Origin of the sequence: Serratia symbiotica (Periphyllus acericola), from assembly GCF_964019515.1 — a bacterium.
Classification (GTDB): Bacteria; Pseudomonadota; Gammaproteobacteria; order Enterobacterales; family Enterobacteriaceae; genus Serratia; species Serratia symbiotica_D.
Map to the genome: position 1 here is coordinate 1,384,115 of NZ_OZ026452.1, position 230,686 is coordinate 1,614,800.

The following is a 230,686-nucleotide window of genomic DNA, read 5'->3' on the forward strand; positions in this document are numbered from 1 at the left end:
GCCATGGCTGGCAGCAAGCCTAAACAAGATTTTCCTGAATTGGGCATCGAGCTGAAAACCATTCCGATCGACGCCTCTGGCAAACCGTTAGAAACCACCTTCGTCTGCGTGGCACCACTTACTGGCAATAGCGGTGTCACCTGGGCCAGTAGCCATATTCGCCATAAGCTGGCTAGGATGCTGTGGATACCGGTGGAAGGCGAGCGGCAAATCCCGCTGACACATCGGCGCATCGGCTCGCCGCTGCTGTGGAGTCCAAACGCCGCAGAGGAAGAGATGCTGCGCCGCGATTGGGAAGAACTGATGGATCTGATCGTTCTCGGTCATGTGGAACGCATCACCGCCCGTCACGGCACAGTACTTCAGCTACGCCCCAAGGCGGCCAACAGCAAGGCGTTAACTGAGGCAATAGGTGAACAGGGGCAGCCAATTTTGACGTTGCCACGCGGCTTCTATCTCAAAAAGAATTTCACCGGTGCACTGTTAGCAAGAGATTTCTTAATTTAAATTTTTTTGTTTAGCACGCGTTGAGCAAGCCCTGTCGGTACTAGAATAAACGCGTATAATTACCCTCTTGTATTTATTAAGGTATGTAGGGCGATGTTCGAATGGATTGTAGATCTCAATGCTTGGTTAGCCTTAGGTACGTTGACCATTCTTGAAGTTATATTGGGTATTGATAACATTATTTTCCTTTCCCTGGTGGTGGCCAAACTGCCGAAAACCCAGCAGAACAAAGCACGCCGTCTGGGCCTGGCTGCTGCCATGCTGATGCGTTTGGCGTTGCTTGGCTCCATAACTTGGGTGATCCGCCTGACGCATCCGCTGTTCAGCATCATGGCTCATAGCGTTTCCGCCCGCGATCTGATCTTGCTGTTGGGCGGGCTGTTCCTGATTTGGAAAGCTAGCAAAGAAATCTACGAAACCATCGAGGATCCGCGAGAAGAGCAGCATACTCAGGTGCACAGCTTCTTCGGCGCGATCATGCAAATCATGCTACTGGACATCATTTTTAGTCTGGACTCGGTGATCACCGCAGTAGGGCTATCCGATCACTTGTTTATCATGATGGCAGCGGTGGTGTCCGCCGTTGGCGTGATGATGTATGCCGCCGGGCCAATCGGCGAGTTTGTTAGCCACCATCCATCGGTGAAAGTGTTGGCGCTAGCGTTTTTGATCCTAGTAGGTTTTACCCTAATGCTGGAAAGCTTCCAGGTGCATGTACCAAAAGGTTATATTTACTTCGCCATGTTCTTCTCGATGGCGGTTGAGACACTCAACTTAATGCGCAGTAAAAAGGGAGGCGTTTCTAAATGATATCCCCTTACAGGAGCCACGCCGCACTGGAACCGCTTTTCCCACTATCTCGGCCTTGATTATAGTGGATCTTTCGTCGTCACCTGATACATGGCTCCTGTTTCACCTTACTGAATAAACCATAAACGCTAACAAGAAAAAAAAGACTGTTAATGCAATACGACCGTATTCCCCATAGTTCGTTGGAAGTGAGTGTGTTAGGACTAGTCAACATGACCTTTGGCGAACAAAACACGCAAGCCGATGCCCATGCACAGTTGGACTATGCACTAGCCGCAGGCATCAACCTGATAGATACCGCCGAGATGTATCCGGTGCCACCCAGTCCAGAAACCCAGGGGCTGACTGAGCACTATATTGGCCGTTGGATCAAGGCACGCGGTAACCGTGAGAAAATTGTGCTGGCCAGTAAAGTCTCCGGGCCAGTGCGCGGCAACGACAGCAGCATCCGTCCGCAGCAAGCGCTGGATCACAAAAATATCCGCGCCGCGCTGGACGCCAGCTTGCAGCGGTTGAACACCGATTATCTCGACTTGTACCAGCTTCACTGGCCACAGCACTCTACTAACTGCTTTGGCAAACTCAATTATCAGTACAGCAATAAGAAAGCAGCGGTCACACTGTTGGAAACCTTGGAAGCACTGACTAAGCAGGTACGCGCGGGTAAGTTCGGTACTCTGAGTGGCAAATACCTCAACGGTGCCCAACCAGTTGGTGCGCGCAATACGCTGTTTAGCCGTTTCATCCGCTATTCCGCGTAGCGATTGGCGAGTATGTGACGTTGGCTAAAAAGCACGGGCTAGACCCTTCGCAGATGGCATTAGCATTTGTACGCAAGCAGCCATTCGTCGCCAGCACCCTGGAACAGTTGAAAACCAACATCGACAGTTAAAATGTCGTGTTGGGTAAGGACGTGCTGCAAGCGCTTGAGGAAATTCACACCCGTTTCACTATTCCAGCACCTTAACGATACGGGATGTACTTTATTTCATTACTGTGCATGGCGTTGCGATAGCCCAAGCGCAGTGATAAACCGCGCGTACACCACGCCAAAACCGCTCAAACCCACAAATGGCACGTTCCACTTCACCACCAGCGAGTACAGCTCCAGCCCCAGCAGCATGGCAGCTTTTTTGCCCAAATTCTTTACCGCAATGGCATTACCAGCACCGACCAAACGTTTGCTGCATTCCTGTAACAGCGCGTTAAGTGGCACCACGAAGAAACTGCCCAGCGTGCCAATGATCGTCAGCAGCACATGGGCGTTAAGTACTGAGGTTTGCAGTGTAAAAAATCACCACTTCGTCACCCGCCAACATGCCGTCTGGCATGCAATGCCAGACGGTCTCTAGCGTGACAACCGCACGGCCGCGGCCACAATACCACTGCCACCACGACATTCAGCAACGATGGCGGGCGTTATCGGCGATACCAAATTCCAGGAGGCAAAAAGAACCTACACATCGACGCAGGCTGGTGTAATGAATTTTGGTTCAACATACAAGACATTGAAAATAAACAAAAATAACCTTTGGTATGCACAATTTTATCGCATCACGGTGAGAACCTTCCAGCAGGAAATATCAACGTTAAGCCACACAGTGTAACCAACGGTGTAGCACATTGCCAAGTCTGATCATTCCCTCTATCGTTGCAGCGGTCAGATCTGTTCCAGCGCGATCAATTCTTCGATGGTCTAGCGACGGCGGATCAGGCACGGCACCCCGTTCTCGAACAGCACCTCCGGCAGCAGCAGCCGGCTGTTGTAGTTGGAGGACATCGATGCGCCATATGCCCCGGTTTCATGAAACACCAGATAATCGCCCACTTTGACCGGCGGCAGTGAGCGGGTTTCCACGCCACCCCCTGCCTGCTGGGTAAATACATCGCCGGATTCGCACAGCGGGCCAGCGATCACCGTTTCGCGCAGTGGTTGCTGTGCCAACTCCCGGCCGTCTGCTGGCAGCAGTGACTGCCATACATCGCCAGGCGCATCAAATCGTTAAACCCGGCGTCCACCAGCACAAAGTGTCAGCTACCCATGTCCTTCACCGCGCGCACCTCAGCCACGATCACCCCGGCCTCAGCCAGCAGAAAACGCCCCGGCTCAATTTCCAGATGTACCGGATGGCCAAAATGGGCAGCAATACGCTCGCTGGCGTTGTTACACAAGCCAAAATAGTGTTCAGTATCAATCGCTTCTTTTCCATACTGGTAAGGGATCGACAATCCCCCTCCAGCAGAAATGACACTGATATCCTGACCGAGTGCGATCACTTATTACACCATCGCATCACAGATACGCTCCAGATGCTAATAATCAACGCCTGAACCGATGTGCATATGCACACCTATCAATTTGATGCCATAGTTTTGGATTTTTGCCACCGCTTGCGGCAAATCAGCATACCAGATCCCGTGCTTACTGTTTTCACCGCCGGTATTAGTTTTCTGGCTGTGTCCGTGACCAAAGCCTGGGTTGATACGCAACCACACCGGATGCCCAGCGGAAACCTGACCAAGCTTATCCAGCATATCGCTGGAGCCAGCGTTTACCGGGATGTTCAACTCACTGATACGCGCCAAAGTAGCCTGATCCAGCACATCGGCAGTAAACACCATCTCACACTATGCACCACCTGGTTGAAAACCAGCCGGCAACGCACGTTCAATTTCCCCTAGCAATACTAAGTCAACCTTCACGCCCTATTTACGCATCATGCGCAAAATATGGATGTTCGAACATGGTTTCTGAGCAAAGCGAATCACGTCAAAATGATGCAACTGAGCGATGCGTTAGCGGATGATATCCGCATCATAGGCCCAAAACGGGCAACTAAAACGCGGCGTTCAGGGCTGCACTGTTGTCATTTAACAGGCAAAGCATGGTTGTGTTCCCAAAGCATAGGTGGTGGCTAGGCGGCTATAATGCCGCACTTTTTATCAGCCGGAAAATATCTATTTAGCTGAAGTCTATTCATTTATGATATGGCTTTCTCCATTGCCCAATGGCCCTATGCACGCGATAACCCTACGCCAAATTGAAATTTTCCTATCGGTGATGACCACCGGCAACCTGACCGAGGCAGCAATGCTGCTGCACACCTCGCAGCCTACCGTCAGCCGCGAGCTGGCACACTTTTAAAAGCGGATGCAGCTACAGCTATTAGCTCGGGTCAGCGGTCAATTGTCTCACACAATGAAAGGGCTGCAGCTGTTTGAAGAGGTGCAGCGCTCCTATTACGGTCTCGATCGCATCGTCAATGCCGCCCCGCCAGCATCCGGCAGTTTCAACAAGCACAACTCTCGATAACCTTCCTGCCGGTATTCTGCTAATCGCTGCTGCCAGCCGTGTGCAAACCCTTTGTTGAGCGTTATCCATAAGTCAGCTTCAGCATTATTCCGCAAGAGTCGCCACTGCTGGAAGAGTGGCTGTTGGCTCAGAGTTATGATCTGGGGTTAACGGAAAATAGGCTGAACCCAGCAGGCACCGAGCGGATGACGTTAATGACATTGAACGAGGTGTGCGTACTGCCTGCCGGGCATCCACTGTTAGCCAGAGAAGAGACATGCTGACACCACAGGATTTTGCCGACCAGAACTATATCAGTCTGTCAAGCGCCGACAGTTACCGTCAGTTACTCGATACGTTGTTTAATGAGCAAGGGGTCGATCGCCGCCTGATAATGGAAACCCATAACGCAGCATCGGTCTTCACGATGGTAAAATCTGGGGTTGGGCTATCGATTATCAATCCGTTGACGGCGCTCGACCACGCCAGCAGCGGCGTGCACCTGCGACCATTCAGCATCGATGTACCCTTTACCGTCAGCCTCATCCGTCTACGGCATCGCCCCTCATCAACCCTAGTCACGGCGTTTATTGAACATTTACACCAACAGTCAGAGAGGCTGCCCGCCCGTCTGACGGCATTTATCAGCCGCTGACCGGGCGTTTGGAGCGACTACGATATCTTCCGCCAGTACCAGCATTTGGCGGCAACGTTCCAACATGTGTTCCCCTGCATCTGTGAGCTGAGCTTACGAAGTAGTGCGATGCAATAAACGCGCACCTATTGTTCCATCTATACAAGTTATTGGGTGATCATCGCACGTAACATCTCCAGCGTCTTTGCAACAGCAATTAGGCTGCCCCGACCACGATGGTGATAAAAACCTTAGCGGCGGTAATGCGAACCATGATTCGTTCGATTCATGCAATGAATAATTGCTCATTATCCGGTTTTTTTATCACTATATGCAGTCTAACATTCTAAAATCATTAAGCATTAACTGATATTCATAAGGAACTTTAGATATGTTTAAGAAACTATTACTGACCCTGCTCTTCACCGGATTTACAGCCCTGAACGCTTACGATGTAGAGGCCCATACCCTAAGTATGGAGGTGTTTAACCCTGGCGAAAAAGCATATTCCCAGTTTCTTCCGAAATTATTAGCGGCAAACACGAGGTGGCGTTGATTGACGCCCAGTTCCAGCGCGATGATGCCGAAGAACTGGTGAAAAAGATCAAAGCCACCGGAAAAAAACTGACTGCGGTTTACATCAGCCATTCCGACCCGGATTTCTACTTCGGTTTGGAGGTGATTAAAGCCGCTTTCCCGGACGCGAAAATCATCGCTTCTCCGAGAACCATTAAAGACATCAACGCCACTAAAGACGGCAAACTGGCCTACTGGGGGCCAATCCTTAAAGACAACGCGCCAAAATTACTTGTGATACCAGAAGCGTTGGATGGCGACAGCTTTATCATTGACAGCCAGACAGTGGAAGTGAAAGGTCTGTTTGGCCCAACACCTGATCGCACCTTCGTGTGGGTCCTAGCACTGAAAGCGGTTGTGGGCGGTGTGGCGTCGCGGGTGACAACATTCATCCATGGGTTGCCGATAACCAGACGGTAATTTCCAGCGAGTACTGGCGGCACTAGCTACGGGACATCAAGACATTGAACCCCCATGTCGTTATACCGGGTCACTTCCTGCCTGGTACAGCCCTGACGTTGAAATCGGTTAACTTCACGCAAAAATACCTCACCAGGCTGGAGGCTGAGCTGCCGAGGACGAAGGATGCCGCCGCATTGACCACGGCAATGGAAAAACGCTATCCAAAACTGAAGGATAAACCGAGCCTGGAAATAAGCGCGAAAGTATTGAAATGCGAAATAAAGTGGCCACAATAATGTGGTGACTAAAAAAATTAGACAGCGGAAATTAGGCACTCATGGCCTGAGTGCTGTACTCACTGGGTTCAGACCATTTAACTTCAACTTGATCCAGCCATGGCTGTCAGTGGCCGCGCAGTGGCTCATAGCTGTTGACCACAATCTGGCTGCACGGCATTTAATAGGATGGCGGGGAGCCGCGCGGTAGCAGATAACTCTGCGGATCGAGTGCGGTAGCACGATAGCGGATTTGGAAATGCAAGAACACCGAATGAGTCCCGCTGCTACCCATAGTGCCAATCTTCTGTCCTGCCTTCACATCCTGACCATTGCGTACCATTGTGGTGTCGTTATGGGCATAGGCGGTGATAAAATCCTCGCCGTGCTTAATCATGATCAGGTTGCCATAGCCACGCAGTTGATTACCGACATACACCACCTTACCCTTGGCGGCGGTGTAGATCGGCTGACCACGTACTCCAGCAATATCAATGCCCTTGTTACCGCCATCTGCACTGGAGTAGTTCTGCACCACTTTGCCATTGGTTGGCCAACGCCAGCAACGAAAGGCACCCTTCGGCGGCAATTTAGCCAGCAGCGTACCGGAAGTGCTATTTTTGCGGCGATTTGTTGACGTTTTGCTTGTCACACCGCTGCTCAGGCGCAACTTTTGCCCCACATCAAGATTGTAGGGCGCAGGTATTTTGTTGATTCTGGCCAGATCACTGACTTCGTTGTCAGTGATCCAAGCGATGTAATACAGCGTATCGCCCCGTTTAACGGTATAGGATTTTCCGCTGTAGCTGCCCTTCGGCAATTTGTCGTAATCGCGGCTGAAACGGCTCTTACCGGAACACCCGGTCAACAGTAGGCCCAATGCCAAACACATCACAGCACGGTGCCACCACGCAAGTTTGCTTCCTGTGCTCAAATTCTGTCCTCAGTTATCTCTATTCAGGGGCTTGACCCGCGCCAGTAGGTGGACAATAGTAACATTTGAGCGGAGCCCATCAAAAAACTTCAGAGAGTCTATGCTAACTAAATACCTGCGCCAAATAGTAGATCACTGAAGGAACTCAATCCGGTTTGAGCGATCTGATCAATCGCCAAACATTACAAAACCTCACAACCGGACTGAGTTATGCCGATCATAGCACCCATCCCCTGACATGAACGACGTCAGATGCAAAAAATTATCCAGAAAACACCAGCTAAAAATTATGCCAGAAGCCTTATCGCCATGTTGATGTTACACCGTGGGTACACGCTGACTGACCTAGGTAAAACATTATGTGCCGCCCGTTCCTCTGTCAAACGATGGGTCAATTTGTTCACATTGGGCGGCTATGAAGGATTGGCAAGCCTTTCACCTGGACGCACCTGAAAATGGCCCACGGAGACGATGTTGAAGATGCTTGATTTGCTCGTTCAGAATTCTCCACAGGACTTTGGCTATCTGCGCTCTCGGTGGAATACTGAGATGTTAACGATTGAAATTAATAAATTATTTAACTAGACGTTACATCCTGGCTCACTTCGACGCTGGTTACCGAGAGCCGGTATTGTGTGGCGTAGAGCGGCTGCAACATCCCGTCTTTTACGAAGATGAGGTAGACATCGATATGAACCCTAAAATAGGTGCCGACTGGCAGAAAAAGGGTCAAAAAAAACGCATCGCGATACCGGGACAGAATGAAAAGCATTACCTCGCGGGTGTCCTTCATGTAGGAACCGGCGTTGTTGAATAAATCGAACATTTTGCCGGCACGAGGATCAGATCACTCTCCTTCTGTCAACATAGCGACATTCCGTGGCCCAGCAAAAGTTCAACATCACCAACTGGAAGGCTTACAACAACGCCCTTATCACTCGGGGTTTACTCACTTGCTGGGGGGATGAAACGGTACTTCACGCCTGGTACTGCGAGGCAAAAACTTCTCTGCGTGGTCGCCCACCACATTATTCCGATATGGCAATCACCAGCGTATTGATGCTGAAACGGATTTTCGGCCTGACACTTCGCGCCCTCCAGGGCTTCGTCGATTCCATTATCACACTGATCAAAGTGCCGTTGAACTGCCCGGACGACACCTGCATCAGTAAGCGGGCAAAGTCCGGCCATGTCCCGTTTAAAACCCCAACGCCGGGTGAAATTGCGCACCTCGTTATCGACTCTAGCGGGCTCAACGTGTTGGGTGAAGGCGAGTGGATGGCAAAAAAATACAGTCAGGAAAAACGGTGGATCTGGCGAAAACTGCATTTGGCCGTAGATACAGAAATACATGAGGTCATCTGTGCTGACCTTTCTTTGAGCAATGTCACCGATATGGAAGCCTTCCCAGGTCTCATCCGTCAGAGGTACCGTAAAATCAAAGTCGCCTCGGCGGATCGGGCTTAGGATACGCGAGTGTGTGATGATGAGTTAAGGCGCAAGAGGCTCAGGGCGTTAATACAGCCCAGCAGCGGAGCCCGTTATTGGTCGGCAGACTATGCAGAGCGAAATCAAGCGGTGGCGAACCAGCGCCTTACCGGAGACAACACACGGTGAAAAAGTATCACAGGCTACCACCGACGTTCGATAGCGGCAACAGCGAAGTACAGAGTAAAACAGCTATTTGGTGGTCACCTGTCGCTGCGAGATTATGATGGGCAAGTTGCAGAGGCGCTGGCCATGATCTGTTCACTAAACAAGATGACGCTCGCCGGTATGCCAGAAAGTGCACGCCTTGCCTGAAAGCTGCCCATTCAGGGGACTCTTTATTCCAAATCCGATTTATTCAACAAAGCCCCTGAGCTACGGCGGCTATCAGCGCACTGCTCGGTGCATCGCCGGTCACCTTGGCGTAATGCATGCTCACTTCTGCCTGTTCGACATCGCGGCAGCTTTCCAGGGCGTGCTTCACCCATTGCGTGCAATGCATGCACGACATTCCATGCAACGCTAACAGGGTAGTTTGTGACATGATTCGGCTCCTCGCTCAAGGGCGGTATATAAAGGTTGACTGCTTAACCTGTTTTCACCAAGACTGGAGTTTAAACCTTCCATCAAGGAGAAGGTCAAGGAGTGAAATGAATATTAGCGACGTAACGAAAAAAATGGGCTTAAGCAGCAAGGCGATCCGCTTTTGCGAAGAGAAAGGGCTGATAATCGCAACGATGCTTACCGACAATGGCTACCGCTGTTATTCTGCGCAGCATATCGATGAGCTGACGTTGCTGCGCCAGGCGCGGCAGGTGGGTTTTAATCTGAATGAGTGCCACGAACTGGTAGCACTGTTTAATGATCCGGCTCGCCACAGTGCCGATTTGAAAGTGCGTACCCTACAGAAGGTGGCGGAGATTGGAAGGAATATCGGTGAATTGAACGAAATGTGCCAACGTTTGCTGGCGCTGGTGGAACAATGCCCTGGTGATGATGATGGTGCAGAGTGCCCCATCATCAATAAGTTGGCGGTGTGTTGCTATTTGAGCTAACGGCTAATTGCGCGGATCACCAACGTGACGCCTTCTACTACGATCACCTCCAGGTTAGTGCCTACCGTTAGATCGTCATTGGCCTGGGCGCGCCAACTGCTGTCGCCGATGTTGATACGTCCTATACCGCTGTGCATCGCCTCGGTGAGTGTGGCAGGGGTGCCGATCAACTGGCGGTTCCGCTGGTTAAGCATCTGTGCATCGTTGGATGCCCCCGCTGTACGCTGACGCAGCCAGTACCACCAAAGAGAGGCGACGGCAACAGTCAGCACAGCGAATATCGCCCCCTGCCATTCCCACGGCAACTGCGGCAGCAGCCAAACCAGTACGCCGACGCTCAATGCTGCTACCCCGCTCCACAACAGATAGCCGCTGGCTCCGAGCATTTCCGCAGCCAGCAGTACCCCACCAAGGAAAAGCCAGAAACCCTGTGGGTTTGCTGCAATCAGTGTGACCATGGTTATTTGCCTTTGCTTTCTTTCAAAAGTTCGGCGATACCGCCAATAGAGCCGAGCAGGCTACTGGCGTCCAGCGTCATCATCACTACCTTGCTGTTGTTGGACGAACCGATCTTTTGCAGTGCATCGGTGTATTTCTGCGCCACAAAGTAGTTCACTGCCTGAATATTACCGCTGGCGATGGCATCGGAAACTAACTGGGTGGCGCGTGCTGATGTTGCGTAGTAGCCAGTCCATGCAGCGGCTCGGCAGGATGCGGCGCAGCACGCTTAGCGTGTGTGCTAGCAGGGTTACCGGATAACGCAGTTTGGCTCTGGGGCTTTCCAGCGCGTGATGCAGCTTAGGCAGAATGACCTGTGGGAGACGCCTCAGGCGTTTGACGATGCGGGAGTTGTGCACTGGCTGGTCGCTCTGTGCCTGATTGGTATTCTGGGTAAAATGGGTGGATATCGGCCCTGGCTCAATCAAACTCACCTGAATGCCGCTGCTATTCAATTCTATGCGTAGCGCATTGGACCAGGCTTCCAGCGCAAACTTGCTGGAGGCGTAGCCAGATACCAGCCCCATCACCGAACTGGTCTGGATAATGCGTCATTCGCCGTGTGGCAGCATCGCTGGCAGCAGCAACTGGGTCAACTGGTGGGTACCGAACAGGTTGGTGGCGAACTGCTGCTCCATTTGACGGCGCGAAATGCTGCTCAGTGTGCCATACATCCCGAAACCGCCGTTATTGAACAGGGCGTACAGCTTGCCGCCGGTCAGGGTGATCTACTTGTGCTGCGGCACGTTCGACGCTGGCACTGTCGTCCAGATCCAACTCAATGCCTGCCAACCCAAGCTGGTGCATGTTTTCCACGTCCTGCAGTTTGCGGCAGGCGGCCAACACCCGGTAGCCCCGGTTGTGCAGATCCTGCGCGGCAATCAGTCCAATCCCGCTGGAACAGCCGGTTATTAATACCGCTTTGGACATAAGGTTACCCCCCATTGATGTGGCATATACCTCAAGCCAGTTTTTGCTGTACCCAAGCCAGGCTGCTCTGGTATTCAGTTGGCAATAGCGATGCCAGCTTCTGCAACGCTTGCCGTAGCGCTAATGCGTCTGGATCATTTAGATTCAGATGGCCGACCTTGCGGCCAGCACTCACTTCTTTCTTGTACCAGTGCAGATGCACCAGCGGCAGTGCCAGCCACTGATGATTTACTGCGGTGCCGATCAGGTTGACCATCACCGCCGGGGTATTCACCACCGGCTTTGGCAGTGGCAGGCTAAGAATGGCGCGCAGATGCAACTCAAACTGGCTGATGGAAGCCCCGTTTTGCGTCCAGTGGCCGCTGTTGTGCACACGGGGTGCTAACTCGTTAATCAGCAACTGCTTGCCGACGATAAAGCACTCCATCGCCATCACACCAACATAGTTTAGCGCGTTCATGATTGCCACCAGCATTTGCTCGGCTTGTTGCTGCTGCGCCGGGTTGGGCTGCGGCAGCGCTACGCTTGTGCGCAGAATGCCGTCTTCATGCAAATTGTGGGTGAGTGGGTAGAACACCGACTGGCCATCGTGGCCACGCGCGCCGACCAGCGATACTTCACCGCAGAAGTTGATACCCTGTTCAACGATACATTCGCCATAGACATCAGTTGGCAAAGCATGCTGTTGGCCTGGGCGCAGATGCCACTGACTACGGCCATCGTAACCGCCGACGCGGCTCTTGACGATCGCCAGTTCACCCAGGGTTGAAAACACCTGTGGCCACTCGGCGGCGTTTGCCAGCAACTGCCAAGGTACGGTGGGTAAGCCAAGTTGGTCAATTAGCTGTTTTTGCGCCAGACGATCGGCCAGGCGTGGGAAGATGTCGCGGTTAACGAAACTGTTGTGGATCGCCAACTCGCGTGTGAGTGCGGTTTCCGACCAGCGCTCGATTTCGGCGGTGATAACGCTGTTCTGATAGGGTACGGCTTCTGGTGTGGCATCGATGCCGATGGGATAAACGCTAATGCCCAGTGGTTCTCCGGCCTGGCGCAGCATGCGCCCCAGTTGGCCGTTGCCCAGTACGCAAACCGGCTTCATGCTTCCTCCCGGGGGTCTGGGTTGTTTAGCACGTCTTCGGTCTGCGCGCGACGCCAGTCTGCCAAACGCTGTGCCAACGGCGCATCGTGCAGGGACAGGATCTGCGCTGCCAGCAATCCAGCATTGGCGGCACCGGCTTTGCCGATCGCCAGAGTACCGACTGGAATACCGCGCGGCATTTGCACGATAGAATACAGGCTGTCAATGCCGCTTAACGCGGCGCTTTGCACTGGAACACCCAGAACTGGAACCAGGGTTTTCGCCGCCAACATGCCCGGCAAGTGCGCAGCACCCCCTGCGCCAGCGATAATCACCTCAAACCCTTTGGCGCAGGCTTGTTCGGCGAAGCTGAACAATTTGTCTGGTGTGCGATGAGCGGAAACGACTTCAGTGTGGAACCGGACATCAAGCATGGTCAGCACTTCGGCTGAAAATTGCATGGTGGCCCAGTCACTTTTCGATCCCATTACAATTGCAATTTTCACTCCAGCGTGACTAGCTGAAGCAGCGTTGGCTCCCATGGGAAGGCTCCTGTGATGGTACAAGCGCGGCCGCAGGGGCAGAATAATGAGGAAATAGAGCATACCATGGGTGCACAGTAAGGAGAACGGTTGCGTCACTGGTTTTCGCCGACAACAGCGCGGAGTTTTACTTGCGCGGTTACTATGGAATTTAGAATGGGAATGGGATCAGTTCGACGGCGTCGGCGCTGACTTTGATCATTGAGCCTTCGACGTGCCAGGCACCCAGCACCACACGGTGGGCCTGGCTATTGTTCAGATCCAGCCGATGCATTGCCGGGCGATGGGTGTGGCCGTGGATCATCCAGTGTACGCCGTGATGCAGCATCGCCTGTTTAACCGCTTGTGGGTTGACGTCCATGATAGCTTCCGGCTTACATTGGTTGGCCTGTTGGCTACGAGCGCGCATTTTAGTGGCGATTTTCAGCCGCCAACGCAATGGCAGGGCCAGGAACAGTTTTTGGATCAGCGGATTGCGCACCTTGTGGCGGAATTGTTGGTAGGTTTGATCATCGGTACATAGTGTATCGCCGTGCAGGATCAGAATGTGGCGACCATACAGTTCCAGCACTGTCTCTTCCGGCAGTAGCTGCATGCCGCTGGCGCAGGCGAAATGCTCGCCCAGCAGAAAATCGCGGTTACCATGGATGAAATAACAGGGTACGCCAGCTTGTTGCAGCGCCTTTAGCGCTGCGGCGATCTCATTGTGCAATGGTTCGAGATCATCATAACCGGTCCAGGCTTCAAACAGATCGCCGAGGATATACAGTGCATTGGCGTGGATTGCATCGCGCTGTAAAAAACCCAGAAAACCGGCAGTAATTTCTGGTTCTTGTGGACACAAGTGCAGATCTGCGATGAACAGCGTACTCATACAGTAGCCGTTATTCGTTGACGGTAACGCTTTTGATCACCACATCTTCTAACGGTACGTCCTGGTGCATGCCACTATTGCCGGTTTTCACGCCTTTGATCTTGTCAAGCACATCCATACCTGCAACCACTTCACCGAATACGCAGTAACCCCAATCCTGGGTGTTTTCACCATGAAAGTTCAGGAAGTCGTTGTCTGCCACGTTGATAAAGAACTGCGCGGTAGCGGAGTGTGGATAGTTGGTGCGTGCCATAGCCAAGGTGCCGATGGTGTTTTTCAGCGCGTTGTTGGCTTCGTTCTTGATGGCTGCTTGGGTGGATTTCTGGTTCATGCCAGGCTCAAACCCGCCACCCTGAATCATGAAACCATTGATAACACGATGGAAGATAGTATTGTCGTAAAAACCTGCGAGGCAGTAGTTCAAGAAATTTTCAACGGTAACCGGCGCTTTGTCAGCAAAAGTTTTGATAAAAATGTCGCCGTAATTAGTGTGGAAAGTAACCATAGATGTAGTCCTAAAAAAATGAAGTGAGACGTCACAGAGCGAGTGAACATTCAGACTGACCTTATAACATATCTCCCAGATTGAGTCAGCAGCCGCTAAATGGCGTCCTGCCCGTGGAAAAATAAATTTGTTATAACATCGCTGTCTATGGCTTATTTTTATCGTTTTCTGTGGAGTAGGTAGGGACAACATGCATGATCTTGCATTAGAGCAGGCTTCAGGTTTCAATATGCTACTGGGTTAGCCTCCTGACCCTGGTTACCCTTTTTTGTTATCAAGCACATCACGGAATGTCCCGATGCTAAAGATTTTTAATACCCTGAGTCGTCAAAAAGAAGAATTCAAACCCATTGATGCTGGAAAAGTTGGCATGTACGTGTGCGGGGTAACCCTCTATGACCTGTGTCATATCGGCCATGGCCGTACCTTTGTTGCTTTTGATGTGGTGGCGCGTTACCTGCGTTATCTCGGCTATTCGCTTAACTATGTGCGCAATGTTACCGATATCGACGATAAAATTATCCGCCGCTCGGCGGAAAACGCTGAAACCTGCGATCAACTGACCGAGCGCATGCTGGCGGAGATGCATGCCGACTTCGATTCATTGTTGATTGAGCGCCCGGATCAAGAACCACGCGCCACCCAGCATATCGCTGAAATCATCGCGATCACCCAGCGTCTGATCGATCGTAATCACGCCTATGTGGCCAGCAATGGCGATGTGATGTTCTCCATAGACAGCGATCCACAATACGGTTTGCTGTCGCACCAGGCTTTGGAACAATTGCAAGCGGGAGCGCGCGTTGAGATTGACGATGTGAAGCGCAATCCGATGGACTTTGTGCTGTGGAAGATGTCCAAACCGGGTGGGCCTAGCTGGCAATCACCATGGGGGGCAGGCCGCCCTGGTTGGCACATTGAATGCTCCGCCATGAACTGCAAGCAGCTCGGCCCCCACTTTGATATCCACGGCGGCGGTTCGGATCTGATGTTTCCGCACCACGAGAATGAGATCGCCCAGTCAAGTTGCTCACACGATGGCCGCTACGTCAACTACTGGATGCACTCCGGCATGGTGATGATTGATAAAGAGAAGATGTCCAAATCACTGGATAACTTTTTCACCATCCGCGATGTGCTAGGCCACTACGATGCTGAGACGGTACGTTACTTCCTGATGTCTGGCCACTATCGCAGCCAACTGAACTATAGCGAAGAGAACATGAAGCAGGCGTGCACTGCGCTGGAGAGGTTATATACCTCGCTGCGTGGTGCCGATGCTGATGCTCAGCCAACGGGGGGAGACGCGTTCGAAGCTCGCTTTCGCCAGGCGATGGACGACGACTTCAACACCCCGGAAGCCTACTCAGTGCTGTTTGAGCTGGCGCGTGAAGTCAACCGCCTGAAGAACGAGGACAGTGTGGCGGCTAACAGCATGGCGGCGACGCTACGCAAGCTGGCGAAGGTGCTCGGGCTGTTGCAGCAACAGCCCGAACAGTTCCTGCAAAACGGTGCGCAGGTTAACGGCGGTGAAGAAGCGGAAATCGAAGCGCTGATTAAACAGCGTAATGAGGCGCGCGAAACCAAAAGCTGGGCGCTGGCGGATGCCGCTCGTGATCGACTAAACGAGATGAACATCGTGCTGGAGGACGGCCCACAAGGGACCACCTGGCGTCGCAAGTAATGCGGCTTGACACGAAAAAGCGCTGATATTAGCGCCTTTTTCTCTGGGCAGAGATTAGGGTTTGACCACAACTCTACCGCCATTAAATTCCACCACTTGGTCGGCGACGATTTTGCAGCGCTTGCGGGTCTCGACCTGACCACCCACTTTCACCCGCCCTACGGCAATAACTGCTTTGTCTGCACTACCGCTTTCGCACAATCCCTAAAACTAAAGAGTCCCCTGAATTGGCATATTTCGGCATACCGGCGAGCGTCATCTTGTTTAATGCACAGATCATGGCCAGCGCCTCTGCAACTTGCCCATCATAATCTCGCAGCGACAGGTGACCACCAAATAGCTATTTTACTCTGTACCTCGCTGTTGCCGCTATCGAACGTCGGTGGTAGCTTGTGATACTTTTCCACCGTGTGTTGTCTCCGGTAAGGCGCTGGTTCGCCACCGCTTGATTTCGCTCTGCATAGTCTGCCGACCAATAACGGGCTCCGCTGCTGGGCGGTATTAACGCCTTGAGCTTCTTGCCCCTTAATTCATCATCACACACTCGCGTATCCTAAGCCCGATCCGCCGAGGCGACTTTGATTTTACGGTACCTCTGACGGATGAGACCTGGGAAGGCTTCGGTATCGGTGACATTGCTCAAGGAAAGGTCAGCACAGATGACCTCATGTGTTTCTGTATCTACGGCCAAATGCAGTTTTCGCCAGATCCGCCGTTTTTCCTGACCGTGTTTTTTTACCTTCCACTCCCCTTCACCCAACACGTTGAGCCCGCTAGAATCGATAACGAGGTGCGCAATTTCACCCAGCGTTGGGGTTTTAAACGGGACATTGACGGACTTCGCCCGCTTACTTTTGAGATCTCGGCTTGATTATTTATCAGACGGTATTCTTCCGGTATCAGAATGTTCAGCGAGAGTGGCGAGCCGCTCATAATGGCTCCATACACCCAGCACAGGCTTAAGATCTTTATATAACCATAATAGATACGGAATAATCCTCTCCTCATCAGCCGATAAAATTTCACTGTAGAGAAAAGAAAAGACTAAATAGGGGGCGGAGAGAAACGCCGTACAAATGGGGGATTGCGGAGGAAAAAATCAGGGCGCGATTCTCGCGCCCTGAGCATAGCTAATTCAGCGATTAAGCGTCTTTAGAGCCACGGCTGGCACGCTTTCGATCGTTTTCCGTCAGATGACGCTTACGGATACGGATCGAGGTTGGCGTCACTTCTACCAGTTCATCATCATCGATAAACTCCAGAGCTTGCTCCAGGGTCATTTTGATGGCCGGAACTAAAGTTGTCGCTTCGTCAGTGCCGGAAGCACGCATGTTGGTCAGCTTCTTACCCGTCAGGCAGTTGACGGTCAAGTCGTTGGAGCGTGAGTGAATACCGATGATCTGGCCTTCATACACTTCAGCACCGTGGCCCAGGAATAGTTTACCGCGATCTTGCAGACTATACAGCGCGAACGCTACCGCTTTACCTTGACCATTAGAGATCAGTACGCCGTTCTGGCGCTGCCCTACATCACCTGGACGCACATCGTCGTAGTGGCTAAATGTGGAGTACAGCAAACCGGTACCGGATGTCATGGTCATGAATTCGTTACGGAAACCAATCAAACCACGGCTTGGGATCACGTAGTCGAGACGCACACGGCCTTTGCCGTCTAGGTCCATGTTTTTCAAGTCCGCTTTACGCTCACCCATCGCCTGCATTACAGAACCCTGCTGCTGCTCTTCGATATCCAGCGTGACGTTTTCGAAAGGCTCTTGCTTGCGACCATCGATTTCACGGAAGATGACTTTCGGACGGGAAACCGCCAGTTCGAAACCTTCACGACGCATGTTTTCAATCAGAATAGACAGGTGCAGCTCACCACGGCCGGATACGCGGAACGCATCAGCGTCTTCAGTTTCTTCAACGCGTAGTGCCACATTGTGCACCAATTCCTGGTTCAAACGCTCAAGGATTTTGCGTGATGTCACGAACTTGCCTTCTTTGCCGCAGAACGGCGAAGTATTGACGTTGAAGAACATGCTTACGGTCGGTTCATCCACAGACAATGCTGGCAGTGCTTCCACTGCGGCAATATCACAGATGGTGTCGGAGATGTTCAGCTCGCTCAGACCGGTGATGGCAATGATGTCGCCCGCGTCAGCTAAAGTAGACTCAATACGCTCTAGACCCATGTGACCTAGCACTTTGCCCACTTTACCGTTGCGAGTTTTGCCTTCACTATCAATGATAGTGACCTGCTGGTTTGGCTTCACTTTACCGCGCTTGATGCGGCCAATGCCGATCACGCCTAGGTAGTTGTTATAGTCCAGTTGAGAGATTTGCATCTGGAATGGTGCTTCCAGCTCAATCTGCGGTGCCGATACATGATCAACAATAGCCTGATATAGCGGGGTCATGTCTTCCGCCATGTCGTTATGATCAGTACCAGCGATACCCATCAGAGCGGATGCATAGATGATTGGGAAATCGAGCTGCTCGTCGGTCGCATCAAGGTTAACAAACAAGTCGAACACCTGATCAACAACCCAGTCAGGACGCGCGCCAGTACGGTCAACCTTGTTGATGACCACGATCGGTTTCAGGCCGTTGGCAAAGGCCTTTTTCGTCACAAAGCGGGTTTGTGGCATAGGGCCATCCATTGCATCCACAACCAGTAGTACCGAGTCAACCATTGACATCACTCGCTCTACCTCACCGCCGAAGTCGGCGTGTCCTGGGGTATCCACGATGTTGATGCGGTAGTCCTTCCAATTAATGGCGGTGTTTTTTGCGAGGATGGTAATCCCACGCTCTTTCTCCAAATCGTTGGAGTCCATTACGCGTTCGGTGGCTTCTACACGCTCTCCGAAAGTACCAGATTGTTGTAGCAGCTTATCAACCAAGGTGGTTTTACCATGGTCAACGTGGGCAATAATGGCAATATTACGCAAATTTTCGATCACAGCTTTGCCTCTGGCATTAGAAATAGCGCGCTATTGTACACGTCTTAAGCGAGGGACTGAACAAGATCACTCCCTTCTTATAAACAATGGCGTAGCGGTCAGTTTGCAAGCCCTTTCGCGGGGCAAAAGCACCATCGACGCACACCCGCACCATAATGGTGCTATATTTGACTCAAATTGCACCATGGCAGTGCTTTGCAGGGTGATCGTCCAGGATGGGAGGGTGCAAAACCTGCACAGCAAATCGGAAAAGCATTGATGAAAAGTTGGCACAGTTTTCGCTTTACCCTTTTCAATAAGGAATAAAGCCAGTTCCATAGATTCGTCACGACGACGACAATGATAAATCCGGGAGAAAAAGTATGTCCGCTGAACACGTTTTGACGATACTACATGAGCATGAAGTGAAATTCGTAGATTTGCGTTTCACCGACACCAAGGGTAAGGAACAACATGTCACCATCCCGGCTCATGAGGTGAATGCCAACTTTTTCGAAGAAGGTAAAATGTTTGATGGTTCCTCAATCGGCGGTTGGAAGGGCATCAACGAATCTGACATGGTGCTAATGCCCGATGCCAGCACGGCGGTAATGGATCCATTCTTCGAAGAATCCACCTTGATTGTTCGCTGCGATATTCTCGAACCGGGTACCATGCAAGGCTACGATCGCGATCCGCGCTCCATCTCCAAACGTGCAGAAGACTTCCTGCGTTCTTCCGGTATTGCCGACACCGTGCTGTTCGGCCCAGAGCCAGAGTTCTTCCTATTCGATGACATTCGTTTCGGCAGCAGCCTCCGTGGTTCCCATGTCGCTATCGACGATATCGAAGGCGCATGGAACTCCGGCACCACTTACGATCGCGGCAACAAAGGCCACCGTCCGGCGGTGAAAGGCGGTTATTTCCCGGTTCCTCCGGTCGATTCTTCACAAGACATCCGTTCTACCATATGTCTGACCATGGAAGAAATGGGTCTGGTGGTTGAAGCACACCACCACGAGGTAGCGACCGCAGGTCAGAATGAAGTGGCTACTCGCTTCAACACCATGACCAAGAAAGCCGACGAGATTCAGATCTATAAATACGTGGTACACAACGTGGCACACGCCTTTGGCAAAACTGCAACCTTCATGCCGAAGCCCATATTCGGTGACAACGGTTCCGGCATGCACTGCAACATGTCGTTGTCCATGAATGGCAGCAACCTGTTCGCTGGCGACAAATACGGTGGCCTATCTGAAATAGCCCTGTTCTACATCGGCGGCATCATCAAACACGCTAAAGCGATCAATGCCTTGGCCAACCCGACCACCAACTCTTACAAGCGTCTGGTTCCAGGCTATGAAGCGCCAGTGATGCTGGCTTACTCAGCTCGGAACCGTTCCGCCTCCATCCGTATCCCGGTGGTCGCCAGCCCAAAAGCACGCCGTATCGAAGCTCGTTTCCCAGACCCAGCGGCTAACACATACCTGTGCTTCGCCGCGTTGCTGATGGCTGGCCTGGACGGCATTATCAACAAGATCCACCCTGGCGATGCGATGGATAAAAACCTGTATGACCTACCGCCGGAGGAAGAGGCTGAGATCCCAAAAGTAGCGGGTTCTCTGGATGAAGCCCTAACAGCACTGAACGAAGACCGCGAGTTCCTGACCAGTGGTAGCGTATTCACCAACGATGCGATAGATGCATATATCGAACTACGTAAAGAAGAGATGGATCGCGTTCGCATGACACCACATCCGGTTGAGTTTGAGTTGTACTACAGCGTTTAGGCTATACCGTGCCGTCTGCGGCCGGCAACCACTTTTATGTTGCCGTGGACATTTTTAGCCCACCTTAGGATAGGTCTCTTCTCCACCGTATTTTCTGCAAAACTATTCCGTACAACAACCATCACGGATGGAGTAAAAAAGGCGCACTAAAAAGGTGCAGGAGTCTGCTGTATGGCAACTGGCCAACTGCCCGATGCGGGGCAGATCCTTAATTCTCTCATCAACAGTATCCTGCTGTTGGATAATCAGCTTACGGTTCACTACGCTAACCCAGCGGCACAGCAGCTACTGGCGCAAAGTTTCCGTAAAATTTACGGCAAGCCGCTGCCCGATTTACTCGGCTATTTTTCACTGGATATTGCTCTGATGCGTCAGAGCCTGCATGCTGGCCAGGGCTTCACCGACAACGAAGTAACTCTGGTAGTCGATGGACGCGCGCATATCCTTTCTCTGACTGCCCAAGCATTGCCTGAGGGCCATATCTTGATCGAGATGGCACCGATGGACAATCAGCGCCGCCTAAGCCAGGAACAACTGCAACATGCTCAGCAGATCGCCGCCCGTGATCTAGTGCGTGGTCTAGCTCATGAGATCAAAAATCCGCTCGGTGGCCTGCGCGGTGCAGCCCAGCTATTGGCTAAGGCGCTGCCCGATCCAGCACTGACCGAATACACTAAAGTGATCATTGAACAGGCCGATCGCCTGCGCAACCTGGTTGACCGCCTGCTGGGTCCTCAACGACCGAGCTTGTACATCACCCAAAGCATCCATCAGGTGGTGGAGAGAGTTTTCCAGTTAGTGTCATTGGAAAAGCCGTATAACGTCAAGCTGGTGCGCGATTACGACCCAAGCCTGCCTGACATCACACACGACCGGGAGCAAATCGAACAGGTGCTATTGAACATCACCCGCAATGCGTTGCAGGCGCTGGGTGATGCAGGCGGCATCATCATGCTGCGTACCCGCACCGCGTTCCAGGTATCCCTACATGGCACTCGCCACCGGCTGGCGGCACGCATCGATATTGGAGATAACGGCCCCGGCGTGCCAGCACAGTTGCAGGATACCCTATTCTACCCGATGGTCAGTGGCCGTGAAGGCGGTACCGGTCTGGGATTATCCATCGCCCGTAATCTTATCGATCAACATTGCGGAAAAATTGAATTTAACAGTTGGCCTGGTCATACCGAATTCTCGGTCTACCTGCCTATTCATAAGTCGAGGTAGCTATGCAACGAGGGACAGTCTGGATCATCGATGACGATAGCTCCATCCGCTGGGTGCTTGAGCGCTCGCTCGCTGGTGCAGGTGTGAACTGCACCAGCTTCTGCAACGGCGATGACGTGCTGGAAGATTTGGCAAAACAAACGCCTGACGTGTTGCTGTCCGATATCCGTATGCCGGGGATAGACGGTTTATCGCTGCTCAGGCAGATAAAACAGCGTCACCCGATGCTTCCGGTCATCATAATGACCGCGCATTCAGATCTAGATGCTGCCGTCAGCGCCTATCAGCAAGGTGCTTTCGATTACCTGCCCAAGCCCTTCGATATCGACGAAGCAGTAGCGTTGGTTGAACGTGCTATCAGCCATTATCAGGAACAGCAGCAGCCAACGCGCAACCAATCGACCAACGATCCTGCGGCGGACATCATCGGCGAAGCGCCTGCGATGCAGGACGTATTTCGTATCATCGGTCGCCTTTCGCGCTCGTCGATCAGTGTGCTGATTAACGGCGAATCGGGCACCGGCAAAGAACTGGTCGCTCATGCCCTACATCGCCATAGCCCACGCACCAAATCACCGTTTATTGCCCTGAATATGGCCGCAATTCCCAAAGACTTGATCGAGTCCGAGCTGTTCGGCCACGAGAAAGGGGCCTTCACCGGTGCCAACCAGATCCGACAAGGCCGCTTTGAACAGGCTGATGGCGGTACGCTGTTCCTTGATGAAATCGGTGACATGCCGCTGGATGTACAGACGCGTTTGCTACGTGTACTGGCGGACGGTCAGTTCTACCGGGTCGGCGGCTATGCACCAGTCAAGGTCGATGTGCGAATCATCGCTGCCACCCATCAGAATCTGGAACTGCGGGTGCGGGAAGGCAAATTCCGTGAGGATCTATTCCACCGCCTGAACGTTATCCGCGTACATTTGCCGCCGCTGCGTGAGCGCCGTGAGGATATCCCACAGCTAGCACGCTACTTTCTGCAAATCACAGCGAAAGAACTGGGCGTAGACTCAAAGAATCTGCATCAAGAAACCGAAACCGCCCTAACTCGCCTACACTGGCCTGGCAACGTGCGCCAGTTGGAGAACACCTGCCGCTGGCTGACAGTGATGTCAGCCGGACAGGAGGTGCTGCTCCAGGATCTGCCAGGCGAGTTGTTTGAAACTACCAAGTCGGAAAGTGGTAACCACAACACGCCAGGTAGTTGGGCAATGCTACTAGCTCATTGGGCCGATCACGCGCTGCATTCCGGTCATCAAGACCTGCTGTCGGAAGTGCTGCCAGAATTGGAGCGCACTCTACTCGCTACGGCGCTACGCCACACCCAGGGACATAAGCAGGAAGCCGCACGGCTGCTGGGTTGGGGGAGAAACACCCTTACCCGCAAGCTGAAAGAATTGGGTATGGATTAGCCATGTCGATTATAAAATCTTTCCATAATACGTAAAAAACCAGCATACTCAGGCTTTACAGCGCGTACCAACGCGGTATGATTGAGCCGCACACGTAGATAGGAGGCTAACGATGCAGGGTTCATTCATCAAATTAATTTCCCAAGGCGCGGAGCTTGGCACTGCCGCCTGCCATAATCCGCAAGTGGCGATCACTGCGGTGCAGTGCGCCACGCTAATTAACTTCTTCAGTTAACAAAACAGCCGCTCTACGGCTGTTTTTTCATGCTTTAGATTACGAGAGAAAACTGCTAGTTGCGCGTCTGCTGACGCAGGTATCTATCGGAACACGTGCAGATATTGCGGATCAGCAACCAGCTACGAGGGGTCACACGGATGCCCTGTTGGTCGCGTTCTACCAATCCATCGTGTTCAAACGGCGCAAGCAGTTGCAGATCCTCAGCGAAATAAGCGGAAAAATCGATGTCGTCTTGCCGTTCTATCGGCTGATACTCCAACTGAAAATTGCAGATCAGCATTTTTATCACTTCATGCCGCAAACAATCGTCTTCCGTCATCGCTAGCCCACGCCACAGCGCATTGCCCGGCGCCTCTATACTGCTGTAGTAGCTCTTTAGTGCTTTCTAGTTTTGCGCATAACTGTCACCAAGCATGCTGATGGCGGAAACCCTCAACCCTAGCAGATCGCTGTCACCTTGGGTGGTCTAGCCCTAGAAATTACGATGCAATCTACCTGGCCGTGCGAAGTGATCCATGCCGATAAACTGGTATCCGACCTGGATCAGCGCCTCAATGCTCTGCTGCAAAATATCCAGTTTCTGCAGTGCGCTGGGCAGCAAACAGATTCAGCAAGTGTGCATAGTTGAACACGCTAAGGCGATCCGGGTTCAGCACCACCACTTGCTGTAATTTGAAGGCGAAGCTTTCCGGCGTTTGCTTTGGTAAGCCGTAAATCAGATCGATATTGGTGGAATGAAAACCCAATGCTTTGGCACGGGCGATTAGGGCGAAGATAAATTCTTTATCCTGCTCGCGGTTGATCCGTTGCTGCATCTGTTTGTTGAAATCCTTCACGCCCATGCTCAGGCGGTTAAAGCCTTCGCTGCATAAATGGTCGAGCATGTCCAGCTCAATCTCGCGCGGATCAATCTCAATCGACATTTCTGCATCAGGCAGGAAATCATAGTGCTGACGTAACAGTGCTAACAGCCGACTGATTTTCACCTTGGTCAGGTAAGTCGGCGTACCCCCACCCCAGTGCATCTGTACAACTTGGCGACCTGCAAACAACGGTGCTTGCTGGGCGATTTCATGCACCAACACCTGTAGGTATTCCTCAGCATTGTGCGCCTGGCGCGTCACCAGTTTGTTGCAACCGCAGAAATAGCACAGTTTGTGGCAGAAAGGGATATGTACATACAGCGACAGCGGACGTTTGGGGTAACGTGCAGCGGCACGTTGAAACATCGCGTGGTCATAGCTCTGGTTAAACTCTAGTGCCGTAGGGTATGAGGTATAACGCAGCACTGAGTAATTATATTTCTGGATCAGGGCCAAATCCCAGACGATCGGCTATTCTGACATGCTCGCTCACTCCTTCCGATATTTTTCCTACCGGGCCGGAGAGGGGCAATGGTCTACACTGTCTAGCCACGGAAGCACTACGAAAACGCGCTTTGCGCTAAGACAGCCGCCATAGTGTACTGAATAGCCACAGCAGATAACATAACAAGAGTGTGGCTATGGTCGGGAGCTCGCGTTAAAATATGTCATTGGGGTTACCGCTTTTTAGCAGTTTCAGAATGTCTTCCTGTTTTTCTTCCTTATCATCGTCATCACCCAAGTCGATGCCCAGTTGATCCATCAACACATCGATGCGATCCAGCATCTGGTCAACGTAAGCCTGCTCTTCCGCGTTTAGCGTGTCGCTCCCGTCAAGGCGATCCAGTAATGCATCCAGACGTTCGTCATTTTCCAGCTTCGCCAATTCTTCTTCCGGTGATAGACGTGGTTTGACCTCAGCCTTGGGTTTAGGCTGTAGCTTGGCTTTAGCTTTGGTTTCCACCACCAGCGCCACTGGCACTTTACTGCCGATACGCGGATCTTTGGCTTCTGCCGCCGCTTTGTTTTTCTGGTTGCTGGCTTGAGTGCGGGATCCGGCGGCATGACCACGGTTTTTTTTCAAACATTTGCGCTCACGGGCTTCCTGATCAAGCTCTACACGGCTTTTCTTTTTTGTTTTTGGCTTCGCCGCGCTGTTGCGGGGGATGCGAGGTGTTTTTGATGGCTGATTCATGGCGTATGCTCTTAGGTAGGTAGATTCAGTATAGAATGGCAGCGGAATCTAGCAGAAAGCAGATAAAGAAAAAAGGCAGCAGGTAAAGCTGCCTGACTTTTTCGTACCTTGTTGAGAAGGATATTCATGCTATGCACAACACTGTGACACCCTACTTACCCGTTGCTTAAAAACAAAGAAACGCATCATTTTACCGCTGATATAGTTATAATCGCCAACCTATTAGCCATCCCCACGGAGACGAAAGACTTTGACCAGCAAGAATTACAACTATCATATGACCCATTTCGTGACTAGTGCGCCCGATATTCGCCATCTGCCGGGGAATGAAGGTATTGAAGTCGCGTTTGCTGGCCGCTCCAACGCCGGTAAATCCAGCGCGTTAAATACCCTGACGAACCAGAAAAGCCTGGCACGTACCAGTAAAACGCCGGGGCGCACCCAACTGATCAACCTGTTCGAAGTCGAAGAGGGTCATCGCTTGGTAGACTTACCGGGTTATGGCTATGCTGAATTGCCGGAAGAAATGAAACGCAAATGGCAACGTGCGCTAGGTGAATACCTACAAATGCGCAATTGCCTGAAAGGGCTAGTGGTGCTGATGGATATCCGTCATCCGCTAAAAGATCTTGACCAGCAGATGATCCAATGGGCAGTCGATTTCAGCACGCCGGTATTGGTGCTGCTAACCAAGGCTGATAAGCTGGCCTCTGGCGCACGTAAAGCCCAGCTTAATATAGTGCGAGAGGCCGTGCTACCGTTTATGGGTGACATTCAAGTTGAAGCCTTCTCTGCAACGAAAAAAATCGGCGTTGACAAATTGAGCCAAAAACTGAATATCTGGTTCAATGAGATCCCGCCGGAAGTACTGCCGAAAGAAGAAGACACCAACAATTAATACCTTAAAGGCGGTAACTGAGAGCATCCTGATGGATCTAATCCTAAGTGATTCGGGTGAGCAAAGGGCCTGGTACTGTTTTTACAACAAAAAACGCCCTCCCATTAATGCTGACTGGGGCGGTTGATATTCAGCCAAAACCTGATTGCGTAAAGTAAAAATTTTAAAAAATAGAATATATTACCTCTACACCCTACGGCGGTAATTCCGCATCACTTTTTAGCAGGGAAAATAATTTTTGTCGTTCATTGACACAACCTATTGCTGAAGAACAGCGAAGATTAGTCAGTGAGCCTCATCCCAGTTGGCACCCACGCCCACATACACCTTCAGCGGTACCGCCAGCGCGATGCTGCCTTCCATCAACTCACGGATGCGCTGGCTGGATGCGTCAATCACTGATTCATGCACTTCAAATACTAACTCATCGTGCACCTGCATAATCATACGTACCAGCGGCTGTTCTTGTTCCTGTATCCAGGCATCAACCTCAATCATTGCACGCTTGATAATATCTGCGGCCGTACCCTGCATCGGGGCGTTGATCGCCGCACGCTCGGCCGCTTTGCGGCGCATGCCGTTGCTGGAACGGGCATCCGGCAGATATAGCCGACGGCCATCCAGGGTAGTAACATAGCCCTGTTCAGCGGCCTGCATGCGGGTGCGTTCTATATAGTCCAGTACACCCGGATAATGTTCAAAGTAGCGATCCATATAGCGCTGGGCTTCGCCACGCGGAACCCCCAACTGGCGTGCCAGGCCAAAGGCGCTCATGCCGTAAATCAGCCCAAAGTTAATCGCCTTGGCACTGCGGCGCTGTTCGCTGGATACTTTGTCCAACGGCACGCCAAACACTTCGGCTGCTGTGGCGCGGTGAATATCTTTACTCTCGGCAAAGGCTTTCAGCAATCCTGCATCTTGCGACAAATGAGCCATAATACGCAGTTCGATTTGCGAATAGTCCGCAGCGACGATGCGATAACCCTCAGGGGCTATAAACGCCTGGCGAATACGCCGACCTTCATCGTTGCGCCCCGGAATGTTTTGTAGGTTCGGATCGCTGGAAGATAGACGCCCGGTGGCCGTTACCGCCTGATGGTAAGAGGTATGTACTCTGCCGCTGACCGGGTTTATCATCAGCGGCAACTTGTCGGTATAGGTGTTTTTCAGCTTTGCCAGGCCACGATACTCTAGGATCACCTTCGGCAATGGGTAATCCGGCGCCAACTCGGCCAGAACTCCCTCATTAGTTGATAGCGCACCGCCTGGGGTTTTCTTTAGCACCGGCAACTTTTGCTTTTCGTACAGAATAGCCTGTAGTTGCTTGTGCGATGCTGGATTAAACGGTTCTCCCGCCAATTCGTGCGCCTGAATCTCCAACTCGCCCAGCTGCTTGGTCAGTTCCTGAGAATGAACCGACAAAATAGCCGGATCGATCAGTACCCCAGTGCGTTCGATATGTGACAACACCGGTACCAGTGGCATGTCAATCTCATTGAACACCCTCAGCAATTCGGCACTTTGCTTCAGTTGCGGCCACATCGCCAGATGTAACCGCAGCGTAACGTCGGCATCTTCCGCAGCATAGAGTGCCGCCTGCGCCAAGGCAATGTGGTTGAACGTCAACTGATTTTTACCCTTGCCGACGATCTCTTCAAAGGTGATGGTCTTATGACCCAGGTAACGATCGGCCAAGTTGTCCATATCGTGACGACCGCCAACGCTGTCCAGCACGTAGGATTCCAGCATGGTGTCGTAGGCGATGCCGCGCAGGTTAATACCGTAGCGCGCCAGCACGCCCATGTCGAACTTCAGATTCTGCCCGACTTTCAACACTTTTTCGTCTTCCAATAGCAGCTTAAGCCTTTCCAGCACAGAGGCACGATCCAACTGTGCTGGTGCATACAGATAGTCATGTGCCACCGGCAGGTAGGCGGCTTCACCCGGTGCTATGGCAAACGACAAGCCAATAAGGTTGGCGCTCAGCGTATCCAATCCGTCGGTTTCGGTATCAAAGGCGAACACGTTAGCCTTTTTCAACCGTTGCAGCCAGTCAACGAAAGTGTCTTCGTCCACAATAGCGACGTAGCCATCCTGCGGTAGCATGGCTTCCGCCGCAGCCTTAGGTTTTTCTGCCACTGCACTTGCCGACTTCGCCACACCAGCGGTTTTGACTGCTGACCCTTTTTTGTTTTCTAGCCAGGCACCGGTTTCTACATCCGCAAGCCAACGTTTGAATTTATACCGTTTGAATAGCTGCTGCAACACGTCAATATCCGGCGCAGACATTTTAAGGTCGGAGTAGGAAACCTCCAGTTCAACGTTGGTTTTGATGGTCGCCAGTTTGTAGGAAAGGTAAGCTATCTCTTTGTTCTGCTCCAGTTTGACCGCCATGGTCTTCGCACCACGGAAGCTGAGCGTAGCGATGCTGCCTAAGTTATCATACAGCACATCCAACCCGCCAAGACCCTGTAACAGCGCCTGTGCGGTTTTCTCACCAACCCCTGGCACGCCAGGGATGTTATCTGAAGCATCACCCATCAGCGCCAGGAAGTCGATAATCAACTCAGGTGGAATGCCGTATTTGTAGCACACTTCTTGCGGCCCGAGGACGGTGTTGTTCATGGTGTTGATCAGAGTGACGTTCGGCGTGACCAATTGAGCCATGTCTTTATCCCCAGTACTGATCAGCACTGGATGGCCAGCCATTTCAGCCTCCAGCGCCAACGTGCCGATAACGTCGTCCGCCTCAACACCTGGTGTAACTAATAGCGGCAGCCCCATAGCCTTGACCATTTTATGCAGCGGTTCGATTTGCGTTCGCAGATCGTCCGGCATCGGTGGGCGATGCGATTTGTACTCGGTGAACAGTTCATCGCGAAAGGTTTTTCCTTTAGCATCAAATACCACTGCAACATGGCTGGGCTGGTACTGTAGCAGCAGGCTGCGCAGCATATTCAACACGCCATAAATTGCTCCAGTCGGCTCGCCTGCCGAGTTGGTCAGCGGTGGGAAAGCGTGATAAGCACGGTAAAGGTAGGAGGAACCATCAACCAGGATGAATGGGTTTTCTACTATCTGGGCCATGGTGTTTCTTTATAGTGATCAGACATAGTGATAAGCATGCCATAGCTGGCCACCAGAGACGAACTTTAGTATGCATTACAGATGAAAATGGGCGTTGTTGAATAAATCGAACATTTGGCCGGGACGAGGATCCGATCACTCTCCTTCTGTCAACATAGCGACATTCCGTGGCCCAGCAAAAGTTCAACATCACCAACTGGAAGGCTTACAACAACGCCCTTATCACTCGGGGTTTACTCACTTTCTCGGTGGATGAAACGGCACTTCACGCCTGGTACTGCGAGGCAAAACCTTCTCTGCGTGGTCGCCCACCACATTATTCCGATATGGCAATCACCAGCGTATTGATGCTGAAACGGATTTTCGGCCTGACACTTCGCGCCCTCCAGGGCTTCGTCGACTCCATTGTCACACTGATTAAAGTGCCGTTGAACTGCCCGGACGACACCTGCATCAGTAAGCGGGCGAAGTCCGGCCATGTCCCGTTTAAAACCCCAACGCCGGGTGAAATTGCGCACCTCGTTATCGACTCTAACGGGCTCAACGTGTTGGGTGAAGGCGAGTGGAAGGTAAAAAAACACGGTCAGGAAAAACGGCGTATCTGGCGAAAACTGCATTTTTCTGTAGATACAGAAACACATGAGGTCATCTGTGCTGACCTTTCCTTGAGCAATGTCACCGATACCGAAGCCTTCCTAGGTCTCATCCGTCAGAGGTACCGTAAAATCAAAGTCGCCTCGGCGGATCGGGCTTAGGATACGCGAGTGTGTGATGATAAGTTAAGGGGCAAGAAGCTCAAGGCGTTAATACCGCCCAGCAGCGGAGCCCGTTATTGGTCGGCAGACTATGCAGAGCGAAATCAAGCGGTGGTGAACCAGCGCGTTACCGGAGACAACACACGGTGGAAAAGTATCACAGGCTACCACCGACGTTCGATAGCGGCAACAGCGAGGTACAGAGTAAAACAGCTATTTGTTAGTCACCTGTCGCTGCGAGATTATGATGGGCAAGTTGCAGAGGCGCTGGCCATGATCTGTGCACTAAACAAGATGACGCTCGCCGGTATGCCAGAAAGTGTACGCCTTGCCTGAAAGATGCCCATTCAGGGGACTCTTTATTCCAAATCCGATTTATTCAATAACGCCTTGGTTTTTACCTGATGGATGGCAATCAGCTAGTGCTCGGCCCGTTTCAAGGCAAAATAGCTTGCGGGCGCATAGCGGTTGGCAAAGGTGTGTGCGGTACAGCCGTAGCGGAAAACCGCGTGCAACGGGTCGGTGATGTTCATGCGTTCCCCGGCCTTATCGCCTGCGATGCGGCCAGTAATGCGGAAATCGTGCTGCCGCTGGACGTTAGTGGCCGGGTTATTGGCGTTCTTGATATCGATAGCACAGTTTATCAACGTTTCGATAAAGAGGATGAGCAGGGCCTAAAATCAGTAGTGGCGGGGCTTTGTGCACAGTTGGAACTGTGTGATAGTGCGAAATACATTACTATGGCCGCAAGTTGATCTAAGGTTAGCGTGGCATTTACCGATTGCGTCATTATAATGACGCCTGTTCATGCCTGCACTGGTTGGCAAACCCGTTGTAATCAGGAAGTTTCATGGAAAATCAACCCAAGTTGAACTCTAGTAAAGAAGTCATTGCCTTTCTTGCCGAGCGTTTTCCGCTCTGTTTTAGTGCCGAGGGTGAAGCTCGTCCGCTGAAGATTGGTATTTTTCAGGATTTGGTCGAGCGTGTGAAGGAAGAGAACCTCAGCAAAACGCAACTGCGTGCAGCTTTGCGCATGTATACGTCAAGTTGGCGGTATCTGTATCGTGTCAAGGTTGGCGCGCAACGCATCGATCTGGACGGCAATGCGTGCGGCGAGTTGGAACAGCAGCATGTCGATCATGCTCGTCAACAACTTGAAGAAGCCAAAGAGCGCGTTCGAGCGCAGCGTGCCGAACGAAACGCTAAAAAGCGTGATGCTGCCGGTACCGAGCCACACCCTCCGCGCCCAGCCGGTAAAAAGCCTGTTGCGCGCCGTGAAGGTGTAACGGCAGCAGAGAACCGAAAGCTGTGCCCACAGCAAGACCGTCAATCTCGAGCAGTATCTAAAGAGGAAAGCCAACCACGCTATGCGCCAGTAACGGATATCTCTAAACTGAACATTGGCCAAGAGATCAAAGTAAGGGCAGGTAAGAGCTTTATGGTTGCCACCGTACTTGAAATTGCGAAAGACTGTGTGCGTGTGCAACTCTCTTCCGGTCTGGCGATAATTGTGCGCGCAGAACACTTGCAGTTCTGATACGGAAGCCAACTAGGGCATGAATAAATTTGTCAGATTAACAGTAGTGGTGGGGTTGTTGTGGGCGGGGGGCAGTTATGGAGAGGAAACAGCCAATACTCGTATCACTCAACTGCATCAGGAAGCGCAGCACGCTACGGTTAGTCAGCGTGTTACCTCGCGGTTCATTCGTTCTCATTATCAGCAGTTTACCCTTAATGCAGACTTTTCAGGTAAGATCTTTGATCGCTACCTGAATATGCTGGACTACAGTCATAACGCGTTACAGGCTTGCGATGTGGCACAGTTCGCCAACGGAAAAACCCAGGTGGGTGAAGCGCTGAAAAGCGGTAAGTTGGATATTTTTTATGATCTGTACAATTTGGCATTGAAACGCCGTTTTGAACGTTACACCTATGCGTTGTCGCTGCTGGAAAAGCCAATGAACTTTACCTGCACCGACACTATCGATATTGACCGCAGCAAAGCGCAATGGCCGAAAGACCAGGCTGAGTTAGATCAACTGTGGGATGCGAAAGTCACTTACGACGAGTTAAACCTCAAACTGGCTGGCAAGACCGACAAACAAATCCGCGACACACTGACCAAACGTTATCAGTTTGCCATCAAGCGCCTGACGCAAAGTAACAGTGAAGACGTATTCCAGTTGGCGATGAACGCCTTTGCACGTCAAATCGACCCACACACAAACTATCTGTCCCCACGCAATACCGAACAGTTCAATACCGAGATGAGCCTATCGTTGGAAGGCATTGGCGCAGTGTTGCAGATGGAGGACGATTATACCTTGATTAATTCTATTGTGCCGGGTGGACCGGCAGCGAAGGGCAATGCGATTACCGTGGGTGACCGAATTGTGGGCGTCAGCAAGGAAGCCCAAGGCATGGTGGACGTGATTGGCTGGCGTCTGGACGATGTCGTCTCCCTGATCAAAGGGCCAAAAGGCAGCAAAGTGCGCCTGGAGATCCTTCCTGCCGGCAAAGGGGCCAAAACCCGCATGGTTACTCTGACGCGAGATCGCATCCGTCTGGAAGAACGCGCGGTGAAAATGACTATCAAAACCGTTGGCAAAGAGAAAGTGTGGGTGCTCGACATCCCTGGCTTTTACGTGGGGCTGACCGATGATGTGAAAGTCCAATTGCAGAAGATGGCTAAGCAGAACGTCAAAAGTGTGATTATCGATCTGCGTACCAATGGCGGCGGTGCGTTAACCGAAGCGGTGTCGATGTCCGGCTTACTTATTCCAAGCGGTTCAGTGGTGCAGGTGCGTGACAATAATGGGAAAGTACGTGAGGGCGCTGATACTGACGGCGTCACTTACTATAAAGGCCCACTGGTGGTGTTGGTTGACCGCTTTAGCGCCTCTGCTTCCGAGATCTTTGCGGCAGCGATGCAGGACTATGGCCGTGCGCTGATCGTCGGCGAGCCGACCTTCGGTAAAGGTACGGTGCAGCAGTATCGGTCGCTGAACCGTATTTATGATCAGATGCTGCGACCTGAGTGGCCGGAACTAGGATCGGTGCAGTACACTATTCAGAAGTTCTACCGCATCAACGGCGGCAGCACTCAGCGTAAAGGGGTGATACCAGATATCCTGATGCCGACTGGCGTCGATCAGGCGGAAACTGGTGAAGCGTTCGAAGATAACGCCATTCCGTGGGACAGCATCAAAGCAACCAGCTATATCAAAGCGGGCGATATGACGGTATTCGAACCTAAGCTACTGAAAGATCATCAGCAGCGCATCGCCAAGAACCCTGAGTTTCAATACATTATGCAGGATATTGCACATTACAAGGCGCTGAATGACAAACGCAACATTGTATCACTCAATCTAGCCGTGCGTGAGAAAGAGAACCACGACGACGATGCGGCCCGCCTGCTGCGCTTCAATGATCGTTTGCTGCGTACTGGTAAGAAACCGCTAAAGTCGCTAGATGATCTGCCGAAGGATTATCAGCAACCTGATCCGTATCTGGATGAAACCGTCTATATAGCGCTGGATCTGGCGCATCTTGAAAAAGAACAGGTGACTCAACAGTTGGTTGCTGCCAGGTAAGGCTACTAATGTATCGATAAAAATGCACTTTCAGGTGTAATGCCAGTCAGTAAAGCTACTGACTGGCCCTTTTCGCATTGGCTATTATCTGTGCGGCTTTCTTTCGCCATTCGCCCTATTTGTCGGTAGTTTTATCCCTACCCGTACTTTGCTTACTTTAAGGAGCAGCGCTGCCGATTTCCTATAAAAATGCTACTTAAATGTAACAATTGTTTATATTTTTAAGCTCAGATGACATACCACTTATGTAAATTTTCGTATTTCTAGTGAGCTAATAGTGCGCAATTCTTGAAACTGTGATAAATACCCACACGTTCTAGGGTAGTGTAAGTAGTATCCTGTTAACATTTATGAGGAAATAAATATTTTATGATGCGTATAGCTCTGTTCCTACTCACCAACCTGGCGGTGATGTTGGTTTTTGGGCTGGTGCTCAGCCTGACAGGAATCCAGTCTAGTAGTGTTCATGGCCTGATGATCATGGCCGGTCTATTCGGCATTGGCGGCGCTTTTGTATCGTTGCTTATGTCCAAATGGATGGCGCTGCGCTCCGTTGGTGGGGAAGTTATTGAACAGCCGCGCAACGAAAATGAGAATTGGCTGCTAGATACGGTGCGCCGTCAGTCGCAGCAGGCGGGTATCGCCGTGCCACAGGTTGCTATCTATCACGCGCCTGACATTAACGCCTTCGCCACTGGTGCGCGTCGCGATGGCTCGCTGGTTGCCGTTAGCACTGGCTTGATGCAAAGCATGAGCCGCGACGAAGCGGAAGCAGTGATCGCGCACGAAATCAGCCATATCGCCAATGGCGATATGGTGACCATGACACTGATCCAAGGCATTGTGAACACCTTCGTTATCTTCCTCTCGCGTCTGATCGCGCAGGTGGCGGCTGGCTTCCTGAATCACCGTGATGGCGAAGAGGAAAGTAACGGTAACCCGGTGATCTATTTTGCGTTGTCGATGGTGCTTGAGCTGGTGTTTGGCATTCTGGCTAGCATGATCGCCATGTGGTTCTCACGTCATCGTGAGTTCTATGCTGATGCAGGTTCTGCCAAACTGGTGGGTCGCGAGAAGATGATCGCTGCGTTACAGCGTTTGAAAACCAGCTATGAGCCGCAAGAAACAGGCAGCTTGATGGCATTTTGCATCAACGGTAAATCCAAGTCGTTCAGCGAGCTGCTCATGTCACACCCGCCGCTCGATAAGCGTATTGAAGCACTGCGTTGCGGCCAGTATCTGAAGTAATTGCCTGAACAAAAAAACCAGGGTAGTTCCCTAATGTAATGCTGGTCACTTAAGGTGACCAGCAGTTCTTTCGTCAGGATATTTTTTCGCTTTTGTCTTGACTTCCCGTGGACTTGGATGAAGTAGTATGCACCAAAGCTTTTTAAGAGTATTTCTAACCGAATGTGTTCCAGGCTGACACCACAGATGTAGGGTATAAGATTAAGTGTCACCAGACTCCTCTTGTAACAAGTAAGCAAATTCTGATGACGAAAAGAGAACATGAAGGAAGGCACCGTTTGCCAAAAACCAGATAGTACGAGTGATGCCATTAGTGAAACTAACCCTAAGCTCAGGAATGCCTTTTTTTGTACTAATTATGTCTCCGTCACACCGTGACAATGGCACATGATTGGTTATTCCAGCTGGCGTTGTTGAATAAATCGGATTTTGAATAAAGAGTCCGCTGAATGGACATCTTTCAGGCAAGGCGTACACTTTCTAGCATACCGGCGAGCGTCATCTTGTTTAATGCACAGATTATGGCCAGCGCCTCTGCAACTTGCCCATCATAATCTCGCAGCGATAGGTGACCACCAAATAGCTGTTTTACTCTGTACCTCGCTGTTGCCGCTATCGAACGTCGGTGGTAGCCTGTGATACTTTTCCACCGTGTGTTGTCTCTGGTAACGCGCTGGTTCGCCACCGCTTGAAGGCGACTTTGATTTTACGGTACCTCTGGCGGATGAGACCTGGGAAGGCTTCGGTATCGGTGACATTGCTCAAGGAAAGGTCAGCACAGATGACCTCATGTGTTTCTGTATCTACGGCCAAATGCAGTTTTCGCCAGATCCGCCGTTTTTCCTGACCGTGTTTTTTTACCATCCACTCCCCTTCACCCAACACGTTGAGCCCGCTAGAGTCGATAACGAGGTGCGCAATTTCACCCGGCGTTGGGGTTTTAAACGGGACATGGCCGGACTTCGCCCGCTTACTGATGCAGGTGTCGTCCGGGCAGTTCAACGGCACTTTAATCAGTGTGACAATGGAGTCGACGAAGCCCTGGAGGGCGCGAAGTGTCAGGCCGAAAATCCGTTTCAGCATCAATACGCTGGTGATTGCCATATCGGAATAATGTGGTGGGCGACCACGCAGAGAAGGTTTTGCCTCGCAGTACCAGGCGTGAAGTGCCGTTTCATCTCATCCCCCCAGCAAGTGAGTAAACCCCGAGTGGTAAGGGCGTTGTTGTAAGCCTTCCAGTTGGCGATGTTGAACTTTTGCTGGGCACGGGATGTCGCTATTTTGACAGAAAGAGAGTGATCTGATCCTAATGGCTGCCAAATTTTCGATTTATTCAGCAATGTGCATCGCAGTGCATCGTCTCCAGCTTTAAGCTCTTTCGCGGTTAACACCAAGGCTGCTAGTGGCAAATTTTTATTATGCATCAGGGCAGAGCTGGATGTTACAGCAGTATATTGACACCAATGCCGATCAGCGCCATGCCGCCGAGGATTTCTGCCCGTTTACCTAACAGCGGGCAGATAAAACGGCCTACCATAATGCCGAGCGTTGCCATAATAATGGTGGCACAGCCGATGGCTATCGCAGTATGGACGATGTTCACTTGCAAGAAGGCCAGGCTTACGCCGACCGCCATGGCATCTAAACTGGTCGCTATCGCGGTGACCACCAGTAGCCAGAAGCCGTGTCGCTTCACTTTTTCTTCTTCGCTCGGTTTGTTTTTGACGCCTTCAACAATCATGCACATGCCGAGAATAAACAGCAACGAGAAAGCAACCCAGTGATCCCACTGTATGATGTAGTGACTGGCATACAGGCCAATGCCCCAGCCGATGAGCGGCGTAATGGTTTCAACCAAGCCAAAGATCAGTCCGACACGGATGGCTTCACGGAAACGGGGGTGATGCAGGCTGGCACCTTTGCCGATCGATGCGGCGAAGGCATCCATAGACATGCCAAAAGCGAGAATGAGCATGGCTAAAATATCCATGTTAAATAGCCTCGGCTGGGCGGCTCCATGTACACGTAAACCATCCCCAACCTTACGACGGAATTACGCGTCTATAGTCTCGCCAACCTGGCTGGCTGCCCGCACCACGTTTCTTAAGGTGAAACGAGTATGTTGATACGGGCGTTTCTGGCTGATTGACCAGAAACCGGCTACTCCCCAATGACGATGCAACCCTATCACAATATTTCTGCAAACTACAACCTATATTCTTTACGGGTATTACGCGGAGGTCGGTATGTATTTTAGCTAATCAATGTAAAATAGGAAACATAATGTAGCCTGATGAAAAAATATTGCATTAATTATGGTAAGGCTACTGAAGTAAGGGGGGTAATTACTCTAACTCAGTATTTAACCGAAAATTATTTTTTTAATTTATTGATTTTAAATAAATAATTGGTAAAATTTTTCCAGTTCATATAATTGTGATACTTGAATCAGTAATCGGTATTTTTGCAGTTCGATAACGAGAATACCGTCTTGCGATAAATTCATGGCTTTGATGCTGTTGTAAGCGATAAAGGTATTGGCGTAGAAAAAAACCTGAGCTTTAAATAATATCATTGGCCAACGAATATAATAAACATAAAAGTTCATTAGGGCGTTGTTGAATAAATCGAACATTTGGCCGGGACGAGGATCAGATCACTCTCCTTCTGTCAACATAGCGATATTCCGTGGCCTAGCAAAAGTTCAACATCACCAACTGGAAGGCTTACAACAACGCCCTTACCACTCGGGGTTTACTCACTTGCTGGGGGGATGAAACGGCACTTCACGCCTGGTACTGCGAGGCAAAACCTTCTCTGCGTGGTCGCCCACCACATTATTCCGATATGGCAATCACCAGCGTATTGATGCTGAAACGGATTTTCGGCCTGACACTTCGCGCCCTCCAGGGCTTCGGCGACTCCATTGTCACACTGATCAAAGTGCCGTTGAACTGCCCGGACGACACCTGCATCAGTAAGCGGGCGAAGTCCGGCCATGTCCCGTTTAAAACCCCAACGCCGGGTGAAATTGCGCACCTCGTTATCGACTCTAACGGGCTCAACGTGTTGGGTGAAGGCGAGTGGAAGGTAAAAAAACACGGTCAGGAAAAATGGCGGATCTGGCGAAAACTGCATTTGGCTGTAGATACAGAAACACATAAGGTCATCTATGCTAATCTTTCCTTGAGCAATGTCACCGATACGGAAGCCTTCCCAGGTCTCATCCGCCAGAGGTACCGTAAAATCAAAATCGCCTCGGCGGATCGGGCTTACGATACGCGAGTGTGTCATGGAACGATTACGACCTGTGCATCACCGAATTTCTGCGCGTGGTCGATCAACTGCTGCCAGCCAAGTCGTTTTACCGCCTATGCCCAGAGCTGAATCACGCCAGCCGCACCGCGTCTGGCACCCTCGTGCGTGTTCAACTGCTGGGTCAACATCGGCAATGGCTGGCGGAGAATGCTGTGCGTGCGATCTAACTGGGGTCTCACGGTATCGATTTCAACTGCGGTTGCCTATCTAATCTGGTCAACCGCAGCGGCGGTGGGGCGGTACTGCTGAAAGATCCGGCTTTGTCAAAGCGATGCGTGTCGCCGTGCCAAACCCTCTGCCGGTGACGGTTAAAGTACGTCTGGGTTGGGATTCTGCCAGCCGTAGCCTTGAGATTGCCGATGCTGTGCAGCAGGCCGGGGCCAAATTAGTGGTGCATGGGCGGCACTAAAGAGGACGGCTACCGGACAGCGTGTATCAATTGGGCAGCGATTGTCGAGATCCGTCGGCACCTGACGATCCTGGTGATCGCCAACGGTAAAATCTGGAACTATCAGAGCGCGCAGGATTGCCTACAGATGACCGGCTGCAACGCGGTGATGTTAGGGCGTGGTGCGGTGCCGAACCTGAGCCGGGTGGTGAAATATAACGAACCGCGTATGCCTTGGTCACAGATGGTGTACCTGTGGCAAAATACGTTCATTTAGAAAAATAGGGTGATACCGGCCGATACCATGTGGCGCCTATCAAACAGTGGCTGGGCTATTTGCGCAAGGAATATGACGAGGCAACGGTATTGTTTAGCAACATACGTACTCTGACCCATTCCAAGGATATCGAGCGGGTAATTTGCCGCTGACGAGAAATAATCGCCCCGTCAGCGGTGGCTAGGCTAAATTTAGTGAGAGCCTGGTGCTTCGTGGATCTGCTGGTCCTGCTTAACTTCCTGCGCATGTTTGCGTAGGCCGAACCAACCGAGCACCAGCAGCACGGCCAGCACAGGAATGGTGGCGATAGTCCAGGTGCCATTAGGGTAGTCGAACGCCATCATAATCACCACCGCCAGCAGGAACGCCAGCGTTAGCCAGGAGGTGAATGGCGCGCCGGGCATCTTGAAGTAGACCGGCTTTGCGTGGCCTGCGTGGATGGCTTTGCGCAGACGCATTTGACAGACGATGATAAATGCCCAGGAACTGATAATGCCCAGCGAGGCGATGTTTAGCACGATTTCAAATACCCGCGAAGGCACCAAATAATTCAACAATACACCGATTACGTAGATGCTGCAGGTTACCAGGATGCCGGCATAAGGCACCTGCTGGATGCTCATTTTGGCCATGAATTTAGGCGCAGATCCTCCCATCGACAGCGAACGCAGGATACGGCCAGTGGAGTACAGGCCAGAGTTGAGGCTGGACAACGCGGCGGTCAGTACCACGATGTTCATGATGGTGCCGATATAAGGCACCCCCAGCTGGCTGAAGAAGGTAACGAACGGGCTTTGACCTGCCTGGTAGGCATTCCAGGGTAACAGCAACACCAGCAGTACCACGGAACCTACGTAGAACAGGCCGATACGCAAGATAATGTTGTTGATCGCCTTCGGCAGCATTTTTTCTGGCTCCCGGCACTCGCCCGCGGCGGTGCCGATCAGCTCAATGCCAGCAAAGGCGAAGATCACCCCTTGCACCAACACCAGCGCTGGTAGTAGGCCATGCGGGAACATTCCACGGTTTTCGGTAATCAGGTGCAGACCGGTGGTGTTGCCTGCCAGCGGGGTGCCGATGCCAAGGAATACCACGCCAGCTATCAAAAACAGCGAGATGGCGGCAACCTTGATCAGCGCAAACCAGAACTCCATTTCAGCAAACCATTTCACGCCGATCATGTTCATGGTGGCGACCACCCCAAGGGCACAGAGCGCGAACAGCCACTGCGGCACTTCGGCAAAGGTACCCCAGTAGTGCATATACAGCGCAACGGCGGTGATATCGACGATACCAGTCATCGCCCAGTTAAGGAAGTACATCCAGCCGACGACATAAGAGGATTTTTCGCCGAGGAACTCACGGGCGTAAGAGACGAAGCTGCCGCTGGTGGGGCGGTGCAACACCAACTCGCCCAACGCGCGTAAAATGAAGAACGAGAAAACCCCGCACACCAGATAAATCAGCGCTAATGCAGGCCCAGCCATTTCCAAACGGCCACCGGTGCCAAGGAACAGGCCGGTACCGATTGAGCCGCCGATGGCGATCATTTGTATCTGCCGGTTACCCATGCTTTTGTGATAACCGGCTTCATGGGTGTCTAACCAACGTCTTTTGGCTGTGTGCTTGTTATGTGCAGATTTGCTATGTGATTGCATCATCCGTCCTGTTTACCTGTTTACCTGTTTATGATTAACCCTATGTTTGCCAAAGGGAAACGTTTACTACCTTATTCGTTATTAGAATGAGATCTTGGCATTATTCTGTTGTTTATTGTATATATAGCTGCTACTGAATAACGGCGGGACATGCTACCTATTCTCGTTGACATCCTCCCCGGCCTAAAGGACGGGGATTCCTACAGCGTTCAGACCGAAAGCTGACTCACCTGGGTGGGTTCCTGCTTTAACGGGCGGGGTCTGACTGCACTATCCCTCCATTGGCGTTCGTGGTGTATCCACATATCTGACACACAAATTTACTTTGCGACAGGCGGTTTTCTTTCGCTGTATGACCGCAGCATGCACCCCGCTGGCTGGTATATGCCGCAGATACTGCTAGTACCTGTGCTCTTCGCCAGAGCTGCTTGTACTCAAGTTGACGACGCATTTCATACCATCCCTGACCAGTATCGAGCGGTTTAAGCCTGATCTAGCTCTGACGTTTCGCCCGTGCTGCTCTGCCGTGCCTGTTGCCGACTTTGACATGTTACTGACCTTCAAGTCTTCAATGACGATCATTGCGTGGTTTTTGCAGATTTCACTGGTGATTTTATGAAGGTAGTCGCGCCGAATATTGGCAATGTGCGAGTGTAGATGCTGGATTTTTCGCTTATGTTTCTGCCAGTTGGCGCTGAATTTTACCTTTCTGCTTAACTGACGCTGAAGTATTGCCAGCTTGTGCTGGCTTGTTTTGAAGCTGTTGACGGGCGGGTATACCGTGCCATCTGAAAGCGTAGCGAGTTTGGTGACTCCGGCATCCACTCCGACCATTGACGCTGAGTTATGAACGGGTTCAGTAACTTCGTATGCTGTCTGGATGCTGACGTACCATTTGCTGCATGACTGGCTGATGGTGACATTTTTCACTTCACCTATAATTTCGCGGCTGTTGCGGTAGCGTATCCATCCCAACTTTGGCAACGATATACGACTATTGGCTTGATTGAGCTTCACACCTTGTGGGTAGCGCAATGCACCATTCTGCACGCGTTTTTTTAAACGGGGGAATGCTGCACGCTTCTGGAAGAAATTATTGTAGCCGCGCTCTAAATCTTTCAGTGACTGCTGCAACGTCTGCAATGGAGATTCTTTAAGCCATTGTGTTTCAGGATCGGATTTCCAATTAATGAGCCATGAGGTCATTTTCGTATTGGTCTTAACTGAAATTTGAAGGCTTGAAGTCGTTTCATTATCACTATTATACTTTGGTCTATGACAAAAGAAACCGATATTTGCCGAGGAAGACACTGCATTTTCCTGATGCATGTTCACTTGGTATTCGTTGCCAAGTATCGACGAAAAATATCTGATCAGGATGCCATAGAAAAGCTGCGCTGCTACTTTTCTAGCGTATGTGCTGACTTTGATGTTGAGCTGGTCGAGATGGATGGTGAATGCGATCACGTGCATTTGCTGATTAACTACCCACCAAAGCTGGCAATATCAAACTTGGTCAACAGTCTTAAAGGCGTTTCTAGCAGACTGCTTTGCCGTGACCGCCCCGATATAACCCAGCGCTATTACTACAAAGGTGTTCTGTAGACACCGAGTTATTTTGCAAGTAGTTGCAGTGGTGCGCCGATATTCGATCATACGGCAATACATTGAGCAATAGCAAACACCCAGTTAGTCGGAAAACCGCGCCTTATATCCTCGCCATTAAGGACGGGGCTTTACGGCGCACCAGGTAAAAACGTGGCAGCATTCCCCCGCAGCTGGTGCTATGTTTCGGCCTGGTTGGCGTGTTGCGCGGCGAAAAATTTATACCCGTCATACGTTAAGTTGCCTATGCGTGAGCTTTCCTCGCTCACCCCAGTTACTGACGGGTGTCTGCTCCTGGGGATTAATGCACCTCATCCTTGAGGTTCAGCCTGCGGCCCCGCGCAAGCGTTTTTCAAATCGGTATCCGACCGATTTATTCAACAAAGCCATAGATTGCATGAAAAAACAGCAAATGATGGTTCCCTATTATAGCGGCGCTTGATATCCCGATGACCCCTTGCAGATTTATAATTTGATGTGCGATTAAAATACGTCCATACAGAAAAAAACCGACTGAGAGCCGGCGAGTTCATTTTTATTCGCGCTTATTTTTGTTGGCTGAGGAATTTGACCACATCGGCAAACTGCTTCACGTAGGCATCCATTGAGCTGGTGTCCAGGCCGTCATTTTTGACCATGTATTTGCCGTTAACAAATACGGCTGGAACGCCACGTAGCTGGAGATCTTCTGCAGCTTTCTCCTGTTGAACCACAAAAGATTTTACTACAAAGCTATTCAAAGCAGCATCGTAATCCGCCGCGCTCACGTCGGCTTTTACAAACACACTGCGGATATCATCAGAGGTCTTTAGAGTCTGGGTTTTCTGCACCGCTTCAAACATCAACGGGCCGACCTTGTCTTCCACACCCAACGCCATCGCAACAGCCCAAGCTTGAGTTAGCGGTTTGCCCAGTGGCCCTAGGAACTCAACATGGTATCTGGCGATTTTGTTGTCAGCAGGTAGTGCCTTTTTCACGTTCTCAGAAACATGATAAATCTGCTCAAACTGATAGCAGTGCGAGCAGTAGAAGGAAAAAAACTCCAGTATCTGTGGCTCGCCAGTCACTGGCTTGTCCAGGGTAACGTACTGAGCACCATCGCTGAACTGCGCAGCCATGGCACTTAATGCCATTGCCATGCCAACGAGCGCCAACCAAATTTTCTTCATAAGACTTAACTCTCCATTATGTTAAAGCTTCAATACATTGGCGTCAGCTATAGAGGAGGCTCCTGCAACAGCTTAAGCTGTTCGGTGAAAGCCGCCATCTGATATAACCAAAAATCAGACGCTGCCATCCACGGAAAATTTTTAGGGAAAGCTGGATCATACCAACGGCGAGCGATCCAGGCCAGATAGTACACCATACGAATTGCCCACAGCGGCTCTATCAATGCTAGCTCACGATGATCGAACTCGGCAAACTTGGCGTAAGCTTCCAGCAAAAGATCTAACTGCATCAAACGATCACTGCGCTCGCCGTGAAATAGCATCCACAGATCCTGTATCGCCGGGCCGTTACGGGCATTATCAAGATCGATAAATAGCGGGCCATCACGCCACAGGATATTGCCTGGATGGCAATCACCGTGCAAACGGCGCGGTTGCCAGCCCAACTGCCATGTCCAACGCCTGCAAAAAAACATTGCGTTGCATATTTGGCAACAGCTCGCAGCTTGCCAAAACCTGACTCGGCGCAGTGAGATACTCTTCAATGCCCATCGTCAGACGCTTGGCAAACAGACGCTCACCACCCACCTGATGAATGCGTCCTAGAAAGCGGCCTACCCATTCCAATTGATCCAGATTGTCGATCTCATACTGACGCCCGCCCACTCTGGGGAATACGGTAAAGAAGAAACCGCCATAGCTATGTAGCGTATTACCCTGTAGTACCAGTGGCGCTACCGCCGGGATCTCCGTCTGAACCAGATCCAGGGCAAATTGATGTTCTTCACCAATTTGCTGAGCACTCCAGCGCTCCGGGAGATAAAACTTCACCACATAGCGTTTACGTTTACGGTCTTCGCCCATAAACTGGTAGACGCGGTTCTCATAGCTGTTCAGCGCCGTCAGCCCGGAATCAACACGCAACCCAACCTCTTCGAGCGCGTCCATAACCAGATCGGGATATAGGGTTTAAAAATTAAAAGTAGAGTTATTCATAACGTTCCACAGGTAATGTTTCTTTGCATCGCATAAAAACTAATCTTTGATAACCCCAGGAGCACGTAACGGCGTCGTTTTAAAATCTTCTTCGTAATCTTTGCTCAGACCAGGGATTTATTCCGTGCCAGCACCTACCACGTATTTTCAAGATGATAGATAAGGATATCATCACTCAACTTGGACAACTTTTGCAAAAGTTGAATCAGATTGAGCTCGGAATCATCCTGCCGGGCGGGGTGAAATAGCCCGATCAGCTCGTTTGCACCATGCGTTTTCATATCAGTATCGTCCAGTGGTTTGAATAAAAACACAAAGTAATAGGCATTATCAATGAAGTGAAAGAAGCAGCTTGTCAATAAAGGTAAAAACTGATGTTACATCAACTTTAGCGTTACAATCAGCATATTAACAAAATAGGATGATAAATATGCATCAAGAAATTAGCGGAGTAATTCTGGCTGGTGGTCGGGGGGCATGCGTATAGGTGGTGAAGATAAAGGCTTAGTGCCGATAGGAGGCATCACCCTTTATCAATATGTACTGGCCCGACTGCGATCACAGGTAAGTTCAATCGCCATCAGCGCTAACCGCAAACAGGCGCGCTATCAGGCAAGTGGCCTGCTGGTGATTGGCGATTTGACGCCCGATTTCTCCTGCCCGCTAGCCGGTATGCTTGCCGGGCTGTAACAGGCTACCAGCGAATGGGTAGCATTTGTACCCTGTGATGTACCCGATTTTCAAACTACGCTGATCGAACAGTTCTGGCTGCAAAAAAGTACCTCTTTGGCCACCTACGCCAGTGACGGAGAACGTGACCACCCCACACTGGCACTACTACACACCAGTTTGGCAACGAAGTTGGCCGATTATTTAGCTCAGGGTAAGTGCAAGCCGATGCTTTTTAGGAAAAGCATCGGCGCACAACAAGTCATTTCAAAGGACAACAGTCGGCCTTCCACAAGCTCAATACCCCGGAAGATGTCCAGCACTGGCAGATGCAGCAAGGTCTGCACAATGAATAATTCACTCCCTCCTATACTGGCCATTGGTGCCTATTGTTGAGCAGGGAAAACAACTCTACTTAAACAATTAATTCCATTGCTTAAGCAGCGACAGGTGAGAATCGGGTTAATCAAGCATACCCATCACAATGTAGATGTCGATATTCCGGGCAAAGACAGCTAAGAATTACGCAAAGCAGGTGCCGACCAGACGTTGGTAGCCAGCGTTCGCCGCTGGGCATTGATGACTGAAACGTCGGATCAGCAACCGATGGATCTGCGCTATCTAGCCAGTCGCTTTGATATCAGCAAGGTAGATCTGATTCTGGTGGAGGGGGGCGTTGTTGAATAAATCGAACTTTTGGCCGGCACAAGGATCAGATCACTCTCCTTCTGTCAAAATAGCGACATTCCGTGGCCTAGCAAAAGTTCAACATCATCAACTGGAAGGCTTACAATAATGCCCTTATCACTCGGGGTTCACTCACTTTCTCGGTGGATGAAACGGCACGTCACGCCTGGTACTGCGAGGCAAAACCTTCTCTGCGTGGTCGCCCACCACATTATTCCGATATGGCAATCACCAGCGTATTGATGCTGAAACGGATTTTCGGCCTGACACTTCGCGCCCTCCAGCGCTTCGTCTACTCCATTGTCACACTGATCAAAGTGCCGTTGAACTGCCCGGACGACACCTGCATCAGTAAGCGGGCAAAGTCCGGCCATGTCCCGTTTAAAACCCCAACGCCAGGTGAAATTGCGCACCTCATTATCGACTTTAGCGGGCTCAACGTGTTGGGTGAAGGTGAGTGGATGGCAAAAAATACGGTCAGGAAAAACGGCGGATCTGGCAAAAACTGCATTTGGCCGTAGATACAGAAACACATGAGGTCATCTGTGCTGACCTTTCTTTGAGCAATGTCACCGATACCGAAGCCTTCCCAGGTCTCATCCGTCAGAGGTACCGTAACATCAAAGTCGCCTCGGCGGATCTGGCTTAGGATACGCGAGTGAGTCATGATGAGTTAAGGGGCAAGAAGCTCAAGGCGTTAATACCGCCCAGCAGCGGAGCCCGTTATTGGTCGGCAGACTATGCAGAGCGAAATCAAGCGGTGGCGAACCAGCGCCTTACCGGAGACAACACACGGTGGAAAAGTATGACAGGCTGCCACCGACGTTCGATAGCCGAAACAGCGATGTGCATTAAACAAGATGACGCTCGCCGGTATGCCAGAAAGTGTACGCCTTGCCTGAAAGCTGCCCATTCAGGGGACTCTTTATTCCAAATCCGATTTATTCAACAAAGCCGAGCAAACGTAAAAACTGGTTTTCTGTCTCGATCTTCTTTGGCATCAGATTCAGGAGCAGCACTTTCAACGACCTGATTTCTTGTGTTTTTGCCCGAGAAGATGTCATTACAAAGACATTCTCATTACGCAAGAAACTCACCGTGGATAGCTCATCATGAACACTAATCGGCATTACTTGACTCTTACATATCCACTTGGATGTTTAGCTATCTATATACCTAAGCATAGCGTTTTTAAAAATGGATGTCGCGTAATCAGTTGGAAGGTGAAAAAATTTCATCGCTGTGGTGCCAGGTAGAAATCGGCAGTTTTTTCAAGGCAGAAAAATCAAGAGGCCTCCTCACGAATGGCCACTTGGCTTAATTGATACCAGCAGTATTACAGCTCATTCTAAACTCACACCTAGCGGATCGCCGCAGGCGAACGCCCGTCAGCGGGCTTTCCTGCTCACTTCCCTTCAGCTCGCTGTCAAGCAACGCCTAAAGTGTTCCCGACTCTTTCGTTTCACCTGCACAGGATCAGGCCGTTGACTCTCGGTAACACACAAAGCAAGAAGCCCCATGCTTACGCATGAGGCTTTCTACCTTATTTGATGCCTGGCAGTGTCCTACTCTCACATGGGGAGGCCCCACACTACCATCGGCGCTACGGCGTTTCACTGCTGAGTTCGGCATGGTATTCAGGTGGGGCCACCGCGCTATCGCCGCCAGGCAAAGTCTGTTTTATTCTCGGCCGTTACTGACGTAACCACCAGAACCAATCTCGGAACTTGCTGAAAATAACCTACCCCTGCCTCTAACACACCTTCGGTGTTGTAAGGTTAAGCCTCACGGCTCATTAGTACTGGTTAGCTCAAAGCATCGCTGCTCTTACACACCCAGCCTATCCACGTCTTCGTCTTAAACGTGCCTTCAGGGACCTCTCAGACCCAGGGAAGACTCATCTCGAGGCCAGTTTCGCGCTTAGATGCTTTCAGCGCTTATCTGTTCCGCACTTAGCTACCGGGCAATGCCATTGGCATAACAACCCGAACACCAGCGGTGCGTTCACTCCGGTCCTCTCGTACTAGGAGCAAACCCTCTCAATCTTCCAACGCCCACGGCAGATAGGGACCGAACTGTCTCACGACGTTCTAAACCCAGCTCGCGTACCACTTTAAATGGCGAACAGCCATACCCTTGGGACCTACTTCAGCCCCAGGATGTGATGAGCCGACATCGAGGTGCCAAACACCGCCGTCGATATGAACTCTTGGGCGGTATCAGCCTGTTATCCCCGGAGTACCTTTTATCCGTTGAGCGATGGCCCTTCCATTCAGAACCACCGGATCACTAAGACCTACTTTCGTACCTGCTCGAGCCGTCACTCTCGCAGTCAAGCCAGCTTATGCCTTTGCACTAACCTCACGATGTCCGACCGTGATTAGCTGACCTTCGTGCTCCTCCGTTACTCTTTGGGAGGAGACCGCCCCAGTCAAACTACCCACCAGACACTGTCCTCACCCCGGGTCACGGGGCAAAGTTAGAACATCAAACATTAAAGGGTGGTATTTCAAGGGTGGCTCCTCGCAGACTGGCGTCTACGATTCACTGCCTCCCACCTATCCTACACATCAAGGCTTCATGTTCAGTGTCAAGCTATAGTAAAGGTTCACGGGGTCTTTCCGTCTTGCCGCGGGTACACTGCATCTTCACAGCGAGTTCAATTTCACTGAGTCTCGGGTGGAGACAGCCTGGCCATCATTACGCCATTCGTGCAGGTCGGAACTTACCCGACAAGGAATTTCGCTACCTTAGGACCGTTATAGTTACGGCCGCCGTTTACTGGGGCTTCGTTCAAGAGCTTCGCCTTGCGGCTAACCCCATCAATTAACCTTCCAGCACCGGGCAGGCGTCACACCGTATACGTCTACTTTCGTGTTGGCACAGTGCTGTGTTTTTATTAAACAGTTGCAGCCAGCTGGTCTCTGCGACTGGCTTCAGCTCCCTCCGATACGGAATTCACCTACATGCCAGCGTGCCTTCTCCCGAAGTTACGGCACTATTTTGCCTAGTTCCTTCACCCGAGTTCTCTCAAGCGCCTTGGTATTCTCTACCTGACCACCTGTGTCGGTTTGGGGTACGATTAAAAGTGACCTGATGCTTAGAGGCTTTTCCTGGAAGCAGGGCATCAACAGCTTCTGCACCGAGGTGCATCGTCATCGCGCCTCAGGTTTTATGGCATTCTGGATTTACCCAGAACTCCCCCTACACGCTTAAACCGGGACAACCGTCGCCCGGCCTGCCTAGCCTTCTCCGTCCCCCCTTCGCAGTCACTCTCAGTACAGGAATATTAACCTGTTACCCATCGACTACGCTTTTCAGCCTCGCCTTAGGGGTCGACTCACCCTGCCCTGATTAACGTTGGACAGGAACCCTTGGTCTTCCGGCGAGCGGGTTTTTCACCCGCTTTATCGTTACTTATGTCAGCATTCGCACTTCTGATACCTCCAGCACCCCTTACAGGACACCTTCAACGGCTTACAGAACGCTCCCCTACCCAACAGCGCATCAGCGCCACTGCCGCAGCTTCGGTGCATGGTTTAGCCCCGTTACATCTTCCGCGCAGGCCGACTCGACCAGTGAGCTACTACGCTTTCTTTCAATGATGGCTGCTTCTAAGCCAACATCCTGGCTGTCTGGGCCTTCCCACATCGTTTCCCACTTAACCATGACTTTGGGACCTTAGCTGGCGGTCTGGGTTGTTTCCCTCTTCACGACGGACGTTAGCACCCGCCGTGTGTCTCCCATGATAACATGCTTCGGTATTCGCAGTTTGCATCGGGTTGGTAAGCCGGGATGGCCCCCTAGCCGAAACAGTGCTCTACCCCCGAAGATGAATTCATGAGGCGCTACCTAAATAGCTTTCGGGGAGAACCAGCTATCTCCCGGTTTGATTGGCCTTTCACCCCCAGCCACAGGTCATCCGCTAATTTTTCAACATTAGTCGGTTCGGTCCTCCAGGTGGTGTTACCCAACCTTCAACCTGCCCATGGCTAGATCACCGGGTTTCGGGTCTATACCTTGCAACTTTTCGCCCAGTTAAGACTCGGTTTCCCTACGGCTCCCCTATGCGGTTAACCTTGCTACAAAATATAAGTCGCTGACCCATTATACAAAAGGTACGCAGTCACACCTTAACGGTGCTCCTACTGCTTGTACGTACACGGTTTCAGGTTCTCTTTCACTCCCCTCACTGGGGTTCTTTTCGCCTTTCCCTCACGGTACTGGTTCACTATCGGTCAGTCAGGAGTATTTAGCCTTGGAGGATGGTCCCCCCATATTCAGACAGGATGTCACGTGTCCCGCCCTACTTATCGAACTCACAGCCAGTGCATTTTAGTGTACGGGGCTATCACCCTTTACTGCGCGACTTTCCAGCTGCTTCCACTAACACACCCACTGATTCAGGTTCTGGGCTGGCCCCCGTTCGCTCGCCGCTACTGGGGGGATCTCGGTTGATTTCTTTTCCTCGGGGTACTTAGATGTTTCAGTTCCCCCGGTTCGCCTCGTCAAGCTATGTATTCACTTAACGATAGTGTGACGTATCACACTGGGTTTCCCCATTCGGGTATCGCCGACTATAACGGTTTATATCACCTTACCGACGCTTTTCGCAGATTAGCACGCCCTTCATCGCCTCTGACTGCCTAGGCATCCACCGTGTACGCTTAGTCACTTAACCTTACAACCCGAAGGTGTCTCACTTCGCATTGCAAACAGGTGAGTATCACTATGACAACTTGACCCTTACCCCAATACATCTATGCAGGGGATAAGTTTCAGCCGTCATTTTTCAATTTTCAGCTTGTTCCAGATTGTTAAAGAGCACTGTTTCAGGCCCGACTCGCAAGTTAGCTTAAAGAGAGTCGGTGATAATGTCTTTCACTAATTATCACAATGGCGTCCCCAAGGGGATTCGAACCCCTGTTACAGCCGTGAAAGGGCGGTGTCCTGGGCCTCTAGACGATGGGGACACAGCAATCGCTTGGCAAATCGCTGATTGGCTATTTCCGTTTAAAGGCGCGACTCTGCTGGCAGAGTCAGGCAGCTACGGTGTAGCCGCCCAGTCGCCTCTAGCGACTTTCGGCAAAAGGGTTTTCTGCTCGCTACTTTCATCAGACAATCTGTGTGAGCACGCCACACAAGTCAATATCTTTCGGTAAGGAGGTGATCCAACCGCAGGTTCCCCTACGGTTACCTTGTTACGACTTCACCCCAGTTATGAATCACAAAGTGGTAAGCGCCCTCCCGAAGGTTAAGCTACCTACTTCTTTTGCAACCCACTCCCATGGTGTGACGGGCGGTGTGTACAAGGCCCGGGAACGTATTCACCGCAGCATTCTGATCTACGATTACTAGCGATTCCGACTTCATGGAGTCGAGTTGCAGACTCCAATCCGGACTACGACGTACTTTGTGAGGTCCGCTTGCTCTCGCGAGGTCGCTTCTCTTTGTATACGCCATTGTAGCACGTGTGTAGCCCTACTCGTAAGGGCCATGATGACTTGACGTCATCCCCGCCTTCCTCCGGTTTATCACCGGCAGTCTCCTTTGAGTTCCCGACTTTAATCGCTGGCAACAAAGGATAAGGGTTGCGCTCGTTGCGGGACTTAACCCAACATTTCACAACACGAGCTGACGACAGCCATGCAGCACCTGTCTCAGAGCTCCCGAAGGCGCCACTCCATCTCTGGAGAGTTCTCTGGATGTCAAGAGTAGGTAAGGTTCTTCGCGTTGCATCGAATTAAACCACATGCTCCACCGCTTGTGCGGGCCCCCGTCAATTCATTTGAGTTTTAACCTTGCGGCCGTACTCCCCAGGCGGTCGATTTAACGCGTTAGCTACGGAAGTTACCCCTCCAGGGCGCAACCTCCAAATCGACATCGTTTACGGCGTGGACTACCAGGGTATCTAATCCTGTTTGCTCCCCACGCTTTCGCACCTGAGCGTCAGTCTTTGTCCAGGGGGCCGCTTTCGCCACCGGTATTCCTCCAGATATCTACGCATTTCACCGCTACACCTGGAATTCTACCCCCCTCTACAAGACTCTAGCTTGCCAGTCTCAAATGCCGTTCCCACGTTGAGCGCGGGGATTTCACATCTGACTTAACAAACCGCCTGCGTGCGCTTTACGCCCAGTAATTCCGATTAACGCTTGCACCCTCCGTATTACCGCGGCTGCTGGCACGGAGTTAGCCGGTGCTTCTTCTGCGAGTAACGTCAATGCAATGTCTTATTAACACATTACCCTTCCTCCTCGCTGAAAGTGCTTTACAACCCGAAGGCCTTCTTCACACACGCGGCATGGCTGCATCAGGCTTGCGCCCATTGTGCAATATTCCCCACTGCTGCCTCCCGTAGGAGTCTGGACCGTGTCTCAGTTCCAGTGTGGCTGGTCATCCTCTCAGACCAGCTAGGGATCGTCGCCTAGGTGAGCCATTACCCCACCTAACAGCTAATCCCATCTGGGCACATCTGATGGCGTGAGGCCCGAAGGTCCCCCACTTTGGTCTTGCGACATTATGCGGTATTAGCTACCGTTTCCACTAGTTATCCCCCACCATCAGGCAGTTTCCCAAACATTACTCACCCGTCCGCCGCTCGTCACCCAGAGAGCAAGCTCTCTTGTGCTACCGCTCGACTTGCATGTGTTAGGCCTGCCGCCAGCGTTTAATCTGAGCCATGATCAAACTCTTCAATTGAAAGCTTGATATGCTTCAACGTGTGAAGCGCTGCTTAAAGATTTACTGCATGAATGTTACTTTAGTTAGTCACTCTTCAAGACTTGATATTTTTTCGTCCCAGAAAGGAAGGACGGGATATTGTCTTGTGGAGTGCCCACACAGATTGTCTGATAAATTGTTAAAGAGCGGTGGGTCAGCCGCAGCACAGCGGCAAGCTTGAGGTGGCGTATACTACGCTTTTCCTTTGAAGAGTCAAGCTATTATTTTGACTTTTCCCTTACTTATCCGGCGGCGTAGCTGCCGAAATACCGGGTTAGTAGGGGCCGCATTATAGGGCGCGTTTTCATCAGGCCGCAACACCTAAATGTAAAAAAATTTTCAAGCGCGTTTTTTTAAGCAAGAGGAGTGAAAGTGACGCATTTAGGTCGCTTTTCGTACTTAATCTGGCTAAAATCCTGAGCAAAGCGTTCGACTTGCTGCCAATCCGTGTACTCTACTTCCTTGCTGGTATCCGTTTCTCCGCCCGTCATACACATAATGAATTGAATCATGATGCGATCGAACCATCGATAGCGCGGATAACGTAGCGCTCCAGCAAACACCATACTTTGTTTTGGCTGCCAAGGTGAGGCAAGCAGAAATTTACGGGTATAGACATTAGTCTGTAGTGAACGCTTTTCCGGTTTACGGGCCGTCAGGTTGACGGCAAAAAATGCACTTGGCATTTGGTTCAACTGCTCTGCACGATGCCTCACAAATTTATCCAAAGCCGAATTAAAATGGCCATAGCGTATGGAAGCGCCGATCATAACCTGCTGATACTGGCTAAGGTCAACGTTCTCTGCTTGCAACAGATCAATGACCTCACAATAAAGTCTGTCCTGCAATTTGCTTGCTATATAAGAAGCAATAGACAGTGTCTGCCCATCACGACCTGAATAAAGTATAAGTGCTTTCATGACGTTACTCGTTAATGTCAGGATCATTCACGCCAGAACGTCGGCGTGAACAGAACCAGCAGTGTAAAAACTTCCAGACGCCCGAACAGCATCGTCACCACCAGTATCCACTTGGCCACTGGCGGCATAGCGGTACAGTTATCCGCCACTACGCCTAGCCCCGGCCCGTTATTCAGCGATGCCGTTACGGCGGCGAAAGCAGAGAAATTGTCAACGCCAGTGGCGATAATCGCCAGCATGCTAACAATAAATACCAGAGCATAGGCCGAGAAGAACCCCCATACCGCATCAATGATACGCTCCGGCAGTGCCCGGTTGCCCAGTTTAATAGTGTAAACGGCGTTCGGGTGTACCAGCCTTTTCAACTCACGGGAACCTTGCAGATACAATAGCAGCACGCGGACGACCTTCAAGCCACCGCCAGTCGAGCCAGCACAACCGCCGATAAAACCGGAACACAGTAACAACATCGGCAAAAAAAGTGGCCATTTGGCAATGCTGTCGGTGGTAAAGCCTGCTGTCGTCGCCATTGATACCACCTGGAAAAATGCCTGATTCAGCGTTTCCATGCCGGTCTTATAGACACCATGTTCCCAGAGCACTAACGTACACACTGCCACTAATGTCAGTTGCACCAAGATGAACATGCGGAATTCAGGATCCCGCCCGTAGACCTTCAGGCTACGTCCACTCAATAACGCGAAGTGCAAGCCATAATTACAGCCGGAAATAAGCAGGAAGATGGCAATGATAGTGTTGATGGTTGGACTAGCATAATAGCCGATGCTGGCATCATGGGTGGAGAAACCACCGATAGCAATGGTCGAAAAACTGTGACTGATAGCATCAAACACTGGCATTCCCGCCCCCCATAGTGCCACCGCACAGGCGACAGTCAGCAATACATAGATAAGCCACAGAGTTTTGGCGGTTTCTGCAATGCGTGGACGCATCTTATTGTCCTTCAGCGGACTGGGCATTTCCGCCCGGTACAGCTGCATACCACCAACACCAAGGATTGGCAGTATCGCCACCGCCAACACGATGATCCCCATTCCGCCCATCCATTGCAGCATCTGGCGATAGAACAAAATAGCCTTTGGCAATGAGTCCAACCCCATCAACATAGTCACGCCAGTCGTTGTCAGGCCGGAGAAAGACTCAAAGAAGGCATCTGTCAGCGACAGATTGGGTCGATCCGAAAACAGAAACGGCAACGCCCCCACGCTGCCTAGTACAGTCCAAAACAGCACCACGATTAGGAAACCTTCGCGCGGCTTTAACTCATGTTTTTTCTTGCGGTTTGGCCACCACAGTATCAGCCCAATCGTCACCGCCACAAAGAAAGTCTGGCTGAATGACCGCCCTGCTCCATCACGATATATTAATGCAATTAGCCCAGGAATAAACATCGTCCCGGAAAACAGGATGACCAGCAAACCAACGATACGGGTTATAGCGCGAAAATGCATTTCAGCACGATCCTTAGTAGTTCAGTTGGGAGGAATTATTGTGAAATAGGTGTTCATTGCAAATTACTGCGACTGAGAGTACGTAATTTATTGCCAAACAGCGCAACGCAGGTTGCCAATAAATCCAGATGTAGCAAGAAGGTGGTGCCATATTCATCCTGTAGTATCCGGCCTTTGGCTTTCTGTAACAAATTTTCCACCAACGCCAGCCACATGGCAAAACATACGAACCTGCTGGATAAACATTTTTGCTACCTCTACATTATTAGCCGTGGCCAGCAAAGTGATAAGGCGACGCGTCTTAATTGCTCTATTGATGCTGATCGGGGAGGTAGCTATCGGGCAAGACTGCATCAGGCAAAATTCAGATCTCGCATCATGTTCTCGATACGCTGCTCGTGGATCACGATATTGTCTTAGATGCGGACACCGCCATGCGGCTTCAACGCGTTGATGCGATCCCAGGCAAAAGGCTAAACTCTCCGCTGCGCCACGGTACCAGCAGTGATTCGATAAAGTACATACCTGGTTCGATGGTCAACACCACGCCCGGTTGTAATACGCGGGTGCAGCGCAGGAATGGATATTTGGATGGGGCTGCCAGGTGAGTACCATGCTCATCCTGCATCAAACCGGCAGCGTCATGCACTTGCAACCCCAAAAGGTGTCCCAAGCCGTTTGTCAGGAATGGCGTGGTGAGGCCTTGCTCAACCATCGTGTCTTCGCTAATACCGCTCACTAGCTGGTAGCTTTTAAGCAGTTTGGCGATATGCTGGTGCATCTGCACATGATAATCGGTATAGCGCACGCCAGCCTTGACGGTAGCTATCAGCGCCAACTGTTCGTTGTTGAGGTCTTTCACCAGACAGGCGAACTCACTGCTACCGTGCACTGCATAGGTACGAGTTAAATCGGCGACATAACCGTTATACTCCGCACCCGCGTCGATCAGGAAACTCAGCGTTTCAGCCGGTGGTTGATGATCCAACTTGGTATAGTGCAGTACCGAGTCCTGCTCATTCAGTGCCACAATGTTGTCGTAAGGCACGTCGGTATCACGGTGGCTGGTTGCCGTCAAGTAAGCCAAGTTGATATCGAACTCGCTCATGCTAGACAAGAAGGCTTCATGTGCTGCACGGTGCCCTATGACCGCAGTTTTCTGCGCTTCTCGCATGCAAGCCAGCTCATACCCGGTCTTGAGAGAATGGTGAAAGTCGAGGTAGTTCAACACCTCTGGTGGGTTGACGTTCTCCGAGACAATACCAAGATCGCGGGCGCGCTGCGGCGCATAACCGATATAGCCCACGCGTCCACGCTGCGCCGGAAGTTGCTGTGCAATGTCATCGGCACTGGCCAACAGCATCATCTCGAAGGATGGGCTCCAGAAACTGTCTGGCAGCTGCTCGACACTGTGCCAGTAATCGATCGGTGAATAAAACCACAGCTTCGGTTTGTTAACGCCGTCAACCCATAGCCAACAATTCGGCACTGCGGTTATCTGTACCCAGGCTTTAAAATTCACGTTTACTTTAAATGGATAGCTACGGTCGTCGCAGAAGACCTTTTGCAGTTCTCAAGAGTGAATCAGCAGCTCATCCAATGTGTTGCATTCCAGCACTTCGCGCGCGCGTTTCTGCCACTCTGCCAGGTGGTCGTTATACAAAGAAGCTAGCGTTTCCATCACAGTATCCTTAGCACGAAAAAATTATCTTAACACAATGCCCAGGCGCGCCCCATACAACGTTATGGCATACAGAGCAGTTCGCAATTCAACGCGAATGCCGTTACATCCACAGCTTAACAATCAGCCTGTTGAACAAGCCTAGTCACGCCATCGCCAGCCACCAGCTTTGTTGAATAAATCGAACATTTGGCCGGGACGAGGATGAGATCACTCTCCTTCTGTCAACATAGCGACATTCCGTGGCCCAGCAAAAGTTCAACATCACCAACTGGAAGGCTTACAACAACGCCCTTATCACTCGGGATTCACTCACTTGCTGTGGGGATGAAACGGCACTTCACGCCTGGTACTGCGAGGCAAAACCTTCTCTGCGTGGTCGCCCACCACATTATTCCGATATGGCACTCACCAGCGTATTGATGCTGAAACGTATTTTCGGCCTGACACTTCGCGCCCTCCAGGGCTTCGTCGACTCCATTGTCACACTGATCAAAGTGCCGTTGAACTACCCGGACGACACCTGCATCAGTAAGCGGGCGAAGTCCGGCCATGTCCCGTTTAAAACCCCAACGCCGGGTGAAATTGCGCACCTCGTTATCGACTCTAGCGGGCTTAACGTGTTGGGTGAAGGCGAGTGGATGGCAAAAAAATACGGTCAGGAAAAACGGCGGATCTGGCGAAAACTGCATTTGGCCGTAGATACAGAAACACATGAGGTCATCTGTGCTGACCTTTCCTTGAGCAATGTCACCGATACCGAAGCCTTCCCAGGTCTCATCCGCCAGAGGTACCGTAAAATCAAAGTCGCCTCGGCAGATCGGGCTTAGGATACGCGAGTGTGTGATGATGAGTTAAGGGGCAAGAAGCTCAAGGCGTTAATACCGCCCAGCAGCGGAGCACGTTATTGGTCGGCAGACTATGCAGAGCGAAATTAAGCGGTGGCGAACCGGCGCGTTACTGGAGACAACACACGGTGGAGTTGCAGAGACGATGGCCATGATCTGTGCATTAAACAAGATGACGCTCGCCGGTATGCCAGAAAGTGTACGCCTTGCCTAAAAGATGCCCACTCACGGGACTCTTTATTCCAAATCCGATTTATTCAACAAAGCCCCACAGCCACCATGAATGTTCGAATAGCACCGCGTCACACATGTCACCTGACTCATTCTGATCCCCGTCATGAAACACTGATTCGGGCAAATGCAGATAGCACGTACTTTGCGAAGACCAATTAATGATGACCAGAATGGCCTGATGAAAAATCTAATATAAATCAGTATGAGTGGTGTTTCAAAACGGGGCTGCCCCCGTTATAGACTCATCCCATGTCTCAGATAAATGAAAATGCATCGCCGAACACGTGCGCCTCTTGTGCGCCGCGTTCGGTGCAGAAACGTTCGCGAGCGATTTTCGCCATTTCGAAACGACCCGCAATGTAGATATCGTGATCCTCCAGGGTAGCAAAATCCTGCAGCACTGCGCTGAGCACGGTATCGCTACGACCATGCCACTCATCTGTCGTCTGCTCCACCACCGGGATCACCTTTAGGTTTGGGTGTTGCTGTGATAGCTCTTCCAATTCGTTCTGATCGTATAGATGTTTCAGTTCTCGTCCCCCCCAATAGATTGAGATATCACGATCCGGCTGTTGTTCCAACGCGGTCAGCAAAATCGAACGCACATAGGAGAACCCAATACCTCCGGCGATCAGCACCAGCGGACGGTTGCCCTCTTCACGCAGCCAGGCGTCACCATGCGGTACATCGACAGTGATCGCCTGTTCTTTCAAAATACGCTCCATTACAGCCATGGCGTACAAATTCAGTTCCGAAGCGCCGATATGCAGCTCTATGTACTCCTGCTGAGATGGCGTTGATGCTAAAGAGAATGGGCGCCTGTCGCACTCATCCATCACCACCATCAGATATTGCCCAGCCTTGAACGAAAACGGCATCTTAGGTACTAAACGTACCCGATAGACCGTATCGGTAATGGCCTCTACCGAGGTCACTTTACAACTCAATATTGCCATGCATTCCCTCTATCGGGTCATCAATACAAAACTGAGAACAGAGCCTGACATTAGAGCGTCGGTTCCCTGCCAGTGAAAATTGCCAGCTCATCCCAGATTTCGTCGACGCGCGCCCGCACTTTTTCATCCATTTGAATCGGACGGCCCCATTCGCGCTCAGTTTCACCCGGCCATTTATTAGTAGCGTCCAGCCCAATTTTTGAACCCAATCCGGAAACAGGCGAAGCAAAATCCAGATAGTCGATCGGCGTATTCTCTACCAATACGATATCCCTTGCCGGGTCCATACGGGTCGTCATTGCCCAGATCACATCATTCCAATCACGTCCATTGACATCATCATCACAGACGATAACAAACTTGGTGTACATAAACTGACGAAGGAATGACCAGACCCCCATCATCACGCGCTTGGCATGACCGGCATACTGTTTTTTGATGGTCACCACCGCCAGGCGATACGAGCACCCTTCTGGCGGAAGGTAGAAATCAACAATTTCCGGGAACTGTTTTTGCAAAAGCGGAACGAACACTTCGTTCAGCGCCACGCCCAGAATCGCAGGTTCATCTGGCGGTCGGCCGGTATAGGTGGAATGATAAATCGCGTCGTGGCGCTGAGTAACGTGAGTAACGGTGAACACTGGGAAGTTGTCAATTTCGTTGTAATAACCGGTATGATCGCCATATGGGCCTTCTGGGGCGATTTCACCCGGTTCAATGTAACCTTCTAGCACAATCTCAGCACTGGCGGGCACGTCCAAATCGCAGGAGAGGCAAGTGACCACTTCAGTTTTGCTGCCGCGCAGTAACCCTGCAAAGGCATATTCGGACAGGGTATCCGGCACCGGCGTTACTGCACCGAGAATGGTCGCAGGATCGGCACCAATCACCACCGCCACCGGGAAGCGTTCACCGGGATGCGCCTGGCTCCATTCCTGATAATCCAGCGCGCCGCCACGGTGCGACAGCCAACGCATGATCACTTTATTCTTGCACAGCACCTGCTGGCGATAAATGCCCAGGTTCTGGCGCTCTTTATGCGGGCCACGAGTAACTGTCAACCCCCAGGTGATCAGCGGCGCAGCGTCTTCCGGCCAGCAATGCATCACCGGAATGCGGCTGAGATCGACATCATCGCCTTGCCACACCTGCTGCTGGCACGGTGCAGACCCCAGCACTTTGGTCGACATATTCAGCACTTGCTTGAACTTTGGCATTTTGGCGAATAGATCGCGGAAACCCTTTGGCGGTTCAGGCTCTTTGAGGAACGCCAGCAGCTTGCCGACTTTGCGCAGCGCGTTGATATCTTCTTGCCCCATGCCCATCGCCACGCGTTTGGCAGTGCCAAACAAGTTGCACAATACTGGCATGTCATAGCCTTTCGGGTTTTCAAACAGCAGTGCCGGGCCACCCGCACGCAGCGTGCGATCAGCAATTTCTGTCATTTCTAGATAGGGATCGATTAGCTGGCTGATGCGTTTTAGTTCCCCTCTCTTTTCCAGCAATGAGAGGAAATTACGTAAGTCACGGTATTTCATGCAAGCCATTACATCATTGATTCATAGTAGATTTAAATGCATTAATGAGGAGGCCTTTATTTTGGCCTATATTTATTTAACTATCTGATTTAAAGGTGCTTCACTGCTTTCGGATAGATTAACAAATTCTAGCTAATCTGCCCACATTACTGCTACGATTTTGGGTTGTCACCACCATAGTGCTTGGATAATATCAATATAAATTTTAATCAGCTTAGAGCCTATCCCAGTAGGCGTGCATTGTTGCAGCCAGTTTGGACCAGGACAGCACGCAACAACCGCAGCGTATAGTGAGTCCATGAGGAGGGTGAACACTGCCCAGGGCGAAAATGGCAAATAAAATCGCCTAATGGGATAGGTTCTTACTGGCACCAATGGCAGTGCCTCTCGACCAAACCACCCACGGCTTGCCCATCTCGCTTTTTGTGCTCTCGTTGCGTTACAGGCCTCTGTACAAGATATTGCGACGTTCCTAACGTCAGAGTAACTTTTCATCGTCCGTTAACGCGCTACTGCCCAGAAAAAGAAGCGTTTTCCCAAAACAATGGCGAATGATTTTCAACTGTTAGGCCACAAACAGTGAATAGGGGCAAAGCCCTAATCTCGTATTGAGTGTGTCTGGTGCTGATACAGTGACGATCTACAACAACAGAACGATCTTTTTAAGTGGCCTACAGGCTCAGACGGCGAACTTGTTTCTCCTGCTTGCAGATACGTTGCTGCTCCGGCATTATCGGCGACGTTGTGTGGGACGGACCTGACACTCCTGCCCCCATGGGCAAGAACCGCCGTTCATGGCTGCACTTGCTTCCTGATATGAATAACCTTATATAGACAATGAGCTGAGTGTATTCGCGTTTTAATTCGAAAAAAAAGAAGAAGGCTCGCTTTGTTTTCTTTTTCATAAGTCACCTGCTTTATGCAGAGGTAAGAATATCACCTCTGCTCAGGTGGCTAAACTTAATGCGCCACTACAGTTTGCCTGTGGCTTGCGTTAACGTTCATTGTCCCCGCTATGATCATACTCTAGTTTATCGCCATGGTCAGAACCCTAAAGATCAGGTGCGCTTCCACTTCCGTGAGGCTTTGTTGAATAACCTATTGGCCGATGCGGGTCACTATCGTCTCGGAGGCGTGAGGGTGATGAACAGCAATGTCGTTATCCATATGGCTCCCGCTGCAAAACGGGTTTCTCTGCTAGTATTTTAACTATTACAATGGTTGTAACGTACTGATCTTCCTCCTTTAATCGGCAGTTACGTGTTTCATTATGAATTTATCCATCTTTTTGCCGATGGTAATGGCCGCATGGGCCGGCTGTGGCAAACGTTGATCCTGTCGTATTGGACCCCGTTATTTGTCAACGTGCCGGTTGACAGCCTAGTGCACGATACCCAGTCCGGTTATTACCAGGCGCTTAACACCAGCAATCAGAAAACCGACTGTGCGCCTTTGGTCGAATTTATGCTGGAGATGATTCTGCAAGCGCTTGAGCAGAGCCTTATCCCCCAAGTCACCGAATTGCTGGCGGTATTGCAGGGAGAAATGGCGCGGGGAGCGATACAGAACGCATTGCAGCTACAGGATCGGAAATCTTTTCGCGAACGCTATCTGCAAGCGGCCTTAAATGCAGGATGGATAGAAATGACACTGCCAGATAAACCCAACAGCCGCTTGCAAAGTTATCGGTTAACGTCGCCGGTATCGCCTTGCGGTTGCCAGAAGTAACAAAGGCGCTCGTCAGCGCCTTTTCACCGCAAAGTACCGGTTACTGCAATACAGAAATATCCGCCACCTGCAAAAACAGCTCACGCAGCTTGCTCAGCAGTGTCAAACGATTCACGCGCAATGCATCGTCCTCGGCCATCACCACGACACTCTCGAAGAAAGCATCTACAGGCTCGCATAGGGTAGCTAACTCCACTAGTGCGTCCTGATAGTTGCCAGCAGCAAAATATGGTTCCAGCTTGTCGCGCAGTACCACCAGATGGCTCGCCAGTTGGATCTCAGCGGCTTCCTGTAATACTAAAGCTTGTACGTGGTCGTTCAACGTATCCGTGGATTTAGCAAGGATATTGGAGACGCGCTTGTTGGCTGCCGCCAACGCCGCCGCTTCTTCCAAAGTACGTAAGTGGCTGACGGCCTTGACGCGAGCATCGAAGTCGGCCGGCTTGGTCGGCCGACGCGCCAGCACTGCCTGAATAGTGTCTAGCGCATGGCCTTCTTCATGATACCAAGCGCGGAAACGGCCTAACATGAATTCCACTAACTCATCGACCACCTTGACGTTGGTCAGCTTGCTGCCGTAAAGGTGCACAGCCTCTTCAGTCAGGATTTGTAGATCCAGCGGTAGATTTTTTTCGACGATGATGCGCAGCACGCCCAGTGCGGCACGGCGCAGGGCAAACGGGTCTTTGTCGCCTTTTGGATGTTGCCCGATGCCAAAAATACCGGCCAGAGTGTCCATTTTGTCGGCGATTGCCAGTGAACAGGCGACCCGCGACTGCGGCAACCTATCCCCGGCAAAGCGTGGCTGATACTGCTCATTCAGCGCAACGGCGACGTCTTCCACCTCACCGCCATGACGCGCATAGTGCATGCCCATCACGCCTTGGGTGTCGGTGAACTCGAACACCATGTTGGTCATCAGGTCGCACTTCGACAGTAGGCCCGCACGGGTAGCGTGGTTGACGTCGGCACTAATCTGGCCAGCAATCCAGCCCGCCAACGCCTGAATGCGATCGGTTTTGTCACGCAGAGTGCCCAATTGTTGTTGGAAGAGTACAGTTTCTAAACGTGGTAGGTGGTCTTCTAGACGTTTTTTACGGTCAGTGTTGAAGAAGAACTCAGCATCCGCCAGACGCGGGCGCACCACTTTCTCGTTACCAGTGATGATTTGCTGTGGGTCTTTGGATTCAATGTTGGCCACGAAGATAAAGTTTGGCAGCAGGTTGCCTGCGCTGCCGTACACTGGGAAATACTTTTGATCGCCTTTCATGGTGTACACCAGCGCTTCCGCTGGCACCGCAAGGAATTCCTCTTCGAACTTGGCGGTCAGTACCACTGGCCACTCCACTAGCGAGGTGACTTCTTCCAGCAGGCTTTCGCTCAGATCGGACTTGCCGCCAATCTTTGCCGCCGCACGCTCGACGTCGCGCTTGATCAGTGCTTTACGTGCTTCGTAATCGGCGATCACTTTACCGCGTTCCAGTAGGATTTGTGGGTAGTGATCAGCGTTGTCGAGGGAGAACTCGGTTTCGCCCATAAAGCGGTGGCCTCGTATGGTAAGCGCAGATTCAACTCCTAGCACCCTGCCAGGGATCAGTTCTGCGCCTAGCAGCAGGGTTACGGTATGCACCGGACGCACGAACTGCACCTCGGAATCACCCCAGCGCATCAGCTTCGGGATAGGCAATTTAGACAGCGCGGTGTTGACCATGCTGGCCAGCAGTTGCTGCACAGGCTGTCCTTTGACATGGGCACGGTACAGAAGCCACTCGCCTTTGTCGATCACCAGGCGTTCGGCCTGATCGACAGTGATGCCGCAGACACGCGCCCAGCCTTCGGCCGCTTTGTTGGGTTTGCCAGTAGCGTCGAACGCTTGGCTGATCGCCGGGCCGCGTTTTTCAACGACGCGATCAGCCTGTGCCGCGCTCAGATTAGCCACTTTCAGTGCCAGACGGCGAGGAGTGGCGAACCAACTCACTGAGCCGTGTCCGAGGTTGGCATTTTCCAGCTCGGTGGTAAAGTTGGCGGCAAAGGATCCCGCCAGCGAGCGAAGAGCCTTGGGCGGCAGCTCTTCCGTGCCGATTTCCACCAGGAAAGTCTGTTGAGTCATGGCTGCCTCTGAGTTCTCGTTTTGCAAATTGGGAAGCCCAACGCTTCACGGGAAGCGTAGTAGGCTTCGGCAACGGCTTTAGTCAGTGTGCGGATGCGTAGAATATAGCGCTGGCGTTCGGTCACCGAGATAGCCTTGCGGGCATCCAGCAGATTAAAGGTATGGCCAGCCTTTAGAATACGTTCGTAAGCGGGCAGCGATAACGGTTTTTCAAGCGCCAGCAGCGATTGTGCTTCTTTCTCGTACTGCTCGAAGCAGAAGAACAGGAAATCCACATCGGCGTAGGTGAAGTTGTAGGTGGATTGTTCCACTTCATTCTGATGAAATACGTCGCCGTAGGTGGTGATGCCCTGCGTACCGTGGCTCCACACCAGATCGTAAACGCTGTCCACGCCCTGGATGTACATCGCCAGGCGTTCCAGGCCGTAGGTTATCTCACCAGTAACGGGTTTGCACTCCAGGCCACCGACCTGTTGGAAATAGGTGAACTGCGTCACTTCCATGCCGTTCAGCCAAACCTCCCATCCTAGACCCCAAGCGCCGAGGGTTGGGTTTTCCCAGTTGTCTTCCACGAAGCGAATATCGTGAATAGTCGGGTCTAGCCCCAGATCCTTCAGCGAGCAGAGGTACAGTTCCTGAATATTGTCTGGAGAGGGCTTAATCGCCACCTGGAATTGATAGTAGTGCTGCAGGCGGTTCGGGTTTTCACCGTAGCGACCGTCGGTCGGGCGACGAGAAGGCTGCACGTAAGCGGTGGCCATGGGCTCTGGGCCAAGTGCACGTAGGCAGGTCATCGGGTGTGAGGTTCCTGCGCCGACTTCTATGTCTAATGGTTGAACAAGGGTGCAACCTTGGCGAGCCCAGTAGTCTTGTAGTGTCAGCATCAGACCCTGAAAGGTCTTGGTATCAAACTTTTGCATGATGTTGAATTCGCACGCGATACAAGTGGATTTAGATCGAATGTGCCAGTATACCTGTTGACCGTAGGATATACAGCCCGAATCCAGCGACATGTGTGAATCGGTTAAGCCGCGTAGAATCAATGATGCACCCCAATGAGGCTATAGCGCCCGCAGCTTGTGGTTTTCCGCCGACCATTCTTTAAACAAGTTAGCTTCAGCAGGTCAGTTTACTAACCGGTGCGATCATCTTGCTGGTTTTTGTCTTATCGCGGCGTTGTTGAATAAATCGGATTTGGAATAAAGAGTCCCGTGAATGGGCAGCTTTCAGGCAAGGAGTACACTTTCTGGCATACCGGCTAGCGTCCTCTTGTTTAATGCACAGATCATGGCCAGCGCCTCTGCAACTTGCCCATCATAATCTCGCAGCGACAGGTGACCACCAAATAGCTGTTTTACTCTGTACCTCGCTTTTGCCGCTATCGAACGTCGGTGGTAGCCTATGATACTTTTCCACCGTGTGTTGTCTCTGGTAACGCGCTGGTTCGCCACCGCTTGATTTCGCTCTGCATAGTCTGCCGACCAATAACGGGCTCCGCTGCTGGGCGGTATTAACGCCTTGAGCTTCTTGCCCCTTAACTTATCATCACACACTCGCGTATCCTAAGCCCGATCCGCCGAGGCGACTTTGATTTTACGGTACCTCTGGCGACGGTACCTCTGGCGGATGAGACCTGGGAAGGCTTCGGTATCGGTGACATTGCTCAAGAAAAGGGCAGTACAGATGAACTCATGTGTTTCTGTATCTACGGCCAAATACAGTTTTCGCCAGATCCGCCGTTTTTCCTGACCGTGTTTTTTTGCCATCCACTCGCCTTCACCCAACACGTTGAGCCCGCTAGAGTCGATAACGAGGTGCGCAATTTCACCCGGCGTTGCGGTTTTAAACGGGACATGGCCGGACTTCGCCCGCTTACTGATGCAGGTGTCGTCCGGGCAGTTTAACGGCACTTTCATCAGTGTAATTAATGGAGTCGACGAAGCCCTGGAGGACGCGAAGTGTCAGGCCGAAAATCCGTTTCAGCATCAATACGCTGGTGATTGCCATATCGGAATAATGTGGTGGGCGAACACGCAGAGAAGGTTTTTATTCAACAACGCCCCGTTAATGTTCAAAAGAGCCGTTGCGCTCCCGAGGCGTGGCCAGTTAAAAGCGCCTGTGAGTGTTTTGATTGTTTATTTTGTCGAACTGTTTTTACGGTTGGCTTCAAGGTTTTGAGCTAGATGGGAGTCAAGTTCAGCGGCCAAAGCAGCTTCCGTCAACGGCTTGATTAACTGAGTTAAAATGCCATCTTTTCCCCCGTTAAGGCCTGGCCATCCTGAAGTGCTTCTAGGGCTTTATCGAAATCGAAGGGTTGGGACATGTGTCATTCCTTTTTTTGATTATAATGACAATACGGTGTCGTTATGGGGGGGGGCAATAAATTCTGCACGGCTTTGTTAAATAAATCGAACTTTTGCCCTTGCACAGGATCAGAGCACGCATCCCCCTGGCAATACAGGCAGTCCCGTGGCAATGCAACAATGTACGCCTACAGGGGATAGACTCTTAACCTGCGGCGCGTTGTTATGCTACTCTCATCTACCTTCACTTTCCCAATAATGTATCTCCACCCTGGAGGAAATATGGATCACCGTTTACTCGAAATCGTTGCTTGCCCGGTCTGCAACGGTAATCTTTATTTCAACAAAGAAAACCAAGAACTGATTTGCAAGGTGGATGGCTTGGCTTATCCATTGCGCGATAGCATCCCAGTGCTGTTGGAAGACGCCGCGCGTGCACTCTGTGTGGATGAGAAGCACACATGAGTTTCATCGCTATTATCCCTGCCCGCTATGCATCAACCCGTTTGCCTGCCAAACCGTTGGCCGATATTAACGGCAAGCCGATGGTGGTGCATGTGATGGCACGAGCGCGTGAATCCGGTGCCAGCCGCGTGATCGTGGCAGTCGACCATCCAGAGGTAGCCAAAGCGGTTGAGGCCTCTGGCGGTGAAATCTGTATGACCTGTCTGGATCACCATTCTGGCACCGAACGGCTGGCAGAAGTGATTGAACATTATGGCTTTGACGATGACCAGATCATCGTCAATGTGCAGGGTGACGAGCCGATGATCCCACCGATTATCGTGTGTCAGGTGGTGGAAAATCTGGCGGCCAGTTGCGCTGGCATGGCCACATTAGCGGTGCCGATCAATAGCGCCGAAGAAGCCTTTAATCCCAATGTGGTTAAAGTGGTGATAGATGTGCAGGGCTACGCGCTCTATTTTTCGCGCGCCACTATTCCCTGGGATCGTCAGCGCTTCGCCACATCGCAAGACATCATTGGCGACACCCTGTTGCGGCACATCGGCATTTACGCCTACCGCGCTGGATTTGTCCGCCGTTACGTCAGTTGGCAGCCGAGTCAGTTGGAACAGATTGAATTGTTGGAACAGTTGCGGGTGCTATGGTACGGCGAAAAAATCCATGTGGCGGTTGCCAAGGTCATACCGAGCGTGGGCGTCGATACGCCTGATGATCTACAGCGTGTGCGCGACAGCCTGCGCTAAATGCCGATGGCCTACAGTCTATATCTCCGGGTGTGACTCATCGCCACCGGCCTCATCGGTGCCTATCAACCGCTGCCACAGGCTACCCAAAGTCTCATACCACGCATGTTCACTGTGGCTGAGGAACATGGAGGAAGGCATAACGCGCTGCCAAGTATTAAATGGTGAGCTGATCGCCAGATGGTTGGCTGGCGCGGAGATGGGGCGCAGCAACTTGGCTTTGAAAAAACGCATTGCTCGCGGCATATGGTTGGCTGACGTCACCAGTATAAAAGGCTGGTTGCCGACCAGCGCCGCCACTTTTCCGGCTTCCTTCTCAGTGTCCAATGGGTGCGCCAGCCTAAGGATATCGCGCCAGACTTTCCGCGACTAGGGCGGCGGTAGCGGCGTTGCTGAGTGTGTTTGCGCCACGCGCGCCGGTAAACACCATCTTGGCACCCGGATGGGTGAGATATAACCTTACCCCCTCTGTCACGCGCGGCTGGCTGTTACCGATCAGGTTTGAACTCGGTACCCAGTCTGGGTTGAAGGTATAGCCTCCCCCCAGCACCACGATATAGTTCACCGGGTCATGGCCCCGGTAGGTCTGGTATTCGGATTCGATCAGCCGCGTGGTGCAGGATGAAAAGCAGCAGCCAACTGAGCGTCAAAATAGTTTTGCCACTTTTTTGCCAGCGAGTACACCACAGCAACAGCAGCGTGGGCAGCGGCATCAACAGTGCGCCAATCAGTTTTTTCAGGTTGAACAGCAGCAAAATCAGATCCTCTTGGGCGAAAAAACCGCATCAGAGCATAAACAGCTCGCAAGAAGATACATTCTAAGCCAGTCTGTGCCAGAATAGCAGGTTTAAATGGGCGATGCTTTGCCCCCCGAATAAGTGGAGCCGCAACCCGTGCAGGATCTCAATTTTGACGATATTGCCGAAAAATTTGCGCATAATATTTACGGTACCACCAAAGGGAAAATTCGCCAGGCGGTTGTGTGGCAAGATCTGACCACACTATTGGCGCAGTTACCGCTGCGGTCACTACGCATCCTTGATGCTGGTGGTGGTGAAGGCCATATTGCCTGCAAGCTGGCACAGGCAGGGCATCAGGTGCTGCTGTGCGACCTTTCTGGTGAGATGATCCAGCGTGCTGCACAGTTGGCTGAACAGAAAGGTGTCAGCCAGAACATGCAATTTATACAAAGCTCGGCGCAGGATATCGCTCAACATTTAGCACAGCCGGTAGATCTGATATTGTTTCATGCCGTGCTTGAATGGATCTCTAAACCCGAAGCGGCGTTGCAGCAGTTATTCGGCTGTCTGCTGCCGGGCGGCGCGTTGTCGCTGATGTTCTTTAACGCTAATGGCCTTGTGATGCGCAACACGGTATTGGGTAATTTTCAACTAGTAGATCCGGTGGTCAGAAGACGCAGAAAGCGCTCGCTGTCGCCGCAAAATCCCCAGCGGCCGCTGCAGGTATATGGCTGGCTGGAACAGATGGGCATGCGCATCAGTGGGAAAACTGGCGTGCGAGTGTTCCACGATTATTTACAAAGCAGACAGTTACAGACGCAAAAATTTGAACAGTTACTGGCGCTTGAACAGCACTATTGTCGTCAGGAGCCTTACGTAAGTTTGGGGCGCTATATCCACGTCATGGCGCGCAAACCAGACCGGAAGGACGAACTATGAGTGAATTTTCCCAGACCTTACCCGAACTGGTCGCCTGGGCACCGAAAAATGACTTCTCTATTTCGCTACCTACAGAGCATCTTGCCTTTCTGTTCGCTGTCGCCACCCTTAATGGCGAGCTACTGGACGGCGAAATCAGCGAAGGTGAACTGGTTGATGCATTTCGCCACGTCAGTAAGGGTTTCGAAAAGACGAATGAAACGGTCGCCATACGTGCTAACAATGCGATCAACGATATGGTACGCCAGCGTCTGCTGAACTGCTTTACCAGCGAACTGGCGGACGGCAACGCCATTTACCGCCTAACGCCACTGGGTATCGGCATTACCGACTATTATATTCGCCAGCGTGATTTCTCCACACTGCGGCTGTCGATGCAGCTGTCAATTGTGGCGCAGGAACTCAAGCGCGCCGCCGATGCTGCCGAAGACGGGAGGATGATTTCCACTGGCATCGCAACGTGTTTGCGCCGTTGAAATATTCGGTGGCCGAGATCTTTGACAGTATCGATATGACCCAACGGGGAATTGGTGTTCGATCTGCAAAGCAAGCTAGATCGCATCATCAGTTGGGGCCAGCAGACCATTGACTTGTGGATCGGTTATGATCGCCATGTACAAAAATTTATCCGAACCGCCATCGATATGGATAAAAACCGTGTGTTTGCCCAACGTCTGCGCCAATCGGTGCAAAATTATTTTGACCATCCGTGGACACTGACCCACGCCGCTGCCTCCCGTCGGCTGGATATGCGCGACGAAGAGCTAACGCTACGCAGTGAAGAACTGACAGGGGAACTACCGCTAGACTTGGCATTTGAAGCGTTCAGCGAGATCCGTGAACAGTTGGCAGCGATAATTGAACAGGCGCTGAAAATCTATCAGGAACAGCAAAAGCCCCTCAATCTTGGGGCGGTGATGCGCGATTATCTGGTGCAATATCCGCGTGCGCGTCATTTTGACGTAGCGCGTTTAGTGGTCGACCAGGCGCTGCGCCTCGGTGTAGCTGAAGCAGATTTTTCAGGATTGCCAGCGCAATGGCAGGCAATCAATGATTACGGAGCCAAGGTCCAGGCCCATGTCATCGACAAATATTGAACAACTTATGCTAGTCAAACTGGCCAAGGCATTGTCTAATATGCTGTTTCCGGCATTGGACAGCCAACTGCGTGCGGGTCGTCACATCGGTATCGATTAGCTGGACAACCACGCTTTCTTGATGGATTTTCAGGATGAACTGGAAGAATTTTACCACCGCTACAGCGTCGAGTTGATTCGGGCACCCGAAGGGTTCTTCTATTTGCGCCCACGCTCCACCACCTTAGATCCCGCGTTCGGTGTTGTCAGAGCTGGACATGATGGTCGGCAAGATCCTGTGCTACCTCTATCTCAGCCCTGAGCTTCTGGCACACGAAGGTATCTTTAGCCATAAAGAACTGTACGATGAGCTGCTGAGCCTGGCGGATAAGAGCAAGTTGATAAAGTTCGTTAACCAGCGCTCTAGCGGCTCGGATTTTGATCGTCAGAAGCTGCACGAAAAAGTGTGCACCTCGTTGAAACGCCTGGGTCGGTTGGGCATGGTCTATTTCATGGGCAATGACAGCAGCAAGTTCCGTATCACTGAGGCGGTATTCCGCTTTGGTGCCGATGTGCGCAGCGGTGATGATCCGCGTGAAGCGCAGTTGCGCATGATCCGCGATGGTGAGGCGCTGCCTGTTGAGCACAGCCTGTTGCTGAATGATGAACATGACGCTGAAGATCACCAGGTTGATAATGTTCCAGACGGTGCAGAGGATGAACAGCAATGATAGAACGCGGTAAATTTCGCTCGTTGACGCTGGTTAACTGGAACGGCTTTTTCGCCCGCACCTTTGATTTGGACGCGTTGGTGACCACGCTGTCCGGCGGCAATGGCGCAGGGAAATCCACCACTATGGCGGCTTTCGTCACCGCATTGATCCCCGATCTGACGCTGCTGCATTTTAGCAACACCACCGAGGCCGGTGCGACCAACGGATCGCGCGACAAAGGTTTGCATGGCAAACTGCGTTCTGGTGTTTGTTATTCCACGCTTGACGTGGTCAACTCGCGCCACCAGCGTGTGGTGGTTGTCGTGCGTTTACAGCAAGTGGCGGGGCGTGATCGCAAGGTCGATATCAAGCCCTTCATCATTCAGGGGCAGCCGATTGCGGTACAGCCAACGGAGCTTTTGACCCAGACAGTGGGCGAGCGCCAAGCACGCGTGCTGCCGTTGCATGAGCTGAAAGAACGCGTGGAAGAGATGGAAGGGGTACAGTTCAACTCCATCACTGATTACCACTCGCTAATGTTCGATCTGGGGGTGATCCCGAAACGCCTGCGATCATCCGCCGATCACAGTAAATTCTACCGCCTGATCGAAGCCTCATTGTACGGCGGTATTTCCAGCGCCATCACCCGATCGCTGCGTGACTATTTGCTGCCGGAAAATAGCGGCGTGCATAATGGATTCCAGAATATGGAAGCCGCGCTGCGTGAAAACGGCATGATGCTGGAGGCAATCCGCGTCACCCAGTCTGATCGTGCCCTGTTTAAACATTTGATCTCTGAGGCTACTTCCTATGTGGCGGCGGACTACATGCGTCATGCCAACGAACGCCGTATTCATCTGGATGATGCGCTGACATTGCGCAGCGATCTGCTGGGCAGCCGCCAACAACTGGCCGCCGAGCAGTATCGCCATGTGGAAATAGCGCGAGAACTGGTAGAGCAAAGCAGCGCGGAATACGATCTGGAAACCGATTACCAAGCTTCCAGAGATTATCTGAATCTGGTGCAAACGGCACTACGCCAACAGGAAAAGATCTCGCGTTATGAAAGCGATCTGGAAGCACTGGCCTACCGTCTGGAAGAACAGAGTGAGGTGGTGGCCGAAGCCAGCGAGCAGCAGGCCGAAAACGAAGCGCGCACTCAGGCGGCTGAGTTGGAAGTGGATGAACTGAAAAGTCAACTGGCCGACTATCAACAAGCGCTTGATGTGCAGCAGACCCGTGCCATTCAATACAAGCAGGCGTTGCAGGCGCTGGAGCGCGCTCGCAGCCTATGCCAGCTACCGGAACTGACTGCCGATAACGCCGAACAGTGGCTGGAGACTTTCCAAGCGCACGAGCAGCAAGCGACGGAAGCCTTGCTGATGTTGGAGCATAAACTGAGTGTGGCCGACGCCGCACACGGCCAATTCGAAAATGCTTACCAACTGGTGGGTAAAATTACCGGGCAAGTCAGTCGCAGTGAAGCTTGGCTATGTGCACGTGAATTACTGCGTGACTGGCCTGCGCAGCAACATCTTGCCGAACGCGTGCAGCCGCTGCGCCTGCGCCTGAGCGAACTGGAACAGCGTTTACGTTTACAGCACGATGCCGAACGGCTTTTGCAGGAGTTCTGCAAACGCCACTGCCAAGAATATCACCCGGACGATTTTGATGCGCTGTTGCAAGAGTTTGAGGAACGCCTGGACTCGCTGTCGCAGATCGTTATCGAGGCTGGCGAACAGCGGATGGGAATGCGTCAGGAACTGGAACAGCTGCAGCAGCGTATTCGTGAAATGACGGCGTGTGCGCCGATGTGGCTGGCGGCGCAAGATTCTTTGCGCAAGCTTTGCGAGCAGAGCGGTGAGCCACTGGAAAGCAGCCAGCAGGTGACCGAGTACATGCAAAAACTGCTGGAGCGCGAACGTGAAACCACCGTTGAGCTCGACGAGGTGGCGGCGCGCAAAAGCGATGTAGAAGCCCAGATCGAGCGTCTCAGTCAGCCAGACGGTGCCGAAGACACACGTCTGGTTACCCTGGCCGAATGCTTTGGCTGTGTGCTGCTGTCTGAAATCTACGACGATGTCACTCTTGACGACGCCCCTTATTTCTCGGCGCTGTACGGTCCTTCGCGCCATGCTATCGTAGTGCCGGATCTGTCTCGTGTACGCGAAATGCTACAAAGTCTGGAAGACTGCCCAGAAGATCTCTATCTGATCGAGGGGGACCCGCAGTCGTTCGATGACAGCGTGTTCACCGTCGAAGAACAGCAACGGGCGGTATTGGTAAAAACCGCTGAACGCCAGTGGCGTTATTCGCGCTATCCACAGGTGCGGTTGTTTGGCCGCGCCGCGCGCGAAAACCGTTTGAAGGTAAGGTGCTGCACGCCGAGCGCGAAACGCTGGCGGAACGTTACGCGACGCTATCGTTCGACGTCCAGAAAACACAGCGTGCACATCAGGCGTTCAGCCGCTTTATCGGTAGCCATCTGGCAGTAGCATTTAACGCCGATCCAGAAGCCGAAATCCGTAGCCTGAACGCTCGGCGCGGTGAAATTGAACGTGCGCTGAACAATCATGAGGCACAGAACCAGCAGCAACGCCAGCAGTATGAGCAGGCGAAATAGGGCATTTCCGCGCTGAACCGCTTAATGCCACGGGTATCGTTACTCAATGATGATACTGTGCAGGATCGGGTGGAGGAGATCTATGAAGAGCTGGAACAGGCGCAGTATGCCGCGCGTCATATTCAGCAGCATGGCGTATCCCTGACCAAACTGGAACCGTTGCTGCCGGTGTTGCAGAGCGATCTGCAGCACCATAAACAATTACAGCAGGACTATGCGCAGGCACAGAACGTGCAGCGCCAGTTCAAACAGCAAGCGTTTGCGCTGAACGAAGTGGTTCATCGCCGTGCGCACTTTAGTTATACCGACTCGGCGGGCATGCTGAACGCCGACAATAATCTTAACGACAAGCTGCGCCAGCGTTTGGAACACGCGGCAGCGGAACGTACCCGTACCCGTGAAAAACTGCGTCAATACTAAACTCAGTTTACTCAGTTCAGCCAGGTGCAGGCTTCACTGAAAAGTGCCTATTATGCCAAACACGACATGCTTAAAGAGTTGAGCCAGGAAATGGTGGATATCAGCGTGCAGGCTGACGGCAATGCTGAAGCACGTGCGCGCCAACGTCGCGATGAACTGCATGCGGCGCTGAGCAACAACCGCACGCGCTGCAATCAACTGGAAAAACAACTGACCTTCTGTGAAGCAGAAATGGACAGGCAGAAGAAACTGCGCAAGTTGGAGCGCGATTACTATCAGTTGCGTGAGCAGGTAGTGACTGCCAAGGCGGGCTGGTGCGCGGTAATGCGCATGGTGAAAGACAACGGTGTGGAGTGCCGTCTGCACTGCCGCGAACTAGCTTATATGGATGGTGACTCTTTGCTTTCGATGTCGGATAAGGCGCTCGGTGCACTGCGTCTGGCGGTGGCCGATAACGAACACCTGCGCGATGTGCTGCGTCTATCGGAAGATCTGAAGCATCCGGAACGCAAAATCCAGTTCTACATAGCTGTTTACCAGCACCTGCGTGAACGTATTCGTCAGGATATTATCCGCACCGAAGATCCGGTTAAAGCCATCGAACAGATGGAAATTGAGCTGGGCCGTCTGACTGAGGAACTGACCGACCGTGAGCAAAAGCTGGCGATCAGTGCCAAAAGCGTGGCCAATATCATCCGCAAGACCATCCAGCGTGAGCAGAACCGCATTCGCATGCGGAACCAGGGTTTACAGGCGGTCTCTTTTTGTCAGGTGAAAAGTGTGCGGTTGAACATCAATGTGCGTGAAGCACACGCCACCTTGCTGGACGTGCTCTCTGAGCAGCAAGAACAGAATCAGGATCTGTTTAGCAGTAACCGTCTGACCTTTTCGGTGGCACTGGCTAAACTGTATCAGCGCTTGAACCCGCAGATCGATATGGGGCAGCGTACGTCGCAAACCATCGGCGAAGCACTGCTGGATTACTGCAACTACCTTGAACTGGAGGTGAAGGTGTTCCATGGTTCTGATGTCTGGCTGCGCGCACAGAGCTTTGCTTTATCCACGGGGGAAGCGATCGGTACCGGGAGGTCGATCCTGGTGATGGTAGTGCAGAGCTGGGAAGAAGAGTCGCGCCGTCTGCGCGGCAAAGAAATCTCGCCGTGCCGCCTATTGTTCCTTGATGAGGCAGCGCGTCTGGACGCCAAGTCCATCGCCACGCTGTTCGAGCTGTGTGACCGCCTAGAGATGCAATTGATCATTGCTACGCCGGAGAATATCAGCCCAGAGAAAGGCACCACCTATAAGCTGGTGCGCAAAGTGTTCCAAAACCATGAGCATGTGCATGTAGTGGGGTTGCGTGGTTTTACCGACGAGCCGCCAGTGTCAGGCAGCGCAGCGGTAGAAACGTCATAAACGTCATAGAGTAAAAACGCGCTAAACTCTGAAAATAAAAATAGCAGCCCTAGCCTGGGATGCTATTTTGCACATAGCGGCATTGTTGAATAAATCGGATTTGGAATAAAGAGTCCCGTGAATGGGCATCTTTCAGGCAAGGCGTACACTTTCTGGCATACCGGCTAGCGTCATCTTGTTTAATACACAGATCATGGCCAGCGCCTCTGCAACTTACCCATCATAATCTCGCAGCAACAGGTGACTACCAAATAGCTGTTTTACTCTGTACCTCGCTGTTGCCGCTATCGAACGTCGGTGGTAGCCTGTGATACTTTTCCACCGTGTGTTGTCTCCGGTAAGGCGCTGGTTCGCCACCGCTTGATTTCGCTCTGCATAGTCTGCCGACCAATCACTGGCTCCTCTGCTGGGCGGTATTAACGCCTTGAGCTTCTTGCCCCTTAACTCATCATCACACACTCGCGTATCCTAAGCCCGATACGCCGAGGCGACTTTGATTTTACGGTACCTCTGGCGGATAAGACCTGGGAAGGCTTCGGTATCGGTGACATTGCTCAAGGAAAGGTCAGCACAGATGACCTCATGTGTTTCTGTATCTACGGCCAAATGCAGTTTTCGCCAGATCCGCCGTTTTTCCTGACCATGTTTTTTTGCCATCCACTCCCCTTCACCCAACACGTTGAGCCCGCTAGAGTCGATAACGAGGTGCGCAATTTCACCCGGCGTTGCGGTTTTAAACGGGACATGGCCGGACTTCGCCCGCTTACTGATGCAGGTGTCGTCCGGGCAGTTCAACGGCACTTTGATCAGTGTGACAATGGAGTCGCCGAAGCCCTGGAGGGCGCGAAGTGTCAGGCAGAAAATCCGTTTCAGCATCAATACGCTGGTGATTGCCATATCGGAATAATGTGGTGTGCGACCACGCAGACAAGGTTTTACCTCGCAGTACCAGGCGTGAAGTGCCGTTTCATCCACCGAGAAAGTGAGTGAACCCGGAGTGCCACTAGTGATAATGGCGTTGTTGTGAGCCTTCCAGTTGGTGATGTTGAACTTTTGCTGGGCTACGGAATGTCGCTATTTTGACAGAAGGAGAGTGATCTGATCCGCGTGCCGGCCAAAAGTTTGATTTATTCCACAACGCCACGCTGCGTATGTGCATGACATCGTGCAGGGCATTGGTGGCCTAACGGAAGGAGTGGCAGTACAGTGCTCGCGCCGATCATGTCCGGGAGGGACTGTAGGGATTTGGCATTTGCCACTTGGCGTTCAGGCATTCATCCATAATTCCTGAGACGGTAGCATAGCCTATCTAGTCTGTTAGATACATTTTACTGGTTTTGGCAGGCCGGCTATTTTGGTTGCTTGTTTAGCCGGGCCTTGCGGGAACAAGCGGTAAAGATAGCGGCTATTGCCTTTTTCCTCACCATATTTCTGCACTATGGCCTTGACTAACATACGGATCGTCGGTGAAGTATTAAACTGCTGGTAGAAGTGACGAACAAAACGTACCACTTCCCAATGTGCATCGGTAAGCGTGATATCTTCTTGGGCAGCCAGCAGCGGTGCCAAGCCTTCATGCCAATCTGCGCTATTTTTCAGGTAACCTTGTGCATCAGTTTCAGTGGCCTGACCTTCAAACTCCAACATACTGCCTCGGTAACGGATAGTTTTGAACGGGCATGAGTTTAGCAAAATTTTCATGATACTTCTTTGCCCATCGTTATCGTTGCGGCACAGTGAACCGACGCTGATGCTTGATTAAACGCTTGCGTAATTGGGTGCGTTATTTTCGTGCAGTTGGGCAGTCTTGGGCTTTACAAGCAGATCTGCTCTGTTTATAGTTTTGTTCGTTACGGAGGGGTGGCCGAGTGGCTGAAGGCAACGGTCTTGAAAACCGTCGACGGGAAACCGTTCCAGAGTTCGAATCTCTGCTCCTCCGCCATATCTAGACCCCCATATTTTGATAAGCTTGGGTTCCTTTATGGTGCGCCTGTCATGGCGCTAAGCGCCATGACAGGCGCTGTCTTTTGACTGTGGTAGTCAAAGGATGACTTAGAGGTGAAAGTCCTCTACACACCCGGTAAGTGAAAGTGTTAGCTGAACGGCAAAGGTGTCATCGGTGACTGTGGATCTGAAGGAAGCCGAAAGCAAGAAGCGCGGCGGACAGGCCGTGGAACCGTAAGTGCCTGGGGTAGAGTGCTACAGCCCACAAAATAAAGAAGTTGAAGATCTCAGGCAGCAGTGTCTCGCGGTTGAAGGGAAAAATTTGGAGTTTAACGACGGGAAATGTCTCGCAATCACTAAAGGTAGTGCCCAGAGAACGCAACCCGGTGCTACGAGGCGGATTACTTCCGACTAACGGAAGTGAAAGGTTGTCTGGAAGAGCTGGATGGTTGGATATGACGGAAACTCCTATGCCTGATATGGCGGAACAAGAAGAGAGCCTATGCCAGTGCAAGAATGCTAAAATGCTAATAAGAAAGGGTCTCGGAGAGGAAAGAGCCTGGAGGTCAGCGGCCAACCAACGGGGTCCCTGGTGGAACTCGGGGGCAGGCCATACGAATCAGGCGTACCCAAAGAAAGCGTTCTCACAAGCGGGATTATTATCATTGCTTAGCCTGTACAGCATTCCGTGTAAATGCCTTTTCTCAGAAGTGACCGTCCAGGCGGCCACCGAACTCGATAATAAAATGGCTCATAGCCATGCGCCAGTCCCTCGGCGGCATCGTCCATTCTTGCGAGGCCGCCTGGATTGCCAGCCACACCCCTTTTTTCACTGAGTCGTCCGTCGGGAACACATTACGTTTTTTGATGGCATGCCGGATCACGCTGTTCAGCGAGTCGATGGCGTTTTTTGTGTAGAGCACCTTTCGGGTCCGTTGGGTAGGCGAAGAACGTGGCCAGATTGGCCCAGTTTTCCTGCCAGATTCGGCTTATTTGTGGATACCGGCTGTCCCAGGCTCCACAGAACGCTTCCAGCGCCTGCAACCCAGCTTCTTCCGTGGGCACCTGATTATAGCTTTCAGATCGCGGGTGACGGCCTTGTAGTCCTTCCAGGAGACGAACCGCAGACTGTTGCTCACCCTAATGAACGATACACTTGGACAAGCAACGTTGATGGCATCAGGGAAGACTTTCAGGCCGTCAACGCAGGCGATGAGAATTGTCAGCGCCAGTGATATAAGTCCTAAAACGGGCGTTGTTAAATAAATCGGATTTAGAATAAAGAGTCCCCTGAATGGGCAGCTTTCAGGCAAGGCGTACACTTTCTGACATACCGGCGAGCAGCATCTTGTTTAATACATAGATTATGGCCAGCGCCTCTGCAACGTGCCCATCATAATCTCGCAGCGACAGGTGACCACCAAATAGCTGTTTTACTCTGTACCTTGCTGTTGCCGCTATCGAACGTCGGTAGTAGCCTGTGATACTTTTCCACCGTGTGTTGTCTCCGGTAACGCGCTGGTTCGCCACCGCTTGAAGGCGACTTTGATTTTACGGTACCTCTGGCGGATGAGACCTGGGAAGGCTTCGGTATCGGTGACATTGCTCAAGGAAAGATCAGCACAGATGACCTCATGTGTTTCTGTATCTACGGCCAAATGCAGTTTTCGCCAGATACGCCGTTTTTCCTGACCGTGTTTTTTTACCTTCCACTCGCCTTCACCCAACACGTTGAGCCCGCTAGAGTCGATAACGAGGTGCGCAATTTCACCCGGCGTTGGGGTTTTAAACGGGACATGGCCGGACTTCGCCCGCTTACTGATACAGGTGTCGTCCGGGCAGTTCAACGCCACTTTAATCAGTGTGACAATGGAGTCGATGAAGCCCTGGAGGGCGCGAAGTGTCAGGCCGAAAATCCGTTTCAGCATCAATACGCTGGTGATTGCCATTACGCTGGTCATTGCTATATCGGAATAATGTTATCGGCGACCACGCAGAGAAGGTTTTGCCTCGCAGTACCAGGCATGAAGTGCCGTTTCATCCACCCAGCAAGTGAGTGAGCCCCGAGTGATAAGGGCGTTGTTGTAAGCCTTCCAGTTGGTGATGTTGAACTTTTGCTGGGCCACGGAATGTCGCTATTTTGACAGAAGGAGAGTGATCTGATCCGCGTGCCGGCCAAATGTTCGATTTATTCAACAACGCCGTTCAATCATCATCACTAAGTCTGCGTCACGACCGCATTCACAAATCAGCTCCTACTTATTTTCTTTCGCGCTGGCAAATAGAGACTAAAGGCTATGGTGGTTTTTTTATCATCCAGCGTCAACTATTTAATTAGTTATGTGATTTACTACACAAATCCACCATATTTTCCGCTAAATTTTATCGCTAAAACGTCTATTAATCTATTAGACAAAAAAGGTTCCTCTCCCTATTATTCCTTTAATCCATAAGCGTCTGTTTATCTCTCTCCCGATGTTCGGTTAAGGAAACGCTGTGATAACCCCTGTGCGTTCTGCAGCTGTAATGCCGCCAACTCTGGTCGCTAAAAATGATGCGGCGGCTGCACGAAAAGTTAAACGTTCCCGCCTCAATAAGCTTCCTTACATTGAACGTGGTACACCTCAATTTATGCGCGTCACTCTGGCGTTGTTCTCCGCCGGGCTGGCGACCTTTGCGCTGCTATACTGCGTGCAGCCGATATTGCCAGTGTTATCGCATGACTTCAGCATTTCCCCGGCGCAAAGCAGTCTTTCGCTTTCAGTGTCGACTGGGCTGCTGGCGATCGGCCTGATGTTCACCGGCCCATTGTCTGATGCCATTGGTCGCAAGTCGGTGATGGTGGTGGCATTATTGCTGGCGGCGATCTGTACGCTGATCTGTGCTTTTATGACCAGTTGGAACAGCATTTTGCTGATGCGTGCGTTGATAGGTTTGTCACTGAGCGGCGTTTCGGCAGGCGGCATGACCTATTTGAACGAAGAAATCCACCCCAGCTTTGTTGCCTTCTCAATGGGGTTGTATATCAGCGGCAACTCGATTGGCGGCATGAGCGGCCGTCTGATTACCGGGGTGCTGACCGACTTCTCCTCCTGGCGCATCGCGCTGGCGGTGATCGGCCTGTTCGGTTTGGCCGCCGCCGGTCTGTTTTGGCGCATTTTACCTGCTTCCAGACATTTCCGCGCCAGTTCGCTGCGCCCGCGTACCCTGCTGATCAATTTCAAGCGGCATTGGCATGATAAGGGGATGCCACTGCTGTTTGCTGAGGGTTTCCTGCTGATGGGCAGCTTTGTCACTATGTTCAACTACATTGGTTATCGCCTGCTGACCGAGCCTTATCACTTCAGCCAAGCCATCGTTGGCTTACTATCAGTGGTATACCTTACCGGCACCTACAGCTCACCTAAGGCGGGGATGCTGACCTCGCGCTTTGGCCGTGGCCCAGTGCTATGGGCCTCCATCACCATTATGCTGATCGGAATTCTGATCACTGCGTTGTCACCCGTGACGGTGATATTTATCGGCTTGATGCTGTTCAGTGCCGGTTTCTTTGCTGCTCATTCGGTAGCCAGCAGTTGGGTCGGCATCCGCGCGCGCCGCGCCAAAGGCCAGGCTTCCTCGCTCTATCTGTTTTGTTATTATGTCGGATCGAGCATCGCTGGCACGCTTGGCGGTACATTCTGGCACCGCTTCGGCTGGTATGGCGTGGTGGCGTTTATCAGTGCCATGCTGTTGCTCGCCCTATTAGTGGTGCATCACCTGAAACGCCTGCCAGAAGCAGCGCGCGTTTAAGCATCTTCCGCGTATCATTTCTGTGCGCGAAAATGGTTCCATTTAAAACGCGAAAACGCATTTTGTCATGCCTGAAGAAGAAAAATCAGCCATTTTGCTTAACGGATTGGGCAGATTGTCAGAGTGCGGTACAATAACACTATTGCTGATTAACCAATGAAGCCTTTTATGCGTGGTTTACCCTGTTGGATATTGTCGTTGAGCTGCCTGGCTACACCACCGACATACTCTGCCATAACACCGCTACCGGACATACGCCAGAGCGGCCTTGTCTACTGTATCAGTGGCATACTGAACACTTTTAATCCGCAGAGAGCAATGAGGGGCCTAATGATCGATACACTGGCCGCTCAACTGTATGACCGCCTGCTGGATGTCGATCCCTATACCTATCGGCTGCTCCCTGGGCTAGCACAGAGCTGGGAAGTGCTGGATAACGGGGCGACCTACCGTTTTCATCTGCGCAAAAACGTGCCTTTCCAAACCACCGCCTGGTTCAAGCCGACCCGCAATCTGAATACCGATGATGTGGTGTTCAGCTTTGCCCGCATTTTTGATCAGAAACACCCCTACCATAACGTCAACGGGGGCGAATATCCTTATTTCGATAGCCTGCAATTCGATGGTTCCGTACAAAGCATAAAAAAGTTAGATGACTCTACCGTCGAAATCCGCCTACAGGCACCCAACGCCTCGTTCCTGTGGCACCTTGCGACCCATTATGCGCCAGTGCTATCGGCAGAGTATGCCGATCAACTGATGCATGAAGGGCGGCAAGAGATGATCGATCGCGAGCCAGTTGGCAGTGGGCCTTTCCTGCTCAATGAATATCGTTTAGGGCAATATATCCGCCTGGTACGTAACGATGTCTACTGGAAGGGACAGCCGCGCATGCGGCAGGTGGTCATCGATATGGGGGCTGGCGGAAATGGCCGGTTGTCCAAACTGCTGACCGGCGAATGCGACGTACTGGCCTACCCGGCCGCCAGCCAGTTTTCTATTCTGCGCGATGACCCACGCCTGCGCCTGACATTGCGACCTGGGATGAACATCGCTTATCTGGCATTTAACACCCGCAAACCGCCGCTGAATAATCTGAAAGTGCGCCAGGCAATTGCGCTGGCGATTAACAACCCGCGTCTGATGCAGTCTATTTACTACGGCACGGCGGAAACCGCCGCTTCCATACTGCCGCGCGCGTCCTGGGCCTATGACAATGATGCACATATCAGCGGATATGATCCAGCCAAAGCACGCGCAATGTTGACACAAGCTGGCATCGAACAACTGAACCTAAAGCTGTGGGTACCAATAGCCTCTCAGCCCTATAACCCCAGCCCGCTGAAAACGGCGGAGCTGATCCAGGCCGATCTGGCTCAGATCGGCGTTAATATCACCATAGTACCGGTTGAAGGACGGTTCCAAGAAGTGCGATTGATGGCAATGAACCACGATTTGACCCTCACTGGCTGGTCCACCGATAGCAACGATCCAGACAGCTTTTTACGGCCATTATTTAGTTGCGCGGCGATCCGTTCGCAAACCAACTATGCTCACTGGTGTAATCTTAGCTTTGACGATTTGCTTGAAAACGCGCTGTTGTCGCAGCATCTGTCACATCGCATCGACAGCTACCGCCAGGCGCAGAAAATTATAGCACAACAACTGCCCGTGTTGCCCCTGGCATCATCTCTACGCCAACAAGCCTACCGTTACGATATCAAAGGGCTAGTACTTAGTCCGTTCGGTAACTCATCATTTGCTGGGGTGTACCGAGAATCTGCGCAGGAGTCCAAACCGTGATCATATTTACCTTGCGCCGTATTTTGCTATTGCTGATCACGCTGTTTTTCCTGACGCTGGTCAGTTTTAGCTTGAGCTACTTTACGCCGCACGCCCCACTAAAAGGTGCAGAAATGCTGGATGCCTATCAGTTTTATTTCGTCAGCCTGCTGCACTGGGATTTTGGCGTCTCCAGCATCAACGGTCAGGCGATAAGCGAGCAACTGCGTGAAGTGTTCCCCGCAACCATGGCGCTGTGCCTGCTTGCCTTTACTCTGTCGCTGTTCATCGGCATTCCGCTGGGCATTATAGCTGGGGTGATGCGCGGCAAATGGCAGGACATAGTCATAAGTACCTTCGCACTAGTGGGGTTCTCGATACCGGTGTTCTGGTTGGCACTGCTGCTGATACTCTTCTTCTCATTACATCTCAATTGGCTACCGATTTCTGGCCGCTTTAATCTGCTGTATCAGGTGCAGCCGATCACCGGTTTTGCACTGCTCGACGCCTGGCTGTCGGATTCGCCGTACCGGTCTGAGATGGTCGCCAGCGCGTTGCGCCACATGATATTACCGATCGCCGCGTTGGCAGTAGCTCCCACTACCGAGGTAGTACGATTGATGCGCATCAGCACCGATGACGTTCTGAAAAAAAACTACATCAAAGCTGCGGCTACCCGTGGGCTGTCGCGCTTAACCATCATCCGCCGCCATGTGCTGCACAATGCGCTACCGCCGATCGTACCCAAGCTAGGGTTTCAGTTCTCCAACATGCTGACGCTAGCTATGATCACCGAAATGGTATTCAGTTGGCCGGGTTTAGGCAGCTGGTTGATCATCGCCATGCGTCAGCAGGACTACGCGGCTATCTCCGCTGGCATGATGGTGGTCGGCACCCTGGTGATTACCATCAACCTGTTGGCAGAAATTCTGAGCGCTGCCACCAACTCGTTGAAAAAATAAGGCATGGTATGCTCCTCGATAATGTATACTGCGAAAAGAAAATATCCAGCCTGCTGCGTTATACCTGGCGGATATTTTACGGCGATACACTGGCGATTATTGGTTTTTACGGCGTGATCGCGCTACTTCTGCTGTCACTGTTCGGTAGCCTGCTGGCACCTTACACAATGAATCAGCAATTCCTCGGCTACCAATTGCTGCCACCTTCCTGGTCGCATCATGGTAATGTCTCGTTTTTTCTGGGAACCGATGACCTTGGACGTGATATTCTCAGCCGTCTGCTGGACGGCACCGCCGCCACTTTCGGTTCGGCGCTGATAGCAACACTCTCTGCTACCTTTTTCGGGATGATTATCGGTGTATTCGCTGGTGTCACTCAAGGGCTGCGTTCAGCGATGCTCAATCATATCCTTGATACTCTACTGTCGATCCCTTCGTTGCTACTCGCGATAGTGGTGGTCGCTTTTATAGGCCATAAGCTCGAACATGCCATACTGGCGGTATGGCTGACACAGTTGCCACGTATGGGGCGCACCATCTATAGCGCCGTGCACGACGAGTTGGAGAACGAATATGTGGTGGCAGTGCGGTTGGACGGCGCGTCCACACGACAGATCTTGTGGTATGCAGTGATGCCGAATATCGCCGCCGTATTGGTAACGGAATTTACCCGCGCGTTGTCGATGGCGATCCTGGACATCGCTGCGTTGGGCTTCCTCGATCTCGGCGCACAACTTCCCTCAGCGGAATGGGGGGTCATGCTCGGCGACGCGTTGGAGCTGGTGTATGTGGCACCATGGACCGTTATGCTGCCCGGTGCAGCGATCCTGATCAGTGTGCTGCTGGTTAACTTATTGGGCGACGGTATGCGTCGCGCAATCAATGCCGGAGTGGAATAATGCCGTTGCTCGATATCCGCAATCTAAAGATTGAGTTTATGACACCCGATGGGCCGATCAAGGCGGTTGATCGCGTCAGTATAATGCTGAATGAAGGCGAAGTGCGCGGCCTGGTAGGGGAATCCGGTTCGGGCAAAAGCCTGATCGCTAAGGCTATCTGCGGCGTCACCAAGGATAACTGGCGCATTACCGCCGATCGTCTGCGCTTTAACGATATCGATCTGCTACAGCTAACGCCGCGTGAACGGCGCAGGCTCGTTGGCCACAATGTGTCGATGATTTTCCAAGAACCACAGTCATGCCTTGATCCTTCCGAGAGCATCGGCCGCCAGATAACACAGGCAATCCCCGGCTGGACTTATAAAGGCCGCTGTTGGCAGCGCTACAACTGGCGTAAAAAACGTGTCATCGAGCTGCTGCACCGTGTCGGCATCAGAGATCACCACGATATTATGGGCTGTTTTCCCTACGAGCTGACCGAGGGGGAATGCCAAAAGGTCATGATCGCCATCGCCTTGGCCAATCAGCCGCGTCTGTTGATCGCCGACGAACCCACCAACGCCATGGAGCCGACCACCCAGGCGCAAATTTTCCGCCTGCTGGCGAGCCTTAATCAGAACAACAGCACCACCATTTTACTGATCAGCCATGATTTGCAGATGATGAGCAAGTGGGCCGACCGGGTGAACGTATTATACTGCGGCCAGACAGTGGAGAGCGCACAGTGTGAAGATCTGTTGGCCGCCCCACACCACCCTTACACCCAGGCACTGATCCGCGCCATGCCAGATTTTGGCCGCTCATTGCCGCATAAAAGTCGGCTGAATACTTTGCCAGGTGCTATCCCTCCGTTGGAACATCTGCCGATTGGCTGCCGTCTAGGGCCGCGTTGCCCCTATGCGCAGAAGAAATGTATTGAAACGCCGCGCTTGCGTTCGGTTAAAAACCACTTCTTCGCCTGCCATTTCCCACTCAACATGGAGGGGCAATAACGTGGAAATACTGTTGCAAGTGCGCAACCTGAGCAAAACCTATCGCTATCGTAGCGGGCTGTTTCGCCGCCAGCACGTTGAGGCAGTGAAATCGGTCAGTTTTACCCTGCGCGAACGTCAAACACTGGCGATCATCGGAGAGAACGGTTCGGGTAAATCGACGTTGGCCAAAATGTTGTGCGGTATGGAGGAACCCTCTGCTGGCGAACTCCTTATCGGCAACCACCCATTGAAATATGGCGATTACCGTTATCGCAGCCAGCGTATCCGCATGATTTTTCAAGACTCAAGTACCTCGCTCAATCCACGGCAGCGTGTCGGTCAGTTACTGGACGCCTCGCTACGCCTGAATACTGACCTAGAGAAAACGGATCGCGAGCAACGCATCAACCAGACGTTGCGTCAGGTTGGTATGCTGCCAGACCATGCTTATTACTACCCGCATATGCTTGCCTCCGGTCAGAAGCAGCGAGTCGCGCTGGCGCGCGCGTTAATCCTGCAACCCAAAGTGATCATCGCCGACGAAGCGCTGGCGTCGTTGGATATGTCGATGCGCTCGCAGATCATCAACTTGATGCTAGATCTGCAAGAAAATTATGGTATTTCATATATTTATATAACCCAACACCTAGGTATGATGCAGCATATTAGCGATCAAGTTATGGTGATGCACGCAGGGGAAATCGTTGAACGCGGTAGCATAGCGGAAGTGCTGGCAGCACCATTGCATGAGTTAACCAAACGGCTGATCACCAGCCACTTTGGCGAAGCATTGACCGCTGATACCCGGCGGTGTGAGGGAGTCCAGTACTGACGGCTATCTTCAGCATACGCATGGCGTTGTTGAATCAATCGAACTTTTGGCCGGGACGAGGATCAGATCACTCTTCTGCTGTCAAAATAGCGACATTCCGTGGCCCAGCAAAAGTTCAACATCACCAACTGGAAGGCTTACAACAACGCCCTTATCACTCGGGGTGCACTCACTTTCTCGGTGGATGAAACGGCACTTCACGCCTGGTACTGCGAGGAAAAACCTTCTCTGAGTGGTCGCACACCACATTATTCCGATATGGCAATCACCAGCGTATTGATGCTGAAACGGATTTTTGGCCTGACACTTCGCGCCCTCCAGTGCTTTGTCGACTCCATTTTCACACTGATGAAAGTGCCGTTGAACTGCCTGGAAGACACCTGCATCGAAATCCGTCAATGTCCTGTTTAAAACCCCAACGCCGGGTGAAATTGCGCACCTCTTTATCGACTCTACCGGGCTCAACGTCTTGGGTTAAGGGGAGTGAATGGTAAAAAAAGACGGTCAGGAAGTACCGTAAAATCAAAGTCGCCTCGGCGGATCGGGCTTACGATACGCGAGTGTGTCATGATGAGTTAAGGGGCAAGAAGATCAAGGCGTTAATACCGCCCAGAAGTGGAGCCCGTTATTGGTCGGCAGACTATGCAGAGCGAAATCAAGCGGTGGCGAACCAGCGCCTTACCGGAGACAACACACGGTGGAAAAAAGCTATTTGGTGGTCACCTGTCGCTGCGAGATTATGATGGGCAAGTTGCAGAGGCGATGGCCATGATCTGTGCATTATTCCAAATCCGATTTATTTAACAAAGCCACTACTACAGTAAAAGCCTGATGTTAGGCTTGCCCGCAGCGGGTGATTAGCGTAAAACTGTCTGCCGCAAATATTGCTACTCACAACCCATTCACTGGACTATATGCTTCAAGATAATCCGCTGCTGGCGCAGCTTAAACAGCAACTTCACTCTCAGACCCCACGCGTTGAAGGCGTAGTAAAAGGCACTGAGAAAGGCTTTGGCTTTCTTGAGATCGACAGTCAAAAAAGCTATTTCATTCCCCCGCCCTACATGAAGAAAGTCATGCACGGCGATCGCGTGATCGCCACGCTACATACCGAGAAAGAACGCGAAGTCGCTGAACCGGAAACCCTGGTAGAGCCCTTCTTGTCGCGCTTTGTTGGACGCGTGCAGAAACGTGATAACCGCCTGTCTATCGTGCCCAACCATCCATTACTGAAAGAGACGATTCAGTGCCACCCAGTGCGTAGGTTAACTCACAACTTCCAGCCCGGTGACTGGGCAGTGGCGGAAATGCGTCGTCACCCACTGAAAGGCGATAGCGGCTTCAATGCCGATTTGACCCATTTCATTACCGATGCCGAAGACCATTTCGCACCTTGGTGGGTGACCTTGGCACGCCACAACCTCGAAAAAGAAGCACCGGAGATGGCCAGCTTCAGCGAACAGGAAACCGCGCTGGCGCGTGAAGATCTGACCGCGCTGGATTTTGTCACCATTGATAGCGCCAGCACCCAAGATATGGACGATGCACTGTTCGTGGTGGACAACGGTGATGGTTCACTACAACTGACTATCGCTATCGCCGACCCTACCGCCTACGTCGAGCAAGGTAGCGTGCTGGACGATATCGCCCACGTGCGTGCCTTCACCAATTATCTGCCAGGCTTCAACATCCCAATGTTGCCGCGTGATCTGTCCGATAACCTATGCTCGCTGCGCCCGAATGAATGCCGTCAGGTGCTGTCCTGCCGCGTAACTATCGGTGCTGACGGCATGTTGGGCAACGACATTCAATTCTTCGCCGCCAAGATCAAATCAAAGGCCAAGCTGGTTTACGATGAAATCTCTGACTGGTTGGAAGGTATCGCGGGTTGGCAACCGCCAAGCGAGACCATCGCGCAACAGCTCACCTTACTGAAACGCGTCTGCGATGCACGCAACAGTTGGCGTCATCAGCATGCGTTGGTTTTCAAGGATCGCCCTGACTACCGCTTTGTGCTGGGTGAGAAAGGCGATGTGCTGGAAATCATTACCGAACAACGCCGTAGCGCCAACAGCATCGTTGAAGAATGCATGATCGCTGCAAACGTCTGCGCTGCCAAGGTGCTTCGCGATCATCTGGGCTTCGGAGTGTATAACGTGCATACCGGTTTCGATCCGCTGCTGGTCGAACAGGCGGTCAGCGTGCTACAAGCCAACGGCGTGGAGGCCAACGCCGAGAAACTGCTAGGCCTTGAAGGTTTCTGCAAGTTGCGCCGCCACTTGGATTCGCAGCCTACACAGTTCCTCAACAGCCGCATCCGTCGTTTTCAGACTTTCGCGGAAATCAGCACTACCCCAGGGCCGCACTTTGGCTTAGGTCTGGAAGCTTATGCTACCTGGACTTCACCGATCCGTAAATACGGCGATATGATCAACCACCGCTTGCTGAAAGCGATCATCACCCAAAAGCCGGCAGAAAAGCCGCAAGATGAGGTCGCTGTGCAGATGGCTGAACGACGTCGCTTAAATCGCATGGCAGAACGCGATGTTGGCGATTGGTTGTACGCCCGCTATCTGCACGATAAGGCGGGTACTGATCAGCGCTTCACGGCGGAAATCATCGATGTTACGCGCGGTGGCATGCGTGTGCGTCTGCTGGACAACGGAGCCGTTGCCTTTATCCCTGCGCCGTTCATTCATGCAGTGCGTGATGAGATACTGTGCAGCCAAGAAACCGGTACCGTGCAAATCAAGGGCGAGGTGGCTTATCGCCAAAGCGATGCCCTACAAGTCACCATCGCCGAAGTGCGCATGGAAACCCGCAGCGTGATTGCCCGTCCGACACACTAACATCAGGCGTTCTTTCGGGAACACATCCCATACCGGCGATGAACATCGCCGGTGTTCTTTTCCCCTTCTGGTTTGCGAAAAAGTATGATGGACGACCTAAAGCATCATCACATTAATAGAGAAAAATCAACAAAATCTATGCTACCTGTTTTTCAGGCAGCCAGAAGATAAAACTGTTCTGCTGTAGACAACCCATCCCCGTGTGAAACATAATATCATGAAAACACCATTTATATATTTTCATCGGCCTTGTTGTAAGCCTTCCAGTTGGTGATGTTGAACTTTTGCTTGGCCACAAAATGTCGCTATTTTGACAAAAGGAGAGTGATCTGATCCTCGTGCCGGCTAAAAGTTCGATTTATTCAACAACGCCATGAGAAACCTTAAAAACCCGGATTGTACCCAGACTCAACCAATTAGGGACATCACTTGTGAAACATTAAAAATAAACAGGATCAGGATATTCGCTACCGTAAATGACGCGAGAGCACGAGAAAAAATTTCGAACTACCCCCCCCAGTGTTACCTGTATGCCTTTAGCTACCAACAGTTGCTTGAGAAGGTCACGTTTGTCACCCTGGGTTTCAATCACGCCATCCTTGACCCCCCCCCTCAGCCGCATTTCTTTTTCAGTTCAGTCGCCAGTTTGTCCAAAGCTGCGTCATCAAGGACAACACCGGTAATCAGGCACACGCCCTTCCCCGTGCTCCCACTGGTTTGACGCTGAATGCGCACTATGCCATCGCCCTTCGTGCGAGGTGATTTCACTTCTTGCTGCTTGATTCGCCCGCTGTCGGTGGAGTGCACCAAGCGGCTGTTATCCATCGTTCATCAGCTTATCCTCAGGCCAGCGAGGCGCGAATAGCGCGTAAAGTCGCAGCCGGATCGACAGATTGCATAATCGGACGGCCGATCACCATATAGTCAACGCCAGCAGCGCTACCAGCCGGCCGGATTCCCGGTTTGACCAGTTGAAATGCTCGGCCGCAAGCCGCCTTCAGTCGCTGCGCTTCATGGGCGGAACATACCACACCGTCAAGCCTGCAACTGTGTGCCAGACGCTCAACATACTCTGCTAGCCTAACGTCAATCCCAATACCGTGCAGATCATCCTGCTCCATGCTGGTCAGCACGGTGACGGCAACCAATATCCGCGCATTAGCACCATAGGGCAACAGTGCCTCTTTGGCGGCAGCAATCATGCTCGCGCCGCCGCTTGCGTGGATGTTAACCATCCAAACGCCCAGATCATCCGCTGCCGCCACCGCCACCGCCTGCGCGGTAGTATTGAGAATATCATGAAATTTCAAGTCGAGGAAAACGTCAAAACTGAGCGCTTGCAGATCACGCACAAGTTGCGGCCCAAACAAGGTAAACATTTCTTTACCTACTTTTAGTCGGCAATCCTTTAGATCGATGCGGTCAGCAAACGCCAGCGCAGTGTCCTTGTTTGCTTAATCGAATGCGACGACGATTGGCGATGATTTTAAGCCAGTATTTTTGATTTTATTCTCAGACTTCATTTCTTCTGCCTTCTGTAAAAAGGATATTATCAGGTAATCACCCGCCAGACTGAACGCCGCATTCTACATGCCAGCCCCCTTGGATCCCAGCTGCAACCTGCGTTAGCCGTTATATGACACAGTTTATGAACGGTAGAGAGGGTTCACAGGAGGCGTCAAGTCAATTATTTCTGGGCGGAAGTGATCGGAGTCGCTTCATTTAGATCCCTAATCGGCGTTGTTGAATAAATCGAACATTTGGCCAGCACGAGGATGAGATCACTCTCCTTCTGTCAAAATAGCGACATTCCGTGGCCCAGCAAAAGTTCAACATCACCAACTGGAAGTCTTACAACAACGCCCTTATCACTCGGGGTTCACTCACTTGCTGGGGGGATGAAACGGCACTTCACGCCTGGTACTGCGAGGCAAAACCTTCTCTGCGTGGTCGCTCACCACATTATTCCGATATGGCAATCACCAGCGTATTGATGCTGAAACGGATTTTCGGCCTGACACTTCGCGCCCTACAGGGCTTCGTCGACTCCATTGTCACACTGATTAAAGTGCTGTTGAACTGCCCGGACGACACCTGTATCAGTAAGCGGGCGAAGTCCGGCCATGTCCCGTTTAAAACCGCAACGCCGGGTGAAATTGCGCACCTCGTTATCGACTCTAGCGGGCTCAACGTGTTGGGTGAAGGCGAGTGGATGGCAAAAAAACACGGTCAGGAAAAACGGCGTATCTGGCGAAAACTGCATTTGGCCGTAGATACAGAAACACATGAGGTCATCTGTGCTGACCTTTCCTTGAGCAATATCACCGATACCGAAGCCTTCCCAGGTCTCATCCGTCAGAGGTACCGTAAAATCAAAGTCGCCTAGGCGGATCGGGCTTAGGATACGCGAGTGTGTGATTATGAGTTAAGGGGCAAGAAGCTCAAGGCGTTAATACCGCCCAGCAGCGGAGCCCGTTATTGGTCGGCAGACTATGCAGAGCGAAATCAAGCGGTGGCGAACCAGTGCGTTACCGGAGACAACACACGGTGGAAAAGTATCGCAGGCTACCACCGACGTTCGATAGCGGCAACAGCGAGGTACAGAGTAAAGCAGCTATTTGGTGGTCACCTGTCGCTGCGAGATTATGATGGGCAAGTTGCAGAGGCGCTGGCCATAATCTGTGCATTAAACAAGATGACGCTAGCCGGTATGCCAGAAAGTGTACGCCTTGCCTGAAATATGTCAATTCAGGGGACTCTTTATTCCAAATCAGATTTATTTAACAAAGCCCCTCGCAGTATGACAAACTCATAAATGACGTAAACGAAACCGTATGATAACTGCTCCGGCCATCACTGGTTATCATGCTGATCCTGAACAAGGTTAGCAGCGTCAACAATTCCAATTGAGTGGAGATTTTGTCTACGGCTACTGACCATCAAGGCCACGTATCGGTTTGACCGACGCCCAGCTCCGGCACGATGGGCAGTGCCAATAGAGCGAATGGGCGGTAAAGCCGCATTTATGGCAGCGATAACGTGGCTTGGTGCGTATCTGCTCGCCGACCATGTCACGTAGTAGCAGCAAACTCTCCTTTGCCCGCCCATCTTCGGCGTCCTCCAAATGATAATCCATCAACCTATAGAACACATGCATGGTAGGATGACGCTGCAATTGTCGGTTGATATACGCCTGCACCACATCGCACCCTTCATACTGTTCGATAATCTCTGCTAGCATCAGTTCGGCAGTTGCACCGCAATTCTCCTCCACACAACGTTTAAGGAAACCGGTCCAAACCTGCTGCTGTTCCGGCCAATGCTGGTAGCATTGGTGCAGCATCGGCAACGTCTCGCTAACCAATTCCTTATCTTGACTCAGCACCCGTTGCAGCGATTCTATCGCTTTGGCATAATCGTGTTGCGCGATATAAATGCGACCAAACATGATGGAGACGCGTGCGCATTGCTTATCTGCCGAGGCGGCACGCTTTAGTAGGGACATCGCTTTGTCGAGATCGTCACTACTCACCTCCTGCAATGCCAGTTCGCAGTAAAAATGAGCGATCTCAATATGCTGCTTATCCATACCTAGCTTGACCAGCTTTTCCGCCACGTCAATCGCTTTCATCCAATCACTGGTGGCCTGATGAATCACCAGCAGTAGCTGTAGAGCCGAGATGCGGAAATCTTCTTCGTCAATCAGTTGGCTGAACATGTCCTCCGCGCGGTCATACATACCGGCTGACATGTAATCGCGCCCCAGTTGTTGCACCGCCAACAAGCGCTGTTCGAATGTCAGTGACGAGCTTTCCATCAGTGCCTGATGGATGCGGATAGCGCGGTCAACTTCACCACGCGAACGAAACAGGTTGCCCAGCGTCAGATGAGCTTCAACGGTATTGCTGTCATCTTTCAACATATCAAGGAACAAATCGACCGCCTTATCTTGCTGATTGGAAAGCAGGAAGTTAACCCCGGCAACATACTCACGCGATAGGCGGTTGGCCTGCTGTTGTTTATCCTGCTGAGCACTTCTGCGCCCCATGTACCAACCATACGCGGCAGCCACGGGCAGCAATAGAAACAGCAGTTCTAGCATTGAGGCTCATTCCTTGTTGACGATGGGCTGAACCACTAGCTCAGCAGGCTGTTCAAGTTGCAGTGTCAGTCTTTTAATCTTGCGTTCGGCGCGCACAAGGGCAATGCGGGTACGCAGATAGAAAAGGCCACAAATGATCCATCCAAGGATAAAACCGGCACCAAACAGCACAGCTAATAAGGTTGAAACTTGATAGTCACCTTGGGCAATTAAGTAGTTAAAAGTCACTACCTGATCGTTATGTGCACCGAAGGTTGCCGAAATCACGAAAATCACCAAAATAAATAAAAAAATCAGCAAGTATTTCACATTCTTTCCCATAAAGCCGAGTTAATCAGATGAGCTATGCCAATATGTGGCTTCCCTAATTATTAAGTTAGCATTTCCCATCGTAGCTGGGAAACACTCCGGCACAATAAGACCACACATTTGCTCGCATTTTTGTCGCAAAAATTACCCCGGAAGCTGCTCAAAATAGCGGATTTATCAGGTTGTGAGGGCAACTAAACAAATGGCAATGGCATGCGACATCAGCAATTAATGCGGCTCATTCGCGAGCCGCTGATGTAGGTGACAACGTCATTACTTAATCAATTTTGTAGTTTACCTACCGTCAAGCCCTGCTGCCCTTGTGGTGGCATCAATAACCCATACCACCGCTGTGCCAGCCAGCAGGTGAGCGTCACCAGTAACCAACTGATCAACGTAGCCATGACTAAATCGCTTGGCCAATGCATATGCATACCCAGCATTAGACGGCTACCCATAACACCTACCTGCCCATAGCATCAGTAGCACTACGGTTTTGTAGTAGCGGCGCGGCAACAATAACCCAACACCCAGCAGCGCCCAGGTAACAGCGAACAAGGTATGCCCTGAGGGGAAGGCAAAACCGATTTCAAACTGCCAATGCTTGCTCAACCAAGTTGGCACCAGATTTTGCCCCTGCCACAACTCCGCCACTAATGCGCTAAGCTGTTTGCTATGTAACGAATAAAAGTATTTTTCATCAACGCCGTGATTCTTTTCGAGCCAAACGACAAATGGCCGGGTTTCTTGCACCCGATCCTTGATCATCGATTTTATGCCCCGACTGATTAACATCGCAGCGGAGAGCAATATTACCAGCCCGATGGCTGCCTTAGGGCGTAAGCGCAGGTACCACAGGAACCAGGCGCTGAGGAGAATGCTAGTGATATCGATTCCCCATGGAGAAGTCACGGTCGAAGTAACCCGGTACAGCCCTTTCAGCAGCGTTTCATCATTTCATCACTGCCGGGCCACCAATGCCAGCCGGATACCCAGAGCATCATCGGCATTTTTAGCAGTAGCAACGCTCACACCGCCGTGCGTTTTGCTATTTTATTCATCCCCCTACTCCTCATGGCTGATCCAACAGATAGTTGGATTGATAGTACGCGAAAAAAATTAGCTCAGTGCAATAAAAATAGGCGTTAAAGAATCTCATATGCTGGGTTTCTGAGCACTGCCAACCAAGAAATTGTGGCAAAATAGCCCATAATTAATGAAATAGAGATCGGCGTAGCACGCTTTAGTACTGGTCAGTTCAATGAACCGGACGTAGGATGCGTAACAACGATTGAATAGGATGTATTTGTGGAAAATAACATGCAGCTTAAACGGGTGGCAGAAGCTATGTTGCCGACACCTTGGGGTGATTTCCTTATGGTAGGGTTCGAAGAGTTGGCTACCGGGCATGACCATCTGGCGTTAGTTTTTGGGGATATCTCTGGCGAGATGCCGGTGCTGGCACGCGTACATTCTGAGTGTTTAACCGGTGATGCATTATTCAGCCTGCGCTGCGACTGCGGTTTCCAACTGGAAGCTGCGCTGGCGTATATCGCCGAAGAAGGACGTGGCATTCTGCTTTACCATCGTCAAGAAGGACGCAATATCGGCCTGTTGAACAAGATCCGTGCCTATGCTTTGCAGGATCAAGGGGCAGATACTGTGGAGGCCAACTATCAGCTCGGTTTCGCCGCCGACGAACGTGACTTCACCCTGTGCGCTGATATGTTCAAACTGCTAGGAGTGAATTCGGTTCGTTTGCTGACCAACAACCCACAAAAGGTTAACATCCTGAGCGAGGCTGGTATCAACATCACCGCCCGCGTACCCCTGATAGTAGGAAAAAATCCAAAGAATGCGTATTATCTAGCCACTAAGGCCACCAAGATGGGGCATCTACTGGATTTAAAAATAAAACCGCTGTGACAGAAAAATCATGGTGCCTTTGTTAAGGATTAGCGGCTTACAGAGGCAATATGTCAATAGCAGCCAGCTAGTCTATTTCTCCGTCAGTTTAACGCTCTTGAACATGGCTTCGATATCTTCGTTAGAGCGCAATGCTATGGCACTATCGACCACGTCACGCGTCAGGTGCGGAGCGAAATGCTGGATAAAGTCGTACATGTAGCTACGCATGAAAGTGCTACGGCGAAAACCGATTTTAGTCGTGCTGTAGGTGAAAACATCACGCGCATCCACAGTCATCAGATCCGAGTCTTGCAGTGGATCCACCGCCATACTGGCGATCACACCAACTCCCAGCCCCTGGCGTACGTAGGTTTTAATCACGTCGGCGTCAGTAGCAGTAAATACGATACGCGGCGTTAAGTCGTCACGATTGAACGCAGTATCCAACTCTGAACGGCCAGTAAAGCCAAAAGTGTAGGTGACGATTGGGTAAGCAGCCAACTCTTCAATGGTGATGTGGCTTTTGTCAGACAGAGGATGATCGGGCTTCACCACTACCATGCGATTCCAGTGGTAGCATGGCAACATAATTAAATCGTAATACAGGTGCAACGCTTCCGTTGCGATGGCGAAATCAGCAGTGCCTTTGGAAACCGCTTCGGCTATCTGCGTTGGCGAACCTTGGTGCATATGCAACGACACCCTTGGATAGCGTTCGATAAAGCCCTTTATGACGTTTGGCAAAGCGTATCGCGCCTGGGTATGGGTAGTGGCAATGTAAAGGTGACCTCTATCCGGGTAGGTATGCTCGCCAGCGACGGCCTTAATGGCATCCACTTTGTACAGCACTTCACGCGCAATGCGGATAATTTCCTGGCCAGCCGGCGTAACTTGGGTCAGGTGTTTGCCACTGCGGGCGAAAATCTGGATACTTAACTTATCTTCCAACATGCGCACCTGCTTGCTGATGCCGGATTGCGAGGTGTAAAGCCCTTCTGCCGTCGAGGAAATATTCAGATTGTTGTTAACCACCTCCAAAATGTAACGAAGCTGTTGTAATTTCATATTTTATACCACTCTAGATTAAAGACTGCGGTTTTCCGCAGCCAAATGTAACGGTATCTCAAGTATAATGACGAGTTAGAAGCCTTAGAGACGGTGTGTTCCTACTGCCAGATTCTGAAGATATCGCCATTATTAATAATATTTAATTAATAAAAAATATTTTATATAATTACTATATCGCATTGAAGCTACAAGTGTAGAGATTTATCAAATTATGAGAAGAATTCTATTGCTCTTCCAGAAACATAAAGATTTGGGCAATAGTGGCGAAAAACAGGCAAGGATAGATTCATTGGTGACGCGGCATTGTTGAATAAATCGAACATTTGGCCGGCACGAGGATCAGATCACTCTCCTTCTGTCAACATAGCGACATTCCGTGGCCCAGCAAAAGTTCAACATCACCAACTGGAAGGCTTACAACAACGCCCTTATCACTCGGGGTTTACTCACTTTCTCGGTGGATGAAACGGCACTTCACGCCTGGTACTGCGAGGCAAAACCTTCTCTGCGTGGTCGCCCACCACATTATTCCGATATGGCAATCACCAGCGTATTGATGCTGAAACGGATTTTCGGCCTGACACTTCGCGCCCTACAGGGCTTTGTCGACTCCATTGTCACACTGATCAAAGTGCCGTTGAACTGCCCGGACGACACCTGCATCAGTAAGCGGGCAAAGTCCGGCCATGTCCCGTTTAAAACCCCAACGCCGGGTGAAATTGCGCACCTCGTTATCGACTCTACCGGGATCAACGTGTTGGGTGAAGGGGAGTGGATGGTAAAAAAACACGGTCAGGAAAAACGGCGGATCTGGCGAAAACTGCATTTGGCCGTAGATACAGAAACACATGAGGTCATCTGTGCTGACCTTTCCTTGAGCAATGTCACCGATACCGAAGCCTTCCCAGGTCTCATCCGCCAGAGGTACCGTAAAATCAAAGTCGCCTTCAAGCGGTGGCGAACCAGCGCGTTACCAGAGACAACACACGGTGGAAAAGTATCACAGGCTACCACCGACGTTCGATAGCGGCAACAGCGAGGCACAGAGTAAAATAGCTATTTGGTGGTCACCTGTCGCTGCGAGATTATGATGGGCAAGTTGCAGAGGCGCTGGCCATGATCTGTGCATTAAACAAGATGCCGCTCGCCGGTATGCCAGAAAGTATACGCGTTGCCTGAAAGCTGCCCATTCAGGGGACTCTTTATTCCAAATCCGATTTATTCAACAAAGCCACCGCAAAGGTTGCAAGATCCCGGTGCCGGCATCGCGGTGACGGGGATAACGCTGATCCTGGTCACATTTCAGCGCTGGATCGTTAGAAACACCCGCAGTCCGGCAATGCGTGCAGATATGCTGCATTATCAGTCATATGTCATGATGAATGGGGCTATTTTGACCGCACTTAGACCCAGTTGATACGGTTTTCATCGGGCGGATGCCTTGTTTGCTTTGGATATCGGTGTCTACAGCGCCTTGTACATTAGGCTATAAGGCGATGCAATCGCTGTTGGATCGGACGCTGCCGGATAAGGAATATCAGGCCATTATTGGCGTGGCCTTTTCCTGGCCGGGAGTGAAAAGTGTGTACGATTTGCGCCCCCGTCAATCCGGCCATACGCGCTTGATTCCACTGCATCGGGAGATAGCGGATTCTCTGCCGTTACGGCAGGCACATATTCTGGCGGAACAGGTCGAGCAGGGGTTACTGCATCGTTTCCCAGGGGCGAATATCATCATCCACCCAGACCACAGTTCCGTGGTGCCAACAAGAAGTCAGGGGCATCAGGCGTAGTAATCAGATCAAAGCACCAAACCCCATGTCAGATTAGCTCAACATGCCATACCTTTTTTTACCGTTATATGGCGTGACTTGAATCAATTCAGTTGGACGTTTTTGATATAGTATCCCACCTAAAAGCGGGTTTTCTATTAGTCTGAGAGGTGCCAAGGGATGGGCGAAAACACAATTCTTAAAAAATTGCATCTACAGTTCAGAGGTAGTCATGATCGAAAAAATCGGTGTACTGACAAGTGGCGGTGATGCGCCAGGTATGAACGCGGCGATCCGTGGTGTGGTGCGTGTGGCACTTTCGGAAGGTTTGGAAGTTTTTGGTATTTATGATGGCTACCTCGGCTTGTACGAAGATCGCATGGAGAAATTGGATCGTTACAGCGTGTCCGACATGATCAACTGTGGTGGTACCTTCCTTGGTTCTGCTCGTTTTCCGCAATTCGAAGATGGACGTGTTCGCGCCAAGGCGATTGAAAATCTGAAAAAACACGGCATTGATGCGCTGGTGGTGATCGGCGGCGATGGTTCTTACATGGGTGCCAAACGCTTGACGGAAGAAGGCTTCCCTTGCATCGGCCTGCCTGGCACCATCGATAACGATGTAGCCGGTACGGACTACACCATTGGTTACTTCACCGCATTGGAAACCGTGGTGGAAGCGATTGACCGCCTGCGTGATACGTCCTCTTCGCATCAGCGTATCTCCATCGTCGAAGTCATGGGCCGCCACTGTGGCGACTTGACGCTAGCGGCGGCGATTGCGGGCGGCTGTGAGTTCATCGTGCTACCAGAAATTGAGTTCAATCGCGAAGATCTGGTAAATGAAATCAGGGCCGGGATTAGCAAGGGCAAAAAACATGCCATCGTAGCAATCACCGAGCACATCTGTGATATCAATGAACTAGCACGCCATATTGAGCAGGAAACGCAGCGTGAGACCCGCGCGACCGTGCTGGGCCACATTCAGCGCGGCGGAACCCCTGTCGCTTATGACCGTATCCTGGCATCCCGCATGGGCGCATACGCAATTGAACTGCTGTTGCAGGGTTACGGTGGCCGCTGCGTCGGCATCCTAAATGAAAAGATGGTGCACCACAATATCATTGATGCAATCGAGAACATGAAACGTCCGTTCAAAGGCGATTGGCTAGAAACGGCGAAAAAGCTGTACTGATACGCTATTTTTTCTGATGTCAAAAAACCTACCGCTTGCGGATAATGTCGGTAAATAACGCAGGAATCAGGCTTTCAGTCCTATTTTCCTTTGCACCGCATTATTCGTAAGCGGGGTTTTTATACTCGTCTGCGCTATCTTCCTAAATCGTCTATATTCAATATTTTTTATTCTTTAATTGCCAGTAAAGTTTCTTGCAGGCTCTCGGGGGCTTTGTTGAATAAACCGGATTTGGAATAAAGAGTCCTGTGAATGGGCATCTTTCAGGCAAGGCGTATACTTTCTGGCATACCGGCGAGCGTCATCTTGTTTAATGCACAGATCATGGCCAGCGCCTCTGCAACTTGCCCATCATAATCTCGCAGCGACAGGTGACCACCAAATAGCTATTTTACTCTGTACCTCGCTGTTGCCGCTATCGAACGTCGGTGGTAGCTTGTGATACTTTTCCACCGTGTGTTCTCTCCGGTAAGGCGCTGGTTCGCCACCGCTTAATTTCGCTCTGCATAGTCTGCCGACCAATAACGGGCTCCGCTGCTGGGCGGTATTAACGCCTTAACTCATCATGACTCACTCGCGTATCCTAAGCCCGATCCGCCGAGGCGACTTTGATTTTACGGTACCTCTGGCGGATGAGACCTGGGAAGGCTTCAGTATCGGTGACATTGCTCAAGGAAAGGTCAGCACAGATGACCTCATGTGTTTCTGTATCTACAGAAAAATGCAGTTTTCGCCAGATACGCCGTTTTTCCTGACCGTGTTTTTTTACCTTCCACTCGCCTTCACCCAACACGTTGAGCCCGTTAGAGTCGATAACGAGGTGCGCAATTTCACCCGGCGTTGGGGTTTTAAACGGGACATGGCCGGACTTCGCCCGCTTACTGATGCAGGTGTCGTCCGGGCAGTTCAACGGCACTTTAATCAGTGTGACAATGGAGTCGACGAAGCCCTGGAGGGCGCGAAGTGTCAGGCCGAAAATCCGTTTCAGCATCAATACGCTGGTGATTGCCATATCGGAATAATGTGGTGGGCGACCACGCAGAGAAGGTTTTGCCTCGCAGTACCAGGCGTGAAGTGCCGTTTCATCCACCGAGAAAGTGAGTAAACCCCGAGTGATAAGGGCGTTGTTGTAAGCCTTCCAGTTGGTGATGTTGAACTTTTGCTGGGCCACGGAATGTCGCTATGTTGACAGAAGGAGAGTGATCGGATCCTCGTCCCGGCCAAATGTTCGATTTATTCAATAACGCCGCTCATACCAGGAAAATAAAAAATGTCGCAATCTCCAATTTTTCTTCCAGCTTGACGCGTTTCAGTTCTTAAATTCATGCCGTTCCTGATGTCACGCTGCAACAAATTATTTCCATGCTGTTAATTGAGTGTTATTTTTTGTGCCTGCGATTAACAGGGGGATCAATGGATTGCCGCCTGGTTCGCCTTTCCTCTAAAGGATATTTTTATGAAAATAACCATCTGTAAGAGCCTCTATTTTCAAGTAATAACAGCAATTACGTTGGGTATCTTGCTGGGTCATTTCTATCCCGACATCGGCACTCAAATGAAACCACTGGGCGATGGATTCGTTAAGTTGATCAAGATGATTATTGCTCCAGTGATCTTCTGCACATTGGTGAGCGGCATCACGGGCATGGAAAGCATGAAAGCTATGGGGCGTACCGGTGCTATCGCACTGATCTACTTTGAGGTTGTCAGCACTGTCGCGCTGATTATCGGTTTAGTGATCGTCAATCTGATGCAGCCTGGGATTGGCATGAACGTTGATGCCAGCACATTGGACACTAAAGCGGTGGTAATCTATGCTGAGCAAGCGAAACAGCAAGGCATCATTGCGTTCCTACTGGACATTATTCCCGGCAGTATGATTGGCGCGTTCGCTAGCGGCAACATTCTACAGGTGCTGTTGTTTGCTGTGTTGTTCGGTTTTTTGCTGCATAATCTGGGTGAAAAGGATCAGTTGATCTTCAATGTGATCGACAGTTTTTCACAGGTCATGTTTGGCATCATCAACATGATTATGCGGCTAGCTCCGCTGGGGGCGTCAGTACGCCGCAGCGGCCGAATGACCGCATCGAATTGCGGCTGAGGATTAATACCGTTTCTCTGGCGGAGTCTGCTCAACAGATCGGCTTCGCCCATTTATTGTCGCGCCTGTCTCTGGGGCACAGCGGAAGTCTTTCCACTTTGCAACTTCGTTCGCTATGGCAGCAGAGCCTCGACAATGAAAGGCCTTTACCGCTCGCCATCAGCTCTTACCGACCTGCTGAAAGATGCGTTGGTGTGGCTTTCCGATATCACTGGCAAGCTGGCTCTCAATGAGCATAGAGTACAGGCGGTGATGAGTGTCTGCATCGATCCAGTTGGCACCTTCCCGCCAAATCTGCAAGATGCCTGGTGGCGTTATCGTCTGAAAGGCTCGACATTGGCGGCACAGGATCCGGCTCAGCCGGTAAAGCTGCCAGTCAATATCGATCAACTGAAGAAATTCTATTACCAGTAGTATACCCCAGATGCTATGGCACTGTATGTGGTCGGTAGGGTAGACAGCCGCAGTTTGGGTGAACAGATCAGCGAGGCTTTCTCACCGCTGAAAGGCAAACGCAAAATCCCAGCTATCATGCCGATGTTGGCACCGTTGCCGCCGCAACCGGTGAGCCTGACTAATAAACTGGTGAAGCAGGATACACTAGCGATGATATGGCATCCCATCTGTGGAGCGAGGAACCTGGGCTGCTACTGGCGCAGCAATCTCGCTCATGAGGCGCTGTTCTGGCATCTCTAGCATGCCATGGAAAAGAGAGTGATCACGAGAACCTGCAACTGGGCCTTGATTGCCGGGTACAATATCAGCGTGCTCAATGCGCCATCCATCTGGATACACCGAATAACCACCTGAACAGTAGAGTGGGTTTTATCGCCCGCGAGTTTGTTAACGTGCGCAATAATAGATTGCCGGAGGAAGCGTGCACTAACCTGCTGATGCAGAAAAAGGATCAAAGGATCAACTGAGCAAACTGTTTGCCGCCTATGCACACACCGATACCGATGTACTGCTGAGCCAGCATCTAGGTTCTCAGCAAAGAGGTGTGGTGGATATCGCTCTGGAGCAGTATCAGAGGTTGCGTCAAGCGTTCCTGTTCGGCTTGACGTTTGAGGTGCTGGATCGGGAGTTGAAGTTGCAGCTTTCTCAGGATGTGACCTTGGTGCTGAAGGAACCAGAAGGTGAGCCGGAAATCGGTATGAAGCAGTTGCAGTAAACCTATAATGGAATCATATCTACAGCGTCTTGTGGTGGAGAAAGCCGTGGATCTTACCACACGGAAGCCTTGAGGGGGGCTTCGGCCACCTCAGCTACGGTATAGCACTTTGATGATGTGATAACCGAACAGGGTTTTGACCGGGCCATAGGGTTTGAGTAGCGGAATGCTAAAGACTGCTTTATCAAAGGCAGCGTCCATGCTGCCTTTGATAAACTCACCCAGTGAACCACCATGACGTTTTGACGGGCAGCCTGAATATTTGCGCGCCAGCGTATCGAAGCTGACGCCGCGCTTCATCTTGACTAGCAGCACATTGGCCAATTTTTCATTGTCCACCAAGTATGTGCAGGGCACATGCTATCTTTGCCATGGTAATGCTTTTATCAATGCGGAAATTGCGCTGATTATACCCTATGAATTTCAAATTGCAGCTAGGCGGCAAATTCGTGAGTCTCCAGGCGATGACCCAAGTAAGTCACTGGGGTGGCAATATTGCCGGGACAAATCGGTAGGGAACCCATTTGAATGCCGCAAAGTGGTGTCCCGAAGGGGAAATCACAAGGATTTGATTTCTTTTAGATTTGAACGTGGTTTGCCGCAGCCTCCTAAGGGAGGTGATCCATCGATGGGCCACGTCACTGAGTGCAGCCACCCATGCTACAGCTTGAAAGACGACGGGTATATACCCGTTAAATCTCATCGGCGCTTTCTGCTACAATCCCCTGCCACCTTATCAAGTCGAGCAATAAAGCGCTATGCGATTAAACCTCAGCCAATAACAAGCTGTCGAATTCGTTACTGGGTCTTTCCTGGTGCTAGCCGGTGCCGGTTCGGGAAAGACGCGCGTCATTACCAACAAGATTGCTCACCTGATCCATCACTGCGGCTATCAAGCTCGGCAGATCACTGCCGTGACTTTTACCAATAAGGCTGCGCGCGAGATGAAAGAGCGCGTGGTGCAAACCATGGGGCGCAAAGAGGCGCGCGGACTAATGATTTCCACCTTCCATACTTTGGGGCTGGAGATCATCCAGTGGGAATACGCCGCGTTGGAAATGAAGCCCCATTTTTCGTTGTTTGATGATAAGGATCAGCTCGCACTGCTGAAAGATCTGACTGAAAAGTGGCTGGAAAACGAACAAACATTGGTGGCGCAGCTTATTTCCACAATTTCCCATTGGAAAAACGATCTGGTCGATCCCACACAAGCGATGGCGCTGGCGCACTCTGAACGCGACAAGCTGTTCGCTCATTTCTACGGCCTGTATCTTGCCCATATGCGGGCCTGCAATGTGCTGGATTTCGATGATCTGATCCTGTTGCCAACCTTGCTGCTGCGGTGCAACGAAGAGGTGTGCGAGCGCTGGCATAAGCGCATTCGCTACCTGCTGGTGGACGAATATCAAGATACCAACACTAGCCAGTATGAACTAGTGAAACTGCTGGTGGGCAACCGTGCGCGCTTTACTGTGGTAGGTGATGATGACCAGTCGATCTACTCTTTGTGCGGCGCGCGGCCGCATAATCTGGCGTTGCTGAAGGAAAATTTTCCGTCGCTGCGGGTGATCAAGCTGGAACAGAACTACCGTTCCAGCGAGCGTATTTTGAAAGCAGCCAACATTCTGATCGCGAATAATCCGCACGTTTTTGAAAAACGGCTGTTTTCCACGCTGGGTTATGGTGAAGAACTGACAGTCATTACCGCGACTAACGAAGACCATGAGGCTGAGCGGGTGGTGGGGGAACTGATCGCTCACCATTTTGTGAAAAAAACCGGCTACGGTGATTACGTGATCCTCTATCGTGGCAACCACCAGTCTCGTCTGTTCGAAAAGATGCTGATGCAGAATCGCATCAGATTTCCGGCAGTACCTCGTTCTTCTCGCGGCCAGAGATCAAGGATCTTCTCGCCTATCTACGAGTGTTGACCAACCCGGATGATGACAGCGCTTTCTTGCGTATCGTCAATACGCCTAAGCGCGAGATTGGCCCGGCGACGCTACAAAAATTGGGTGAGTTGGCCAATCAGCGTAACAAAAGCTTGTTCCGCGCTAGCTTCGATCTGGGCCTCTAGCCAGCATCTGAGCGGCCGTGGGCTGGAGTCATTGCAGCTCTTTACCCACTGGCTGGGCGGCATTGCTAAGCTTGCCGAGTGTGATCCGGTTAAGGCGGTGCGCGATTTGATCCACGGTGTTGATTACGAAAGTTTGCTGTCTGAAACCTCCCCTAGCCCTAAAGCCGCTGAAATGCGTATGAAAAACGTTAATACGCTGTTTGGCTAGATGACAGAAATGTTGGCAGGTAGCGAGTTGGAAGAACCGATGACGCTGAGCCAGGTGGTCGCCCGTTTCACCTTGCGCGATATGATTGAACGAGGCGAAAGCGAAGAACAACAAGACCAGGTGCAACTGATGACATTGCACGCCTCAAAGGGCCTGGAGTTCCCCTATGTTTTCCTGGTAGGAATGGAAGAGGGATTATTACCGCATCAGAGCAGCATCGATGAGGATAACATCGATGAAGAGCGGCGTTTGGCCTATGCGGGGATCACCCGCGCCCAAAAAACACTGATTTTCACCCTGTGCTGTGAACGCCGCCAGTATGGCGAACTGGTGCGGCCTGAACCTAGCCGTTTTCTGTTGGAGTTGCCGCAAGACGATCTGACGTGGGAAAGCGAACCTAAGGTGATCAGCCCAAAAGAGCGCATGCAGGAGGGCCAGAGCCATTTAGCCAAGGGCAAAGGCGAAGGGTAGAATACTGGGCGCAATTTACGCCGTTATCACATTAATGTTGAGCTTCTAGCTTCAGCGGCCAGTTACCCACTCGGTGCTGCCGCCGCCGATATCGACCACCAAACGTCGATCAGGCTCGCCAGTGGTGTGCGCGACGAGTAAGTCAGCCGCACTTCTTCCACGCCGCTGATCACCGGGATCGGGCAACTGAGGATTTGCTTGCGTGGACTGTCCTGCAAGCGTTCGGAGAACAGCTTCAAGCACAGCCTCCGCGTTGCATGGCCTTATACAATAGGCGATTTTGCTGATCCAGCCCGGCTGCCAACTGCACTTTGCGCTCTTGATGCGTGATAGGAGCTGAATACTGCTGACCACTTTGCGTATCACCAGCATATGGAAGCTATTGGAATCAGGGTCGATAGCTGCATCGAGCCTGCTGGAACTGAGCATGTTATCCCCCGTGCATTTCAAAACGCATCAGCGTGAGCCGCACTTGCTTGCCTCCGGCACTGACCGGTGTACTAACGAGTGGGTCACCTTGATGCAACTTGAAAGTCATTGGGTCATCAGCCTGAGCATTTGTGGTTGCTGCGCGGTGCTGAGTTGCGACGTGGCCCATTGTTACTGCGCGGACGCGTCAGGCGCTTCAGTGTCGGCAGATCGGTCAGCAAAGCATCGCTATTATACTTGCTTACTGGAATGCTACGACCGGTATAGGCCTCGATCGCCGGTAGGTTGAGTGCATATTCTTCGCAGGCCAGGCTGATGGAATGACCGCTTTTGCCAGCGCGTCCGGTACGGCCAATGCGGTGCACGTAGTCTTCGCAATCATCAGGCAGATCGTAGTTGAATACGTGGGTGACCAACGGGATATGCAGACCGCGCGCGGCGACATCGGTGGCAACCAGAATATCGAGGTTGCCCTTAGTGAAATCGTCGAGAATGCTCAAACGTTTTTTCTGCACTACGCGGTGCACGTAGTCTTCGCAATCATCAGGCAGATCGTAGTTGAATACGTGGGTGACCAACGGGATATGCAGACCGCGCGCGGCGACATCGGTGGCAACCAGAATATCGAGGTTGCCCTTAGTGAAATCGTCGAGAATGCTCAAACGTTTTTTCTGCACTACGTCGCCAGTAAGCAAGCCAACGCGGTGACCATCGGCAGCCAGGTGACCCCAGATGTCTTCACAGAGGTGTTTGGTATTGGCAAAAATGATGGCGCGATCCGGCCACTCTTCTTATATTAGCGTCTGTAGCAGACGCATTTTTTCTTCCATTGGATGGGTATAACAGTTCTTCTTTAATGCGGTGGCCGGTTTTCTGTTGCGGTTCCACTTCAACATATTCAGCGTTGTTCATCTGTTCGAAGGCCAATTCATGGACACGGTAGGATAAGGTGGCAATGAATAGCATATTCAGGCGTTGGTCAACCGCAGGCATACGGCGGAATAGCCAGCGGATGTCTTTGATAAAGCCCAGATCATACATGCGGTCAGCTTCATCCAGCACCACGACTTGAGTGGTACCCAAATCGATGTAGTTCTGTTTGGCATAGTCGATTAAACGACCGGTGGTACCGACCAGGATATCTACGCCGCTTTCCAGGACTTGCAATTGTTTATCGTAGCCATAGCCGCCGTAGGCCAGGCCCAGCTTTAGGCCAGTGGACTGGGTGAGGGGTTCCGCATCTGAATGGATTTGCACCGCCAGTTAACGCGTGGGTGCCATGATTAAGGCGCACGGCTGGTTGGTTTGTCGATCCTGTTTCGCCTGATGGGTAAGCAAATAGTGAAAAGTAGACGCTAAAAACGCCAGCGTCTTTCCTGTACCGGTTTGCGCCTGACCTGCAACGTCACGCCCGGAGAGCGTGAGCGGCAATGCTAACGCTTGGATGGGCGTGCAATGGTAAAACCCTTTTTTCTCAAGGGCTTCAAAGACTAACGGGTGCATGGCGAAGTCGGAAAACTTCTGATCAGTCAAGTGTGTTTTGCTTATAGTATGGCAGAATATCAGCTAACTATTGCTTTACCAAAGCACATCCGTTGAAATAAACGCTGTGAAATGAAATCACCCTGAGTTGGTTAATGCTACACCAACAAGGTAGACCTAATCCTGTGGAGTAGAACATGAGCGATAAAATTATTCACCTGACTGATAATAGCTTCGACAGCAACGTGCTAAAAGCTGAAGGGTCAATACTGGTCGATTTCTGGGCTGAATGGTGTGGGCCGTGCAAGATGATTACCCCGATTCTGGATGAAATTGCCGAAGAATTCTCTGGCAAACTAACCATCACCAAGCTGAACATCGATAAGAACCCTGCAACCGCCCCCAAGTACGGTATCCGTGGTATCCCTACGTTGTTGCTGTTCAAGAACGGCAAGGTGGCCGCGACCAAGGTTGGCGCGTTGTCCAAAGGTCAGCTTAAAGATTTTCTGAACGCAAATTTGTAATCAGGCGAGAAAGCAAATATCAGGCGTCTAGCTGATGTTCAATTCATCGCTAGACGCTTGCAAAGAAGCGTGTTAAGTTTAACCGCACTGCAAATAGAACTTGCCCGAAGTTTTAAATGTAAAGAATTTGAATCTAAGCTTTACTATGTGCTGAACCACTATCGTCCAAAGTAAAATGAGCCTGGCCCGTTTTTTAGCGATCAAGCGGTTTTGCAAAATCAATTTTAAGGTACTTTCGGTCTTAAGCCATCAACGCAATGCGTGCGCCCGATGTAAGCTATTTCTTAACGCGATAGGGTCCGCGGCGATCGAACGTCCAGTAAACAGGCATGTATCACGCTGCCATACCATTCACGATAAAAGTTCGAGACACACCCCGAGTTTAAGAACCCACCACTATGAATCTTACGGAATTAAAGAATACGCCCGTTTCTGATCTAATTACTCTCGGCGAAAATATGGGGCTGGGAAACCTAGCCCGCATGCGTAAGCAGGACATTATTTTCTCCATTCTGAAGCAGCATGCGAAAAGTGGAGAAGATATCTTCGGCGATGGCGTGCTGGAGATATTGCAGGATGGATTTGGTTTCCTCCGTTCTGGAGATAGTTCCTACCTCGCCGGCCCTGATGACATCTATGTATCCCCTAGCCAAATACGCCGTTTCAACCTCCGCACAGGTGACACCATTTCCGGTAAAATTAGGCCGCCAAAAGAAGGCGAGCGCTACTTTGCTCTGTTGAAAGTTAACGAGGTTAACTATGACAAACCTGAAAACGCCCGTAGCAAGATCCTGTTCGAAAACTTAACCCCGTTACACGCGAATTCCCGTCTGCGGATGGAACGAGGCAACGGTTCGACCGAAGACCTGACAGCGCGTGTATTGGATCTGGCAGCGCCGATCGGCCGTGGTCAGCGTGGCTTGATCGTTGCGCCGCCAAAAGCCGGTAAAACCATGTTGTTGCAGAACATCGCGCAAAGTATTGCTTACAACCACCCAGATTGCGTACTGATGGTGTTGTTAATCGACGAACGTCCAGAAGAAGTGACCGAAATGCAGCGTCTGGTGAAAGGCGAAGTGATCGCTTCGACTTTCGACGAGCCAGCATCTCGGCATGTGCAGGTAGCAGAAATGGTCATTGAGAAGGCCAAGCGCCTGGTGGAGCACAAAAAAGACGTGATCATCCTGCTTGATTCCATCACCCGTCTGGCGCGTGCCTATAACACCGTAGTACCCGCTTCAGGCAAGGTACTAACGGGGGGGGTGGATGCTAATGCCCTGCATCGTCCTAAGCGTTTCTTTGGTGCGGCGCGTAATGTTGAAGAAGGCGGTAGCCTGACCATCATCGCCACCGCACTGGTCGATACCGGTTCGAAAATGGATGAAGTTATCTACGAAGAGTTTAAAGGTACTGGCAATATGGAATTGCACCTGGCGCGTAAAATCGCCGAGAAGCGCGTGTTCCCGGCTATCGACTACAATCGCTCTGGTACGCGTAAAGAAGAGTTGCTCACTACCTCTGAAGAATTGCAGAAAATGTGGATACTACGTAAAATCATCCATCCAATGGGCGAGATCGATGCGATGGAGTTCCTCATTAATAAATTGGCAATGACCAAAACCAATGATGAATTCTTCGATATGATGAAACGCTCATAATTCTGTAAAATTCGCAGAACGCCACGCCACGCCACGCCGAGTCGTGGCGTTTTTCACTTCTGGCGGATACGATAAGTAGCAGTATTGGAAAAGTAAGTTGTTTCTGCGACTTATCGGGAACTCATCCTGATAGTGATCAACATTTTGTCGCTTGCCATCTTGTTGCTGTTGATTCATTAGATAACCGCAAAAGGAATTAGGACGAATCGCTGTTGTCATAGGAAATGGCTGAAAGGTAGTGGGGACCATGGCACAACTTGTCTTGTTGCTCAAGTTAAGCTGCCTTATCTTCTACAGAGATCTGTTAACTGTGAACTTACTCACTATGAGTGCCGAGATTCTATTTGTTTTTCTGTTTTCCTTGGCTTTTCTTTTTGTTGCCCGTAAAGCAGCAAAACGTATTGGTCTGGTTGATAAACCCAACTACCGCAAACGTCATCAGGGATTGATTCCGTTGGTTGGCGGTATTTCCGTTTATGCTGGCTTGTGCTTTGCCTTCTTGATCGCTGAACAACCGATTTCACACGGCAAACTCTATCTTGCCTGTGCAGGTATTTTAGTTTTTGTTGGCGCTCTGGATGACCGTTTTGATATTAGCGTCAAGATCCGGGCGCTGGTTCAGGCGCTGGTTTGCATTGTGATGATGATTTTCCCCGGGCTTTACCTGCGCAGTTTCGGACATGTGTTGGGCAACTGGGAAATGCAGTTGGGGCCATTGGATTATTTGGTGACGCTGTTTGCGGTGTGGGCGGCCATCAATGCTTTTAACATGGTTGATGGCATTGACGGCCTGCTAGGAGGCTTATCATGCGTCTCGTTCGGCGCGTTGGGCATTCTATTTTATCTGAGTGGCCATGCTGAACTGGCGTTTTGGTGTTTCGCCATGATCGCCGCTATTGTTCCCTATATTTTGCTCAACTTGGGCATTCTGGGTCGCCGCTACAAGGTGTTTATGGGGGATGCTGGCAGCACGCTGATCGGTTTCACCACCATCTGGCTGCTGGTGAAAAGCTCGCAGGGGAATGTTCCCTCGATCACTCCCGTTACCGCTTTATGGATTATCGCTATACCGCTGATGGACATGGTTGCGATCATGTATCGGCGCTTACGCAAAGGGATGAGTCCTTTCTCTCCCGACCGTCAACATATTCACCACCTTATAATGCGTGCTGGCTTCACGCCACGGCAGGCTTTCGTTTTGATTACCCTGGTGGCAGTGCTGCTGGCGGCCATCGGCGTGATCGGCGAGCGACTGAATTTTATTCCCGAGTGGGTTATGTTGGTATTATTTTTGCTTGCTTTTTTCCTGTACGGTTACTGTATCAAGCGTGCCTGGCGCATTGCACGTTACATTAAGCGTATCAAACGCCGTTTGCGGCATTCTCGATAATAATCAAATCTCTTAACCAGAGGCTTTTGGGCAGTGATGAATCCAGAAAAAACGTCTGACAAGACCCCCAGGCGATGGATAACGAACTTGATATCCGTGGCCTGTATCGTACCTTGTGGTGCGGTAAACCATGGATTATCGGTATTGCGGCGTTGTTTGCAGCGGTTGTGCTGATAGTGTCTTATCTGGTTAAACAGGAATGGAGTGCAGTCGCCATCACTGATCGGCCAACAGTGAATGCGCTAGGGGGTTATTATTCACAGCAGCATTTCCTGCGTAATTGGATTTATGCGCGTTGCCAGCCACCGCCAACGAACCATTGGGCATTGTACCTATGGCTTGCCGACCCTCGTCACCAATTGCTCCAATAACTATGGCCCTTATCACTTCCCTGAAAAGCTGATCCCATTGTTGATCCTGAATGCAGTGGCTGTCAAGCCACTGCCGGTGTACGGCGATGGCGCACAGGTGCGTGACTGGCTGTATGTGGAAGATCATGCGCGCGCGTTGTACCAGGTGGTTACCAGCGGCGTGGTGGGGGAGACCTACAATATCGGGGGCCATAACCAGCGCAAGAATAGCGAAGTGGTGTACAGCATTTGCGATCTTTTGGAAGAGCTGGCACCGAACAAACCCCAGAGCGTAGCAAAATATCACGACCTGATTACTTACGTCAAGGATCGCCCTGGTCACGATATGCATTACGCTATTGACGCCGGGAAGATCGAGCGCGAGCTGGGGTGGCGACCGCAAGAGACCTTTGAAAGCGGTATCCGCAAAACAGTTTCCTGGTATCTGCACCATGAGAGCTGGTGGCGTCGCGTCCAGGACGGTTCTTACAGCGGTGAACGCTTAGGCCTATCCGACTAAATCTAAGGCTGCGCTACCGTCAAGTTAGCACAGTGGGTTTTGGAGTCAGTATAAAAGGTATTATTCTGGCTGGAGGATAGGGTACTCGCTTGTATCCTATTACCCTTGGCGTATCAAAACAACTGCTGCCGATTTACGATAAGCCGATGATTTATTATCCGCTTTCTGTGCTTATGCTGGCCGGGATCAGGGATATTCTGATTATTTCCACCCCAGAAGATCTGCCTTCCTTCAAGCGTTTACTGGGTAGTGGTGAAGAGTTTGGCATTAATCTTAACTATGCCAGACAACCCAGCCCCGCTGGATTGGCTCAAGCGTTTCTGATTGGCGAAACCTTCCTGGCCGGAGAACCCAGTTGCCTGGTTCTGGGCGACAATATTTACTTTGATCAAGGGTTCAGCCCCAAGTTAAGAAGCATCGCGGCACGCACTGCTGGCGCAACCCTATTCAGCTATCATGTGATGGATCCTGAGCGATTCGGCGTGGTAGCGTTTGATGATAATTATCGCGATCGCGCATTGTCGATTGAGGAAAAGCCCGTCAATCCGAAGTCAAACTGGGCGGTGACCGGCCTCTATTTTTACGATGCTCAGGTGGTGGAGTTCGCCAGGCAGATCAAACCTTCACCCCGTGGTAAATTGAAAATCACCAGTATTAACCAGATGTATCTGGAGCGCGGTGAACTGAGCGTCGAGCTACTTTGGCGTGGGTTTGCCTGGCTGGATACCGGCACTCACGATAGCCTGTTGGAAGCCAGCAGCTTTGTGCAAACGGTAGAAAAGCATCAAGGGTTCAAAATTGCCTGTCTGGAGGAGATCGCTTGGCGTAATCGCTGGTTGGACGATGATGCTGTGCAGTGTACGGCTCAGGCGCTGGTCAAAACCGGTTACGGCAATTACTTACTGGATTTATTGCATACACGTCCACGCCAATATTGAGTCACTGAGTTGGGAGAGCTAATTCTTCCGGCTTAACAGCGCCAAATTACACTTTAACGAAAAGGCCGAGCGGCTCACTGAGGCCGATTTGAATGCATTCTAACGTGTGCAAGCCAAGGTTCCTGCTCATCGCCTAGAGCTGGTCGATGCACTGTCAGCATTGGGATTCCGGTTGGTTGAAGGGGAGGTTGAGCTGGCACTGAACATTGCTGCTGAACCTACTGCAACACAGACCGCGCCGTTGCCTGGGGTGCGTATGGCAACGCCCAAAGATATTCCTCAGTTGCGGGTAGCGGCGGCAAAGGTATTCGCCACCAGCAGATTCCGTGCTCCGTGGTACGACAGCGCTGACTGCGCGCGTTTTTATGCGGTCTGGATCGAAAAAGCCGTGCTGGGACGGTTTGACTACAAGTGCTTGTTGGCGCTCGACGATCAGGGGCAACCAGTTGGCTTTGTCAGTTTGCGAGATATCGCGGCTAAAGAAGCGCGCATCGGCCTGTTGGCAGCATATCCGGGGGTATCAGGCAAGGGGATTGGCTCAAGGTTAATGACTGCGGCCATCACACAATGCGCGCGACAGGGTGTGCAGCGCCTGCGGATGACTACCCAGGTCAGTAATATCGCTGCATTACTTCTCTATCAGCGGCATGATGCCGTTATTGAAAGCACCGCGTATTGGTTTTATAGAGGTAGACATGATCTTATTTAATGCCCCACCGGTTGTTGGCACTGAAATTAATTATATGCAGGCTGCCATCAGCAGCGGCAAATTGTGCGGCGATGGTGGCTTTACTCACCGCTGTCAGCAGTGGATGGAGCAGTGTCTCACTAGCCAGAAGGTGCTGCTAACACCGTCTTGCACCGCATCGCTGGAGATAGCAGCCATGCTGTTGGATATCAAGCCGGGTGATGAAGTGATCATGCCAAGTTTTACTTTTGTCTCTACTGCCAACGCCTTTGTGCTACGCGGTGCTACCGTGGTGTTTGTCGATGTGCGCCCAGACACCATGAATATCTATGAAAGCAAAATTGAAGCAGCGATCACCGAGCACACTCGCGTCATCGTTCCAGTGCATTACGCCGGTGTTGCCTGCGAGATAGGCAGCATCATGGCGTTGGCGCAGCAATATAACCTGTTAGTGGTGGAAGACGCCGCGCAGGGCATGATGTCTACCTACAAAGGCCAGGCGCTTGGCACTATCGGGCATATTGGTTTTTTCAGCTTCCATGAAACCAAAAACTACACCGCTGGTGGTGAAGGTGGCACAATTTTGGTGAATGATCCGACGCTGCTTGACCGGGCAGAAATTATCCGTGATAAGGGCACCAACCTCAGTCAGTTCTTCCGTGGTCAGGTGGATAAATACACCTGGCGTGATATCGGTTCCAGCTATCTCATGTCGGATCTGCAAGCAGCTTATCTGTGGGGCCAACTGGAAGCCGCCGACCGTATCAATCAACGCCGTTTGTCGTTATGGAAGCAATACTATGACAGCTTGCTGCCACTGGCCAAAGCTGGACACATTGCAATACCGAGCATCCCGGCAGCTTGCGTTCACAATGCGCATATGTTTTATATCAAGCTGCGTGATATCGAAGACCGCTCGGCCTTTATCGACACCCTGAAGGCAGCCGGGATCATGTCATTATTCCATTACATCCTATTACATACCTGCCAAGCCGGTGAGCAGTTCGGTCGTTTCGCCGGTGAAGACCGCTATACCAGCCAGGAAAGCGCACGTCTGGTGCAGTTGCCGCTGTTCTACACGCTGTCCGATGCCGATCAACACAGGGTGATCAATAGCGTTCTGGGCTTCTTCGCCTGATATGTCGTGGGCAAAAGCATCAGTTTTGACTGCTGGATCCACATTGATAAAAATCGGCGTGGGGCTGCTGGTGGTGAAACTACTGGCGGTGGCATTTGGCCCTGGTGGTGTAGGGCAAGCAGGCAACTTCCGTCAGTTGATTACCGTACTAGGCGTACTGTCTGGTGCCGGGATTTTTAACGGCATCACCAAATATGTGGCGGAGTACCATCAAGATCCGCTGCGGTTGCGTTTGGCTGTTGGCACCGCCTCGAGCATGGTACTGGGTTTTTCGACCTTGCTGGCGCTGGTATTCCTGTTCGCCGCTAAACCCATCAGCATCGGGCTGTTCGGCCATACCGATTATGTCGGCGTGGTGCGAGCCGTAGCGTTTATTCAGATGGGCATCGCCTACACCAACCTGTTTATGGCCGTCCTGAAGGGCTATCGCAATGCGATGGGCAACGCGCTGTCGGTGATCGGCGGCAGCCTGATAGGTGTGTTGGCTGACTGCTTGTGCTTTAAGCTGGACGGTTATGAGGGTGCGCTGACTGGGTTGGCGCTAGTGCCTGTACTGGCTGTGTTGCCCGCTGGGCCGGTGCTGTGGTGGCGTCACTCCCTACCAGGACGTTATTTAGCGCTGTCGTGGGATAAAGCAGTGGCTGGCAATCTCAGCAAGTTCATCCTTATGGCATTGATCACCTCGGTGATGCTGCCCGTGGCCTATGTGATAATGCGAAAGCTGCTGGCGGCGCATTATAGCTGGGATGAAGTGGGGATTTGGCAGGGCGTCAGCAGCATCTCTGATGCTTATCTGCAATTTATCATCGACTCATTCACCGTGTATTTGGTGCCAAAACTCTCACGACTGACGGATAAAAGCACCCTCTGCCAAGAGATTGTGCGCTCACTTTTGTCGCGATGCGCGATTTGTTTGCCTGGCAACTGGTCGGCGACGTGCTGAAAGTCGGGGCCTATGTGTTCGGCTATTTGGTTATCGCCAAAGCGTCACTGCGTTTTTATCTCCTGACGAAAGTCAGCCAATTTCTGCTGCTGATGGTGTTCTCACACTGCCTGATACCGCTGCACGGGGCGTTGGGGGCGGCTTAAGCCATATGGTAACCTACGTTGTGTATTTCACACTCTGTAGCTGCTTATTTCTTATTTATCGTAGGCGAGTATGACTAGACTGATCCATGTACTGGGATCTGATATCTCACATCATAATCAAACAGTGCTGCGTTTCTTTAACGACGTGCTGGTGCCATGGCTGCCTGCGGAACAGACGCGCCATTTTATGGTGGTGGCAAAAGACGTGACCGCACTGGGTGAGTTCCCCTCTTGAGTATTGCCGCTTTTGCGGATAAAAAAAGCCTGGCGCAGGCGGTGATCGCCCACGCTTAGGCCGATCGTAACGCGCGCTTCTTCTGGCACGGTCAGTTCAATGCGCGGCTGTGGTTGACGCTGCTGAGTGGTAAAATCAAGGCTCGCCAAGTCAGTTTGCATGTTTGGGGGGCCGATCTGTACGAGGACGCCACCCACTGGAAATTCCGCTTGTTCTATCGGCTGCGCCGCATGGCGCATAGCCGCGTAGCCAACATCTTTGCCACCCGTGGCGACATGCTCTATTACCGGGAACGCCATCTTCGCGTGCCGGTTTCGCTACTGTATTTCCCGACACGCGGGGTTCCGGCGCTGGCTGGCATCAATGGAGAAAAGAGCCAGGCCGGGCCGATGACTATTCTGGTCGGTAACTCTGGCGATCTCAGCAACCGGCATATCGACGCACTGGAGGCGATCCATCAGCAGTTTGGTGCCGATGTCCGGGTGATCCTGCAGATGGGCTACTCAACCAACAATGATGCCTACCTTGAGCAAGTGCGCGTTGCCGGGCTGCAACTGTTCAGCGAAAAGAACCTGCAATTGCTGACGCAGCAGGTGGCGTTTGAGGATTACCTGAATATTCTGCGCGAATGTGATCTTGGCTACTTCATTTTCAACCGCCAGTAGGGCATTGGCACCCTGTGCTTGTTGATTCAGTATGGCGTGCCTTTTGTGCTCAGTCGGCATAACCCGTTCTGGCAGGATCTGGCGGAGCAACATCTACCGATGTTGTTCTACGGCAATCCTCTAGATCCAGCGGTAGTGCGCGAGGCGCAGCGTCAATTGGCCTCTGTGGATAAACAGACCATCGCCTTCTTTGATCCCAATTATCTCAACGGTTGGCAACAGGCATTGGCAACGAGGGGAACCTCATGACGCTAGCGCAGTTTGGTGGCCTTCTGGTGGTCTATCTGGTCAGCGGGCTGTTTATCCTCACCTTGACCTACCAGGAGTTCCAGCGTATTCGTTTTAACTTTAACCTGTTCTTCTCTCTGTTGTACTTGCTGACGTTTTACTTCGGTTTTCCACTGACCTGCTTGCTGGTATTCCAGTTTGATGTCGAGGCGGTGCCAGTCACGTTTCTGCTGTATACCATGCTGTCCGCTATGGCATTCTATGCCATTTATTACGTCAACTATAAAACCCGGCTTCATCAGCACCGCCCCCAGCGGTGCACAGCGCTATTTACCATGAACCGGGTGGAAACACACCTGACCTGGATCCTGCTGGCACTGATGGCGTTCGGCACCGTGGGTACTTTCTTTATGCAGAAGGGTCTGCTGTTGTTCAAGCTAAATTCTTACAGCCAGATTTTCTCTAGCAACGTATCCGGGGTTGGGTTTAAACGCTTCTTTTATTTCTTTATCCCAGCGATGCTGGTGGTGTATTTCTTACGGCAGGATCGGCGCACCTAGTGCTTCTTTTTAGTGGCGACAGTGGCGTTTGGTACTCTGACTTACGTGATCGTCGGTGGCACCCGTGCCAATATTATCATCGCCTTCGCGTTGTTCCTGTTTATCGGCATTGTACGCGGTTGGATCACGCTGTGGATGTTGACGGTAGCGGGGGGTATCGGCATTGTCGGCATGTTCGGGCTGGCGTTTAAGTGCTACAGCCTGGATGTAAGTGGTTATAAGGCGTTTTACACCTTCCTGTACTTGACGCGCGACACCTTCTCGCCGTGGGAAAATTTGGCGCTGTTGCTGCAAAATTACGACAAGATAGATTTGCAAGGGTTAGCGCCGATCGTGCGTGACTTCTAAGTCTTTATCCCGTCCTGGCTGTGGCCGAGCCGCCCAGATGTTGTGCTAAACTCCGCCAACTACTTTACCTGGGAAGTACTGGACAACCATTCTGGCCTGGCTATCTCCCCAACCCTGATCGGTTCGCTGGTGGTGATGGGGGGAGGGCTGTTTATTCCGCTGGGTGCGGTGCTGGTCGGCATGATTATCAAATGGTTCGACTGGTTGTATGAAAGGGGTAAAACTGAGCCAAACCGCTACAAGGCGGCCATTCTGCATGGCTTCTGCTTCGGCGAGGTGTTCAATATAATCGTATTAGCGTGTGAAGGGGTTGATTCGTTCGTTTCACGCGTGGTGTTCTTCGGTATCATTTTTGGCACCTGTCTGGTGCTGGCGAAGTTGCTGTACTGGCTTTTTGACACTGCCGGGTTGATCAAGGCACGGGCGTTGCATATACGTATATATCCGCCATACTCCAAGTTACCTGTGCGTTAGCTCTCATCGCTCATCCCAGTCAATGACGGGTGTTAGCACCCGGGGAGCCGCTGCGTTCCTTCCTACAACTCGCATTATTTAGGGTATGTATACAGCCATCTATGCGTGCCAACGGCTTGTTGTAAGGGTAATTAACGATGGAAGAAAAGATGCCGATTCCGAAGTATGAACTGCGGGGCTTTCAACTATGGGGATTCCATCATATGGCGGAATGCATCGACTTTCTGTTTGAAGGTAGCCGGGCAAAGCAGGGCGCGCTGGTGGCAATTGGAACGTTAACTTTGTGGGTAGCCATCCTGGCTACTTTAAGCCAGAACAGCGCGAGGCGCTTTTTGAACGTGTCCATTCCAGTGGGGCGGCCATCGTCACCGTGGCGATGGGATCACCGAAGCGGGAGATGCTGATACACGACTGTGGCAAAGTGCATCCACGTGCGTTGCACATGGGCGTAGGCAGCACCTATGACGTTTTCACCGGCCATGTTAAGCGTGCGCCCAAGGTTTGGCAGAATTTGGGTCTTGAGTGGCTTTACCGGCTGCTCAGCCAACCTAGCTGTATTCGCCGCCAACTGAAGCTGCTGAAATTTGTCGGCTACTACAGTGGTAAATTGTAAGCGACGATTGGGCCAACAAATATAACCCTCAGCCCTAAAGTTACCTTACTTTATTCCATAAAGTTTTAAATTGAGGTTTGCTTATAGCGGTGAAATGCGAAACGATACAGCCCGGAAATTATCCCTGCACACTGGCACCTGATGCGCGATAGTGCTGAACGACGTGTGCTCGTCGTAACATTGCCCTGGTCGACTAAAACCATCACCATCGGTCATCGTCGGCAAGCAAACACCACCCGAAAATTATTGAGGATTTATGGCCTACAAAGAAAAACCGCAAGAACTACACCGGGGGCTTGAAGCCCGGCATATCGAGCTGATCGCGTTGGGGGGGACCATCGGGGTTGGCCTGTTTATGGGTTCTGCGAGCACGTTGAAATGGGCGGGGCCATCAGTGCTGCTGGATTATATCATCGCCGGGCTGTTCGTCTTCTTCATTATGCGTTCAATGGGCGAGATGTTACTCCTAGAGCCGGTGGCGGGTTCATTCGCCGTTTATGCACATAAATATATGAACCCTTACTTCGGCTACCTGACTGCATGGGGCTACTGGTTTATGTGGATAGCCGTCGGTATTTCGGAGATCACTGCCATCGGGGTTTATGTGCAGTTTTGGTTCCCAGAGATCCCTCAGTGGGTACCAGCGTTGACTGCCGTGGCGATGGTGGCTTTGGCCAACCTGGTGGCGGTGCGGCTGTACGGTGAGCTGGAGTTTTGGTTCGCAATGATTAAGGTCTCCACCATAATCGTGATGATCCTGGTGGGGATAGGGGTGATTTTTTTTGGCTTTGGCAACGGCGGTGCGCCGATTGGCTTTGCCAACCTGACGGATCACGGCGGCTTCTTTGCTGGTGGCTGGAAAGGGTTCCTGTTCGCGCTTTGTATCGTGGTCGCATCTTATCAAGGGGTTGAACTGGTAGGCATCACCGCTGGCGAGGCCAAAAAACCGCAGGTCACGCTGAAGCGCGCAATCAATAATATCCTGTGGCGTATCCTGATTTTCTATGTCGGTGCCATTTTCGTCATCGTCACCCTTTTCCCGTGGAACGGCATTGGCACCGCTGGTAGCCCGTTCGTGCTGACCTTTGCCAAGATTGGCATCTTGGCTGCCGCCAGTATTATTAACTTTGTGGTGCTGACTGCTGCGCTCTCCGGCTGTAACAGCGGCATGTATAGCGGTGGCCGCATGTTGTACGTGTTGGCCAAAAACCGCCAACTACCGGCTGCGCTGACCCGGCTTTCCGCCAGCGGTGTGCCAGTGAACTGTATTGCCGTCACCATTGTCTGCTTGTTGGTGGGGTCTGTGCTGAACTACATCATTCCTAATCCGCAGCAGGTGTTCGTTTACGTCTATAGTGCCAGTGTTTTGCCGGGCATGGTGCCGTGGTTTGTGGTGCTGATCAGCCAGCTATACTTCCGCCGCGCCTGTGATAAGGAAGCGCTCAAAACCCACAGCTTTAAGTCTATCCTGTTCCCTTATATTAATTATTTGAGCATCGCTTTTCTCCTGTGCGTGCTGGTTGGTATGGGGATCAACCCGGATACACGCATTTCTCTGTTGGTGGGGGAAATTTTCTTAGCGGGTGTCAGCCTGTGTTACTTTGTGTTGGGTATGCACAAGAAACATCATCCGGATTAAAAATAGTCGGGAACGCGGCAATAAGCCATAAAAGAGGCAGTGGATTACGCTTTCCTGCACGAAAGTGAGCAAAGCGTAACAGGGCAGTGCTCACCCCTTCCTCACGTATTCCCTGTATGCGCCGGTTGTATACGCTGTCTTTGCCCAGACTGGCGGCAATAATGCACGTCTATTGGGATAGGCGCTTAATATTAAAAGTTGCCAACGCCAGTGTTTACCATCGCCCTGTATAACCGCTAATAAAAAAACCAACCGGGTAAAATATGGCAGCAGCTTGACAACCACAGCACTTATTGCTGCAAACAGCCTATTTTTTGCTATGCGAATTATCAAGTAAAAAATGATAGTAATTCATCAAACTATGATGAAGAGCACATATAGATGAGATTTCGTTGCGACGTTATGCACACAGGATTATGGATGAAAAATTCAGTAGGATAAGAAAAAATATCGATATCATGTCAATCAGAGAAGACTAACGCTTTCAACTATAAAAAGTAGGAAAGCGTTTTTCACACTCAATTAATTCGCGTCGCGAAAATAATTTAAAGTATTATATAAACAATGAATTATATCAATTAGCCGATCACAAAAACCGCAAGTGAGAATTTAAAACGGCGGAGGAAATACGCATCAAAGGAAAAGCCTAGGCGGCAACAGAAATAAAAAAGCGCAGCCGAAACTGCGCTTTCAATACATTACAGGGGTGAGGCTCAGGCTCCGATTTTCGCCCAAGTATCACGCAGGCCAACGGTGCGGTTAAACACCAGGTGATCGGCCGAAGAGCAACGGCTATCAGCGCAGAAGTAGCCTTCACGCTCGAACTGATAGGCTTTCTCCGGCTGTCCAGCCGCCAAGCTCGGCTCGACAAAACCCTGCTTGATCACCAGTGATCCTGGGTTGATAGTGGCGAAAAAATCTGCCGCCGCCGCCGGGTTAGGCACGCTGAACAAGCGATCGTATAAGCGAATTTCTGCTGGCAATGCGTGAGCAGCGGAAACCCAGTGGATCACACCTTTCACCTTGTGGCCATCGGCCGGATCTCTACTCAGCGTCTCGGCATCGTAGCTACAAAAAATAGTGGTGATTTCCCCTACTGCATCCTTTTCAACCCGCTCGGCTTTGATCACGTAGGCGTTGCGTAGGCGCACTTCCTTGCCCAACACCAGACGTTTGTACTGTTTGTTGGCTTCTTCGCGAAAGTCAGCACGATCGATATAAATCTCGCGGCTGAACGGCACCTCACGGCTGCCCATCTCAGGTTTATTCGGGTGGTTAGGCATAGTGAGCATTTCTTCCCCTGTGCCCCTATTCTCGATGACGACTTTCACCGGTTCCAGCACGGCCATGGCGCGCGGTGCGTTCTCGTTCAGATCGTCACGAATGCAGGATTCCAGTGCCACCATTTCAACGTTATTGGCCTGCTTGGTCACGCCAATACGCTGGCAAAAATCACGGATAGCAGCAGCAGTATAGCCACGGCGACGTAGACCAGATAGGGTCGGCATGCGCGGGTCATCCCAGCCTTCAACGTGCTTTTCCATCACCAGTTGTTTCAGCTTGCGCTTCGACATAATCGCGTACTCAAGATTGAGTCGTGAGAACTCGTATTGACGCGGGTGGCATGGGATAGTGATGTTATCCAGCACCCAGTCATACAGGCGGCGATTATCTTGGAACTCCAAGGTACACAATGAATGGGTGATACCTTCTAGCGCATCGGAAATGCAGTGGGTGAAATCATACATCGGGTAGATGCACCACTTATTGCCGGTTTGGTGGTGTTCGGCGAACTTGATGCGGTACAGCACGGGATCGCGCATGACGATAAACGCTGAAGCCATGTCAATCTTGGCACGCAGGCAGGCAGTACCTTCAGCGAACTCGCCTCTGCGCATTTGATCGAACAGCGCCAGGTTCTCTTCCACGCTGCGGCCACGGTATGGGCTATCTTTGCCCGGCGCGGTCAGGCTACCACGGTATTCGCGGATCTGCTCAGGTGACAGTTCATCGACATAAGCCAAGCCTTTGGTGATCAGTTCAACTGCATACTGGTACAGTTGAGCAAAATAATCGGAGGAATAACGGATGTCGCCGCTCCACCCAAAGCCCAGCCACTCCACGTCGTCCTTGATCGACTCTACGAACTCGCTGTCTTCTTTCACCGGGTTGGTGTCATCGAAACGCAGGTTGCACTGGCCCTGGTAATCCTTGGCGAGGCCAAAGTTCAGGCAGATGGATTTAGCATGACCGACATGCAGATAGCCATTCGGTTCCGGCGGGAAACGGGTATGTATCGACGTGTGTTTCCCTGACGCCAGATCTTCATCGACGATCTGACGGATAAAATTGGTTGGGCGGGCTTCAGCCTCACTCATTTCATTATTCCTCATTCCTCAATGCAAAGCGCTACACATAACCGGCTATGTTCCAATAAGCCACGTTCGGAAACAACCGTTTGTTTCAGCAAAATGCAGGACACGGCTGCCCCATGGTGCAACGTTCCATCTCAGGGCCACGTAAAAATAAAAAAAGCGGGAAGAGCCTGTTCTCTTCCCGCTAAAACGAGGGTGAACTCTCAAGTACTATCAGGTATATCGATTTATTTCTGGATCTCAAACAGTTTGGTCTGGCCAGATACCACAGAACCAGTCGCCAATGCCTTCAGACCAGCGTAATCGCCAGCGTTGCTGACCACCACCGGGCTTATCATCGAGCGAGCATTGACGTTCAGGAAGTCCAGATCCAATTCGAGAATTGGCCGACCGACTTTCACCTCAGCGCACTCTTCAACCAGACGTTTGAGGCCCTGACCATTCAACGCAACGGTGTCGATGCCCCATATGCACCACAATCGCCAAACCCTTGTCAGTTTCCAGAACGATAGTACCGTACGCCGGTGCCACAACAATTTTGTCGGTCGGGCGAATGGCCAAACCATCACCTACTACTTTACGGGCAAAAGCCTCATCAGGTACCTGATCGAGCGCCACCACTTCACAAGTCACTGGAGCCAGCAATGTTTAGAGAGCCACCATAGGCACATCCTGTGGCTTGTCCTCAGCCGCGGGGCCAGCAGCAACCAGGTTGTGCATGGCGCTGGCGATCAGCTCCGCACGGGTGCCGACAATCACCTGTACACTTTGCTTGTTCAGACGGATCACGCCGGAAGCACCCAGGCATTTCGCCAACGCGTCATTCACCCGTGCTGCGTCCTTTACATTTAGACGCAGACGAGTAATGCAGGCATCAATGCTGGTCAGGTTATCATAGCCGCCAATGGCATCCACATAGCGACGCGCTAAGGTAGTGATATCGTCTTCGTTTTTATCAGCGCTGACATCGGGTGTCTCAGCTTTTAGTCTCTTCACCGGCTACCGCCAGTTCGCGCCCTGGGGTCATCAGGTTGAACTTGTTGATGGTAAAGCGGAACACCGCGTAGTAGATCACGAAGAATGCCAGCCCCTGCGGTATCAGCATATACCAGTGGGTAGCCAGCGGGTTGTGCACCCACAACGCCATATCCACCAGACCAGCGCTGAAACCGAAACCGGAGATCCAGTGCATGTAATCCGCAATAAATACCGATATACCTGTCAGCACCGCATGGATAAAATACAGCATGGGTGCCACAAACATGAAGGAGAACTCCAGCGGCTCGGTGATAACGGTAAAGAAGGAGACAAAGGCGGCAGCCATCATAATACCCAGAACTTTGGCACTATTGTGCGGATGCGCGCACTGGTAGATCGCCAACGCCGCCCCCGGTATACCGAACATCATGATTTGGAAAAAACCCGCCTAATAACGGCCGGTAATGCCCGCCACCGCTTTACCAGCGTCGATAGACTGCTGGCCGCTGAGTAAGTTAGGGATGTCGTTAATGCCAGCCACGTCGAACCAGAACACCGAGTTCAGCGCATGGTGTGCAAGCCTATAGGGATCAGCAATCGGTTAAAGAAGGCGTAAATGCCCGCGCCGACAGAACCCAATTTCTGTATTTGCTCACCGGAGCTCACCAAAGCGTTGAAGATCATCGGCCAGATGGACATCATGATAAAGGCTACTAAGATCATCAGAAAAGAAATGAGGATCGGCACCAGTCGGCGGCCACTGAAGAATGACAGCGCCTTCGGCAACTCTACACCGCTGAAACGGTTGTAAATTTCTGCGGATATGATACCGACCAAAATACCGACGAATTGGTTCTCAATTTTACCGAACGCAATGGGAACCTGATCGAGGGGAATTTTCTGAATCATCGACACGGTGGCCGGCGAACAGAGAGTAGTCAGCACCAGGATGCCGAGATGTGATCGATAATGGCAGAACCGGATTTAGTCAGGAAATCAGCGAGAACGTTGCCACCTCCACAGCCGACAGGGTCAATCCAGTACCCGATCTCCATCAAGATGGAAGCTGCAGGCAGCGTGGCTACCGGCACCATAAGCACGCGCCCTACCTTATTTCAACTAATAAAGAATGTTCACTTTTTTACCCTACATTGTTCACAGACGAACACTATTTTTATCGTTTATTAGAGATTTTAACTCTTTTAGCAAAATAAAGCATGGCACCTACCCCTGCTGTGAAGGGTAAAAAATATTTCGCATCGCAAATCATAACCTCCGAATTTGTGATTAATATCACTTTAAAATAATATTTAACTGCCATAATGCTCGCCATATAACACAACTTATTTTATGATATAAAAAAACAGTATGAACGATGCTGCGTAAATTCAGACATCTATGTTAGGCTTAGAGCCTATCCCAGTAGGCGTGCATTGTTGCAGCCAGCAAGCATAAGGACAATGCGCAACAATCGCAGCATATAGGGAGTCCGTGAGGAGAGTGAGCACTGCCCAGGGCCAAAATGGCAAATAAAATAGCCTAATCGGACAGGTTCTTAACCTTTCCTCAAGACTCGCACAGTATAGCTTTATTATTTTACTTATCTTAATAGGTGTTACAGGTGTTAGATGAGACTTATCCCACTGAAAGATAATGCACAAGTCGGTAACTGGGCCGCACGCCATATCGTTCAATGCATCAACGCATTCAAGCCCACCGCAGAGCGCCCATTTGTCCTTGGCCTGCCAACCGGCAGCACACCACTGGAAGCCTACAACCATCTGATTGCGCTGTACAAAGCAGGTGAAGTAAGCTTTAAGCATGTTGTGACATTCAACATGGATGAATACGTTGCCCTACCACAGGAGCACCCGGAAAGCTACCATATCTTTATGCACCACAATTTCTTTGATCTTGTTGATATCCCAGGCGAAAATATCAACCTTCTAAACAGCAATGCCGCAGATGTCGACGCCGAGTGCTATCGGTACGAAGAAAAGATCAAACCTTACGGTAAAATTAACCTGTTCATGGGCGGCATTGGCGTTGATGGCCATATCGCGTTTAACGAACCCGAATCGTCACTGGCCTCATGAACCTGCATCAAAACGCTTACTGAGGACACCCGCATCGCCAACTCGCGCTTCTTTGGCGGCGATGTCAGCCTAGTGCCAAAATATGCGCTGACCGTTGGCGTAGGGACATTTCTTGAAGCAGAAGAAGTGATGATTGTGGCGACAGGCCACACCAAGGCGCTGGCACTGAAAGCTTATGCGGTGGAAGGCAGCATCAACCAAAGGCAGCATCAACCATATGTGGACAATCAGTTGCCTGCAACTGCACGCCAAAGCAGTGGTGGTATGCGATAAACCTTCCACCATGGAATTGAAAGTCAAAACTATTAAATATTTCCGTGAGTTAGAAACGGAAAACGTTAAAAGTCTTTAATCTTAGCATAGGGCTATGATGTTCGCTTTAACCCAAGGCTGCGTCTTTACCGGATAGCTAACGGGCTGATTGAGCTTGTCTGCCCAGAGGCTCAATTGCCAGTCGGCATCGAAACGCACGATTTGAGTGGCGCACTCCTGGTCCCCTGCCTGATCGATGTGCAACTGAACAGCTGCGGTGGCGTGCAATTTAACGATTCATTAGACGCCATTTCGCCACCGACACTGGAAATCATGCAGCGCACCAATGAAAAATCCGGTTGCACCAGCTATTTGCCAACGCTGATCACCAGCAGCGATGAATTTATCAAGCACGGCATCGCGGTGATGCGTAATTACCTTAAAACGCACCGTAATCAGGCGCTCGGTCTACACCTAGAAGGGCCATATCTTAGCCCGGTGAAGAAAGGCACCCATAACCCGGCTTTTATCCGCCAACCCACCAGCGAGATGATCGACTACCTGTGCGCCAACGCCGATGTGATCATCAAGGTGACGCTGGCACCAGAAATGGTATAACCTCGTTTTATCAGTCAGTTAAGCGATGCTGGAATCATAGTTTCTGCTGGCCACTCAAATGCCACTTATCATTAAGCTCGCAGCGGTTTCGCTGCCGGCATCAGCTTCTCCACCCATTTGTATAACGCCATGCCATCTATCACCGGTTGCGAACCCGGATTGATGGGGGCGATCTTCGATACACCAGAGGTCTATACCGGCATCATTGCCGATGGCCATCATGTTGCTTGGGCGAGTATCCGTAACGCTAAACGCCTAAAAGGGGATAAGTTGGTGCTGGTCACCGATGCCACAGCGCCAGCCGGTGCTGATATTGACCAATTTATTTTTGCCAATAAAACAATATACTATCATGATGGTCTGTGCGTCGATGAGAATGGCACGCTGAGCGGTTCTGCACTGACCATGATCGAGGCTGTGAAAAACAGAATACAACATGTCGGGATTGCGTTCGACGAACTACTGTCTATGGCAACGCTGTACCCGGAACATGCCATCGGCGTTGACCACCAATTTGGCACCATTGAGGCTGGCAAGGTAGCCAACTTGACTGCTATCACACCTGATTTTAAGATCACTAAAACGCTCGTTAACGGTAACGAGGTTTATTTTAATGAATAGCGAGTAAAATCCTTGATGAGCACTGGCATACAAGCACAGATACAGATAGGGAATGTTGACTTAGTCAAACAGCTCAACGGCGCGGCAGTTTATCGCCTGATCGACCAGCAGGGGCCGATCTCACGTATTCAAATTGCCGAGTTCAGCCAGCTAGCTCCTCCCAGCGTCACTAAAATTACTCGCCAATTGTTGGAGCGCGGGCTGATCAAAGAGGTCGATCAGCAAGCCTCCACCGGTGGCCGCCTCGCTATCTCCATCGTCTCATAAACCCGTCATTTCCACACCGTCGCAGTGCGTCTTGGTCGTCACGATGCTACCATTACGTTGTACGGCATAAGTGCGAAATCGCTCGGTGAAGAACACTACCCGCTGCCGGAGCGTACTCAAGAAACGTTGGAAAATGCCCTATTTACCGCAATCGCGCACTTTATCGACGATCACCAGCGCAAGCTGCACGAACTGATCGCCATCGCAGTGACCCTACCCGGCTTGGTTGACCCGGTTTTGGGCGTAATACACTATATGCCGCACATCAGCGTCAACAACTGGGCGTTGGTAGATAACCTGCAACAGCGCTTTAATGTCACCAGCTTCGTCGGCCACGATATCCGCAGCCTGGCACTGGCCGGACATTACTTTGGTGCTACCCGTGACTGTGAGGGTTCGATCCTGGTGCGCCTGCATCGCGGCACGGGTGCTGGCATTATCGTTAATGGCAAGGTTTTCCTCGGCAACAACGGTAACGTTGGCGAGATCGGCAATATTCAGATCGATCCGCTGGGCGAACGTTGCCACTGTGGCAATTTCGGTTGCCTGGAAACTGTGGCCGCCAGTGCGGCGATCGAACACCGCGTGCGCCAGTTGCTGACGCAAGGTTATCCGAGCAAGCTGAAGCTGGACGATTGCAACATCAACGCTATTTGTATGGCCGCTAACCGCAACGATCGGCTGGCCGTCGAAATGATCGAACACGTTGGCCGCTATCTGCGCAAGGCGGTAGCTATCGCCATAAACCTGTTCAACCCACAAAAGATGGTGATCGCCGGTGAAATCACTGAAGCGGAAAAAGTGCTGCTGCCAGCGATCCAAAGCTGTATCAACACTCAAGTGCTGAAAGACTTCCGCAAAAATATACCCGTTGTCACCTCCGAGCTTAATCATCGCTCGGCGATCGGGGCCTTTTCCTTGGCTAAGCGGGAAATACACAATGGTGTGCTCTTACAGCGATTGCTGGAAAGTTGAACCAAGGCCTATACGCATAACCCACCAGATTATCGGTCAATCCACCGCTGCCTATGGCCGTTGAGCGTCTAATAATCGGTGATTTGTCCACACCATCAAAAATTGAACATTTCTCAATTTTTGATGGTGATTATTGAATATTCGCTAATATTCACCGCCATACAAACAACTAATTTTCAGCACAACGCTAAAACGCTTGCATACTCTAGCGCTTTTGACGCATGTTTATAAACATCGTGCAGTAAAACCACGTTAGCACTGACAAAACAGCAATGTTGCCCATAACCGTAAAACACCATCACCGTCTAAAAAGTCGTTAGGAGAAGCAGAATTTGTTCTGTTTTCGGGGGCCTTGATCTTAAGTCCGATCTAATTGAACTGCGCAAAAAAGCGCTGGAGCTGTCAGGTCTGATGCGCCATCGTGGCCCGGATTGGTCCGGCATCTACGCCAGTGATCATGCTATTTTGGTGCACGATCGGCTATCGATTGTCGACGTTAACAACGGTGCCCAACCACTGTCATGTCCTGGCAGTCAACGGTAAAATACTACAACCATCAGGCGCTACGCAAGCAGCTAAGCGAGTGCGATGAGTTCCAAACCGGTTCTGACTGTGAAGTGATCCTGGCGCTGTATCAGCAGAAAGGCCTGGCATTCCTCGACGATCTGCAAGGCATGTTTGCCTTCGTACTGTACGACACCGATAAAGACGCCTAGCTGATCGGTCGCGATCATCTAGGTATCATCCCGCTTTATATGGGGCACGACGTGCATGGCAACCGGTATGTCGCCTCTGAAATGAAAGCGCTGGTATCGGTTTGCCGCACCATCAAGACATTTCTAACCGGCAGCTATCTGTGGAGCCAGGATGGCGAGATGAGTAAATATTACCAACACGACTGGTTCAATTACGAAAACGTCAAGGACAACACCACCGATGCCAACGCCCTGCACTGGAAGACGCGGTGAAAAGCTACCTGATGTCCTATGTGCCTTACGGCGTGTTTCTCTCCGGCGGGCTGGATTCTTCAGTGATCTCGGCAATCACTAAGCAATACGCCGCGCGCCGCGTAGAAGATCAGGCACGCAGCGAAGCTTGGTGGCCACAGCTACATTCCTTTGCCGTTGGCCTAGAAAGGTTCCCCAGATCTGCGCGCAGCACAGGACGTTGCCAACCACTTGGGTACGGTGCACCATGAGACCCACTTCACTGTGCAGGAAGGTCTGGATGCCATACGCGACGTGATTTATCACATTGAAACCTACGATGTCACTACCATCCGCGCCTCTACACCGTCGCGTAAGATCAAGGCGATGGGCATCAAAATGGTGCTGTCTGGCGAAGGTGCGGATGAAGTGTTCGGCGGCTACCTGTACTTCTATAAAGCACTGAACGCCCGTGAGTTCCATGATGAAACGGTGCGTAAATTACTGGCATTACATATGTTTGACTGCACCCGCGCCAAAAATGCGATGTCCGCCTGGGGTGTTGAAGCCCGCGTGCCATTCTTAGATAAAAAATTCCTCGATGTGGCAATGAGCATCAACCCGAAAGACAAAATGTGTGGCCAGGGAAAAATGGAAAAACATATCATTCGTGAATGTTTTGAGTCCTATCTGCCAAGCAGCGTGGCTTGGCGTTAGAAAGAGCAGTTCTCCGACTGCGTGGGCTATATCTGGATTGACACATTGAAAGAGGTGGCTGCACCGCAGATCAGCTATCAATAGCTCGCAACCGCTCCTTTCCGCTTCCCATACAACACGCCGACCTCAAAAGAAGGCTACCTGTACCATGAAATTTTCGAGGTGTTGTTCCCACTACCCAGCGCAGCCGAATGTATGCCGGGCGGCACATCAGTCGCCTGCTCTTCGGCCAGGCCATTAAGTAGGACGAATCGTTTAAAAGATAGGTAGGGGTGCACCAGGCTGCCTACAACTAACCACACTGCGGTTTAGCACCCAGGCTCGCCTTTTAGTTGATGTTTGCTAACATCAATTGTGTGATATGGTACTTTTTTCACCACAATGTTCACAACCCGGACAAACGGCTTTTCTGCCCACTTTATCGGGAAAAAACTTGTTGACGCAAATCGGCCATATACGCATAATGCGCCCCGCAACGCTAATGAAGGCAAAGCAAAAAGAGGGCTACGTAGCTCAGTTGGTTAGAGCACATCACTCATAATGATGGGGTCACAGGTTCGAATCCCGTCGTAGCCACCATATTTTGCGGGAGTGGCGAAATTGGTAGACGCACCAGATTTAGGTTCTGGCACCGCAAGGTGTGCGAGTTCAAGTCTCGCCTCCCGCACCATTTTCCTTTATGTTCGGCACCGATGCTGATGGGGTATCGCCAAGCGGTAAGGCACCGGTTTTTGATACCGGCACTCCCTGGTTCGAATCCAGGTACCCCAGCCATAATAAACTGCTTGCAGATCAAATAAGTAGACAGTAGCATTGGCTACGTAGCTCAGTTAGTTAAAGCACATCACTCATAATGATGGAGTGACAGGTTCAAATCCCGTCGTAGCCACCAACTATTGGGGTGTTGCCAAGCGGTAAGGCTCTGGTTTCTGATACCAGCATACCCAGGTTCGAATCCTGGCACCCCAGCCATATCTAGGAAGGCCCGCTCTGGCGGGCTTTTTGCTGGGCAGCCATTCGGCAATATTAACAACAGGTCACAAACCAAACTAACCCGTTTGCGTTATAATCCCAGCGCGTATTTCAACGCATGCTGTTTTAACTTACCCACCCGCTGTGCGGCCATTAGGGCCAAGTTGCGTGCTACGCTCAGCGGTGCCAAATTATTGCTAAAAACGCTATAGAATAGATCCATACCGCTCTGCATCAGCAGGTTGTCGGGACGGCGCTGGCGCTGATAACGCATCAGCACAGGCTCGCAGCTCCAGTCTTCACCCTGCTCTCGCGCTTCACCCAGTACCTTCAGCAGGACATCCACGTCGCGGTAGCCCAGATTGACGCCCTGCCCAGCCAGCGGATTAATGGTATGTGCCGCGTCCCCCAGTAACGCCAACCCCGGTAATACATAACGCTGTGCATGGCGGCGCACCAATGGGAAGGAGCCGGCGGCGTGCACCCTTACCGCCCGCAACCGTTCCGGGAAAGCCTCAGCGATTTGACCTTCGAGCAGCAACGGTGGCATAGCCTGCAACTGGCGGATGCGCTGCGGGCTGTCGTACCACACCAGCGAAGCCCATTGGTCATATAACGGTAGGAAGGCACGCGGCCCGGATGGGAAAAACTGCTGCCAGGTGATGTCCTGTTGTGGCACGCCGGTATCGACGGTAATCAGCATGCACGACTGGCGGTACTGCCAGCCGTCAATACCGATGGCCGCCAAGCGGCGTACCTGTGACTGCGCGCCGTCTGCCCCCACGACCAGACGTGCCTCCAGCGTTTCCGCGCTGTCCAGCGTCAAACACCAGCGCCCATCAACCCGTTGGAGTGATTGCAGCCGGGACGGACAGCGGAGCACCAGGTTGTCGTACTGTGCCAACTGTTGCCACAACGCCAGTTGCAGAATGCGGTTTTCGACCATAAACCCCAGCTCTGGCAGGCCGAGAGAGGCAGCATCAAACACCACGCGCGACGATCCCCACTCCCAAGTTTCCAGCCGGCGGTACGCTGCGGTGCGAATCGCCATCACCGCTGGCCACGCCCCCAACTGCTTTAATAACCCCACCGAGGTGCAGCCAATGGCCGAAATGCGCAGATCCGGCGGATTTTGCGCCTTGAACACCTGCGTTTCCTGATGCTCCAGCAGCGCCACTGACCACCCCGCTTGCGCCAACCCCAGCGCCGCCGCCGCCCCGACCATTCCGCCGCCCACCACCACTGCGTCATACCCTTTTTGAGATCTATTGTTCATTTGGTTATGTTTTCTTTGTAAATATCGCTACCCTAACCGGTATAGCATTGGTCCGCAGTGTACCGGATTTTTAATCCAGTTTCAGGCCATATGCTGTTTCCCCACGCTGGTCATAACGCCATCAAATGATTACAATACCCGGCACGTTCTGCATGTCGCGTAACACAATTTCCTCTCCGCATTGAGTAATGTCAAATCAATGACGAAAAAACTACATATCAAAACCTGGGGTTGCCAGATGAATGAATATGGTTCATCAAAAATGGCTGACCTGTTGAACAGCACGCACGGCTTCGAGTTGACCGAAAACGCCGAGGAAGCAGACGTGCTGCTACTGAACAACTGCTCGATCCGTGAAAAAGCACAGGAGAAAATTTTCTCCATATTGGGGCGCTGGAAATTGCTGAAAGAGAAAAACCCAGCGCTGATCATCGGTGTAGGCGGTTGTGTTTCCTCACAGGAAGGTGAACATATTCGCAGCCGTGCGCCCTGCGTAGATGTGGTGTTCGGCCCGCAAACCCTGCACTGCCTGCCGGAAATGATCAATCATGTGCAAGGAACCCGCAGCCCAATCGTCGACATCAGCTTCCCGGAAATTGAGAAATTTAACCGGCTGCCGGAGCTACATGCTGAAGGTCCTTGCGCTTTATGTCTCGATCATGGAAGGTTGCAACAAATATTGCACCTTCTGCGTAGTACCTTACACCCGTGGCGAGGATGAGTCGGCCAAGCGATGATGTGCTGTTCGAAATCGCCCAATTGGCCGCGCAGGGCCTACGTGAAGTGAATCTTCTCGGCCAGAATGTCAACGCATACTGCGCCACCACCTACGATGGCGACATCTGTACCTTTGCCGAGTTGCTACGCCTTGTGGCGGCTATTGATGGCATCGATCGTATCCGTTTTACCACCAGCCATCCGATAGAGTTTACCTATGACATTATCGCAGTGTACGAGGACACCACGGTGTTGGTCAGCTTCCTACATCTGTCAGTGCAGAGCGGGTCAGATCGCATCCTGACTATGATGAAGCGGGCGCACACCGCGCTGGAGTACAAGTCGATCATTCGCAAGCTGCGTAAGGTACTGCCAAATATGTAGTGCAGCTCAGATTTCATCATCGGTTTTCCCGGCGAGACTCAGGCCGACTTCGAGCAGACCATAAAGCTGATCTCCGAGGTTAACTTCGACGCCAACTTCAGCTTTATCTATTCCCCGAGCCCAGGCAGCAGAAATGATCGACGATGTCAGCGAAGAAGAGAAAAAGCAGAGGCTGTATATCCTGCAAGATCGCATCAACCAGCAAGTGTTGCAGTTCAGTCGGCGCATACTGGTGGAAGGCACCTCGCGTAAAAAAAGTGACTATAGCCCTGTTTTTGGTGGTAGGGTCGCTCTCATTATTGGGATGCAACAATCATTATCCGCCGAAAGAACAACCGTTTCAGCCGATGCAGCAAAGCTACCATGGCCTGTTGCTCTGTGCTGACTGTACCAGCCTGGAAACCGCCCTGTTCTTGGATGAGGACGGTACTTTTTTACTGCAAGAGACTTATCGTGGCAGCAAAAACGGTGATCAGACCTTTGTCAGTAATGGCAAATGGGCGCGTACCGCTGATAAGTTGGTGCTGACTGATAGCACAGGCGAAAATTGCCACTGCCGCCTGGTGGGTAAGAGCCTGGAGATGTTGGATCAAGGCGGTGCGCCGATCGAGTCCAAGCTGAACTATCGCCTGAACCCGAGCGAGCAACCGTGGCCTAAAACGCGGGGGGTATGCTATAACACTGCGCTTGAATAGGGGGGTATTGAGGCTTATAAAACACCGGGCGAGCCGGTGTTCCTGATGATCAGTGCTTAATCTTCCTTAGTAGGAAATCGACGATTTCCTCTGTTTTGATCATTTTCTTCTCGCCAATGCGGCGATTTTTGTATTCAATTTCTTCACTGTCAAGATTGCGGTCACCAATAACGATGGAGTGTGGCACGCCGATCAGTTCCATATCAGCGAACATCACGCCAGGGCGTTCTTTTCGGTCATCAAGCAGCACTTCGATGCCGTGGGAACGCAGGGTGTTGTACAGATCGTCGGCTAGCGCCTGCACGCGGAAGGACTTATGCATGTTTATTGGCAGGATCGCCACCTGGAAGGGCGCGATCGCATCGGGCCAAATGATACCGCGTTCGTCGTGGTTTTGTTCGATGGCGGCAGCCACCACGCGGGTTACTCCGATGCCGTAGCAACCCATGGTTAGCACCTGATTGCGGCCATCTTCGCCTTGTACGGTAGCTTTCATCGCTTCCGAGTATTTCGTGCCAAGCTGGAAGATATGGCCCACTTCGATACCACGTTTGATCAATAGTGTCCCTTGGCCATCCGGGCTAGCATCACCTTCCACCACATTACGGATATCGGCAACCTGTGGTAGCGGCAGATCGCGCTGCCAGTTAATGCCTAGATAGTGTTTACCCTCAATGTTGGCACCTGCGGCAAAATCGCTCATCGCCGCCACGCTGCGGTCGGCAATGATCGGCACCTGTAGCTTGATGGGGCCTAGCGAACCAGGTCCAGCACCGCTAACGGCGCGGATTTCTTCTTCAGTGGCAAAGGTGAGCGGTACGGCAACGTGCACCAGCTTTTCAGCTTTGATTTCATTTAACGTATGATCTCCGCGCACCAATAGGGCGACTAACTTATGGCCGCTGTCTTTAGTGGCATGCACCAGCAGCGTCTTGACGGTTTTCTCCACTGGTAGTTGGAACTGTTCAACCAGTTCGGCGATGGTTTTAGCGTTCGGCGTATCGACCGTGCGCAGCGCCTCGGTGGCTGCCGCACGCGGATGGGCAGGGTCTAGCGCTTCCGCCAGCTCAATATTGGCCGCATAGTCAGAACAGGTGGAGAACACAATATCGTCTTCACCGCTGTCAGCCAGCACCTGGAACTCGTGCGAGGCACTGCCACCGATCGAACCGGTATCAGCCTGTACCGGACGGAAATCCAGCCCCATGCGGCTGAAGATCTTGTTGTAGGCTTGGTACATTGCATCGTAGGTCACCTGTAGGGAGTCTTGTGAAGTATGTAACGAATAGGCATCTTTCATCAGGAACTCGCGGGAACGCATGATGCCGAAACGTGGGCGAACTTCATCACGGAATTTGGTCTGGATCTGGAAGAAGTTCAACGGTAGCTGTTTGTACGAGCTGATTTCGTTACGGATCAGATCGGTGATCACTTCTTCATGGGTTGGGCCGAGCACGAACGGACGGTCACCACGATCGACAAAGCGCAGCAGCTCTGGGCCATACTGCTCCCAGCGGCGGCTTTCTTGCCATAGATCGGCAGGCTGAACTACCGGCATGGAAACTTCGATCGCGTTAGCATTGTTCATTTCTTCGCGAACAATGTTCTCCACCTTTTTCAGAACACGCAGGCCGGTCGGCAACCAAGTGTAAAGACCGGAGGCCAGCTTGCGAATCATCCCGGCACGCAGCATCAGTTGGTGGCTGATCACTTCAGCATCAGCAGGGTTTTCCTTCAGGGTGGAGATCATATATTGGCTAGTACGCATGGTGTTTTGGTTCCGTTAGAACTGCAAATTGCAACCGGCTGCCAGAGAGGTGCCGCCAAAATTTTCAAAAGTAATTTAGTCTACCAGCCTGTGTCGGCTGCCAAAATAGAGACAGTGGAATTTTAACGGAGGTTAAGAGATAACACCTCGGTTCGCTGATTGACCACCCGCCAGCGGACGTTAAAATCCAGCAGCCAAACGGCGTAATCCCGTTTGGTTTCTTCTCCCTTACGATAGGCTGGGCGGGGGTCTTGCGCCAGTACCTGGCTGATAAAACGCCGTAGCTGAGGATAATGCGATTGATGCAGTTGCAGTTGCCGCTCCGCTTCTAGCGTAAAATATACCGGCATATTGCCGCTGGGGGCGGCTTGGGAAAAACCAGCACGAGCCTGCGGCTGGCTCTCAGCAAATGGCAAATAGGGTTTGATATCCACCACCGGCGTTCCATCAACCAGATCGAGGCTACCTAGCTCAAGCACCACGTTGTTGCCCTGAACGCGCATGCCTTTCAGCGCGATTAATGACATGCCTAGTGGGTTAGGGCGGAAGGGCGAGCGTGTAGCAAACACGCCCATTCGTGCATTGCCGCCCAGACGTGGTGGCCGTACTGTCGGCCGCCAGCCGCCTTCCATGGTTTGATGGAAAATAAATACTATCCACAGATGGCTAAACTCGCTGAGGCCACGCACTGCGTCCGCCTGATTGTAAGGCGGCAGCAGCACCAGTTCTCCCCCACCGTCTTCGACCAATCCCGGTTGGCGTGGAACTGCGAACTTTTCTTTATACGGTGAGCGAATAATACCGATCTGATTGAAAATAAACTCGGTCATTTAGATGACACGTTAGGCGCTGAACCTTTGCATATTGCTTGTTGGTAACAACCAGCGACGCCGCTGGTAATCTGGCAGTCGTGCAGCAACACGGCATTGGCTTTCATACAAGCGGCGCGGATTTGCATGTGCTTGCGGGCAGTGGCCAGATTTGGCGGTGAATCTTGAACGTTGCTCTGTCAGTCTCCTCCAGAGACTTCACCCTGATCACGGAAAGGCTTGCTCACGAGATCTTCTGCTTTTTTGTACAATTCTAACGGCACCGGAGATGCTGCTTACTCGGCCTTGGCCGGTGCGCTTGCAGCAGGTTTATTGGTGGTGCTTATTGAGGTTGGTGCGATACGCTGCGATGAACATCCGGCCAAAGCCAGCGCTAACAAACAGAGAGGTAAAACACGCATTGAGATTCCTCTGTCTTAATGAAAGTGGTGTTATTGAAGCAATCTATCGCGGAAATAACAAGACGAGCCGCAGCCCGTCTTGTAAATAATCAGGAATAAAATGGGGGCTTAAACGCTTACCAGCCTTTAACGGCACCACCGCTGAAGATTTTGTTGGCCGCTTCGTTAACCTCTTCAGACTGGTAGGATTGAACGAAATTCTTCACGTTCTCCGCTTCATCATTATCTTCACGGGCAACCATAAGGTTGACATAAGGCGAGTCTTTTTTTTCAACAAACAAGCTGTCTTTTGTCAGAGTCAAACCAATTTGACTGGCGTAGGTGGTATTGATCACCGCCAGTGCGATTTGCTGATCGTCCAGAGAGCGCGGTAGTTGTGGCGCTTCCAGCTCTACCAGCTTCAGGTTTTTCGCGTTCTCAGTCACGTCCAACTTAGTTGGCAGCAGGCCAACACCATTTTTCAGCATGATCAGTCCCACCTTCTGTAGTAGCAGCAGCGAACGGCCTAGGTTGGTCGGGTCGTTTGGCAAAGCTATCTGGGAACCGCTTTTCAGCTCATTAAGCGATTTGATTTTTTTAGAGTAACCGGCGATAGGATAGACAAAGGTGCTACCAACCGACACCAGCTTGTAGCCGCGATCCTTGATCTGCTGATTAAGATAAGGTTTGTGCTGAAAGATGTTAAGGTCGATATCGCCCTTACTCAGCGCTTCGTTAGGTAACACGTAGTCGTTGAAAGTTACCAGTTCGACGTCTAGTCCGTATTTTTCTTTTGCTACTTTTTGGGCTATCTCAGCGACTTGCTGCTCAGCACCGATGATAACGCCGACTTTGATATGGTTCGGATCTTTTTCATCCCGGCCACAGCCTGCCAGAGCCAGATTGCCGATCAGTGCGCCTATTGCCATGATGGATTTAAATTTTAACGACATATCCTTTCCTCATTAGACTCGCATTATTATAGATACGCTGGGTAAGCGCAGTTGCTATGAAACCTATTTGTGGGTGACGGCTTTAACGATCCGATCTCCACAGAACTGGATTAGATAGACCAGCACTATCAGTAATACTAATACGGTATTCATTACTGTAGCGTTATAACCGATATAACCGTATTGATAGCCGATCTGCCCTAAGCCGCCGGCACCAACCGCGCCGCCCATGGCGGAGTAGCCCACCAGAGTGATCAGGGTAATGGTGGCGGCATTGACCAAGCCCGGTAGGGCTTCAGGCAATAATACCTTATTAATGATCTGCATAGGTGTGGCACCCATGGCACGTGCTGCTTCTAGCAGTCCAGGTGGGATCTCCAACAGGGCATTTTCCACCATGCGGGCGATAAACGGCGCAGCGCCAACGGTAAGCGGCACAATGGCCGCTTGCAGGCCGATGGAAGTGCCGACAATCATACGGGTAAAGGGAATCATCCATACCAGCAGAATAATGAACGGGATAGAACGGAAGATATTCACAAATCCCGATAGCACCTTGTACAGGGTATTGTTGGCGATAATCTGCCCTGGGCGAGTCACGTATAGTAGTACGCCAACCGGCAGGCCGAGCACGAAACCGAAAAAGCCGGAGATAAAGGTCATCATGAAGGTTTCCTCTACGCCGCGCCCCATTAACCACATCATTTCCTCAGACATAACCCAGCACCTCTACCTTCACCTGATTTTCCTGTAAGAATTTAATTGTTGCCAATGCGTCTTCGTCACTGCCTTGAAGCTTTGCCAGCATCACGCCAAATTTCACCCCGTCCGCGTAATCCATCTGAGCGCTGATAATGTTGTTGTTGACGTTAAAGCGGCGGGCGGCTTCTGACAGCAAGGGGGCATCAACCGACTGGCCAGTAAATTCCAGACGTAATAGTGGCTGGCGATCGGCCTGACGCTCCGGCGACAGACGCTTGGCGTAGTCATCCGGGGTATCCAAATGCAAAGTGGACTGAATAAACTGCTGGGCCAATGGGGTTTGGGGATGAGAGAACACTGCGCTGACGCTGTCTTTTTCAATTAACTGGCCCTGGCTTATCACCGCAACTTGGTCGCAGATGCGTTTTACCACATCCATTTCGTGGGTGATCAACAGAATAGTCAGTCCCAAACGTCGGTTGATGTCTTTCAGCAGTTCAAGGATGGCGCGGGTGGTGGCCGGATCGAGCGCGCTGGTGGCTTCGTCGCACAGCAGCACTTTTGGATTGCTAGCCAGCGCACGGGCGATCGCCACGCGCTGTTTCTGGCCACCAGACAGGTTTGCCGGGTAAGCGTCGTGTTTGTCCGCCAGTCCTACTAATTCGAGCAGTTCGGCAACGCGTTTCTTTATATCTACGGGTGAAGTGTTGTCCAACTCAAGAGGCAATGCAATGTTGCCGAACACCGTACGGGAAGACAGCAGGTTAAAGTGTTGGAAAATCATACCAATCTGACGGCGCGCGCCTGTCAGTGCACCTTGTGACAGCGAAGTCAGATCTTGTCCATCGACTAGCACCTGGCCGGATGTTGGGCGTTCCAGCATGTTGGCGCAGCGAATAAGTGTGCTTTTACCGGCACCAGAAGCGCCGATAACGCCGTAGATTTGCCTGGCAGGAACGTGAAGAGTTACGTCAGAAAGTGCAGTGATAGCACGCGAACCCTGTTGAAACACTTTGGTGATGTTAGAAAGTTTAATCATATTCTTCTTATTCTAGCGTGGCTGTCCGTGGCTTAATAAAAGTAAACCTTGGAATGAAGCAGGGTATTGTCAGATGTTAAGGTGTCTAGACGTCTAAGTCAATGTTCAACGCCATTTTCAGTTCCCGGTAAAACATGCGATACTGTCGGCGTATTCAGGATCTCAGGGGTAAAACGGTGACACAATGCGTTCCAGCTATTTTTCTCGATCGTGATGGCACGATTAATGTTGATCATGGGTACGTTCATGAAATTGAATACTTCCAATTTATCGATGGTGTGATTGACGCCTGTCACAAGCTTAAAGAAATGGGCTTTGCGCTGGTTTTGGTCACTAATCAGTCTGGTATCGCGCGCGGCAAGTTCAGCGAAGAACAATTCATGTACCTGACTGAATGGATGGATTGGTCGTTAGCCGATCGTGATGTTGACTTCGATGGCATATACTTCTGCCCGCACCATCCAGAAGCGCTAATAGAAAAGTACCGCCAAGCATGCGATTGCCGTAAACCGCAGCCAGGCATGCTATTACAAGCGCTGCATGAGCTGAACATTGATATGGCTGCTTCTTACATTGTAGGTGATAAGCCGGAAGACATGCAGGCGGCGATAGCGGCTGGTGTTGGCACCAAAGTTTTGGTGCACACCGGCAAGCCGGTAACGAAACAAGGCGAGAAACTGGCCGATTGGGTATTAAATAGCTTCGCAGATCTGCCAGAAGCCATCAGAAAACGGATTTAATAGGTAACCGTGAATAAATAGTGAGCGTTTAGATAAAAAAATGAATATTAAGCCTTGTAATTTTGAATCGGAACCCACTAATTCCCACTAGTGACCCGGTATTTCGGCAGCTACGCCGCCGGATCAGCAAGGGAAAAGTCAAAATAATGGCTTGACTCTTCAGAGGGAAAGCGTAGTGTACGCCACCCCAAGCTTGCCGCCGTGCTGCGGCCGACCCACCGCTCTTTAACAATTTATCAGACAATCTGTGTGGGCACTCCACAAGACAATATCCCGTCCTTTCTTGGACGAAAAAATATCCAGTCTTGAAGAGTGACTAACTAAAGTAACATTCATGCAGTAAATCTTTAAGCAGCGCTTCACACGTTGAAGCATATCAAGCTTTCAATTGAAGAGTTTGATCATGGCTCAGATTAAACGCTGGCGGCAGGCCTAACACATGCAAGTCGAGCGGTAGCACAAGAGAGCTTGCTCTCTGGGTGACGAGCGGCGGACGGGTGAGTAATGTTTGGGAAACTGCCTGATGGTGGGGGATAACTAGTGGAAACGGTAGCTAATACCGCATAATGTCGCAAGACCAAAGTGGGGGACCTTCGGGCCTCACGCCATCAGATGTGCCCAGATGGGATTAGCTGTTAGGTGGGGTAATGGCTCACCTAGGCGACGATCCCTAGCTGGTCTGAGAGGATGACCAGCCACACTGGAACTGAGACACGGTCCAGACTCCTACGGGAGGCAGCAGTGGGGAATATTGCACAATGGGCGCAAGCCTGATGCAGCCATGCCGCGTGTGTGAAGAAGGCCTTCGGGTTGTAAAGCACTTTCAGCGAGGAGGAAGGGTAATGTGTTAATAAGACATTGCATTGACGTTACTCGCAGAAGAAGCACCGGCTAACTCCGTGCCAGCAGCCGCGGTAATACGGAGGGTGCAAGCGTTAATCGGAATTACTGGGCGTAAAGCGCACGCAGGCGGTTTGTTAAGTCAGATGTGAAATCCCCGCGCTCAACGTGGGAACAGCATTTGAGACTGGCAAGCTAGAGTCTTGTAGAGGGGGGTAGAATTCCAGGTGTAGCGGTGAAATGCGTAGATATCTGGAGGAATACCGGTGGCGAAAGCGGCCCCCTGGACAAAGACTGACGCTCAGGTGCGAAAGCGTGGGGAGCAAACAGGATTAGATACCCTGGTAGTCCACGCCGTAAACGATGTCGATTTGGAGGTTGCGCCCTGGAGGGGTAACTTCCGTAGCTAACGCGTTAAATCGACCGCCTGGGGAGTACGGCCGCAAGGTTAAAACTCAAATGAATTGACGGGGGCCCGCACAAGCGGTGGAGCATGTGGTTTAATTCGATGCAACGCGAAGAACCTTACCTACTCTTGACATCCAGAGAACTCTCCAGAGATGGAGGGGCGCCTTCGGGAGCTCTGAGACAGGTGCTGCATGGCTGTCGTCAGCTCGTGTTGTGAAATGTTGGGTTAAGTCCCGCAACGAGCGCAACCCTTATCCTTTGTTGCCAGCGATTAAAGTCGGGAACTCAAAGGAGACTGCCGGTGATAAACCGGAGGAAGGCGGGGATGACGTCAAGTCATCATGGCCCTTACGAGTAGGGCTACACACGTGCTACAATGGCGTATACAAAGAGAAGCGACCTCGCGAGAGCAAGCGGACCTCACAAAGTACGTCGTAGTCCGGATTGGAGTCTGCAACTCGACTCCATGAAGTCGGAATCGCTAGTAATCGTAGATCAGAATGCTGCGGTGAATACGTTCCCGGGCCTTGTACACACCGCCCGTCACACCATGGGAGTGGGTTGCAAAAGAAGTAGGTAGCTTAACCTTCGGGAGGGCGCTTACCACTTTGTGATTCATAACTGGGGTGAAGTCGTAACAAGGTAACCGTAGGGGAACCTGCGGTTGGATCACCTCCTTACCGAAAGATATTGACTTGTGTGGCGTGCTCACACAGATTGTCTGATGAAAGTAGCGAGCAGAAATACCTTAATAGGCTTGTAGCTCAGGTGGTTAGAGCGCACCCCTGATAAGGGTGAGGTCGGTGGTTCAAGTCCACTCAGGCCTACCACTTCTCTTCTATGCTGCGTCATGGTAGCGCTCACATATTTAAATATGCGTCGCAACACCATACCTTGCCTAGAAAAAAAGAAGCTTTGATCTCAAAAGTCTCTACAAGTTACTGTACGGGGCTATAGCTCAGCTGGGAGAGCGCCTGCCTTGCACGCAGGAGGTCAGCGGTTCGATCCCGCTTAGCTCCACCATAAAGTCCGAGTGTGGTGCTTCACTACTTCAGAGCGTACTGGCAACAGTATGCTCTGAAGTACTTTGCTCTTTAACAATCTGGAACAAGCTGAAAATTGAAAAATGACGGCTGAAACTTATCCCCTGCATAGATGTATTGGGGTAAGGGTCAAGTTGTCATAGTGATACTCACCTGTTTGCAATGCGAAGTGAGACACCTTCGGGTTGAATGTTTGATGCTCTAACTTTGCCCCGTGACCCGGGGTGAGGACAGTGTCTGTTGGGTAGTTTGACTGGGGCGGTCTCCTCCCAAAGAGTAACGGAGGAGCACGAAGGTCAGCTAATCACGGTCGGACATCGTGAGGTTAGTGCAAAGGCATAAGCTGGCTTGACTGCGAGAGTGACGGCTCGAGCAGGTACGAAAGTAGGTCTTAGTGATCCGGTGGTTCTGAATGGAAGGGCCATCGCTCAACGGATAAAAGGTACTCCGGGGATAACAGGGTGATACCGCCCAAGAGTTCATATCGACGGCGGTGTTTGGCACCTCGATGTCGGCTCATCACATCCTGGGGCTGAAGTAGGTCCCAAGGGTATGGCTGTTCGCCATTTAAAGTGGTACGCGAGCTGGGTTTAGAACGTCGTGAGACAGTTCGGTCCCTATCTGCCGTGGGCGTTGGAAGATTGAGAGGGTTTGCTCCTAGTACGAGAGGACCGGAGTGAACGCACCGCTGGTGTTCGGGTTGTTATGCCAATGGCATTGCCCGGTAGCTAAGTGCGGAACAGATAAGCGCTGAAAGCATCTAAGCGCGAAACTGGCCTCGAGATGAGTCTTCCCTGGGTCTGAGAGGTCCCTGAAGGCACGTTTAAGACGAAGACGTGGATAGGCTGGGTGTGTAAGAGCAGCGATGCTTTGAGCTAACCAGTACTAATGAGCCGTGAGGCTTAACCTTACAACACCGAAGGTGTGTTAGAGGCAGGGGTAGGTTATTTTCAGCAAGTTCCGAGATTGGTTCTGGTGGTTACGTCAGTAACGGCCGAGAATAAAACAGACTTTGCCTGGCGGCGATAGCGCGGTGGCCCCACCTGAATACCATGCCGAACTCAGCAGTGAAACGCCGTAGCGCCGATGGTAGTGTGGGGCCTCCCCATGTGAGAGTAGGACACTGCCAGGCATCAAATAAGGTAGAAAGCCTCATGCGTAAGCATGGGGCTTCTTGCTTTGTGTGTTACCGAGAGTCAACGGCCTGATCCTGTGCAGGTGAAACGAAAGAGTCGGGAACACTTTAGGCGTTGCTTGACAGCGAGCTGAAGCAATCAAAGATCAGTGGGTGGCGTGGAACAGGCTATAGCCCGCTGCTGCGCCCGACACATCCCAGGCAAAGTCCTTCCAGCTCCAGCCGGTAACGCCCGCGTGACTGTCATATAGCTCTTTGGCGGCACCTATCCCAATCGAGAATGCCAGTCCAAAGCTGCGGCAGCCGTGCTTCATTCCAGTTTTGGTGAGTGCCATAAGCGCTTCCGGCTGCCGCCATTTCGGCAGAGGTGATAAAATGCTGCACTTTATCTTTACCAGTCCAGTTGTCATTGACCAGATGAGTACAGCCGATGGTGAACAATAATAAAGAGGAAATGACTAATAAGCAAAGCAGGCGCATAGTGAAGATATCTTGTAGCCATAGCGTATAAATAGCCCCGCATGAGCCGGGGTCTGGCGATAGCTGAATTAATTATAGACGGATTACAGTATGCGGCTAATCAACTTGTCGAGGCGGATGCGTCGCATACGGCAGATCAGCTTGCGCACCTTGCTGGGGTATTGCTGAATACTTTGCAGCTCCAGATAGTTTCCTACCACAGTAGTATGGGTACGGATGCACTCTAGCTCTTTATGCCGTTGTTCGCGCATTTCCTGTTTAGGATCGTGGATCAGAATAGCGTTCTCCAGATCCAGTCGCCAGGCACGTGGATTGAGGTTGTTGCCAGTGATCAGCTGCCACTTGTCATCTATCCACATGCCTTTTAGATGATAGCTGTTATTGCCGTCTTTCCACAGGTGCACAATCAACTGTCCGGTATCGATATAGCGCTGTAGGCGGCTGAGGAAACGACGCAGATTTATTTCATACAGATAAGGCAGCGCGCCAATAATTTTAAACGGCTGGTCTTCTGGAATAAAAAAATCGTTGGCGGTTTTGTCGCCGACGATGATTTCTACCTGTTTGCCTTGGCGTAGCAGATAGATGATGTTGCGCATCAGCTGCGCTGGTAGGTTGAAATAAGGCGTGCACAACGTCAGCTTCTGATCGGCGCAGGACATCAGATGATGAATGGTGGTATTCAACACGCTTTGCTTGCCAAGCCCCACCAGCGGCGTAACTGCCAGCTCATCGTTGCTCGCTTTATCGCGGAACTGATAACTGGTGCGCCGCAGGCTGAGGCGAAACTGGCAGGTTTCGTTTTTGATCTCCGGTCTTTTTGGGCGATCGTCACGATCTAAACGCTGTACGGCACCGGCAGTCAGTAGATGTTGCTTAATGTAACCGATCATCGTCTCAGCCAGGACTGGGTTGGTGATTAATTGGTAGCGGTCATAACGGTATTTCTCATGCTGATGAAAATAGACATTGTTGATACTGGCACCGCTGTAAATCACGGTATCATCGATAATAAAGCCTTTTAGGTGAAGTACGCCGAGTGCTTCTCGAGTATTAACTGGCACGCCGTATACCGGCACCGACACGTTTTTTGGGTGCTGTTTTGCCATTGAACAATACCAGTCAGCATTGGTGTTAGTGGCAGCGGCACCGATACGCCCACGTTGTGCACGGTGCCAATCGACCAGAATGCAAATCTCCAACTTGGGGCGTACCTGCTTGGCTTGATAAAGCGCATTGAGGATCTCACGCCCGGCATCATCATGATCCAGATAGAGGGCGACCAGATAGATGCGCTGGGTAGCGTTAGTGATGGATGCAAATAGCTCGGTACGGAATTCTGATGGCGCGTACAAAGTATGAATTTCAGCCAACGATTGGGGGAGTTTGGGCAATTGTGCAAGGTGTTGTTGGTGTTTGCTACGCTTAAATTTTGACAACATCACAGTGCGCTTCTTCTCTCATAATGGGATGGCTGGGAGGCCGCAGGTATAAAAATATTAAATCGAATAGTCGGGCGATAATACCACTAGTTGCCCCGATTTTGCGTATGTTTTCGCGTTAAGTCTTGGATTCGTAGCGCATTGCACACAGCTCACTGCCTGCCGTCAGTATGCAACGGCAGGATTAGATTGACAATGCCATCCTTAAGCTGCACATCGATGTCAAATTCTAGCCACTTTGCCAGCGTGATCATACTGCGATTATTGGGTATGGTTATGCCCATTAGGCGGTGCAGCCCGTGTGAACGTGCATAGGCGATCATTTTTTCTAGCAGTTGGCGTCCCAGCCCCAGTCCCTTAAGATCGGAACGCACCAGTACGGCGAACTCCGCGTCAGTGCTGTCTGGATCGGACATCGCGCGCGTCACGCCGATAATTTCCTCACCGCGAACGGCCACAAATGCCATCTCTCGGTCATAGTCGATCTGCGTCATGTTAGCTAAATCGTCATGGGTAAACTCATTAATATCACTGAAGTAACGGTAGTAGAGATCTTCCTTGGTGACCCGATCGATAAAGTGCTTCAGCTCTGGCTCGTCTTCTGGCAGGATTGGTCGGCACAGGCACTGGCTGCCATCTTTCAGCGCGATGGATTCTTCTAGTTCCTGCGGATAATGGCGGATGGCCAGTCGCGCTTGCGGGTCTCCACTGAAGGGAGCAATGTGCATGGAAACGTCCAGCAGGGTAAACTCAGTGCCGGAAGCCAATACCGGTTGAATATTCAACCGGTACTGGCTTCCGGAAGTCCAAAATCAAGTGGGATACCTGTACCATCAGCCTACTTAGCCCAAGGATTTAAAGGCCGCAGCGCACTGCGTCAGTAGATTTTTCCGCCTTTCACTGCCTGCAATACCAGATAACGCGTCAGTGCCATATTCAACAGTGGTAGTGCCACTGAGACCTGGTTCTCATGGCCCCACTCGCTGCTGCCTTCACCTAGCATGATCAATGGGCCGAAAATAGCGTCTTGTTCGACTGTAATGCGCAACTCTTGGGCACCGGCGCGATAGGCCATGTTCTGCACCAGTAGGCCGTGAATGCGTGCTAGCGGGTAAATGTACTTGACGCGATCGAAAATCGCCTCGGCTGCGTGCTGTACTTCGTTGGCAGTACGTAGGTAGAGCACAACCCCTTAAACCTCGGATTTGTGCGGGATATCCGGCGAGCGCAGTTTTAGCGCCATGGGGTCGCCTATCTTTTCGGCGATGTGCACCGCTTCGGCACTGTCTTTGGCGATCCATGTTGTTAGGCTACTGAGATCGTAGGGCAGTAGGATGGATTGTACCTTAATAAGTGTCGAGCTTGGTAGCCCCTTTGGGCAATGTCTGATAAATCATTTGCCGTTGCGGCTCAGCAGTTCATCTAGTGCCATCGCTGCTGGTACCACACCGTTGCTGACGATCATCAGCCGTTCGCCGCGTAGCGGATATATGGCTGAGTGTTTCCACCTATGATAACAGTTCATGGGTGTCCTGTATACACAATAGGCCGGCGCGCTGGATCGCGGCATCTTAGGCGGCGTCTAACCCCAGAGGACTGTTAAGCAGTATCTGCGCCTGCTGGCTGCATCCGCTTTTAACCACCAATATCGCGGCTTGTTGCGTTTGGATTGGCAGCGGTCTGCCAGGGTGCTAGCAGCCCTAGGCTATTATGCCCCAGCAAACGCATTGCGTAACGCTGTGCACAGGCTTTCAGCTCGGCGAAATGTTCCGGTGATGAAGAGAGTATGATAGCGGTTTTACAGCCCCGTTGGCCTAATACCTCCAGCAGGGGTAGATTGCGTTTGGCGTGGGTGCAGAGTATCGCCAGATCGGGGGCAGTGGCAGGCTGGCGATGTCTGGATAGGCCATCACGCCGCACACTGCTATATAACGCGGCGTTACAGGCAGTATCGGGCCGCTGAAGCCGCCCGCCAGCAGGTTGCTCATCTATCAGGTGGCCGGCACGGCCGGGCTGCTGTGAAGCGCCGAGAACGGCGATAAACTTGGGATGTAATTACGCCTATAACCCTCGCTTGCTCATGCATGGTTCCTTTTTGCAACGTTAGGCTTGATTTTATCCGCTTTGCAGCGGCTTTACTGTGACTGCTACCTCCGTGCGGGTAGGTTCCTCACCAGATATTGTTAATGGAAATGGCAGAAGTATCGGACGTAGTTGCTGGGCATAGTGGGCGTACATTGTTGCTGCCAGTTTACTCACGGATAGCGCGTGAAAACCGGAGCGTACCGGTATTATGTGAGGATGGTTGGCATGGCCCAGAGCCAGAATGGCAAATAAAATAGTCAAATGGGATAGGCTCTTAGCCTACCAGCCGCGCGTTAGATAAGGTCGACAGCGGTAATTGCGGGATACAAGCCTACATTTTCTGCGTTAAACTAACGCATTGAACCAGGCGTCAAACGGCACTTTACGGCACTTTCTGCATCGTGCAGTTGAGTATATCGGTCATTTTTCCCGCGCGCAACACCGTAATGGTGGGGATGCTGCGGAAGTGGGCGTTCAGCTCTGGCTCGGCTTTGGTGCTGACGCTCACGAAGCGTACTTTGTTAGCACACTAGTGGTGCAAAGCTGCGGCATGGGCTGTACCAAGATGCCCAGAAGCCGACCACCACAGGCAGGTCCGCCCTGTCTCAGTTGATTCAAGGTGGTAGCGGTAGCGCTGATCACGCCACCGCAGAAGAGTTCATGGCCGCAGCGACCGCACTTTGCGCTGTCCGCCAGGTGATCTTCAGGTACAGAGTTAGTGACATGGCAAAGTGCACAAATTGTATTCATGTTGGCCTTAGATAGGCGTTGTTGAATAAATCGAACTTTTGGCCGGGACGAGGATCAGATCACTCTCCTTCTGTCAAAATAGCGACATGCCGTGGCCCAGAAAAAGTTCAACATCACCAACTGGAAGGCTTACAACAACGCCCTTACCACTCGGGGTTTACTCACTTGCTGGGGGGATGAAACGGCACTTCACGCCTGGTAATGCGAGGCAAAACCTTCTCTGCGTGGTCGCCCACCACATTATTCCGATATGGCAATCACCAGCGTATTGATGCTGAAACGGATTTTCGGCCTGACACTTCGCGCCCTCCAGGGCTTCGTCGACTCCATTGTCACACTGATTAAAGTGCCGTTGAACTGCCCGGACGACACCTGCATCAGTAAGCGGGCGAAGTCCGGCCATGTCCCGTTTAAAACACCAACGCCAGGTGAAATTGCGCACCTCGTTATCGACTCTAGCGGGCTCAACGCTCAACGTGTTGGGTTAAGGGGAGTGGAAGGTAAAAAAACACGGTCAGGAAAAACGGCGGATCTGGCGAAAACTGCATTTGCCCGTAGATACAGAAAAACATGAGGTCATCTGTGCTGACCTTTCCTTGAGCAATGTCACCGATATAGAAGCCCTCCCAGGTCTCATCTGTCAGAGGTACCGTAAAATCAAAGTCGCCTAGGCGGATCGGGATTAGGATACGCGAGTGTGTGATGATGAGTTAAGGGGCAAGAAGCTCAAGGCGTTAATACCGCCCAGCAGCGGAGCCCGTTATTGGTCGGCAGACTATGCAGAGCGAAATCAAGCGGTGGCGAACCAGCGCCTTACCGGAGACAACACACGGTGGAAAAGTATCACAGGCTACTACCGACGTTCGATAGCGGCAACAGCGAGGTACAGAGTAAAACAGCTATTTGGTGGTCACCTGTCGCTGCGAGATTATGATGGGCAAGTTGCAGAGGCGCTGGCCATGATCTGTTCACTAAACAAGATGACGCTCGCCGGTATGCCAGAAAGTGTACGCCTTACCTGAAAGCTGCCCATTCATGGGACTCTTTATTACAAATCCGATTTATTCAACAAAGCCCCTTAAATATTAAAAGCGCATCACAGGGCGGCCACATTCAGTAACGCAGAGGGTTTTTAATACGGCGGATTGTTGGCAAAAGCAACGGGCTAGACAACGAGGATTGTTCAATAGATATGATAGTTGGGAACTTTTGGCGCAAGTTGGTAGTTTCATGCGGTAACATCAGGTACTCTTCGCGCCCAGCCCGTAGGTGGAGAAGACAATGAACGACGCATTCAGTGGTAAGAACGGTAAAGTTAAAGTGATGTACGTCCGCAGCGATGATTGCCGTAACAAAAATAAACATTCGGCTGGCAAAGGTCGCTCGGCAAACAGCGCACGGTCAAGCCGTGAGGATCAAGCCAAAGTGCGTAATGGCCATGATCGTCGCGGAGCAGGTTTCCACCGCAGTGAAGGTGATCACTCTCGTCGTCCGGCGCTGTCTCGCTCCGCAGATCGAGGTAGTTATGATTCGCAATGGAAAACAGTTTCACGCGCACAAGATGAAGAAATTGGATTTAATCATGGAGGCATCAGCGGCAAAAGCTTTATCGACCCGGAACAGTTGCGCCGACAGCGTGCGGAAGAAACCCGCGTCTACGGTGAGAATGCCTGTCAGGCGCTGTTCGCCAGCCGTCCGGATGCTATCGTTCGCGCTTGGTTCATAGAGTCGATCACTCCGCGTTTCCGTGAAGCGTTGCGCTGGATGGCGGCTAACCGCAAGGCTTACCATTTGGTGGATGAGGAAGAACTGGTCAAGGCTTCAGGTACTGAACACCACGGTGGCGTCTGCTTTTTGATTAAAAAGCGTCAGGGGGTGGATGCGCAGACCTATCTGAAAAAACCCATGGATACCGACTGTGTGTTGGCTCTGGAAGAGGTGGGCAACCCGCATAATCTGGGTGCTATCATGCGCTCATGTGCCCATTTCGGTGTCAATAGCGTGTTGCTGCAAGACCCTGCAGCGTTGGAATCTGGGGCCGCAGTGCGCACCGCAGAAGGCGGTGCGGAGCATATAAAGGCGATCAATTCTGATGACTTTCTATCGGTGCTGGATATCTTTCGCCAGGCGGGTTATACCATCGTAACCACCTCTAGCTACAAAGGTACTGCGTTAGCACAGGCCAAGTTGCCGGCCAAAATAGTGTTGGTGTTGGGGCAAGAGCGTGATGGTTTGAGTTACAGCGCTTGGCAGAAGGGGGACATGAGTATTTCCATCGGCGGCACCGGTAAGGTTGACAGCTTGAACGTGTCGGTTGCCACTGGCATTTTGCTGGCTGACTGGTGGCGACAGAATCAGGCGTAATGCTCTACGCTGGATGAAAAGCGGGTGCTTCAGGGTACCCGTTTTGCTTGGATGTTCAGTGAACGCCACCGCCCTCTGCGTTTCCGGGGCTGAATGGTGGTTTTGCCAGCAACACCAGTACCAACAGGATCATGAAAACCCCGGCAGACAGCCAGAAAATTTAATTAGCTGAGATGATAAGCTCCTGTGCGGTGATCTCTTGCCGATTTGTGCCAACCGTAGATATATTTCCTGCGATTGTGGGTTATAAGGGTTCACAAACTCCGTTAGCTGAGAATGGTGCTGAGATTCGCGCTGAGTCCACAACGTGGTGGTGATCGAAGTGCCGATAGAGCCTGCCAGAGTACGGGTAAAATTCGACAGGCTTGATGCCGACGCCATACGTTCTGCCGATAAGCCAGACAACGTAATGGTGATCAATGGCATAAAGAAGCAGGCGATAGCGAAGCCTTGGACAAACTGCGGCTAAGCTGAGGCACCAAAATCCATTCCCGGTTCAAACGTATAGCCCGCCAGTAGAAGCACGCAGCATACATAATGAAGCTGAAGGTCACTAGCCGTCGCATGTCCAGCCGGTTGCCGAACTTACCGATAACCGGCGACAGCAACATCGGTATCAGCCCGACAGGTGCAGAGGCCAACCGCGCCCAGGTAGCGGTATAACTATAGACTTCTTGCAGTAACTGCGGCAACAACATGATAGTACCAAAGTACAGCATATAGGCCAGGCTGCTGCACAGACAGCCGATGGTAAAGTTGCGCGACTTGAACAGCGAAAAATCCACTATCGGATGATCGTCCGTTAGCTCCCAGATTATCAGGAACAGCAGTGCCACTACCGCAATCACGGCGAGGGTGATGATCTCGGTTGAGTTGAACCAGTCCAGATCCTTACCTTGATCGAGCATGACCTGTAGCGACCCTATGCCGACAATCAACAGCCCCAGGCCGACGACATCAATGGGCATGATCGCGTTTTTGGTTTCCCTGCCGCGCAGCGTTGACAACGCCGCCATGATCACAAAGATGCCAAATGGAATGTTGATGAAGAAGATCCAACCCCACTGCTAGTTATCGCTGATGTAACCGCCGAGGATCGGCCCGAATACCGGTGCGATGATTACCGTCATTGACCACAACGCGAAGGCCATTGCCCGTTTAGCGGGGGAATAGTTGTTTAGCAGCAAGCTTTGCGATAACGGGATCAATGGCCCCGCCATTAACCCTTGGATCACGCGGAAGAAAATCAGCATCCCCAGGCTATTAGAAATACTACACAGCCAGGAAGCGAACACAAACAGCGTGGTGGACCAGAGGAACAATCGCACTTCACTGATGCGTTTCGCCAGCCAGTTATTGGAATGGAGATGGCATTCGCTACGCCAAACGAGATGATCACCCAGGTGCCCTGAGCGTTGGAAGAACCGAGGTTACCCGCGATGGTGGGGATCGCTACATTGGCAATGGTGGAGTCCAGCACCTGTATGAAGGTCGCCATGGCGAGTGCGCCCGTCTGGGTTCCTTCAAGCGGTTTCCGTGGCAAGGGGGTCTCCCGCACGCTTGGCCAGCATTCGCATGGATCACCTTGGCAATCATTTGGTTAACCGTTACCAGATCCAACGCCAGTGCGTTGCTTTGGTACCGTGGCTTGTTGCGCACTACATTGGACAGTACGCGGCCATCTAGATTAGCGGTGTCAACTTTCACTCGCGTTGAGAGGCCGATCCGCAGCGGATGATCGGCGATCTGCTTCGCGTCTAATTCGATACGTACCGGCAGGTGCTGCACCACTTTGATCAAGTTACCGGTGGCGTTCTGTGCTGGCAACAGTGAGAAGACGCTGCCAGTACCCATATAGATACCAGCCACTTTGCCGTTGTAGATTACATCGTCGCCATACACATCGCTGATCACGGTAACCGGTTGGATTAGCGATCTGGGTTTCTTTGAAGTTGGCATCCACCCAAATATGATCGGTAGGTACTACCGCCATCAGCGTAGCGTCCGCGGCGATTTGCGCGCCGATCTGTACGCTACGGCGTGAGACGTAACCGGTTATGGGGCTAAGCACTTTAGTTCGTTGCATTGCCAACCAAGCATCGCGCATCTGCGCGGCGGATTGCAGGATAGCCGGTTGCTGCTCCAATGGGGTGTCCAACACCATCGCTTGATTGGCGTTGTATTGCTCAGTCGCCACGTCCAGCGCTGCTTTGGCACTGTCCACTGCATTGCGAACGTGTTGCAACTCTTCGCGGCCGATGGCATCAACGTTGCCCAATAAGACACGGCGCTTCAGATCGTTCTCCGCCTTGCTCAGAACGGATTTTCGTAGGGCTATATTGGCCTGAAACTGCTTACTGTTGATGATCAATTGGTGGGTTTGATGCACGCTGTTGGCCAGACCTGTTTTGGCACGTTCAAACGCCTGCTGGGCATCGGTCGGATCGAGCGTTAACAGCACATCACCTTGTTTTACGTAGTCGGTATTATCGACATTGATACTTTTCACGCTGCCGGATACCTGAGCCATGATCTGTACCTGTTTGCTGGAGACATAGGCGTCATCGATTTCCTTATTAATAACGAAACACCAGGAAACAGTACATAAAATAAGCTACCCCAACAATAATGAAAATAACCGTTAGCAACAGCAGCCAAAATTGGCGTTGCTTCTTTTTGCCGTTCGCCTGCTGCGGGTTTTGAGTCTCCGCACTAACGCTCATGGTGTTCTCACTATGGTGTTCTTCAAACTATCTCTACCCGTCATAATTTGAAGTTACATCTGTACTGATAAAAAAATAAGGCGCATTTAGCGCCTTATTTTCTTGCCTTTTCTGCTCGTTGGCGGCGAAGTTCTTTGGGATCAGCAATCAGCGGCCGATAAATTTCCACCCGATCACCATCATTCAGCAGATCGCCCAGCTTGGCCGGATGGCTGTATATTCCCAGCTTATTGCTTTGCAGATCGATATCCCGGCGCAGCCCCAGCAAGCCGGAGTCCTGAATCGCCTGCTCAACGTTGCTGCCCGCAGCCAGCCTCACCTTACGAAGATACTGACGTTCCGGCAAGGCGTAAACTACCTCGACATGGATCTCAGACACTGTAAACCTGTTTCGCTCGTTGGGTGAAAGCTTGCACCATACTACCTGCCATCTCTTTGAAAAAATTGCCGAATGCCAGCTCAATCAGTGTGTTGGTGAACTCAAAATCCAGGTGCAGCTCTACTTTGCAGGCTTCCGCACTCAACGGCGTAAACTGCCAGCCACCCATCAGCTTGCGGAACGGGCCATCAACCAACTGCATATTGATGCTCTGGTTATCCAGCAGCATATTACGTGTGGTAAAGGTTTTACTGATACCCGCTTTGGCGACATCTACTGCTGCGGTCATTTCGTTATTGGACGCGTTTATCACCCGGCTACCAATACAATATGGCAGAAAATCGGGGTAAGAATCAACATCGTTAACCAACTGATACATCTGCTCGGTGCTGAATGGCACTAACGCATTCCGATTTATCTGGGGCATATCATTTCCTGTAAGACACAAAACATGCGGATAATACCATTTATCTATCTGCAAACAAAAATCTGCAATGCACATAGATAGATCAAAAATGCGAAAATTACGCGGGTGCTGAACGGTAAAGGATTTCTTTCGCTAGCACATCCAGTATAATGAATACAATATGACAAAGAAAAAAGCACACAAACCCGGTTTTGCCACCATTGCACAAAACAAGCGAGCGCGTTTCGAATATTTCATTGAAGAAGAGATCGAAGCTGGCCTATCGCTGAAAGGATGGGAAGTAAAATCCCTGCGTGCCGGTAAATCCAACCTCAGCGACAGTTACGTAACATTTCGTGATGGTGAAGCCTATTTGTTTGGTGCCACCCTAACGCCACTCAGCGTCGCTTCATCGCATGTAATATGCGATCCGATACGTACCCGCAAACTACTGCTTAACAAGCGCGATTTGGACTCTCTGATTGGCCGTGTAAATCGCGAAGGCTATACTGTTGTCGCACTTTCCATGTATTGGAAAAATGCCTGGTGCAAAGTCAAAATTGGCATAGCCAAAGGCAAGAAAGAACACGATAAGCGTGATGACATCAAAGATCGTGAATGGCAGAAGGCGAAAGCCCGTATCATGAAAAATGCCAACCGTTAAGCCTCTGGCTTAACGGGCTAAGCTTCTGGTACACTGCGTAAAGTTAATTGGGGCTGATTCTGGATTCGACGGGATTTGCGAAGCCCTAGGAGCATGCCGAGGGGCGGTTGGCCTCGTAAAAAGCCGTGAAAAATAGTCGCAAACGACGAAAAATACGCACTAGCAGCTTAATAACCTGCTCAGAGCCCCTTTCTCCCTAGCCTCCGCTCTTAGGACGGGGATCAAGAGAGGTCAAACCTAAAAGAGATCGCGTGAATGTCCTGCCTGGGGCTGAAGCGTTAAATGCAATCAGGCTAGTTTGTGAGTAGCGTGTCCATCCGCAGCTCACAGGCGAATGTAATGATTGGACTAAGCATGTAGTGCCGACGGTGTAGTAATTTCGGACGGGGGTTCAAATCCCCCCAGCTCCACCACTTTATGATGTATTGAAGTTCAGTGAAGTCTACTAAGCCCACATGGAACCAGCCTATCGGTCTTTTTTACGTCTATAGTAGTCTACCGAGAATTGCTAGAAGCTACTTGTTATGGCACCGATTTGGGGACCCAACACAAAAGGTCCAAAACTTGAGGGTCCCAAAATGGCATAACTCGCAAAAAACTCACGGATACTGAAATCAAAAGCACCAAACCTTCAGACAAATAAATCAACTTGTTTTACGGTGATTGCTTGATTCTGCGAATCGCACCCCCCTCAAAGGGTGGCAAGAAAAACTGGTATTTCAGGTATGCGGGGCTTTGTTGAATAAATCGGATTTGGAATAAAGAGTCCCCTGAATGGGCATATTTCTGGCATACCGGCGAGCGGCATCTTGTTTAATGCACAGATCATGGCCAGCGCCTCTGCAACTTGCCCATGATAATCTCGCAGCGACAGGTGACCAACAAATAGCTGTTTTACTCTGTACCTCGCTGTTGCCGCTATCGAACGTCGGTGGTAGCCTGTGATACTTTTCCACCGTGTGTTGTCTCCGGTAACGCGTTGGTTCGCCACCGCTTGATTTCGCTCTGCATAGTATTATCAGCCAATAACGGGCTCCGCTTCTAGGCGGTATTAACGCCCTGAGCTTCTTGCGCCTTAACTCATCATCACACACTCGCATATCCTAAGCCCGATCCGCCGAGGCGACTTTGATTTTACGGTACCTCTGACGGATGAGACCTGGGAAGGCTTCGGTATCGGTGACATTGCTCAAGGAAAAGTCAGCACAGATGACCTCATGTATTTCTGTATCTACGGCCAAATGCAGTTTTCGCCAGATCCGCCGTTTTTCCTGACCGTGTTTTTTTACCTTACACTCCCCTTCACCCAACACGTTGAGCCCGCTAGAGTCGATAACGAGGTGCGCAATTTCACCCAGCGTTGGGGTTTTAAACGGGACATGGCCGGACTTTTCCCGCTTACTGATGCAGGTGTCGTCCGGGCAGTTCAACGGCACTTTAATCAGTGTGACAATGGAGTCGACGAAGCGCGAAGTGTCAGGCCGAAAATCCGTTTCAGCATCAATACGCTGGTGATTGCCATATCGGAATAATGTGGTCGGCGACCACGCCGAGAAGGTTTTGCCTCGCAGTACCAAGCGTGAAGTGCCGTTTCATCCACCGAGAAAGAGTGATAAGGGCGTTGTTGTAAGCCTTCCAGTTGGTGATGTTGAACTTTTGCTGGGCCACGGAATATCGCTATGTTGACAGAAGGAGAGTGATCGGATCCGCGTGCCGGCCAAATGTTCGATTTATTCAACAACGCTTCTGAATATCTGTCAATACGCCCACGCTGTTGAAGGTCAACGTCAGAGTTTGCTGAGTAATACCTTCATGACCAGGTTGTTGGCGGAATACATAGAACCACGTTTGAGTCCCGAATAGGTCTTGTAGCATTGGAGTACCCAATGTGTAAGCGACCTGCTGCTGGGTCATACCTTTTTGAATTTTTGCCACATCGGTCGGTGTTAGGTAGTTCCCCTGGTTGATGTCATGCCGATAAGCCACTTTCTCAAAAGTAGAACAGCCAGCAGACAGCATCACAAGAACCACAGCAGCGGCAGTCAGCGTTTTACAGCGCATAGTAATCACATTCCTTAAGGGCATGGTGTGCCGATGATAATAGACCTTGCTGCAATGAGAAACCCTTTATACCTTTCATCTTTTATATGGCTACCACGTTGGCTTCCCGCTCCTATTCTAGGCGCTTGGTTAACTAAGAGCCTATCCCATTAGGCTATTCTATTTGCCATTTTAGATCTTGGATCTACGCAGTGCCCACTCTCCTCACGTACTCCATGTTCGTTATGGTGGTTGCGCGCTGCCCGTATGCAAACTGGCTGCAAAAGTGTGCACCCACTGGATAGGCTCGAATTATTGTAGGGTTGCGTTCACTTGCCGCTTTTAAATCTATTAGGTAAATAGCGGCAACGTCAGATTTATGCGGCAAGCAATTCTTTTGCATTTGCCAAGGTATTTCGGGTGATTTCACTGCCGCCGAGCAAACGCGCCAATTCTTGTAAACGGGCGCGTTTATCCAGTAGTGCAATCTGTATTTCGGTTTCTGTGCCGTCAGTCTGTTTGCTGACAAACAGGTGCTGATGTCCGCATCCCGCTACTTGCGGCAGGTGCGTCACGCACATTACCTGAGTGGATTCGCCCAGTTGACGTAGCAGGCGGCCGACAATTGCTGCGGTTGGTCAACTGATGCCCACGTCTACTTCGTCGAAAATCAACGCTGGGGTTTCCATATTATGAGCGGTGATTACCTGGATGGCGAGTGCAATGCGTGATAGTTCACCGCCGGAAGCCACTTTTGTCAATGATTGTAGCGGTTGGCCCGGATTGGTGGAAACATAAAACTCGGTGTGGCTGGCACCTTCGGCGTTCAGGTTCTTCGGCTCGAAACGCATGTCGATACTGAATTTGCCGTGCGGCATGGAAAGTGCCTGCATAAGTTCAGCCGCATGCTGTAGACGTTTCAGGTGCAGTTTTTCGCCAGGTTCAGTACCTGCTAATGGTGTAAAGTGACCGCCTTGCTGAGATGCTCATGATCATGTTCCTGCTGTGACAGAAGCTGTTTTTCGTCCTGTAACTGCTGATGCAGTTGTAGTAGCTCTTCCGGTATCACATGGTACTTGCGTACGAGGTTGATCTGTCGTGATAGGTGTTGCTCCAGTTCGTGCAGACGGTTGGGGTCCAGATCCATATAATCAACGTAATGGCGTAGATCATCGCTGGCTTCGGTGATCTGAATAGAGGCTTCTTCGAGCATCTCCAGCAGGCCGCTAAGTTTTTTGTCCATCGCGCCCAGATCAGTCAACAGGTGTTTGGCTCTGTAAAGTTAGCTAAGTATATTGTGCTTTTCATCTTTAGCAAACATAAACAGGGCTTGCTGGCTGATGGTCAGCCGCTGGCTGCTGTTGGCTAGGCTTTTGTATTCGGCCTCGGTTTGCTCAAACTCCCCGGCCTGTGGCGCAAATTTGTTTAGCTCTCTCAACTGGTACTGAAGTAACTGTATGCGACCTTTGCGTTCGGAGGATTGTTGCTGAAAGTGTGTCAACTCGCGGCAGCTTTGGTGCCAGCGTTGGTAGGCTTAGCGCATTTCCGCCAGCAAGGCAGGTTCATCGGCATAAGCATCGAGCAGTTCTTTCTGATGGTCGGGCTTGAGCAGCAACTGATGGGCGTGTTGACCATGGATTTGAATCAGACGTTGGCCCAGCTTGCGTAATTGCAATAGGGGTACGGCGGTGCCGTTGATAAAGCCGCGCGAGCGTCTATCAGTGTTGATAACGCGGCGTAGCAGACATTCGTTGCTGTCGTCGAGCTGGTTCTGCTCTAGTCATATACGCGCTGAAGGGGTATCCGCCAGTGAGAAGCGGGCACAGATGTCGGCGCGGGTGGGTCCCAGGCGCACTACGTTGCCATCGGCGCGGTTACCGAGGCACAGACCCAACGCGTCAATGGCAATGGATTTGCAAGCTCCGGTTCCACCGGTAATCGCTGTAATGCCTGGTTGAAGATCAATTTCTAACTCACGAACGATCGCAAGGTTGCTGCTGGTCAATTGCGCCTGTATAAGTACCTTCCTGTGTATGGATAAACCCTGTAGTTTAGTACAGTATATACTGATTTTATATACAGTAAAGTGGTTGAGGAGATTGTTAGAACAATTTTTTTGACCAGCCCAGTTTTGAGCTTAACGTGTTGAAATAGCTGTAGTCCTTCGGATGAATAAGATTAAGGTGAAAATTACTGCGGCGTATCAATACTTCTTCGCCTTCTTGAATAGGCAGGGAGATTTGGCTGTCGCAACTGATTTCAAGATCGTTGCCCATCTGAGAAAACTTCAGCCGGATGGTGCTGTCGCTGTTGATCACAAGCGGGCGGGCGGAGAGGGTGTGCGGGAACATAGGCACGAGCACGATGGCCTCTAGAGATGGAGTGAGGATTGGCCCGCCGGCTGAGAGCGAATAGGCCGTGGAACCGGTCGGGGTAGCGATGATTAGACCATCGGAGCGCTGGGAGAAAGCAAAGCGGTCGTCAATATAAACCTCAAACTCGATCATGTACGCTACTTTACCGGGGTGCAATATAACTTCGTTGATGGCGGTGCTGATACGGCACTGCTGCTGTTCCTTATGCACATTGGTTTCCAGCAAGAAGCGCTGTTCATCGATGTATTCGCCTTCCAACACATCCGCCAACTGTTGTAATGCATTATCGGGATCGAGGTCGGTGAGGAAACCAAGGTTGCCGCGATTCACTCCGATCACTTTGATGTCATGATGCGCCAGTACACGTGCGGCACCGAGCATGTTGCCATCACCGCCTACTACCACCGCTAAATCAGCCCGTTGACCGATATCGGCCAGACTGCCGGTAATGGCGTCTTTCAGCCGCAAGTCCTGAGCGATTTGCCGTTCAATCATCACGCAATAGCCACGAGCGATCAGCCAGTGGTACAGCATCTCATGCGTTGCTAGTGCCGAAGGGTGACGCGGGTGACTAACAATACCGATACAAGTGAATTTTTTATTCATTGTTATGATGTTCCTCGCTGGAGCCAGTTTATGCCCCGCATTATGACCGATTGACTTGAAACCCCATTTTTGATCCCCATAATAAGCCAAGTTTGCGGGATTAATGCTAAAATGCGGAGATATTTCATGAGTAGTAGAGAACAAAAGGCGCCAAACAAGCAAGTCTCAGAAGAAATGGAACAGCAGGCCCGATACGAGGATGTGCTACCAGAGGCGGCGGAGGACGTTGATTTGCGTGATGCGCGTATTACCGAGCTGGAGGCTCGGTTACTTGAAGCTCAGCAAAATGAACGTGATGGACGTGATAGCCTGCTGCGCGCCAAAGCTGAAATGGAGAACGTGCGTCGGCGTACTGAGCTGGATATTGAAAAAGCGCACAAATTCGCATTGGAGAAATTCTCTGGTGACTTGCTGCCAGTGCTCGATAATCTGGAGCTTGCATTAGAACTGGCTGATAAGAATAATCCTGAGTTGACCGCGATGATCGAAGGCATCGAACTGACGCTAAAGTCCTTACAGGATGTGGTGCACAAGTACGGCATTGAGATCGTCAGTGATATCGACGTGCCCTTTAACCCGGATGTGCATCAGGCAATGAGCCTGACTGAATCCGCCGATCACCAGCCGAACCATGTGATGATGGTGATGCAGAAAGGCTATACGCTGAATGGCAGATTGCTGCGCCCCGCTATGGTTGCGGTTTCTAAAGCTAAAGCATAAGCGCGCTGGTGTGGTGAAAAATTCACCTTAGGTACATACCCGTAAGTTTAGGAATCATTGAATCCATCTCGTGGGGCTATGTACAGATCCGGAAGCGTTCCTCGCTTCCGGATTTTTATGCACGCGGTAACCAGTCGAGCGGCTGCAAGCCCTGTTGCTTCAGCAGTTGATTGGTTTGTGAGAAGTGGCGGCAACCGAAGAAGCCACGGTGAGCGGAGAGCGGCGACGGATGTGGCGCTTTCAGCACATGATGGCGTTTGCGGTCAATAAAGTTGCCTTTCTTCTGCGAATGCGATCCCCACAGCAGGAACACCACGCCACTACAGTTCTCGTTTAGCGCAGCGATCACTTTATCGGTGAAAGTTTCCCAGCCCAAATTGGCGTGCGAATGCGCTCGGCCACCTTCGACGGTCAGCACTGTGTTGAGCAATAACACGCCTTGTTCGGCCCAGCTCTGTAGGTAACCGTGGTTTGGGTGTTCAAGACCAGGAATATCGGTTGCCAGTTCCTTGTACATATTCATCAGTGAAGGCGGTGCAGGAACGCCGGGGCGCACGGAGAAAGACAAGCCGTGGGCTTGATTGGGGCCATGATAGGGATCCTGCCCGAGGATAACCACTTTGACGTCCGCCAGGTCGGTGAAACGGAAAGCGTTGAATACATCTCTCTGCGGTGGATAAATAGTTTTACCAGCCCGACGTTCAGCGGCAACAAAGGCGAGTGTTTCAACAAAATAGGGCTGCTCTTTTTCTTTGCCGATAACGTCATGCCAGGTGAGGGAGGTGGACATAAACGCTTTCCTTTGTTTTCGTTAGTAATTCATTGGCTATAGCTTACCCTGTCGTTTAACATGGCAAAACCCACTTTTTGTTTTCTTCTGGTCTACGTCATGCAATTATTTTTGATAATTTACAAAAAAATTGCTAAAGGCTGGTCAGGGAAATTGATATAAAACATAAACATGTTCCTATATCTACAGTATCTGACAAGAAGAAATTTATATTAATCAAAGAATTGATCTGGCCATGCCGTTATACAAGACGATAAGGCAACAATTGTCTTGCCACCTGGTTGAAACCAGAATTGGGTTTTCTCATGAAGTAAAATTTTCGACCTGGTATGGCAGCAACAAAATGATTACTGATATTCAAATTACCAAAGCCAAAGACCAGGCGCTGGTGAATTCTTTCTGGTTACTGAATAGTCAGCGAGCAAGTTTTGGTCCCTTTTTTATTGGCGGCAATCAGGGGATCGGGTCTGAAACATATTCTGCGCAAAGACAATCGCCCGAGTTACGAATCCTGCTGACAACTACAGTAGCCATTTAGCTGCTAAACGAAAGGGCTTACGCACCACGCATAGCCGTTAATACCATAAAGAAGCGCATAAAAATAGGACGATATATTTGATGACTAGCACGGCCTTGGTTCGGTAGTACACTGAACGCCAGGCTGGCGTTATTCCGCGTTTTTTTCACGTTTAGCCTTGGCTTGGCGGCGTTTGCCGATATTTTTGGTATCGCGATGTCGCACTTTCACCTTAGCTTTTTCTTTGTTTTTCGCTTTGTCTTGCATACGTTTGGCCAGCACTTTCTTTGAAGGTTTACCGTTGCTTTTCTCGTTTGGCACTTTGGTTTTTGGCCGCAGTTCGTCGATCACCCGTGGCTTCAATGGTTCATTTAGGTAACGACCCACTTTGCCCAATAGCAGGTGGTCGTGTGCCTCAACCAGTGAAATGGCGGTGCCTTTGCGCCCGGCACGGCCGGTGCGGCCAATGCGGTGCAGGTAGGTGTCGGCGGTGCGCGGCATGTCGAAATTAAATACGTGAGTAATGTCAATGATATCCAGACCACGTGCGGCGACATCGGTGGCGACCAGCACATCAATCCTGCCGTCCATCATGCGTTTTACCGCTTCGTTGCGCTTGGCTTGCACCATTTCGCCTTCGAGGTAGCAGGTATTGATGCCTGCTTCACGCAGCCAGATGGCCAGCTCATGCACTCGCTCGCGCTTGCGCACGAAGATCACTGATTTTTGCACGTCCGGCTGCTTCAGCAGGTGCACCAGCAGCGCTGTTTTGTGCTGCACGTCATCGGCGCGGTAGTACCATTGCAGGATTTTTTTGCGTTCGCGACGCGAAGGATCAGCTTCCACTTTCACCGGCTCTTTCAGAATGCGTTCAGCGAATTCATGGATCGCCTCGCCTTCCAGCGTGGCGGAGAACAGCAACGTCTGGTTGCGCCAGCGGGTTTCGGCAGAGATGATTTCGATGTCCTGTGCAAAGCCCATGTCGAGCATGCAGTCTGCTTCGTCGAGGATCAGGGTTTCCACCGCGCGGCAATCGAAGTTCTCTTCTTTGATATATTGCAGTAGACGGCCAGTAGTAGCGACCACCATATCTTGGTTTTCGCTGAACACTTCTGCGTGGTTCATATAGGCTACGCCGCCGGTGATGGTGGCGATATCCAACGAGGTATGTGCCGCCAATTCACGCGCTTGATCGGCCACTTGCATTGCTAACTCACGTGTCGGGGTAAGGATCAGAACGCGTGGTGGGCCAGACTTCTTACGCGGAAAATCCAGCAGATGCTGCAAAACGGGCAGCAAAAATGCGGCGGTTTTGCCGGTGCCGGTCGGAGCCGAGCCTAATACGTCGTGCCCGTTCATCGCGCGTGGGATCGCTTCAGTTTGGATAGCAGTGGGGCGATCGTAGCCTTTATCATGCAGTGCGAGGATCAGGCGTTCATCGAGTTCGAGTTCGGAAAAATGGGTTACTGTCATAGTCTACCTCTACTTGGGGTGCCAATTATAGACGGGTTGGCTGTGTTCTTCACCTATTAAGCGGAAAGCAACTCTTTTCCCATAAATCAGGTTGCCTTATGCTACGTCAGTTTTCTATCTAGGTGGTTATTATGAGCAATCAGTCGAAAGCAAATTTTACCCCGCGCTGTGGCGGTTTTACTTTTAAGCAATTCTTTGTTGCTAACGATCGCTAAGTGGGTACTGATGGCGTGTTGCTTGGTGCTTGGGCACCGCTGGCACAGGCGCAGCGGGTGCTGGACATCGGTAGCGGCAGCGGACTGATTGCGTTGATGCTGGCGCAGCGTTCAGCTGCTGAGGTGATGATCGATGCGGTGGAACTGGACGAAGTCGCTGCCGAGCAGGCGCGCGATGATAATGTGCAGAAATCCCCTTGGCCGCAGCGCATTAAGGTTTACGCGCAGGATATTTATTATTACGCCGAACATCACGCCGCGCAATATGATCTGACTCGTCAGCAATCCGCCTTATTTGGAACCGGCTGTAGGCCTGCCGTGATCAAGCGCGCCATAACGCGCGTTGCACAGAGACCTTGACTCACGCCACGCTGCTCAAGTGTGCCTAACAGTTGATTAATGCGCAGGGCATTTTCTGCGTGGTGTTGCCCTATAACATTGGCACAGCCTTTGAAAGTCAGGCGCATTAGCGTGGCTGGAATACCGCAAAAAAGCTGAACGTCAGTGATCGCGTCGATACGTCGCTACACAGGGTGCTGTTGGCGCTGACACGATGGCCAATGCTGCCTCAAGAGCAAGCGCTGGCCATGAAACTGACCGACGGCAGCTATATCGAGGACTTCCGTTGGCTGATTACCGAATTTTACCTATTTTATTGAGTTTAAAAAGAACACTGTTATGGTACTCCCTCGACATTCATTCAGGGATGCAGGACGGTTGGTAATGCCTCCGGTCGCCGCTCTGGGTAATCCAGCGTATAGTGCAGGCCCCGGCTCTCCTTGCGCGCCATAGCGCAGCGCACGATCAGTGCTGCTACCTGCACCAGGTTACGCAGTTCGAGCAAGTCGTTTGAGATACGGAAGTTGGCATAGTACTCGTCGATTTCTGGTTGCAGGGTATTGATGCGTCGCAGCGCGCGTTCCAGCCGTTTGGTGGTGCACCAGACACTCCAACAATTAGTTCGAAGCCATGCGGTTGGCTCCGTGCAGGCCGGTGTAGCTGACCTCACAGATAGCATACAACCCGTCTAGATCGGTGCGGCCATGTTAATCGACTATCACACCGCCACAGGTGTAGTGTGCAGCTGGCACGATCGGGATCGGCTGCTGCGTCAAATCGAATCCCAGCGCCAGCAACTTTTCATGGATCATCGGGAAATGCTAGATAATGAATTCCGCTGGCTTGTGGCTTATGTCGAGGCACATGCAATCTCGCCTAGTCGCTTTATTTCATGGTCGACAGCACGGGCTACGATGTCGCGCGGAGCGGATCGAAGTCTAGCATACAGTGGCTACAGTCTGGCCGCTTGAGGTAAGCGCCTTCACCGCGCAGCGCCTCAGTCAGTAAGAAGTTGCGCGCCTGCGGATAGAACAAGCAGGTCGGGTGGCATTGGTTAAATTCGAGGTTGGCGACTCGGCAACTGGCGCGCCAAGCCATGGCTATGCCATCGCCTGAGGAGATATCCGGGTTCGTGGTGTATTGATACACTTTGGCTGCGCCGCCAGTGGCCAGTACCACCGTTCTGGCACGGTAGGTTTCTACCTATTCCCGCTCGCGGTTCCAGACATAGGCACCGACTACCCTGCGGGTGCCTGGTAGGCCGATTTTGTTCGAGATGATCAGATCGACTGCATTGCGGCGCTCCATCACACAAATATTAGAATTGGTGCTTGCTTTCCCCACTAGTGTGGTCTCTGCTTCCTTACCAGTAGCATCGGCAGAATGCAGCGGTGGCTGTGCCCTCCCTCGCGCGTCAGATAATAATGTTCTTCACCTTTGGGATTGACCTCAGTATCGAACAACACGCCTTGATCGATCAGCCACTGCACGCAATGGCGCGCGTTGCCAGTGATAAACTCAACGGCTTCTTTGTCGCACAGGCCGGCTCCGGCAATCAAAGTGTCATTAATGTGTGAGGCAATGCTGTCCGTTTCATCATAAACTGCGGCGATCCCGCCTTGGGCATTAAATGTGGCCCCTTCGCTGAGTGGCCCCTTGCTGAGTAGGGTAACTTTGCAATACTGTGCTAAACGCAGGGCCAGTGACAGGCCCTCAGCGCTGCTACCAACAATCAGTACATCGCTGATATGTTAAGATGATGGTTGGTGCAGAAAAAGAGTGAAATTCATGTTAGCCTAATTGCCCGGGCAAAAGCCATGAATGGAACGACATTGATAGAAAGAACTATGGTGATATGGAATTCATGTTCTATATGACCTTCAACCGAATGCTTGCTCAGAAAAATAATGTATGGCTGGCAGTACAATTTCACGCAGGGAGATAAATTTTGGGAGAATTTACCTCGGATGAGCGAGCAGTTAACGGATCAAGTTCTGATAGAGCGGATCCAAAAGGGTGATCAGAAATCGTTTAACTTACTGGTAGTGCGTTACCAGCATAAGGTGGCGAGTATCGTTTCTCGCTATGTGCAGCAGGGCGACATACCTGATGTGGTGCAGGAATCCTTTATTAAGGCCTATCGTGCACTGGAGTCATTCCGGGGCGATAGCGCTTTTTATACTTGGTTGTATCGAATCGCTGTGAATACAGCAAAGAATTATCTGGTTGCGCAGAGACGTCGCCCGCCATCCAGTGATGTGGATGTCAATTATGCGGAAAATTACGAAAGCGCAGGGGCACTGAAAGAAATTTCGAACCCTGAGAATTTAATGTTGTCAGAAGAGCTAAGGCAGATAGTTTTCCGTACCATTGAGTCTCTCCCTGAGGAGCTTCGTATGGTGATTACTTTGCGGGAGTTTGATGGCCTAAGCTATGAAGAGATTGCTGCCATCATAGAATGCCCGATCGGAACCGTACGTTCGCGTATTTTCCGTGCACGCGAAGTTATCGATAATAAAATCCAACCGCAAACCCAGCGTTAGCAATGGCGGGCACAGGAATGGTATTTAGGCATGCAGAAAGAAAAGCTTTCCGCTTTGATCGATGGGGAGTTGTTCGATAGCGAACTGTTGAGTTCACTATTGCAAGATCGGGTGCTCCAACAAAGCTGGCAGAGCTATCACCTAATACGTTACACACTACGGGGGGATGTCGGACAAGCATTCATACATCTTGATATCGCCGATCGTGTTGCTGCTTCACTTGAGAAAGGACCCACAGTGGGTGTTTCTTCTCTAATCGTGGAATCTCAGCCGTAATCTCACATCTGGCAGAAAATACCATTCTGAAAAAAAGTGCGCCCCTGGGTGAGTCAGATTGCTCAGGCTGTTATGGCGGCCTGTGTTTCGCTGGCGGTGATTTTTGGCGTACAACATCACAACCAGTCGGACAATCAACTGGAGGTAGCCGAATCACCGGCGTTTAACACATTGCCGATCATTGGGCAGGCGTCACCGGTTAGCCTGGATGTGTCGGCTGACAGTTTTTCCATCGGCAGTCGCCAACAGCAGCAGGTGCAGGAACAGCGCAAACGTATTAACGCAATGTTGCAGGATTATGAGCTGCAACGCCGTTGCATTCAGAGCAGCAGTTTGAACAAGGCAACCATCAACAGGCCGCCGGAACTCATTTTTTAGGAATGCAGCAGCAGTAATGAAGCAAATTTGGGTCTTCGTTTGCCTATTGACGGGCAGCCTACTCCACTCAAATGTCGCCCCGGTGCAGAAAGCTGAATCTGGGGCAATGTTGCAACAGAGCTGCGCGTCGGTGATCTGCAACGCGCGATCGACTTATATACCAAGGTGCTTGGAATGCGTCTGCTGCTTACCAGTGAGAATCCAGAATATAAATACTCGCTTGCGTTTGTCGGGTACAGTGATGAAAGCGCAGGTACAGTAATTGAACTGACTTATAACTGGGACGTAGACAGTTACGAAATGGGTACTGCGTTCGGGCATCTGGGGCTGGGCGTCGACGATGTCGCGGCCACATGTGACCACTTGTGTAGCGTCGGCGGCAAGATAATCCGTGAAGTCGGCCCAGTCAAAGGTTGCACCACCGTCATCGCTTTTATCGAAGATCCAGATGGCTATAAAATCGAACTCATCGAGAATAAACATGCCAGTGACGGCCTTGGTAAATAACACTTATCCAGAGCGCAATGGCAGCTTTCATTTTTTTACCTAGGTGATAAGCGCCTGCAACCGGCGGAAAAATTTGCCATAATGCGTGCTGCATCCGATGAAGATAAGAAACTGATGGCCGAAAAAAGTGACCTTAACGCCCTTAGTGGCCGCTTTCGTGGATTTTATCCCGTAGTTATAGATGTAGAAACTGCCGGTTTTAATGCAAAAACCGATGCATTACTAGAGATTGCCGCCGTTACGTTGAAAATGGATGATGGGGGGTGGTTGCAGCAGGATGAAACCCTGCACTTTCATGTCGAGCCTTTTGAAGGGGCTAACCTGCAACCAGAGGCACTGGCATTCAATGGCATTGATCCGCACAACCCGCTGCGTGGCGCGGTCAGTGAATATGATGCGCTACACGCCATTTTTAAAACGGTTCGTGCTGGCATCAAGCGTCGCGGCTGCAACCGGGCAATCATTGTGGCGCACAACGCCAACTTTGATCACAGTTTCCTGATGGCTGCTGCAGAGCGCGCCAGCCTGAAGCGCAATCCGTTCCACCCCTTTGCCACATTCGATACTGCGGCGCTGAGCGGGCTGGTGCTAGGACAGACGGTGCTGGCGAAAGCCTGTACCGCTGCTGGTATGCCGTTTGACAGTAGCCAGGCGCATTCAGCATTGTACGACACTGAGCAGACCGCCTTACTGTTCTGCGAACTAGTTAACCGATGGAAACGTCTAAGTGGCTGGCCACTAACCCTCGGCGATCTTGGCAGCTAAGCAATAATCGGGAGTAATCGGGCGGCTCAGTCTGCATTGGCACCGCCCGACCTCATACATCGCTGTACAAAAACCTCGTGCCAATTAAAGCTGCGAGTATTGCTGCGCGCTGTATTTCTCTGCTGTTTCTTTGATAAGCTGTTGCAGTTCGCCACGCTGATACATTTCGATGATGATATCGCAACCACCAATTAATTCACCGTCTACCCACAGTTGTGGGAAAGTCGGCCAATTAGCGTACTTAGGCAGTTGCACACGAATGTCCGGGTTCTGCAAAATATCCATGTAAGCAAAGCGCTCGCCGCAGGCAGACAGCGCCTGAACAGCCTGCGCAGAGAAACCGCAGTTTGGCAATTTTGGTGAGCCTTTCATGTACAGCAAAATGTGGTTTTCAGCGATCTGGTGCTGAATTTTTTCAATCGTCGTCATTGTTGTCATTATTTGTTTCCTCAATCGACATCTCATGGCGACCACATGCATCATGTGGGCTGTTTTAACGGCTGTAGTAGTCATAAGAGATGCTTTCTTTTACAAGTGCATCACCCGCTACTGATCGCGTCTTACCAGCAAACACCATTCCGGGTTAAAATATGGATTCAGAATAACATTTTTAATCCGACCATTTAACCTATAATTTCCCCCTCAGTCGGTGTTTAATTAACCTAAAAAATTCTGTTCGTGTTTTTAAAAAAATAATTAATTGATTTTAAATAAAAAAATATGCCGTTAACTTTTTCTCAAAATATGGATCACTATTTATAATTTCTTCGCTATTTTATATGGAAAAATTCGGGAATACTGTCAGCCTTCAGTATCCGTTTAAAGTTAAAGTTGGTGATGTTGACATGCGCTTAATTCTTATACTTTTTTCCATGCTGCTACTTACACAACTCTTCTTCAATCTAGCGCATGCTGTACCGCAGGCGCGTACTGGCGTTGTTAAATAAATCGAACATTTGGCCGGCACGAGGATCAGATCACTCTCCTTCTGTCAACATAGCGACATTCCGTGGCCTAGCAAAAGTTCAACATCACCAACTGGAAGGCTTACAACAACGCCCTTATCACTCGGGGTTCACTCACTTGCTGGGGGGATGAAACGGCACTTCACGCCTGGTACTGCGAGGTAAAAACTTCTCTGCGTGGTCGCCCACCACATTATTCCGATATGGCAATCACCAGCGTATTGATGCTGAAACGGATTTTCGGCCTGACACTTCACGCCCTCCAGGGCTTCGGCGACTCCATTGTCACACTGATCAAAGTGCCGTTGAACTGCCCGGACGACACCTGCATCAGTAAGTGGGGGAAGTCCGGCCATGTCCCGTTTCCCGTTTAAAACCCCAACTCCGGGTGAAATTGCGCACCTCGTTATCGACTCTAGCGGGCTCAACGTGTTGGGTGAAGGGGAGTGGAAGGTAAAAAAACACGGTCAGGAAAAACGGCGGATCTGGCGAAAACTGCATTTGGCCGTAGATACAGAAACACATGAGGTCATCTGTGCTGACCTTTCCTTGAGCAATGTCACCGATACCGCAGCCTTCCCAGGTCTCATCCGCCAGAGGTACCGTAAAATCAAAGTCGCCTCGGCGGATCGGGCTTAGGATACGCGAGTGTGTGATGATGAGTTAAGGGGCAAGAAGCTCAAGGCGTTAATACCGCCCAGCAGCGGAGCCCGTTATTGGTCGGCAGACTATGCAGAGCGAAATCAATCGGTGGTGAACCAGCGCGTTACCGGAGACAACACACGGTGGAAAAGTATCACAGGCTACCACCGACGTTCGATAGCGGCAACAGCGAGGTAAAGAGTAAATCTGTGCATTAAACAAGATGCCGCTCGCCGGTATGCCAGAAAGTGTACGCCTTGCCTGAAAGCTGCCCATTCAAGGACTCTTTATTCCAAATCCGATTTATTCAACAACGCCGATCGGATTTCCAATCAATGAGTCATGAAGTCATTTTCGTATAGGGAATAAATTTATTTCCCGCCTCATGGTTCTCATTATGAAGTGCAAGCGCACGGTTAAAAACGAAGCGACAAGCCCCTGCGAAGCGCCGCATATCGCGCTCCTGCTGACCATTTGGTCTTAACTGAAATTTGAAGGCTTGAAGTCGTTTCATTATTACTATTATACTTTGGTCTATGATAAAAGAAACCGATATTCGCCGAGGAAGACACTGCATTTTCCTGATGCATATTCACTTGGTATTCATTGCCAAGTATCGACGAAAAATATTTGATCAGGATGCCATAGAAAAGCTGCGCTGCTACTTTTCTAGCGTATGTGCTGACTTTGATGTTGAGCTGGTCGAGATGGATGGTGAATGCGATCACGTGCATTTGCTGATTAACTACCCGCCAAAGCTGGCAATATCAAACTTAGTCAACAGTCTTAAAGGCGTCTCTAGCAGACTGCTTCGCCGTGACCGCCCCGATATAGCCCAGCGCTATTACTACAAAGGTGTTCTGTGGACACCGAGTTATTTTGCAAGTAGTTGCGGTGGGGCGCCGATATCGATCATACGGCAATACATTGAGCAGCAGCAAACACCCAGTTAGTCGGAAAACCGCGCCTTATATCCTGGCCATGGAGGACGGGGCTTTACGGCGCACCAGGTAACAAGATATAGCCATTCTGATAAACATTGTGATTTCCGCAGCGTTTATCATGATGCCTATTTGCTGCTGAACAGCGTAACTTTAGATAAGGACAGCAAAAAAATAGTGCTACCTTATGACCAAATCCATATTGAGTTCAATTCAGATGATATCGCAGCGTGAGGCCATGCCAGCAATCACCTCCAGCCAGAAAGAGACTTTATCCTGGCTGAGGCGGTAAGTGACAGAAGCGCGACTATAACAATAAAAATGGTTTGCCCCACAGGTGACTCAGCACTCAACGGTAGCAAAGCTTAGCTTCAGCAAAACGAGGGCGCTGCAAGGGGAGGATCAAATGAAAACAAAGTACTATTTGGCAGCAAAAGTCTTTTTAAACAATCGGATAGCACCCCACGCACCAAAGGCACGGCGCGACCAGCGTATCAACTTGCTGGGGTGACGGATGCCATATAGCGCCATGGCGCCGGAGCCGAGTACCAGGTAACGACGCAAGCCAAACACCATTTTCCAGCTACGGTCAATACGTGCGGTTTTTTCCAACCACCTGGTTTTGCTCTCGGCCAGATCCAGCCGCTGTTGCTGGATCTGCCGAATCAGGTTCTTTTTTTCACGTTTCAGGTCGTGGCGGCAGCTCATGGCTCCCCTTCCAACTCGGTGTGGTCGATGGCCAGTTGTTTACGCGTGTCTCCCAATAGCGTAGTGCGCTGAACCTTGACCAACGTCCAGGTAGTGCCAACGATGGCTAAGAACAACAGCAGGCCAGTGGTAACCCCTAGCGCCATCAGCCGGTAGAGCGGATCGATAGCCCAAAAAATCAGGATCAATAAGCTCATTAGGCCGAAGGCAGTAAACAGCAGCGTCAAACCAGCCATGACTAGCAACTGAATTAGATTGGCTTTCTCCTCTTCCAATTCGACCACCGCCAGACGAAGCCGGGTTTCCACCATGCCAACCACAATGGTGATTATACGCTGGCCGATATCCAACGCCCCTTTTGCGGGACCGGTCGCGCGGACTTGCGGTTGCTCGGCCATAATCAGCGATGCGCGAGCAAGACGCCCAGCACTACGCCCACCGCAGCACCGATGCCAACACCAGCCCAGGGGTTTTCACGCACATAATCATCTGCCTGCTCAGCAATTTGCCTGGTTTGACAAGCGATTTTGTCCCCTGCATCACTCAGGTGCGCACGGGTGTCTTGCAATGCGCTTTCTGCCTTTGAGCGTAGTTTCTCTAACTCAGCTTTCGGCTTGTCTTTGGACGAGTGCAGCACTTCTTCCAGCGTATCAGCTAAAGATTTCAGTTCAGCGCGTAAGTTTTTTGCATTTGAATCATGTGCCATGTAATTGTTCCTTAACAACGTTAATATTGACAGAATTGCAACATAGCGGATTTTTTCGTTGCCACAAAGGACGGAGGGTAGATTGATAAAACCAGACATCCATTTTTACCCGTTAAAAATCCCGTGTACTGCGGCTCTCATAGATAAATATCCGCTAGAGTAAAAAATTATTCCCTCTGAGTTTGTTTCAGCTCACAGCCTGCGTCGTCAGTTTATTCTGTTTCTTGGCGACTTTTTCCAGGTTGTCAGTCTGCGTCTCTTGTTTTATCTCCTGCTGACGTTTAGCCACCTTGCTTTGTTTTTCATCAATTTTCTTCTGGCGTTCGGCTTGCAAGTTGCGCGTTGGTGCAGTGGTTTGCACCTCACTCAGCGCTTTTTTCAGCCCAGTTACACGGTGAATATTGCCATACTGGGTGGAGTAATCAATCTGATGCTGGATGTTCTGCGCCTTGCTGGCACAGCTGTCTTCTAGCGCAAACGACAACGCTGGCAGTGTAGGCCAGTAAGAGTAAATGGCATAATTTCATGCTATCGGTTCCTGGTTAATGGGATGCAATGGCACGCATTCGTCTCTCCTGGTTGATTTAGGCAGCATGGCAGGATACTGACACAACCTAGCTGACATTATTCAGCTTAGTCATAAAATGCGCTAACCCCCAAAGAATCAGCCATGAGTTCTGGCCAATTACGGAAAATACGGGAGAAGGCCCCGCCACCGTCTATGCAGGGTTTTATCCTTAATTAAGCGGGAAACCCACAAATTCACCTGCCCAATTAGTTAGAAGGATATTCCGTGGCCCAGCAAAAGTTCAACATCACCAACTGGAAGGCTTATAACACCAACTGGAAGGCTTACAACAACGCCCTTATCACTCGGGGTTCACTCACTTTCTCGGTGGATGAAACGGCACTTCACGCCTGGTACTGCGAGGCAAAACCTTCTCTGCGTGGTCGCCCACCACATTATTCCGATATGGCAATCACCAGCGTATTGATGCTGAAACGGATTTTCGGCCTGATACTTCGCGCCCTCCAGCGCTTCGTCGACTCCATTGTCACACTGATCAAAGTGCCGTTGAACTGCCCGGACGACACCTGCATCAGTAAGCGGGCAAAGTCCGGCCATGTCCCGTTTAAAACCCCAACGCCGGGTAAAATTGCGCACCTCGTTATCGACTCTACCGGGCTCAACGTGTTGGGTCAAGGGGAGTGGAAGGTAAAAAACACGGTCAGGAAAAACGGCGGATCTGGCGAAAACTGCATTTGGCCGTAGATACACAAACACATGAGGTCATCTGTGCTGACCTTTCCTTGAGCAATGTCACCGATACCGAAGCCTTCCCAGGTCTCATCCGCCAGAGGTACCGTAAAATCAAAGTCGCCTCGGCGGATCGGGCTTAGGATACACGAGTGTGTGATGATGAGTTAAGGGGCAAGAAGCTCAAGGCGTTAATACCGCCCAGCAGCGGAGCCCGTTATTGGTCGGCAGACTATGCAGAGCGAAATCAAGCGGTGGCGAACCGGCGCGTTACCGGAGACAACACACGGTGGAAAAGTATCACAGGCTACCACCGACGTTCGATAGCGGCAACAGCGAGGTACAGAGTAAAACAGCTATTTGGTGGTCACCTGTCGCTGCGAGATTATGATGGGCAAGTTGCAGAGGCGCTGGCCATGATCTGTGCATTAAACAAGATGACGCTCGCCGGTATGCCTGAAAGATGCCCATTCAGGGGACTCTTTATTCCAAATCCGATTTATTCAACAACGCCGTAGAGCGGCTGCAACTTTGCACATCCGAGATCCTCATAAATAGGAAAAACTAGCGGCTATCGATACCGCATTGAAGAATAACAGTCCCGAGCATCCCATCTTTTACGAAGATGAGGTAGACATCGATATGAACCCTAAAATAGGTGCCGACTGGCAGAAAAAGGGTCAACAAAAACGCATCGCGACACCGGGACAGAATGAAAAGCATTACCTCGCGGGTGCTCTTCATGCAGGAACCGGAAGAGTTGATTATGTCAGTGGGACCCATAAAAACTCGGGTTTATTCATTAGCCTGTTACGCAAGCTGAGAAGCACATACCGAAGTGCCAAAACCATTACGCTAATTGTCGATAATTACATCGATATTCCTGTGATGATGTTAACTGCGAGTGGTGAAGAAGAAGATCGGGTACGCGGGCTGGAAGTGGGGGCAGATGATTATATCACCAAACCGTTTGCGCCCAAGAAATTGGTGGCGCGCATCAAGACGGTAATGCGCCGCTATTTCCCCCATGGCAGTAGAAGAGGTGATTGAAATGCAGGGGTTGAGCCTCTACCCCGCCTCACACCGCGTGATAGCTAACGATCAGGCGCTGAATATGGGGCCAATGGAGTTCAAGCTGCTGCATTTTTTTATGACCCACCTTGAGCGTGTCTATAGCCGCAAATAATTGCTGAATCAGGTATGGGGCACTAACGTTTATGTGGAAGACTGCACTGTTGACGTGCATATCGGTCGGCTTCGTAAGGCGCTAGAGACCAGCGTTCATGATAAAATTGTGCAAACTGTTCGGGGTGTCGGCTATCAGTTATCAACGCGTTATTGATGGCACTGCGCTGGAGAATATGCCGTGTTAGACCGCCTGTCCTGGAAGAAGCTCGCTCTCGAGCTGGTTCTTTTCTGTCTGCCAGCATTGCTGCCGGGGGTGATTATTGGTTATTTTCCTTGGTTGCTGCTGGTGTCTGTACTGGCTGCGCTGGCATGGAATTTTTACAACCAACATAAACTTTCTCACTGGCTGTGGGTTGACCGCATCATGATGCCACCAGCCGGGCGCTGGAATTGGCAATCGCTGTTCTATGGGCTGTATCAGATGCAGCAGCGTAATCGCCGCCGCCGCGGTGAACTGCTTTGCTGATCAAACGCTTTCGTAGCGGGGCTGAATCTCTGCCCGATGCGGTGGTGATAACCACCGTCGAAGGTAACATCTTCTAGTGCAAGGGGTTGCCGCAGCATCTGCTCGGCTTTCGCGCTGGAAGACAATGGTCAACACATCCTCAATCTGTTGCATTATCCGCAGTTCAGTCACTACTTGCAGCAGCAGGCATTTTCACATCCGCTGACGTTGCAACTGGATAACGAACACCATGTTGAGTTCCGTGTGATGCCCTATGCCGAAGGTCAGTTGCTGATAGTAGCGCATGATGTGAGCTAAATGCGCCAGTTGGAGAATGTACGACGCAACTTATCCACAGGCCCGCTTTGGGCAGCGTTCTTTTTCTTCGCGAACGTCAGCCATCAGTTGCGCACGCCACTGACGGTATTGCAGGGGTATCTTGAAATGATGAGCAACGAAACGCTAGACGCTGCACTGCGCGCTAAGGCGCTGGATACCATGCAGGAGCAGGCTCGGCGTATGGACGGGCTGGTCACGCAATTACTAACGTTGTCGCGCATTGAGGCAACCCCAAATGTGAAAATGAATGAATGGGTGGATATTCCGCTGATGCTACAGGTGCTGCAGCGCGAAGCGCAGTCGCTGAGCGGCGGCAAGCACGCAATGACCTTCCGGGTGAATGAGCAGCTCAAGGTATTCGGCAATAAAGAGCAGTTGCGCAGTGCGGTAGCGAACCTGTTGTACAACGCCATCACCCATACCCCGACGGGGACGAATATTGCCGTGAGCTGGCAGCAGACGCCGCACGGCGCGCAGTTCTAGATCGATGATAACGGGCCGGGCATCGCCGCTGAGCATCTCCCGCGCCAGACCGAACGGTTTCTACCGTGTTGACCCGGCGCGTTCGCGCCAGACCGGCGGCAGCGGACTGGGGCTAGCAATCGTCAAGCATGCACTCAGCCATCACCATGCACGGTTGGAGATTTATAGCGAGCTGGGATTGGGGACGCGGTTTATTTTTACCTTGCCTAACCGGTTGGCTGTTCCTGCTGATTTATCAGAAAAGGCGGCGAAAAATTAACGCGTAAGAGACCGGCATGAGTCTAATTTTCGTTGGCTGGCCTGGGGCGCTGCCCTCTGTCCAGCGTTGCTTGCATTGTCCCGGAGCAGCATGCTGTAGGCTTCTAATTTTACGAGGGGATAAGCGAGAAAGAGCACAAATCATGTAGTGTATATTTATTGATATCTAACATGATCGACTGGCTGGTTAATGCCATTTAGATGATAACTCTGCCTTTTACCTTGCGCCTTGCCTTTGAGCGCTATAAAAGTTTACCTTATTGCCTGTTGCTGGATTAGATCTCCGCTATATACCCAAAATAATTTGAGTTTCAGGAAAACGGCGCAAAGCAGCAAGCGCATGCAACTTGAAGTATTACGAGGATATAAAATTCCTGAAACCTTAACCATCACCCTTAGTGGTGACTGTTGAAATAAGGGCAAAACGTCCGACGTCACGCGTTTTATGCTCTTATTTTATCCTGATGATAAAACGGCAATCTGGCAACTGGTATTGTCACCGGACTATCGGACATTCTTTTCATTTTAATAGGCAGCACGGCATCGTATGAGTCATCGTTTAACATCAAAAGATATTCTGGCATTGGGTTTCATGACCTTTGCTTTATTCGTCGGCGCTGGGAACATCATCTTCCCGCCAATGGTTGGTCTGCAATCCGGCGAACACGTCTGGATCGCTGCCATCGGATTCCTGATCACCGCTGTGGGGTTACCGGTCATTACCATGATTGCGTTGGCGCGCGTTGGCGGCGGCATTGACGCGCTAAGCACGCCGATTGGCCGCAGTGCTGGCCTGTTGCTGGCGACCCTCTGCTATCTGGCGGTAGGCCCATTGTTCGCCACCCCGCGCACCGCCACCGTATCCTTTGAAGTGGGTATTGCCCCGCTGATCGGTCATGGTGACATGCCCCTGTTTCTCTACAGCCTGGTGTACTTTGCGCTGGTGATCGGCATTTCCCTGTATCCAAACCGCCTAATCGACACCGTTGGTCATGTTTTGGCACCGCTAAAAATTGTGGCGCTGGCTGTTCTGGGTATCGCCGCGCTGCTATGGCCAGCGGGTACGCCGATCCCAGCAACTAACACTTATCAGACGATGGCTTTCTCCTCTGGCTTTGTTAACGGCTATCTAACCATGGACACCCTGGGTGCGCTGGTGTTTGGCATCGTCATCGTCAACGCCGCCCGTTCTCGCGGCGTAAAAGACACTGGTCTGCTGACGCGTTACACCATCCTGGCCGGATTGATCGCTGGTGTGGGTCTGACGCTGGTTTACCTGAGCCTGTTCAAACTGGGGTCGGGTAGCGGCGTATTAGTGCCTGAGGCCACCAACGGTGCGGTGATCCTGCATGCCTACGTTCAGAATACCTTCGGCAACTTAGGCAGCTTTTTCTTGGCAGCATTGATCTTTATCGCTTGTATAGTGACTGCGTTAGGTCTGACTTGTGCCTGCGCCGAGTTCTTCGCCCAATATCTGCCGTTCTCCTATAGAACGCTGGTATTTATATTAGGCTTGTTCTCGATGGTGGTATCCAATCTGGGTCTGAGCCATCTGATCCAAATCTCCATCCCAGTGCTGACGGCGATTTACCCACCGTGCATTGTGCTGGTGCTTCTGAGCTTTACCTTGGGCTGGTGGAACAACGCGCCGCGCATCATAACGATGGTGATATTGATCAGCTTGTTATTTGGTATCCTTGATGCAGTTAAGGCGTCCAGCCTCCAACACCTGCTGCCGACGTGGGCCCATCACCTGCCGCTGGCGGAGCAAGGGCTGGCCTGGTTGCTGCCTTCACTATTGATGTTAGTGCTGGTCGCGATTTATGATCGGGTGTGTATGCGTGAAAAAGTGACCACGTGCTAATAAACCCCCGGTTTAATCGAGGGCAATGGACTAATCAGTGGCTTTTTATGTTCCAAAATTATGGGTCATTTTATGCAACAACAGCCACCTCGTCCCTCTCCCGCCAATAAGTTGAAACCTGGTCTTAATTCGCGTCATATCCGCTTTATGGCGCCGGGTTGTTCTACGGATCGGCGACATTGTGGCCTTTATCATTATGCGTGCACTGGGTGAGATGTCGGTCAATAACCCGCAGGCCAGTTCTTTTTCCCGCTACGCGCAGGATTATCTCGGGCCGATGGCAGGGTATCTCACTGGTTGGACCTACTGCTTTGAAATCTTGATCGTTGCCATCGCCGATGTGACCGCATTCAGTATTTATATGGGGGTCTGGTTCCCTGAGGTGCCGCAATGGATCTGGGTGTTAGGTGTGGTGCTGATTATCAGGGCCATCAACCTGATTAGCGTTAAGGTGTTCGGTGAACTGGAGTTCTGGTTCTCGTTCTTTAAGGTTGCCACTATTACCATTATGATTGTTGCCGGTATCGGCACGATTATCTGGGGGATTGGCAACGGCGGGCAGCCAACGGGCATTCATAACCTTTGTTCTAACGGTGGCTTATTCAGCAACGGTTTTATCGGGATGATCTTTTCGCTGCAACTGGTGATGTTTGCCTACGGTGGCATCGAAATCATCGGTATTACCGCCGGTGAAGCTAAAGATCCGAAAAAATCGATCCCGCAGGCCATCAACTCGGTGCCGTGGCGTATTCTGGTGTTCTATGTCAGCACTCTGCTGGTCATCATATCGATTTATCCATGGAACAAAGTGGGCACCAATTGGTAGTCCGTTCGTGCTGACCTTCTAGCACATGGGCATCACCATGGCGGCGAGTATCCTTAACTTTGTGGTGATCACCGAGTCACTGTCGGCGATTAACAGTGATGTGTTCGGCATAGGCCGCATGTTGCATGGCATGGCCGAGCAAGGCAATGCGCCGAAGATGTTCAATAGAGTCTCCAAGAGGGGTATCCCGTGGGTGACGGTGATGTTGTTGGCGGTATATCTCAACTACATCATGCCGGAAAACGTGTTCCTGGTAATCGCTTCGCTGGCCACTTTTGCCGCCGTTTCGGTATGGATTATGATCCTGTCCTCACAGATCGCCTTCCGTCGCAGCCTGAGTAAAAAGTAGGTGAGCAATCTGGCGTTCCCACTAAGTGGCGGGGTATTTACCTCGATGATGGCGATTATCTTCCTGGCTTTTATCATCGGCCTGATCGGTTACTTTCCAACCACCCGCGTATCTTTATACGCCGGTTTGGTCTGGGTGATGGCGTTTCTGGTGGGTTATTACTTTAAAATCAACTACCAAAAGAAACGGGCGGTACTTGAGCAACCGCAGAACTGAAAACAGCGTATGGGGAATGCGGCATGCCGATGCTGGGTGTGTAGATTGCCGCTGCTTACCCCTTTTATATCAGTTTTTCGCTTGCCGCTACCCGGAGAATGTGAAGTGGAGCAACGACAAACGCGAGGAATTGACGCCTATTGCGCCTGGTAGGCCAATCTAGATCAGTTTGGCTGCGCCCCCACGGTGTTTGCTCAACCATCTTGTAGCCCATGTCCTTTAGGCGTTTGAGTGTGTCGGTATAAATGCAGCGTTTCTCGTAATACATCACATCCTGCAACCACTGGTGGTGGATGCGTGGCTCATCTACTACTTCCTGTGGTGCCATGCCGTGGTCGATCACGTTCAGCGCTGTTTGCAGGGTAATGGTGATTATACGTGAACCGCCCGGTGAACCTACCACCATAAACATTTTATTGTCTTTGGTCACCAGTGTTGGGGTCATTGACGATAGTGGGTGCTTACCGGGGGCAATACTGTTGACGGTACCCTGAATCAGCCCGTAGAAGTTCTTCTCGCCAACCAATAAAGTCATCTATCTTCGTCATTGAGCAGGAAGCCAGTGCATGGGGCAACCACTACCGGGCCAAAGCGGCCATTGACAGTGTAAGTTGTAGAGACTGCATTACCCTCATGATCGATGATCGAATAGTGGGTAGTCTCTGGCTTTTCATGCGTTGCTACGCGTAAAAGCACGTTTTCAGACGTCGTGGCTTTGTTCGCAAAGATTTTCTTGCGTATTTCTGCGGCATAGTCCTTGCTGGTCAGCCGATCAATCGGGTGCTTGATTAATGCCGAGTCGCCGAGGTAGGTCTTGCGATCCATGTAAGCGTGGCGCATCGCTTCGGTCATGGTAATGGATGGCCGCCGCAGAGTTGAAGTACATACTTTTCAGATCGTAACCTTCCAGATTTCGCACAGCGTGACGCTGCCAGCGCTTGGCAAGGGCGCTGAGATAAACTTATAGTCCCGGTAGCTGCAAGTGATAGGCGGCGTTTCAGTCACCTTATAATTGGCGAAATCAGCCGCCGTCAGAATACCGCCGCCCTGTTTGGCCGCCGCTGCCACTGCCTGCGGGATTTTGCCTTTGTAAAATGCATCCGTGCCGTCTTTGGCGATGGCTGACAGCGTATTGGCCAGATCGCGCTGTACCAAGCGATCGCCCTGCTGCAATGGCGTGCCGTCTGGGCGTAGGAAGATCTTGGTGGACTCAGGATTCAGGATCTTGTTTGAAACGTGCGATGGTGGTGTCGAGGACATCGGTGTCGGCGCGGGTCAGCACAAAGCCTTCGCGCGCCAGTTTGATCGCCGGTGATAACAACTGCTGGCGGCTCAGCTTACCGTATTTCTCGCGTGCAGTTTCCATACCTAGCACCGTGCCTGGTACAGCTACTGCCAGATAGCCGTATAGACTGGTATCTTTCTTCACCTTGCCGGCAGCGTTCAGATACATTTGGGCGCTAGCCGCCGCCGGCGCGACTTCACGGAAGTTAATAAAGGTATCGGTACCGTGGGCAAGGTGGATGGTCATAAAGCCGCCTCCGCCGATATTGCCGCCCATTTTTAGGATGTCGGCACGGATTCTGTGAGGGCCAGGTGCTGTGAGATTACCACTATGCTATTTTGGGCTTCTACAGCCGGATTAGAAGCCGCATGCAGGCTACTGCTGGCTAGCAATAGTACCGCGGTCATTGGTTTTCCCCATTTCTGTAAAAACATAGTTCCCCTTACCCTGTAAATTTTTTGGTATTTGCTTTGCTTGCAAAGAGCAACAAGCCTGTGTTGTTATGCATCTTGATAATAGATACCGATAAGGAGAGAGTAGTAGAGTAACCAGGCTGAGAAATGTGAGCGGAAACGAGGAAATAAGGCCCACATTGTGGGCGGGATCTAAAAAGGATAAAAAACCGGCTACATGAGCCGGCTGATTCACTTGCAGATTAAAATTACAGATTAGCAGCGTTCTCGGATAGGTATTTAGCGACACCGCCTGGAGATGCGCTCATACCTGCTTTGCCTTTTTCCCACTGAGCCGGGCACACTTCGCTGTGTTTCTCGTGGAATTGCAGTGCGTCAACGGTACGCAGCATTTCGTCGATGTTACGGCCGATTGGCAGGTCGTTGACAACCTGCGCGCGTACCACACCGTCTTTGTCGATTAGGAAGGAACCGCGCAGCGCAACGCCAGCTTCTGGGTGTTCGATGCCGTAAGCTTGCTGAATTTCACGCTTAATGTCAGCAACCATTGCGTATTTCACTTCACCGATGCCGCCGTTTTCGACTGGGGTTTTACGCCATGCGTTATGGACGAACTCTGAATCGAATGAAACGCCAACCACTTCAACGCCACGCTTCTGGAACTCTTCATAGCGGTGATCGAAAGCGATCAGCTCAGAAGGACATACGAAGGTGAAGTCCATCGGCCAGAAGAACAGGACCGCCGGCTTGCCGCTCAGGTGCTTCTTTAGGTTGAAGTTTTCAACAATTTCGCCGCTGCCTAATACGGCAGCAGCAGTAAAATCAGGGGCTTGACGAGTTACCAGAACCATAATGACTCCTGTAAAAGTTGTTAAGTGGTTGAGAGAAAAAGCACTGGCCAGTATAAGAGCCGCAACTGGGTGGATAACAGTAAAACACCCATTGATGAGATAGGTTTTACCTATTAAATCCGTATATTAAATTTATAAAAAATCAAAATAACTTTTTCCTAAAAAAGGGCAAGTATAAAAAATATTTTCTTGAAAAGCGCCGCAATCTCAGTTAGTTGAACTTGACTTTACAGCTTTTTGTCTTTCGCCTGTTGCATCATCTGTGGGTAAAACTGCCAAAAGTGTGTTTCAAGTTGAGGGTAATGGCGTTCGATGTCGGGTTCGATGTCGGCGAAGGATCCCGCCAACGCCGGCGAGGTATGGGCGGCGGGTAGCCATACTTTGCAACACTTTGGCGATAAATGGTAATTTGGCATAGCGTTCTAGCCAGCGTTCTGGCCACAGGTAGCGGTTTAGGTTCTGAAAGCGCGGCGGCGTCAGCGGCAGGTACGGCACAATTTGGCTACGCGCCTGCTGGGTGAAACTGTGCAGGCTGCTTAATGGTTCCAACTGTTGCCAGTGGCGCGCCAGAAAGTGATCCCAGACGAGGTCAAGGGTGATCGGTGCAACGCGGCGATGTTGGCCGCTGAAGTAGTCTCGGCAGGTTTTCACCTGCGGCAGGCTTTCGGCCAGCACATCGACACGGCCGTGCATCATGATGCCGGCCACCACATTAGGCGCATATTCGCCCGCCGGGTTGCCGCGCACGAAATCCGCTAGCAGATTGCCTAGCAAAGAGCTTTGCGCCAACATGGCCAAATGGAGATGAGCGAGAAAATTCATCCCGCTACTATACCATAAATAATGGGCGTTGCACCAAGGCGTCAAACACTGGCCCGCAGGGATGGGGTTCGCTAACCCTGAGGAACTTACACGAAAAAGTGATTCGGGTGAGTGATAAATCTGCCAGGAACTGATTTGAATGCCGTAAAGCGTCAGGCTGTCCGTCAGGGGGAACCCGGGGATGGGTCGAATGACGTAGCCAACAAAGATGCGGTTTCAACCATGATGGGTAGATACCTTAAGTTAAGTGCCTAATAGGATAGGTTATAAGTACATCCTGCTTATTTCTTGCCGCTGACTGCCTACAGCTTTAGACTAGGCCGCCTATTTTTCATCGGCCATCTTATAGTGAAAAAGTGATTACCCATGCGCGTTGCCGATTTTTCGTTTGAACTCCCAGGTTCCCTTATTGCCCGCTATCCGCAGCCTGCACGCAGCAGTTGCCGCTTATTGCAACTGGATGGGACGAGTGGTGAACTGACGCACGGTGTATTTACCGAGCTGCTGGACAAGCTGGAAGCTGGCGATCTGCTGGTGTTTAACAATACCCGGGTGATCCCGGCGCGTATATTTGGCCACAAGGCCAGCGGCGGCAAGGTAGAAGTGCTGGTGGAGCGCGTGCTCGACGATCACCGCGTGTTGGCGCACGTTCGCGCCTCCAAGGCACCGAAGCCGGGTGCCGAACTGCTGTTGGGTGATGACGAAAGCATCGCTGCCACCATAGTGGCACGTCACGACACACTGTTTGAGCTGCTTTTTAATGATAATCGTGATGTATTTAGCGTTCTCAATGCCGTTGGTCATATGCCGCTGCCGCCGTATATCGATCGCCTGGACGAGGACGCCGACCGCGAGCTGTATCAGACGATTTACAGTGAAAAACCGGGCGCTGTCGCCGCGCCGACTGCTGGCCTGCACTTCGACGAACTGCTGTTGGCTGCGCTTCACGCGAAAGGCATTAAGATGGCCTTTGTTACCTTGCATGTTGGTGCTGGCACTTTCCAGCCGGTGCGTGTGGAGACCATTGAAGCGCATGTGATGCATGCGGAATACACCGAGGTATCGCAGGAGGTAGTTGATTCAGTGCTGGACTGTAAAGCACGCGGCAAACGCGTGGTGGCGGTGGGCACCACCTCGGTGCGCTCGCTGGAAAGTGCCGCCAATGCCAGCAAGCCTGCGCTGATTGCCCCATTCTTCGGCGATACCCGCATCTTTATCACTCCAGGCTATCGCTATCAGGTGGTTGACGGGCTAGTGACCAATTTTCATTTGCCGGAATCGACGCTGATCATGTTGGTTGCCGCTTTCGCTGGCTATAAAAACACCATGAACGCTTATCAACAGGCAGTAGCCGAGCAATACCGCTTCTTTAGTTACGGAGATGCAATGTTGATCAGCCGTAATCCGCAGGCGGAGCAAGAGCCCATTTGTGCAGATGCCCAATAGATTGCAAACTGTGACAAGGCACACCAGGTGCCAAGCGCTTACTCAAGTCAGTGACTGGCGGGAGAAGGTACCGCCAATATAGCAGCAGTTTGAGAAATGAAGGATAGGCATTCCTGCGCTACGCAAACGGTATGACCCTGTTTTAACGACATCAGACTGTTCCACAGATAACCCAGGCGTTACTGCCGCTGCACCTCCAGCATAAAATCTACCTGCGCCAGAGCATTGATATCCCGTGCAACACGCTGACCGACTGATGCGGTGCGCTGAGGACTCTGGCCGAAGCGTTGTACTGGGACTTGTTACAGCAAGCGGAGCTGTAGGAAGAAGCTGTAGGAAGATGAAACGCTGTTACTGTTGCTCAACCCCGATAAAGGTTACTTATGAGTGTACGTCAGTGCCCCGGCCCGCAGTGGTGTATGACTGTTAGCTGGGGCGCAGTGGCATCTATACCAAAGCGATGCTGAAAAACTGGCAGTGGGCGCTGGTCGTGGACGGGGATGCTGGCTACCGAGCATTATTCTACTAAGCTGGTGTGAAAGAAACGGGCTGCTGGGTCCATTTACGTCGGAAGTTCTTCGACCAGTGGCAGTCCGGTGGCGGAGACCGCATTAACAACTATCCACGAAATGTACAAACTGGGGCGTTGGATAAGGCAACGCCCGGCAGAACAACGACGACGTTGGCGTCAGCGTTATGCGAAACCGTGGCCGGCGACGTTTGAAAGCTGGTGGCAGTTGAAACAGCAGAAGACGGCATTTAACGCCTAGTACTGTGAGGCAAAACCTTCTCTGCGTGGTCGCCCACCACATTATTCCGATATGGCAATTACCAGCGTATTGATGCTGAAACAGATTTTCGGCCTGACACTTCGCGCCCTCCAGGGCTTCATCGACTCCATTGTCACACTGATTAAAGTGGCGTTGAACTGCCCGGACGACACCTGTATCAGTAAGCGGGCGAAGTCCGGCCATGTCCCGTTTAAAACCCCAACGCCGGGTGAAATTGCGCACCTCGTTATCGACTCTAGCGGGCTCAACGTGTTGGGTGAAGGCGAGTGGATGGCAAAAAAATACGGTCAGGAAAAACGGCGTATCTGGCGAAAACTGCATTTGGCCGTAGATACAGAAACGCATGAGGTCATCTGTGCTGACCTTTCCTTGAGCAATGTCACCGATACCGAAGCCTTCCCAGGTCTCATCCGCCAGAGGTACCGTAAAATCAAAGTCGCCTCGGCGGATCGGGCTTAGGATACGCGAGTGTTTGATGATGAGTTAAGGGGCAAGAAGCTCAAGGCGTTAATACCGCCCATAAGCTGAGCCCGTTATTGGTCGGCAGTATGCAGAAAGAAATCAAGCGGTGGTGCACCAGCGCCTTACCGGAGACAACACACGGTGGAAAAGTATCACAAGCTACCACCGACGTTCGATAGCGGCAACAGCGAGGTACAGAGTAAAATAGCTATTTGGTGGTCACCTGTCGCTGCGAGATTATGATGGGCAAGTTGCAGAGGCGCTGGCCATGATCTGTGCATTAAACAAGATGACGCTCGCCGGTATGCCAGAAAGTGTACGCCTTGCCTGAAAGCTGCCCATTCACGGGACTCTTTATTCCAAATCCGATTTATTCAACAACGCCTACAGGAAGTCGTGACGCTACTATTGACGCAATGAATCAAGCGCTGCCCCCTTTCGATTGATAATCTTTCCTCTCGTTCGGCATTTGCTTTTTTAACTTATCGTAGTTTTACAGTATGATTTAAAAGAAGGTATTTGATGGGAGCCGCTATGAAGCAAATTCGGGTGTTAGCCCAGTACTACGTTGATTTAATGGTGAAACTGGGGCTGGTGCATTTTTCGCTGCTATTGGCTTCGGCACTGGTGATGCTGGCGATGCTGGTACAGATGCTGGTGACCCTGCTGTTGAGCGGTGAAGTGGCAAGCATCGATGTAGTGCGCTCGGTCTTTTTCGGTCTGCTGATCACCCCTGGGCGGTCTACTTTCTGTCGGTAGTGGTCGAACAGCTTGAAGAGTCGCGGCAGCGGTTCGCGCGGATAGTGGATAAGCTAGAAGAGATGCGCCACCGCGACCTGGCATTGAATCAGCAGCTCAAGGACAATATCAGCCAACTAAATCAGGAGATCGCCAACCGTATTAAGGCGGAAGCCGGGCGTCTACAGGTAATGGAAAAGCTGACGGAAGAAATGGAGCAGCGTGAACTAGCTCAGGTTGAGCTAGGCCAACAGTTGGCGCTGCTGCGATCCTTCCTCGACGCTTCACCGGATCTGGTGTACTACCGCAACGAAAACAATGAGTTTTCCAGCTGCAACCGGGCGATGTAACTGCTAACCGGCAAGAGCGAAAAGCAGCTAATCGGCCTGACGCCGTTGGATTTTTACCGCCAGGAAATCGCTGAAAAGGTGATCGAGACCGACGAGAAAGTGTTCCGCCACAACGTCTCGCTGACTTATGAACAATGGCTGGTGTATCCAGATGGCCGCAAGGCGTTTTTCGAGCTGCGCAAAGTACCATTTTATGACCGGGTGGGAAAACGTCGTGGTCTAATGGGCTTCGGGCGCGATATTACTGAGCTTAAGCGCTATCAGGACGCACTGGAGAACGCCAGCAGGGACAAGACCACCTTTATCTCAACCATCAGCCATGCGTTACGTACGCCACTTAATGGCATTGTCGGCCTTAGCCGCATCCTACTCGATACTGAACTGAACGATAAACAGCTAAAATACCTAAAAACCATTCACGTCAGCGCCATTACACTCGGCAACATCTTCAACGACATTGTAGAAATAGATCAGCTTGAACGGCGCAAAGTACAGTTAGATAACCAGCCATTGGACTTTACGGGTTTTCTGGCGGATCTGGAGAATATCTCCGGCCTGCTGGCACAGCCGAAAGGGCTACATTTTATCATGGAACCGCAGCCATCCATGCCTCAACAGATTATCACTGATGGTACACGCCTGCGGCAGATCCTGTGTAATTTGATCGGTAATGCATGAAGTTCACCCGGCAGGGGCAGATCCTGGTGCGGATGCGGCACGAGGCACAAGAGGATCTGGTGTTCTAGGTAGAAGATTCGGGTATAGGTATTCCACAGGAAGAACAAGACAAAATCTTCGCCATGTATTATCAGGTAAAGGATCAGCACGGGGGGCGCTCGGCCACCGGTACTGGCATTGGGTTGGCGGTATATAAATGGTCGGCGCAGAGCATGGACGGTGATATTACCGTCAACAGTGTGCCAGGGCAGGGCTCTTGTTTCACCCTGCTTATCAAGGTACCGGTGGTGCAGGTGGCCGTGAACGAGGCACAGGTAGATGAAGTCCTACCGGCGCGGCATATTCTGCTGGTGGAATATATCGAACTGAACGTTATCGTAGCGCGCTCAGTGCTGGAGAAACTGGGCAACAGCGTGGAGGTGGCGATGGATGGTCACGCTGCGCTGGCGATGTTTAATCCCGACGAATTCGACCTAGTGCTATTGGATATTCAACTGCCGGATATGACCGGGTTGGATGTTGCCCGGAAGCTGCGCGAGCGCTATGCCGGGTGGTTAATGCCACCAGCGGTGACATTGACCACAAATGTACTCAAAGACAAACAAAATTATCTTGATGCGGGCATGGACGATGTGTTGAGTAAACCGCTATCGGTGGCTGCATTAACCCAGGTCATCAAACACTATTGGGTTCATCAACCTTCTCACACTATAAAGAAAACTGAGCACCAGGCGATGCAGATTAATGAGTCGTTACTTGATACCGCAATGCTGGAGCAGTATCTGGATCTGGTGGGGCCACAGCTCATTCACCAAAGCTTGGCGATATTTGAGCAAATGATGCCGGGCTATCTGGCAGTGTTGGATTCCAATATGACCGCGCGCGATCAAAAAGGCATCACCGAGGAAGGGCACAAGATCAAAGGTGCTGCTGGTTCGGTCGGCTTAAATCATCTGCAACAGTTAGCGCAGCAGACCCAAACGCCTACGCTGCCAGCATGGTGGAATAACGTGCAAGACTAGGTTGACGAGTTGAAACAAGAGTGGCGTAACGACGTGCAAGTGTTGCGTACATGGGTGGAGAACGCTGAAAAAATAGCCCCGGCCCAAGCCAGGGTGCGCGAATATTGCGCCAACACCAGGGAAATCATCAACCTGCGCATGGGTGTTCAGTGTTATGCCCAGGCAGGTTAAGGTTGTATAAAATTCGTACACATTATACAACTAATAACATTAAAAATGTAAGTTTTCTTGTTAGAAGTTAGAAGATTTCTTAAAATATGTGATGGGGCGGCTGGTCCTCCAGCGGCATCGCCCATTTCTGCGGGGCACGTCCCTGCCGACTTTATCGGTGATGGCGCTCAGATAATAGGGTGATAATTTAACTGTGCCTCGTTATGGCACCACAATCCTTAACCCCAGTGAGAGTTCGATACCCGGCTGTATGCACAATAAGTTGCGGCGTGATAATCTAAATTTTTAGCAACTGGCAACTGGGGTTAGCCATGATTCGCTTTGCTGTCGTCGGCACCAACTGGGTTAAGGAACGTTTTATTGATGCTGCCCATGAAAGCGGCAAACTGACGTTGAGTGCCGTTTATTCGCGGCGGCTGGAGGGGAGGGTGCTGGGTGCCAACTATCATCTTGACTTGTTTTTCGATGATCTTGCGGCGCTAGCATCGATCCGATGCTATTGATGCGGTGTATATCGCTAGCCCAGCTCGATAGGGGCACGGACGGCCACGTCTGCCTCAACTACGGAGATTTTGATGTGATCTTTTCCCCCTCAAAGGTCAGTAATTCGAACATCCCAAGTGAGAGCCACGGGGAAGAAGGCACGTGAATGATCGATAAAATCTCAGAATTCCAGGGGGGGGATGTTAATCCCGCGTGGTGGCAACCGCCAGGATCTGACCTTGCCACCGCATATCAACACCCTGTTATACGAGGCGCAAGCCCTCGCCGACCTGGTCGAAACAAATCAGGTGGAGCATCAGAGGCTGAAGAACTCGCTGATTGTTGCCCGCCTGTTAACTGAAATCTGCCGTCAGACTACTGTGGTGTTCCCGGCAAGCCGGAACTGATAGAGCTGCTGTTATTGCCATATGCCGGAAGTGATTCGATCGCTAACAATCCGCTGGTGCAGGTTGACAGAATCAGCAGTGAAAATCAGTCAAAAGTCGTTTGGTTATGTCAGATAATGTAAAATCCGCTGAATCGATACAACAACCGCCGTTTGCTAGGGACTAATTCCCCATCGGCAAAGTAAATTTCTCTATTGCCAATAGTGCTATTTTGGTAGAGTTAGGCCACATTTTTACCCATTGCTGCGGGGGAGAATGGGAAGACATGCGCGGGCTGCTAACCATGCTGACTGATCTGTTTTGCTGGATGGGTTCGATCTCCGGCCAAAAGCTATGTTCAGCATCATCCAAAACTATCCGCAGCGCATGGAGCCGCTGGTCATCGTTGGCGGATACGGTACTTTCCCCCTATGATCAGGTTTGTCAAACGCTGGCCGTAGAGCCGTGTCGCACTGCCAATTACCGCTGCTGGTCGCTGTCCAATGGCTTCCGATCGCAACCCTTGGCCACCGTTTCCCTACCATTCTCTGCCCAATGGTCGGACACTGCACGCCCCCACAGGTTAGGCGGCTGGAAAGAAAGTCATATGCTTGCATGCTGTTTTATCACCCTTGACTCGGTATTGCACCGATAGAACCCACTAAAAAGCTACGCTGTTTCAGCGTTATCAGCACAGGATCAGGAGCGCCGCACGCTTCCCCCAACGCCCGCTGACACCCAGGCCCACAATGACGTTTTAGGAACACCGAATGGACATCATTAAAGAACTGTTACATGCCTTATGGCAGCAGGATTTTGATACGCTGGCGAACTCTTCACTAGTGTGGACCCTTTATGCCCTATTATTTATGATCCTGTTTTTGGAAAATGGCCTGTTGCCAGCCGCCTTCCTGCCGGGTGATAGCCTGCTATTTCTGGTGGGCGTTTTGATCGCCAAAGGCACCATGAATTTCCCGCTGACCATTCTGATCCTAACCGTCGCCGCCAGCCTGGGGTGCTGGGTTAGTTACATACAGGGTAAATGGCTCGGCAATACGCGAACGGTGCAAGGTTGGCTGTCGCATTTGCCTACTCATTATCACCAACGGGCGCATCAATTGTTCCACCGCCATGGCCTTTCCGCCTTACTGGTTTGCCGCTTCTTGGCGTTTATCCGCACACTGTTGCCGACCATTGCTGGCCTCTCTGGCTTGAGCAACGCGCGCTTCCAATTTTTTAACTGGATGAGCGGCCTGCTGTGGGTGCTCATCCTGACCTCACTTGGTTTCGCGTTGGGTAAAACCGCGGTATTCCGCAAATATGAAGACCAACTGATGTTCTGTCTGATGCTGCTGCCACTGGTATTGCTGGTGATCGGGTTGGTTGGCTCGCTGATCGTGCTGTGGCGCAAAAAGCGCGCAGACAGCCATAACCAGGCGTTGTTGAATAAATCGGATTTGGAATAAAGAGTCCCCTGAATGGGCATCTTTCAGGCATACCGGCGAGCGTCATCTTGTTTAATGCACAGATGATGGCCAGCGCCTCTGCCACTTGCCCATCATAATCTCGCAGCGACAGGTGACCACCAAATAGCTGTTTTACTCTGTACCTCGCTGTTGCCGCTATCGAACGTCGGTGGTAGCCTGTGATACTTTTCCACCGTGTGTTGTCTCCGGTAACGCGCTGGTGCACCACCGCTTGATTTCGCTCTGCATAGTCTGCCGACCCATAACGGGCTCCGCTTTTAGGCGGTATTAACGCCTTGAGCTTCTTGCCCCTTAACTCATCATCACACACTCGCGTATCCTAAGCCCGATCCGCCGAGGCGACTTTGATTTTACGGTACCTCTGGCGGATGAGACCTGGGAAGGCTTCGGTATCGGTGACATTGCTCAAGGAAAGGTCAGCACAGATGACCTCATTTGTTTCTGTATCTACGGCCAAATGCAATTTTCGCCAGATCCGCCGTTTTTCCTGACCGTATTTTTTTACTTTCCACTCCCCTTCACCCAACACGTTGAGCCCGCTAGAGTCGATAACGAGGTGCGCAATTTCACCCGGCGTTGGGGTTTTAAACGGGAAACGGGACATGGCCGGACTTTGCCCGCTTACTGATGCAGGTGTCGTCCGGGCAGTTCAACGGCACTTTGATCAGTGTGACAATGGAGTCGACGAAGCCCTGGAGGGCGCGAAGTGTCAGGCCGAAAATCCGTTTCAGCATCAATACGCTGGTGATTGCCATATCGGAATAATATGGTGGGCGACCACGCAGAGGAGGTTTTGCCTCGCAGTACCAGGCGTGAAGTGCCGTTTCATCCACCGAGAAAGTGAGTGAACCCCGAGTGATAAGGGCATTGTTGTAATCCTTCCAGTTGGTGTTGTTTAACTTTTGCTGGGCCACGGAATGTCGCTATTTTGACAGAAGGAGAGTGATCTGATCCGCGTGCCGGCCAAAAGTTCGATTTATTCAACAACGCCCGTGTGCACTTCAACCTGAATAAGTACACCTTTAAGTACACGCTGAACATGCGCTGTAGTGATACATCATAAGACTATATAAAACAAAAAAGGCCATGATTTATAATGGCCTTTTTATCCTGACGAGAATTAGTGAGACAAAGCGAGATCGCGTGAAACGTTATTCGATATTCTGAATCTGTTCGCGCATTTGCTCGATTAGAACCTTCAGCTCAATGGCTGAGGTGGTGACATCAGCATTGATCGATTTGGAAGCCAGCGTGTTCGATTCGCGGTTGAACTCCTGCATCATAAAGTCGAGGCGACGGCCTACGGCTTCTTTTTTCTTCAGGATGTTGAGCGTTTCCTTCACGTGCGCTTCCAGGCGATCCAGCTCTTCGGCAACATCAATGCGCTGTGCCATCAGCACTAGCTCTTGCTCCAGGCGGGTGTTTTCCAACTGCACTTGGGCTTCTTCCAGCTTGCTGACCAACCGCTCACGTTGCCACTGTAAAATGTTTGGCATCTGGGTGCGCACTTTGATCACTTCAGCACTGACACCATTGAGGCGTTGTTCGATTAAGGCTTTTAGCTCGGTGCCTTCTCTCTCGCGCACAGTGATGAAGTCATCCAGTGCGCCGTCCAACGCCTGCATCAACTCGCCGCTGATGGCGTCCAGATCTTGCTCCGCAGAGGACATCACGCCTGGCCAGCGCAGCACGTCGATCGGGTCGATTTCCCCTTCGTCGCTCTGCATTTTCACCCAATTGGCTGCTTCGACTAGTTGCTTAGCCAGTTTTTCGTTCAAGCTCATTAAGCTTTGTGAGCTCGGATCCAGCTCGAAGCGCAGATTGCACTCCACTTTGCCACGGGTCAAACGGCCACGGATACGTTCCCGGATCACCGGCTCTAGGCTGCGAAATTGTTCTGGCAGGCGGATATAGGTTTCTAAGTAGCGCTGGTTCACGGAACGCAGTTCCCATGCCGCGCTGCCCCATTCGCCCTTGATTTCACACCTGGCATAGGCAGTCATACTACGGATCATTGTTGTACCCAATAAAAAAGATGAAGCGATTATAACGTTGCCGCTGCGGGTAGGATAGGCATTACGTCATCAAGCCCGTATTACGTCATAAAGCCCGTATAATGTGCAGCCAACAGTTGATTTGAAGCCGGAGAAAGCCCATGCGCCCTGTAGGCAGAGCACCACAACACGTTCGCCCACTGACATTGACCCGTCACTATACCAAACATGCTGAAGGCTCCGTGCTAGTTGAGTTTGGCGATACCAAAGTTTTGTGCACCGCCACGGTGGAGGAGGGCGTGCCACGCTTCCTGAAAGGCCTGGGCCAGGGGTGGATCACCGCTGAATACAGCATGTTGCCGCGCTCCACTCACAGCCGTAATGTGCGCGAAGCTGCCAAAGGCAAACAGGGTGGTCGTACACTAGAAATTCAACGCCTGATCGCCCGTTCGTTACGCGCCGTAGTGGATCTGAAAAAGCTGGGTGAGTTTACCATCATCCTCGACTGTGATGTATTACAGGCTGATGGTGGCACTCGCACCGCTTCCATTTCTGGGACCTGCGTTGCGCTGATTGATGCGCTGAATGCACTGGTCGCTAACGGCAAACTGAAAGCTAACCCGATGAAGGGTTTGGTGGCGGCGGTTTACGTTGGCATCCTCAACGGTGAAGCGCTATGCGATTTGGAGTACGTTGAAGACTCCGCCGCCGAGACCGACATGAACGTGGTGATGATGGAAGATGGCCGGATGATCGACGTGCAAGGCACCGCCGAAGGTGAGCCGTTTAGCCACGATGAACTAATGGCATTATTGACACTGGCTCGGGGGGGCATCGAGACCATCTTCCAGGCGCAGAAAGCGGCGCTGGCGGGCTGATTGTTTAAGGCGACTGAGAAGTCGCTTTTTTATGTTCGTTTTTCGGGCGGCGTTACTAACTAAGACGTAAGGACCAGACGAGGAGAAGCAGTAATAAAAGCCTATCAGCGCCAATTTATCGAGTTCGCGCTTAACAAGCAAGTATTGAAATTCGGTGAATTCACCTTGAAATCCGGCCGGATAAGCCCGTATTTCTTTAATGCTGGCCTGTTTAATACCGGGCGTGATCTCGCGTTGTTAGGGCGCTTTTATGCCGAAGCGCTGATGGATTCTGGCATAGATTTCGATCTGCTGTTTGGCCCAGCCTACAAAGGCATTCCGATCGCCACCACCACGGCGGCGGAACTAGCGGAGCATCACGAGCGCGACGTGCCTTACTGCTTCAATCGTAAGGAAGCCAAAACCCATGGCGAAGGCGGTAACTTGGTAGGTAGCGCGCTGCATGGCCGCGTGCTGCTGTGGACGATGTGATTACCGCTGGCACTGCGATCCGTTAATCGATGGAGATCATTGGTGCTAGCGGTGCCACACTGGCCGGTGTGCTGATTGCTCTCGACCTTCAGGAACATGGTCGTGACGATATTTCCGCTATTCAGGAAGTTAAATGCGACTATCACTGCGAGGTGATCGCGATCGTGACGCTGAAGGATTTGATTACTTATCTGGAAGAAAAACCTGAAATGGCGGATCACCTAGCGGCGGTGCGTACCTATCGCGAATAGTTCGGGGTTTCAGTAACAGTGACGGGCGGGTAGCCCGGCGTCATGTTTATTGCAATTGCGCCGCTAACAGCGGCCAGCGGATATCGAATTCCTGCGTTGGGCGGTAGCTGCACTCAGAACGCACATAGCGCGACAGCATACCTTCGCAGCATGCCAGCAGTTGGCTGGCCAGCAGCTTTTCATCGACGTTAAAGCTTTTGCCTTCTCATAGCTTGCGTTCTTTCAACACTTGGCGCAGTTGCGCCTCAATGCGTTCGAATAGCTGATTGATGCGGCCTTGCAGACGATCCTGTTCAAACATTAGCGCGTGGCCGGTCATGATACGCGTCAATACCTGGGTTGCATTCCGCAAAACCCAGAGCCAGCAGCAGGATCAGGCGCAGACGGTTAAACGTCTCTTTCTCGTCTTGCAAAATTAAGTTGATGCGTGTTGTCAGGCTGTCTTCAATAAATTCGATCAGGCTGTCAAACATCCGCGTCTTGCTGGGAAAATGCCGGTACAGTGCCGCTTCAGAGACCCCCACATTAGCAACAAGCTTGGCGGTGGTGATACGCTGGCGACCGTCGCTGGATTCCAACATCTGGGCTAAAGCCTGCAATATTTCCTCGCGCCGATTCCTTTTGGTATTTTCCTTTTCTGCCATATCTGATTAGACCCTTACTAAAACTGCTCAACTGACGGAAACCCGCACACTGGCTGCAAAGATAACTCTATTATACAGCTTATGTGATAGCTTTTTTACGGTGCTGGGGTCTGCGGTCTTGACGACATTGGTTCTCCGCGCTGCCTGGTGTGCGCTTAATCATTGCCGAACAACTCTTACCCTAGCGCTGTTCTGGCAAGATTTTAGGCGACATTTCCTTGTCGGCCATCTTTTTCGCACCGAGTTTAGTGGCGGCCAGAGTGGCCAAAGCCGCCAGTACCGCGTTCGCTGCTGTCAAACTCTTCCACCAAGTTGAACTCAGCCTGCACCACCGGCACAAAGACCATCTGCGCAATACGCTCACCCGGTTCAATGATGAAGGGTGCCTGACCGCGATTCCAAACGGAAATCATCAACTGCCCCTGATAATCTGAGTCGATCAGGCCAACTAGGTTGCCCAACACCACGCCGTGCTTATGGCCGATGCCGGATCGTGGCAGTATCACCGCTGCCAAGTTGGCATCAGCGATATGAATTGCCAAACCGGTAGGTAGCAGCTTAGTTTCACCGGGCATCAGCGCCACCGTGCCTTCCATGCAGGCACGCAGATCTAGCCCGGCGGAACCCGGAGTAGCGTAGGTCGGTAGTAGGAAATCCTGACCAATACGAGGGTCAAGGATCTTAACGTCGATTTTTTTCATCATAACGGCTGAGTATCTCATCGATTAAACATTGACCAAGGCGTGTTTTGTCACTCAGCGAAAGGTGCTTTTCTCCACCCTGCCAAAAAAGGTGCAGCGCATTGGTGTTACTGTCGAACCCATGCTCTGCAAGCGATACATTATTAGCACAAATTAAATCCAGCTTCTTACACACCAGTTTTTGGTGTGCATATTCTTCCATATTCTGGGTTTCGGCGGCAAATCCTACGACAAAAGGTCGGTTTTCAGTCATTGCTGCCACACCGGCGACGATGTCGGGGTTTTTTACCATCTTGAGTACGAGTTCATTACCTTGTTTTTTGATTTTTTCATCGTCGATCTGTTCAGCACGATAATCGGCGACAGCAGCACAAGAAATGAAAATGTTCTGCTGAGCAGCGCGCTGTTGCACCGCCTGTTCCATCTCCAGTGCGCTGGTGACGTCCACACGGGTGACCCACGGCGGCGTTGGCAAGCTGACTGGCCCGGTAATCAACGTGACCTGCGCACCACGGGCAGCAGCCGTGCGGGCAATAGCAAAGCCCATTTTTCCGGAGCTGTGGTTGCTGATGAAGCGCACCGGATCCAGCGCTTCACGCGTGGGGCCAGCGGTGATCATAACTTGTAAATGTTGCAAATCATGCGGTGTGGAAAAATAGCCGTTCGCCAGATCGACGATTTCTTGTGGGTTGAGCATACGGCCCGGGCCGACATCGCCGCAGGCTTGTCTACCGCTATCTGGACCCCAGAGCAGCATACCGCGCGCTTGTAGCGTTTGCAGGTTGGCTTGGGTGGCGGCGGCGTGGTACATCTGCTGGTTCATGGCGGGAACGGCGGCAATGAGCGCTTTGGTGGCCAGACAGACGGTAGTCAGCAGATCATTGGCCATGCCGACGGTAATGCGCGCCAGCAGGTCAGCGGTCGCTGGTGCCAGAATTATCAGGTCAGCCCATTTGCCCAACTCAATATGGCCCATAGCGGCTTCAGCGGTAGGCTCCAGCAGATCGTCGTAAACGGGGTAGCCGGACACAGCCTGTAACGTCAGCGGCGTTATGAACGCCTTGGCGGCGTCGGTCATTGCCACCCGCACCTCCGCGCCTCCGTCGTGCAGGCGGCGCACCAACTCAGGGCATTTATACGCAGCAATACCGCCACTGATACCAAGCACAATATGTTTGCCGGAAAGTCCCGTTATCATCATGGTCAGATTGAAAGCCAAAATATGGGCCATTTTAGCATAACTGCCGGGCAATGGCTGTTGTCCGTTACATTGCACTTTACACAGTACTTCGCAATGTTATCAAACACCTGTCGAATGCGGCCGTCGGCGTATCGCATGCTGTGGCGCTTTCAGGGAGGAAGAGATTGGTAGTCAGGCAAGCATAATGTGGCCGGGAGCGATGCCACCACGGGAGAAATTGTTGAATCATGGCGCAGCGGCTTTGTCCGATGTCGAACTGCTAGCTATTTTTCCAAGCACCGCTCTACCCGGCCTGCATGTTATGCAGTTGGCAGAGCAACTGCTGCGACAATTCGGTTTTTTGTATCATCTGATGTCGGCTGATCACCAGGTATTTTGTAGCCAGAAAGGATTGGGGAATGCCAGCTATGCCCAGTTGCAGGCGATTTCGGAACTGGCATTTCGTTTCTTTTCCAGCCATTTGGCGCAAGAGAACGCCATGTTAAACCCGCGCATTACGCAGCATTACCTAACCTACAAAGTTTATTGGCGCATTACGAGCGAGAAGTGTTTCTGGTACTGTTTTTAGATACTCAACACCTGGTTATTCGCCATCAAGAGATGTTTGCTGGTACTATCAGCAGTATCGTCGTTCATCCGAGAGAAATTGTACGCGCAGCGTTGAAGGCGAATGCGGCCGCCATCATTCTGGCGCATAATCATCCCTCTGGTAAAGCTGAACCCAGTCATGCCGACCATGTGATAACCGAGCAAGTCATTAATGCCTGCCTGTTATTGGAGGTCCGAGTGCTTGATCATTTGGTGATTGGTCGGGTGAATGCGTTTCTTTTGCCGAGCGCGGATGGCTTTAAGCGATTTTTCGCGATCATTGTGAGATCTTTGTGAGATCTTTAGCTGTTCGGGACTTGAGCACTTACGCTTCAAAGCGTATACTGCTACACCTTTTGAGAATCTTAAGTTTGGCGTAAGGGTCTATCTCAACCTCGCCTCAGCAGGTTTCTGGCCTTATGATGAGAGTCCCCTTCAGTATGAAGCTTGCTGAGATAGGCTTTAAAATCCTGACGAGGCGGCCAATACCCTACAAGAAGCTCAAGCTGATTTGAGTTTTGGAGAATAGACATGTCCCGAGTCTGCCAAGTTTCTGGCAAGCGCCCAGCGAGCGGTAACAACCGCTCCCACGCAATGAACGCGACAAAACGCCGTTTCCTGCCTAACCTGCACTCACACCGTTTTTGGGTTGAGGCTGAGAAGCGCTTTGTAACTTTGCGTTTATCTGCTAAAGGTATGCGTGTTATCGATAAAAAGGGTATAGAGGCAGTCCTGGCCGGTCTGCGTGCCCGTGGTGAGAAGTATTAAGGAACTGCATCATGGCTAAAGCTGTTCGCGAGAAGATCAAGCTGGTTTCTTCTGCTGGTACTGGTCACTTTTATACCACCACGAAGAACAAGCGTACTAAGCCGGAAAAATTGGAACTGAAGAAATTCGATCCAGTCGTCCGCCAGCATGTGATTTACAAAGAAGCTAAAATTAAATGATTTTAGTGGATCAATAAAAGAACCCGGCCTTGGCCCGGGTTCTTTTATTTTATAACAACAGAAAAGGATGGGAGAATGCCAAATACCTGAATTACCAGAGGTTGAAACCAGCCGACGCGGTATCGAACCTTATCTTGTCGGCCATAGCATTCAGTACGCGATAGTGCGTAATGCGCGCCTGCGTTGGCCGGTCTCCAAGCAGATCCTAATGCTGAGCAACCAGCCGGTACACAGCGTGCAGCGCCGTGCTAAATATCTGTTAATTGAGCTGGAACACGGCTGGATTATTGTCCATCAGGGCATGTCCGGTAGCTTGCGCATGCTGCGTAAAGAAAACCAATATGCAGCCGACAAGCACGATCACATTGACCTGGTGATCAGCAACGGCATGATCCTACGCTACACCGACCCACGCCGCTTCGGCGCTTGGCTATGGTGCGAGGATCTGGCAGCCAGCAATGTGTTAGTGCATCTGGGGCCAGAGCCGCTGAGCGAGGCGTTTAACGGTACCTATCTGCATAAAAAATCACGTAACAAGCGCACGCGGCTCAAACCCTGGCTAATGGATAACAAGCTGGTGGTAGGGGTTGGCAACATCTACGCCAGCGAGTCACTGTTTAGTGCTGGGATCTTGCCCGATCGCCAGGCGGACTCACTGAGCAAGACGGAAGCGGAACTGCTTGCGGTAACTATCAAGAATGTATTGCAGCGTTCTATCGAGCAAGGAGGAACTACGCTACGCGACTTCCTGCAATCAGACGGCAAGCCGGGGTATTTCGCTCAGGAATTACAGGTGTATGGGCGGGCGGGGGAACCTTGCCGCGCCTGTGGCCAGCCGATAGAATCCACCAAGCATGGGCAACGTAGCACTTTTTTCTGCCGCCATTGCCAATGTTAAGACATTATTTGGCGGCAAGCTTTTCCATCAGCGCTTGGGTGGCCACACCTGGCAGGAAAGGCGCGATATCCCCACCATGGCGGGCCACTTCCTTCACCAGTGAGGAAGAGATAAACGAGCACTCTTCGGACGGCATCAGGAATATGCTTTCCAGAGTTGGCATCAGATGGCGGTTCATGTTCGCCAACTGCATTTCGTATTCAAAGTCGGATACCGCACGCAGGCCGCGCACCAGGATATTGGCATTATGATGCGCGGCAAAGTGCGCCATTAACTCGCTGAAGCCCAGTACTTCGACATTATCCAGATGCGAGGTGACTTGGGTCGCCAACTCTACCCTTTTTTCCAGGTTGAATAGTGGCTTTTTGCTCGAGCTAGCGGCAATCGCCAGAACCACATGATCAAACATTAATGACGCACGCGTAACTAAGTCCAGGTGGCCGTTGGTCATGGGATCGAACGTCCCGGGATAGATGGCTTTGCGGAACATGATTCACTTCTCTGAGTAGTTGCGGCCCAATGCCCATAATGCGGCATATTTATTGAAGGTATATTGCGCGTTGACCACCGCTAACAGCAACCCCTGTTTACCATCCAGAAAGCCAGCATGCAGCAGCCAGGTCTTGCAGAAAGCGCCGAACGTGTGGGTCAGGATTGACAGGTAACCGCAGCGTTTGCCAGCCTGGTTACGCTGATTGGCCCACTCTTCGGCGTAACGCAGTTGTTTGCGTTGGAAGGCGAAAAAATCACGGCAGGTTAGATGCAGCAGATCGCCACTAAGCTCAACCACATTGGCACCATCAATAATATTGAGCGATTCATGCACCAGATCGTCGTTATAGCAGTAATGGTAGTTGGCGTACAAACGGTTGACCCGATCCGGGTACCAGCCGCTGTGGCGCATAAAGCGGCCGAGAAACAAATTACGGCGCGCGCAAGTGTAAACGGTGCCGCTGCCTGGTGCGGTTAAGACCTGCTCTATGGATTGGCGCAATTCAAGCGTCACACGCTCGTCGGCATCGATCATCAGAATATAGTCATGGCTGGCATGCTTTTGCGCCAACTGACGCTGTTTACCGAAGCCTTGCCAATCCGTATGAGTGAACACTTTCGCCCCCATACTTTCGGCAATGGCGATGCTGTCATCCTGGCTGCCGGAATCTAACATGATGATTTCGTCAGCCCAGGCCACTGAACGCAGGCAATCCGGTAACAGCTCAGCTTCATTTTTGGCGATCATCACCACCGATAGGCTTTTACGGTTGCTCATTCAATCAATGGCCCCGAGGCGGCAGATGCGGTTCCAACAGTTGCAGCAGGCGCTGCAACGCTCCCTGATTCTGATACAGCACTTCCACCGCATGGCGACCATAGTAACGGCGATAGTCTTCGTCGGTTAGTAGGGTTTCTATTTCCTTTACCAATGACTCTGTGTCATCTACGGTGATCAACCCTTCAGCTTGTGACAGTTTGGCACAGATATCATTGAAGTTGAAGGTATGTGGCCCCATCAGCACCGGGATAGCGTGAGCGGCGGCCTCCAGCGGGTTGTGTCCACCACGTTCAACCAAACTACCACCGACAAAGGCCAGGTCGGCAATGCCATAAAGAAGCATGAGTTCGCCCATGGTGTCACCGATCACTATTTGCGTGCTGCCGGAAGGGATTTCACCACGGCTACGCAGGATATAGCTGAATCCGGCTTTCTGTACCAAATCTTTAGCAGTCGCGAAGCGTTCTGGGTGGCGCGGCACCAGGATCAGCAATAAATCGGGGTGTTTTTCCAGAAGTTTGCGCTGTGCTGCCAGCAAAATGCGTTCTTCGCCATCATGGGTGCTGGTGGCGATCCACACCAGGCGGTGCGGTGCCCATTGGCGTCGCAGGGTAACGGCCCGAGCAGCCAGTTCCGGCGTGACAGAGATGTCGAATTTCAGGCTACCGGTCACGGTAAGATGCGAGCGTTTCAGGCCAAGTTCGACTAAGCGATCACCATCTTCCTGATTCTGTGCGGCGATCAACGTAATGCGGTGCAACATATTGCGGACAAAACCGCCGATTTTTTTATAACCTGCGGCAGAGCGGGCTGAGAGACGCGCGTTGGCGATCACCAGAGGAATATGCCGCTGATGCAGAGCGTTAATCAGGTTTGGCCACAGCTCGGTTTCCATGATGATCACCAGTTTGGGATCCGCCTGGTCGAGGAAACGCTTTATAGAGCCAGGTAGGTCGTAAGGCAGATAGACATGGTGTACATCTTTACCAAAGGCGGATTGTACGCGCTCTGAACCCGTTGGGGTCATCGTGGTCACAGTTATCGGTAAATAGGGGTAGTGGTGGCGCAGCGCTCGCACCAGGGGAATAGCGGCCAGCGTTTCGCCGACAGAGACGGAATGCAGCATGATACCGCCTGGTAGCACTTTCCCTGTGCAGTAGCCATAACGCTCTGCCCAGCGGTTACGGTAAGCTGGAGCTTTGCGGCTACGCAGCAGTAGGCGGAGCCAAATCAGGGGTTGGATAAGGTAGAGTAGTACCTGATAAAAACACAGCAACATTCTATCAATTTCATTTATATGGACTATCAAGAATAGTACCATAATTGAGAGGGAAAGGCGCTAATTTGGTAACCTGCGGGGCGTTGTTGAATAAATCGAACTTTTGGCCGGGATGAGGATCAGATCACTCTCCTTCTGTCAAAATAGCGATATTCCGAGGCCCAGCAAAAGTTCAACATCACCAACTGGAAGGCTTACAACAACGCCCTTATCACTCGGGGCTCACTCACTTGCTGGGGGGATGAAACGGCACTTCACGCCTGGTACTGCGAGGCAAAACTTTCTCTGCGTGGTCGCCCACCACATTATTCCGATATGGCAATCACCAGCGTATTGATGCTGAAACGGATTTTCGGCCTGACACTTCGCGCCATCCAGGGCTTTGTCGACTCCATTGTCACACTGATCAAAGTGCCGTTGAACTGCCCGGACGACACCTGCATCAGTAAGCGGGCGAAGTCCGGCCATGTCCCGTTTAAAACCGTAACGCCGGGTGAAATTGCGCACCTCGTTATCGACTCTAGCGGGCTCAACGTGTTGGGTGAAGGGGAGTGGAAGGTAAAAAAAACACGGTCAGGAAAAACGGCGGATCTGGCGAAAACTGCATTTGGCCGTAGATACAGAAACACATGAGGTCATCTGTGCTGACCTTTCCTTGAGCAATGTCACCGATACCGAAGCCTTCCCAGGTCTTATCCGCCAGAGGTACCGTAACATCAAAGTCGCCTCGGCGGATCGGGCTTAGGATACGCGAGTGTGTGATGATGAGTTAAGGGGCAAGAAGCTCAAGGCGTTAATACCGCCCAGCAGCGGAGCCCGTTATTGGTCGGCAGACTATGCAGAGCAAAATCAAGCGGTGGCGAACCAGCGCGTTACCGGAGACAACACACGGTGGAAAAGTATCACAGGCTACCACCGACGTTCGATAGCGGCAACAGCGAGGTACAGAGTAAAATAGCTATTTGGTCACCTGTCGCTGCGAGATTATGATGGGCAAGTTGCAGAGGCGCTGGCCATGATATGTTCACTAAACAAGATGACGCTATCCGGTATGCCAGAAAGTGTACTCCTTGCCTAAAAGCTGCCCATTCAGCGGACTCTTTATTATAAATCTGATTTATTCAATAACGCCCTAAAGATCCCGCATCAGGGCAATCCGCAAGGAATTGTCACCATAAGCATCGGCATCTATGCCAAAGTGCCACATAGGTATAACGATACGCCAATTAGCTTTATCGACCTGGCAGATCACGCACTATATCAAGCAAAGAGACAAGGTAAGAACGGCATCTACAGCAGTTAATATCATCACCTGCCTGTTTTCAACCAAATAATTAATGCATCTATATTATTGAAAGTTAAATTATGATACGTGAGTAAAATAAGCGCCTGTAGGGATACTCGTTGAGTGCTACTTCGCTTAGCGTATGCAGCAAACTGGTTGCTTATCCTCCCATAGCTTATGGAAAGTTTGTCAGGAATGGGCATCTTTCAGGTGACTCTTTATTCCAAATACGATTTATTTAACAAAGCCACCAATAATTAGTAATCTATATTTTTTATACTATTTTTGTGAAATTATTTTTTTTATTCTGAATTATTTTTTGATGCTTTTTTCTGTATTTTAAATGGGTCATTTTGGGCTAAGTTATCTCTAACTTAAGATTTTTCTGTCATCGGGATTTAGAATATAAAAAAATCAAAAAAAATGAGTTATGAAAGTATGTGGTTAAAATTTTTTATGGTTTTTCTCATGTTAAGTTAAAAACTTTTTTCTTAATTATATTGTGTGTGCTAGTGGATCGGGTTAGAATCATCTTATGTTAGGATTAATCCTATGCGAGTTTGATAAAATTTAAAAAAATGCTATGCATACGTACACATACTACGCACGTCGGTTTACGCACGAATTTAATACTGAATAACAGTCGAATTTAACTTATGACTGTACTGTTCAAGGGGTTCTGCGAACATCGGTAACAAACCCAGAGCATGGGTGATAAAAATTATCACCCAACTTATTGTTATTAAACATATTTTATCAGGGTGGGGAATATAGGTACGTCTGAATTACTTAAACATATTTATGACATAAATTTATCATATTTACTTTTAGCACAGCGGCTAATTAATGATGAAAAAGCCTCGGCGATGTTTCGCTTAAGGATTAACGGAGCCATAGCTGACGTGCTTTCACTGCTTACGCTACCACAAATGGTTAAACTGGCAGAGACCAACCAACTGATCTGCCACTTCCGCTTTAACGATCACCAGAGTATCGAACGCCTGACCAAAGAGTCTCGCGTGGACGATCTACAGCAAATCCATACGGGTATTTTGTTATCAAGCCATTTACTGCAAGCACTATCGTCTGAAAAAGACGGTAGTGCGACGAAGAAAATAGCCTGATGATGGTAGAGAAAAGTATTGTGCAGGAAGCCAGAGATATTCAGCTCGCCATGGAGCTAATATCGCTGGGGGCGCGTTTGCAGATGTTGGAAAGCGAGACGCAGATCAGCCGTGGCCGTTTGATTACGTTGTATAAAGAATTACGTGGTAGCCCGCCGCCTAAAGGGATGCTGCCATTCTCCACCGATTGGTTTATAACCTGGGAACAGAATATCCATTCTTCGATGTTCTACAACGCCTATCAATTTCTGGTAAAAAGTGGGCAGTGCAGCGGCGTAGAGGCGGTGATCAAAGCCTACACCTTTACTTGGAGCAGTGTCCTTATCAGCCAGAAGAAGCGCCGTTGCTGGGGCTGACCCGCGCCTGGACATTAGTGCACTTCGTCGATAGCGGTATGCTGCAACTGACCGCCTGTAACTGCTGCGGTTGCGCATTTATCACTCACGCCCATAAGACGCTCAACGGTTTTATTTGCAGTTTATGCCAGCCCCCATCCCGCGCAGTAAAAAGGCGTAAACTTTCGCCGCAACTGGCCGATATTATCTCTCAACTGCTGGACGAGCAGGTTAAGCGCGCCATTTGAACCCGCAACATTGTCGACTGACGGCAGTGAAAATAGACGTGTGATACGGAAGGGCGTGGTGATGCCGCCCTGGTAGCGCAGGTTAACCTTCCAAAAGGCGCGTTTACCCACCTTCCATCTACATTGCCAATTTGAGGAATGCGTGTGCTAGTTATTTTGGGTTATCTCGTGGTATGAGGTACGGTTTTTGGCGGATACATGATGGTGGGTGGCCATCTCGGTGCGCTGTATCAGCCGTCAGAGTTTCTGATTATTGGTGGGGCAGGTATTGGCGCTTTTATCGTCGGCAACAGCGGTAAGGCGATCAAAGCCACGGTGCGCGCATTACCCGGGCTGATGCGCGGTTCGAAATACAGCAAGGCTCTGTATATGGATCTGATGGCGTTGCTGTATCTCCTTCTGGCTAAATCACGCCAGAAAGGCATGTTGTCTCTTGAGTTTGATATTGATAACCCAAGGGAAAGTGAAATTTTCTCTAAGTATCCGCGCCTCCTTTCTGATAATGTCGCGGTGGAATTTATCACCGACTATTTAAGACTGATGGTGAGTGGCAACATGAATGCGTTTGAGGTCGAAGCGCTGATGGATGAAGAAATCGAAACTTTCGAACATGACAGTGAAGTACCCGCTGGCAGCTTGGGGATATGGATGACTCGCTTCCGGCGTTCGGCATTGTGGCCGCGGTTATGGGGGTGGTGCACGCGCTGGCCTCGGCTGATCGCCTAGCCACCGAACTGGGGTTACTGATCGCCAATGCGATGGTCGGTACTTTCCTGGGTATTCTGCTGGCCTACGGTTTTATTTCCCCGCTTTCAGCGGTGTGGAGGCAGAAGAGTGCGGAGACGGTCAATATGATGCAGTGTATCAAAGTGACACTACTGTCCAACATGCACGGCTACGCGCCGCAGATTGCGGTCGAGTTTGGCCGCAAAAGACTGTACACCACCGAGCGTCCTTCATTCCTTAAGTTGGAAGAGCATGTGCGCCAAGTGAAAGCACCAGCACAATAGGCGGCAGAAGAAGGAACATGAAACAAGATCATCCGGTGATTGTGTTCAAAAAAAACACAAGGCGGGCCATGGTGGCCACCACGGTGGTTCCTGTAAGATTGCTTATGCCGATTTTATGACTGCTATGATGGCATTTTTCTTGGTGATGTGGCTCCTGTCGATCGCCAACCCACAACAGTTGACGCAAATCGCCGAGTATTTTCGCACACAGCTAAAGGTGGCGTTAACCGGCGGTGATAAAAACAGCGCTGAAAGTAGCCCTATCCCAGGTGGTGGCGACGGACCTACCCAGCAGAAAGGGGCTGGTGAAGAAACATATTGAGTCACCGGAAAAACGCCCTGAAGAGCTAAAGCTGAATAAGCTGCGTGAGAAGCTGGACGAACTGATTGAATCGGACCCGCACCTGAAGGCACTGCGCCCACATTTGCTGATCAACCTGATGGATGAAGGACTGAGTATCCAGATCATCGATAGCCAGAATCGGCCGATGTTAAAAATTGGTAGCGCACAATTGGTAGACTATATGCGCGATATACTGCGAGCGATTGCGCCGATCCTAAACGACCTGCCGAACAAGCCGAATAAAATTAGCCTGTCGGGTCATACCGATGATATTCCTTATGCTAACGGTGAGCATGGCTACAGCAACTGGGAACTGTCTGCTGATCGTGCCAATGCTTCGCGGCGTGAACTGATCGCGGGCGGCCTCTCGGAGGGTAAGGTGCTGCGGGTCGTTGGCATGGCGTCTGCCATGAGCCTGAAGCAGCGCGATGCTGATGATGCCATTAACCATCGCATTACCGTGCTGGTATTCAATAAGGATACCCAGAAGGAGATTGAACGTGAAAACGCAGAAAGCAACGCGACGGACATCAACCAGCCGGATAGCCTGAAGTAAGTGATACCGCCTGCTACGGCCAGTACCGGCTAACAGCAGCTCACCAGCCAAGGAGGAACCTGTAAGCCAGGATGCTGAGGATCAAAAATCTGCTGTTGAGGCAAAAGCAGTGACCGATTAAGAGAAACCGCAGAACGATGGCCTGAAGGGGGAGGAGAAACGCACTGGTGTGATCGTCACTCAGATGCAGATACGTGAAAGCCACTTTCTCTGATACTTTCTGGGAGGGGTGGGATGCCAGCGGTTTTTTTCCTCATTCGGTAAATAACCTACCTTTTTCCCCGTTGTTCTACCAATGGTATCGGCTTTTTTTTGGCATGCTGGTTGCGATTTTATTCTCTCCCAGCACAGGAACCGACCGTCCGTGGCTGAAGACAGCGATCTGGAAAAAAGCGAAGCTCCCACACAACACAGGGTAGAAAAAGCGCGTGAAGATCGCCAGATCCCTCGTTCACGCGAACTGACCTCCTTACTGATGCTCGTTGCTGGGCCGACGATCATCTGTATGTCCGGCAACAATATGGCGCAACAACTGGCGATGATGCTGACTCAGGGGCTGAATTTCGACCACAGCATGGTCAGTAACGACAAACAGATGTTGCGCCAATTGGGTATGCTTCTGCGCCAGGCCGCCTGGACGTTATTACCGATCATGGCAGGGTTGGTACTGGTGGTGATAGCTGCGCCGACGCTGCTCGGCGGTATCTTGTTCAGTGGTAAATCGATCAAGTTTGATTTAAAACGTATGAAACCTTTGGCTGGGCTGAAGCGTATTTTTTCCAGCCAGGTGGTGGCGGAACTGCTGAAAGGAATATTGAAAGCGTCATTAGTGGGGTGGGTCACCAGCCTGTATTTGTGGCACAATTGGGCGGCGATGCTGCATTTGGTAACACAGCGGACGTTTGAGGCGCTAGGCAATGCGCTACAAATAATTATTTTCTGTGGTCTGCTGGTGGTACTGGGATTGACACCCATGGTGACGTTCGACGTGTTTTATCAACTGTGGAGTCATTTCAAAAAACTGAAGATGACCAAACAGGATATCCGCGACGAATTCAAAGAGCAGGAAGGTGACCCGTATATCAAGGGACGCCTACGCCAACAGCAGCGGACAATCGCCCGGCGTCGCATGATGGCCGATGTGCCCAAGGCGGATGTCATCGTCACCAACCCAACGCACTATGCTGTCGCACTACAGTACAACGACAAAAAAATGAGTGCGCCGAAAGTACTGGCTAAAGGAGCTGGTGAAATTGCACTGCGCATTCGCCAACTGGGTTCAGAACATCGTATCCCCCTGTTTGATGCCCCGCCATTGGCGCGCGCGCTGTATCGACACAGCGAGATTGGGCAACATATCCCAGCCATCCTGTATGCCGCAGTTGCCGAGGTACTGGCCTGGGTTTATCAATTGCGCCGCTGGCGGCGAGAAGGCGGTATAATACCGAAAAAACCTGAAAATCTACCGGTGCCAGAAGCACTGGATTTTGCTGGAGAGAACAACTCTGATGGCTAATCTGGCCTCCTTGCTTCGTTTGCCGGGTAATATTAAAGATACGCAGTGGAAGGTACTGGCTGGCCCGATATTGATCTTGATGATCTTATCAATGATGGTGTTGCCACTGCCTGCGCTTATCCTTGATCTGCTGTTCACCTTCAATATCGCGTTGTCGATTATGGTGCTTCTGGTTGCGATGTTTACCCAGCGCACGCTGGAGTTCGCCGACTTCCCAGCCATCCTGTTGTTCTCGACCCTTTTGCGGCTATGACTTAATGTGGCGTCGACGCGCATCATACTGATGGAAGGGCATACTGGTTCGGTTGCCGCAGGCCGTGTGGTAGAGGCTTTCGGCCATTTCCTGGTCGGCGGCAATTTCGCCATCGGCATCATAGTTTTTGTCATCTTGGTATTGATCAACTTTATGGTGATCACTAAAGGTGCCGGGCGTATCGCCGAAGTAGGGGCGCGCTTTGTACTTGACGGCATGCTGGGCAAACAGATGGCGATCGACGCTGATCTTAACGCGGGCCTAATCGGTGAAGAAGAAGCGAAAAAGCGCAGTGCTGATGTCACACAGGAAGCCGATTTCTACGGATTAATGGACGGTGCCAGTAAGTTCGTACGGGGTGATGCGGTCGCCGGCCTGATGATCATGGTATTGAACGTGGTGGGAGGGCTGTTGTTCGGCGTGATCCAGCACGGTATGGCGATGTGTACGGCGGCGTAAAGTTATACGTTGTTGACCATTGGCGATGGGTTGGTGGCGCAAATCCCCGCGATAGTGATCTCTACCGCAGCCGGTGTGATCGTCACTCGCGTGACGACCGATCAGGACGTGGGAGAGCAGATGGTTGGCCAACTATTCAATAACCCACTGGTCATGCTGCTCAGTGCCGGAGTGCTAGGGTTGTTGGGCCTGGTACCAGGTATGCCGAACCTGGTGTTCCTGCTGTTTACTGCTGTCTTGCTTAGACTGGCCTGGTGGCTGCGTGGGCGTGAGCAACAGGCACCCAAGATGGTGGAAGCGCCAGTAGCGCAGGAAAATCCGCAGGCCTCCGAAGCTAGCTGGTCTGACGTACAAATGGAGGATCTGCTGGGCTTGGAAGTCGGTTACCGATTGATCCCGATGGTCGATTTTCAACAGAACGGCGCGCTGCTTGGGCACGTATCCGTGGCATCCGTAAAAAATTCGCCCAGGATATGGGCTTACCTGCCGCCGGTGGTGCACATCCGCGACAACCTAGAGCTACCGCCCGCCAGCTACCGCATCCTGATGAAAGGAGTAGAGAATTGGCAGTGGAGAGGCGCATCCGGGTCGCTGGCTGGCGATTAACCCCTGCAACGCCGCGTGCGAGCTGGCAGGAGACAAGACTATCGATCCGGCCTTTGGGCTAGAGGCAGTATGGATCGACAGTGCATTGCGTGAACAAGCACAGATCCAGGGGTTTACCGTAGTGGAAGCCAGCACGGTGGTGGCTACGCATCTCAACCTCCTGATTGGCCAGTTCGCCAGTGAGTTGTTTGGTCGGCAGGAAACCCAGCAGCTACTAGATCGTGTCTCGCAGGAGATGCCAAAACTGACTGAAGACTTCGTGCCGGGTGTGGTGTCACTGACCACACTACATAAAGTGTTGCAAAACCTGCTGGCAGAACGGGTATTGATCCGTTATATGCGCACCATCATTGAAATGCTGGCGGAGCATGCGCCAATGCAAAGCGATCCTTATGAACTGACTGCAGTGGTACGTGTGGCGCTAGGGCATGCGATCACTCAACAGTGGTTCCCAGGCAGCGTCTAGATCTTGGGTAGCTAAAGGGCCGGGGGTGATGCTGGATCAGGGCGGAATGCGTGGTGAATCCGCTGAGTTAAGGGCACCGAATGCCTTGCCCGCTGGTAATGCGCGCATTACCAGCGTCAGGTGGCGCTACCGCCTGCTATCCGTCGAGCCGGTCGGCCTGCAAGTGCAGTTATGCACCCTGAACTGCTGTATTCTGCTGGGGAGCGGCAGTGGCAGCAGCACCGGTTTGCAGGGTGAACCCGCCAATTCATCGTTTCGCTTTATCTACTACGTGCAGTCGCGTGGCGGGCTAAATCCGCCGTTACGGGTGATTGCCAACTACGAGTAAAGTAAATGTGCATGTCCTGGTAATATTTGCCATCCCGCCACTTGATACTGCCTGCATGCTTTGCGCACCCTGAGTTCACTTGGTCAATAAGTGAGAAATCAGTATGCAGATCTCGGGGGACCAGGCTGTGTTCGGCAATTGCACCTGAGCACCGCTGGGGCCATTTACAGATGCAGCAAGGTGCGGACGGGTTGGTGGGCCAAATAAGTGGCTAGTCATATCTAGAGGGACTAGCTCTTCGGGGTGTTCCCCAAAAGCTTGTCGGGTTTGAGTATAGGCTCTACCCCCTCCGCCTTGAAGAAGGCTTAGCTGGACTATCATCAGCAAGACCTGTTTGTTAAAGCTGCCATGCTCTCGCAGGGATCTCACCTTTGGCAAAGATTTTTATGCCCGCTTGGGACCCGCTTGGGAAAAGTGTATCGCGAAATTCCGGAAAATCAGCAACCTAAAAGTTCTGATGCTAAAGTTCAGCGCTTCATTTTAGAAACCAGCCGCCTGTCAGGTTATGACCTCACGTTGTTTTATGAAAAGTGGGGATTACCACTAACCCAGGATACGATAGATAAAATCAAATAGCTATCCTTGCCCTGGATGACCGATGCTATCTGGGAAAACCGGAACAGCCGTATCAAATTTGATTACTCTAAATCACAAGAAGTCGCTGAGCCGAAGGTTACTCTGAGCCGTACCACCATTGATGCTATCGCCACAGAAGGCTCCGGTTACCTCTATAGTGTCAGTGCGAGTGCGAACCAAGAGAATGTGGCCTACCAGTGTGAAAGGGTTTCGGGTAACGATAAAATTACCGCCAAAACGCCTAATGTTGCCAAAATGGACATCGTGATACCGGTAGGCTTGACAAACACCGAAGCCAACTTCCGCTTAACGGCAACCAATGAGGCGGGTAAAACCGGCGAGGCATTCGTTAAGATAACAGTTAGCGCACCCCAGGTCGTCATCACTGGCAACGATCAAATGCAAATCGGCAAACCTATTACCTTAGCGGCCAAAGCCAACTTTGACTCTAACCAGGGCAATGTTCAATACCTGTGGTCACTGACCCACAATGGCACCACTATCCCAGAAGGTATTAGCTACAACGGCCTAATCAGCGATAAGCTCAATGCGGGGAATTATGTTGCTCATGTGACGGCTCAACAGGATTCAGGCCATCGTCGTGCGCAATCAAGTCATCGCTTCTAAATTATCGGTAGTGGCAATATTCCTTCCGACAAGTATCCCAGCTATAAAGAAGGGACAAAGTATGAAGCTGGCACTATTGTGAAAAGTACCAACGGCGGCTTTTATCAGTGTAAACCCTGGCCTTACACCGGCTGTTGCTCTGGTGCCGCATGGGCTTACGCGCCAGGTACCGGTTTATACTGGCAGGAAGCCTGGACTGCGGTTAAGCAGTAATGATTGAGTAATGCGTCAAAAAAAGAATGCTTAAGCCACCTTTTTCAAAACTCGATCTGCGCGCCCAGCTCAATGACCCGGCTGGGCGTTGCAGTATCTCCAATAATAATATGTGGTTAGAAAAAGACAGGCATAGCATTATGTGGTTTATTTATTTTTCGTAATGTCACTAGCGGGTAAGCGTAAACCCAGTGTCGTATGTAGTCATTAAGCCCATGCTTGTATTAGACACCCACCTGTTACAGACGAACGTCTAAGTATGGAATCTCAATCCTGGTAAAAATAACTCTTAAAAATTAGGCTCTTCCACCCAGGTTGCGGAAGACCCATTCTACCTGACCTTCATCGCAGCAGTAGCATAGCGCTTCCCACTGCTTCAGTGCATAAGCGAAAGCCTCACCCAGATGGGATTTCTTCGATAACGCTGCGCTTTTTTCTAACAGCCAGTCATGCAGGGATGTCAGCAACGGTTTGCTACGGTTTTGACTGATGGCGAGACATTCTACTGCAGGGCGACCACGTATTTCCTCCTAGATGGCGTGTAGCTTACCGATACGTTTCAGCGCTTCCTCTGCGGTTGCCGTTCGGGTACTGATTTAGACATCGTGGATTTTACGGCGAGCATTAGCCCCAGCACGCCGCTTTGCGCAGCGGGTCGCCTTCATGCTCTGCCTGGGGCCAGTACCGGAACTGGCGTATGATCCTTGTGAAGTTTGCAGCTGTCGATCACATAGAGGTACAACGCTTCGTCCAATGGAGCCATTAACCGGCAGCAGGAGTCCACCCAGTTGGATAGCAGTGCACTGCTCAGCTCTGCACCCTGGCGGGCAAAGATTTCAGTCTGCCGGTAAAGCGGCATATGTTCACAGTATTTGCTCGTTAACACCCTGGCCAGAAGACCAGGCCCGGCGATACGCCGGTCGATGGGACGCGATGGCGCAGGCGCTTCAACGATACAGTCACATCTGATACACGCCTTTTTTACCCTGACGGTGCGGATCATCTTCAGCGCGCTGGAGACCCGTTCCAGTTGCTCCGCGCTGACTTCGCCGAGGTATTTGATATCGTTACCGTATTCCAGGCAACCGGTTTCAGCTGGCTCCAGCCGATGTATCTCACGGGGAAGATGTTCAGGAAGGGGACGACGGTGCCGGGACTGGCGAAGCTGGCGGGGAACCTGTGGATCGTCCTCCCGGCCTTTGTAACGATCGCTTTGCTGCTCCTGTTGTTTCAGTAGAGCTTCGGCTTCTTCAACCTGCCTGCGGAGTTTTTCACAGCGGGTGCCGAACAGCATCCGGCGCAGTTTTTCTATCTGCGCCTGCAGGTTCTCTATTTCGCGTTCTTCGTTCTCTTGATTTTCTCTTCGGCTCGCGTCAGCGCCGAACGCAGGAACGCCTCAGTCTCTGAAACGAGGCTGAGCTGACTGTCTTTCTGGAGAAGCGCATCTTCCAGCGCGGCGATACGGGTGAGAGAGTCCTGACACATGGCATCATTGATAATGCGGCTATGCTCTTTTTATAACATTATCAGTGAGTTAAGCAGTGATGTTTTAGGTTGCCGCCAGTCCAGTTTATCGAGAAACATGGCGAGTTGTGAGCGGGTAATGGCGATTTTGCCGTCGCGGACGGCTGGCCAGGCTAGCCTTCTTCCAGACGTGTGGTAAACAGGCATAGGCCATCAGTATCAGCCCAAAGGATCTTTACGGTATCGCCACGTTGTTCCCGAAAGATGAACATATGGCCGGATAACGGATTTTCATCAAGAACGTGCTGTATCTGTTCGCCCAGGCTGTTGAAGGATTTACGCCTATCCTTGACGCCAGCAACCAGCCAGATACGGGTGCCTGACGGGAGGGATATCATCGTATCCTCTCGGTCAGCTCACGGAGCAGCACGGTCAGCATCTCAGGTGACGGGTTTTCCAGCGTCATTTTACCGTGGCGGAACCCTAGGCAGAAGGAGGCCGCATTTAGCGTTGGTAACTGACCCGGGTCTGGGCTTTGTTGAATAAATCGGATTTGGAATAAAAGAGTCCCCTGAATGGGCAGCTTTCAGGCAAGGCGTACACTTTCTGGCATACCGGCGAGCGGCATCTTGTTTAATGCACAGATCATGGCCAGCGCCTCTGCAACTTGCCCATGATAATCTCGCAGCGACAGGTGACCACCAAATAGCTGTTTTACTCTGTACCTCGCTGTTGCCGCTATCGAACGTCGGTGGTAGCCTGTGATACTTTTCCACCGTGTGTTATCTCCGGTAACGCGCCGGTTCGCCACCGCTTGATTTCGCTCTGCATAGTCTGCCGACCAATAACGGGCTCCGCTGCTGGGCGCTATTAACGCCTTGAGCTTCTTGCCCCTTAACTCATCATCACACACTCGCGTATCCTAAGCCCGATCCGCCGAGGCGACTTTGATGTTACGGTACCTCTGGCGGATAAGACCTGGGAAGGCTTCGGTATCGGTGACATTGCTCAAGGAAAGGTCAGCACAGATGACCTCATGTGTTTCTGTATCTACGGCCAAATGCAGTTTTCGCCAGATCCGCCATTTTTCGTGACCGTGTTTTTTTACCTTCCACTCGCCTTCACCCAATACGTTGAGCCCGCTAGAGTCGATAACGAGGTGCGCAATTTCACCCGGCATTGCGGTTTTAAACGGGACATGGCCGGACTTTGCCCGCTTACTGATGCAGGTGTCGTCCGGGCAGTTCAACGGCACTTTGATCAGTGTGACAATGGAGTCGAAGAAGCCCTGGAGGGCGCGAAGTGTCAGGCCGAAAATCCGTTTCAGCATCAATACACTGGTGATTGCCATTACGATGTTCATTGCCATATCGGAATAATGTTGTCGGCGACCACGCAGAGAAGGTTTTGCCTCGCAGTACCAGGCGTGAAGTGCCGTTTCATCCACCGAGAAAGTGAGTAAACCCCGAGTGATAAGGGCGTTGTTGTAAGCCTTCCAGTTGGTGATGTTAAACTTTTGCTGGGCCACGGAATGTCGCTATTTTGACAGAAGGAGAGTGATCTGATCCTCGTGCCGGCAAAAAGTTCGATTTATTCAACAACGCCCCGGGTCTGTATTCATCCCGTCTGATGATGCCGGATCAGGTATCACCTCAACAGGCAGCAATGTCGATGATGATGAAAGCGTCTAGTGTTGCCTTAAGGCGGCGTGATACGCGGCCTTCATGGCCGGTACAAAGTGCATGCCTGGGCGGCATTCTGTTTCGCAGATTTCCAGCGCATCGTTTGCATCGTTCTTCTTGCTTCTGACAAACGCTTTCATATGCTGGGCAGGGATAAGTCTTACGCTATATCCCATAGAACTGAGTATTCGCCCCCAGAAATGAAAGGTTAAACAGGCCTCCATCGCAATTAATGCAGTTAGTAAAAGTATGGCACCGGCTACGTTAGTCAGGGGCGTCCATCACATAACTACACACACAAAATTTTCAGGAGAAATTTTTAATGTCGCTTGCCACTGCCCGTTAGGGCAGGTTGCAGAAAGGCACACCATAAAAAATGGTCTACGAAATTTCTCTTTCCAGCGCGTAGGCCATTTCGCGCCGGATACCCCGCTATGCTGAGGATATTATAGAGACGAAAAAAGCCGTATCTCTTTGAGAGCGGTACGGCTTTTTTCGTCCAGAGGTATAAGAATACCCCAGAATAAATAAGTGGCGGAACGGACGGGGCTCGAACCCGCGACCCCCTGCGTGACAGGCAGGTATTCTAGCCAGCTGAACTACCGCTCCACGCCATTCCCTCTTACGTGGGAAAGAGGAAAATAATACGGATGCACTTCAGTTCCGTCAATGCCTTTTTTTCAACACATGAACCGTTTGCACAGTTTTTCAGCGAAGCCCACGTAAATGCCGTTTTATTCCACCTCTGGTGAGCGCCATAAGCAACTGCCGCCCTTCTGCGCCACCAGATCCAAACGCGCCTCATGAGCCGCCAGCTCTTTATCGCTGGCGTAGATCACTTTCATCGCCATCGCCGGGCGAACGATACGTTGAATATCCTGGGCGGAATTAGTCTGCTGTTTGTCGCCTTCCATCTGAAACGTCATTGACGTCTGACCGCCGGTCATCGCCAGATAAACCTCTGCCAATATCTCTGCATCAAGCAATGCGCCGTGCAGCGTGCGCTTGCTATTATCTATCTCATAGCGGCTGCACAGGGCATCAAGATTATTGCGCTTGCCAGGGAAAAAACGGCGCGCCATCAGCAGGCTGTCGGTAATAGTACAGAAGGTCTCGGTCTTCGGGATGCCCTGTTTTAACAGGTGGAATTCGTGATCTATAAAGCCGATGTCGAACGCCGCGTTATGGATAACTAACTCAAAGCCACGGATGAAATCGAAAAACTCATCGGCGATCTGATCGAAGGTCGGCTTATCGGCCAGGAACTCATCGCTTATACCGTGTACGCCATAAGCTTCTGGATCTACTAGCCGATCCGGCTTAACGTAGACATGGTAGTGACGACCCGTCAGACGGCGGTTAATCACTTCCACCGCACCGATTTCAATGATGCGGTGACCTTCGTAGTGCACCCCAAGTTTGTTCATACCGGTGGTTTCGGTATCAAGGACGATCTGTCTGGTGGTGGTTGAGATCATATTACAGTGCTCACAGCGCTCGTTTATGTCAGACTTGGTTTTTAGAACTGATAGGAAGAGTCTACCAGAGATGCTCAAACAGGTAGAAATTTTCACCGACGGCTCTTGCCTTGGCAATCCCGGACCCGGGGGGTACGGCGCAATATTGCTTTACAAGCAGGTCGAGAAGAACTGTAGCGTAGGTTATCACCTGACCACAAATAATCGTATGGAGTTGATGGCAGCGATCGTGGCATTGGAAGCGTTGACTGCACCCTGTAAGGTGCTCCTTAGCACCGACAGCCAATACGTGCGCCAAGGCATTACCCAGTGGATCCTTAACTGGAAGAAGCGCGGCTGGAAAACCGCCAATAAGAAACCCGTCAAAAATGTTGACTTGTGGCAACGCTTGGATCTGGCTATCCAGCGTCACACCATCACATGGGAATGGGTCAAGGGCCACGCTGGTCATGTGGATAACGAACGCTGCGACGTATTAGCGCGTGATGCGGCTGGCAATCCAACCCAGGAGGATGTTGGCTATCAGCCGGAAGCTTAAGGAATCTTACGGTAGCTCTTTATCGCGCCTACTGCGCGACTGAGAGACGTCTTTCTCACCCCTATTTTCATCGGCGTTGGCGTCAACGGTAATGTACGCTTGCGCGCCACAATCACACTCATGCACCCCAGAGCTGGCAAGTGGGTGCATAGAAACTTGTTGCCCTTGTGCTGCCAAGGTAGTACGTGAAAACGCGCTTGATGCAACACTTCGTAATTCAGCAAGCTAAGCCAATCCAGCACACGAATCTGGCTTAACATTCGGCTGGCATAAGGCTGGCGATGGCGCAGCCAGGGAACCAACTTGCCTATCCCAAGCAGGCTAAACGGATTGAAGCTGCTGATCACCAACCAGCCGTCGTCGATCAACACCCGATCAACCTCACGCAATAAGCGATGATAATCGCCTGCATAACACAGCGTATGCGCCAACAAACAGGCATCGACTGACTTGGTGACAAAGGGGAGTGGGCAGTTTTTAGCAATCACCTGTAGCCCGGCCCCTGCCAGCCCCACATTGACCTGATGTGAGATAGCGCATTTATCTGTCACCAAGTCGGCGCTGAGGTCACCGAGCTTCAATAGATGGAAACCAAACAGCTTTGGCCACCAGGGTTGCAACTGCTGTTCAAGCGCCCCACGATAGTACTCTCCCCATGGCAGCTCAGACCATGACGGCGGGTCAGTGAGCTTTTGTAGATTGCGGGCTGGTTTCATGATTTATTATCTTCTTTATTATTTCAAGCTGCTGCTAACGAGAAGGACAATATGAATCTTATCAGTATTCCTGCTTTACAAGATAATTACATTTGGTTGCTTGATGATCAACATGGACACTGCGTCATCATCGATCCGGGTGAGGCACCGCCAGCGCTTGTGGCATTACGCCGCCTGAAGCTAATACCCGATGCGATTTTGCTAACCCACCACCATCAGGATCACGTCGGCGGCTTGGCGCAGATTGTGGCGCACTATCCTAACTTGCCGGTGTACGGGCCGCAGGAAACGGCAGACAAAGGGGTGAATCATGTGGTACACGATGGTGAAAAATTCGAAATCAATGGCCGCCAATACGTAACGATAGCGCTGCCCGGACATACGTTAGGCCACGTGGCATTCTATAGTGTCCCTTATCTGTTCTGCGGCGACACCATGTTCTCAGCCGGTTGCGGAATGCTGTTTGAAGGTACCGCAGCACAAATGTACGACTCATTTAAACAACTCGCACAACTTCCCGATAGCACCTTAATTTGTTGTGCGCATGAATATACGCTTTCAAACCTCAAGTTTGCGCTGGCTGTTTTGCCGGAAGATCGAGAGATTGAAGTATATCAACAACATGTTGAAGCATTAAGGGCAAAAAACCAACCCAGCGTGCCGACCAACTTGCAATTAGAGCGAAAAATTAATCTATTTTTACGCTGTCATGATTATGATTTGCAAAATAAATTAGGCTTTAATTCGCCACCAAAGCAGCTTCATTCGGTTTTCTCCGAGTTACGCCTGCGGAAAGATAACTTCTAAGCTTTTAGTTGTGGTATTTGGCTCAGCCAAGTATGATTGCTCGTCTTTTAAGCAACTATATTGATACACACATGAAGGCTAAAGCAATATTTCTCGCCTCAGTCTTGCAAGTAGGATGCTAGTCGTCCAAGCAGGACGCACCGGCTCCAGAACAGCATGCACAGAGTTTGTCTTCTGCAGGGCGTTGTTGAATAAATCGAACATTTGGCCGGCACGAGGATCAGATCACTCTCCTTCTGTCAAAATAGCGACACTCCGTGGCCCAGCAAAAGTTCAACATCACCAACTGGAAGGCTTACAACAACGCCCTCATCACTCGGGGTTTACTCACTTTCTCGGTGGATGAAACGGCACTTCACGCCTGGTACTGCGAGGCAAAACCTTCTCTGCGTGGTCGCACACCACATTATTCCGATATGGCAATGAACATCGTAATGGCAATCACCAGCGTATTGATGCTGAAACGGATTTTCGGCCTGACACTTTGCGCCCTCCAGGGCTTCGTCGACTCCATTGTCACACTGATCAAAGTGCCGTTGAACTGCCCGGACGATACCTGCATCAGTAAGCGGGCGAAGTCCGGCCATGTCCCGTTTAAAACCGCAACGCCGGGTGAAATTGCGCACCTCTTGGTGGTCACCTGTCGCTGCGAGATTATGATGGGCAAGTTGCAGAGGCGCTGGCCATGATCTGTGCATTAAACAAGATACCGCTCGCCGGTATGCCAGAAAGTGTACGCCTTGCCTGAAAGCTGCCCATTCACGTGACTTTTTATTCCAAATCCGATTTATTCAACAACGCCCCTATTCTTTTAAAATATTGATTTTTCCGTAGGCAAGCGTTAACAGCGCACATATAATTTGCACCACTTGAGAAGTCTGGTTTTATTGATTGCAGACTGGCTATTTTTGAAATATAGAGGCCATCATGACCCTAGAACGTACCTTTTCCATCATTAAACCCAATGCTGTAGCCAACAACGATATCGGTGCAATCTATGCCCGTTTCGAGCGTGCTGGTTTTAAAATTATTGCATCCAAAATGCTGCGTCTGACTAGCGAACAGGCGGAAGGCTTCTACGCTGAGCACAAAGGTCGCCCATTCTTCGACGGTTTGGTTGAGTTCATGACTTCCGGCCCGATCATCGTACAGGTTCTTGAAGCAGAAAACGCCGTACAGCGTAACCGTGACATCATGGGGGCAACCAACCCGGATAACGCACTGGCTGGCACACTGCGCGCTGACTATGCGGGCAGCTTCACTGCTAATGCCGTTCACGGTTCCGATGCCATAGAATCTGCACAGCGTGAAATTGCTTATTTCTTCACGGAAAGCGAACTCTGCCCACGCTAGTCCCCGTCGTCTTTCAAGCCGCAGCGTTGTTGGCTGCACTCGTTTATCCCAGTCACTTAACTGAGTAAGCTCCCGGGATGAACGAGTTGGTCAACTAGCTGCAACTTGAAATCCATGAGGTATTCTGTATTGAGGTTTGCATGGTATAAACAAGCATATTTACCAGCTAAATCCGGCGTTGTTGAATAAATCAAACTTTTGGCCGGCACGAGGATCAGATCACTCTCCTTCTGTCAAAATAGCGATATTCCGTGGCCCAGCAAAAGTTCAACATCACTAACTGGAAGGCTTACAACAACGCCCTTATCATTCGTGGTTCACTCACTTTCTGGGTGGATGAAGCGGCACTTCACGCTTGGTACTGCGAGGCAAAACCTTGTCTGCGTGGTCTCCCACCACATTATTCCGATATGGCAATCACCAGCGTATTGATGCTGAAACGGATTTTCGGCCTGACACTTCGCGCCCTCCAGGGCTTCGGCGACTCCATTGTCACACTGATCAAAGTGCCGTTGAACTGCCCGGACGACACCTGCATCAGTAAGCGGGCAAAGTCCGGCCATGTCCCGTTTAAAACCGCAACGCCGGGTGAAATTGCGCACCTCGTTATCGACTCTAGCGGGCTCAACGTGTTGGGTGAAGGGGAGTGGAAAGTAAAAAAATACGGTCAGGAAAAACGGCGGATCTGGCGAAAATTGCATTTGGCCGTAGATACAGAAACACATGAGGTCATCTGTGCTGACCTTTCCTTGAGCAATGTCACCGATACCGAAGCCTTCCCAGGTCTCATCCGCCAGAGGTACCGTAAAATCAAAGTCGCCTCGGCGGATCGGGCTTAGGATACGCGAGTGTGTGATGATGAGTTAAGGCGTAAGAAGCTTAAGGCGTTAAGACCGCCCAGCAGCGGAGCCCGTTATTGGTCGGCAGACTATGCAGAGCGAAATCAAGCGGTGGCGAACCAGCGCGTTACCGGAGACAACACACGGTGGAAAAGTATCACAGGCTACCACCGACGTTCGATAGCGGCAACAGCGAGGTACAGAGTAAAACAGCTATTTGGTGGTCACCTGTCGCTGCGAGATTATGATGGGCAAGTTGCAGAGGCGCTGGCCATGATCTGTGCATTAAACAAGATGCCGCTAGCCGGTATGCCAGAAATATGCCAATGCAGGGGACTCTTTATTCCAAATCCGATTTATTCAACAAGCCCGTCAGGGAAGCCTTTCAGACATGGAAACCCGCTATTAAAATTTGTACAATAACGCGCCCCTGATAAGATTACTTATCAGGGGCGCGTTATTTCCACTGCGTCTTTCGAGCCGCAGCTCAACACCCATTGGCAAAAGTGCTATCGCCCGACATGTCTTGGGCTGAATGCACAACTTACTTTCCATTCTTTAGCGCAATAACGTGTAACAACGAGGCCAGAGAGCATTATGTTAGGATCCATCACGTCTGAGCGCACCTTGTCTGAAAATCATTCGCTGACGACGACTCAATCCGTTAACGCGGAACAATCGGCTGTAGCCAAAATTAACCTGCTGGATTTGAATCGCCAGCAAATGCGCGAGTTCTTCAGCCAAATGGGCGAGAAACCCTTCCGTGCTAATCAAGTGATGAAGTGGATGTACCAATATTGCTGCGATGATTTTGAGCAAATGACCCACATCAATAAGGTCTTGCGTAATAAATTACAACGTGTTGCTGAGATCCGCGCACCGAAAGTGGCCGAAGAACAACGCTCAGCTGATGGCACGATCAAATGGGCGATCCAAGTGGGCGACCAGCAGGTTGAAACTGTCTATATACCGGATGGCGATCGCGCTACCCTGTGCGTCTCATCCCAGGTGGGTTGTGCTCTGGAGTGCAAATTCTGTTCAACGGCTCAACAGGGCTTTAACCGCAACCTGCGCGTATCGGAAATCATTGGTCAAGTGTGGCGTGCAGCGAAAATTATCGGTGCGCTTAAAGTCACGGGTGAGCGCCCCATCACCAACGTGGTGATGATGGGGATGGGGGAGCCGCTGCTTAACCTGAACAACGTGGTGCCAGCAATGGAAATCATGCTCGACGACTTCGGCTTTGGCCTATCCAAGCGCCGTGTCACCCTATCAACCTCCGGCGTAGTGCCGGCGTTGGACAAGCTGGGCGATATGATCGATGTGGCACTGGCGATCTCGCTGCACGCGCCTAACGACAAAATCCGTAATGAGATCGTGCCGATCAACCATAAGTACAACATTGAGAGTTTCTTAGCCGCAGTGCGCCGCTATCTGGAAAAATCTAACGCCAACCAGGGCCGGGTTACCGTTGAATACGTGATGCTGGATCATATCAATGACAGCACCGACGATGCGCATCAGTTGGCGGAAGTACTTAAGAATACACCGTGCAAGATCAACCTGATCCCATGGAACCCATTCCCGGCGGCTCCTTACGGCCGCAGTTCCAACAGCCGGGTGGATCGTTTTGCCAAAGTATTGATAGAATACGGTTTTACGACTATTGTTCGTAGAACCCGTGGCGACGATATTGATGCCGCTTGTGGGCAACTGGCGGGTGAGGTGATCGACCGTACCAAACGAACCCTGAAAAAGAAAAGGGCCGGGGAAGCTATTAATCTACGGGCGGTCTGAATCCTATAGCACTGTTTTTGCCTTCTAACCGTCTGTTAGGCGCACCGATGGCATCGATAAGGAAATAAATGTGGGCATGAAAATGCCGAGAGGCGTGCTGGTAGCCGGTTTCCTGGCTGGCTGCTCCAGTTCACTAGCCGGAAAAGGACGTACTATCTTATGATGCGAGCCAGACGCGGTTGCAGTTAGGTCTGGAGTATCTGCAAGAGGGTGATATAAACGCCGCGCGGCAGAATCTCGAGAAGGCGCTGTCCGCAGTGCCACAGGATTAACGTACCCAGTTGGGTATGGCGCTTTATGAGCAGCAAATTGGCGAAAATGCCCTAGTTTAAAAGCGTTATCAGCACATACGCAAACTTGCGCCGGGCAATGGTACTCTGCTGAATAATTACGGTGCATTTCTTTGCAGTTTGGGGCAGTATGTAGCAGCACAACAGCGATTTAGCGCAGCGGTGCAGGCACCCGATTATGTTCGGATCGCCGATAGCCTGGAAAACGCCGGTTACTGTTTTCTCAAAGCCGGAAAAAATAACCAAGCGCGCACCACGTTGACCCGTGCGCTGAAGGTCAATCCGGACAAAGGTGCTCCACTGTTAGTGGAGGCAAAAAAGCGATCGGGAGAAGGGAAGCGCGCACAGTCGCAACGTTTATTAGATACTTATCGACATGTGTTATCGGCTAGTGCCAGCAGCTTATGGTTACAGATTCGTTGCACCGCATTAGCAGGGCGTCATGATAGCGTTCAACGCTATGGCAAACAGCTAGCGCGAAGTTTTCCACAATCCAAATAGTACCAGCAATTCTTAGCCAATGAATACTGAAGCCTCCCATGATAAAAGCGAATCCATGACGGCTGGCCAACGCCTGCGTCAAGCCCGTGAACAACTCGGGCTGAGCCACCAGGAGGTAGCAGAGCGCCTGTGCCTAAAAAAGTCCACCGTGCGCGATATCGAGGAAGACAGCATTTCCGCTGATCTCACCTCGACGTTCGTGCGGGGCTATATCCGTTCTTACGCCAAGCTGGTGCATATTCTAGAGGATGAAGTGCTGACGACTTTGGCCGAGCAGGCACCGCAGAAAATGGTGAAAGTTGCACCGATACAGAGCTTTTCATTGGACAAGCATCGTAAAAAGCGCGATGGCTGGTTGATGAGCTGCACTTGGTTGATGGTATTGGTGGTGTTCAGCCTGACCTGTGCCTGGTGGTGGCAAAACCACCAGGCACAGCAGGAAGAGATCGTGACCATGGCCGATCAGTCAGATGCGCAGCTAGAAACGAAGGCAAACGGGTACCGTTGACCGATAATGCTACTACGCCGTACGCCGCAGGCAGCAGTTAACCCACAGCAGCCTACCGTGGTGTTGCCCAGCCAGACAATGCTGCCCGGAAACTGCGCTGGGGGCACCGTCCGCTCAGTCATTGTTACCTACCGTTGATGCGGATATGGCAGCGGCTAGCGATACGAACGCACTGGTAATGAGCCTTTCAGCTGATTGCAGGTTTGCAGGTAACCGATGCTAACGGAAAAACTTTGTTCAGCGGCATGCAAAAGAACGGCGATAAGTTGAATCTGGCCGGTAACGAGCCATACAAACTGACAATCGGCGCGCCTGCCGCCGTGAAGATCCAGTATCAAGATAAGCCGGTTGATTTAAGCCGGCTCGTTAAGTCAAAACGTGTTGCTCGCCTGACTATTGCTGCGCAGTGATTGCGTAGCAGTGGCCATAATGTCAGAGCAGCAATGGAGAGTCAGTCATGCATAACCAAGCGCCTATCAATCGCCGAAAATCAACACGTATTTACGTTGGTAAGGTGCCTATCGGTGATGGCGAGCCGATTACCGTGCAGTCGATGACCAACACCCGTACCACTGATGTCGCCGCTACGGTTAATCAGATTAAAGCGTTGGAGCGCGTCGGTGTCGATATCGTCCGTGTTTCTGTTCCCACTATGGACGCCGCCGAGGCGCTCAAGTTGATCAAACAGCGGGTCAACGTGCCGCTGGTCGCTGATATCCATTTCGATTATCGCCTCGCGTTGCAGGTGGCTGAATACGGTGTGGATTGCTTACGCATCAATCCTGGCAATATTGGTAACGAATCGCGTATCCGCTCGGTAGTGGATTGTGCGCGTGACAAGAATATCCCGATCCGCATCGGCGTTAATGGTGGTTCGCTGGAGAAAGACCTACAGGAAAAGTACGGTGAACCAACGCCGGAAGCGCTGCTGGAATCCGCCATGCGTCATGTAGACATCCTCGATCGCCTCAACTTTGACAAGTTCAAGGTCAGTGTCAAAGCGTCTGATGTATTTTTGGCGGTGCAGTCCTATCGCCTATTGGCGTCGCGTATTGATCAACCGCTGCACCTAGGCATCACCGAAGCTGGTGGTGCACGTAGCGGTTCGGTCAAGTCAGCTATAGGCCTGGGGTTGTTGTTGTCGGAAGGTATTGGTGACACCCTGCGCATCTCGCTGGCGTCTGATCCGGTGGAAGAAGTGAAGGTCGGTTTCGATATCCTAAAATCGTTGCGCATCCGCGCACGCGGCATCAACTTCATCGCCTGCCCGACTTGTTCACGTCAAGAATTTGACGTGATTGGTACGGTGAATGCGTTAGAACAGCATCTGGAAGACATTATCACGCCAATGGATGTGTCGATTATCGGTTGCGTGGTCAACGGGCCAGGCGAAGCGCTGGTATCAACCCTGGGTGTCACTGGTGGTCATAACAAGAGCGGCTTCTACGAAGACGGCACGCGTCAGAAAGAGCGTTTCGACAACGAGCAGATAATTGACCAATTGGAGGCGAAGATCCGCGCTAAGGCATCGATGATGGATGAAACCAACCGCATCTCGGTCAGTCTGCTTTAAAAATAAGCTTTTTATCGACGATACAGCGGGCTTTTTTTCCCGCTTTTTTATGAGCCAGGGGTTAGAGAATGGCATCCACGTTGAACATGGGATGGAAAAGTTCCTATAATCGTGTTCATTTTTACAGACAACCGACAGAGAACTCACGTGGCAAAGAACATTCAAGCTATTCGCGGCATGAACGACTACCTGCCGAAAGACACGGCATTATTGCAGCGCATTGAAGGCACACTCAAGAAGGTGCTTGAAGGCTATGGCTACAGCGAAATACGTTTGCCGATTGTAGAGCAGACTCCGTTATTCAAACGTGCGATCGGCGAGGTGACCGATATTGTAGAAAAAGAGATGTACACCTTTGATGATCGCAATGGTGATAGCCTGACCCTGCGCCCGGAAGGCACAGCTGGCTGCGTTCGCGCAGGTATCGAACATGGTTTGCTTTACCATCAGGAACAGCGTCTGTGGTACATCGGCCCGATGTTCCGCTATGAGCGCCCGCAAAAAGGCCGCTATCGCCAGTTCCATCAATTGGGGGCGGAAGTGTTTGGCCTGCATGGCCCGGATGTTGATGCCGAACTGATCCTACTGACCGCTCGCTGGTGGAAAGCGCTGGGTATCGCCGAACACGTCAAATTAGAGCTGAACTCCATTGGTTCGCTGGAGGCGCGCGCCAACTACCGCAACGCGTTGGTAGGTTTTATCGAACAGCACGTCGACGTGCTAGATGAAGACTGCAGGTGCCGCATGTACCGCAACCCGTTGCGTTTGCTGGACTCCAAAAATCCTGATGTGCAGGCAATGCTGAACGATGCCCCGCGCCTGTCCGAGTATCTTGATGAAGCGTCTCGCGCTCACTTCACCGGTCTATGTGAACTTTTAGCACAGGCGGGTATCCCATACACCATCAATGAACGCCTGGTACGCGGTCTGGACTACTACAACCATACGGTATTTGAATGGGTGACCACCAATCTGGGTGCACAGTGTACTGTGTGTGCAGGGGGACGTTACGATAGTCTGGTCGAGCAGTTAGGCGGGCGTGCGGTGCCAGCCGTGGGCTTTGCTATGGGGTTGGAACGTCTGGTGCTGCTGGTACAAGCGCTTAACCCGGATTTTACTGCGCCACCCACCATTGATGTGTACTTGATTTCTTCCGGCGCGGGTGCGCAGGTTGCAGCGATGCAACTGGCAGAACGAGTGCGCGATGCGTTGCCGCAGCTAAAACTGATGACCAACTACGGTGGCGGTAACTTCAAAAAGCAGATCACCCGTGCGGACAAATGGGGCGCGCGCGTCGCATTGATCTTGGGCGAGAACGAAGTGGCGGCACTACAGGTGGTGGTGAAAGACCTGCGCAGTGGTGAACAAGAAACGCTGGCGCAAAGCGAAACTGCTACGCGTCTGGCTCAAATGTTAAGTTGAGGAGAAAGACACCGTGGAAGTCTATAGCACTGAAAAAGAACAAGTTGACGCTTTGTGTCGGTTCTTTGCTGAAAACGTCAAAGCGCTGGCGGTGGGAGTGGTACTCAGCATTGCTGCCTTGGCTGGTTGGCGTTACTGGCAAAACCATCAAAGTGTCGACCTGATAGCAGCATCCCAATCTTATCAGGAAGCCGGTGATCGTCTGGCGGCCGGTAAGCCGGGAAATGTGGCCGTAGCGGAGAAATTTGTCCAGGCTAACAGCAATAGCTACGGCGTATTAGCCGCGTTGCAGTTGGCCAAGCATTTTGTTGAGCAGTATGATTTTGCTAAAGCGGAACAGCAACTTGTGCAGGCGCAAAGCCAGACCAAAGACGATAATCTGCTTTCGCAGATCAACCTGCGTCTGGCGCGAGTCCAGCTACAGGAAAAAAAGTGGGATCACGCGCTTAAAACGCTGAATGAGGTGAAAGATGCATGCTGGGCAGCGCTGGTGCAGGATACGCGCGGCGATGTGTTGTTGGCCCAGGGCGATGCCCAAGGTGCACGCGAAGCCTACAGTAAAGGCCTTGAGTCCAACGTTTCTCAGGCGCTCGAGGTGTTGTTGCGTATAAAATTGAATAACTTGTCCAACTAAGGGGAACCCCATGCAATTGTTTAAAACACTCTTGGTCGGGCTAGTTTTTGCTGCATTGCTAAGTGGTTGTTCGCTGTTTAACAGTGAAGAAGACGTGGTGACTATGTCGCCATTGCCGAAAGTTGAAAATCAATTTAAGCCGAACAAGATGTGGAGCACCTCGGTTGGTGATGGCATCGGCGAGTTTTACTCCCACCTGCGTCTGGACTTCCAGAACAGCACCCTTTTCGCTGCTGATCGTCACGGCATAGTGAAAGCGCTCGACGCCACCAGCGGCAACGAAAAGTGGAAGGTGGATCTCTCCGAGCACACTGGCTTCTTTTCCAGCCGCTTGTCCGCGCTGCTGTCAGGCGGCTTAGCGGTATCAGGCGACAGGATCTATATTGGCAGTGAGAAAGCGGTAGTTTACGCATTGAATACTGCTGATGGCAGCGTAGCCTGGCAGGCCAGGGTTGCTGGCGAAGCGATGTCCCGCCCGGTGATCAGCGATGGCATGGTGCTGATCCACACCTCTAATGGTCAGTTGCAGGCGCTGAACGAATCTGATGGCGTGGTGAAGTGGACGGTTAACCTGGATATGCCATCGCTGTCGTTGCGCGGTGAATCCGCACCAGCTGTGGCTTTCGGCGCAGCCATCGTCGGCGGCGATAATGGCCGCGTCAGCGCCGTATTGATGCAGCAAGGCCAACTGATTTGGCAGCAGCGTATTTCCCAGCCGAGTGGTGCGACCGAAATCGAGCGCCTAAATGATGTAGACACTACGCCGGTGATCGTTGAAGGCATCGTTTATGCATTGGGCTACAATGGCAACCTGACAGCGCTGGATCTACGTTCCGGCCAGATCATGTGGAAACGTGAGTTGGGTTCAGTGAACGACTTCATAGTCGATGCAGGCCGTATTTACCTGGTCGATCAAAATGATCGCCTGGTAGCGCTGAGCACTAAAGGCGGCGTGATGGTGTGGACACAGGGCGATCTGCTGCACCGAAAATTGACACCACCGGTGATGTTTAATGGTTATCTGGTGACTGGTGATGCCAAAGGTTATCTGCACTGGATTAACACCACCGATGGTCGTTTTGTCGCCCAACAGCCAGTGGATAGCTCTGGCTTCATGTCTGCGCCGTTGGTGGCAGGCGATAAGCTGGTCATTCAGGCAAGAGGCGGAAAAGTTCACGCTTTCACCGGCTAGCGCTGATGGCCGTAACCTTTTCAGCACCCGAAAGATTTCGGGGTGCAGCCAGGCGATAAGCACACGGTTCCTCAAAAGCCTGAACTCAGTGAATGAGGTCAAGGCGCGCAGTCAACGTTGCTGCGGCGCGAAAGATGAAGGGGAAAACGGCTCCTGAGGTGATGGGTTCAGGAGCCGTTTCTTATTTTATAAGCTACAGTGTCGGAATCTGTCCGAAGTGTAGTAAGACATTAATTATAAAGTAATAATGAGGGTTCAACAATGACACCTGTCGTCGCGCTTGTTGGGCGCCCGAATGTGGGTAAATCTACCTTGTTTAACCGTTTGACACAGACGCGCGATGCGCTGGTGGCAGATTTTCCAGGGCTAACGCGAGACCGCAAGTATGGGCGTGCTGAAGTTGAGGGCAATGAATTTATCATTGTCGATACTAGCGGTATTGACGGCCACGAAGATGGCGTCGAAACGCGCATGGCGGGTCAGTCGCTGTTGGCGATTGAAGAAGCCGATATTGTGCTGTTTATGGTTGATGCCCGCTCTGGCATGATGCCAGCCGATCAGGGTA

The 230,686-nt window shown here is 51.3% G+C and carries 132 protein-coding genes, 10 tRNA genes, 5 rRNA genes, 1 other RNA gene, 112 pseudogenes, 1 riboswitch and 1 other annotated feature (2 of these 262 cut by a window edge); of the genes and pseudogenes, 151 read left to right on the top strand and 109 right to left on the bottom strand.

Features of this window, described 5'->3' with window-relative positions:
- The 3 genes and pseudogenes from mutH to AACL06_RS07520 form a co-directional block, all read left to right on the top strand.
- A protein-coding gene (mutH, locus tag AACL06_RS07510; protein ID WP_339036639.1) for a DNA mismatch repair endonuclease MutH crosses the window boundary here: on the top strand, nt 1-507 show its 3' portion. Its footprint begins 180 nt before the window's first position; only the last 507 of its 687 coding nucleotides appear in the window; the start codon falls outside the window, past its left edge; its stop codon occupies nt 505-507.
- A 93-nt stretch (nt 508-600) separates the two neighbouring features.
- Complete coding sequence (locus AACL06_RS07515) at nt 601-1,317, top strand: TerC family protein (RefSeq protein ID WP_339036641.1); 717 nt, start codon at nt 601-603, stop codon at nt 1,315-1,317.
- Between the two features lie 152 nt (nt 1,318-1,469).
- Nucleotides 1,470-2,284, top strand: a pseudogene (locus tag AACL06_RS07520) (aldo/keto reductase).
- 24 nt (nt 2,285-2,308) lie between these two features.
- Here AACL06_RS07520 and AACL06_RS07525 read toward each other — a convergent pair.
- Nucleotides 2,309-2,750, bottom strand: a pseudogene (locus tag AACL06_RS07525) (lysophospholipid transporter LplT); the annotation flags it as partial.
- A 263-nt stretch (nt 2,751-3,013) separates the two neighbouring features.
- Nucleotides 3,014-4,161 (bottom strand): annotated as a pseudogene (lysA, locus tag AACL06_RS07530) (diaminopimelate decarboxylase); the annotation flags it as partial.
- Nucleotides 4,162-4,333: 172 nt separating this feature from the next.
- Between lysA and AACL06_RS07535 the strand changes: the two are divergent.
- Both AACL06_RS07535 and AACL06_RS07540 read left to right on the top strand, forming a co-directional pair.
- Nucleotides 4,334-5,264, top strand: a pseudogene (locus AACL06_RS07535) (LysR family transcriptional regulator).
- A 370-nt stretch (nt 5,265-5,634) separates the two neighbouring features.
- Nucleotides 5,635-6,517: pseudogene (locus AACL06_RS07540) on the top strand (MBL fold metallo-hydrolase).
- A gap of 160 nt (nt 6,518-6,677) precedes the next feature.
- On the opposite strand, the gene actS reads toward AACL06_RS07540, so the two are convergent.
- A complete protein-coding gene (gene actS / locus AACL06_RS07545; RefSeq protein ID WP_339036643.1) occupies nt 6,678-7,388 on the bottom strand; it encodes an amidase activator ActS in 711 nt (236 codons plus the stop codon).
- A 294-nt stretch (nt 7,389-7,682) separates the two neighbouring features.
- On the opposite strand from actS, the pseudogene AACL06_RS07550 reads away from it, so the two are divergent.
- Both AACL06_RS07550 and AACL06_RS07555 read left to right on the top strand, forming a co-directional pair.
- Nucleotides 7,683-8,241: pseudogene (locus AACL06_RS07550) on the top strand (winged helix-turn-helix domain-containing protein); the annotation flags it as partial.
- A 68-nt stretch (nt 8,242-8,309) separates the two neighbouring features.
- A pseudogene (locus AACL06_RS07555) lies at nt 8,310-9,233 on the top strand (IS5 family transposase).
- 55 nt (nt 9,234-9,288) lie between these two features.
- Here the strand turns inward: AACL06_RS07555 and AACL06_RS07560 are convergent.
- Nucleotides 9,289-9,462: pseudogene (locus AACL06_RS07560) on the bottom strand (cation transporter); the annotation flags it as partial.
- Between the two features lie 106 nt (nt 9,463-9,568).
- Here AACL06_RS07560 and cueR point away from each other — a divergent pair.
- Nucleotides 9,569-9,973 carry a Cu(I)-responsive transcriptional regulator gene (cueR, locus tag AACL06_RS07565; RefSeq protein ID WP_339036645.1) on the top strand — a complete coding sequence of 135 codons (405 nt, stop codon included), beginning with the start codon at nt 9,569-9,571 and terminating at the stop codon, nt 9,971-9,973.
- Here cueR and AACL06_RS07570 read toward each other — a convergent pair.
- From AACL06_RS07570 to ppiB, 7 genes and pseudogenes are all read right to left on the bottom strand, one after another.
- Nucleotides 9,970-10,431: an NfeD family protein gene (locus AACL06_RS07570; protein WP_339036647.1), complete on the bottom strand. Its 462-nt coding sequence runs from the start codon at nt 10,429-10,431 to the stop codon at nt 9,970-9,972. The two genes, cueR and AACL06_RS07570, sit on opposite strands and share 4 nt — an antisense overlap.
- Before the next feature lie 2 nt (nt 10,432-10,433).
- Nucleotides 10,434-10,643: pseudogene (locus tag AACL06_RS07575) on the bottom strand (SPFH domain-containing protein); the annotation flags it as partial.
- Nucleotides 10,600-11,401 (bottom strand): annotated as a pseudogene (locus AACL06_RS07580) (SDR family oxidoreductase). The pseudogenes AACL06_RS07580 and AACL06_RS07575, both read right to left, overlap by 44 nt.
- 31 nt (nt 11,402-11,432) lie before the next feature.
- A complete protein-coding gene (gene purK / locus AACL06_RS07585; protein ID WP_339036649.1) occupies nt 11,433-12,500 on the bottom strand; it encodes a 5-(carboxyamino)imidazole ribonucleotide synthase in 1,068 nt (355 codons plus the stop codon).
- Complete coding sequence (purE, locus tag AACL06_RS07590; RefSeq protein WP_339038346.1) at nt 12,497-13,021, bottom strand: 5-(carboxyamino)imidazole ribonucleotide mutase; 525 nt, start codon at nt 13,019-13,021, stop codon at nt 12,497-12,499. Before purE ends, purK begins: the two co-directional genes overlap by 4 nt.
- Nucleotides 13,022-13,172: 151 nt before the next feature.
- Complete coding sequence (locus AACL06_RS07595) at nt 13,173-13,895, bottom strand: UDP-2,3-diacylglucosamine diphosphatase (RefSeq protein ID WP_339036651.1); 723 nt, start codon at nt 13,893-13,895, stop codon at nt 13,173-13,175.
- Between the two features lie 10 nt (nt 13,896-13,905).
- Entirely contained in the window at nt 13,906-14,400 is a 495-nt protein-coding gene (gene ppiB / locus AACL06_RS07600) for a peptidylprolyl isomerase B (protein WP_339036652.1), read from the bottom strand.
- Between the two features lie 298 nt (nt 14,401-14,698).
- Between ppiB and cysS the strand changes: the two genes are divergently transcribed.
- On the top strand, nt 14,699-16,084 hold the full coding sequence (cysS, locus tag AACL06_RS07605; RefSeq protein WP_339036654.1) for a cysteine--tRNA ligase: 1,386 nt from the start codon (nt 14,699-14,701) through the stop codon (nt 16,082-16,084).
- A gap of 54 nt (nt 16,085-16,138) precedes the next feature.
- Here the strand turns inward: cysS and AACL06_RS07610 are convergent, their stop codons facing one another.
- The 3 genes and pseudogenes from AACL06_RS07610 to typA all read right to left on the bottom strand — a co-directional run bounded on the left by AACL06_RS07610 (nt 16,139) and on the right by typA (nt 19,050).
- Nucleotides 16,139-16,285, bottom strand: a complete 147-nt coding sequence (locus AACL06_RS07610) for an RNA-binding S4 domain-containing protein (RefSeq protein WP_339036656.1) — start codon at nt 16,283-16,285, stop codon at nt 16,139-16,141.
- Nucleotides 16,269-16,937 (bottom strand): annotated as a pseudogene (locus AACL06_RS07615) (IS5 family transposase); the annotation flags it as partial. The pseudogene AACL06_RS07615 and the gene AACL06_RS07610, both read right to left, overlap by 17 nt.
- A 289-nt stretch (nt 16,938-17,226) precedes the next feature.
- On the bottom strand, nt 17,227-19,050 hold the full coding sequence (typA, locus tag AACL06_RS07620) for a ribosome-dependent GTPase TypA (protein ID WP_339036658.1): 1,824 nt from the start codon (nt 19,048-19,050) through the stop codon (nt 17,227-17,229).
- 362 nt (nt 19,051-19,412) lie between these two features.
- Between typA and glnA the strand changes: the two genes are divergently transcribed.
- The 4 genes from glnA to AACL06_RS07640 all read left to right on the top strand — a co-directional run bounded on the left by glnA (nt 19,413) and on the right by AACL06_RS07640 (nt 23,699).
- Nucleotides 19,413-20,822 (top strand): glutamate--ammonia ligase, encoded by a 1,410-nt coding sequence (gene glnA, locus AACL06_RS07625; protein WP_339036660.1) that lies wholly within the window; start codon nt 19,413-19,415, stop codon nt 20,820-20,822.
- Between the two features lie 171 nt (nt 20,823-20,993).
- Nucleotides 20,994-22,049, top strand: coding sequence for a nitrogen regulation protein NR(II) (glnL, locus tag AACL06_RS07630; RefSeq protein WP_339036662.1), 1,056 nt, complete (start codon nt 20,994-20,996; stop codon nt 22,047-22,049).
- Nucleotides 22,050-22,051: 2 nt separating this feature from the next.
- Nucleotides 22,052-23,464 (top strand): nitrogen regulation protein NR(I), encoded by a 1,413-nt coding sequence (gene glnG, locus AACL06_RS07635; protein WP_339036664.1) that lies wholly within the window; start codon nt 22,052-22,054, stop codon nt 23,462-23,464.
- A gap of 112 nt (nt 23,465-23,576) precedes the next feature.
- Nucleotides 23,577-23,699 (top strand): YshB family small membrane protein, encoded by a 123-nt coding sequence (locus tag AACL06_RS07640; protein WP_339036666.1) that lies wholly within the window; start codon nt 23,577-23,579, stop codon nt 23,697-23,699.
- 55 nt (nt 23,700-23,754) lie between these two features.
- Here the strand turns inward: AACL06_RS07640 and hemN are convergent.
- Together hemN and yihI are read right to left on the bottom strand one after the other, a co-directional pair.
- A pseudogene (gene hemN, locus AACL06_RS07645) lies at nt 23,755-25,033 on the bottom strand (oxygen-independent coproporphyrinogen III oxidase).
- 190 nt (nt 25,034-25,223) lie between these two features.
- The gene (gene yihI / locus AACL06_RS07650; protein WP_339036668.1) at nt 25,224-25,760 is read right to left on the bottom strand and encodes a Der GTPase-activating protein YihI; all 537 of its coding nucleotides are present in this window, start codon (nt 25,758-25,760) and stop codon (nt 25,224-25,226) included.
- Nucleotides 25,761-26,010: 250 nt separating this feature from the next.
- On the opposite strand from yihI, the gene yihA reads away from it, so the two are divergent.
- Nucleotides 26,011-26,658: a ribosome biogenesis GTP-binding protein YihA/YsxC gene (gene yihA, locus AACL06_RS07655; RefSeq protein ID WP_339036670.1), complete on the top strand. Its 648-nt coding sequence runs from the start codon at nt 26,011-26,013 to the stop codon at nt 26,656-26,658.
- Between the two features lie 285 nt (nt 26,659-26,943).
- Here the strand turns inward: yihA and polA are convergent, their stop codons facing one another.
- Entirely contained in the window at nt 26,944-29,745 is a 2,802-nt protein-coding gene (gene polA / locus AACL06_RS07660) for a DNA polymerase I (RefSeq protein WP_339036672.1), read from the bottom strand.
- Nucleotides 29,746-29,839: 94 nt separating this feature from the next.
- On the opposite strand from polA, the gene AACL06_RS07665 reads away from it, so the two are divergent.
- From AACL06_RS07665 to htpX, 6 genes and pseudogenes are all read left to right on the top strand, one after another.
- Nucleotides 29,840-30,001 (top strand): hypothetical protein, encoded by a 162-nt coding sequence (locus AACL06_RS07665; protein ID WP_339036674.1) that lies wholly within the window; start codon nt 29,840-29,842, stop codon nt 29,999-30,001.
- A pseudogene (locus AACL06_RS07670) lies at nt 29,934-30,836 on the top strand (IS5 family transposase). The gene AACL06_RS07665 and the pseudogene AACL06_RS07670 overlap by 68 nt, the downstream one beginning before the upstream one ends.
- Nucleotides 30,837-30,892: 56 nt before the next feature.
- A pseudogene (locus tag AACL06_RS07675) lies at nt 30,893-31,255 on the top strand (GAF domain-containing protein); the annotation flags it as partial.
- A 95-nt stretch (nt 31,256-31,350) separates the two neighbouring features.
- Nucleotides 31,351-32,037 (top strand): RNA chaperone ProQ, encoded by a 687-nt coding sequence (proQ, locus tag AACL06_RS07680; protein ID WP_339036676.1) that lies wholly within the window; start codon nt 31,351-31,353, stop codon nt 32,035-32,037.
- Between the two features lie 19 nt (nt 32,038-32,056).
- The gene (gene prc, locus AACL06_RS07685) at nt 32,057-34,096 is read left to right on the top strand and encodes a carboxy terminal-processing peptidase (protein ID WP_339036677.1); all 2,040 of its coding nucleotides are present in this window, start codon (nt 32,057-32,059) and stop codon (nt 34,094-34,096) included.
- Between the two features lie 369 nt (nt 34,097-34,465).
- Nucleotides 34,466-35,344, top strand: a complete 879-nt coding sequence (gene htpX / locus AACL06_RS07690) for a protease HtpX (RefSeq protein ID WP_339036678.1) — start codon at nt 34,466-34,468, stop codon at nt 35,342-35,344.
- Between the two features lie 201 nt (nt 35,345-35,545).
- On the opposite strand, the gene AACL06_RS07695 is transcribed toward htpX, so the two are convergent.
- The 4 genes and pseudogenes from AACL06_RS07695 to AACL06_RS07710 form a co-directional block, all read right to left on the bottom strand.
- Nucleotides 35,546-35,821, bottom strand: coding sequence for a plasmid fertility inhibition factor family protein (locus AACL06_RS07695; protein WP_339036679.1), 276 nt, complete (start codon nt 35,819-35,821; stop codon nt 35,546-35,548).
- A pseudogene (locus AACL06_RS07700) lies at nt 35,805-36,624 on the bottom strand (IS5 family transposase). The gene AACL06_RS07695 and the pseudogene AACL06_RS07700 overlap by 17 nt, the downstream one beginning before the upstream one ends.
- Before the next feature lie 161 nt (nt 36,625-36,785).
- Nucleotides 36,786-37,334, bottom strand: coding sequence for a manganese efflux pump MntP (gene mntP, locus AACL06_RS07705; protein ID WP_339036681.1), 549 nt, complete (start codon nt 37,332-37,334; stop codon nt 36,786-36,788).
- A gap of 7 nt (nt 37,335-37,341) precedes the next feature.
- Nucleotides 37,342-37,525: riboswitch (yybP-ykoY riboswitch) on the bottom strand.
- 214 nt (nt 37,526-37,739) lie between these two features.
- A pseudogene (locus tag AACL06_RS07710) lies at nt 37,740-37,958 on the bottom strand (DUF986 family protein); the annotation flags it as partial.
- 1 nt (nt 37,959) lies between these two features.
- Here AACL06_RS07710 and AACL06_RS07715 point away from each other — a divergent pair.
- The 3 genes and pseudogenes from AACL06_RS07715 to dusC all read left to right on the top strand — a co-directional run.
- A complete protein-coding gene (locus tag AACL06_RS07715) occupies nt 37,960-38,121 on the top strand; it encodes a hypothetical protein (RefSeq protein ID WP_339036683.1) in 162 nt (53 codons plus the stop codon).
- A pseudogene (locus AACL06_RS07720) lies at nt 38,054-38,647 on the top strand (IS5 family transposase); the annotation flags it as partial. The gene AACL06_RS07715 and the pseudogene AACL06_RS07720, both read left to right, overlap by 68 nt.
- Nucleotides 38,641-39,479: pseudogene (gene dusC / locus AACL06_RS07725) on the top strand (tRNA dihydrouridine(16) synthase DusC); the annotation flags it as partial. The pseudogenes AACL06_RS07720 and dusC, both read left to right, overlap by 7 nt.
- A gap of 39 nt (nt 39,480-39,518) precedes the next feature.
- On the opposite strand, the gene ansP reads toward dusC, so the two are convergent.
- Nucleotides 39,519-40,985, bottom strand: coding sequence for an L-asparagine permease (gene ansP / locus AACL06_RS07730; RefSeq protein ID WP_339038348.1), 1,467 nt, complete (start codon nt 40,983-40,985; stop codon nt 39,519-39,521).
- 209 nt (nt 40,986-41,194) lie between these two features.
- Nucleotides 41,195-42,266, bottom strand: a pseudogene (locus AACL06_RS07740) (RNA-guided endonuclease InsQ/TnpB family protein); the annotation flags it as partial.
- Here AACL06_RS07740 and tnpA (AACL06_RS07745) point away from each other — a divergent pair.
- Nucleotides 42,261-42,663 (top strand): annotated as a pseudogene (gene tnpA / locus AACL06_RS07745) (IS200/IS605 family transposase). The pseudogenes AACL06_RS07740 and tnpA (AACL06_RS07745) sit on opposite strands and share 6 nt — an antisense overlap.
- Before the next feature lie 472 nt (nt 42,664-43,135).
- On the opposite strand, the gene dsbA reads toward tnpA (AACL06_RS07745), so the two are convergent.
- The 3 genes and pseudogenes from dsbA to AACL06_RS07760 all read right to left on the bottom strand — a co-directional run bounded on the left by dsbA (nt 43,136) and on the right by AACL06_RS07760 (nt 45,036).
- Nucleotides 43,136-43,759, bottom strand: a complete 624-nt coding sequence (gene dsbA, locus AACL06_RS07750; RefSeq protein WP_339036689.1) for a thiol:disulfide interchange protein DsbA — start codon at nt 43,757-43,759, stop codon at nt 43,136-43,138.
- Between the two features lie 47 nt (nt 43,760-43,806).
- Nucleotides 43,807-44,707 (bottom strand): annotated as a pseudogene (locus tag AACL06_RS07755) (serine/threonine protein kinase).
- Nucleotides 44,708-44,794: 87 nt separating this feature from the next.
- Nucleotides 44,795-45,036, bottom strand: a pseudogene (locus tag AACL06_RS07760) (DUF1040 family protein).
- Between the two features lie 149 nt (nt 45,037-45,185).
- Between AACL06_RS07760 and mobA the strand changes: the two are divergent.
- The 3 pseudogenes from mobA (at nt 45,186) to AACL06_RS07775 (ending at nt 47,013) form a co-directional block, all read left to right on the top strand.
- Nucleotides 45,186-45,780: pseudogene (gene mobA / locus AACL06_RS07765) on the top strand (molybdenum cofactor guanylyltransferase MobA).
- Between the two features lie 70 nt (nt 45,781-45,850).
- Nucleotides 45,851-46,096: pseudogene (locus tag AACL06_RS07770) on the top strand (molybdopterin-guanine dinucleotide biosynthesis protein MobB); the annotation flags it as partial.
- Between the two features lie 98 nt (nt 46,097-46,194).
- Nucleotides 46,195-47,013 (top strand): annotated as a pseudogene (locus AACL06_RS07775) (IS5 family transposase).
- 54 nt (nt 47,014-47,067) lie between these two features.
- Here the strand turns inward: AACL06_RS07775 and AACL06_RS07780 are convergent.
- The 8 genes and pseudogenes from AACL06_RS07780 to pepQ form a co-directional block, all read right to left on the bottom strand.
- A pseudogene (locus tag AACL06_RS07780) lies at nt 47,068-47,241 on the bottom strand (homoserine O-acetyltransferase/O-succinyltransferase family protein); the annotation flags it as partial.
- Between the two features lie 422 nt (nt 47,242-47,663).
- Nucleotides 47,664-47,780, bottom strand: a 5S ribosomal RNA gene (gene rrf / locus AACL06_RS07785).
- Nucleotides 47,781-47,885: 105 nt separating this feature from the next.
- A 23S ribosomal RNA gene (locus tag AACL06_RS07790) occupies nt 47,886-50,792 on the bottom strand.
- A gap of 216 nt (nt 50,793-51,008) precedes the next feature.
- Nucleotides 51,009-51,084, bottom strand: a tRNA-Glu gene (locus AACL06_RS07795).
- Nucleotides 51,085-51,270: 186 nt separating this feature from the next.
- Nucleotides 51,271-52,813, bottom strand: a 16S ribosomal RNA gene (locus AACL06_RS07800).
- 374 nt (nt 52,814-53,187) lie between these two features.
- The gene (gene hemG, locus AACL06_RS07805; RefSeq protein WP_339038350.1) at nt 53,188-53,754 is read right to left on the bottom strand and encodes a menaquinone-dependent protoporphyrinogen IX dehydrogenase; all 567 of its coding nucleotides are present in this window, start codon (nt 53,752-53,754) and stop codon (nt 53,188-53,190) included.
- Nucleotides 53,755-53,777: 23 nt separating this feature from the next.
- A complete protein-coding gene (trkH, locus tag AACL06_RS07810; RefSeq protein WP_339036691.1) occupies nt 53,778-55,226 on the bottom strand; it encodes a Trk system potassium transporter TrkH in 1,449 nt (482 codons plus the stop codon).
- Between the two features lie 353 nt (nt 55,227-55,579).
- Nucleotides 55,580-56,907, bottom strand: a pseudogene (gene pepQ / locus AACL06_RS07815) (Xaa-Pro dipeptidase).
- Nucleotides 56,908-57,149: 242 nt separating this feature from the next.
- Between pepQ and AACL06_RS07820 the strand changes: the two are divergent.
- Both AACL06_RS07820 and AACL06_RS07825 read left to right on the top strand, forming a co-directional pair.
- Nucleotides 57,150-57,969 (top strand): annotated as a pseudogene (locus AACL06_RS07820) (IS5 family transposase).
- Nucleotides 57,953-58,084, top strand: a complete 132-nt coding sequence (locus tag AACL06_RS07825) for a hypothetical protein (protein WP_339036693.1) — start codon at nt 57,953-57,955, stop codon at nt 58,082-58,084. Before AACL06_RS07820 ends, AACL06_RS07825 begins: the two are co-directional and overlap by 17 nt.
- A 159-nt stretch (nt 58,085-58,243) precedes the next feature.
- Here the strand turns inward: AACL06_RS07825 and fre are convergent, their stop codons facing one another.
- Nucleotides 58,244-58,945: an NAD(P)H-flavin reductase gene (fre, locus tag AACL06_RS07830; RefSeq protein WP_339036695.1), complete on the bottom strand. Its 702-nt coding sequence runs from the start codon at nt 58,943-58,945 to the stop codon at nt 58,244-58,246.
- Between the two features lie 50 nt (nt 58,946-58,995).
- Complete coding sequence (ubiD, locus tag AACL06_RS07835; RefSeq protein ID WP_339036697.1) at nt 58,996-60,492, bottom strand: 4-hydroxy-3-polyprenylbenzoate decarboxylase; 1,497 nt, start codon at nt 60,490-60,492, stop codon at nt 58,996-58,998.
- Nucleotides 60,493-61,467: 975 nt separating this feature from the next.
- On the opposite strand from ubiD, the pseudogene AACL06_RS10665 reads away from it, so the two are divergent.
- From AACL06_RS10665 to AACL06_RS07845, 3 genes and pseudogenes are all read left to right on the top strand, one after another.
- Nucleotides 61,468-61,566 (top strand): annotated as a pseudogene (locus AACL06_RS10665) (IS1 family transposase); the annotation flags it as partial.
- A gap of 3 nt (nt 61,567-61,569) precedes the next feature.
- Nucleotides 61,570-61,692 carry a hypothetical protein gene (locus AACL06_RS07840; RefSeq protein ID WP_339036699.1) on the top strand — a complete coding sequence of 41 codons (123 nt, stop codon included), beginning with the start codon at nt 61,570-61,572 and terminating at the stop codon, nt 61,690-61,692.
- A 51-nt stretch (nt 61,693-61,743) separates the two neighbouring features.
- Nucleotides 61,744-62,211, top strand: coding sequence for a Fic family protein (locus AACL06_RS07845; protein WP_339036701.1), 468 nt, complete (start codon nt 61,744-61,746; stop codon nt 62,209-62,211).
- Between the two features lie 40 nt (nt 62,212-62,251).
- On the opposite strand, the gene glyS is transcribed toward AACL06_RS07845, so the two are convergent.
- From glyS to AACL06_RS07865, 4 genes and pseudogenes are all read right to left on the bottom strand, one after another.
- On the bottom strand, nt 62,252-64,321 hold the full coding sequence (gene glyS / locus AACL06_RS07850) for a glycine--tRNA ligase subunit beta (protein WP_339036703.1): 2,070 nt from the start codon (nt 64,319-64,321) through the stop codon (nt 62,252-62,254).
- Nucleotides 64,318-65,241, bottom strand: coding sequence for a glycine--tRNA ligase subunit alpha (gene glyQ, locus AACL06_RS07855; protein ID WP_339038352.1), 924 nt, complete (start codon nt 65,239-65,241; stop codon nt 64,318-64,320). Before glyQ ends, glyS begins: the two co-directional genes overlap by 4 nt.
- Nucleotides 65,242-65,547: 306 nt before the next feature.
- Nucleotides 65,548-66,364, bottom strand: a pseudogene (locus AACL06_RS07860) (IS5 family transposase); the annotation flags it as partial.
- Nucleotides 66,365-66,462: 98 nt separating this feature from the next.
- A pseudogene (locus AACL06_RS07865) lies at nt 66,463-66,644 on the bottom strand (IS256 family transposase); the annotation flags it as partial.
- A gap of 262 nt (nt 66,645-66,906) precedes the next feature.
- On the opposite strand from AACL06_RS07865, the gene AACL06_RS07870 reads away from it, so the two are divergent.
- Both AACL06_RS07870 and kdsB read left to right on the top strand, forming a co-directional pair.
- Complete coding sequence (locus AACL06_RS07870) at nt 66,907-67,089, top strand: Trm112 family protein (RefSeq protein WP_339036705.1); 183 nt, start codon at nt 66,907-66,909, stop codon at nt 67,087-67,089.
- A complete protein-coding gene (kdsB, locus tag AACL06_RS07875) occupies nt 67,086-67,832 on the top strand; it encodes a 3-deoxy-manno-octulosonate cytidylyltransferase (protein ID WP_339036707.1) in 747 nt (248 codons plus the stop codon). Before AACL06_RS07870 ends, kdsB begins: the two co-directional genes overlap by 4 nt.
- An 18-nt stretch (nt 67,833-67,850) precedes the next feature.
- On the opposite strand, the pseudogene elyC reads toward kdsB, so the two are convergent.
- A pseudogene (elyC, locus tag AACL06_RS07880) lies at nt 67,851-68,584 on the bottom strand (envelope biogenesis factor ElyC).
- A gap of 141 nt (nt 68,585-68,725) precedes the next feature.
- On the opposite strand from elyC, the gene cmoM reads away from it, so the two are divergent.
- The 4 genes and pseudogenes from cmoM (at nt 68,726) to mukB (ending at nt 75,756) form a co-directional block, all read left to right on the top strand.
- The gene (cmoM, locus tag AACL06_RS07885; RefSeq protein ID WP_339036709.1) at nt 68,726-69,511 is read left to right on the top strand and encodes a tRNA uridine 5-oxyacetic acid(34) methyltransferase CmoM; all 786 of its coding nucleotides are present in this window, start codon (nt 68,726-68,728) and stop codon (nt 69,509-69,511) included.
- Nucleotides 69,508-70,608 (top strand): annotated as a pseudogene (locus AACL06_RS07890) (chromosome partition protein MukF). Before cmoM ends, AACL06_RS07890 begins: the two are co-directional and overlap by 4 nt.
- Nucleotides 70,589-71,318, top strand: a pseudogene (gene mukE / locus AACL06_RS07895) (chromosome partition protein MukE). Before AACL06_RS07890 ends, mukE begins: the two co-directional pseudogenes overlap by 20 nt.
- Nucleotides 71,315-75,756, top strand: a pseudogene (gene mukB / locus AACL06_RS07900) (chromosome partition protein MukB). Before mukE ends, mukB begins: the two co-directional pseudogenes overlap by 4 nt.
- Nucleotides 75,757-75,888: 132 nt before the next feature.
- Here mukB and AACL06_RS07905 read toward each other — a convergent pair.
- The 3 genes and pseudogenes from AACL06_RS07905 to AACL06_RS07915 form a co-directional block, all read right to left on the bottom strand.
- Nucleotides 75,889-76,800, bottom strand: a pseudogene (locus AACL06_RS07905) (IS5 family transposase).
- On the bottom strand, nt 76,760-76,894 hold the full coding sequence (locus AACL06_RS07910) for a hypothetical protein (protein ID WP_339036711.1): 135 nt from the start codon (nt 76,892-76,894) through the stop codon (nt 76,760-76,762). Before AACL06_RS07910 ends, AACL06_RS07905 begins: the two are co-directional and overlap by 41 nt.
- Nucleotides 76,895-77,073: 179 nt before the next feature.
- Nucleotides 77,074-77,403 (bottom strand): TusE/DsrC/DsvC family sulfur relay protein, encoded by a 330-nt coding sequence (locus AACL06_RS07915; protein ID WP_339036713.1) that lies wholly within the window; start codon nt 77,401-77,403, stop codon nt 77,074-77,076.
- Between the two features lie 207 nt (nt 77,404-77,610).
- Between AACL06_RS07915 and AACL06_RS07920 the strand changes: the two genes are divergently transcribed.
- Nucleotides 77,611-77,698: transfer RNA gene (locus tag AACL06_RS07920), tRNA-Ser, on the top strand.
- Between the two features lie 706 nt (nt 77,699-78,404).
- On the opposite strand, the pseudogene AACL06_RS07925 reads toward AACL06_RS07920, so the two are convergent.
- From AACL06_RS07925 to AACL06_RS07935, 3 genes and pseudogenes are all read right to left on the bottom strand, one after another.
- A pseudogene (locus AACL06_RS07925) lies at nt 78,405-78,920 on the bottom strand (transposase); the annotation flags it as partial.
- 85 nt (nt 78,921-79,005) lie between these two features.
- Nucleotides 79,006-79,805: pseudogene (locus AACL06_RS07930) on the bottom strand (IS5 family transposase).
- A complete protein-coding gene (locus AACL06_RS07935; protein ID WP_339036715.1) occupies nt 79,738-79,899 on the bottom strand; it encodes a hypothetical protein in 162 nt (53 codons plus the stop codon). The pseudogene AACL06_RS07930 and the gene AACL06_RS07935 overlap by 68 nt, the downstream one beginning before the upstream one ends.
- Before the next feature lie 327 nt (nt 79,900-80,226).
- On the opposite strand from AACL06_RS07935, the gene AACL06_RS07940 reads away from it, so the two are divergent.
- From AACL06_RS07940 to AACL06_RS07980, 9 genes and pseudogenes are all read left to right on the top strand, one after another.
- Complete coding sequence (locus AACL06_RS07940; RefSeq protein ID WP_339036717.1) at nt 80,227-81,492, top strand: MFS transporter; 1,266 nt, start codon at nt 80,227-80,229, stop codon at nt 81,490-81,492.
- A gap of 168 nt (nt 81,493-81,660) precedes the next feature.
- Nucleotides 81,661-83,295, top strand: coding sequence for an ABC transporter substrate-binding protein SapA (gene sapA / locus AACL06_RS07945; RefSeq protein WP_339038354.1), 1,635 nt, complete (start codon nt 81,661-81,663; stop codon nt 83,293-83,295).
- Nucleotides 83,292-84,258, top strand: a pseudogene (gene sapB, locus AACL06_RS07950) (putrescine export ABC transporter permease SapB). Before sapA ends, sapB begins: the two are co-directional and overlap by 4 nt.
- A complete protein-coding gene (gene sapC / locus AACL06_RS07955) occupies nt 84,245-85,135 on the top strand; it encodes a putrescine export ABC transporter permease SapC (protein WP_339036719.1) in 891 nt (296 codons plus the stop codon). The pseudogene sapB and the gene sapC overlap by 14 nt, the downstream one beginning before the upstream one ends.
- Nucleotides 85,135-86,127, top strand: coding sequence for a putrescine export ABC transporter ATP-binding protein SapD (sapD, locus tag AACL06_RS07960; protein WP_339036721.1), 993 nt, complete (start codon nt 85,135-85,137; stop codon nt 86,125-86,127). Before sapC ends, sapD begins: the two co-directional genes overlap by 1 nt.
- A 1-nt stretch (nt 86,128) precedes the next feature.
- Nucleotides 86,129-86,941, top strand: a complete 813-nt coding sequence (sapF, locus tag AACL06_RS07965) for a putrescine export ABC transporter ATP-binding protein SapF (protein WP_339036723.1) — start codon at nt 86,129-86,131, stop codon at nt 86,939-86,941.
- A gap of 26 nt (nt 86,942-86,967) precedes the next feature.
- Entirely contained in the window at nt 86,968-87,129 is a 162-nt protein-coding gene (locus AACL06_RS07970; protein ID WP_339036725.1) for a hypothetical protein, read from the top strand.
- Nucleotides 87,062-87,745: pseudogene (locus AACL06_RS07975) on the top strand (transposase). Before AACL06_RS07970 ends, AACL06_RS07975 begins: the two are co-directional and overlap by 68 nt.
- Nucleotides 87,746-87,855: 110 nt before the next feature.
- On the top strand, nt 87,856-89,790 hold the full coding sequence (locus tag AACL06_RS07980; protein ID WP_339036727.1) for an exoribonuclease II: 1,935 nt from the start codon (nt 87,856-87,858) through the stop codon (nt 89,788-89,790).
- Nucleotides 89,791-90,301: 511 nt separating this feature from the next.
- On the opposite strand, the pseudogene AACL06_RS07985 reads toward AACL06_RS07980, so the two are convergent.
- Nucleotides 90,302-90,615, bottom strand: a pseudogene (locus tag AACL06_RS07985) (translation initiation factor); the annotation flags it as partial.
- 17 nt (nt 90,616-90,632) lie between these two features.
- A pseudogene (gene pyrF / locus AACL06_RS07990) lies at nt 90,633-91,313 on the bottom strand (orotidine-5'-phosphate decarboxylase).
- Nucleotides 91,314-91,603: 290 nt separating this feature from the next.
- On the opposite strand from pyrF, the pseudogene AACL06_RS07995 reads away from it, so the two are divergent.
- Nucleotides 91,604-92,527, top strand: a pseudogene (locus AACL06_RS07995) (IS5 family transposase).
- 192 nt (nt 92,528-92,719) lie between these two features.
- On the opposite strand, the gene lapB reads toward AACL06_RS07995, so the two are convergent.
- The 3 genes and pseudogenes from lapB to pgpB all read right to left on the bottom strand — a co-directional run bounded on the left by lapB (nt 92,720) and on the right by pgpB (nt 95,211).
- The gene (gene lapB, locus AACL06_RS08000) at nt 92,720-93,892 is read right to left on the bottom strand and encodes a lipopolysaccharide assembly protein LapB (protein WP_339036729.1); all 1,173 of its coding nucleotides are present in this window, start codon (nt 93,890-93,892) and stop codon (nt 92,720-92,722) included.
- A 6-nt stretch (nt 93,893-93,898) separates the two neighbouring features.
- The gene (locus AACL06_RS08005) at nt 93,899-94,201 is read right to left on the bottom strand and encodes a LapA family protein (RefSeq protein ID WP_339036731.1); all 303 of its coding nucleotides are present in this window, start codon (nt 94,199-94,201) and stop codon (nt 93,899-93,901) included.
- 281 nt (nt 94,202-94,482) lie between these two features.
- Nucleotides 94,483-95,211: pseudogene (gene pgpB / locus AACL06_RS08010) on the bottom strand (phosphatidylglycerophosphatase B).
- A gap of 310 nt (nt 95,212-95,521) precedes the next feature.
- On the opposite strand from pgpB, the gene ribA reads away from it, so the two are divergent.
- Nucleotides 95,522-96,127 (top strand): GTP cyclohydrolase II, encoded by a 606-nt coding sequence (gene ribA, locus AACL06_RS08015; protein WP_339038356.1) that lies wholly within the window; start codon nt 95,522-95,524, stop codon nt 96,125-96,127.
- A 72-nt stretch (nt 96,128-96,199) separates the two neighbouring features.
- On the opposite strand, the gene cysB is transcribed toward ribA, so the two are convergent.
- The gene (gene cysB, locus AACL06_RS08020; RefSeq protein ID WP_339036734.1) at nt 96,200-97,174 is read right to left on the bottom strand and encodes an HTH-type transcriptional regulator CysB; all 975 of its coding nucleotides are present in this window, start codon (nt 97,172-97,174) and stop codon (nt 96,200-96,202) included.
- Between the two features lie 306 nt (nt 97,175-97,480).
- On the opposite strand from cysB, the gene AACL06_RS08025 reads away from it, so the two are divergent.
- The 4 genes and pseudogenes from AACL06_RS08025 to pfkA all read left to right on the top strand — a co-directional run bounded on the left by AACL06_RS08025 (nt 97,481) and on the right by pfkA (nt 100,144).
- Nucleotides 97,481-97,642 (top strand): hypothetical protein, encoded by a 162-nt coding sequence (locus AACL06_RS08025; protein WP_339036736.1) that lies wholly within the window; start codon nt 97,481-97,483, stop codon nt 97,640-97,642.
- Nucleotides 97,575-98,356, top strand: a pseudogene (locus AACL06_RS08030) (IS5 family transposase). The gene AACL06_RS08025 and the pseudogene AACL06_RS08030 overlap by 68 nt, the downstream one beginning before the upstream one ends.
- Nucleotides 98,357-98,411: 55 nt before the next feature.
- Nucleotides 98,412-98,970 (top strand): annotated as a pseudogene (locus AACL06_RS08035) (cation transporter dimerization domain-containing protein); the annotation flags it as partial.
- A gap of 211 nt (nt 98,971-99,181) precedes the next feature.
- On the top strand, nt 99,182-100,144 hold the full coding sequence (gene pfkA / locus AACL06_RS08040; RefSeq protein WP_339036738.1) for a 6-phosphofructokinase: 963 nt from the start codon (nt 99,182-99,184) through the stop codon (nt 100,142-100,144).
- A gap of 263 nt (nt 100,145-100,407) precedes the next feature.
- Here the strand turns inward: pfkA and AACL06_RS08045 are convergent.
- Both AACL06_RS08045 and AACL06_RS08050 read right to left on the bottom strand, forming a co-directional pair.
- Nucleotides 100,408-101,294, bottom strand: a pseudogene (locus tag AACL06_RS08045) (IS5 family transposase).
- Nucleotides 101,227-101,385 (bottom strand): hypothetical protein, encoded by a 159-nt coding sequence (locus tag AACL06_RS08050; protein WP_339036739.1) that lies wholly within the window; start codon nt 101,383-101,385, stop codon nt 101,227-101,229. The pseudogene AACL06_RS08045 and the gene AACL06_RS08050 overlap by 68 nt, the downstream one beginning before the upstream one ends.
- A gap of 215 nt (nt 101,386-101,600) precedes the next feature.
- Here AACL06_RS08050 and AACL06_RS08055 point away from each other — a divergent pair.
- Nucleotides 101,601-102,200 (top strand): annotated as a pseudogene (locus tag AACL06_RS08055) (cation:dicarboxylate symporter family transporter); the annotation flags it as partial.
- Nucleotides 102,201-102,229: 29 nt separating this feature from the next.
- Nucleotides 102,230-103,413: pseudogene (locus AACL06_RS08060) on the top strand (insulinase family protein); the annotation flags it as partial.
- A gap of 93 nt (nt 103,414-103,506) precedes the next feature.
- Here the strand turns inward: AACL06_RS08060 and AACL06_RS08065 are convergent.
- A pseudogene (locus tag AACL06_RS08065) lies at nt 103,507-103,789 on the bottom strand (peptidylprolyl isomerase).
- A gap of 439 nt (nt 103,790-104,228) precedes the next feature.
- Here AACL06_RS08065 and rep point away from each other — a divergent pair.
- Nucleotides 104,229-106,172 (top strand): annotated as a pseudogene (gene rep, locus AACL06_RS08070) (DNA helicase Rep).
- 203 nt (nt 106,173-106,375) lie between these two features.
- On the opposite strand, the pseudogene AACL06_RS10670 reads toward rep, so the two are convergent.
- Nucleotides 106,376-106,601, bottom strand: a pseudogene (locus AACL06_RS10670) (guanosine-5'-triphosphate,3'-diphosphate pyrophosphatase); the annotation flags it as partial.
- Nucleotides 106,602-106,717: 116 nt separating this feature from the next.
- A pseudogene (gene rhlB, locus AACL06_RS08085) lies at nt 106,718-108,149 on the bottom strand (ATP-dependent RNA helicase RhlB).
- Nucleotides 108,150-108,280: 131 nt separating this feature from the next.
- Here rhlB and trxA point away from each other — a divergent pair.
- The 13 genes and pseudogenes from trxA to thrP all read left to right on the top strand — a co-directional run bounded on the left by trxA (nt 108,281) and on the right by thrP (nt 121,140).
- Entirely contained in the window at nt 108,281-108,607 is a 327-nt protein-coding gene (gene trxA, locus AACL06_RS08090) for a thioredoxin TrxA (RefSeq protein WP_339036741.1), read from the top strand.
- A gap of 398 nt (nt 108,608-109,005) precedes the next feature.
- Entirely contained in the window at nt 109,006-110,265 is a 1,260-nt protein-coding gene (gene rho / locus AACL06_RS08095; RefSeq protein ID WP_339036744.1) for a transcription termination factor Rho, read from the top strand.
- A 310-nt stretch (nt 110,266-110,575) separates the two neighbouring features.
- Nucleotides 110,576-111,655 carry a UDP-N-acetylglucosamine--undecaprenyl-phosphate N-acetylglucosaminephosphotransferase gene (wecA, locus tag AACL06_RS08100; protein ID WP_339036746.1) on the top strand — a complete coding sequence of 360 codons (1,080 nt, stop codon included), beginning with the start codon at nt 110,576-110,578 and terminating at the stop codon, nt 111,653-111,655.
- Between the two features lie 36 nt (nt 111,656-111,691).
- Nucleotides 111,692-111,995: pseudogene (locus AACL06_RS08105) on the top strand (Wzz/FepE/Etk N-terminal domain-containing protein); the annotation flags it as partial.
- A pseudogene (locus tag AACL06_RS08110) lies at nt 111,986-112,525 on the top strand (GDP-mannose 4,6-dehydratase); the annotation flags it as partial. The pseudogenes AACL06_RS08105 and AACL06_RS08110, both read left to right, overlap by 10 nt.
- An 89-nt stretch (nt 112,526-112,614) precedes the next feature.
- Nucleotides 112,615-113,463 (top strand): glucose-1-phosphate thymidylyltransferase RfbA, encoded by an 849-nt coding sequence (gene rfbA, locus AACL06_RS08115; protein ID WP_339036747.1) that lies wholly within the window; start codon nt 112,615-112,617, stop codon nt 113,461-113,463.
- Nucleotides 113,441-114,172 (top strand): annotated as a pseudogene (gene rffC / locus AACL06_RS08120) (dTDP-4-amino-4,6-dideoxy-D-galactose acyltransferase). Before rfbA ends, rffC begins: the two are co-directional and overlap by 23 nt.
- Nucleotides 114,159-115,289, top strand: coding sequence for a dTDP-4-amino-4,6-dideoxygalactose transaminase (gene rffA, locus AACL06_RS08125; protein WP_339036749.1), 1,131 nt, complete (start codon nt 114,159-114,161; stop codon nt 115,287-115,289). The pseudogene rffC and the gene rffA overlap by 14 nt, the downstream one beginning before the upstream one ends.
- A 1-nt stretch (nt 115,290) precedes the next feature.
- Nucleotides 115,291-116,452, top strand: a pseudogene (gene wzxE, locus AACL06_RS08130) (lipid III flippase WzxE).
- Nucleotides 116,449-117,527 (top strand): annotated as a pseudogene (locus AACL06_RS08135) (TDP-N-acetylfucosamine:lipid II N-acetylfucosaminyltransferase). The pseudogenes wzxE and AACL06_RS08135 overlap by 4 nt, the downstream one beginning before the upstream one ends.
- Nucleotides 117,524-118,888: pseudogene (gene wzyE, locus AACL06_RS08140) on the top strand (ECA oligosaccharide polymerase). The pseudogenes AACL06_RS08135 and wzyE overlap by 4 nt, the downstream one beginning before the upstream one ends.
- 268 nt (nt 118,889-119,156) lie before the next feature.
- A pseudogene (locus AACL06_RS08145) lies at nt 119,157-119,501 on the top strand (WecB/TagA/CpsF family glycosyltransferase); the annotation flags it as partial.
- 256 nt (nt 119,502-119,757) lie between these two features.
- Complete coding sequence (thrP, locus tag AACL06_RS08150) at nt 119,758-121,140, top strand: bifunctional threonine/serine APC transporter ThrP (RefSeq protein ID WP_339036751.1); 1,383 nt, start codon at nt 119,758-119,760, stop codon at nt 121,138-121,140.
- Nucleotides 121,141-121,853: 713 nt separating this feature from the next.
- Here the strand turns inward: thrP and glnS are convergent.
- Nucleotides 121,854-123,518 carry a glutamine--tRNA ligase gene (glnS, locus tag AACL06_RS08155; RefSeq protein ID WP_339036753.1) on the bottom strand — a complete coding sequence of 555 codons (1,665 nt, stop codon included), beginning with the start codon at nt 123,516-123,518 and terminating at the stop codon, nt 121,854-121,856.
- A gap of 224 nt (nt 123,519-123,742) precedes the next feature.
- Nucleotides 123,743-125,447 (bottom strand): annotated as a pseudogene (locus AACL06_RS08160) (glucose PTS transporter subunit IIA); the annotation flags it as partial.
- A gap of 5 nt (nt 125,448-125,452) precedes the next feature.
- On the opposite strand from AACL06_RS08160, the gene AACL06_RS08165 reads away from it, so the two are divergent.
- The 10 genes and pseudogenes from AACL06_RS08165 to AACL06_RS08210 all read left to right on the top strand — a co-directional run bounded on the left by AACL06_RS08165 (nt 125,453) and on the right by AACL06_RS08210 (nt 131,937).
- Nucleotides 125,453-125,707 (top strand): hypothetical protein, encoded by a 255-nt coding sequence (locus AACL06_RS08165; RefSeq protein ID WP_339038487.1) that lies wholly within the window; start codon nt 125,453-125,455, stop codon nt 125,705-125,707.
- A gap of 414 nt (nt 125,708-126,121) precedes the next feature.
- Nucleotides 126,122-126,941: pseudogene (nagB, locus tag AACL06_RS08170) on the top strand (glucosamine-6-phosphate deaminase).
- 53 nt (nt 126,942-126,994) lie between these two features.
- A pseudogene (gene nagA / locus AACL06_RS08175) lies at nt 126,995-128,080 on the top strand (N-acetylglucosamine-6-phosphate deacetylase); the annotation flags it as partial.
- Between the two features lie 15 nt (nt 128,081-128,095).
- Nucleotides 128,096-129,322: pseudogene (gene nagC / locus AACL06_RS08180) on the top strand (DNA-binding transcriptional regulator NagC).
- Between the two features lie 330 nt (nt 129,323-129,652).
- A pseudogene (gene asnB, locus AACL06_RS08185) lies at nt 129,653-131,231 on the top strand (asparagine synthase B).
- 236 nt (nt 131,232-131,467) lie between these two features.
- Nucleotides 131,468-131,544: transfer RNA gene (locus AACL06_RS08190), tRNA-Met, on the top strand.
- Between the two features lie 6 nt (nt 131,545-131,550).
- Nucleotides 131,551-131,635: transfer RNA gene (locus tag AACL06_RS08195), tRNA-Leu, on the top strand.
- Between the two features lie 29 nt (nt 131,636-131,664).
- Nucleotides 131,665-131,739 (top strand) — tRNA-Gln (locus AACL06_RS08200).
- A 41-nt stretch (nt 131,740-131,780) separates the two neighbouring features.
- Nucleotides 131,781-131,857, top strand: a tRNA-Met gene (locus AACL06_RS08205).
- Nucleotides 131,858-131,862: 5 nt separating this feature from the next.
- A tRNA-Gln gene (locus AACL06_RS08210) sits at nt 131,863-131,937 on the top strand.
- Between the two features lie 91 nt (nt 131,938-132,028).
- On the opposite strand, the gene ubiF is transcribed toward AACL06_RS08210, so the two are convergent.
- The gene (ubiF, locus tag AACL06_RS08215; RefSeq protein WP_339038359.1) at nt 132,029-133,162 is read right to left on the bottom strand and encodes a 3-demethoxyubiquinol 3-hydroxylase; all 1,134 of its coding nucleotides are present in this window, start codon (nt 133,160-133,162) and stop codon (nt 132,029-132,031) included.
- 250 nt (nt 133,163-133,412) lie between these two features.
- Between ubiF and miaB the strand changes: the two are divergent.
- Nucleotides 133,413-134,567, top strand: a pseudogene (miaB, locus tag AACL06_RS08220) (tRNA (N6-isopentenyl adenosine(37)-C2)-methylthiotransferase MiaB); the annotation flags it as partial.
- Nucleotides 134,503-135,006: pseudogene (locus AACL06_RS08225) on the top strand (copper resistance protein NlpE N-terminal domain-containing protein); the annotation flags it as partial. The pseudogenes miaB and AACL06_RS08225, both read left to right, overlap by 65 nt.
- 52 nt (nt 135,007-135,058) lie before the next feature.
- Here AACL06_RS08225 and proS read toward each other — a convergent pair.
- The 6 genes and pseudogenes from proS to metN form a co-directional block, all read right to left on the bottom strand.
- A complete protein-coding gene (gene proS, locus AACL06_RS08230; RefSeq protein ID WP_339036755.1) occupies nt 135,059-136,777 on the bottom strand; it encodes a proline--tRNA ligase in 1,719 nt (572 codons plus the stop codon).
- Nucleotides 136,778-136,899: 122 nt separating this feature from the next.
- A complete protein-coding gene (gene tsaA / locus AACL06_RS08235; protein ID WP_339036757.1) occupies nt 136,900-137,607 on the bottom strand; it encodes a tRNA (N6-threonylcarbamoyladenosine(37)-N6)-methyltransferase TrmO in 708 nt (235 codons plus the stop codon).
- Nucleotides 137,604-137,855, bottom strand: a pseudogene (gene rcsF, locus AACL06_RS10675) (Rcs stress response system protein RcsF); the annotation flags it as partial. The pseudogene rcsF and the gene tsaA, both read right to left, overlap by 4 nt.
- A 269-nt stretch (nt 137,856-138,124) precedes the next feature.
- Nucleotides 138,125-138,940 carry a MetQ/NlpA family lipoprotein gene (locus AACL06_RS08245; RefSeq protein ID WP_339036759.1) on the bottom strand — a complete coding sequence of 272 codons (816 nt, stop codon included), beginning with the start codon at nt 138,938-138,940 and terminating at the stop codon, nt 138,125-138,127.
- Nucleotides 138,941-139,003: 63 nt separating this feature from the next.
- Complete coding sequence (locus AACL06_RS08250; RefSeq protein ID WP_339036761.1) at nt 139,004-139,657, bottom strand: methionine ABC transporter permease MetI; 654 nt, start codon at nt 139,655-139,657, stop codon at nt 139,004-139,006.
- Complete coding sequence (gene metN, locus AACL06_RS08255; RefSeq protein WP_339036764.1) at nt 139,650-140,681, bottom strand: methionine ABC transporter ATP-binding protein MetN; 1,032 nt, start codon at nt 140,679-140,681, stop codon at nt 139,650-139,652. The genes AACL06_RS08250 and metN overlap by 8 nt, the downstream gene beginning before the upstream one ends.
- A gap of 176 nt (nt 140,682-140,857) precedes the next feature.
- On the opposite strand from metN, the gene gmhB reads away from it, so the two are divergent.
- The 5 genes from gmhB (at nt 140,858) to rrf (AACL06_RS08280) (ending at nt 144,844) form a co-directional block, all read left to right on the top strand.
- Nucleotides 140,858-141,421: a D-glycero-beta-D-manno-heptose 1,7-bisphosphate 7-phosphatase gene (gene gmhB / locus AACL06_RS08260; protein WP_339036766.1), complete on the top strand. Its 564-nt coding sequence runs from the start codon at nt 140,858-140,860 to the stop codon at nt 141,419-141,421.
- A 385-nt stretch (nt 141,422-141,806) separates the two neighbouring features.
- Nucleotides 141,807-143,349, top strand: a 16S ribosomal RNA gene (locus AACL06_RS08265).
- Between the two features lie 73 nt (nt 143,350-143,422).
- Nucleotides 143,423-143,499 (top strand) — tRNA-Ile (locus AACL06_RS08270).
- Nucleotides 143,500-143,616: 117 nt separating this feature from the next.
- Nucleotides 143,617-143,692 (top strand) — tRNA-Ala (locus tag AACL06_RS08275).
- A 73-nt stretch (nt 143,693-143,765) separates the two neighbouring features.
- Nucleotides 143,766-144,609 (top strand) — a sequence feature (23S ribosomal RNA rRNA prediction is too short).
- A gap of 118 nt (nt 144,610-144,727) precedes the next feature.
- A 5S ribosomal RNA gene (gene rrf / locus AACL06_RS08280) occupies nt 144,728-144,844 on the top strand.
- 149 nt (nt 144,845-144,993) lie between these two features.
- Here the strand turns inward: rrf (AACL06_RS08280) and AACL06_RS08285 are convergent.
- From AACL06_RS08285 to trxC, 5 genes and pseudogenes are all read right to left on the bottom strand, one after another.
- Nucleotides 144,994-145,327 (bottom strand): annotated as a pseudogene (locus AACL06_RS08285) (YfiM family lipoprotein).
- An 83-nt stretch (nt 145,328-145,410) separates the two neighbouring features.
- Nucleotides 145,411-146,769 (bottom strand): CDP-diacylglycerol--serine O-phosphatidyltransferase, encoded by a 1,359-nt coding sequence (pssA, locus tag AACL06_RS08290; protein ID WP_339036767.1) that lies wholly within the window; start codon nt 146,767-146,769, stop codon nt 145,411-145,413.
- Between the two features lie 152 nt (nt 146,770-146,921).
- Nucleotides 146,922-148,306: pseudogene (locus tag AACL06_RS08295) on the bottom strand (GNAT family N-acetyltransferase); the annotation flags it as partial.
- Nucleotides 148,307-148,404: 98 nt separating this feature from the next.
- Nucleotides 148,405-148,689, bottom strand: a complete 285-nt coding sequence (locus AACL06_RS10680; protein ID WP_425336904.1) for a CoA-binding protein — start codon at nt 148,687-148,689, stop codon at nt 148,405-148,407.
- Nucleotides 148,690-149,199: 510 nt separating this feature from the next.
- Nucleotides 149,200-149,604 (bottom strand): annotated as a pseudogene (gene trxC / locus AACL06_RS08300) (thioredoxin TrxC).
- Between the two features lie 18 nt (nt 149,605-149,622).
- Between trxC and AACL06_RS08305 the strand changes: the two are divergent.
- The 3 genes and pseudogenes from AACL06_RS08305 (at nt 149,623) to AACL06_RS08315 (ending at nt 151,968) form a co-directional block, all read left to right on the top strand.
- Complete coding sequence (locus tag AACL06_RS08305; RefSeq protein ID WP_339036768.1) at nt 149,623-149,784, top strand: hypothetical protein; 162 nt, start codon at nt 149,623-149,625, stop codon at nt 149,782-149,784.
- A pseudogene (locus AACL06_RS08310) lies at nt 149,717-150,626 on the top strand (IS5 family transposase). Before AACL06_RS08305 ends, AACL06_RS08310 begins: the two are co-directional and overlap by 68 nt.
- A gap of 259 nt (nt 150,627-150,885) precedes the next feature.
- Nucleotides 150,886-151,968 carry a tRNA/rRNA methyltransferase gene (locus AACL06_RS08315; RefSeq protein WP_339036771.1) on the top strand — a complete coding sequence of 361 codons (1,083 nt, stop codon included), beginning with the start codon at nt 150,886-150,888 and terminating at the stop codon, nt 151,966-151,968.
- Nucleotides 151,969-152,023: 55 nt separating this feature from the next.
- Here the strand turns inward: AACL06_RS08315 and AACL06_RS08320 are convergent.
- The 4 genes and pseudogenes from AACL06_RS08320 to AACL06_RS08335 form a co-directional block, all read right to left on the bottom strand.
- Nucleotides 152,024-153,511: pseudogene (locus tag AACL06_RS08320) on the bottom strand (DHA2 family efflux MFS transporter permease subunit).
- A gap of 20 nt (nt 153,512-153,531) precedes the next feature.
- Nucleotides 153,532-154,691 (bottom strand): annotated as a pseudogene (emrA, locus tag AACL06_RS08325) (multidrug efflux MFS transporter periplasmic adaptor subunit EmrA); the annotation flags it as partial.
- A gap of 94 nt (nt 154,692-154,785) precedes the next feature.
- Nucleotides 154,786-155,070: an RnfH family protein gene (locus AACL06_RS08330; RefSeq protein WP_339036774.1), complete on the bottom strand. Its 285-nt coding sequence runs from the start codon at nt 155,068-155,070 to the stop codon at nt 154,786-154,788.
- Nucleotides 155,063-155,497: a type II toxin-antitoxin system RatA family toxin gene (locus AACL06_RS08335; protein WP_339036776.1), complete on the bottom strand. Its 435-nt coding sequence runs from the start codon at nt 155,495-155,497 to the stop codon at nt 155,063-155,065. Before AACL06_RS08335 ends, AACL06_RS08330 begins: the two co-directional genes overlap by 8 nt.
- A gap of 160 nt (nt 155,498-155,657) precedes the next feature.
- On the opposite strand from AACL06_RS08335, the gene smpB reads away from it, so the two are divergent.
- The 3 genes and pseudogenes from smpB to AACL06_RS08350 form a co-directional block, all read left to right on the top strand.
- Entirely contained in the window at nt 155,658-156,140 is a 483-nt protein-coding gene (gene smpB / locus AACL06_RS08340; RefSeq protein ID WP_339036778.1) for an SsrA-binding protein SmpB, read from the top strand.
- A gap of 49 nt (nt 156,141-156,189) precedes the next feature.
- Nucleotides 156,190-156,553: a transfer-messenger RNA gene (gene ssrA / locus AACL06_RS08345) on the top strand.
- A 170-nt stretch (nt 156,554-156,723) separates the two neighbouring features.
- Nucleotides 156,724-156,870: pseudogene (locus tag AACL06_RS08350) on the top strand (integrase arm-type DNA-binding domain-containing protein); the annotation flags it as partial.
- Here the strand turns inward: AACL06_RS08350 and AACL06_RS08355 are convergent.
- The 4 genes and pseudogenes from AACL06_RS08355 to nadK all read right to left on the bottom strand — a co-directional run bounded on the left by AACL06_RS08355 (nt 156,832) and on the right by nadK (nt 161,161).
- Nucleotides 156,832-157,808 (bottom strand): annotated as a pseudogene (locus AACL06_RS08355) (IS5 family transposase). The pseudogenes AACL06_RS08350 and AACL06_RS08355 sit on opposite strands and share 39 nt — an antisense overlap.
- A 66-nt stretch (nt 157,809-157,874) precedes the next feature.
- Entirely contained in the window at nt 157,875-158,201 is a 327-nt protein-coding gene (gene bamE, locus AACL06_RS08360; protein ID WP_339036781.1) for an outer membrane protein assembly factor BamE, read from the bottom strand.
- 356 nt (nt 158,202-158,557) lie between these two features.
- A pseudogene (recN, locus tag AACL06_RS08365) lies at nt 158,558-160,197 on the bottom strand (DNA repair protein RecN).
- An 85-nt stretch (nt 160,198-160,282) separates the two neighbouring features.
- Nucleotides 160,283-161,161 carry an NAD(+) kinase gene (gene nadK, locus AACL06_RS08370; protein ID WP_339036783.1) on the bottom strand — a complete coding sequence of 293 codons (879 nt, stop codon included), beginning with the start codon at nt 161,159-161,161 and terminating at the stop codon, nt 160,283-160,285.
- A gap of 126 nt (nt 161,162-161,287) precedes the next feature.
- Here nadK and grpE point away from each other — a divergent pair, with 126 nt between their 5' ends.
- A complete protein-coding gene (gene grpE / locus AACL06_RS08375) occupies nt 161,288-161,881 on the top strand; it encodes a nucleotide exchange factor GrpE (RefSeq protein ID WP_339038361.1) in 594 nt (197 codons plus the stop codon).
- Nucleotides 161,882-161,996: 115 nt separating this feature from the next.
- Here grpE and ung read toward each other — a convergent pair whose 3' ends face one another.
- Nucleotides 161,997-162,671, bottom strand: a complete 675-nt coding sequence (gene ung / locus AACL06_RS08380; protein WP_339036785.1) for a uracil-DNA glycosylase — start codon at nt 162,669-162,671, stop codon at nt 161,997-161,999.
- Between the two features lie 343 nt (nt 162,672-163,014).
- Here ung and AACL06_RS08385 point away from each other — a divergent pair.
- Nucleotides 163,015-163,095 (top strand): annotated as a pseudogene (locus AACL06_RS08385) (autonomous glycyl radical cofactor GrcA); the annotation flags it as partial.
- A gap of 243 nt (nt 163,096-163,338) precedes the next feature.
- On the opposite strand, the gene srmB reads toward AACL06_RS08385, so the two are convergent.
- A complete protein-coding gene (gene srmB, locus AACL06_RS08390) occupies nt 163,339-164,661 on the bottom strand; it encodes an ATP-dependent RNA helicase SrmB (protein WP_339036787.1) in 1,323 nt (440 codons plus the stop codon).
- Nucleotides 164,662-164,876: 215 nt separating this feature from the next.
- On the opposite strand from srmB, the gene AACL06_RS08395 reads away from it, so the two are divergent.
- Nucleotides 164,877-165,236: a methyltransferase gene (locus AACL06_RS08395; RefSeq protein ID WP_339036789.1), complete on the top strand. Its 360-nt coding sequence runs from the start codon at nt 164,877-164,879 to the stop codon at nt 165,234-165,236.
- Between the two features lie 340 nt (nt 165,237-165,576).
- Here AACL06_RS08395 and nadB read toward each other — a convergent pair.
- Nucleotides 165,577-166,963 (bottom strand): annotated as a pseudogene (gene nadB, locus AACL06_RS08400) (L-aspartate oxidase).
- Nucleotides 166,964-167,182: 219 nt separating this feature from the next.
- Here nadB and rpoE point away from each other — a divergent pair.
- The 4 genes and pseudogenes from rpoE (at nt 167,183) to rnt (ending at nt 169,684) form a co-directional block, all read left to right on the top strand.
- Entirely contained in the window at nt 167,183-167,758 is a 576-nt protein-coding gene (gene rpoE / locus AACL06_RS08405; protein ID WP_339038362.1) for an RNA polymerase sigma factor RpoE, read from the top strand.
- 30 nt (nt 167,759-167,788) lie between these two features.
- A pseudogene (rseA, locus tag AACL06_RS08410) lies at nt 167,789-168,429 on the top strand (anti-sigma-E factor RseA).
- A gap of 157 nt (nt 168,430-168,586) precedes the next feature.
- Entirely contained in the window at nt 168,587-168,919 is a 333-nt protein-coding gene (locus AACL06_RS08415) for a VOC family protein (protein ID WP_339036791.1), read from the top strand.
- 81 nt (nt 168,920-169,000) lie between these two features.
- The gene (gene rnt, locus AACL06_RS08420) at nt 169,001-169,684 is read left to right on the top strand and encodes a ribonuclease T (RefSeq protein WP_339036793.1); all 684 of its coding nucleotides are present in this window, start codon (nt 169,001-169,003) and stop codon (nt 169,682-169,684) included.
- 84 nt (nt 169,685-169,768) lie between these two features.
- Here rnt and AACL06_RS08425 read toward each other — a convergent pair whose 3' ends face one another.
- Complete coding sequence (locus AACL06_RS08425) at nt 169,769-170,113, bottom strand: Grx4 family monothiol glutaredoxin (RefSeq protein ID WP_339038364.1); 345 nt, start codon at nt 170,111-170,113, stop codon at nt 169,769-169,771.
- 416 nt (nt 170,114-170,529) lie between these two features.
- On the opposite strand from AACL06_RS08425, the pseudogene AACL06_RS10685 reads away from it, so the two are divergent.
- From AACL06_RS10685 to AACL06_RS08435, 3 genes and pseudogenes are all read left to right on the top strand, one after another.
- Nucleotides 170,530-170,622, top strand: a pseudogene (locus AACL06_RS10685) (C40 family peptidase); the annotation flags it as partial.
- The gene (locus AACL06_RS08430) at nt 170,621-170,782 is read left to right on the top strand and encodes a hypothetical protein (RefSeq protein ID WP_339036795.1); all 162 of its coding nucleotides are present in this window, start codon (nt 170,621-170,623) and stop codon (nt 170,780-170,782) included. The pseudogene AACL06_RS10685 and the gene AACL06_RS08430, both read left to right, overlap by 2 nt.
- Nucleotides 170,715-171,483: pseudogene (locus tag AACL06_RS08435) on the top strand (IS5 family transposase); the annotation flags it as partial. The gene AACL06_RS08430 and the pseudogene AACL06_RS08435, both read left to right, overlap by 68 nt.
- A gap of 151 nt (nt 171,484-171,634) precedes the next feature.
- Here the strand turns inward: AACL06_RS08435 and AACL06_RS08440 are convergent.
- Nucleotides 171,635-171,805: pseudogene (locus AACL06_RS08440) on the bottom strand (helix-turn-helix domain-containing protein); the annotation flags it as partial.
- Between the two features lie 22 nt (nt 171,806-171,827).
- On the opposite strand from AACL06_RS08440, the gene tnpA (AACL06_RS08445) reads away from it, so the two are divergent.
- Nucleotides 171,828-172,244: an IS200/IS605 family transposase gene (gene tnpA / locus AACL06_RS08445; RefSeq protein ID WP_339036797.1), complete on the top strand. Its 417-nt coding sequence runs from the start codon at nt 171,828-171,830 to the stop codon at nt 172,242-172,244.
- A gap of 408 nt (nt 172,245-172,652) precedes the next feature.
- Here tnpA (AACL06_RS08445) and AACL06_RS08450 read toward each other — a convergent pair whose 3' ends face one another.
- The 4 genes from AACL06_RS08450 to AACL06_RS08465 all read right to left on the bottom strand — a co-directional run bounded on the left by AACL06_RS08450 (nt 172,653) and on the right by AACL06_RS08465 (nt 174,130).
- On the bottom strand, nt 172,653-172,940 hold the full coding sequence (locus tag AACL06_RS08450) for a YqjK-like family protein (RefSeq protein WP_339036799.1): 288 nt from the start codon (nt 172,938-172,940) through the stop codon (nt 172,653-172,655).
- Entirely contained in the window at nt 172,937-173,338 is a 402-nt protein-coding gene (locus tag AACL06_RS08455; protein ID WP_339036801.1) for a phage holin family protein, read from the bottom strand. Before AACL06_RS08455 ends, AACL06_RS08450 begins: the two co-directional genes overlap by 4 nt.
- Nucleotides 173,339-173,340: 2 nt before the next feature.
- The gene (locus AACL06_RS08460; protein WP_339038365.1) at nt 173,341-173,646 is read right to left on the bottom strand and encodes a YqjD family protein; all 306 of its coding nucleotides are present in this window, start codon (nt 173,644-173,646) and stop codon (nt 173,341-173,343) included.
- 187 nt (nt 173,647-173,833) lie between these two features.
- Nucleotides 173,834-174,130: a DUF1090 domain-containing protein gene (locus tag AACL06_RS08465; protein WP_425336905.1), complete on the bottom strand. Its 297-nt coding sequence runs from the start codon at nt 174,128-174,130 to the stop codon at nt 173,834-173,836.
- A gap of 309 nt (nt 174,131-174,439) precedes the next feature.
- Here AACL06_RS08465 and AACL06_RS08470 point away from each other — a divergent pair.
- From AACL06_RS08470 to proY, 6 genes and pseudogenes are all read left to right on the top strand, one after another.
- Nucleotides 174,440-175,422 (top strand): annotated as a pseudogene (locus AACL06_RS08470) (IS5 family transposase).
- A pseudogene (locus AACL06_RS08475) lies at nt 175,418-175,780 on the top strand (transposase); the annotation flags it as partial. The pseudogenes AACL06_RS08470 and AACL06_RS08475, both read left to right, overlap by 5 nt.
- Nucleotides 175,781-176,246, top strand: a pseudogene (locus AACL06_RS08480) (winged helix-turn-helix domain-containing protein); the annotation flags it as partial.
- A gap of 24 nt (nt 176,247-176,270) precedes the next feature.
- A pseudogene (phoR, locus tag AACL06_RS08485) lies at nt 176,271-177,618 on the top strand (phosphate regulon sensor histidine kinase PhoR).
- Nucleotides 177,619-178,164: 546 nt separating this feature from the next.
- Nucleotides 178,165-179,481 carry a branched-chain amino acid transport system II carrier protein gene (brnQ, locus tag AACL06_RS08490; protein ID WP_339036804.1) on the top strand — a complete coding sequence of 439 codons (1,317 nt, stop codon included), beginning with the start codon at nt 178,165-178,167 and terminating at the stop codon, nt 179,479-179,481.
- A 72-nt stretch (nt 179,482-179,553) separates the two neighbouring features.
- Nucleotides 179,554-180,872, top strand: a pseudogene (proY, locus tag AACL06_RS08495) (proline-specific permease ProY).
- 64 nt (nt 180,873-180,936) lie between these two features.
- Here the strand turns inward: proY and AACL06_RS10690 are convergent.
- From AACL06_RS10690 to AACL06_RS08510, 5 genes and pseudogenes are all read right to left on the bottom strand, one after another.
- Nucleotides 180,937-181,407, bottom strand: coding sequence for a gamma-glutamyltransferase (locus AACL06_RS10690; RefSeq protein WP_425336906.1), 471 nt, complete (start codon nt 181,405-181,407; stop codon nt 180,937-180,939).
- Nucleotides 181,404-182,132 (bottom strand): annotated as a pseudogene (locus AACL06_RS10695) (gamma-glutamyltransferase). Before AACL06_RS10695 ends, AACL06_RS10690 begins: the two are co-directional and overlap by 4 nt.
- Nucleotides 182,083-182,433, bottom strand: a complete 351-nt coding sequence (locus AACL06_RS10700; protein ID WP_425336907.1) for a gamma-glutamyltransferase — start codon at nt 182,431-182,433, stop codon at nt 182,083-182,085. Before AACL06_RS10700 ends, AACL06_RS10695 begins: the two are co-directional and overlap by 50 nt.
- Nucleotides 182,434-182,818: 385 nt before the next feature.
- Complete coding sequence (locus tag AACL06_RS08505; protein ID WP_339036806.1) at nt 182,819-183,421, bottom strand: peroxiredoxin C; 603 nt, start codon at nt 183,419-183,421, stop codon at nt 182,819-182,821.
- A gap of 227 nt (nt 183,422-183,648) precedes the next feature.
- Nucleotides 183,649-184,243, bottom strand: a pseudogene (locus tag AACL06_RS08510) (ACP phosphodiesterase).
- Nucleotides 184,244-184,609: 366 nt separating this feature from the next.
- Here AACL06_RS08510 and queA point away from each other — a divergent pair.
- The 8 genes and pseudogenes from queA to AACL06_RS08550 all read left to right on the top strand — a co-directional run bounded on the left by queA (nt 184,610) and on the right by AACL06_RS08550 (nt 192,236).
- Entirely contained in the window at nt 184,610-185,689 is a 1,080-nt protein-coding gene (gene queA / locus AACL06_RS08515; RefSeq protein WP_339036808.1) for a tRNA preQ1(34) S-adenosylmethionine ribosyltransferase-isomerase QueA, read from the top strand.
- A gap of 629 nt (nt 185,690-186,318) precedes the next feature.
- A complete protein-coding gene (locus AACL06_RS10705) occupies nt 186,319-186,459 on the top strand; it encodes a hypothetical protein (protein WP_425336941.1) in 141 nt (46 codons plus the stop codon).
- Nucleotides 186,460-187,273: pseudogene (locus AACL06_RS08520) on the top strand (IS5 family transposase); the annotation flags it as partial.
- Complete coding sequence (locus AACL06_RS08525) at nt 187,257-187,388, top strand: hypothetical protein (RefSeq protein WP_339036810.1); 132 nt, start codon at nt 187,257-187,259, stop codon at nt 187,386-187,388. The pseudogene AACL06_RS08520 and the gene AACL06_RS08525, both read left to right, overlap by 17 nt.
- Nucleotides 187,389-187,476: 88 nt before the next feature.
- Nucleotides 187,477-189,901, top strand: a pseudogene (arcB, locus tag AACL06_RS08530) (aerobic respiration two-component sensor histidine kinase ArcB).
- Between the two features lie 311 nt (nt 189,902-190,212).
- A pseudogene (locus tag AACL06_RS08540) lies at nt 190,213-190,791 on the top strand (Gfo/Idh/MocA family oxidoreductase).
- Between the two features lie 211 nt (nt 190,792-191,002).
- Nucleotides 191,003-191,425, top strand: coding sequence for a hypothetical protein (locus AACL06_RS08545; protein ID WP_339036814.1), 423 nt, complete (start codon nt 191,003-191,005; stop codon nt 191,423-191,425).
- Between the two features lie 115 nt (nt 191,426-191,540).
- Nucleotides 191,541-192,236 (top strand): DedA family protein, encoded by a 696-nt coding sequence (locus AACL06_RS08550; protein WP_339036816.1) that lies wholly within the window; start codon nt 191,541-191,543, stop codon nt 192,234-192,236.
- Between the two features lie 22 nt (nt 192,237-192,258).
- Here the strand turns inward: AACL06_RS08550 and AACL06_RS08555 are convergent.
- The 3 genes and pseudogenes from AACL06_RS08555 to AACL06_RS08565 all read right to left on the bottom strand — a co-directional run.
- Nucleotides 192,259-193,117, bottom strand: a pseudogene (locus AACL06_RS08555) (IS5 family transposase); the annotation flags it as partial.
- Entirely contained in the window at nt 193,083-193,244 is a 162-nt protein-coding gene (locus tag AACL06_RS08560) for a hypothetical protein (RefSeq protein WP_339036818.1), read from the bottom strand. The gene AACL06_RS08560 and the pseudogene AACL06_RS08555, both read right to left, overlap by 35 nt.
- 164 nt (nt 193,245-193,408) lie before the next feature.
- On the bottom strand, nt 193,409-194,272 hold the full coding sequence (locus AACL06_RS08565; protein WP_339036820.1) for a YicC/YloC family endoribonuclease: 864 nt from the start codon (nt 194,270-194,272) through the stop codon (nt 193,409-193,411).
- A gap of 140 nt (nt 194,273-194,412) precedes the next feature.
- Between AACL06_RS08565 and rph the strand changes: the two genes are divergently transcribed.
- Together rph and pyrE are read left to right on the top strand one after the other, a co-directional pair.
- Nucleotides 194,413-195,129, top strand: a complete 717-nt coding sequence (rph, locus tag AACL06_RS08570; protein WP_339036822.1) for a ribonuclease PH — start codon at nt 194,413-194,415, stop codon at nt 195,127-195,129.
- A 93-nt stretch (nt 195,130-195,222) separates the two neighbouring features.
- A pseudogene (gene pyrE, locus AACL06_RS08575) lies at nt 195,223-195,851 on the top strand (orotate phosphoribosyltransferase).
- Nucleotides 195,852-195,897: 46 nt separating this feature from the next.
- Here pyrE and slmA read toward each other — a convergent pair.
- The 3 genes and pseudogenes from slmA to coaBC form a co-directional block, all read right to left on the bottom strand.
- Nucleotides 195,898-196,495, bottom strand: a pseudogene (slmA, locus tag AACL06_RS08580) (nucleoid occlusion factor SlmA).
- 245 nt (nt 196,496-196,740) lie between these two features.
- Nucleotides 196,741-197,199, bottom strand: coding sequence for a dUTP diphosphatase (dut, locus tag AACL06_RS08585; RefSeq protein WP_339036824.1), 459 nt, complete (start codon nt 197,197-197,199; stop codon nt 196,741-196,743).
- Nucleotides 197,177-198,394 carry a bifunctional phosphopantothenoylcysteine decarboxylase/phosphopantothenate--cysteine ligase CoaBC gene (gene coaBC / locus AACL06_RS08590; RefSeq protein WP_339038367.1) on the bottom strand — a complete coding sequence of 406 codons (1,218 nt, stop codon included), beginning with the start codon at nt 198,392-198,394 and terminating at the stop codon, nt 197,177-197,179. The genes dut and coaBC overlap by 23 nt, the downstream gene beginning before the upstream one ends.
- 187 nt (nt 198,395-198,581) lie before the next feature.
- On the opposite strand from coaBC, the pseudogene radC reads away from it, so the two are divergent.
- The 4 genes and pseudogenes from radC (at nt 198,582) to mutM (ending at nt 200,830) form a co-directional block, all read left to right on the top strand.
- Nucleotides 198,582-199,248 (top strand): annotated as a pseudogene (radC, locus tag AACL06_RS08595) (RadC family protein).
- 268 nt (nt 199,249-199,516) lie between these two features.
- Nucleotides 199,517-199,753, top strand: a complete 237-nt coding sequence (gene rpmB, locus AACL06_RS08600) for a 50S ribosomal protein L28 (protein WP_339036826.1) — start codon at nt 199,517-199,519, stop codon at nt 199,751-199,753.
- 11 nt (nt 199,754-199,764) lie between these two features.
- Nucleotides 199,765-199,932 carry a 50S ribosomal protein L33 gene (gene rpmG, locus AACL06_RS08605; protein ID WP_339036828.1) on the top strand — a complete coding sequence of 56 codons (168 nt, stop codon included), beginning with the start codon at nt 199,765-199,767 and terminating at the stop codon, nt 199,930-199,932.
- A gap of 82 nt (nt 199,933-200,014) precedes the next feature.
- Nucleotides 200,015-200,830, top strand: coding sequence for a bifunctional DNA-formamidopyrimidine glycosylase/DNA-(apurinic or apyrimidinic site) lyase (gene mutM / locus AACL06_RS08610; RefSeq protein WP_339038369.1), 816 nt, complete (start codon nt 200,015-200,017; stop codon nt 200,828-200,830).
- 4 nt (nt 200,831-200,834) lie between these two features.
- Here the strand turns inward: mutM and coaD are convergent, their stop codons facing one another.
- Genes coaD through waaA form a run of 3 tightly spaced genes read right to left on the bottom strand, consistent with a single transcriptional unit; the run spans nt 200,835 to nt 203,382 of the window.
- Complete coding sequence (coaD, locus tag AACL06_RS08615) at nt 200,835-201,320, bottom strand: pantetheine-phosphate adenylyltransferase (protein WP_339036830.1); 486 nt, start codon at nt 201,318-201,320, stop codon at nt 200,835-200,837.
- 3 nt (nt 201,321-201,323) lie between these two features.
- A complete protein-coding gene (locus tag AACL06_RS08620) occupies nt 201,324-202,100 on the bottom strand; it encodes a glycosyltransferase family 2 protein (RefSeq protein WP_339036833.1) in 777 nt (258 codons plus the stop codon).
- 4 nt (nt 202,101-202,104) lie between these two features.
- A complete protein-coding gene (gene waaA, locus AACL06_RS08625; RefSeq protein ID WP_339036835.1) occupies nt 202,105-203,382 on the bottom strand; it encodes a lipid IV(A) 3-deoxy-D-manno-octulosonic acid transferase in 1,278 nt (425 codons plus the stop codon).
- Nucleotides 203,383-203,559: 177 nt separating this feature from the next.
- Between waaA and AACL06_RS08630 the strand changes: the two are divergent.
- The 12 genes and pseudogenes from AACL06_RS08630 (at nt 203,560) to AACL06_RS08685 (ending at nt 213,114) form a co-directional block, all read left to right on the top strand.
- Nucleotides 203,560-204,460 (top strand): annotated as a pseudogene (locus AACL06_RS08630) (IS5 family transposase).
- A gap of 54 nt (nt 204,461-204,514) precedes the next feature.
- Nucleotides 204,515-204,685 (top strand): annotated as a pseudogene (locus tag AACL06_RS08635) (diguanylate cyclase domain-containing protein); the annotation flags it as partial.
- A 752-nt stretch (nt 204,686-205,437) separates the two neighbouring features.
- Nucleotides 205,438-205,791, top strand: a complete 354-nt coding sequence (gene flhD / locus AACL06_RS08640) for a flagellar transcriptional regulator FlhD (protein ID WP_339038371.1) — start codon at nt 205,438-205,440, stop codon at nt 205,789-205,791.
- Nucleotides 205,792-205,793: 2 nt separating this feature from the next.
- Nucleotides 205,794-206,374: pseudogene (flhC, locus tag AACL06_RS08645) on the top strand (flagellar transcriptional regulator FlhC).
- A 198-nt stretch (nt 206,375-206,572) separates the two neighbouring features.
- Nucleotides 206,573-207,384: pseudogene (gene motA / locus AACL06_RS08650) on the top strand (flagellar motor stator protein MotA).
- A gap of 17 nt (nt 207,385-207,401) precedes the next feature.
- Nucleotides 207,402-208,283, top strand: a pseudogene (gene motB, locus AACL06_RS08655) (flagellar motor protein MotB).
- A 364-nt stretch (nt 208,284-208,647) separates the two neighbouring features.
- A complete protein-coding gene (flhB, locus tag AACL06_RS08660; protein ID WP_339036838.1) occupies nt 208,648-209,799 on the top strand; it encodes a flagellar biosynthesis protein FlhB in 1,152 nt (383 codons plus the stop codon).
- A 94-nt stretch (nt 209,800-209,893) separates the two neighbouring features.
- A pseudogene (locus tag AACL06_RS08665) lies at nt 209,894-211,117 on the top strand (FHIPEP family type III secretion protein).
- Complete coding sequence (locus tag AACL06_RS08670; protein WP_339038373.1) at nt 211,113-211,583, top strand: FHIPEP family type III secretion protein; 471 nt, start codon at nt 211,113-211,115, stop codon at nt 211,581-211,583. Before AACL06_RS08665 ends, AACL06_RS08670 begins: the two are co-directional and overlap by 5 nt.
- A 28-nt stretch (nt 211,584-211,611) precedes the next feature.
- Nucleotides 211,612-211,911: a flagellar protein FlhE gene (locus tag AACL06_RS08675; protein WP_339038375.1), complete on the top strand. Its 300-nt coding sequence runs from the start codon at nt 211,612-211,614 to the stop codon at nt 211,909-211,911.
- A 414-nt stretch (nt 211,912-212,325) separates the two neighbouring features.
- A complete protein-coding gene (locus tag AACL06_RS08680) occupies nt 212,326-212,487 on the top strand; it encodes a hypothetical protein (RefSeq protein ID WP_339036840.1) in 162 nt (53 codons plus the stop codon).
- 15 nt (nt 212,488-212,502) lie between these two features.
- Nucleotides 212,503-213,114: a hypothetical protein gene (locus AACL06_RS08685; protein WP_339036842.1), complete on the top strand. Its 612-nt coding sequence runs from the start codon at nt 212,503-212,505 to the stop codon at nt 213,112-213,114.
- Between the two features lie 542 nt (nt 213,115-213,656).
- Here AACL06_RS08685 and AACL06_RS08690 read toward each other — a convergent pair.
- From AACL06_RS08690 to dnaQ, 5 genes and pseudogenes are all read right to left on the bottom strand, one after another.
- Nucleotides 213,657-214,812: pseudogene (locus AACL06_RS08690) on the bottom strand (IS66 family transposase); the annotation flags it as partial.
- Nucleotides 214,813-214,842: 30 nt separating this feature from the next.
- Nucleotides 214,843-215,189: pseudogene (tnpB, locus tag AACL06_RS08695) on the bottom strand (IS66 family insertion sequence element accessory protein TnpB).
- 188 nt (nt 215,190-215,377) lie between these two features.
- Nucleotides 215,378-216,319, bottom strand: a pseudogene (locus AACL06_RS08705) (IS5 family transposase).
- A 686-nt stretch (nt 216,320-217,005) separates the two neighbouring features.
- Nucleotides 217,006-217,082, bottom strand: a tRNA-Asp gene (locus AACL06_RS08715).
- A 125-nt stretch (nt 217,083-217,207) separates the two neighbouring features.
- Nucleotides 217,208-217,951 (bottom strand): DNA polymerase III subunit epsilon, encoded by a 744-nt coding sequence (gene dnaQ / locus AACL06_RS08720; protein ID WP_339036844.1) that lies wholly within the window; start codon nt 217,949-217,951, stop codon nt 217,208-217,210.
- A gap of 55 nt (nt 217,952-218,006) precedes the next feature.
- Between dnaQ and rnhA the strand changes: the two are divergent.
- Nucleotides 218,007-218,489 (top strand): annotated as a pseudogene (rnhA, locus tag AACL06_RS08725) (ribonuclease HI); the annotation flags it as partial.
- Here rnhA and AACL06_RS08730 read toward each other — a convergent pair.
- Nucleotides 218,486-219,205, bottom strand: coding sequence for a methyltransferase domain-containing protein (locus tag AACL06_RS08730; RefSeq protein WP_339036846.1), 720 nt, complete (start codon nt 219,203-219,205; stop codon nt 218,486-218,488). The pseudogene rnhA and the gene AACL06_RS08730 sit on opposite strands and share 4 nt — an antisense overlap.
- A 51-nt stretch (nt 219,206-219,256) precedes the next feature.
- Between AACL06_RS08730 and gloB the strand changes: the two genes are divergently transcribed.
- The 14 genes and pseudogenes from gloB to der all read left to right on the top strand — a co-directional run.
- A complete protein-coding gene (gene gloB / locus AACL06_RS08735) occupies nt 219,257-220,012 on the top strand; it encodes a hydroxyacylglutathione hydrolase (RefSeq protein ID WP_339036848.1) in 756 nt (251 codons plus the stop codon).
- Nucleotides 220,013-220,044: 32 nt separating this feature from the next.
- Nucleotides 220,045-220,197: pseudogene (locus AACL06_RS08740) on the top strand (lytic transglycosylase); the annotation flags it as partial.
- On the top strand, nt 220,197-220,358 hold the full coding sequence (locus AACL06_RS08745; RefSeq protein ID WP_339036850.1) for a hypothetical protein: 162 nt from the start codon (nt 220,197-220,199) through the stop codon (nt 220,356-220,358). The pseudogene AACL06_RS08740 and the gene AACL06_RS08745, both read left to right, overlap by 1 nt.
- A pseudogene (locus AACL06_RS08750) lies at nt 220,351-220,760 on the top strand (transposase). The gene AACL06_RS08745 and the pseudogene AACL06_RS08750 overlap by 8 nt, the downstream one beginning before the upstream one ends.
- A gap of 179 nt (nt 220,761-220,939) precedes the next feature.
- Entirely contained in the window at nt 220,940-221,365 is a 426-nt protein-coding gene (gene ndk, locus AACL06_RS08755; RefSeq protein ID WP_339036852.1) for a nucleoside-diphosphate kinase, read from the top strand.
- A 251-nt stretch (nt 221,366-221,616) separates the two neighbouring features.
- Nucleotides 221,617-222,522: pseudogene (locus tag AACL06_RS08760) on the top strand (IS5 family transposase); the annotation flags it as partial.
- 279 nt (nt 222,523-222,801) lie between these two features.
- Nucleotides 222,802-224,001, top strand: coding sequence for a bifunctional tRNA (adenosine(37)-C2)-methyltransferase TrmG/ribosomal RNA large subunit methyltransferase RlmN (locus tag AACL06_RS08765; protein WP_339036854.1), 1,200 nt, complete (start codon nt 222,802-222,804; stop codon nt 223,999-224,001).
- A gap of 76 nt (nt 224,002-224,077) precedes the next feature.
- Nucleotides 224,078-224,792: pseudogene (pilW, locus tag AACL06_RS08770) on the top strand (type IV pilus biogenesis/stability protein PilW).
- Nucleotides 224,793-224,811: 19 nt separating this feature from the next.
- A pseudogene (rodZ, locus tag AACL06_RS08775) lies at nt 224,812-225,710 on the top strand (cytoskeleton protein RodZ).
- 47 nt (nt 225,711-225,757) lie between these two features.
- Complete coding sequence (ispG, locus tag AACL06_RS08780) at nt 225,758-226,873, top strand: flavodoxin-dependent (E)-4-hydroxy-3-methylbut-2-enyl-diphosphate synthase (RefSeq protein WP_339036856.1); 1,116 nt, start codon at nt 225,758-225,760, stop codon at nt 226,871-226,873.
- Nucleotides 226,874-227,020: 147 nt separating this feature from the next.
- On the top strand, nt 227,021-228,295 hold the full coding sequence (gene hisS, locus AACL06_RS08785) for a histidine--tRNA ligase (protein WP_339036858.1): 1,275 nt from the start codon (nt 227,021-227,023) through the stop codon (nt 228,293-228,295).
- Between the two features lie 13 nt (nt 228,296-228,308).
- A complete protein-coding gene (locus AACL06_RS08790; protein ID WP_339036860.1) occupies nt 228,309-228,929 on the top strand; it encodes a YfgM family protein in 621 nt (206 codons plus the stop codon).
- A gap of 10 nt (nt 228,930-228,939) precedes the next feature.
- A complete protein-coding gene (gene bamB / locus AACL06_RS08795; RefSeq protein WP_339036863.1) occupies nt 228,940-230,121 on the top strand; it encodes an outer membrane protein assembly factor BamB in 1,182 nt (393 codons plus the stop codon).
- A gap of 261 nt (nt 230,122-230,382) precedes the next feature.
- A protein-coding gene (der, locus tag AACL06_RS08800) for a ribosome biogenesis GTPase Der (RefSeq protein WP_339036866.1) crosses the window boundary here: on the top strand, nt 230,383-230,686 show its beginning. The gene runs 1,184 nt beyond the window's last position; 304 of the gene's 1,488 nt are visible here — the first part of the coding sequence; the start codon lies at nt 230,383-230,385; the stop codon falls past the right edge of the window.

Coding starts and splice junctions, on each gene's coding strand:
- AACL06_RS07515 (WP_339036641.1), top strand. CDS start 601: ATGTTCGAATGGATTGTAGATCTCAATGCTTGGTTAGCCTTAGGTACG.
- actS (WP_339036643.1), bottom strand. CDS start 7,388: ATGTGTTTGGCATTGGGCCTACTGTTGACCGGGTGTTCCGGTAAGAGC.
- cueR (WP_339036645.1), top strand. CDS start 9,569: ATGAATATTAGCGACGTAACGAAAAAAATGGGCTTAAGCAGCAAGGCG.
- AACL06_RS07570 (WP_339036647.1), bottom strand. CDS start 10,431: ATGGTCACACTGATTGCAGCAAACCCACAGGGTTTCTGGCTTTTCCTT.
- purK (WP_339036649.1), bottom strand. CDS start 12,500: ATGAAGCCGGTTTGCGTACTGGGCAACGGCCAACTGGGGCGCATGCTG.
- purE (WP_339038346.1), bottom strand. CDS start 13,021: ATGGGAGCCAACGCTGCTTCAGCTAGTCACGCTGGAGTGAAAATTGCA.
- AACL06_RS07595 (WP_339036651.1), bottom strand. CDS start 13,895: ATGAGTACGCTGTTCATCGCAGATCTGCACTTGTGTCCACAAGAACCA.
- ppiB (WP_339036652.1), bottom strand. CDS start 14,400: ATGGTTACTTTCCACACTAATTACGGCGACATTTTTATCAAAACTTTT.
- cysS (WP_339036654.1), top strand. CDS start 14,699: ATGCTAAAGATTTTTAATACCCTGAGTCGTCAAAAAGAAGAATTCAAA.
- glnA (WP_339036660.1), top strand. CDS start 19,413: ATGTCCGCTGAACACGTTTTGACGATACTACATGAGCATGAAGTGAAA.
- glnL (WP_339036662.1), top strand. CDS start 20,994: ATGGCAACTGGCCAACTGCCCGATGCGGGGCAGATCCTTAATTCTCTC.
- glnG (WP_339036664.1), top strand. CDS start 22,052: ATGCAACGAGGGACAGTCTGGATCATCGATGACGATAGCTCCATCCGC.
- AACL06_RS07640 (WP_339036666.1), top strand. CDS start 23,577: ATGCAGGGTTCATTCATCAAATTAATTTCCCAAGGCGCGGAGCTTGGC.
- yihI (WP_339036668.1), bottom strand. CDS start 25,760: ATGAATCAGCCATCAAAAACACCTCGCATCCCCCGCAACAGCGCGGCG.
- polA (WP_339036672.1), bottom strand. CDS start 29,745: ATGGCCCAGATAGTAGAAAACCCATTCATCCTGGTTGATGGTTCCTCC.
- proQ (WP_339036676.1), top strand. CDS start 31,351: ATGGAAAATCAACCCAAGTTGAACTCTAGTAAAGAAGTCATTGCCTTT.
- prc (WP_339036677.1), top strand. CDS start 32,057: ATGAATAAATTTGTCAGATTAACAGTAGTGGTGGGGTTGTTGTGGGCG.
- htpX (WP_339036678.1), top strand. CDS start 34,466: ATGATGCGTATAGCTCTGTTCCTACTCACCAACCTGGCGGTGATGTTG.
- mntP (WP_339036681.1), bottom strand. CDS start 37,334: ATGGATATTTTAGCCATGCTCATTCTCGCTTTTGGCATGTCTATGGAT.
- ansP (WP_339038348.1), bottom strand. CDS start 40,985: ATGCAATCACATAGCAAATCTGCACATAACAAGCACACAGCCAAAAGA.
- dsbA (WP_339036689.1), bottom strand. CDS start 43,759: ATGAAGAAAATTTGGTTGGCGCTCGTTGGCATGGCAATGGCATTAAGT.
- hemG (WP_339038350.1), bottom strand. CDS start 53,754: ATGAAAGCACTTATACTTTATTCAGGTCGTGATGGGCAGACACTGTCT.
- trkH (WP_339036691.1), bottom strand. CDS start 55,226: ATGCATTTTCGCGCTATAACCCGTATCGTTGGTTTGCTGGTCATCCTG.
- fre (WP_339036695.1), bottom strand. CDS start 58,945: ATGGCAATATTGAGTTGTAAAGTGACCTCGGTAGAGGCCATTACCGAT.
- ubiD (WP_339036697.1), bottom strand. CDS start 60,492: ATGGCTTGCATGAAATACCGTGACTTACGTAATTTCCTCTCATTGCTG.
- glyS (WP_339036703.1), bottom strand. CDS start 64,321: ATGACTCAACAGACTTTCCTGGTGGAAATCGGCACGGAAGAGCTGCCG.
- glyQ (WP_339038352.1), bottom strand. CDS start 65,241: ATGCAAAAGTTTGATACCAAGACCTTTCAGGGTCTGATGCTGACACTA.
- AACL06_RS07870 (WP_339036705.1), top strand. CDS start 66,907: ATGGATCACCGTTTACTCGAAATCGTTGCTTGCCCGGTCTGCAACGGT.
- kdsB (WP_339036707.1), top strand. CDS start 67,086: ATGAGTTTCATCGCTATTATCCCTGCCCGCTATGCATCAACCCGTTTG.
- AACL06_RS07915 (WP_339036713.1), bottom strand. CDS start 77,403: ATGTTGGAGTTTGAAGGTCAGGCCACTGAAACTGATGCACAAGGTTAC.
- AACL06_RS07940 (WP_339036717.1), top strand. CDS start 80,227: ATGCCGCCAACTCTGGTCGCTAAAAATGATGCGGCGGCTGCACGAAAA.
- sapA (WP_339038354.1), top strand. CDS start 81,661: ATGCGTGGTTTACCCTGTTGGATATTGTCGTTGAGCTGCCTGGCTACA.
- sapC (WP_339036719.1), top strand. CDS start 84,245: ATGCTCCTCGATAATGTATACTGCGAAAAGAAAATATCCAGCCTGCTG.
- sapD (WP_339036721.1), top strand. CDS start 85,135: ATGCCGTTGCTCGATATCCGCAATCTAAAGATTGAGTTTATGACACCC.
- AACL06_RS07980 (WP_339036727.1), top strand. CDS start 87,856: ATGCTTCAAGATAATCCGCTGCTGGCGCAGCTTAAACAGCAACTTCAC.
- lapB (WP_339036729.1), bottom strand. CDS start 93,892: ATGCTAGAACTGCTGTTTCTATTGCTGCCCGTGGCTGCCGCGTATGGT.
- ribA (WP_339038356.1), top strand. CDS start 95,522: ATGCAGCTTAAACGGGTGGCAGAAGCTATGTTGCCGACACCTTGGGGT.
- cysB (WP_339036734.1), bottom strand. CDS start 97,174: ATGAAATTACAACAGCTTCGTTACATTTTGGAGGTGGTTAACAACAAT.
- pfkA (WP_339036738.1), top strand. CDS start 99,182: ATGATCGAAAAAATCGGTGTACTGACAAGTGGCGGTGATGCGCCAGGT.
- trxA (WP_339036741.1), top strand. CDS start 108,281: ATGAGCGATAAAATTATTCACCTGACTGATAATAGCTTCGACAGCAAC.
- rho (WP_339036744.1), top strand. CDS start 109,006: ATGAATCTTACGGAATTAAAGAATACGCCCGTTTCTGATCTAATTACT.
- rffA (WP_339036749.1), top strand. CDS start 114,159: ATGATCTTATTTAATGCCCCACCGGTTGTTGGCACTGAAATTAATTAT.
- thrP (WP_339036751.1), top strand. CDS start 119,758: ATGGCCTACAAAGAAAAACCGCAAGAACTACACCGGGGGCTTGAAGCC.
- glnS (WP_339036753.1), bottom strand. CDS start 123,518: ATGAGTGAGGCTGAAGCCCGCCCAACCAATTTTATCCGTCAGATCGTC.
- ubiF (WP_339038359.1), bottom strand. CDS start 133,162: ATGGTCGGGGCGGCGGCGGCGCTGGGGTTGGCGCAAGCGGGGTGGTCA.
- proS (WP_339036755.1), bottom strand. CDS start 136,777: ATGCGTACTAGCCAATATATGATCTCCACCCTGAAGGAAAACCCTGCT.
- tsaA (WP_339036757.1), bottom strand. CDS start 137,607: ATGACCGAGTTTATTTTCAATCAGATCGGTATTATTCGCTCACCGTAT.
- AACL06_RS08245 (WP_339036759.1), bottom strand. CDS start 138,940: ATGTCGTTAAAATTTAAATCCATCATGGCAATAGGCGCACTGATCGGC.
- AACL06_RS08250 (WP_339036761.1), bottom strand. CDS start 139,657: ATGTCTGAGGAAATGATGTGGTTAATGGGGCGCGGCGTAGAGGAAACC.
- metN (WP_339036764.1), bottom strand. CDS start 140,681: ATGATTAAACTTTCTAACATCACCAAAGTGTTTCAACAGGGTTCGCGT.
- pssA (WP_339036767.1), bottom strand. CDS start 146,769: ATGTTGTCAAAATTTAAGCGTAGCAAACACCAACAACACCTTGCACAA.
- AACL06_RS08315 (WP_339036771.1), top strand. CDS start 150,886: ATGAACGACGCATTCAGTGGTAAGAACGGTAAAGTTAAAGTGATGTAC.
- AACL06_RS08335 (WP_339036776.1), bottom strand. CDS start 155,497: ATGCCCCAGATAAATCGGAATGCGTTAGTGCCATTCAGCACCGAGCAG.
- smpB (WP_339036778.1), top strand. CDS start 155,658: ATGACAAAGAAAAAAGCACACAAACCCGGTTTTGCCACCATTGCACAA.
- bamE (WP_339036781.1), bottom strand. CDS start 158,201: ATGCGCTGTAAAACGCTGACTGCCGCTGCTGTGGTTCTTGTGATGCTG.
- nadK (WP_339036783.1), bottom strand. CDS start 161,161: ATGAATAAAAAATTCACTTGTATCGGTATTGTTAGTCACCCGCGTCAC.
- grpE (WP_339038361.1), top strand. CDS start 161,288: ATGAGTAGTAGAGAACAAAAGGCGCCAAACAAGCAAGTCTCAGAAGAA.
- ung (WP_339036785.1), bottom strand. CDS start 162,671: ATGTCCACCTCCCTCACCTGGCATGACGTTATCGGCAAAGAAAAAGAG.
- srmB (WP_339036787.1), bottom strand. CDS start 164,661: ATGACAGTAACCCATTTTTCCGAACTCGAACTCGATGAACGCCTGATC.
- rpoE (WP_339038362.1), top strand. CDS start 167,183: ATGAGCGAGCAGTTAACGGATCAAGTTCTGATAGAGCGGATCCAAAAG.
- AACL06_RS08415 (WP_339036791.1), top strand. CDS start 168,587: ATGCGTCTGCTGCTTACCAGTGAGAATCCAGAATATAAATACTCGCTT.
- rnt (WP_339036793.1), top strand. CDS start 169,001: ATGCGTGCTGCATCCGATGAAGATAAGAAACTGATGGCCGAAAAAAGT.
- AACL06_RS08425 (WP_339038364.1), bottom strand. CDS start 170,113: ATGACGACGATTGAAAAAATTCAGCACCAGATCGCTGAAAACCACATT.
- tnpA (WP_339036797.1), top strand. CDS start 171,828: ATGATAAAAGAAACCGATATTCGCCGAGGAAGACACTGCATTTTCCTG.
- AACL06_RS08450 (WP_339036799.1), bottom strand. CDS start 172,940: ATGAGCTGCCGCCACGACCTGAAACGTGAAAAAAAGAACCTGATTCGG.
- AACL06_RS08455 (WP_339036801.1), bottom strand. CDS start 173,338: ATGGCCGAGCAACCGCAAGTCCGCGCGACCGGTCCCGCAAAAGGGGCG.
- AACL06_RS08460 (WP_339038365.1), bottom strand. CDS start 173,646: ATGGCACATGATTCAAATGCAAAAAACTTACGCGCTGAACTGAAATCT.
- brnQ (WP_339036804.1), top strand. CDS start 178,165: ATGAGTCATCGTTTAACATCAAAAGATATTCTGGCATTGGGTTTCATG.
- AACL06_RS10690 (WP_425336906.1), bottom strand. CDS start 181,407: ATGACTTTATTGGTTGGCGAGAAGAACTTCTACGGGCTGATTCAGGGT.
- AACL06_RS10700 (WP_425336907.1), bottom strand. CDS start 182,433: ATGGGCGGCAATATCGGCGGAGGCGGCTTTATGACCATCCACCTTGCC.
- AACL06_RS08505 (WP_339036806.1), bottom strand. CDS start 183,421: ATGGTTCTGGTAACTCGTCAAGCCCCTGATTTTACTGCTGCTGCCGTA.
- queA (WP_339036808.1), top strand. CDS start 184,610: ATGCGCGTTGCCGATTTTTCGTTTGAACTCCCAGGTTCCCTTATTGCC.
- AACL06_RS10705 (WP_425336941.1), top strand. CDS start 186,319: ATGTACAAACTGGGGCGTTGGATAAGGCAACGCCCGGCAGAACAACGA.
- AACL06_RS08550 (WP_339036816.1), top strand. CDS start 191,541: ATGGACATCATTAAAGAACTGTTACATGCCTTATGGCAGCAGGATTTT.
- AACL06_RS08565 (WP_339036820.1), bottom strand. CDS start 194,272: ATGATCCGTAGTATGACTGCCTATGCCAGGTGTGAAATCAAGGGCGAA.
- rph (WP_339036822.1), top strand. CDS start 194,413: ATGCGCCCTGTAGGCAGAGCACCACAACACGTTCGCCCACTGACATTG.
- dut (WP_339036824.1), bottom strand. CDS start 197,199: ATGATGAAAAAAATCGACGTTAAGATCCTTGACCCTCGTATTGGTCAG.
- coaBC (WP_339038367.1), bottom strand. CDS start 198,394: ATGATAACGGGACTTTCCGGCAAACATATTGTGCTTGGTATCAGTGGC.
- rpmB (WP_339036826.1), top strand. CDS start 199,517: ATGTCCCGAGTCTGCCAAGTTTCTGGCAAGCGCCCAGCGAGCGGTAAC.
- rpmG (WP_339036828.1), top strand. CDS start 199,765: ATGGCTAAAGCTGTTCGCGAGAAGATCAAGCTGGTTTCTTCTGCTGGT.
- coaD (WP_339036830.1), bottom strand. CDS start 201,320: ATGTTCCGCAAAGCCATCTATCCCGGGACGTTCGATCCCATGACCAAC.
- AACL06_RS08620 (WP_339036833.1), bottom strand. CDS start 202,100: ATGAGCAACCGTAAAAGCCTATCGGTGGTGATGATCGCCAAAAATGAA.
- waaA (WP_339036835.1), bottom strand. CDS start 203,382: ATGTTGCTGTGTTTTTATCAGGTACTACTCTACCTTATCCAACCCCTG.
- AACL06_RS08675 (WP_339038375.1), top strand. CDS start 211,612: ATGCTGGATCAGGGCGGAATGCGTGGTGAATCCGCTGAGTTAAGGGCA.
- AACL06_RS08685 (WP_339036842.1), top strand. CDS start 212,503: ATGACCGATGCTATCTGGGAAAACCGGAACAGCCGTATCAAATTTGAT.
- dnaQ (WP_339036844.1), bottom strand. CDS start 217,951: ATGATCTCAACCACCACCAGACAGATCGTCCTTGATACCGAAACCACC.
- AACL06_RS08730 (WP_339036846.1), bottom strand. CDS start 219,205: ATGAAACCAGCCCGCAATCTACAAAAGCTCACTGACCCGCCGTCATGG.
- gloB (WP_339036848.1), top strand. CDS start 219,257: ATGAATCTTATCAGTATTCCTGCTTTACAAGATAATTACATTTGGTTG.
- ndk (WP_339036852.1), top strand. CDS start 220,940: ATGACCCTAGAACGTACCTTTTCCATCATTAAACCCAATGCTGTAGCC.
- AACL06_RS08765 (WP_339036854.1), top strand. CDS start 222,802: ATGTTAGGATCCATCACGTCTGAGCGCACCTTGTCTGAAAATCATTCG.
- ispG (WP_339036856.1), top strand. CDS start 225,758: ATGCATAACCAAGCGCCTATCAATCGCCGAAAATCAACACGTATTTAC.
- bamB (WP_339036863.1), top strand. CDS start 228,940: ATGCAATTGTTTAAAACACTCTTGGTCGGGCTAGTTTTTGCTGCATTG.